This window comes from Streptomyces sp. NPDC001604 (genome assembly GCF_042893475.1).
In the GTDB taxonomy this organism is placed as follows: domain Bacteria; phylum Actinomycetota; class Actinomycetes; order Streptomycetales; family Streptomycetaceae; genus Streptomyces.
In genome coordinates, this window is sequence record NZ_JBIAUY010000006.1 from 22,949 (window position 1) to 249,627 (window position 226,679).

At 69.8% G+C, this 226,679-nt stretch carries 199 protein-coding genes, 1 tRNA gene and 11 pseudogenes (1 of these 211 cut by a window edge); 98 read left to right on the forward strand and 113 right to left on the reverse strand.

The window, feature by feature from the left end:
* Positions 1–484 precede the first annotated feature (484 nt).
* Positions 485–2,560: an elongation factor G gene (gene fusA, locus ACFY1E_RS18500; RefSeq protein ID WP_389077026.1), complete on the reverse strand. Its 2,076-nt coding sequence runs from the start codon at positions 2,558–2,560 to the stop codon at positions 485–487.
* Positions 2,561–2,960: 400 nt separating this feature from the next.
* Here fusA and ACFY1E_RS18505 point away from each other — a divergent pair, with 400 nt between their 5' ends.
* From ACFY1E_RS18505 to ACFY1E_RS18515, 3 genes are all read left to right on the forward strand, one after another.
* Positions 2,961–3,416 (forward strand): tellurite resistance TerB family protein, encoded by a 456-nt coding sequence (locus ACFY1E_RS18505; protein WP_266962873.1) that lies wholly within the window; start codon positions 2,961–2,963, stop codon positions 3,414–3,416.
* Positions 3,417–3,494: 78 nt separating this feature from the next.
* A complete protein-coding gene (locus tag ACFY1E_RS18510) occupies positions 3,495–4,628 on the forward strand; it encodes an acyltransferase family protein (RefSeq protein ID WP_389077029.1) in 1,134 nt (377 codons plus the stop codon).
* 400 nt (positions 4,629–5,028) lie between these two features.
* On the forward strand, positions 5,029–5,538 hold the full coding sequence (locus tag ACFY1E_RS18515; RefSeq protein ID WP_389077031.1) for a MarR family winged helix-turn-helix transcriptional regulator: 510 nt from the start codon (positions 5,029–5,031) through the stop codon (positions 5,536–5,538).
* 107 nt (positions 5,539–5,645) lie between these two features.
* On the opposite strand, the gene ACFY1E_RS18520 is transcribed toward ACFY1E_RS18515, so the two are convergent.
* The 6 genes from ACFY1E_RS18520 to ACFY1E_RS18545 form a co-directional block, all read right to left on the reverse strand.
* The gene (locus ACFY1E_RS18520) at positions 5,646–7,397 is read right to left on the reverse strand and encodes a PP2C family protein-serine/threonine phosphatase (protein ID WP_389077034.1); all 1,752 of its coding nucleotides are present in this window, start codon (positions 7,395–7,397) and stop codon (positions 5,646–5,648) included.
* The gene (locus ACFY1E_RS18525) at positions 7,384–8,442 is read right to left on the reverse strand and encodes a SpoIIE family protein phosphatase (RefSeq protein ID WP_389077036.1); all 1,059 of its coding nucleotides are present in this window, start codon (positions 8,440–8,442) and stop codon (positions 7,384–7,386) included. Before ACFY1E_RS18525 ends, ACFY1E_RS18520 begins: the two co-directional genes overlap by 14 nt.
* Positions 8,442–8,885: an anti-sigma regulatory factor gene (locus ACFY1E_RS18530; protein ID WP_389077039.1), complete on the reverse strand. Its 444-nt coding sequence runs from the start codon at positions 8,883–8,885 to the stop codon at positions 8,442–8,444. The genes ACFY1E_RS18525 and ACFY1E_RS18530 overlap by 1 nt, the downstream gene beginning before the upstream one ends.
* Positions 8,885–9,298, reverse strand: coding sequence for an STAS domain-containing protein (locus tag ACFY1E_RS18535; RefSeq protein WP_389077040.1), 414 nt, complete (start codon positions 9,296–9,298; stop codon positions 8,885–8,887). Before ACFY1E_RS18535 ends, ACFY1E_RS18530 begins: the two co-directional genes overlap by 1 nt.
* A complete protein-coding gene (locus ACFY1E_RS18540) occupies positions 9,295–10,179 on the reverse strand; it encodes an STAS domain-containing protein (protein WP_389077042.1) in 885 nt (294 codons plus the stop codon). The genes ACFY1E_RS18535 and ACFY1E_RS18540 overlap by 4 nt, the downstream gene beginning before the upstream one ends.
* A gap of 142 nt (positions 10,180–10,321) precedes the next feature.
* Complete coding sequence (locus ACFY1E_RS18545; RefSeq protein ID WP_389077802.1) at positions 10,322–11,482, reverse strand: PP2C family protein-serine/threonine phosphatase; 1,161 nt, start codon at positions 11,480–11,482, stop codon at positions 10,322–10,324.
* Positions 11,483–11,627: 145 nt separating this feature from the next.
* Between ACFY1E_RS18545 and ACFY1E_RS18550 the strand changes: the two genes are divergently transcribed.
* From ACFY1E_RS18550 to ACFY1E_RS18560, 3 genes are all read left to right on the forward strand, one after another.
* Positions 11,628–12,113, forward strand: a complete 486-nt coding sequence (locus ACFY1E_RS18550) for a MarR family winged helix-turn-helix transcriptional regulator (protein ID WP_389077044.1) — start codon at positions 11,628–11,630, stop codon at positions 12,111–12,113.
* 499 nt (positions 12,114–12,612) lie between these two features.
* A complete protein-coding gene (locus tag ACFY1E_RS18555) occupies positions 12,613–14,133 on the forward strand; it encodes an FMN-binding glutamate synthase family protein (RefSeq protein WP_389077804.1) in 1,521 nt (506 codons plus the stop codon).
* A 123-nt stretch (positions 14,134–14,256) separates the two neighbouring features.
* Complete coding sequence (locus tag ACFY1E_RS18560) at positions 14,257–15,234, forward strand: YihY/virulence factor BrkB family protein (protein WP_389077046.1); 978 nt, start codon at positions 14,257–14,259, stop codon at positions 15,232–15,234.
* A 63-nt stretch (positions 15,235–15,297) separates the two neighbouring features.
* Here the strand turns inward: ACFY1E_RS18560 and ACFY1E_RS18565 are convergent.
* Together ACFY1E_RS18565 and ACFY1E_RS18570 are read right to left on the reverse strand one after the other, a co-directional pair.
* Positions 15,298–15,385: transfer RNA gene (locus tag ACFY1E_RS18565), tRNA-Leu, on the reverse strand.
* Between the two features lie 191 nt (positions 15,386–15,576).
* A complete protein-coding gene (locus ACFY1E_RS18570; RefSeq protein WP_389077048.1) occupies positions 15,577–15,894 on the reverse strand; it encodes an ANTAR domain-containing response regulator in 318 nt (105 codons plus the stop codon).
* Between the two features lie 437 nt (positions 15,895–16,331).
* Between ACFY1E_RS18570 and ACFY1E_RS18575 the strand changes: the two genes are divergently transcribed.
* From ACFY1E_RS18575 to ACFY1E_RS18600, 6 genes are read left to right on the forward strand one after another with little or no spacing between them, the layout of a single operon-like run.
* Positions 16,332–18,740 (forward strand): glycosyltransferase, encoded by a 2,409-nt coding sequence (locus ACFY1E_RS18575; RefSeq protein WP_389077051.1) that lies wholly within the window; start codon positions 16,332–16,334, stop codon positions 18,738–18,740.
* A complete protein-coding gene (locus ACFY1E_RS18580; RefSeq protein WP_389077054.1) occupies positions 18,737–20,260 on the forward strand; it encodes an ArnT family glycosyltransferase in 1,524 nt (507 codons plus the stop codon). Before ACFY1E_RS18575 ends, ACFY1E_RS18580 begins: the two co-directional genes overlap by 4 nt.
* Positions 20,257–21,510, forward strand: a complete 1,254-nt coding sequence (locus tag ACFY1E_RS18585) for an alkaline phosphatase family protein (protein WP_389077056.1) — start codon at positions 20,257–20,259, stop codon at positions 21,508–21,510. Before ACFY1E_RS18580 ends, ACFY1E_RS18585 begins: the two co-directional genes overlap by 4 nt.
* A complete protein-coding gene (locus ACFY1E_RS18590) occupies positions 21,507–22,496 on the forward strand; it encodes a hypothetical protein (protein WP_389077059.1) in 990 nt (329 codons plus the stop codon). The genes ACFY1E_RS18585 and ACFY1E_RS18590 overlap by 4 nt, the downstream gene beginning before the upstream one ends.
* A complete protein-coding gene (locus ACFY1E_RS18595; RefSeq protein ID WP_389077061.1) occupies positions 22,493–23,590 on the forward strand; it encodes an endo-1,3-alpha-glucanase family glycosylhydrolase in 1,098 nt (365 codons plus the stop codon). Before ACFY1E_RS18590 ends, ACFY1E_RS18595 begins: the two co-directional genes overlap by 4 nt.
* Entirely contained in the window at positions 23,587–25,077 is a 1,491-nt protein-coding gene (locus ACFY1E_RS18600) for a fibronectin type III domain-containing protein (protein ID WP_389077063.1), read from the forward strand. Before ACFY1E_RS18595 ends, ACFY1E_RS18600 begins: the two co-directional genes overlap by 4 nt.
* 71 nt (positions 25,078–25,148) lie before the next feature.
* Here the strand turns inward: ACFY1E_RS18600 and ACFY1E_RS18605 are convergent, their stop codons facing one another.
* The 3 genes from ACFY1E_RS18605 to sucC all read right to left on the reverse strand — a co-directional run bounded on the left by ACFY1E_RS18605 (position 25,149) and on the right by sucC (position 28,869).
* Entirely contained in the window at positions 25,149–26,690 is a 1,542-nt protein-coding gene (locus tag ACFY1E_RS18605) for an aldehyde dehydrogenase family protein (protein ID WP_389077065.1), read from the reverse strand.
* A 137-nt stretch (positions 26,691–26,827) separates the two neighbouring features.
* Positions 26,828–27,727, reverse strand: coding sequence for a succinate--CoA ligase subunit alpha (gene sucD / locus ACFY1E_RS18610; RefSeq protein WP_389077067.1), 900 nt, complete (start codon positions 27,725–27,727; stop codon positions 26,828–26,830).
* 11 nt (positions 27,728–27,738) lie between these two features.
* Complete coding sequence (gene sucC, locus ACFY1E_RS18615) at positions 27,739–28,869, reverse strand: ADP-forming succinate--CoA ligase subunit beta (RefSeq protein WP_389077070.1); 1,131 nt, start codon at positions 28,867–28,869, stop codon at positions 27,739–27,741.
* Positions 28,870–29,014: 145 nt separating this feature from the next.
* Between sucC and ACFY1E_RS18620 the strand changes: the two genes are divergently transcribed.
* The 5 genes from ACFY1E_RS18620 to ACFY1E_RS18640 all read left to right on the forward strand — a co-directional run bounded on the left by ACFY1E_RS18620 (position 29,015) and on the right by ACFY1E_RS18640 (position 37,045).
* Positions 29,015–30,697: a thiamine pyrophosphate-binding protein gene (locus ACFY1E_RS18620; protein WP_389077072.1), complete on the forward strand. Its 1,683-nt coding sequence runs from the start codon at positions 29,015–29,017 to the stop codon at positions 30,695–30,697.
* A gap of 11 nt (positions 30,698–30,708) precedes the next feature.
* Entirely contained in the window at positions 30,709–31,941 is a 1,233-nt protein-coding gene (frc, locus tag ACFY1E_RS18625) for a formyl-CoA transferase (RefSeq protein ID WP_389077075.1), read from the forward strand.
* Between the two features lie 4 nt (positions 31,942–31,945).
* Complete coding sequence (locus tag ACFY1E_RS18630; RefSeq protein WP_389077806.1) at positions 31,946–34,147, forward strand: acetate--CoA ligase family protein; 2,202 nt, start codon at positions 31,946–31,948, stop codon at positions 34,145–34,147.
* A 115-nt stretch (positions 34,148–34,262) separates the two neighbouring features.
* Entirely contained in the window at positions 34,263–35,651 is a 1,389-nt protein-coding gene (locus ACFY1E_RS18635) for an OFA family MFS transporter (RefSeq protein ID WP_389077077.1), read from the forward strand.
* A 2-nt stretch (positions 35,652–35,653) separates the two neighbouring features.
* Complete coding sequence (locus ACFY1E_RS18640; RefSeq protein ID WP_389077079.1) at positions 35,654–37,045, forward strand: OFA family MFS transporter; 1,392 nt, start codon at positions 35,654–35,656, stop codon at positions 37,043–37,045.
* A gap of 75 nt (positions 37,046–37,120) precedes the next feature.
* Here the strand turns inward: ACFY1E_RS18640 and ACFY1E_RS18645 are convergent.
* Positions 37,121–37,240: pseudogene (locus ACFY1E_RS18645) on the reverse strand (sugar phosphate isomerase/epimerase); the annotation flags it as partial.
* A gap of 190 nt (positions 37,241–37,430) precedes the next feature.
* Between ACFY1E_RS18645 and ACFY1E_RS18650 the strand changes: the two are divergent.
* The gene (locus ACFY1E_RS18650) at positions 37,431–38,621 is read left to right on the forward strand and encodes a low temperature requirement protein A (RefSeq protein WP_389077082.1); all 1,191 of its coding nucleotides are present in this window, start codon (positions 37,431–37,433) and stop codon (positions 38,619–38,621) included.
* 16 nt (positions 38,622–38,637) lie between these two features.
* On the opposite strand, the gene ACFY1E_RS18655 is transcribed toward ACFY1E_RS18650, so the two are convergent.
* The 4 genes from ACFY1E_RS18655 to ACFY1E_RS18670 form a co-directional block, all read right to left on the reverse strand.
* Entirely contained in the window at positions 38,638–39,315 is a 678-nt protein-coding gene (locus ACFY1E_RS18655) for a GntR family transcriptional regulator (protein ID WP_389077084.1), read from the reverse strand.
* 138 nt (positions 39,316–39,453) lie between these two features.
* On the reverse strand, positions 39,454–40,392 hold the full coding sequence (locus ACFY1E_RS18660; protein WP_389077087.1) for a beta-ketoacyl-ACP synthase III: 939 nt from the start codon (positions 40,390–40,392) through the stop codon (positions 39,454–39,456).
* Positions 40,393–40,541: 149 nt separating this feature from the next.
* Positions 40,542–40,676: a hypothetical protein gene (locus ACFY1E_RS18665; protein WP_266962832.1), complete on the reverse strand. Its 135-nt coding sequence runs from the start codon at positions 40,674–40,676 to the stop codon at positions 40,542–40,544.
* On the reverse strand, positions 40,645–41,979 hold the full coding sequence (locus tag ACFY1E_RS18670) for an OFA family MFS transporter (protein WP_389077089.1): 1,335 nt from the start codon (positions 41,977–41,979) through the stop codon (positions 40,645–40,647). Before ACFY1E_RS18670 ends, ACFY1E_RS18665 begins: the two co-directional genes overlap by 32 nt.
* A 235-nt stretch (positions 41,980–42,214) precedes the next feature.
* Here ACFY1E_RS18670 and ACFY1E_RS18675 point away from each other — a divergent pair, with 235 nt between their 5' ends.
* From ACFY1E_RS18675 to fdhD, 5 genes are read left to right on the forward strand one after another with little or no spacing between them, the layout of a single operon-like run.
* On the forward strand, positions 42,215–43,186 hold the full coding sequence (locus ACFY1E_RS18675; RefSeq protein WP_389077092.1) for a 2-dehydropantoate 2-reductase: 972 nt from the start codon (positions 42,215–42,217) through the stop codon (positions 43,184–43,186).
* Between the two features lie 10 nt (positions 43,187–43,196).
* Positions 43,197–45,122 (forward strand): molybdopterin oxidoreductase family protein, encoded by a 1,926-nt coding sequence (locus ACFY1E_RS18680; RefSeq protein ID WP_389077094.1) that lies wholly within the window; start codon positions 43,197–43,199, stop codon positions 45,120–45,122.
* Positions 45,123–45,126: 4 nt separating this feature from the next.
* Positions 45,127–46,950, forward strand: a complete 1,824-nt coding sequence (locus tag ACFY1E_RS18685; RefSeq protein ID WP_389077096.1) for an NADH-ubiquinone oxidoreductase-F iron-sulfur binding region domain-containing protein — start codon at positions 45,127–45,129, stop codon at positions 46,948–46,950.
* On the forward strand, positions 46,947–47,807 hold the full coding sequence (locus tag ACFY1E_RS18690) for a 2Fe-2S iron-sulfur cluster-binding protein (protein WP_389077098.1): 861 nt from the start codon (positions 46,947–46,949) through the stop codon (positions 47,805–47,807). Before ACFY1E_RS18685 ends, ACFY1E_RS18690 begins: the two co-directional genes overlap by 4 nt.
* A gap of 8 nt (positions 47,808–47,815) precedes the next feature.
* A complete protein-coding gene (fdhD, locus tag ACFY1E_RS18695) occupies positions 47,816–48,664 on the forward strand; it encodes a formate dehydrogenase accessory sulfurtransferase FdhD (RefSeq protein ID WP_389077100.1) in 849 nt (282 codons plus the stop codon).
* A gap of 97 nt (positions 48,665–48,761) precedes the next feature.
* On the opposite strand, the gene ACFY1E_RS18700 is transcribed toward fdhD, so the two are convergent.
* Both ACFY1E_RS18700 and ACFY1E_RS18705 read right to left on the reverse strand, forming a co-directional pair.
* Positions 48,762–49,289, reverse strand: a complete 528-nt coding sequence (locus tag ACFY1E_RS18700; RefSeq protein ID WP_389077103.1) for an isochorismatase family protein — start codon at positions 49,287–49,289, stop codon at positions 48,762–48,764.
* A gap of 19 nt (positions 49,290–49,308) precedes the next feature.
* Positions 49,309–49,746 carry a MarR family winged helix-turn-helix transcriptional regulator gene (locus ACFY1E_RS18705; protein WP_389077105.1) on the reverse strand — a complete coding sequence of 146 codons (438 nt, stop codon included), beginning with the start codon at positions 49,744–49,746 and terminating at the stop codon, positions 49,309–49,311.
* Positions 49,747–49,850: 104 nt separating this feature from the next.
* On the opposite strand from ACFY1E_RS18705, the gene ACFY1E_RS18710 reads away from it, so the two are divergent.
* Together ACFY1E_RS18710 and ACFY1E_RS18715 are read left to right on the forward strand one after the other, a co-directional pair.
* Positions 49,851–50,768 (forward strand): zinc-binding alcohol dehydrogenase family protein, encoded by a 918-nt coding sequence (locus tag ACFY1E_RS18710; protein ID WP_389077108.1) that lies wholly within the window; start codon positions 49,851–49,853, stop codon positions 50,766–50,768.
* A gap of 81 nt (positions 50,769–50,849) precedes the next feature.
* A complete protein-coding gene (locus ACFY1E_RS18715) occupies positions 50,850–52,061 on the forward strand; it encodes a DUF4185 domain-containing protein (RefSeq protein ID WP_389077111.1) in 1,212 nt (403 codons plus the stop codon).
* Here the strand turns inward: ACFY1E_RS18715 and ACFY1E_RS18720 are convergent.
* Positions 51,997–53,046, reverse strand: coding sequence for a bile acid:sodium symporter family protein (locus ACFY1E_RS18720; RefSeq protein WP_389077114.1), 1,050 nt, complete (start codon positions 53,044–53,046; stop codon positions 51,997–51,999). The two genes, ACFY1E_RS18715 and ACFY1E_RS18720, sit on opposite strands and share 65 nt — an antisense overlap.
* 164 nt (positions 53,047–53,210) lie before the next feature.
* On the opposite strand from ACFY1E_RS18720, the gene ACFY1E_RS18725 reads away from it, so the two are divergent.
* Positions 53,211–54,083, forward strand: coding sequence for a LysR substrate-binding domain-containing protein (locus ACFY1E_RS18725; RefSeq protein WP_389077116.1), 873 nt, complete (start codon positions 53,211–53,213; stop codon positions 54,081–54,083).
* Here ACFY1E_RS18725 and ACFY1E_RS18730 read toward each other — a convergent pair.
* A complete protein-coding gene (locus ACFY1E_RS18730; protein ID WP_389077119.1) occupies positions 54,080–55,060 on the reverse strand; it encodes an Lrp/AsnC family transcriptional regulator in 981 nt (326 codons plus the stop codon). The genes ACFY1E_RS18725 and ACFY1E_RS18730 overlap by 4 nt on opposite strands.
* Before the next feature lie 131 nt (positions 55,061–55,191).
* On the opposite strand from ACFY1E_RS18730, the gene ACFY1E_RS18735 reads away from it, so the two are divergent.
* Positions 55,192–56,700, forward strand: a complete 1,509-nt coding sequence (locus tag ACFY1E_RS18735; protein ID WP_389077122.1) for an MFS transporter — start codon at positions 55,192–55,194, stop codon at positions 56,698–56,700.
* Positions 56,701–56,941: 241 nt separating this feature from the next.
* The gene (locus tag ACFY1E_RS18740; protein ID WP_389077124.1) at positions 56,942–58,768 is read left to right on the forward strand and encodes an AMP-dependent synthetase/ligase; all 1,827 of its coding nucleotides are present in this window, start codon (positions 56,942–56,944) and stop codon (positions 58,766–58,768) included.
* Positions 58,769–58,786: 18 nt separating this feature from the next.
* Here ACFY1E_RS18740 and ACFY1E_RS18745 read toward each other — a convergent pair whose 3' ends face one another.
* From ACFY1E_RS18745 to ACFY1E_RS18785, 9 genes are read right to left on the reverse strand one after another with little or no spacing between them, the layout of a single operon-like run.
* Positions 58,787–60,817, reverse strand: coding sequence for a PQQ-dependent sugar dehydrogenase (locus ACFY1E_RS18745; protein ID WP_389077127.1), 2,031 nt, complete (start codon positions 60,815–60,817; stop codon positions 58,787–58,789).
* Between the two features lie 11 nt (positions 60,818–60,828).
* Positions 60,829–63,078 carry an alpha-galactosidase gene (locus ACFY1E_RS18750; protein WP_389077129.1) on the reverse strand — a complete coding sequence of 750 codons (2,250 nt, stop codon included), beginning with the start codon at positions 63,076–63,078 and terminating at the stop codon, positions 60,829–60,831.
* Positions 63,075–66,302 (reverse strand): glycosyl hydrolase family 28 protein, encoded by a 3,228-nt coding sequence (locus tag ACFY1E_RS18755; RefSeq protein WP_389077132.1) that lies wholly within the window; start codon positions 66,300–66,302, stop codon positions 63,075–63,077. Before ACFY1E_RS18755 ends, ACFY1E_RS18750 begins: the two co-directional genes overlap by 4 nt.
* Positions 66,303–66,313: 11 nt before the next feature.
* Positions 66,314–67,102 (reverse strand): Tat pathway signal sequence domain protein, encoded by a 789-nt coding sequence (locus tag ACFY1E_RS18760; protein ID WP_389077135.1) that lies wholly within the window; start codon positions 67,100–67,102, stop codon positions 66,314–66,316.
* Positions 67,103–67,106: 4 nt separating this feature from the next.
* Positions 67,107–68,294 (reverse strand): glycoside hydrolase family 105 protein, encoded by a 1,188-nt coding sequence (locus tag ACFY1E_RS18765; RefSeq protein WP_389077137.1) that lies wholly within the window; start codon positions 68,292–68,294, stop codon positions 67,107–67,109.
* Positions 68,291–69,367 (reverse strand): pyrroloquinoline quinone biosynthesis protein PqqE, encoded by a 1,077-nt coding sequence (pqqE, locus tag ACFY1E_RS18770; protein WP_389077138.1) that lies wholly within the window; start codon positions 69,365–69,367, stop codon positions 68,291–68,293. The genes ACFY1E_RS18765 and pqqE overlap by 4 nt, the downstream gene beginning before the upstream one ends.
* Positions 69,364–69,618 carry a pyrroloquinoline quinone biosynthesis peptide chaperone PqqD gene (gene pqqD / locus ACFY1E_RS18775; protein WP_389077141.1) on the reverse strand — a complete coding sequence of 85 codons (255 nt, stop codon included), beginning with the start codon at positions 69,616–69,618 and terminating at the stop codon, positions 69,364–69,366. Before pqqD ends, pqqE begins: the two co-directional genes overlap by 4 nt.
* On the reverse strand, positions 69,615–70,331 hold the full coding sequence (pqqC, locus tag ACFY1E_RS18780) for a pyrroloquinoline-quinone synthase PqqC (protein ID WP_389077143.1): 717 nt from the start codon (positions 70,329–70,331) through the stop codon (positions 69,615–69,617). The genes pqqD and pqqC overlap by 4 nt, the downstream gene beginning before the upstream one ends.
* Positions 70,332–70,353: 22 nt before the next feature.
* Positions 70,354–70,503, reverse strand: coding sequence for a pyrroloquinoline quinone precursor peptide PqqA (locus ACFY1E_RS18785; protein ID WP_389077145.1), 150 nt, complete (start codon positions 70,501–70,503; stop codon positions 70,354–70,356).
* Between the two features lie 300 nt (positions 70,504–70,803).
* On the opposite strand from ACFY1E_RS18785, the gene ACFY1E_RS18790 reads away from it, so the two are divergent.
* Positions 70,804–71,640, forward strand: coding sequence for an aldo/keto reductase (locus tag ACFY1E_RS18790; protein ID WP_389077147.1), 837 nt, complete (start codon positions 70,804–70,806; stop codon positions 71,638–71,640).
* 94 nt (positions 71,641–71,734) lie between these two features.
* On the opposite strand, the gene ACFY1E_RS18795 is transcribed toward ACFY1E_RS18790, so the two are convergent.
* Positions 71,735–72,346: a hypothetical protein gene (locus ACFY1E_RS18795; protein ID WP_389077150.1), complete on the reverse strand. Its 612-nt coding sequence runs from the start codon at positions 72,344–72,346 to the stop codon at positions 71,735–71,737.
* Positions 72,347–72,550: 204 nt separating this feature from the next.
* Between ACFY1E_RS18795 and ACFY1E_RS18800 the strand changes: the two genes are divergently transcribed.
* The gene (locus ACFY1E_RS18800) at positions 72,551–73,246 is read left to right on the forward strand and encodes a glycoside hydrolase family 75 protein (RefSeq protein WP_389077152.1); all 696 of its coding nucleotides are present in this window, start codon (positions 72,551–72,553) and stop codon (positions 73,244–73,246) included.
* A gap of 66 nt (positions 73,247–73,312) precedes the next feature.
* Here the strand turns inward: ACFY1E_RS18800 and ACFY1E_RS18805 are convergent, their stop codons facing one another.
* Positions 73,313–74,215 (reverse strand): class I SAM-dependent methyltransferase, encoded by a 903-nt coding sequence (locus ACFY1E_RS18805; protein ID WP_389077154.1) that lies wholly within the window; start codon positions 74,213–74,215, stop codon positions 73,313–73,315.
* Between the two features lie 137 nt (positions 74,216–74,352).
* Here ACFY1E_RS18805 and ACFY1E_RS18810 point away from each other — a divergent pair, with 137 nt between their 5' ends.
* Positions 74,353–75,126 carry a phytanoyl-CoA dioxygenase family protein gene (locus tag ACFY1E_RS18810; RefSeq protein ID WP_389077157.1) on the forward strand — a complete coding sequence of 258 codons (774 nt, stop codon included), beginning with the start codon at positions 74,353–74,355 and terminating at the stop codon, positions 75,124–75,126.
* Positions 75,127–75,156: 30 nt separating this feature from the next.
* On the opposite strand, the gene ACFY1E_RS18815 is transcribed toward ACFY1E_RS18810, so the two are convergent.
* The gene (locus ACFY1E_RS18815; protein ID WP_389077159.1) at positions 75,157–76,872 is read right to left on the reverse strand and encodes a glycoside hydrolase family 6 protein; all 1,716 of its coding nucleotides are present in this window, start codon (positions 76,870–76,872) and stop codon (positions 75,157–75,159) included.
* Between the two features lie 46 nt (positions 76,873–76,918).
* Entirely contained in the window at positions 76,919–78,388 is a 1,470-nt protein-coding gene (locus tag ACFY1E_RS18820; protein WP_389077162.1) for a cellulase family glycosylhydrolase, read from the reverse strand.
* A gap of 283 nt (positions 78,389–78,671) precedes the next feature.
* Here ACFY1E_RS18820 and ACFY1E_RS18825 point away from each other — a divergent pair, with 283 nt between their 5' ends.
* The 3 genes and pseudogenes from ACFY1E_RS18825 to ACFY1E_RS18835 all read left to right on the forward strand — a co-directional run bounded on the left by ACFY1E_RS18825 (position 78,672) and on the right by ACFY1E_RS18835 (position 82,987).
* Positions 78,672–81,590 (forward strand): glycoside hydrolase family 48 protein, encoded by a 2,919-nt coding sequence (locus tag ACFY1E_RS18825; protein ID WP_389077164.1) that lies wholly within the window; start codon positions 78,672–78,674, stop codon positions 81,588–81,590.
* A gap of 142 nt (positions 81,591–81,732) precedes the next feature.
* Positions 81,733–82,600 (forward strand): annotated as a pseudogene (locus tag ACFY1E_RS18830) (cellulose binding domain-containing protein); the annotation flags it as partial.
* Between the two features lie 117 nt (positions 82,601–82,717).
* Positions 82,718–82,987 carry a hypothetical protein gene (locus ACFY1E_RS18835; protein ID WP_389077167.1) on the forward strand — a complete coding sequence of 90 codons (270 nt, stop codon included), beginning with the start codon at positions 82,718–82,720 and terminating at the stop codon, positions 82,985–82,987.
* A 91-nt stretch (positions 82,988–83,078) separates the two neighbouring features.
* Here the strand turns inward: ACFY1E_RS18835 and ACFY1E_RS18840 are convergent.
* Positions 83,079–83,389: pseudogene (locus ACFY1E_RS18840) on the reverse strand (hypothetical protein); the annotation flags it as partial.
* Positions 83,390–83,418: 29 nt separating this feature from the next.
* Complete coding sequence (locus ACFY1E_RS18845; RefSeq protein WP_389077169.1) at positions 83,419–84,369, reverse strand: helix-turn-helix transcriptional regulator; 951 nt, start codon at positions 84,367–84,369, stop codon at positions 83,419–83,421.
* Positions 84,370–84,408: 39 nt separating this feature from the next.
* On the opposite strand from ACFY1E_RS18845, the gene ACFY1E_RS18850 reads away from it, so the two are divergent.
* Together ACFY1E_RS18850 and ACFY1E_RS18855 are read left to right on the forward strand one after the other, a co-directional pair.
* Positions 84,409–84,888, forward strand: a complete 480-nt coding sequence (locus tag ACFY1E_RS18850; protein ID WP_389077171.1) for a hypothetical protein — start codon at positions 84,409–84,411, stop codon at positions 84,886–84,888.
* Positions 84,885–85,352 (forward strand): hypothetical protein, encoded by a 468-nt coding sequence (locus ACFY1E_RS18855; protein ID WP_389077173.1) that lies wholly within the window; start codon positions 84,885–84,887, stop codon positions 85,350–85,352. Before ACFY1E_RS18850 ends, ACFY1E_RS18855 begins: the two co-directional genes overlap by 4 nt.
* On the opposite strand, the gene ACFY1E_RS18860 is transcribed toward ACFY1E_RS18855, so the two are convergent.
* The 3 genes from ACFY1E_RS18860 to ACFY1E_RS18870 all read right to left on the reverse strand — a co-directional run bounded on the left by ACFY1E_RS18860 (position 85,330) and on the right by ACFY1E_RS18870 (position 87,595).
* Entirely contained in the window at positions 85,330–86,079 is a 750-nt protein-coding gene (locus ACFY1E_RS18860; RefSeq protein ID WP_389077175.1) for a class I SAM-dependent methyltransferase, read from the reverse strand. The genes ACFY1E_RS18855 and ACFY1E_RS18860 overlap by 23 nt on opposite strands.
* A 5-nt stretch (positions 86,080–86,084) precedes the next feature.
* Positions 86,085–86,390 (reverse strand): 4a-hydroxytetrahydrobiopterin dehydratase, encoded by a 306-nt coding sequence (locus ACFY1E_RS18865; protein WP_115910238.1) that lies wholly within the window; start codon positions 86,388–86,390, stop codon positions 86,085–86,087.
* 128 nt (positions 86,391–86,518) lie between these two features.
* The gene (locus tag ACFY1E_RS18870; RefSeq protein ID WP_389077177.1) at positions 86,519–87,595 is read right to left on the reverse strand and encodes an ADP-ribosylglycohydrolase family protein; all 1,077 of its coding nucleotides are present in this window, start codon (positions 87,593–87,595) and stop codon (positions 86,519–86,521) included.
* Between the two features lie 30 nt (positions 87,596–87,625).
* Here ACFY1E_RS18870 and ACFY1E_RS18875 point away from each other — a divergent pair, with 30 nt between their 5' ends.
* The 5 genes from ACFY1E_RS18875 to narI all read left to right on the forward strand — a co-directional run bounded on the left by ACFY1E_RS18875 (position 87,626) and on the right by narI (position 91,639).
* The gene (locus ACFY1E_RS18875; protein WP_389077179.1) at positions 87,626–88,462 is read left to right on the forward strand and encodes a helix-turn-helix domain-containing protein; all 837 of its coding nucleotides are present in this window, start codon (positions 87,626–87,628) and stop codon (positions 88,460–88,462) included.
* Between the two features lie 115 nt (positions 88,463–88,577).
* Positions 88,578–89,441, forward strand: coding sequence for a helix-turn-helix domain-containing protein (locus ACFY1E_RS18880; RefSeq protein ID WP_389077182.1), 864 nt, complete (start codon positions 88,578–88,580; stop codon positions 89,439–89,441).
* A gap of 40 nt (positions 89,442–89,481) precedes the next feature.
* Positions 89,482–90,279, forward strand: a complete 798-nt coding sequence (locus ACFY1E_RS18885; RefSeq protein WP_389077184.1) for an SAM-dependent methyltransferase — start codon at positions 89,482–89,484, stop codon at positions 90,277–90,279.
* Between the two features lie 146 nt (positions 90,280–90,425).
* Entirely contained in the window at positions 90,426–90,920 is a 495-nt protein-coding gene (gene narJ / locus ACFY1E_RS18890; protein WP_389077186.1) for a nitrate reductase molybdenum cofactor assembly chaperone, read from the forward strand.
* Positions 90,917–91,639: a respiratory nitrate reductase subunit gamma gene (narI, locus tag ACFY1E_RS18895; RefSeq protein ID WP_389077188.1), complete on the forward strand. Its 723-nt coding sequence runs from the start codon at positions 90,917–90,919 to the stop codon at positions 91,637–91,639. Before narJ ends, narI begins: the two co-directional genes overlap by 4 nt.
* Positions 91,640–91,642: 3 nt before the next feature.
* On the opposite strand, the gene dnaK is transcribed toward narI, so the two are convergent.
* From dnaK to ACFY1E_RS18925, 6 genes are all read right to left on the reverse strand, one after another.
* On the reverse strand, positions 91,643–93,508 hold the full coding sequence (dnaK, locus tag ACFY1E_RS18900; protein ID WP_389077191.1) for a molecular chaperone DnaK: 1,866 nt from the start codon (positions 93,506–93,508) through the stop codon (positions 91,643–91,645).
* A 157-nt stretch (positions 93,509–93,665) separates the two neighbouring features.
* Positions 93,666–94,094, reverse strand: a complete 429-nt coding sequence (locus ACFY1E_RS18905; protein ID WP_099934526.1) for an OsmC family protein — start codon at positions 94,092–94,094, stop codon at positions 93,666–93,668.
* Positions 94,095–94,152: 58 nt separating this feature from the next.
* Positions 94,153–95,886, reverse strand: coding sequence for a hypothetical protein (locus tag ACFY1E_RS18910; RefSeq protein WP_389077807.1), 1,734 nt, complete (start codon positions 95,884–95,886; stop codon positions 94,153–94,155).
* Between the two features lie 62 nt (positions 95,887–95,948).
* Positions 95,949–97,010 (reverse strand): ATP-binding protein, encoded by a 1,062-nt coding sequence (locus tag ACFY1E_RS18915; protein ID WP_389077194.1) that lies wholly within the window; start codon positions 97,008–97,010, stop codon positions 95,949–95,951.
* Between the two features lie 78 nt (positions 97,011–97,088).
* Positions 97,089–99,095, reverse strand: coding sequence for an alkaline phosphatase family protein (locus ACFY1E_RS18920; protein ID WP_389077810.1), 2,007 nt, complete (start codon positions 99,093–99,095; stop codon positions 97,089–97,091).
* Positions 99,096–99,247: 152 nt separating this feature from the next.
* Entirely contained in the window at positions 99,248–99,649 is a 402-nt protein-coding gene (locus ACFY1E_RS18925) for a hypothetical protein (protein WP_389077197.1), read from the reverse strand.
* An 83-nt stretch (positions 99,650–99,732) separates the two neighbouring features.
* Between ACFY1E_RS18925 and ACFY1E_RS18930 the strand changes: the two genes are divergently transcribed.
* A complete protein-coding gene (locus ACFY1E_RS18930) occupies positions 99,733–100,506 on the forward strand; it encodes an MBL fold metallo-hydrolase (RefSeq protein ID WP_389077200.1) in 774 nt (257 codons plus the stop codon).
* Entirely contained in the window at positions 100,503–101,123 is a 621-nt protein-coding gene (locus ACFY1E_RS18935; protein WP_389077202.1) for a DedA family protein, read from the forward strand. The genes ACFY1E_RS18930 and ACFY1E_RS18935 overlap by 4 nt, the downstream gene beginning before the upstream one ends.
* A gap of 81 nt (positions 101,124–101,204) precedes the next feature.
* On the opposite strand, the gene ACFY1E_RS18940 is transcribed toward ACFY1E_RS18935, so the two are convergent.
* The 4 genes from ACFY1E_RS18940 to ACFY1E_RS18955 form a co-directional block, all read right to left on the reverse strand.
* Positions 101,205–102,278, reverse strand: a complete 1,074-nt coding sequence (locus tag ACFY1E_RS18940; protein ID WP_389077205.1) for an MBL fold metallo-hydrolase — start codon at positions 102,276–102,278, stop codon at positions 101,205–101,207.
* Positions 102,275–103,522, reverse strand: coding sequence for an aminotransferase class I/II-fold pyridoxal phosphate-dependent enzyme (locus ACFY1E_RS18945; RefSeq protein ID WP_389077207.1), 1,248 nt, complete (start codon positions 103,520–103,522; stop codon positions 102,275–102,277). The genes ACFY1E_RS18940 and ACFY1E_RS18945 overlap by 4 nt, the downstream gene beginning before the upstream one ends.
* 105 nt (positions 103,523–103,627) lie before the next feature.
* Complete coding sequence (locus ACFY1E_RS18950) at positions 103,628–104,341, reverse strand: hypothetical protein (protein WP_389077209.1); 714 nt, start codon at positions 104,339–104,341, stop codon at positions 103,628–103,630.
* A 178-nt stretch (positions 104,342–104,519) separates the two neighbouring features.
* Complete coding sequence (locus ACFY1E_RS18955; protein ID WP_389077210.1) at positions 104,520–105,239, reverse strand: ANTAR domain-containing response regulator; 720 nt, start codon at positions 105,237–105,239, stop codon at positions 104,520–104,522.
* Positions 105,240–105,327: 88 nt separating this feature from the next.
* Between ACFY1E_RS18955 and ACFY1E_RS18960 the strand changes: the two genes are divergently transcribed.
* Entirely contained in the window at positions 105,328–106,443 is a 1,116-nt protein-coding gene (locus tag ACFY1E_RS18960) for a GAF domain-containing protein (protein ID WP_389077213.1), read from the forward strand.
* Here ACFY1E_RS18960 and ACFY1E_RS18965 read toward each other — a convergent pair.
* The gene (locus ACFY1E_RS18965; RefSeq protein WP_389077215.1) at positions 106,424–107,218 is read right to left on the reverse strand and encodes an RNA polymerase sigma factor SigF; all 795 of its coding nucleotides are present in this window, start codon (positions 107,216–107,218) and stop codon (positions 106,424–106,426) included. The two genes, ACFY1E_RS18960 and ACFY1E_RS18965, sit on opposite strands and share 20 nt — an antisense overlap.
* 256 nt (positions 107,219–107,474) lie before the next feature.
* Between ACFY1E_RS18965 and ACFY1E_RS18970 the strand changes: the two genes are divergently transcribed.
* On the forward strand, positions 107,475–109,268 hold the full coding sequence (locus ACFY1E_RS18970; protein ID WP_389077217.1) for a thiamine pyrophosphate-requiring protein: 1,794 nt from the start codon (positions 107,475–107,477) through the stop codon (positions 109,266–109,268).
* An 873-nt stretch (positions 109,269–110,141) separates the two neighbouring features.
* Here the strand turns inward: ACFY1E_RS18970 and ACFY1E_RS18975 are convergent.
* Complete coding sequence (locus ACFY1E_RS18975) at positions 110,142–110,807, reverse strand: TetR/AcrR family transcriptional regulator (RefSeq protein ID WP_389077219.1); 666 nt, start codon at positions 110,805–110,807, stop codon at positions 110,142–110,144.
* Positions 110,808–110,889: 82 nt separating this feature from the next.
* On the opposite strand from ACFY1E_RS18975, the gene ACFY1E_RS18980 reads away from it, so the two are divergent.
* From ACFY1E_RS18980 to ACFY1E_RS19005, 6 genes are all read left to right on the forward strand, one after another.
* On the forward strand, positions 110,890–111,723 hold the full coding sequence (locus ACFY1E_RS18980) for an alpha/beta fold hydrolase (protein WP_389077222.1): 834 nt from the start codon (positions 110,890–110,892) through the stop codon (positions 111,721–111,723).
* 19 nt (positions 111,724–111,742) lie between these two features.
* Positions 111,743–112,648 carry an alpha/beta fold hydrolase gene (locus ACFY1E_RS18985; RefSeq protein WP_389077224.1) on the forward strand — a complete coding sequence of 302 codons (906 nt, stop codon included), beginning with the start codon at positions 111,743–111,745 and terminating at the stop codon, positions 112,646–112,648.
* Positions 112,645–114,225, forward strand: a complete 1,581-nt coding sequence (locus ACFY1E_RS18990; protein WP_389077226.1) for an FAD-dependent oxidoreductase — start codon at positions 112,645–112,647, stop codon at positions 114,223–114,225. Before ACFY1E_RS18985 ends, ACFY1E_RS18990 begins: the two co-directional genes overlap by 4 nt.
* Positions 114,222–114,629, forward strand: coding sequence for an amidohydrolase family protein (locus ACFY1E_RS18995; protein WP_389077229.1), 408 nt, complete (start codon positions 114,222–114,224; stop codon positions 114,627–114,629). The genes ACFY1E_RS18990 and ACFY1E_RS18995 overlap by 4 nt, the downstream gene beginning before the upstream one ends.
* Before the next feature lie 123 nt (positions 114,630–114,752).
* A complete protein-coding gene (locus tag ACFY1E_RS19000) occupies positions 114,753–115,385 on the forward strand; it encodes a TetR/AcrR family transcriptional regulator C-terminal domain-containing protein (RefSeq protein ID WP_389077232.1) in 633 nt (210 codons plus the stop codon).
* A gap of 548 nt (positions 115,386–115,933) precedes the next feature.
* Entirely contained in the window at positions 115,934–116,164 is a 231-nt protein-coding gene (locus tag ACFY1E_RS19005; protein ID WP_389077234.1) for a hypothetical protein, read from the forward strand.
* A gap of 120 nt (positions 116,165–116,284) precedes the next feature.
* Here the strand turns inward: ACFY1E_RS19005 and ACFY1E_RS19010 are convergent, their stop codons facing one another.
* Positions 116,285–117,301, reverse strand: coding sequence for an alpha/beta hydrolase (locus ACFY1E_RS19010; protein WP_351924632.1), 1,017 nt, complete (start codon positions 117,299–117,301; stop codon positions 116,285–116,287).
* 55 nt (positions 117,302–117,356) lie between these two features.
* Here ACFY1E_RS19010 and ACFY1E_RS19015 point away from each other — a divergent pair, with 55 nt between their 5' ends.
* On the forward strand, positions 117,357–117,584 hold the full coding sequence (locus ACFY1E_RS19015) for a hypothetical protein (protein WP_389077236.1): 228 nt from the start codon (positions 117,357–117,359) through the stop codon (positions 117,582–117,584).
* Here ACFY1E_RS19015 and ACFY1E_RS19020 read toward each other — a convergent pair.
* From ACFY1E_RS19020 to ACFY1E_RS19030, 3 genes are all read right to left on the reverse strand, one after another.
* Complete coding sequence (locus ACFY1E_RS19020; protein WP_389077812.1) at positions 117,550–117,732, reverse strand: response regulator transcription factor; 183 nt, start codon at positions 117,730–117,732, stop codon at positions 117,550–117,552. The two genes, ACFY1E_RS19015 and ACFY1E_RS19020, sit on opposite strands and share 35 nt — an antisense overlap.
* A 390-nt stretch (positions 117,733–118,122) precedes the next feature.
* On the reverse strand, positions 118,123–119,301 hold the full coding sequence (locus ACFY1E_RS19025; protein ID WP_389077238.1) for a DUF3500 domain-containing protein: 1,179 nt from the start codon (positions 119,299–119,301) through the stop codon (positions 118,123–118,125).
* Positions 119,291–120,394 (reverse strand): zinc-binding dehydrogenase, encoded by a 1,104-nt coding sequence (locus ACFY1E_RS19030; protein ID WP_389077241.1) that lies wholly within the window; start codon positions 120,392–120,394, stop codon positions 119,291–119,293. The genes ACFY1E_RS19025 and ACFY1E_RS19030 overlap by 11 nt, the downstream gene beginning before the upstream one ends.
* 219 nt (positions 120,395–120,613) lie before the next feature.
* On the opposite strand from ACFY1E_RS19030, the gene ACFY1E_RS19035 reads away from it, so the two are divergent.
* Genes ACFY1E_RS19035 through ACFY1E_RS19045 form a run of 3 tightly spaced genes read left to right on the forward strand, consistent with a single transcriptional unit; the run spans position 120,614 to position 123,319 of the window.
* On the forward strand, positions 120,614–121,399 hold the full coding sequence (locus ACFY1E_RS19035; RefSeq protein WP_389077243.1) for an SDR family oxidoreductase: 786 nt from the start codon (positions 120,614–120,616) through the stop codon (positions 121,397–121,399).
* Positions 121,400–121,433: 34 nt separating this feature from the next.
* Complete coding sequence (locus ACFY1E_RS19040; RefSeq protein ID WP_389077246.1) at positions 121,434–122,369, forward strand: dihydrodipicolinate synthase family protein; 936 nt, start codon at positions 121,434–121,436, stop codon at positions 122,367–122,369.
* Between the two features lie 44 nt (positions 122,370–122,413).
* The gene (locus ACFY1E_RS19045; RefSeq protein WP_351924642.1) at positions 122,414–123,319 is read left to right on the forward strand and encodes a LysR family transcriptional regulator; all 906 of its coding nucleotides are present in this window, start codon (positions 122,414–122,416) and stop codon (positions 123,317–123,319) included.
* A 502-nt stretch (positions 123,320–123,821) separates the two neighbouring features.
* Here the strand turns inward: ACFY1E_RS19045 and ACFY1E_RS19050 are convergent.
* On the reverse strand, positions 123,822–124,739 hold the full coding sequence (locus ACFY1E_RS19050; RefSeq protein ID WP_351924644.1) for a LysR family transcriptional regulator: 918 nt from the start codon (positions 124,737–124,739) through the stop codon (positions 123,822–123,824).
* A 265-nt stretch (positions 124,740–125,004) separates the two neighbouring features.
* Between ACFY1E_RS19050 and ACFY1E_RS19055 the strand changes: the two genes are divergently transcribed.
* Positions 125,005–125,757 (forward strand): EthD domain-containing protein, encoded by a 753-nt coding sequence (locus tag ACFY1E_RS19055; protein ID WP_351924646.1) that lies wholly within the window; start codon positions 125,005–125,007, stop codon positions 125,755–125,757.
* A 112-nt stretch (positions 125,758–125,869) separates the two neighbouring features.
* On the opposite strand, the gene ACFY1E_RS19060 is transcribed toward ACFY1E_RS19055, so the two are convergent.
* Entirely contained in the window at positions 125,870–127,237 is a 1,368-nt protein-coding gene (locus ACFY1E_RS19060) for a transposase (RefSeq protein WP_389077248.1), read from the reverse strand.
* Between ACFY1E_RS19060 and ACFY1E_RS19065 the strand changes: the two are divergent.
* From ACFY1E_RS19065 to ACFY1E_RS19075, 3 genes and pseudogenes are all read left to right on the forward strand, one after another.
* A pseudogene (locus ACFY1E_RS19065) lies at positions 127,161–127,707 on the forward strand (transposase); the annotation flags it as partial. The gene ACFY1E_RS19060 and the pseudogene ACFY1E_RS19065 sit on opposite strands and share 77 nt — an antisense overlap.
* 464 nt (positions 127,708–128,171) lie before the next feature.
* The gene (locus tag ACFY1E_RS19070) at positions 128,172–128,516 is read left to right on the forward strand and encodes a DoxX family protein (RefSeq protein WP_388920559.1); all 345 of its coding nucleotides are present in this window, start codon (positions 128,172–128,174) and stop codon (positions 128,514–128,516) included.
* Positions 128,517–128,850: 334 nt separating this feature from the next.
* Positions 128,851–130,200, forward strand: coding sequence for a ferric reductase-like transmembrane domain-containing protein (locus ACFY1E_RS19075; RefSeq protein ID WP_389077251.1), 1,350 nt, complete (start codon positions 128,851–128,853; stop codon positions 130,198–130,200).
* Between the two features lie 115 nt (positions 130,201–130,315).
* Here ACFY1E_RS19075 and ACFY1E_RS19080 read toward each other — a convergent pair whose 3' ends face one another.
* The 7 genes from ACFY1E_RS19080 to ACFY1E_RS19110 all read right to left on the reverse strand — a co-directional run bounded on the left by ACFY1E_RS19080 (position 130,316) and on the right by ACFY1E_RS19110 (position 138,044).
* Positions 130,316–130,942 carry a TetR/AcrR family transcriptional regulator gene (locus tag ACFY1E_RS19080; RefSeq protein WP_351924653.1) on the reverse strand — a complete coding sequence of 209 codons (627 nt, stop codon included), beginning with the start codon at positions 130,940–130,942 and terminating at the stop codon, positions 130,316–130,318.
* Positions 130,943–131,492: 550 nt separating this feature from the next.
* Positions 131,493–132,476, reverse strand: a complete 984-nt coding sequence (locus tag ACFY1E_RS19085) for a fumarylacetoacetate hydrolase family protein (RefSeq protein WP_389077254.1) — start codon at positions 132,474–132,476, stop codon at positions 131,493–131,495.
* A gap of 23 nt (positions 132,477–132,499) precedes the next feature.
* On the reverse strand, positions 132,500–133,477 hold the full coding sequence (locus ACFY1E_RS19090) for a cyclase family protein (protein WP_351924657.1): 978 nt from the start codon (positions 133,475–133,477) through the stop codon (positions 132,500–132,502).
* Positions 133,474–134,493, reverse strand: coding sequence for a dihydrodipicolinate synthase family protein (locus ACFY1E_RS19095; protein WP_351924659.1), 1,020 nt, complete (start codon positions 134,491–134,493; stop codon positions 133,474–133,476). The genes ACFY1E_RS19090 and ACFY1E_RS19095 overlap by 4 nt, the downstream gene beginning before the upstream one ends.
* 104 nt (positions 134,494–134,597) lie before the next feature.
* Positions 134,598–136,076: an NAD-dependent succinate-semialdehyde dehydrogenase gene (locus tag ACFY1E_RS19100; RefSeq protein ID WP_389077814.1), complete on the reverse strand. Its 1,479-nt coding sequence runs from the start codon at positions 136,074–136,076 to the stop codon at positions 134,598–134,600.
* A 16-nt stretch (positions 136,077–136,092) separates the two neighbouring features.
* Positions 136,093–137,067: an ornithine cyclodeaminase family protein gene (locus ACFY1E_RS19105; protein ID WP_389077256.1), complete on the reverse strand. Its 975-nt coding sequence runs from the start codon at positions 137,065–137,067 to the stop codon at positions 136,093–136,095.
* 44 nt (positions 137,068–137,111) lie between these two features.
* Entirely contained in the window at positions 137,112–138,044 is a 933-nt protein-coding gene (locus ACFY1E_RS19110) for a VOC family protein (protein WP_389077259.1), read from the reverse strand.
* 207 nt (positions 138,045–138,251) lie between these two features.
* Between ACFY1E_RS19110 and ACFY1E_RS19115 the strand changes: the two genes are divergently transcribed.
* The 7 genes from ACFY1E_RS19115 (at position 138,252) to ACFY1E_RS19145 (ending at position 144,229) form a co-directional block, all read left to right on the forward strand.
* Positions 138,252–139,208 (forward strand): LysR family transcriptional regulator, encoded by a 957-nt coding sequence (locus ACFY1E_RS19115; protein ID WP_389077261.1) that lies wholly within the window; start codon positions 138,252–138,254, stop codon positions 139,206–139,208.
* Positions 139,209–139,387: 179 nt separating this feature from the next.
* Positions 139,388–140,770, forward strand: coding sequence for a Rieske 2Fe-2S domain-containing protein (locus ACFY1E_RS19120; RefSeq protein WP_389077264.1), 1,383 nt, complete (start codon positions 139,388–139,390; stop codon positions 140,768–140,770).
* On the forward strand, positions 140,767–141,306 hold the full coding sequence (locus tag ACFY1E_RS19125) for an aromatic-ring-hydroxylating dioxygenase subunit beta (protein WP_389077267.1): 540 nt from the start codon (positions 140,767–140,769) through the stop codon (positions 141,304–141,306). The genes ACFY1E_RS19120 and ACFY1E_RS19125 overlap by 4 nt, the downstream gene beginning before the upstream one ends.
* Complete coding sequence (locus tag ACFY1E_RS19130; RefSeq protein ID WP_389077269.1) at positions 141,303–141,521, forward strand: ferredoxin; 219 nt, start codon at positions 141,303–141,305, stop codon at positions 141,519–141,521. The genes ACFY1E_RS19125 and ACFY1E_RS19130 overlap by 4 nt, the downstream gene beginning before the upstream one ends.
* Positions 141,518–142,789: an NAD(P)/FAD-dependent oxidoreductase gene (locus ACFY1E_RS19135; RefSeq protein WP_389077272.1), complete on the forward strand. Its 1,272-nt coding sequence runs from the start codon at positions 141,518–141,520 to the stop codon at positions 142,787–142,789. The genes ACFY1E_RS19130 and ACFY1E_RS19135 overlap by 4 nt, the downstream gene beginning before the upstream one ends.
* Positions 142,776–143,609: an SDR family oxidoreductase gene (locus tag ACFY1E_RS19140; RefSeq protein WP_351924671.1), complete on the forward strand. Its 834-nt coding sequence runs from the start codon at positions 142,776–142,778 to the stop codon at positions 143,607–143,609. Before ACFY1E_RS19135 ends, ACFY1E_RS19140 begins: the two co-directional genes overlap by 14 nt.
* A 326-nt stretch (positions 143,610–143,935) precedes the next feature.
* Positions 143,936–144,229, forward strand: coding sequence for a helix-turn-helix transcriptional regulator (locus ACFY1E_RS19145; protein WP_351924673.1), 294 nt, complete (start codon positions 143,936–143,938; stop codon positions 144,227–144,229).
* 51 nt (positions 144,230–144,280) lie between these two features.
* Here the strand turns inward: ACFY1E_RS19145 and ACFY1E_RS19150 are convergent, their stop codons facing one another.
* The 4 genes from ACFY1E_RS19150 to ACFY1E_RS19165 all read right to left on the reverse strand — a co-directional run bounded on the left by ACFY1E_RS19150 (position 144,281) and on the right by ACFY1E_RS19165 (position 147,608).
* Complete coding sequence (locus ACFY1E_RS19150) at positions 144,281–145,750, reverse strand: UvrD-helicase domain-containing protein (protein WP_351924675.1); 1,470 nt, start codon at positions 145,748–145,750, stop codon at positions 144,281–144,283.
* Positions 145,751–145,774: 24 nt separating this feature from the next.
* Positions 145,775–146,305 (reverse strand): hypothetical protein, encoded by a 531-nt coding sequence (locus ACFY1E_RS19155; RefSeq protein WP_351924677.1) that lies wholly within the window; start codon positions 146,303–146,305, stop codon positions 145,775–145,777.
* Complete coding sequence (locus ACFY1E_RS19160) at positions 146,302–147,186, reverse strand: DUF6083 domain-containing protein (protein ID WP_351924679.1); 885 nt, start codon at positions 147,184–147,186, stop codon at positions 146,302–146,304. The genes ACFY1E_RS19155 and ACFY1E_RS19160 overlap by 4 nt, the downstream gene beginning before the upstream one ends.
* A 158-nt stretch (positions 147,187–147,344) precedes the next feature.
* Complete coding sequence (locus ACFY1E_RS19165) at positions 147,345–147,608, reverse strand: helix-turn-helix transcriptional regulator (protein ID WP_310770139.1); 264 nt, start codon at positions 147,606–147,608, stop codon at positions 147,345–147,347.
* A 614-nt stretch (positions 147,609–148,222) separates the two neighbouring features.
* Here ACFY1E_RS19165 and ACFY1E_RS19170 point away from each other — a divergent pair.
* Together ACFY1E_RS19170 and ACFY1E_RS19175 are read left to right on the forward strand one after the other, a co-directional pair.
* Positions 148,223–148,825 carry a hypothetical protein gene (locus tag ACFY1E_RS19170; protein WP_389077277.1) on the forward strand — a complete coding sequence of 201 codons (603 nt, stop codon included), beginning with the start codon at positions 148,223–148,225 and terminating at the stop codon, positions 148,823–148,825.
* Between the two features lie 138 nt (positions 148,826–148,963).
* A complete protein-coding gene (locus tag ACFY1E_RS19175; RefSeq protein WP_389077279.1) occupies positions 148,964–149,434 on the forward strand; it encodes a hypothetical protein in 471 nt (156 codons plus the stop codon).
* Here the strand turns inward: ACFY1E_RS19175 and ACFY1E_RS19180 are convergent.
* From ACFY1E_RS19180 to ACFY1E_RS19190, 3 genes and pseudogenes are all read right to left on the reverse strand, one after another.
* The gene (locus tag ACFY1E_RS19180) at positions 149,406–149,924 is read right to left on the reverse strand and encodes an IS5 family transposase (RefSeq protein ID WP_351924685.1); all 519 of its coding nucleotides are present in this window, start codon (positions 149,922–149,924) and stop codon (positions 149,406–149,408) included. The genes ACFY1E_RS19175 and ACFY1E_RS19180 overlap by 29 nt on opposite strands.
* A gap of 119 nt (positions 149,925–150,043) precedes the next feature.
* Positions 150,044–150,316, reverse strand: a pseudogene (locus tag ACFY1E_RS19185) (transposase); the annotation flags it as partial.
* A gap of 313 nt (positions 150,317–150,629) precedes the next feature.
* Positions 150,630–151,565 carry an NADP-dependent oxidoreductase gene (locus ACFY1E_RS19190; RefSeq protein ID WP_351924687.1) on the reverse strand — a complete coding sequence of 312 codons (936 nt, stop codon included), beginning with the start codon at positions 151,563–151,565 and terminating at the stop codon, positions 150,630–150,632.
* A gap of 508 nt (positions 151,566–152,073) precedes the next feature.
* Between ACFY1E_RS19190 and ACFY1E_RS19195 the strand changes: the two genes are divergently transcribed.
* From ACFY1E_RS19195 to ACFY1E_RS19205, 3 genes are all read left to right on the forward strand, one after another.
* Positions 152,074–152,547, forward strand: coding sequence for a MarR family transcriptional regulator (locus ACFY1E_RS19195; protein WP_351924689.1), 474 nt, complete (start codon positions 152,074–152,076; stop codon positions 152,545–152,547).
* A 267-nt stretch (positions 152,548–152,814) separates the two neighbouring features.
* A complete protein-coding gene (locus ACFY1E_RS19200; protein ID WP_389077282.1) occupies positions 152,815–153,840 on the forward strand; it encodes a hypothetical protein in 1,026 nt (341 codons plus the stop codon).
* Positions 153,841–154,311: 471 nt separating this feature from the next.
* Entirely contained in the window at positions 154,312–154,818 is a 507-nt protein-coding gene (locus ACFY1E_RS19205) for a hypothetical protein (RefSeq protein WP_389077285.1), read from the forward strand.
* 216 nt (positions 154,819–155,034) lie between these two features.
* Here ACFY1E_RS19205 and ACFY1E_RS19210 read toward each other — a convergent pair.
* From ACFY1E_RS19210 to ACFY1E_RS19255, 10 genes and pseudogenes are all read right to left on the reverse strand, one after another.
* Positions 155,035–155,380: pseudogene (locus tag ACFY1E_RS19210) on the reverse strand (hypothetical protein); the annotation flags it as partial.
* A 41-nt stretch (positions 155,381–155,421) separates the two neighbouring features.
* The gene (locus ACFY1E_RS19215; protein WP_389077287.1) at positions 155,422–158,430 is read right to left on the reverse strand and encodes a hypothetical protein; all 3,009 of its coding nucleotides are present in this window, start codon (positions 158,428–158,430) and stop codon (positions 155,422–155,424) included.
* Between the two features lie 442 nt (positions 158,431–158,872).
* Positions 158,873–159,508 carry a lactate utilization protein C gene (locus ACFY1E_RS19220; protein ID WP_389077289.1) on the reverse strand — a complete coding sequence of 212 codons (636 nt, stop codon included), beginning with the start codon at positions 159,506–159,508 and terminating at the stop codon, positions 158,873–158,875.
* Between the two features lie 2 nt (positions 159,509–159,510).
* Entirely contained in the window at positions 159,511–161,004 is a 1,494-nt protein-coding gene (locus ACFY1E_RS19225) for a LutB/LldF family L-lactate oxidation iron-sulfur protein (protein ID WP_389077291.1), read from the reverse strand.
* Positions 161,001–161,741, reverse strand: a pseudogene (locus ACFY1E_RS19230) ((Fe-S)-binding protein). The gene ACFY1E_RS19225 and the pseudogene ACFY1E_RS19230 overlap by 4 nt, the downstream one beginning before the upstream one ends.
* Before the next feature lie 52 nt (positions 161,742–161,793).
* Entirely contained in the window at positions 161,794–162,105 is a 312-nt protein-coding gene (locus tag ACFY1E_RS19235) for an L-rhamnose mutarotase (protein ID WP_389077294.1), read from the reverse strand.
* A complete protein-coding gene (locus ACFY1E_RS19240; RefSeq protein WP_389077296.1) occupies positions 162,102–163,112 on the reverse strand; it encodes an aldo/keto reductase in 1,011 nt (336 codons plus the stop codon). The genes ACFY1E_RS19235 and ACFY1E_RS19240 overlap by 4 nt, the downstream gene beginning before the upstream one ends.
* Positions 163,109–163,867, reverse strand: coding sequence for an SDR family NAD(P)-dependent oxidoreductase (locus ACFY1E_RS19245; RefSeq protein ID WP_389077298.1), 759 nt, complete (start codon positions 163,865–163,867; stop codon positions 163,109–163,111). The genes ACFY1E_RS19240 and ACFY1E_RS19245 overlap by 4 nt, the downstream gene beginning before the upstream one ends.
* A complete protein-coding gene (locus tag ACFY1E_RS19250) occupies positions 163,864–165,201 on the reverse strand; it encodes an L-fuconate dehydratase (protein ID WP_389077300.1) in 1,338 nt (445 codons plus the stop codon). Before ACFY1E_RS19250 ends, ACFY1E_RS19245 begins: the two co-directional genes overlap by 4 nt.
* Positions 165,202–165,215: 14 nt before the next feature.
* Complete coding sequence (locus ACFY1E_RS19255; protein WP_389077302.1) at positions 165,216–166,067, reverse strand: fumarylacetoacetate hydrolase family protein; 852 nt, start codon at positions 166,065–166,067, stop codon at positions 165,216–165,218.
* A gap of 835 nt (positions 166,068–166,902) precedes the next feature.
* Here ACFY1E_RS19255 and ACFY1E_RS19260 point away from each other — a divergent pair.
* From ACFY1E_RS19260 to ACFY1E_RS19275, 4 genes are all read left to right on the forward strand, one after another.
* Positions 166,903–167,949: a sugar ABC transporter substrate-binding protein gene (locus tag ACFY1E_RS19260; protein WP_389077305.1), complete on the forward strand. Its 1,047-nt coding sequence runs from the start codon at positions 166,903–166,905 to the stop codon at positions 167,947–167,949.
* Between the two features lie 135 nt (positions 167,950–168,084).
* A complete protein-coding gene (locus tag ACFY1E_RS19265) occupies positions 168,085–169,677 on the forward strand; it encodes a sugar ABC transporter ATP-binding protein (RefSeq protein ID WP_389077307.1) in 1,593 nt (530 codons plus the stop codon).
* A 2-nt stretch (positions 169,678–169,679) separates the two neighbouring features.
* A complete protein-coding gene (locus tag ACFY1E_RS19270) occupies positions 169,680–170,723 on the forward strand; it encodes an ABC transporter permease (RefSeq protein WP_389077309.1) in 1,044 nt (347 codons plus the stop codon).
* A gap of 85 nt (positions 170,724–170,808) precedes the next feature.
* Entirely contained in the window at positions 170,809–171,510 is a 702-nt protein-coding gene (locus ACFY1E_RS19275; RefSeq protein ID WP_389077311.1) for a FadR/GntR family transcriptional regulator, read from the forward strand.
* Between the two features lie 8 nt (positions 171,511–171,518).
* Here ACFY1E_RS19275 and ACFY1E_RS19280 read toward each other — a convergent pair.
* A pseudogene (locus tag ACFY1E_RS19280) lies at positions 171,519–171,882 on the reverse strand (hypothetical protein); the annotation flags it as partial.
* Between the two features lie 16 nt (positions 171,883–171,898).
* On the opposite strand from ACFY1E_RS19280, the pseudogene ACFY1E_RS19285 reads away from it, so the two are divergent.
* From ACFY1E_RS19285 to ACFY1E_RS19320, 8 genes and pseudogenes are all read left to right on the forward strand, one after another.
* Positions 171,899–172,533 (forward strand): annotated as a pseudogene (locus ACFY1E_RS19285) (transposase family protein); the annotation flags it as partial.
* Between the two features lie 288 nt (positions 172,534–172,821).
* Positions 172,822–173,316, forward strand: a pseudogene (locus ACFY1E_RS19290) (TniQ family protein); the annotation flags it as partial.
* Between the two features lie 330 nt (positions 173,317–173,646).
* A complete protein-coding gene (locus ACFY1E_RS19295) occupies positions 173,647–174,627 on the forward strand; it encodes a hypothetical protein (RefSeq protein WP_351924725.1) in 981 nt (326 codons plus the stop codon).
* A 29-nt stretch (positions 174,628–174,656) separates the two neighbouring features.
* Positions 174,657–175,391 (forward strand): TnsA-like heteromeric transposase endonuclease subunit, encoded by a 735-nt coding sequence (locus ACFY1E_RS19300; RefSeq protein WP_389077313.1) that lies wholly within the window; start codon positions 174,657–174,659, stop codon positions 175,389–175,391.
* A complete protein-coding gene (locus tag ACFY1E_RS19305) occupies positions 175,388–177,478 on the forward strand; it encodes a Mu transposase C-terminal domain-containing protein (RefSeq protein WP_389077315.1) in 2,091 nt (696 codons plus the stop codon). Before ACFY1E_RS19300 ends, ACFY1E_RS19305 begins: the two co-directional genes overlap by 4 nt.
* A gap of 100 nt (positions 177,479–177,578) precedes the next feature.
* Positions 177,579–178,598, forward strand: coding sequence for a TniB family NTP-binding protein (locus ACFY1E_RS19310; protein WP_389077317.1), 1,020 nt, complete (start codon positions 177,579–177,581; stop codon positions 178,596–178,598).
* Positions 178,599–178,600: 2 nt separating this feature from the next.
* The gene (locus ACFY1E_RS19315) at positions 178,601–180,490 is read left to right on the forward strand and encodes a TniQ family protein (RefSeq protein ID WP_351924701.1); all 1,890 of its coding nucleotides are present in this window, start codon (positions 178,601–178,603) and stop codon (positions 180,488–180,490) included.
* Positions 180,491–180,651: 161 nt separating this feature from the next.
* Positions 180,652–181,530, forward strand: a complete 879-nt coding sequence (locus tag ACFY1E_RS19320; RefSeq protein WP_389077320.1) for an LLM class flavin-dependent oxidoreductase — start codon at positions 180,652–180,654, stop codon at positions 181,528–181,530.
* 3 nt (positions 181,531–181,533) lie between these two features.
* Here ACFY1E_RS19320 and ACFY1E_RS19325 read toward each other — a convergent pair whose 3' ends face one another.
* Positions 181,534–181,794 carry a hypothetical protein gene (locus tag ACFY1E_RS19325; protein WP_389077323.1) on the reverse strand — a complete coding sequence of 87 codons (261 nt, stop codon included), beginning with the start codon at positions 181,792–181,794 and terminating at the stop codon, positions 181,534–181,536.
* A gap of 127 nt (positions 181,795–181,921) precedes the next feature.
* On the opposite strand from ACFY1E_RS19325, the gene ACFY1E_RS19330 reads away from it, so the two are divergent.
* From ACFY1E_RS19330 to ACFY1E_RS19350, 5 genes and pseudogenes are all read left to right on the forward strand, one after another.
* Positions 181,922–182,305, forward strand: coding sequence for a DUF2795 domain-containing protein (locus ACFY1E_RS19330; RefSeq protein ID WP_389077325.1), 384 nt, complete (start codon positions 181,922–181,924; stop codon positions 182,303–182,305).
* A gap of 138 nt (positions 182,306–182,443) precedes the next feature.
* A complete protein-coding gene (locus tag ACFY1E_RS19335; RefSeq protein ID WP_389077327.1) occupies positions 182,444–182,884 on the forward strand; it encodes a CBS domain-containing protein in 441 nt (146 codons plus the stop codon).
* Positions 182,881–183,573, forward strand: a complete 693-nt coding sequence (locus ACFY1E_RS19340; protein ID WP_389077329.1) for a diguanylate cyclase — start codon at positions 182,881–182,883, stop codon at positions 183,571–183,573. The genes ACFY1E_RS19335 and ACFY1E_RS19340 overlap by 4 nt, the downstream gene beginning before the upstream one ends.
* Positions 183,574–183,579: 6 nt before the next feature.
* A complete protein-coding gene (locus tag ACFY1E_RS19345) occupies positions 183,580–184,122 on the forward strand; it encodes a type 1 glutamine amidotransferase domain-containing protein (RefSeq protein ID WP_389077331.1) in 543 nt (180 codons plus the stop codon).
* A pseudogene (locus ACFY1E_RS19350) lies at positions 184,122–186,282 on the forward strand (catalase). The gene ACFY1E_RS19345 and the pseudogene ACFY1E_RS19350 overlap by 1 nt, the downstream one beginning before the upstream one ends.
* Positions 186,283–186,296: 14 nt before the next feature.
* On the opposite strand, the gene ACFY1E_RS19355 reads toward ACFY1E_RS19350, so the two are convergent.
* Positions 186,297–186,569: a DUF6158 family protein gene (locus tag ACFY1E_RS19355; RefSeq protein ID WP_389077334.1), complete on the reverse strand. Its 273-nt coding sequence runs from the start codon at positions 186,567–186,569 to the stop codon at positions 186,297–186,299.
* Positions 186,570–186,625: 56 nt separating this feature from the next.
* On the opposite strand from ACFY1E_RS19355, the gene ACFY1E_RS19360 reads away from it, so the two are divergent.
* Positions 186,626–187,741: a Vms1/Ankzf1 family peptidyl-tRNA hydrolase gene (locus ACFY1E_RS19360; RefSeq protein ID WP_389077336.1), complete on the forward strand. Its 1,116-nt coding sequence runs from the start codon at positions 186,626–186,628 to the stop codon at positions 187,739–187,741.
* 90 nt (positions 187,742–187,831) lie between these two features.
* Here the strand turns inward: ACFY1E_RS19360 and ACFY1E_RS19365 are convergent, their stop codons facing one another.
* Positions 187,832–189,451, reverse strand: a complete 1,620-nt coding sequence (locus ACFY1E_RS19365; RefSeq protein WP_389077339.1) for an ABC-F family ATP-binding cassette domain-containing protein — start codon at positions 189,449–189,451, stop codon at positions 187,832–187,834.
* A gap of 42 nt (positions 189,452–189,493) precedes the next feature.
* Entirely contained in the window at positions 189,494–190,150 is a 657-nt protein-coding gene (locus ACFY1E_RS19370) for a histidine phosphatase family protein (protein ID WP_389077341.1), read from the reverse strand.
* 70 nt (positions 190,151–190,220) lie between these two features.
* On the opposite strand from ACFY1E_RS19370, the gene ACFY1E_RS19375 reads away from it, so the two are divergent.
* The 3 genes from ACFY1E_RS19375 (at position 190,221) to ACFY1E_RS19385 (ending at position 192,848) form a co-directional block, all read left to right on the forward strand.
* The gene (locus tag ACFY1E_RS19375) at positions 190,221–191,714 is read left to right on the forward strand and encodes a bifunctional phosphatase PAP2/diacylglycerol kinase family protein (RefSeq protein WP_389077344.1); all 1,494 of its coding nucleotides are present in this window, start codon (positions 190,221–190,223) and stop codon (positions 191,712–191,714) included.
* 99 nt (positions 191,715–191,813) lie between these two features.
* Complete coding sequence (locus tag ACFY1E_RS19380; RefSeq protein WP_389077346.1) at positions 191,814–192,635, forward strand: class I SAM-dependent methyltransferase; 822 nt, start codon at positions 191,814–191,816, stop codon at positions 192,633–192,635.
* Positions 192,636–192,677: 42 nt separating this feature from the next.
* Positions 192,678–192,848, forward strand: a complete 171-nt coding sequence (locus tag ACFY1E_RS19385; RefSeq protein ID WP_030936854.1) for a hypothetical protein — start codon at positions 192,678–192,680, stop codon at positions 192,846–192,848.
* A gap of 12 nt (positions 192,849–192,860) precedes the next feature.
* Here ACFY1E_RS19385 and ACFY1E_RS19390 read toward each other — a convergent pair whose 3' ends face one another.
* Genes ACFY1E_RS19390 through ACFY1E_RS19450 form a run of 13 tightly spaced genes read right to left on the reverse strand, consistent with a single transcriptional unit; the run spans position 192,861 to position 202,553 of the window.
* Positions 192,861–193,145: a gas vesicle protein K gene (locus ACFY1E_RS19390; RefSeq protein WP_389077349.1), complete on the reverse strand. Its 285-nt coding sequence runs from the start codon at positions 193,143–193,145 to the stop codon at positions 192,861–192,863.
* Positions 193,142–193,330: a gas vesicle protein gene (locus ACFY1E_RS19395; RefSeq protein ID WP_030936857.1), complete on the reverse strand. Its 189-nt coding sequence runs from the start codon at positions 193,328–193,330 to the stop codon at positions 193,142–193,144. Before ACFY1E_RS19395 ends, ACFY1E_RS19390 begins: the two co-directional genes overlap by 4 nt.
* Complete coding sequence (locus tag ACFY1E_RS19400) at positions 193,327–194,094, reverse strand: GvpL/GvpF family gas vesicle protein (protein ID WP_389077351.1); 768 nt, start codon at positions 194,092–194,094, stop codon at positions 193,327–193,329. Before ACFY1E_RS19400 ends, ACFY1E_RS19395 begins: the two co-directional genes overlap by 4 nt.
* Entirely contained in the window at positions 194,091–194,441 is a 351-nt protein-coding gene (locus ACFY1E_RS19405; protein WP_389077353.1) for a gas vesicle protein, read from the reverse strand. The genes ACFY1E_RS19400 and ACFY1E_RS19405 overlap by 4 nt, the downstream gene beginning before the upstream one ends.
* A complete protein-coding gene (locus tag ACFY1E_RS19410) occupies positions 194,438–195,553 on the reverse strand; it encodes an SRPBCC family protein (protein WP_389077355.1) in 1,116 nt (371 codons plus the stop codon). The genes ACFY1E_RS19405 and ACFY1E_RS19410 overlap by 4 nt, the downstream gene beginning before the upstream one ends.
* The gene (locus ACFY1E_RS19415) at positions 195,550–196,287 is read right to left on the reverse strand and encodes a DNA primase (protein ID WP_389077357.1); all 738 of its coding nucleotides are present in this window, start codon (positions 196,285–196,287) and stop codon (positions 195,550–195,552) included. Before ACFY1E_RS19415 ends, ACFY1E_RS19410 begins: the two co-directional genes overlap by 4 nt.
* Positions 196,284–196,547, reverse strand: a complete 264-nt coding sequence (locus tag ACFY1E_RS19420; protein WP_389077359.1) for a gas vesicle protein GvpG — start codon at positions 196,545–196,547, stop codon at positions 196,284–196,286. Before ACFY1E_RS19420 ends, ACFY1E_RS19415 begins: the two co-directional genes overlap by 4 nt.
* 4 nt (positions 196,548–196,551) lie before the next feature.
* Positions 196,552–197,322, reverse strand: coding sequence for a GvpL/GvpF family gas vesicle protein (locus ACFY1E_RS19425; protein ID WP_389077361.1), 771 nt, complete (start codon positions 197,320–197,322; stop codon positions 196,552–196,554).
* Positions 197,319–197,753 carry a gas vesicle structural protein GvpA gene (locus tag ACFY1E_RS19430; RefSeq protein ID WP_115910171.1) on the reverse strand — a complete coding sequence of 145 codons (435 nt, stop codon included), beginning with the start codon at positions 197,751–197,753 and terminating at the stop codon, positions 197,319–197,321. Before ACFY1E_RS19430 ends, ACFY1E_RS19425 begins: the two co-directional genes overlap by 4 nt.
* Positions 197,754–197,797: 44 nt before the next feature.
* Positions 197,798–198,142, reverse strand: a complete 345-nt coding sequence (locus tag ACFY1E_RS19435; RefSeq protein WP_389077363.1) for a gas vesicle protein — start codon at positions 198,140–198,142, stop codon at positions 197,798–197,800.
* Positions 198,143–198,187: 45 nt separating this feature from the next.
* Positions 198,188–199,126: a non-homologous end-joining DNA ligase gene (gene ligD / locus ACFY1E_RS19440; RefSeq protein ID WP_389077365.1), complete on the reverse strand. Its 939-nt coding sequence runs from the start codon at positions 199,124–199,126 to the stop codon at positions 198,188–198,190.
* Entirely contained in the window at positions 199,123–200,979 is a 1,857-nt protein-coding gene (locus tag ACFY1E_RS19445; protein ID WP_389077367.1) for a transketolase, read from the reverse strand. The genes ligD and ACFY1E_RS19445 overlap by 4 nt, the downstream gene beginning before the upstream one ends.
* Positions 200,976–202,553: an FAD-dependent oxidoreductase gene (locus tag ACFY1E_RS19450; RefSeq protein WP_389077369.1), complete on the reverse strand. Its 1,578-nt coding sequence runs from the start codon at positions 202,551–202,553 to the stop codon at positions 200,976–200,978. Before ACFY1E_RS19450 ends, ACFY1E_RS19445 begins: the two co-directional genes overlap by 4 nt.
* Positions 202,554–202,703: 150 nt before the next feature.
* On the opposite strand from ACFY1E_RS19450, the gene ACFY1E_RS19455 reads away from it, so the two are divergent.
* Both ACFY1E_RS19455 and ACFY1E_RS19460 read left to right on the forward strand, forming a co-directional pair.
* A complete protein-coding gene (locus ACFY1E_RS19455) occupies positions 202,704–203,663 on the forward strand; it encodes an LLM class F420-dependent oxidoreductase (RefSeq protein WP_389077372.1) in 960 nt (319 codons plus the stop codon).
* A 10-nt stretch (positions 203,664–203,673) separates the two neighbouring features.
* Positions 203,674–204,765: an enolase C-terminal domain-like protein gene (locus ACFY1E_RS19460; RefSeq protein ID WP_389077374.1), complete on the forward strand. Its 1,092-nt coding sequence runs from the start codon at positions 203,674–203,676 to the stop codon at positions 204,763–204,765.
* Positions 204,766–204,911: 146 nt separating this feature from the next.
* Here ACFY1E_RS19460 and ACFY1E_RS19465 read toward each other — a convergent pair whose 3' ends face one another.
* Together ACFY1E_RS19465 and ACFY1E_RS19470 are read right to left on the reverse strand one after the other, a co-directional pair.
* Positions 204,912–205,952, reverse strand: a complete 1,041-nt coding sequence (locus tag ACFY1E_RS19465) for an SDR family oxidoreductase (RefSeq protein ID WP_389077377.1) — start codon at positions 205,950–205,952, stop codon at positions 204,912–204,914.
* A gap of 3 nt (positions 205,953–205,955) precedes the next feature.
* Positions 205,956–206,498 carry a phage holin family protein gene (locus ACFY1E_RS19470; RefSeq protein ID WP_389077379.1) on the reverse strand — a complete coding sequence of 181 codons (543 nt, stop codon included), beginning with the start codon at positions 206,496–206,498 and terminating at the stop codon, positions 205,956–205,958.
* A gap of 147 nt (positions 206,499–206,645) precedes the next feature.
* Between ACFY1E_RS19470 and ACFY1E_RS19475 the strand changes: the two genes are divergently transcribed.
* Both ACFY1E_RS19475 and ACFY1E_RS19480 read left to right on the forward strand, forming a co-directional pair.
* Positions 206,646–207,194, forward strand: coding sequence for a hemerythrin domain-containing protein (locus tag ACFY1E_RS19475; RefSeq protein ID WP_389077382.1), 549 nt, complete (start codon positions 206,646–206,648; stop codon positions 207,192–207,194).
* Positions 207,195–207,284: 90 nt separating this feature from the next.
* Positions 207,285–207,632 (forward strand): VOC family protein, encoded by a 348-nt coding sequence (locus tag ACFY1E_RS19480; RefSeq protein WP_389077384.1) that lies wholly within the window; start codon positions 207,285–207,287, stop codon positions 207,630–207,632.
* Positions 207,633–207,636: 4 nt separating this feature from the next.
* Here the strand turns inward: ACFY1E_RS19480 and ACFY1E_RS19485 are convergent, their stop codons facing one another.
* From ACFY1E_RS19485 to ACFY1E_RS19540, 12 genes are all read right to left on the reverse strand, one after another.
* Complete coding sequence (locus tag ACFY1E_RS19485) at positions 207,637–209,565, reverse strand: DUF5107 domain-containing protein (RefSeq protein WP_389077387.1); 1,929 nt, start codon at positions 209,563–209,565, stop codon at positions 207,637–207,639.
* A 168-nt stretch (positions 209,566–209,733) separates the two neighbouring features.
* A complete protein-coding gene (locus ACFY1E_RS19490; RefSeq protein WP_389077389.1) occupies positions 209,734–210,303 on the reverse strand; it encodes a GNAT family N-acetyltransferase in 570 nt (189 codons plus the stop codon).
* Between the two features lie 19 nt (positions 210,304–210,322).
* Positions 210,323–210,568 (reverse strand): DUF1049 domain-containing protein, encoded by a 246-nt coding sequence (locus ACFY1E_RS19495; RefSeq protein ID WP_389077391.1) that lies wholly within the window; start codon positions 210,566–210,568, stop codon positions 210,323–210,325.
* Positions 210,569–210,627: 59 nt separating this feature from the next.
* On the reverse strand, positions 210,628–212,391 hold the full coding sequence (locus tag ACFY1E_RS19500) for a CocE/NonD family hydrolase (RefSeq protein ID WP_389077394.1): 1,764 nt from the start codon (positions 212,389–212,391) through the stop codon (positions 210,628–210,630).
* 142 nt (positions 212,392–212,533) lie between these two features.
* Positions 212,534–213,457 carry an LD-carboxypeptidase gene (locus tag ACFY1E_RS19505; protein WP_389077395.1) on the reverse strand — a complete coding sequence of 308 codons (924 nt, stop codon included), beginning with the start codon at positions 213,455–213,457 and terminating at the stop codon, positions 212,534–212,536.
* Positions 213,454–215,406 (reverse strand): prolyl oligopeptidase family serine peptidase, encoded by a 1,953-nt coding sequence (locus tag ACFY1E_RS19510; RefSeq protein WP_389077397.1) that lies wholly within the window; start codon positions 215,404–215,406, stop codon positions 213,454–213,456. The genes ACFY1E_RS19505 and ACFY1E_RS19510 overlap by 4 nt, the downstream gene beginning before the upstream one ends.
* Positions 215,407–215,423: 17 nt before the next feature.
* Positions 215,424–216,728, reverse strand: coding sequence for a M20/M25/M40 family metallo-hydrolase (locus tag ACFY1E_RS19515; RefSeq protein ID WP_389077400.1), 1,305 nt, complete (start codon positions 216,726–216,728; stop codon positions 215,424–215,426).
* Entirely contained in the window at positions 216,721–217,554 is an 834-nt protein-coding gene (locus ACFY1E_RS19520; RefSeq protein ID WP_389077402.1) for a M55 family metallopeptidase, read from the reverse strand. Before ACFY1E_RS19520 ends, ACFY1E_RS19515 begins: the two co-directional genes overlap by 8 nt.
* A gap of 492 nt (positions 217,555–218,046) precedes the next feature.
* The gene (locus ACFY1E_RS19525; RefSeq protein WP_389077405.1) at positions 218,047–218,772 is read right to left on the reverse strand and encodes a class I SAM-dependent methyltransferase; all 726 of its coding nucleotides are present in this window, start codon (positions 218,770–218,772) and stop codon (positions 218,047–218,049) included.
* 181 nt (positions 218,773–218,953) lie between these two features.
* Positions 218,954–221,449, reverse strand: a complete 2,496-nt coding sequence (locus ACFY1E_RS19530) for a SpoIIE family protein phosphatase (protein WP_389077407.1) — start codon at positions 221,447–221,449, stop codon at positions 218,954–218,956.
* A 154-nt stretch (positions 221,450–221,603) separates the two neighbouring features.
* Entirely contained in the window at positions 221,604–224,003 is a 2,400-nt protein-coding gene (locus ACFY1E_RS19535; RefSeq protein WP_389077410.1) for an MFS transporter, read from the reverse strand.
* A 146-nt stretch (positions 224,004–224,149) separates the two neighbouring features.
* Positions 224,150–224,593: an SRPBCC family protein gene (locus ACFY1E_RS19540; protein WP_389077412.1), complete on the reverse strand. Its 444-nt coding sequence runs from the start codon at positions 224,591–224,593 to the stop codon at positions 224,150–224,152.
* A gap of 178 nt (positions 224,594–224,771) precedes the next feature.
* Here ACFY1E_RS19540 and ACFY1E_RS19545 point away from each other — a divergent pair, with 178 nt between their 5' ends.
* Both ACFY1E_RS19545 and ACFY1E_RS19550 read left to right on the forward strand, forming a co-directional pair.
* On the forward strand, positions 224,772–225,815 hold the full coding sequence (locus ACFY1E_RS19545) for an Rv2578c family radical SAM protein (RefSeq protein ID WP_389077415.1): 1,044 nt from the start codon (positions 224,772–224,774) through the stop codon (positions 225,813–225,815).
* 135 nt (positions 225,816–225,950) lie between these two features.
* Positions 225,951–226,679 carry the start of an alpha/beta hydrolase gene (locus tag ACFY1E_RS19550; protein WP_389077417.1) on the forward strand. Its footprint extends 867 nt past the window's final position, so 729 of the gene's 1,596 nt are visible here — the first part of the coding sequence; the start codon lies at positions 225,951–225,953; the stop codon falls past the right edge of the window.

Sequence of the window (226,679 nt, forward strand, 5' to 3'; positions counted from 1 at the left end):
GCGTACGCCAGGGCCCGTGGACGGGCCGTAAGCGTGAGCCTGCGGGCAGTCGTGCCGCTTGGGGCGGCACGGGTGGGCACAGGCGGCCCCCTGGCGCCAGGTCGCGCGATCTCCCGTCCGCCGCGGCAGCGACCGTACGCCCTCGTCACCCACGCGAACGGTGCCCCGACGCCCGGGCGCCGACCGCCCACGAGCAGTGCCGCATCCCGGCGCCAGGGCGACCCCGCCCGCGTACGCCAGGGCCCGTGGACGGGCCGTAAGCGTGAGCCTGCGGGCAGTCGTGCCGCTTGGGGCGGCACGGGTGGGCACAGGCGGCCCCCTGGCGCCGGGCCGCGCGATCTCCCGTCCGGCACGGCAGCGACCGTACGCGCTCGTCACCCACGCGAACGGTGCCCCGACGCCCGGGCGCCGACCGCCCACGGGCGGTGCCGCATCCCGCGTCAGGGCGGCCCCTGCCCACCTACGGCAGGGGCCGCCCCCTCGTTCACCGGGCCGGTGTCACCGTCGGTGCCGGTGCGTAGCCCGTGGGGCGGGTGGTGAAGGTGCCGCGGCCCTGTGTTCGGCTGCGCAAGCGGGTTGCGTAGCCGAAGAGTTCGGACAGGGGCACGGTGGCCGTCACGATCGCCGCGCCGCCGCGTGTGGTCGAGCCCGAGACGCGGCCGCGGCGGGCGGCCAGGTCGCCGAGGACGCCACCGACGGCGTCCTCGGGGACGGTGACCGTGACCTCGACGACCGGTTCCAGGAGGACCATCGTGCAGGCCCGAAGGGCCTCCCGCAGACCGAGCCTGCCCGCCGTGCGGAAGGCGGTCTCCGAGGAGTCCTTCACATGGGTCGCCCCGTCGGTGAGGGTCACTCGCAGTCCGGTCACCGGGTGACCGCCGAGCGGTCCCTCGGCAAGGGCGTCCCGGCAGCCGGCCTCGACCGCACGGACGTACTCCTGCGGCACCCGCCCGCCGACCACGGCCGAGCGGAACTCGAACCCGGCTTCCAAGGCCTCGACGTCGAGGACGACGTGGGCGAACTGGCCCGCTCCGCCGTCCTGTTTGACGTGCCGGAAGACCAGACCGGACACCCCGCGCCCGACCGTCTCGCGGTAACTCACCCTCGGACGGCCGACGTTGACCTCCACCCCGTGGGCGCGCCGGAGTTTCTCCGCCGCGACCTCCAGGTGCAGCTCACCCATCCCGGACAGCACCGTCTGGCCGGTCTCGGGGTCCGTCCGCACGACCAGCGAGGGGTCCTCCTCGGCCAGCCGTGCGAGCGCCGCCGCCAGCTTGTCGGCGTCGGTGGAGCTGCGGGCCTCGACGGCCACGGAGACCACCGGCTCGGCGACACCCGGAGGTTCGAGCACGATCGGCGCGCCGGGGGCGCACAGGGTCGAGCCGGCGCGGGCGGACTTCAGCCCGACCACGGCGACGATGTCCCCGGCGACCGCACGGTCCACCTGCGCATGCCGATCGGCCTGCACCCGCAGGATCCGCCCGATCCGCTCGGTGCGGCGCGCGCCCGCGTCCCACACGGCGTCTCCCTTCTCGATCGTTCCCGAATACACGCGTACGTACGTCAGCCGCCCCGTAGGGGTGGCGTTCACCTTGAACGCCAGCGCCGCGAACGGCGCCGCCGGATCGGCCGCCCGCTCCTGCTCCGTACCGTCGAACGTGCCTTGTACGGCGGGCACGTCGAGCGGCGAGGGCAGATACGCGACCACGGCGTCGAGCAGCGGTTCGATGCCGCGGTTGCGGTACGCCGAGCCGCACAGGACGACGACGCCCTCGCCGCTGCGGGTCAGCTCGCGCAGCGCAGCGGCAAGGGTCTCCGGCGCGAGGGCCCCGTCCAGACAGAACTCCTCCAGCGCACCGGCGTGCAGCTCGGCCACCGCCTCCTCCAGCAGCCGCCGACGCCGCGCCGCCTCGGCCAGCAGTTCCTCCGGCACCGGACCTTCCACGGCCGTGTCGGCGCCGTCGGCCCAGACCAGCGCCCGCATGCGGACGAGGTCCACGACACCGCGGAACCCGTCCTCCGCACCGATCGGCAACTGCACGACGAGCGGCGCCGGATGCAGCCGATCGCGGATCGATGCGACGGCCGCGTCGAGGTCGGCGCCCGCACGGTCCAGCTTGTTGACGAACGCGATCCTCGGCACACCGTGCCGGTCGGCCTGCCGCCACACGGACTCGCTCTGCGGCTCGACCCCGGCGACGGCGTCGAACACCGCGACCGCCCCGTCGAGCACCCGCAGCGAGCGCTCCACCTCGTCGGCGAAGTCCACATGCCCGGGGGTGTCGATGAGGTTGATCCGATGACCGTCCCAGGCGCAGCTGACCGCCGCGGCGAAGATGGTGATCCCACGATCGCGCTCCTGCGGATCGAAGTCGGTGACGGTGGTGCCGTCGTGGACCTCACCGCGCCGGTGCGTGGTCCCGGTGGCGTACAGGATCCGCTCGGTGACGGTGGTCTTGCCCGCGTCGACGTGGGCGAGGATGCCGAGGTTGCGGACGACGGCGAGGGAGTCGAGGTTGGTGCGCACGGCCCGTTGGCCTTTCTGGTGATCGCTGATCATCGGCGATGATCGGAACAGGGCAGCGCGATTCCCGGGCGAAACGGTCCCGGCGACGGGCGCCGGTGAATACGGCGGGCCGCGTCAGACGTTCGTCACGGGCATCCGGTACCGGCCGCGCAGCGGGCACCGGACGGACGAGGACACGAGGATCACCTCGAACTGCGAGCAGGGGACGACGACATCGGTGCAGTAGCGCACGGCCGTCCTCCTCACTCGTCCCGCGCGTCACGGCGACGCACGGTGCCTGGCGAGTGTAGGGAACGCGGAGCGGGCGGGGCACCGGATTTTTCCGGCGGCACGCAGCAGGTGAACTCTCCCGGAACGGACGGAACTTATCCTCCGCGCCACGAGTTTCCACGGTGCTGTAGATCTCTTACGACACCGAACACATGGAGTTCTCATGGCCCTGTGGGACCGCATCAAGGAATCCGCGTCGACGATGCAGACCCAGCTCGTGGCGAAGAAGAACGACCTGAAGAGCGGAGCGTTCCGCGACGCCAGCATGGCGATGTGCGCCCTGGTCGCCGCCGCGGACGGCACCATCGACCCGGCCGAGCGGCAGCGCGTGGCCCAGTTGATCGCCACCAACGAGGTCCTGCAGAACTTCCCCGCCGACGATCTGCGCCGCCGCTTCGAGGAGAACCTGAACAAGCTGACGACGGACTTCGCCTTCGGCAAGGTCAGCGTGCTGCAGGAGATCGCCAAGGCGAAGAAGAAGCCCGCGGAGGCCAGGGCCGTCATCCAGATCGGCATCGTCATCGGGGGCGCCGACGGCGACTTCGACAAGACGGAGCAGGCCGTGGTGCGGGAGGCCTGCTTCACTCTCGACCTGCCGCCGCACGAGTTCGACCTCTGATCCGGCGTCTGCCTGAGCTGCGGCGCAGCTCACCTCTGCGGGTGGTTTACGTCGCGCAGAACCGGTGAGGCGCGTGGGATGTCCCACCCCCAGGCCACAGCCGTAACTCAGGCAAGACACGCATCAGAAAGCGCCGGCTCCCCACGCGGGGTGCAGCAAGGGCGGGTGAAGCAGCGCGACGCCTATTTCGACAATGCGAAGTATCTGGCGATCGTGCTGGTGGCGATGGGCCACGCGTGGGAGCCGCTGCGGGACGGCAGCCGGACCGTCACCGCGCTGTACGACCTCGTCTACGCCTTTCACATGCCGGCGTTCATCGTGATCTCCGGCTACTTCTCCCGCGGTTTCGACGCGAGCCCGGCGAAGATCAGACGACTTGTGACCGGCATCGCCGTTCCGTATGTCGTCTTCGAGACGGCGTACACGCTTTTCACTCGCTGGACCGACGGCGTCCCGGACCGGCCGATCACCCTCCTGGACCCCTTGTATCTGACGTGGTTCCTGGTGGCGCTGTTCATCTGGCGGCTGACGACCCCGCTCTGGCAGAAGCTGCGCCGACCGCTGCCGGTGGCACTCGTCGTCGCGATGCTGGCGACCGTCTCCCCGTCGATCGGCAACGACCTCGATCTGCAGCGGGTGCTGCAGTTCCTGCCGTACTTCGTGGTCGGTCTGTGCCTGCGGCCGGAACACTTCCGGCTGGTACGCCGCTGGAAGGTGCGCGTCCTGGCCGTGCCGGTGTTCATCTGTGCGCTCGCCGCTTCGTACTGGGCGGTGCCGCGGATGACCGGCGCCTGGTTCTTCCACCGCGACAGCGCCCAGGAGCTGGGCGCGCCCGCCTGGTACGGGCCGGTGATGACACTGGCCACGTTCGGCTGCTCGATGGTCCTGGTCGCCTGCTTCCTGGCCTGGGTGCCGGGTCGCCGCCTGTGGTTCACCGCACTGGGCGCGGGCACGCTGTACGGCTACCTGCTGCACGGCTTCATCGCCCAGGGGTCGAAGTTCTGGGGCTGGTACTCCCCCGCCTGGATCCACGGTCCGCTCGGCGAGATCACCGTCACGCTCGTCGCCGCCGCGATCGTGACCGTGCTGTGCACACCGCCCGTCCGGCGGGTCTTCCGCTTCGCGGTGGAGCCGACCATGGAGTGGGCGTTCCGACGGGACACGGCCGGGGTCGTGCCGGGCCGCGGCGCGCAGGGGGGAGCGGGTCAGTGAGGTGACCGCGGTTGCCTGCGGGCCTTTGTCTGTCTGTGAGCAGGAAGATCCCGAGGGGAGGATGCCTGACAGAACGTCACTCACTCTGCCGAGTGCCGCCACTTGGCTTTGCAGGACCATGACGATCACGGCCGGATCAGCGGTTGTCAGAAGTGCCCTGGCCACCGAAAACCTGATTCCGGCCGATTAGCTATATTTTACGAATGGCCACGGTCGGCTCCCACCGTGGAGCGACGCTCGGGCAACTCCCTTCGGTCGGGCCCGCTTCCGTCCCGGCGCCGACGCTGTCCGGGCGACGTCCGGCCGACCCCGGAGCGGCTTGCCCCCCTTGCCTTCGGGTACAGCGGTTGAATGAGGATTATCTCTGCAGCGTCCGAAACCCAGTGAAAGCGATGTGTTCGTGACCCGTCTCGACGGCCCAGGCGACGACCGTGTGGAGAGGTCGGGCGACGGCCCGGACGCCGTCGCGTCGGAGATCGCCGACGCTGTGGAGAGTCTCACCAACCTGTGGTCGCTGGCTGCTCAGGAGGCGGCCGTGCGCCTGTCCCTGCACCAGCTTCGGGCGCTGCGGACGCTGGAGACGACACCAGGCCTGAACCTCACCACGCTGGCCGAGCGCCTTGACATAGGGCTTCCCACGGCCAGCCGGCTGTGCGACCGGCTGGAGGCGGCGGGGATGCTGGAGCGAACTCTGCACCCGCAGAAGCGCCGCGAGGTCCGGCTGAGCCTGACCATACAGGGACGCCGAGTGCTGGAGGATGTGGCGTCGCGCCGGGCGGACGTACTGACGCTCGCGTTGGCGGCCATGGAACCGGCGGAGCGGTCGGCTCTCAGCCGCGGCATGAGAGCCTTCCTCGCCGCTCGGGGCGAGGTGCCGCCCACTCCGAAGGAGCAGCCTGGCGAGCGGTGACGGGACCGGCTCAGTGGGGCTCTGTGCAGCGGGTTCTGGCGGGTCGCGCGACCAGCGCACATGACCGGCGCGGCAGGACGCAGGACCGCTGCGGCCGGGGATCGGCGTCAATCCATGTGTGTCCCCCTCGCCCGCCCTGGACTCACGAACGGAGCGGTACGGCACAGCAGGAGGCAGACGTCGTCGTCGCGTTCGGACTCGTGAACCAGGGGTTTGAGGAGGGACTCGGAGCACACGTCCAGGTCTTCGAGGTCGGGTTCGTGCAGTGCTGCCAGGGTCTCGGAGAGCAACTCGATGCCGGCGTCTATGCCCTGAGTACGCCTCTCGATCAGACCGTCGGTGTAGAGCACCAGAGTGGAACCCGCTTCGATCTCGGTCGTGTGGTCCGTGTACTCGAACGGGATCGGCACACCCAGCATGACCCCCGGCCTGTCGTCCAGGACACGCACGGCCCCGCCCGGAGCACGAAGCACGGCCGGCGGGTGGCCGGCGGCGGCCCAGGTCACCTGGAGGTCGTCGGGCCTGAAGCGCGCGATCATGGCGGTGGCGTAGAGGTTGGGCTGCTGGTGGCAGAGCATGCGGTGCAGCCGTGTGAGGATCTGGGCGGGGCTGGTCTCCTCGATCGCGTACGCGCGCAGTGCCGTGCGCAGCTGGCCCATGATGACGGCGGCGCGCAGTCCGTGTCCGGTGACGTCTCCTATGACGGTCAGCAGGCTGCCGTCGGGTTGGAAGAAGGCGTCGTACCAGTCGCCGCCGATGTTGAGGCCGCGGGTGGCGGGCAGGTACCGGGCGGCCAGGTGCAGGCCCTCGGCGGCGGGGAGTTCGGTGAGCTGGGCGCGCTGGAGTTCCTCGGCGGTGTCCCGGTGCTGCTCGTAGCGCAGGGCGTTGTCCAGGCCGATGGCGACACGGCGAGCCAGTTCGAACAGCATGAGGCTGGTGTCGGCGTCGAAACGGTCTCCGGGTGCCGCGAGCGTCAGGACACCGAGGGATCGCCGCACGGTGAGGGGGATGCACAGCAGAGGACGATCCGGCGACAGAGCAGAGGGCGGAAGGTCGTCGGTGCCGGGCAGGTCACCGGGGTGCGGCCCGGCGTGCTGCGGGCGGTCGGTGCGGGCTGCGGCCACTGCGGCGGCAGAGCGGTGGCTCTTTCCGGCTGCCGGCTCCTCCTTGTCGAAGAGCCAGACGTCGACCTCGCTCGCGTACTCCGGAATGAGCAGTTCGGGCAGACGGCGCACGATGGTTTCGTGATCGAGCGACGCGGTGACGACCGCGCTGGCGTTGGCGAGGAAGGTCAGCAGGCGTCGCGCCTTCTCGGCCTCGCCGCGCGCGGCCCGTTCCGCGTCGAGCAGTTGCTGTTGGGTCAGTGCGGCGGCGTCCAGTTCGGCGTGCAGGGCCAGCACACCCTGGTTGGTCTGGTGCAGTTCCTCACGGTGGAGACGGAGCAGGTTCTCCGACTCGTCCAGCCTCTGCAGAACCTCCGCCGTCTCCTCGTCCGCCGCCAGTAGCGCTTCGGCCAACGCGGTGTCGTCCCGCTGCGCCGGGAGGGCCGCCCCCTGTGCCCGCGGGCCGGGGCAGGACAGGGCGAGGTGCCATGACGAGGCATCTTCCGGGGAGAGCGTGACCGACCGTACGACAGCCTGTACGTCCACGCCCCCGTCCGGGCCTGGTTCCTGGACGGCAAGGGAGAGTTCTGCGCCGCCATGCCCGAGCGACTGCCGCAACTGTGCGGTGAGCGCGGTGAGGAACCGCGCCCTTTCGACCTCGGGCGCGCCCAGGGAGGCTGCGAGGTGTGCCACGAAGGCCCGGGCTCGGGCGGCCTCCGTGACTGTGGTGATCTTCCGGACGTCAGGCGAGGTCATGGTGTCGGTCCACGGGGTCAGAGGCCAGGACGGCCACGCTGGTGTCGTCGCGCACCGGGCTGGCAGCGCTGCTGGCATCACGCAGGAAGGTGGCCGCGACCACCGCCGGGTCATGGGTGAAGAGGTCGGCGTCGTCGGACGGCACCCATCGGCTGGGCAACCCGTCACTGTGCATGACGAGCAGGTTCCCAGGCCGCCAGGGCAGGCGACGTACGGGCACGGTCGCCGGAAACTGGGCGCCGACGATTCCCGGGTGGGAGATCAAGTGGTTCCAGGAGGCGCCGGCATGCAGGCGGGCACCGATGTTGCCGACGCCGGCGAACGCCAGTTCCCCGCTGTCGGTGTCGACTTGTGCCACGGCGACCGCGGCGCCTCGGGTGGGCCGGAGCGCCGGGTGCATGCGGCGCAGGATTTCCTCCGGTGGCAGGTGTGCCGAGCGGTGCAGCTCGGCAACGGCGGCGCCGGACGCGTGCGCCGCTCTGGCGCCGTGGCCGAGGCCGTCGGCGAGCATCAGGGTCAGGCGGCTGCCCGACCGGGCGAAGCTCCAGGCGTCTCCCGAGTGCTCGGCCCGGTCGAGCGGGACGTTGATCCCTCCGGCCCTAGGACCCGGCGCGCGCCGTTCCCGACGCCTTGCGGGCTCCTGGTCGAAACGGGCGACCGCGACGGTACCGCGGGGGGTGCTGTGTATGTCGAATTCGCTGGATATGCGCAGACAGGTACCCAGGCCGGCGCCCAGCGACGCCTCTCTGGTGGTGTACCCGTCCCGCATGGCCGCGGTGATGTCCTGGATGCCTGGGCCGTAGTCGATGGCTGTCACCTGCACCCCGGAGGTGGGTGTGACGCCGGGCTGGTCGACGAGGTCGATCAGTACGCGGCCGCCGTCGGCGTGCTTGACCAGGTTGGTGGCCAGCTCGGTGGCGACCAGGGCGGCGACCGCGGTGCGGTGAGGGCCGAGACGTGCCTGTGTGCTGGCCGCCTCGACGGCCACCCGGACGTCCCGTACCCGGGTGGAGTCGTGCACCGGGATGTCCCAGACCCTCGCCATCACACCCCCGGCCGGGCCGCGGGTACGCCCGGGGTCCAGGAGGCGACGGTGACAGTCGTGCCGCGACCGGGTTCGGTGTCGATCGCGAACTCGTCGACGAGGCGCTTGGCACCGCTGAGACCGAGTCCCAGACCACCACCACTGGTGTATCCGTCGGTCATGGCCAGCTCGACGTCGCGGATGCCGGGCCCCCTGTCGACGAAGGAGAGCCGCAGCCCCCGAGCCATACCTGCGGTCAAGGGCACGATTTCCACGTGCCCGCCGCCTCCGTGGACCAGGGTGTTGCGGGCCAGCTCGCTGGCGGCGGTGACCAGCTTCGTCTGCTGCACCAGTCCGAAGCCGAGGTCGGCCGCGCTCTGGCGTACCTGCTGGCGGACCCACGCGAGGTCCACATCCGAGCGGATCGGCAGTCTGGTTTCGACGGCGGGGTCGGAGGCCGGCATCACGTCGCCCTCTCGTGTCCGTCAGAGGCGCTCGGTGTGGGCGTCCGGGCGAGGAGTTCCAGTGCCCGGTCGATGTCGAGCGCGGTGGTCAGCCCAGGCAGGGTGAGGCCCAGCTCGACCAGAGTGATCGCCACGGCCGGCCGCATGCCGACAAGGACCGTGCGGGCCGCCAGCAAGCCGGCGCTCGCCGCGATCTCGGCAAGGATCCGTCCCAGGAAAGAGTCGACGGTCTCCACACCGGAGATGTCGATGATCACACCGTTCGCCCCGCTGTCGGCGATGCGACGGCTGATGTCCTGCTGGAGTTGCTCGGCCGTGCCGTCGTGCAGCTCCCCCTGAAGGGTGACCAGCAGAGTCTTGCCCATCGCCAGGACCGGCACCACGGTCGGGTGGCCCGGGAAGGGGGCGGTCACCGCATGCTCGCACGGGGAGACACTTCGATGCCCAGCCGGCTGAGGGCGTAGGCCAGGGCGTCGGCGAGTGAGGCGCGGGTGAGGACCGAGCCGAGATCGATGCCGAGTTGCACGATGGTCTGTGCGATGGCCGGACGGATGCCGGAGACGATGCACTCGGCGCCCATCAGCCGTGCCGCGGCCACCGTCTTCATCAGGTGCTGAGCGACGAGGGAGTCGACCGTGGGTACACCGGTGATGTCGAGGATCGCGTACCGGGCACGCTGGTCCACGATGCCCTCCAGCAGGGACTCCATGACGACCTGGCTGCGGGCGCTGTCCAGCGTACCGATGAGCGGTACGGCGACGACGCCCTCCCACAGACTGATGACCGGCGTGGCGACTTCGAGCAGTTGCTGCCGCTGCCGCGCGATCAGCTCCTCGCCCGAGCTCAGCGCCGCCTGCATCACCACCAGCCGCAGAGTACCCATCAGGACGGTCAACGCCAGCAGGCCCTCGGCCGCCTCGGGCGAGGAGGGATCGGAGAACTCAGCCCTCAGCAGCTCGGCGACCGGCTCCCGCAGGGCGGCCACCTCGTCCGCGATCCGAGCCGGGCTGGAACCCGCCCGGGCCCGTGTACCGGACATGCCTCCCAGCTGGTCGCGCACGCTGTCGAAGCCTGGCGAGGCGATGTCCTCCAGGCGTCCGGACGAGGCGACGTCGGACAGCGCGTCCACGACGGCTTTACACGCGTCGACCGCTTCTTCCCGCGATACGGTGAACACAGTCCGGAAGAGCGGCGCATCGGCCCAGCGCTGAGCGATCTGCTCTCGGCGGCGCTCCAGGAAAGTTCCCAGTCGGCGCGCCGACAACTCGACCGCCTCTTGCTCCGACACCTTCATCGTCTCCTCCGTACAGGGTCATCGATCGACCACATCCGAGACGCAATTATTGCCTCATGGCAAACGTTAGCGTCGCCGGTCTGTTGCAAACAACACGGGATCGCCACACCGATACGGGCGCCTGGGCGATTCCCGACTTCGGTCAGATTCCGTGCCAGTCGAGGCAGACGACGAGTGCGTCGTCATCGGCAACCGAACGACCGCGGTGACCGGTCAATTCCCGGAGAATCGCGCGCGGGACCTCGGCAGCCGGCAGCAACCGGGTGGACTGGATGGCCCGGGCGAGCGCGGCATCGCCGTACTCCTCGCCCTCGGGATCGGCGACCGCGTACACCCCGTCACTGACGAAGACGAGCCGGTCACCGGCCTCCACCCGGAACTCCTGGACCACGTAGTCGGTCTCTTCGAACATGCCCAGCGGGAGCTGCGCCTCGAAGGTGACGCGTTCCACCGCACCGCCACGCAGGCGCAGCAGGCGCGGTGAGCCCGCGTCCACCACCGCGGCGCGGCCCGTGGTGAGGTCGAAGTCGAACATCAGCACCGACAGGTAGCAGCGGCCCCGGTAGTGGGCGTACACCGCCTGGTCGGCCAGGGCGGCCTGGTCGTCGATGGGGAGCCCGGCGCGCCGGGCGTTGCGCAGGGCGTTGATTGCCAGGTTCGTCAGCAGGGAGGCCTCTATCCCCTGGCCCATGCCGTTGGTGACGTACAGCATCAGGTGGTCGGCCGTGGCGGACCAGTCGAAGTTGTCACCGAAGATCCCGTACGCCGGCTCCAACTGCGCGGCCAGGTCGTACTCCGGGCGGGAGCAGGAGCGCCCTGGAAGCAGTTGCCACTGCATCTCGGCGGCCAGCGTGAGCCGGTCCTTGCGCCGGGCCTGGAGGTAGATGTCGGTGTCCCGCTCCGCGACGACCACCTCGTGGCCGAGCACCTCCGCGATGTCGGAGAGCTCACCGAGCAGGTCCTGGACCCCGCTGTCGGGCGACAGGGTCACGGACAGCACACCCAGCCGGTCCCCGCGCACACTGACGGGAAGGTGCACCCGGACGCGGCCGTCGTGATCTGATTCGACGACCGGCTCCTGGGCACCGAAAGCACGGCCCGCCACGCTGTTGTGCACGGACACCGGCTTCACGGCCTGCGGCGGCACCGCCACCGGCTGAAGCACCGACAGGCCGTAGTCGGCCATCAGGAGGTCGACCGACTCCGCCGCGTACTGCTCGATCAGCACACGACGGACGGCGTCGAGCAACTCGTGGGGTGCCGCTGCGCGCAAAGCCCGCTCAGCGATCACATATCTGTTCACGGTGGTAAACACACCAATCCTTCGGCGACACTTACGGGCCTCGCTCGCGACGAGGCCGCTCGATAGCCGCGTCAAGCCGTCCGAACCATCTGTTGCCCCTACGGGCACCTAGTACGCTGGCGACCGTCCCAGTGCCTGCGAGAGTGTGACAGTGGCCGCCTTCCGCCCCCGCCGGAAACCCGGCGAGATCGCCCGAGTGACCGCGACGGCTGGAGAGTTGCTGGAAGTCCTGTGGGGCCGAGCGTCCACCGCGCCGGCGTCGGCGTCGCAGATGCGGGTGCTGCTGACCCTGGAGCACCAGGACGGCATCAACCTGCGCACGCTGTGTGACGCACTCGCCTCCACGCCCCCCGCCACCAGCCGGCTCTGCGACCGGCTGGTCGCAGCCGGCTTCGTCGAGCGTGTGATCAGCCAGGCCGACCGGCGCGAGGTCCGGTTGCACCTCAGCAACCGGGGTCGCACCTTCCTCGACGAGCTGCGCGCGCGCAGGGAACACGAGCTGCAGGCGGTGCTGCAGCTCATGCCCGTCGGCAAACGAGCGGCGCTACTGGAGGGGTTGGAGGCGTTCTGCGACGCGGCGGCACTGCAGATACACGTGAACGGGGAACAGCCCGGGAACCGCACGGCCTGAACGCCGGGTGGTGCGACCGAACTCCCCGGCACCCCGGGGCTTCGGTGGCCAGCACGCGGAGCGGTCTCCGCCCACCGGAACATTCCACATCCTTCCCCCAGCGGTACGACACGGCTACTTTGTTGTCCTTGGGTCATTGTTGTCAAATGGCAATGAACGTCTTGAGGGCCTTCAGGACTTCGGATACCCCCGGACCGCCATCGGTCGACTGTGGGCCTTACCTCGACGTAGAACGCGTCTGATCTCAGCGCTTCCGGGTAAGCGGGCCGAAGTGCCATTGAGAACGAACCCCTGAAGCTCGTCCCACTGGCTCGTCAAAGGGCCTCCGCTCCGCCTGAGGGAGGTCCGGTTCTGCGTGGTTGATGTGAGGCGTTTTCCGAGGATGCGCGGTGTGGGCCGCGTGGGAGAGTGAAGAGTGCGGGCGTTGATCTCGGGCTCGGCCCGGTGGCTGTTCTTCGCGGTGGTGACGTGCGGCGCCATCGTCCTGGTGGTTCTCTCGCTGCTCGTCACCGCGTGGTGCTGGGTGCCGGCCGCGGTGCTGCTGGTGCTGACGGCGGTCGGCGTGAGCGATCTGCTGCAGCGTCGGCACTCCGTGCTCCGCAACTACCCGATCCTCGGACACATGCGGTTTCTGCTGGAAGCGGTACGGCCAGAACTCCAGCAGTACTTCATCGAGCGCAATTTCGACGGCCGGCCCTACGACCGTGACGTGCGCTCCATTGTCTACGAGCGGGCCAAGGGAACGGACGCGGAAGAGCCGTTCGGTACGGACCGCGATGTGGAAGCCGTCGGGTACGAGTACCTGGTTCCGTCGATGGCGCCGAAACCGGTCGCCGATCGTCCCCCGAGGGCGCGGGTCGGCGGGCCCGGCTGTACCCAGCCCTACGACATGGCGCTGTTGAACGTGTCGGCCATGAGCTTCGGCGCCCTGTCCACCCGCGCGATCCTGGCGTTGAACGAGGGCGCCGCACGCGGAGGGTTCGCCCACGACACCGGCGAGGGCGGCCTGTCGGAACACCACCTCGGGCCCGGCGGGGACCTCATCTGGGAGATCGGCACCGGGTACTTCGGCTGCCGTACGAAAGACGGCGACTTCTCCGAGGAGGAGTTCGCGGACAAGGCCGCCCACCCCCAGGTCAAGTGCGTCTCGCTGAAGCTCTCCCAGGGCGCCAAGCCCGGCATCGGCGGAGTCCTGCCCGGCGGCAAGGTCGACGCCGAGATCGCCCGCGTCCGCGAGGTGCCGCAGGGACGGACGGTGATCTCACCGCCGTACCACCGCGTCTTCAACACCCCGCGGGAACTGGTGCAGTTCCTCGCCCGCATGAGAGAGCTGGCCGGCGGCAAGCCCACCGGGTTCAAACTCTGCCTGACATCCCGGATGCAGTTCCTGGCGGTGTGCAAGGCGATGCTGGCCGAGGACGTCACCCCGGACTTCATCGTGGTGGACGGCGCCGAGGGCGGTACGGGCGCGGCGCCCTTGGAGTTCGCCGACCACCTCGGCACCCCGCTGACCGAGGGCCTGACCACTGTGCATGCCGCCCTGGTCGGTACCGGTCTGCGGGACCGTACAAAGATCGGAGCGAGCGGCAAGGTGGCCACGGGCACCGACATCGTCAAGCGCCTCGTCCAGGGCGCGGACTACACCAACGCCGCCCGCGCCATGATGTTCGCACTCGGCTGCATCCAGGCCCAGCGCTGTCACACCAACACCTGCCCGACCGGAGTGACCACGCAGGATCCGCGCCGGGCCCGCGCCCTGGACGTCGCCGACAAGGCCGAGCGGGTGCGCCGCTTCCAGGAGGCGACGGTGCGCAGCGCCCAGCAGATCATGGCCGCCATGGGCGTCACCGACCCCACGGAGCTCCGCCCGACCATGCTGCGACGGCGCGTGAACCCGACCACCGTCCTGCCCGGTGACCAGTTGTACGACCTGCTCGAGCCGGGCCAGTTGCTCGCGGAACCGCCGCCGAACTGGGCCGCGGACTGGGCCGCGGCCGACCCCGACCACTTCGCCGTCTAGCCCGACAAAGGATGGCGGCTTCGCCATCGCAAGGAGCGCGGGCTGAGGGGGAATCGCGCCCGGCAGCGGACCGGTGAGGCAGTAGTGAGGATGCCCGGTCGTTCCCGCGGGAAGTAGACGATCATGGATGGAACCGACGGTCGCAAGCGAGAGTGGTGGGCGGCGCTGTGCCGCACACCGCTGGCGGTCTGGAACGATGACGTCACCGACTGGGCCGCCGCTCTGACCTACTACGCCGTCCTCGCCCTGTTCCCCGTCCTGCTGGTGATTCTCTCGGTTCTGGGGCTGACCATGCCCGCTACGACGCCTGAGGTGATCGACCGGGTGACAGGGGTCGTCCCGCTCACCTCCCGCGGGCTGCTGCGCGGTGCTCTTCTGCAGATGGCCGAACAGTCGTCCGCGGCATGGGTGCTGGTCTCCTTCGGCGTCGCGGGGGCGTTGTGGTCGGGCTGCAGCTATCTGAGTGTCTTCCGCAGGGCCCTGCACGCGATCCACCACGCCGACGCACGCCGGCCGGCATGGCGCACCGCCCCGCGGATCGTCATCACCGCGATCGTACTGATCAGCCTCCTCCTCACCACGACTCTCGCGCTGTTGGTGAGCGGGAGCCTGGCCAGGCGTCTGGGCCGGGCGTTCGACCTGGGCACCGTGCCCCAGACCGCGTGGGACGCGCTGCGCTGGCCCGCTCTGGCCGCGGTGGCGGTCGCCCTGGTCCTGGTGCTCTACCGGTCAGGGCCCGCTCCCTCGAGGCGGGTGCGGAAAATGGCGCCGGGCGGTGGGCTGGCGATCGCGCTGCTGCTGACCATCTCTTACGGCTTCACCCTCTACGCCTCGCACGTGAGCACTTACCACCGTCTGTACGGTTCGCTGGCGGGCGTGGTGGTCTTCCTCATCTGGCTGTGGCTGTCCAACCTGGCGCTCTTGATCGGCGCCCAGTTCAACGTGGAGCTGGCGAAACCCGCCCCGCATCGGTCTCACGCCCTGCTTCCGACCGAGCAGGTCGAGCCCCGCCACTCGAGCACCGCACCTCCGCCGCGCTCAGCCCCCGGAGCCGCCCACGAGGCCGGAAGGCCCCAGAAACGACGAAATACCGGCGAGTAACCTGACTCGGCCGGTAATTCGTCAACGTTCCGGGACGATCTCGTGAACGTCCCTCATCACTGGTGGTGTCCGAGGGGGGACTTGAACCCCCACGCCCGATAAAGGGCACTAGCACCTCAAGCTAGCGCGTCTGCCATTCCGCCACCCGGACCAGGTGTCTGCCGCCTGGCCGGGGGTGTTCCCCGCGGCGACATGAACAACAATACCAAGCTTTCGGAGTGCCCTTCACCTGCATATCCGCCCCTCGGGCACCGGCTCCGGACGGCCAGTCCCGGGCGGCGGGAAACGTCACCGGGTGTGATGGCACGACTACGGCTGTCGGCCGGATCCACCTCGGGCGCTTCACGTGAGTGGCTGGATCCCGTCGCTGGCCGCGAAGTCCGCCGCCACCGCCCGCACCTTGCGGCGCTGCTTGCGGGAGAGGGCCACGAGCATCTCGAAGGCGGTGGCCTCGTCGCAGCCGCGGCGGGCCATGAGCATGCCCTTGGCGCGCTCGATCAGGGCGCGCCCCTCCAGGGCCTCTCTGAGCTGGCGGTTTTCGAGTCTGAGCGCCTCCACGTCGTCGATCAGGGCGAGCGCCGCGCGCATTGCGTCCATGAGGGTGGCCGCATGGTCCCGGTCCTCTCGGGGCGAGGGACCCGGTGGTCCGTCGTAAGACATGCGGGTCATGCTTGTCGCGGAATCACAGGTTCAGCAGGGGGTCTGTGAAGAAGGCGGTGACTTTCACCTCCGCGTAATCAAGGCGTGGGTCTGACTGCGTTTGACCGTGACGAACGGGGCCGCAGTGCACGCATGAGACGCAATGCGATCGAACCAAGTAAACAGCAGGATAATTACCGGCGGATACAGGCCAAACGCCCAGCGAACACGTCAACTCCGCTGCTAACCTCTGGCATCCGCTCCTGACCGTGGAGCCCGGTGCGCGTTCGCCGTTGCACTGCGCACCTCTGGTACGTCCCGCACCTCCCCGCGCCGCGTCGAGACCGTACGCCCGCGAGGGTCACCGCTCATTCCTCCGCCCGTGTTCACGGGCGGTCGTCGGTGTCCGTCGCGCCGCTCGGCCGACGGCACGCGTTCTGGGGGACTCCATGGCGCACATGATCGATTCCCTTTCGGCTGCCCATGACGGGGTGCCGGCAGGTGTCCGGGAACTCGGCGGCGGAGGCGACGGCGACGCTGCCACGCCCCGGCTGACCGTCCTGATACCCACCCGCAATGAGCAGGAGAGCGTTCCGCTCCTGCTCGACCGGCTCGGGCCTGCGCTCGCCCCGCTCGGAGCCGAGATCCTCTTCGTGGACGACAGCGATGACGCGACCGTCCAGGAGATCGCCGCCCTCGCGCCGGACTGTCCCTTCCCGGTCCGCGCCCTGCACCGGCCCTCCGGCCTGCGCACCGGCGGTCTGTCAGGGGCCGTGGTGGCCGGGATCCGGGCCGCGCGCGGCGCCTGGGTGCTGGTCATGGACGCGGATCTGCAGCATCCGCCGCAGGCCGCCGCACTGCTGGCCAGGACCGCGATGCGGGAGGGCGTCGACATCGCCGTCGGCACCCGGTACGCCGGGACCGGCCAGTCCGACGGGCTCGCGGGCGCGGGCCGGCAGGCCACCTCGTCCTCCGCGACCCGCCTGGTCAAAGCTGCCTTCCCACGCCGGCTGGCCACCGTCAGCGACCCGCTCAGCGGGCTGTTCGCGTTCCGCCGGGACGCGATCGACACCGAGCAGCTGCGGCCGGTCGGCTTCAAGATCTTGCTGGAGATCCTGGTTCGGCATCCGGCCGCCCGGGTCGCCGAGGTGGCGTACACCTTCGCACCCCGCGAGGCGGGCCGGTCCAAGGCGTCCATCAAGGAGGGGCTGGCCTTCGTACGGCATGTCGTGCGGCTGCGCCGCTCAGTGGCCGGCGGGCAGCGGCAGCTGATGCGGATGCTCGCGTTCGGACTGGTGGGCCTGTCCGGGGTCGCGGTCAACACGGCCGCCCTCTGGCTGTTCTTCGACGCGCTCGGGGTGCACCACCTGGTGGGGGCGGCGCTCGCGACCCAGTTCTCGACGGCCTGGAACTTCCTCCTCACCGACGCCGCCGTCTACCGGAACGGACAGCGCAAGGGCAGCCGGCCCGGGCGGGCCGGCCGCTTCTTCGCGATGAACAACCTGCTGCTGATCGCCCGGCTCCCGCTGCTGCAGTGGCTCGTCGTCGCCGGTGTGGGTGTCCTCACGGCCAACGCGCTCACCCTCGTCCTGCTCTTCGTCCTACGGTTCCTGATCAGTGACCGCATGATCTACAGCGGCGGCGAGAAGAAGGTCCGGCGGCGCGATCCGGTGAAGATGCTCGTCGATGCCGATGCTCCGACCGCGCCGGTGAGCAGGAAGCGGTCCGTGTACCTGCCCTACCGCTACGACGTCGCCGGGACCGTCACCATCGGCTCCCAGATCCGGCTGCCCGAGCTGGAGTTCTTCCGGGCGCAGTGGATCCCGGACGCGGACGTCGACATCGCCGTGCGCGTCGGGGACGTCGGGCGGCGCAGGCCGCGCGGGCGGGCGGCACTGACCGAGGACCACAGCGACACGGCGGCTCTGCGCTACGAGGAGCATCTGGGCCGCTTCGGCGCGAACTTCCGGGTGCGGCTGGGTCCGCCGATCACGGTGGAGGTGGGCCCGCTGCTGGCCCGTTCGCCGCACGTCGTCTACACGAACGTCGTCGAGGCGCTGCTGCGTTTCGTGCTGATCTCCCGTGGGCGGATGCTGCTGCACTCCGCGTGCGTGGAGCTCGACGGGCGCGGGGTGATGCTGTCGGCGTTGACCGACACCGGCAAGACCGCGACCATCCTCAGGCTGCTGCGCGAGCACGGCGGGCGGTTCCTGTCGGACGACATGACGGTCGTGGACGCGAGCGGGCGGGCCGTGTGCTTCCCGAAGCCGCTCACCATCAGCGCGCACACGCTGCGGGCCGTGCAGGCCGAGGACCTGACGAAGAAGGAGTGGCGCCGGCTGAATCTGCAGTCGCGGCTGCACTCCAAGGGCGGTCGTTCGATCGCGCTGATGCTGTCCCGCTTCAACCTGCCGATCATGGGCATCAACGCGCTCACGCAGATCCTGGTGCCGCCGCCGAAGTACAGCGTCGACCGGCTGGTGCCCTGCCGGCTGGGGTCGAGCACCGAGGTGCGGGACCTGTTCGTCATCGAGCGCGGTGCGCCCGACCTGTACGACCTCGACGGCGACGTGGCGCTGGAGCGGATGCTGGTCAACACCGAGGACGCGTACGGCTTCCCGCCCTACCGCTATCTCGCGCCGGCGCTGCGCATCGACGGTCTCGACCATGCCGAACTGCGCGCCCGCGAGCGGGAGATCCTCGCCGGGTTCCTGTCCGGCGTCCGTACCCGGGTGCTGGCCTCGGACTGCTTCGGCTGGGCGGACGAGATACCGCGGCTGCTGGCGGGCGAGGAGCACCGGCTGACGGTGAGTGCCTCCGCCGAGGCCTGGCCGCGGTGGGGACTGCAAGCCGGCTCGGCCGCATGACCGACCGGTTCGTGCTCCCCCGGGGAGCATCCCGCACCGCCCCGGCGCCGGCCCCCTCCGGCGCCGGGGTGCGGGCTGCGGCGCCCCTGACCGCCGTACTGCTGCTGGCGGCCTTCCTGCGGCTGTGGCAGCTCACCGCGGCCGGGTTCAACAGCGACGAGGCGGTGTACACGGGTACGGCGGCCTCGCTCGCGGGGGACGATCGACTCGGTTCGCTCTTCCCGGTGTTCCGGGCGCATCCGGTGCTGTTCCAGTCGCTGGTGTCGCTGGCGCTGCGCGTCCACGAGAGCGACTGGGCGGCGCGCGCGGTGCCGGCGCTGCTGGGTGTGGCGACGGTGGCGGTGACGTACGGGCTGGGGCGGCGGCTGTACGGGCGGCGGGCCGCGCTGGTCGGGGCGCTGCTGCTGGCGGTGATGCCGTACCACGTGGTGGTCAGCCGCCAGGTGCTGCTGGACGCGCCGATGACGCTGTGCGCGACCAGTGCCCTGTACTGCGTGGTGCGGTACGCCGAATCGCCGTCCCCGCGCTGGCTGCTGGCGGCCGGCGGGATGCTCGGGTTCACGGTGCTGGCGAAGGAGACGTCGGTCGTCTTCCTGGGTTCGCTGTACGCGTTCTTCGCGTTGACCCCGGCCGTGCGCACCCGCTGGCGGCATCTGCTGCCCGCGCTGGGCGTGATCGGGGTGGTGGCGGTGGCCCATCCGCTGTCCCAGCTGCTCGCCGGGCACGCGCGAGCGGGCGGCAACTATCTGCTGTGGCAGATGTTCCGCCGCGCCAATCACCCCTATTCCTTCTACGGCCGTGAAGTTCCGTGGGCGCTCGGCCCGTTGGTGGTCGTGGCGGCCCTGGCGGGGCTGGTCACGCTGCGGTTCGAGAACACCTGGCGGGAGCGGCTGCTGGTGTGCTGGGTCGTGGTGCCCGCGCTGTTCTTCACGGTGTGGCCGGTGAAGGGCTTCCAGTATCTGCTGCCCGTGGCACCGGTGTTCGCGGTGCTGGCCGGGCGGACGCTGACCTCGTTCCCGCGGGTGGTGCGCCTGCAGCGGATCGCGGCGGCCGCGGCGATCTGGCTGGTCGTGGTGTCTCTGGCGGTGCCCTGCTGGATGCGGATCCAGCCGCAGACGAGCACCCGCTTCCTGGCCGGGACCGGCGGACTGCCCGGCGGCCGGGAGGCGGGGCTGTGGGTGCGCGAGCACGCGCCGGAGGGCTCGCGGCTGCTGGCCATCGGTCCGTCCATGGCCAACGTGGTGCAGTACTACGGCTTCTGTCCGGTCTCCGCGCTCTCCGTCTCGCCCGACCCGGCCCGCCGCAATCCCAGCTACCGGGCGGTCCCGAACCCGGACCGGGCACTCAGGGACGGCGACTTCCAGTACCTGGTGTGGGACGCGTACACGGCCCGCCGTACGCAATTCTTCACCGCCAAGTTGCAGGGGCTGGTGGGGCGTTATCACGGGACGGTGGTGTTCACGGCGCGCAACGGGGACGGGGTGAAGGTGGTCGTGATCTACCGGGTGAGGGTGTCATGAGGGTGCTGCTGGTGGCACTGCTCCTGCTGCTGACGGGCAGCGGGACGGCGGCATCAACTTCCCGCTCGGACACGCCCGTTCAGCACTTCGTCTATCTCATGCAGGGTGACCGCACCTTCGACCACTACTTCGGCACATACCCGGGAGCCGACGGCCTGCCCGCGGGGGCCGGTCAGCCGCGCGATCCGGCGCATTCGCGGGCGGGCACGGTGGAGCCCTACCCGCTGCACGGCTCACCGCCCCTGTCCCCCGGCGCCGGGCCGCGCCTGGTGCGGCAGCAGTACGACGGCGGGCGGATGGACGGCTTCTTCGGCGCTTTCGCGCGGCAGGGCCGGGACGGCCGCGTGGCCATGGGGTATTACGACCGCCGTGACCTGCCCTTCTACTGGAACGCAGCCGACCGCTACGAACTCTTCGACCACTTCTTCGCGTCCTCGCTCGACGGCACCCGCGCCAACCGCGCCCACTGGGTTGCGGGTACACCGGACCTGACCGGGCCCACCGTCTTCGACCGGCTCGAAGAGGCAGGCGTGAGCTGGAAGTTCTACGTCCAGAACTACGACCCGAAGCAGACCTACCGTTCCCGCGACGACCTGACCACCCAGACCGTCCGCGTCCCGCTCCTGGACATCCCGCGTTTCGTCGACAACAGGCGGCTGAGCGCGCACATTGTCGATCTCGGCGAGTACTACCGGGACCTGGACCGCGGGACACTGCCCGCGGTGGCGTTCGTCGCGTCCTCGGGTGCGGGCGAGCGCTCGGCGCGCTCCGTGCCGGCCGGACAGCGGCTCGTGCGGGAGCTCACCGCCCAGCTGATGGTCAGTCAGTACTGGTCGTCTTCGGCACTGTTGTGGTCCTACGACGGTTCCGGGGGCTGGTACGACCATGTGAAGCCGCCGGCCGGTCGGGGGCTGCGGGTGCCGGCGCTGCTGGTCAGCCCGTATGTGACGCGGGGGAAGGTGCAGCACGGGCAGTTCGAGGCCGCGAGCGCGCTGCGGTTCGTGGTGGACAACTGGCGGCTGCGGCCGCTGGGAGGCCGCACCACGCAGGCGCGGAGTCTCGCCGACGCCTTCGACTTCTCGGCGGCGCCGCGGCGGGCCGAGCTGATTCCGGCGGGGTTGCGGGAGGCGGCGCTTCCGGTGGCGCGGCGGCCTTCGCCGGTGCCCGTGTACGCGGTGTACGGCGTCGCGTCGTTGCTGGTGGCGGGGTTGCTGTGGGGGGCGGTGCGGCCGAAGTGGCGTATGTCATGAGGTGGTTGGTGCTGGCCGGGGTGGTGCTGGTGGGGCTGGCGCCGAGTTCTGCGGTGGCCGTCACGATGGTCACCGTCACCGTGCGGACGACCCCACAGCTCGCCGGCGTGCCGTTCACCTTCGACGGACGGACGGCGGTCACCGGGCCGGACGGGGTGGTGAACTTCACCGGTGCGCACGACTTCGCGGGGCACAGGCTGGCCGTCGACGACCGCGGACTGGCCTCGGAAGGACGGCAGTTCACGTTCTCCCGGTGGGCCGGACAGCGCGATCCCGACCAGGCGTTCCGGCGCACGGTGCGGGGGCTGCCGCTGCGGCGGGACTACACGGTGACGGCGGCGTTCACGGCCCGCTTCCGGGTGACGGTGCGCTGCGTCGACCAGGAGGGTCGCGCCGTACCCCGCGGGCGGGTGCCGTATGTGACCGTGCGCAGCGACACCGGGCACACCCAGCGACTGCCGGTGGGACAACCGGTCTGGCTGGACGGGCTGTTGCCCGTGTACCGCAAGAGCGTGCTGACCTCACGGAAGGTCGGATACGCCCTGCTGTCCGCAAACGCGTACGGCACGAACACGGTGGACGCCGGGCGGCAGCGGTTCCAACCGGCGTCGCATCAGGAGGCCGTCTTCACCACGCCGTTCCACGATCTGACCGTCTCGGCGCGGGACGCCGTCTTCGGGTCGTCGGCCGGGCGGGCGGCGCGGGTCACGCTGCCGGACGGGTCGGTGCGCGAGGTGACGTTCGGTGCAGGACAGGAAGCAACGCTGCGGGATCTGCCGCACGGGCAGTACGAGGTGGAGGTGACCGGCGGCCAGGGGCTGCGGGCCGTGCAGCAGGTCCGGCTGTCGCGCACGCAGAGCATGCAGCTGAGGGTGGTCAGCCGGGCCGATCTGGCGCTGGCGGCGGGCACAGTGGGTGTGCTGGCAGCCGTATTACTGCTGGCCGGGCGGTGGATGCGGCGACGCCTGGGTGGTGAGCACGGATGAGAAGACCGGGGCTGCTCGCCGTGCTGGTACTGGTCCTGGCGGGGCTGTTCCCGGCGTCCGCGAGCTCGGCCGGGGGGCGTCGGGTGCCGCTGCTGGCGTACTACTACCAGTGGTTCGAGCCGGCGTCGTGGCAGCGGGCGAAGACCGACTACCCGCGTCTGGGCCACTACTCCAGCGACGACGCCTCCGTGATCCGCACGCATGTCGACTGGGCGAAGTCCGCGGGCATCGACGGTTTCGTGGTGAGCTGGAAGTCCTCGGCCGTCAACGACCGACGGCTGCGGCTGCTGCTGGACGTGGCGCGGGCGCGTGACTTCAAGGTGGCGGTCATCTATCAGGGGCTCGACTTCCGCCGCCGGCCGCTCGCGACGGACCGGGTCGCCGCCGACTTCCGTCTGCTGTACGGGCGTTACGCCCACGACCCGGCCTTCTTCCGTCTCGACGGCAAGCCGCTGACGGTGTTCAGTGGCACCTGGCAGTACTCGACCGCGGACATCGCGCGCATCACCGGGCCGGTGCGGAAGGGGATGCTGGTGCTCGGCACCGAGAAGAGCCCGCAGGGCATCCGCAGGCTGGCGCACGTCACCGACGGGGACGCCTACTACTGGTCGTCGGTCAACCCGGACACGAACGACCGGCACGCGACCAAGTTGCGCGAGATGGCCGCCGTCGCACACGCGGCGCACGGTTACTGGATGGCGCCGTTCGCCCCCGGCTTCGACGCCCGTCTGGTGGGCGGCACGAAGTCGGTGCCACGGGACAGCGGCCGGACGCTGCGCACCGAGTACGCGGCCGCCCTGGCCTCGGGCCCGGATCTGCTCGGACTGATCAGCTGGAACGAGTTCAGCGAGAACTCGCACGTGGAGCCGTCGGTCCGGCACGGCACGAAATCGCTGGACGTGCTGCGCGAGTTGCGAGGCGTTCCGTCGTCGGACTCGCCGTCGGCGCCCTCCTCCCCAGCCGCCCGTCGCGACCCGCTCGGCTACTGGCCGGGCGTGCTGCGGATCACCGGCTGCGCGGTGCTGCTGGTGGGCGCCGTCGCGGCACTGGCACGGCTGCGCGGGATCAGAATGAGAAAGGAAGAAGGTACATGACCAGAAGACTCTCTTCCCGGCACCGCAGACTCTGCCTGAGCCACGCTCGCAGCGCCGTGTTCGCCCTCGTCCTGGGGGCGGGTACGGCGCTGTCGTTCGCTCCGGCGGCACACGCCGACCTTCCGGGCGCCGACGCGCAGTTGACACGCGCCCCCTATCTCTCCGACGCCACGACGACGTCCGTCCAGGTGAGCTGGGCGACCACCACACAGAGCCGCGGCTCGGTCCGCTACGGCCCGCTGGGCGACTGCGCGGCGAGCACGGCCACTTCGCCCACCCTGGGCAGCCCGATAACCGTCGGCTCGACGCGGGAGTACGTCAACTCGGTGACGGTGACGGGCCTGACCGCGAGCACCACCTACTGCTACCGCGTCTACACCGCATCCGGCACCGACCTGCTGGGCACCCTGCCGACCCCGAGCCTCACGACCCCCGACTCCGCGGGCTCCACGACGTCGTTCACCTTCGATGTCCTCGGCGACACCGGTGAGACCACGAACTCCGGCGTCGACGACGGCTCGCTGAATGTGAACCAGGCGAACGTGATGAGCCAGATCGCCGCGAGCGGCGCCCGGTTCGTCGTCCAGACCGGCGACAACACGCATCCGGGCACCTCGCAGACCCAGTACGGTGACCTCAAGCAGACAGGCGTGGACGTCAGTTCGTGGTTCGGTCCGTCGTACTGGACGCAGCCGGGCATGCGCATCCCGCTCATCGGCACCGTCGGCAACCACAGCATGACCAACACCTATCTGCAGGTGTGGAAGCAGTCGGCGCTGGCGGCGGCCTCCGGCGGGGTGTGGGCGCCGGCCGACTATCCGTCGTACCTGGGCTCAAATCCGATCACCTATCCGACGGCGTACTACGCCTTCACCACCGGCGGCGTCCGCTTCTATCTGCTCGACACGGCGTGGGGGAACTCCAACACCGGTGCCGCCACGGGTGGTTCGTGCGGCTCACACTGCGCGATCTACGAGCAGGACGCGCACGCCCACTGGCAGGACGGATCCGCCGAGTACGCATGGCTGAAGGCCGACCTCACCGCCCATCCCGGCGTGCCGAAGTTCGCCTTCTTCCACTTCCCGCTGCGCTCCGACAGTGCGAGCGAGCCGAGCGACACCTTCCTCGCGGGCGTCGAGCAGACCCTGCTGGACGGCGGCGTGGACCTGGTCTTCAACGGCCACTCCCACCTCTATCAGCGCAACACCGCGGGGTCGGGCCGGATCGCGTCGTATGTCACCGGTGGCGGCGGAGCCGATGTGCACTCCGTCGGGGAGAACGGCTGCTCGGCCACCGACGCCTACGGCATCGGCTGGTCCTACGGCCGCAACCGGGGTTCGGCCTGTGGTGCCGCGTCGGTGCCCACGGACGATGCGCAGGTGTACCACTTCCTGAAGGTGACCGTGAACGGCACCTCGGTGACGGTGGCGCCGACGAACTCGCTCGGTCAGACCTTCGACGTGCAGACGTACACGGTCACTCCTTGAGGCTTTCGTGCGTCGGCAGGAGCTGATCCCCGGGTGGCGCCCTCGGAACGAGGACGCCACCCGGCCCTCTGTCACGGCATGAGGTGGTAGTCCGGGAAGTTCCCCGGCAGCCGTTCTCCCGCCGGGCCCTGGGTCACGGCGCGCACCAGTAGCTCGCCGCCGACGAAGGCGCCGCGCCAGGACGCGCCGAAGCCGCCGAACAGCTCGTCGCGGTCGCCGCGGGAGCGCGGCTTGCCGTGGCCGACCTTGAACGCCCGGATCTGCGGGGCCAGCCGGTCGAAGGTCGCCCGGTCGTCCGTGGACAGCGTGGCCACCAGCGCACCGTTGGACGCGTTCATCGCTGCCAGCAGCTCCGCCTCCGTGTCGACCAGGACGATGCTGTCGACCGGCCCGAACGGTTCCGCGTGGTGCAGGGGCGAGGACGGCGGCGGGTTGAGCAGCGTCACCGGATGGACGTATGCCGAGGTGTCCTGGCCGGGCAGGAACCGGCCGTCGGCCTCGCTGCTGCGGTGCAGCGGGACCGCTCCCCGGTCGATGGCCTCGGCGACCTGGTCGCGCAGCTCCTTGGCCTTGGCCGCGTTGATGACCGGCCCGAAGTCCAGCTGCGGGTACGGGTCGTCGCCCTGCTCGACCGCCAGCGGGTGTCCCACCTTCAGCGTGCGCACCGCCGGGAGGTAGGCCGCCAGGAACTCGTCGAACAGCTGCCGCTGGACGACGAAGCGCGGGTACGCCGTGCAGCGCTGCTTGCCGTAGTCGAAGAGCTTCGGGATCACCGCGGTGAGCGCGTCCCAGTCCGAGTGGTTCCAGATGCCCCAGGTGTTGAGTCCTTCCTGTTCGAGTACATGGCGCTTGCCGAGGTCGGCGACGGCCGTGGCGACTGCCGCTCCGGTGTCCCGGCCGCCGACGAAGGAGACGCAGCCGATCTCGGGTGCCCGTACCAGCGCCTCGGACAGCTCGCCCCCGCTGCCGCTGACGAGGGTGGCGGGAATCCCCTCACGCGCGGCGAGTGCACAGGCCAGGGTCAGACAGGCGAGGCCGCCGTCGGTCGGGGTCTTGGCGATCACCGCGTTGCCTGCCAGTGCCTGGACCAGCATGGCGTGAACGAGCACGCTCATCGGATAGTTCCAGCTCGCGATGTTGGACACCGGGCCGTCCAGCGGGGTGCGCCCGTCGAGCATGGTGTCGATGCCGTCGACGTACCAGCGCACGCCGTCGATGGCCCGGTCGACGTCCGCCTGCGCGAGCCGCCAGGGCTTGCCGATCTCCCACACCAGGAGCAGGGCGAGCAGTTCGCGGTGCTCGGTGAGGGCGTCGAGGGTGGCCGCGACGCGGGCACGGCGCTCGTCGAGGGGGACGTGCCGCCAGGCACGGTGCTGGTCGAGCGAGGCGCGCACGGCCTGGTGTGCGGTCTCGCGGTCGAGGCGGGGCGGGCCGGCGATGGGGCTGCCGTCGACGGGGCTGGTGGCGGGCAGGGCCCGGCCGTCGGCCTGCCAGGCGGCGTTCCAGAGGTTCAGGACGCGGTCGTCCCGGAAGGCCTCCGGGGCGACGGACAGGCAGCGCTGCCAGGCGTCGGCCCAGGACGTGCCTGATTTGAGGGTGAGGGTGGTTGCCATAGGGGTTTCTCCGCTCTCGGTGCACAGTCGGGGGCGGGGGGTGCATGGCTCGTCGCGCGCCGGCTCGCACTGCCGTGCGCGGACGTCGTACGAAGGACGCCGTGACGCGCGCGGTGGCGCGTCACAGTCGCCTCACATCAACTATGAGCGGCCGCGCGCCCGCGTTCGAGACATGCGAGCACAAGTTTCGCCGTCTCGGTCGGTGTGCTTCCCACACACACCCCGGCCGCCTCCAGGGCCTCCTTCTTCGCCTGTGCGGTGCCGGAGGAGCCGGACACGATCGCGCCGGCGTGCCCCATCGTCTTGCCCTCGGGGGCGGTGAAACCGGCGATGTAGCCGACGACGGGCTTGGTGACGTGCTCGCGGACGTATGCGGCGGCGCGTTCTTCGGCGTCGCCGCCGATCTCGCCGATGAGGACGATCAGTTCGGTGTCGGAGTCGTCCTGGAAGGCGGCCAGGCAGTCGATGTGCGTGGTGCCGACGACCGGGTCGCCGCCGATGCCGACACATGTCGAGAAGCCGATGTCGCGGAGTTCGTACATGAGTTGGTAGGTGAGCGTGCCGGACTTGGACACCAGGCCGATGCGGCCCGGCTTGGTGATGTCGGACGGGATGATGCCCGCGTTGGACTGTCCGGGGGTGATCAGGCCCGGGCAGTTGGGGCCGATGACGCGTGTGCCCTTCGCCTTGGCGTGGGCGTGGAAGGCGACGGAGTCGTGGACGGGGATGCCCTCGGTGATGACGACCGCGAGGCCGATGCCGGCGTCGGCGGCCTCGACGACGGCCGCCTTCGCGAAGGCGGGCGGCACGAAGACGACGGTGACGTCGGCGCCGGTCGCATGGATGCCCTCGGCGACCGATCCGAAGACGGGGACGCCGCGGTCGTCGAAGTCGACGGTGCGGCCCGCCTTGCGCGGGTTGACGCCGCCGACGACGTTCGTGCCGGCCGCGAGCATGCGCCGGGTGTGCTTCATGCCCTCGCCGCCGGTCATGCCCTGGACGAGGACCTTGCTCTCCTTGGTGAGGTAGATGGCCATGTCGGGCTCCTTCAGCCGCTGGTGGCGAGTTGGGCTGCACGGCCGGCGGCGCCGTCCATGGTGGTGGCCTGCTGGACCAGGGGATGCGCGCGCTCGTCGAGGATGGCGCGTCCGCGGGCGGCGTTGTTGCCGTCGAGCCGCACGACCAGCGGCTTGGTCAACTGCACGCTGTCCAGGGCCTGCACGATGCCGTCGGCGACCGCGTCACAGGCGGTGATCCCGCCGAAGACGTTGACGAAGACCGACTTGACGGCCGGGTCGGACAGGATGAGCGAGAGCCCGTCGGCCATGATCTGGGCGGAGGCTCCGCCGCCGATGTCGAGGAAGTTGGCGGGTCGGGCGCCGCAGCCCGCGACGACGTCGAGGGTCGACATGACCAGGCCCGCGCCGTTGCCGATGATGCCGACCTCGCCGTCCAGTTTGACGTAGTTGAGGCCCTTGGCGGCGGCCGCCGTCTCCAGGGGGTCGTCGTGCTCCACGTGCTCCGCGCCCCAACGCGCCTGCCGGAAACGGGCGTTGTCGTCGAGGGTGACCTTGCCGTCGAGCGCGAGGATCTGTCCCTGCGCGGTCCGCACGAGCGGGTTGACCTCGACGAGGAGGGCGTCCTCGCGGACCAGGACCTCCCACAGCCGTACGAGGACGTCGACCGTCTGCGCGGGCAGTCCGGCCGCCTCGGCCATCTCGTTCGCCTTCGCCGAGGTGACGCCCTCGGCCGGGTCGATGTGGACACGGGCCACCGCCTCGGGTCGGCTTGCGGCGACCTCCTCGATCTCCATGCCTCCCTCGGCGGAGGCGATGGCGAGGAAGCGGCCCGCCGCGCGGTCGAGCACATAGGAGACGTAGAACTCGGTCTCGATGTCCACGGGTTGGGCCAGCATCACCTTGCGGACCGTGTGGCCCTTGATGTCCATACCGAGGATCTGCCGGGCGGTGAGCTCCGCGGCGGCTGGGTCCGCGGCGAGCTTCACACCGCCCGCCTTGCCGCGCCCGCCTGCCTTGACCTGAGCTTTCACTACTACGCGCCCACCGAGTGCGCGGGCGATCTCACGGGCCTTCTTGGGAGAATCGGTGACCTCGGCCCTCGGCACCGGGATGCCGTGTTCTTCGAAGAGTTCCCTTGCCTGGTGCTCGTACAGGTCCATTCCGGCTCCTGACTCAAAAGTGCCGCACGCCCCCTGGACACCACCCACCGGATGCGGGATAACAAGGTTCATACAGTATTCGTCGACTGTATGCAATGTACCGCGAGAGCAGTTCGAACCCCCTACGAAGGGACAGGACTTCGCCATGCCCGACGACACCCAGGACGTGATTTCCGGTGGTCATCTCGTTGCCAAGGCACTCAAGGCCGAGGGGGTCGACCGCATCTACACGTTGTGCGGCGGCCACATCATCGACATCTACGACGGCTGCGTAGACGAGGGCATAGAGGTCGTCGACGTCCGCCATGAGCAGGTCGCCGCCCATGCCGCCGACGGTTACGCCCGCCTCACCGGCAAACCCGGCTGCGCCGTCGTCACCGCGGGCCCGGGCACGACGGACGCCGTCACCGGTGTCGCCAACGCCTTCCGCGCGGAGTCCCCGATGCTGCTGATCGGCGGCCAGGGGGCCCTCAGCCAGCACAAGATGGGGTCCCTTCAGGACCTGCCGCACGTCGACATGATGACGCCGATCACCAAGTTCGCGGCGGCCGTACCGGACACCGCGCGCGCCGCGGACATGGTGTCGATGGCGTTCCGCGAGTGCTACCACGGCGCGCCGGGCCCCTCCTTCCTGGAGATCCCGCGCGACGTGCTGGACGCCAAGGTGCCGGTGAGCAAGGCACGCGTGCCGAAGGCGGGCGCCTACCGCGCCTCGACGCGCTCGGCCGGGGATCCCGAGGCGATCGAGAAGCTCGCGGACCTGCTGGTGCACGCCGAGAAGCCGGCCATCCTGCTGGGCAGCCAGGTGTGGACGACCCGCGGCACCGAGGCGGCCGTCGAGCTCGTACGGACCCTCAACATCCCCGCCTACATGAACGGGGCGGGTCGCGGCACCCTCCCGCCCGGCGACCCGCACCACTACCAGCTGTCGCGCCGGTACGCCTTCTCCAACGCCGACGTCATCGTGATCGTGGGCACACCCTTCGACTTCCGCATGGGCTACGGCAAGCGGCTGTCCCCCGAGGCGACGGTCGTCCAGATCGATCTCGACTACCGGACCGTCGGCAAGAACCGCGACATCGACCTCGGCATCGTCGGCGACGCCGGGCTGGTGCTGAAGTCGGTGACCGAGGCGGCCTCGGGACGCCTCAACGGCGGCGCCGCCAAGCGCAAGGAGTGGCTCGACGAACTGCGTGCCGCCGAGCAGACAGCCCTGGAGAAGCGGCTGCCGAGCCTGAAGTCGGACGCCTCACCGATCCACCCGTACCGCCTGGTCAGCGAGATCAACGACTTCCTCACCGAGGACTCGATCTACATCGGCGACGGCGGCGACATCGTCACCTTCTCCGGACAGGTCGTCCAGCCCAAGTCACCCGGGCACTGGATGGACCCGGGCCCGCTCGGCACCCTCGGCGTCGGCATCCCCTTCGTCCTCGCGGCCAAGCAGGCACGGCCCGACAAGGAGGTCGTCGCCCTCTTCGGCGACGGCGCCTTCTCCCTCACCGGCTGGGACTTCGAGACCCTGGTCCGCTACGACCTGCCGTTCGTCGGCATCGTCGGCAACAACTCCTCGATGAACCAGATCCGTTACGGCCAGAAGGCCAAGTACGGCGAGGAGCGGGAGCGGGTCGGCAACACCCTCGGCGACGTCCACTACGACAAGTTCGCGCAGATGCTGGGCGGTCACGGCGAGGAGGTCCGCGACCCAGCCGACATCGGCCCGGCGCTGCGGCGTGCCCGTGAGTCGGGCAAACCGTCGCTGATCAACGTCTGGGTCGACCCGGACGCGTACGCCCCCGGAACCATGAACCAGACGATGTACAAGTGAGGTGAACGCCCGTGACCCGCAAGGCACTTGAGGGCATCCGCGTCCTCGACATGACCCACGTCCAGTCCGGGCCCTCCGCCACCCAGCTGCTCGCCTGGCTCGGGGCGGACGTGGTCAAGCTGGAGGCGCCGACCGGTGACATCACGCGGGGGCAGCTGCGCGACCTCCCGGACGTCGACTCCCTCTACTTCACGATGCTCAACTGCAACAAGCGGAGCATCACCCTGAACACCAAGACCGAGCGCGGCAAGGAGATCCTCACCGAGCTGATCCGGCGCTCCGACGTCATGGTCGAGAACTTCGGACCGGGCGCGGTCGACCGTATGGGCTTCACCTGGGACCGCATCCAGGAGATCAATCCGCGGATCGTCTATGCCTCCATCAAGGGGTTCGGGGACGGCCCGTACACCAACTTCAAGGCGTACGAGGTCGTCGCGCAGGCCATGGGCGGGTCGATGTCGACCACCGGTTTCGAGGACGGGCCGCCGCTGGCGACGGGGGCCCAGATCGGGGACTCGGGGACGGGCGTCCACGCCGTGGCGGGGATACTCGCGGCGCTGTTCCAGCGGGAGCACACCGGGCGCGGTCAGCGGGTGAACGTGGCCATGCAGCATGCTGTGCTCAACCTCTGCCGGGTGAAGCTGCGCGATCAGCAGCGCCTGGCCCACGGCCCGCTCGCTGAATATCCCAACGACGACTTCGGCACGGAGGTTCCCCGGTCCGGAAACGCGTCCGGCGGCGGTCAGCCCGGCTGGGCGGTCAAGTGCGCGCCGGGCGGCCCCAACGACTACGTGTACGTCATCGTTCAGCCCGTCGGCTGGAAGCCGCTCAGCGAGCTCATCGGCCGGCCGGAGCTGGCCGATGACCCCGAGTGGGCGACTCCCCAGGCTCGGCTGCCCAAGCTCAACAAGATGTTCCAGCTGATCGAGGAGTGGTCCTCCACGCTTCCCAAGTGGGAGGTGCTGGAGCGGCTCAACGCCCACAACATCCCGTGCGGTCCGATCCTGTCCACCAAGGAGATCATCGAGGACGACTCGCTGATCGCCAACGAGATGGTCGTCACCGTCCCGCACCCCGAGCGCGGCGAGTTCACGACCGTGGGCAGCCCGCTGAAGCTCTCCGACTCCCCCGTCGAGGTGACCGGTTCACCCCTGCTCGGCGAGCACAACGAAGAGGTCTACATCGGCGAACTCGGCCTCGGCGACGAGGAACTGCGCCTGCTCAAGTCGAACGGAGTGATCTGACGTGATGGCCGAAGACCGGGAGCTGAGGGTGCGGTCGCTCCTCGACACTGTGCGGGCCGAGGGGCGCACCGCGCTCACCGCACCCGAGGGCAAGGTGATCGCCGACGCATACGGGATCGCCGTACCCGGCGAGGAACTGGCGACCGATGTCGAGGAGGCCGTCTCGTACGCCGCGCGCTTCGGCGGGCCCGTGGTGATGAAGATCGTCTCGCCGGACATCCTGCACAAGACCGACGCCGGCGGTGTGATCGTCGGCGTCGAGGGCGCCGCGGACGTCCGGGCCGCGTTCCACAAGATCATCGAGAACGCGCGCGCCTACGACGCGTCCGCGCGCATCGAGGGCGTGCAGGTGCAGGAACTGCTCCCGCGGGGGCAGGAGGTCATCGTCGGCGCGGTGACCGACCCGACGTTCGGGAAGGTCGTCGCCTTCGGGCTCGGCGGGGTGCTCGTCGAGGTCCTCAAGGACGTCACGTTCCGGCTGGCGCCGGTGAGCGCCGACGAGGCGCTGTCCATGCTGGACTCGATCCGCTCGGCGGAGATCCTGCACGGGGTGCGCGGGCAGGCGGGCGTGGACCGGTGGGCGATCGCCGAGCAGATCCGCCGGGTGTCCCAACTGGTCGCGGACTTCCCGGAGATCGCGGAGGTCGACCTCAACCCGGTGATCGCCACCCCGGAGGGCGCGGTCGCCGCGGACATCCGCGTCATCCTCGCCGAGTCGGTGCCTAAGCCTCGGCGCACGTACACGCGCGAGGAGATCCTCACGTCCATGCGCCGTCTGATGCAGCCCTCGTCGGTCGCCGTGATCGGTGCCTCGGGCGAGCAGGGCAAGATCGGCAATTCGGTGATGCGCAACCTCATCGACGGCGGCTTCGCCGGAGAGATCCATCCGGTGAACCCCAAGGCCGATGACATTCTGGGCCGCAAGGCGTACAAGAGTGTCACGGACGTTCCCGGTGAGGTGGATGTGGCGGTCTTCGCGATCCCCGCCAAGTTCGTGGCCTCGGCCCTGGAGGAGGTGGGCCGCAAGAAGATCCCGAACGCCGTGCTGATCCCCTCCGGGTTCGCGGAGACCGGCGAGCACGAGCTCCAGGAGGAGATCGTCGCGATCGCCGAACGGCACGGCGTGCGCCTCCTCGGGCCGAACATCTACGGCTACTACTCGACGTGGCAGGACCTGTGCGCCACGTTCTGCACGCCGTACGACGTCAAGGGCGGTGTCGCGCTGACCTCGCAGTCCGGTGGCATCGGGATGGCCATCCTGGGCTTCGCGCGCACCACGAAGACGGGTGTGTCGGCGATCGTGGGCCTGGGCAACAAGTCGGACCTGGACGAGGACGACCTGCTGACCTGGTTCGGCGAGGACCCGCACACCGAGAGCATCGCGATGCACCTGGAGGACCTCAAGGACGGCCGCGCCTTCGTGGAGGCCGCACGGGCGACCGTGCCGAAGAAGCCGGTCGTGGTGCTCAAGGCGGGCCGTACGGCGGCGGGCGCAAAGGCGGCCGGTTCGCACACCGGGGCGCTGGCGGGCGACGACGCCGTGTACGACGACATCCTCCGGCAGGCGGGTGTCATCAGGGCGCCCGGGCTGAACGACATGCTGGAGTACGCGCGCGCGTTGCCGGTGCTTCCCGCCCCCAAGGGCGACAACGTCGTGATCATCACCGGGGCCGGCGGCAGCGGTGTGCTGCTGTCCGACGCGGTGACCGACAACGGCCTGTCCCTGATGGAGATCCCGCCGGACCTGGACGAGGCCTTCCGTAAGTTCATCCCGCCCTTCGGGGCCGCGGGCAACCCGGTCGACATCACCGGGGGCGAGCCGCCGTCGACGTACGAGGCGACGATCCGGCTGGGTTTGCAGGACCCGCGCATCCACGCGCTCGTCCTCGGCTACTGGCACACCATCGTCACGCCCCCGATGGTCTTCGCGGAGCTCACCGCGCGCGTGGTGGCCGAATTCCGCGAACGCGGCATCGAGAAGCCCGTGGTGGCCTCCCTCGCGGGTGACGTCGAGGTCGAGGAGGCCTGCCAGTACCTCTACGAGCGAGGGGTCGTGGCCTACCCGTACACGACCGAGAAGCCGGTGGCCGTGCTCGGTGCGAAGTACCGGTGGGCGCGGGCGGCATCAAAGCTGCGGGCCGAAGGCCCGTCCGACAGGGCGGTGGCGGGAGACGGGCGGGATGTTGGGGGGCGGTTCATGAGGTGAGCGAAGCGCGGGGCCGGCCGACAGTGCGGTCGGCCGGCCCCGGGACCCGTGCGCACGCGAAAGGCATTGGACAGGGGGCGCTGGCCAGAGCTTTCGATGCAAGGGGTGCTGAGCGATGACAACCACCGACCACTCGACGTCCGTCCCCTACAGGGAGGTGACGGATCGCAACGGCCGCGTGTACCGGATCGGGGAGTCCGATACCGACGTCTTGGGCCGACCACGCAAGTGGATGGTCATCCTGCCCTGGGTGGGCATGATGGGCATCAGCTCCGCCGAGTACGCGTTCACATCAGCGGAGGACACGCTCCACGAGGCTCACCTGTGGAGCAGCGGACACATCTTCTGGCTGATGGGCGTCTGGGTGTTCTTCCAGGCCGCCGTGGCCTTCCCCGCCGGGCAGCTGCGGGAGAGCGGCAGGCTGCCCGCCCGTACGGCGATGATGATCGGCGCCGTCGGCACCTTGCTGGGCTATCTGTCGCTGGCGTTCGCGCCGAACGTGGCCGTCGCGTATGTCGGCTTCGGCATGTGCAGCGGCATCGGCGCCGGACTCGTCTACGCGACCTGCGTGAACATGGTCGGGAAGTGGTATCCGGAGCGCAAGGGCGGCAAAACGGGCTTCGTCAACGGCGGTTTCGCCTACGGGTCCGTGCCCTTCGTCTTCCTGTTCACCTCGTACATGGATCTGAGCAACTACCGGACCGTGCTCGCCTGTGTGGGCATCGTGCTGTGCCTGGTGGTGGCCGCGGCCGGCTGGTTCTTCAAGGATCCGCCGAAGAACTGGTGGCCCGCGCACGTCGACCCGCTGAGGATGACCGACGACCCGAAGATCCGCCGGGCGCTGGAGAAGAACCCGCCCGCCGTCAAGCAGTACATCCCCAAGGAGGCCGCCCGTACCCCCGTCCTGTGGATGATGTGGTTCTGTCTGCTGTGCACGGCCGGCATCAACATCTTCGGCATCGCCTTCCAGGTGCCGTTCGGCAAGGACATGGGGTTCGCGGGCGGGATCGTGGCCACCGCGATGTCCCTGAAGGCCGTCGTCAACGGCACCGGGCGCGGTGTCATCGGCTGGATCTCCGACCGCTACGGCCGCCGCAACACACTCATCATCATCTGCATCGTGCTCGGCACGGCGCAGTTCGGCGTGCTGGTCTCCGGCCAGACGGGCAGCATGCCGTTCTTCCTGTTCTGCTCCATGGTCTCCGGATTCGGCGGCGGGGCGATCTTCCCGCTGTTCGCCGCCATGACGGCGGACTACTTCGGCGAGAACAACAACGCCACCAACTACGGAATGGTCTACAGCTCGAAGCTGGTCTCCGGGCTCCTCGGCTCCGGCCTGGGCGCGGTCGTCGTCGGCGCGTGGGACTACCACGGCGCGTTCGTGCTGGCGGGTTCCGTCGGCCTGGCCTCCGCGGTGCTGGCACTCTTCCTGAAGTCCCCGGGCCGGCCGAAGGCCCGGCGCATCGTCCCCAACCCGCACCCGCTCGGCGAGGAGATGGCATAAGCATGACCGCAGACCCGCTCTCGGCCGATCCGACAGCCGCGAACCGTCCCTACCGTGAAGTGACCGACGCCCGTGGCCGCGTCTACCGCATCGGCGAGACCGACCGGGACATCCTCGGCCACTCCCGCAAGCTCATGGTGTACCTCCCGTGGATCGCCATGATGGCCATCAGCGTCTTCGAATACGCGTACGGCTCCGCGGAGGACACGCTGTCCCATGCGCACGGCTGGACGCAGTCCAACACCTTCTGGATCCTCAGCGTCTGGGTGTTCTTCCAGGCCGGCATCGCCTTCCCGGCGGGCTGGCTGCGCGAGAAGGGCATCCTGACGGCCCGCAAGGCCATGTACACCGGCTCCGGGATGTGCCTGGTCGGATTTCTCGCCCTGTCGCATCTGAGCAATGTGTGGCTGGCGATCCTGGGCTTCGGTGTCATCGGGGGGCTCGGTGCCGGCCTGGTCTACGCGACCTGCATCAACATGGTCGGCAAGTGGTTCCCCGAGCGCCGCGGCGCCCGTACCGGCTTCGTCAACGGCGGCTTCGCCTACGGGTCGCTGCCGTTCATCTTCATCTTCAACTACGCCTTCGACACCGGGAACTACCACCGCGTCCTGGACCTGATCGGCTGCTACATCATGATCGTGGTGTTCGGGTCTGCGTTCTTCTTCAAGGACCCGCCGAAGAACTGGTGGCCCGCGGACATCGACCCGCTGACCTTCTCCGGGGCCCGGAAGAGCGCGGACAGCCTCGCCAAGAACCCGCCCGCGACCAAGCAGTACACGCCCAAGGAGGCCATCAGGACGGGCATGCTGCCGCTGATGTGGATCTCCATCGTGATGACCGCCGGTGTGTCGATCTTCGGGATCTCCTTCCAGGTCGACTACGCCAAGGAGGTCGGCTTCGGCCCTCTGGTGGCGGCGTCCTCCATGGGTGTCATGGCGGTCATCAACGGCATCGGACGCGGCGTGGTGGGCTGGCTGTCCGACAAGTGGGGCCGCAAGTCGACCCTGGTGTTCGTCATCGTCGTCCTGGGCCTCGCCCAGTTCGGTGTGATCCTGGCGGGCGAGATGAAGAGCGAGTGGCTCTTCCTGTTCTTCGCCTTCCTCTCCGGCTTCGGCGGCGGCGCGTTCTACCCGATGTTCGCGGCGCTCACCCCGGACTACTTCGGTGAGAACTACAACGCCACCAACTACGGCCTGGTCTACAGCGGAAAGCTGGTCAGCGGCCTCTTCGGCGGCGGCCTCGGATCCATGGTGGTCGCGGCCTGGGGCTACAACGGGGCGTACGCGCTGGCCGGCGGCGTCTCGATGGTCGCAGCGGCGATCGCCCTGCTGCTGCGGCAGCCGGGGCGCAGCAGCTCGGATGCGCTGACTCCGCAGCCGCAGCCCGCAGGTTGACGGCACGTGCGCGTGAGGCGGCCCTCCCCGGGATTGCCGGGAGGGCCGCCTCATGGGTACGCGCCCATGTCTGCGTCAGCACTTCTCGCGCGGTGAGTGCAGGTAGACGCTGGAGCAGCGTGCGATGGTGAACGACTCGGTCGACTGGTCGTGTTCGGTCTGCCAGTGGTGGGCGAGGCGCTCACCGCGCAGCCGTAGTCGAGGGGTTCGAAAGGGCCCCCGTCGCCATGAGATTCACGTGACCGGTCCCGGGACGCCGATGCCGGCGCTGAGGAGGACAGATCGACCTGGTCACCGAGCTGCGCACGGGAGTTGGCCCTCCGTCGCGCAACACAAGTGCCCGCCGCCCCATACGATCTGGTCAGCATCGGTTCAGGGGGAACGCATGAGCACCGGGGAACACATGAACACCGCAGTGGAGGAGCCCGGCCGCCGGGTCACGTCGCTGGAACTCTTCTTCGACCTCGTCTTCGTCTTCACCCTCACCCAGCTCAGCGTCCTGCTCGCCGGTGACCTGACGTTCGCCACGGCGGGCCGTGTCGCGCTGATCTTCGTGGTGCTGTTCTGGATGTACGGCGCCTACGCCTACCTCACCAACCAGGTCCCGCCCGACCGCCCCTCCCGGCGGCTGCTGCTGATGCTGGGCATGGGCGCGTTCCTGGTGTGCGCGCTGGCGATCCCGCGCGTCTTCGACGACACCGGCGTGGTCTTCGGGCTCGGCTTCCTGGCCGTCGTGGTCGTGCACACCGCCCTCTACACCCGCAGCCACGGCCTGGACGCGATCTGGTACGGCGTCCCCAACTCGCTGGCGGCGCTGGCCGTCACGGCGGCGGGCTTCCTCGACGGGCTCGCGGCGGACGGGCTGTGGCTGCTCGCGCTGCTCCTGCAGTTCGTGACGCCGTTCCTGGCCGAGCACGGCCCCGGCCGGGCCGACGGGCGCTCGGCCGCGGCCGTACGCGTCCAGCTGGGCAGCCTGGACCCGGCGCACTTCGTGGAGCGGCACGGTCTGCTGCTGATCGTCGCGTTCGGCGAGTCCGTCATCGCGATCGGCACCGGGATCGGCGAACTGCCGCTCACCCCGGGCCTGTTCGGCGGGGCGTTCCTGTCGCTGGCGCTCGCGGTCGCGCTGTGGTGGACGTACTTCGTGAGGGACGAGGAGGCCGCCGAGGCCGCGTTCCGGAACACGCCGGCACCGAGTCGCTGGCGCCTGGCGATGAACGCGTACTACTACGCCTTCCTGCCGATGCTGCTCGGCATCGCCTACCTGGCCACGGGTGTGAAGAAGACCCTGGGCCACCTCACCGAACACCTGCACACCGGCCCCGCCCTGGCCCTCGCGGGGGGCGTGGCGCTCTTCCTCGCGGGGGACGCGGCCTTCCGGACGGTCCTGCGCCTGCGTCCCGTCCGCTTCCGGGCAACCGCCGCCCCGGTCCCCCTGGCCGCCGCACTGCTCGGCATCCATCTGTCCGCGGTCGCCGAACTCCTCGCCCTGGTGGGCGTGTTGGTGGTCATGCTGGCCGTGGAGGCACGCTCGTGCGCGGTGAGCGAGGAGCCTCGGGATCTCGTGCGAACCTGACCTTCCGTGGCCTCGGTCAGGACTTCGCCCGGCCGTGATACGACCGCCGGGTGTGCTCGGTGTGCTCCCTCATCAGCTGGGTGGCCCGCTGTTCGTCACGGTCGGAGATCGCGGCGATCAGTTCCCGGTGCTCGATCCAGGACTGTCGGCCGCGCTGCCGGGCGATGGGTGTGTAGTACCAGCGCACCCGACGGTCGACCTGGGCGGCGAGTTCGGCGAGGACCGCGTTGCCCGCCAGTTCCATGATCTTCGCGTGGAAGCGGGCGTTCATCGTGACGGCGCCGTCCACGTCGTCCGCGGCGACGGCCTTCTCGCCCTCCGCGCACAGCTCCTCCAGGACCGAGATGCCGGCGCTGCCCGCGTTGGCGGCGGCGAGCCGGGCCGCCTCGGCCTCCAGCAGCGTGCGGACGGTGAGGAGCTGGTCGGCCTCCTCCTCCGTGGGCTCGTGCACGAACGCGCCCTGGGCGGGCCGCAGATCGACCCACCCCTCGCTGTTCAGCCGCTGCAGCGCCTCCCGTACGGGCTGCCGGGACACCCCTAGGTGGCCTGCGAGTTCGCTCTCGACGAGGTGCTGGCCGGGCTGCAGGGCGCGCGTGGTGATCAGTTCGAGGAGCGCCTCGTAGACGCGGTCGCGCAGCGGGCCGGGCCGTTCGAGCTTGGGTACCGCACCCTGCGGCAGTCCTGTCGACAACATCGGTCGGTCCCCTCCTGAACAGCGCGGAGCAACTGCAGCCGGAAAGCCAGTATGGATTGTCTTTCGTCTACAGTCTACGGCGCACGAGGGGCAGGGGGACGGCGGGTCGGGTGCGTCACGCCGGACCGTACGCGCAGGTCACGGGCAGCGGACGACCTGTCCGGCGTACGACAGGTTCCCACCGAAGCCGAACAGCAACACCGGGTCCCCGGTCGAGACGGCGCCCTGCTCGACGAGCTTGGAGAAGGCGAGCGGGATGCTCGCGGCCGAGGTGTTCCCGGACTCGGCGACGTCCCGCGCGACGACGGCGTTGACGGCGCCGATCTTCTCGGCGAGGGGCTCGATGATGCGCAGGTTCGCCTGGTGCAGTACGACTCCGGCGAGGTCCTCGGGGGCGAGTCCGGCGCGCTCGCAGGCCTTGCGGGCGATGGGCGGAAGCTGGGTGGTGGCCCAGCGGTAGACGCTCTGCCCCTCCTGCGCGAACCGCGCGGGCGTGCCCTCGATGCGTACCGCATGCCCCATTTCGGGCACGGAGCCCCACAGCACGGGCCCGATGCCGGGCTCCTCCGCGGCCTCCACGACGGCGGCCCCCGCCCCGTCCCCGACGAGCACACAGGTGGTGCGGTCGCTCCAGTCGGTCACCTCGGACATCTTGTCGGCGCCGATGACCAGCGCACGCAGCGAGGCACCTGCCCGGACCGCGTGGTCGGCGGTGGCCAGGGCGTGGGTGAACCCGGCGCACACCACGTTGACGTCCATCGCGGCGGGCGAGGGGATGCCGAGCCGGGCGGCGACCCGGGCGGCCATGTTGGGCGAGCGGTCCACGGCGGTGGAGGTGGCGACCAGGACCAGGTCGATGTCACCGGGCGCGAGACCGGCCGCCGCGAGCGCCTTGGCGGCGGCGTGGGCGGCCAGCTCGTCGACCGGCTCGTCCGGTCCGGCGATGTGGCGTGTGCGGATGCCCACCCGGGACGTGATCCACTCGTCACTGGTGTCGACCAGGCCCGCCAGGTCCTCGTTGGTGAGCACCTTGGCGGGCTGGTAGTGGCCGACGGCGGCGATACGCGAGCCGTTCATTGGGTGGTCCCCCTCGTTGCCTTGGGTTGCGGGATCCACCAGTCTGATCAGTGACTCACGGGTACGAGGACAGCCAAGACGACAGGATTCGGGCGCCGGGGTTGTCGGCTTCTGTCAGGCCTTCGGACGCCCGAACACTTCCCGAACAGTCACCCGGTGAACAGCTTCGTCGCCTTCTGTACGAGCTCGTAGACCCCGTAGGCGAGCGGTGCCCCCACCCACAGCCAGGCGAAGGCGATCAGCGGGCGCCGGTCAGGCGGACTCTGACTGCTGTCGTTCGACATCGACGGTCTCCTCCCTCGGTGCGGGGATGTGGTGGCGGGCGTTGACGGGCCGGACGAGCTCGTTGGCGACGAAGCCGACGACGAGCAGCCCGATCATGATGATGAAGGAGAGGCCGTAGAGGGACGCGCCGCTCTTGCCGTCGGCCTTCTGGTGGTCGGCGATCCAGTTCACGATCAGCGGTCCGAGGACGCCGGCCGTGGACCAGGCGGTGAGCAGCCGCCCGTGGATGGCGCCGACCTGGTATGTGCCGAACAGATCCTTCAGATAGGCCGGGATGGTCGCGAAACCGCCGCCGTAGAAGGACAGGATCACCATCGCGCACAGGACGAACAGCGGCTTGGAGGAGTCGCCGAACAGCGCGATCAGCGCGTACATCAGCGCGCCGAAGCCGAGATAGACGCGGTAGATGTTCTTGCGTCCGATGAGGTCGGAGGTGGACGACCAGCCGATGCGGCCCGCCATGTTGGCGGCGGAGAGCAGCGCGACGAAGCCGGCCGAGGCCGAGACGGACACCGGGGTCGAGGTGTTCTTGAAGAAGTCCTGGATCATCGGGGCGGCCTTCTCCAGGATGCCGATGCCCGCGGTCACGTTCATGCAGAGCACGACCCACAGACACCAGAACTGCGGGGTGCGGATGGCCGTGCCCGCGGAGACCTGCGGCCCCTGGAAGGCGCTGGGCGCGCCCTCGACCGGCCGCTCGCTGCGCGGCACCCGCACCAGCAGCACACCGAGCGACATGAAGACGGCGTACGACAGCCCGTGCACGAGGAACGCGAGCGCGATCCCGGAACTGTCGGTGCCGAAGGACTCCAGCATCTGCGTGGACCACGGCGAGGCGATGAGCGCGCCGCCGCCGAAGCCCATGATCGCGATGCCGGTGGCCATGCCGGGCCGGTCGGGGAACCACTTGATCAGGGTGGAGACGGGCGAGATGTAACCGATGCCGAGGCCGATGCCGCCGACGAAGCCGTAGCCGAGGACGATCAGCCAGTACTGCTCGGTGGCCGCGCCCAGCGCGGAGATCAGGAAGCCGGACGAGAAGCAGACCAGAGCGACGGTCATCGCCCAGCGCGGCCCGTTGCGCTCCACCAGCGTGCCGCCGAAAGCGGCCGACAGACCGAGCATGACGATGGCGAGCTGGAAGGGCAGCGCGCTCTGCGTTCCACTGAGGCCGAGCGAGGACTCCAGTGGCGGCTTGAAGACGCTCCAGGCGTAGGCCTGGCCGATGGAGAGATGGACGGAGAGAGCGGCGGGGGGAACCAGCCAGCGGCTCCAGCCGGCCGGTGCGACAGGGGGACTCATGATCCCGAACGTACGGGAGTGGCAAGGGAGTTGAGAAGGCGGCGCGTCGACCGTATGCGATGAGCGGTATGCGGCGAGCGCCGAACGGTCGGACCGCCCGGTTTTCCCGACCGTGCGCGGACTCTTGTGGCACCCGTCACCATACTGTAGACAATATTCAGTCGACAGTGTTCGGCAGAGTTCGACTGTGCGGCCATCTCCGCGGTATCCCTCGACCGAACGGAGCTCCCTCGTCATGAAAGTCGCAGTTCTCGGCGCCGGTGCGATCGGCGCCTACGTCGGTGCCGCGCTCCACCGCGCCGGCGCCGACGTCCATCTCGTCGCCCGTGGACCGCACTTGGCGGCCATGAGGCAGCACGGAGTACGGGTGCTCAGCCCGCGCGGCGACTTCACCGCGCACGCCCACGCCACCGACGAACCGGGCGAGATCGGCCCGGTCGACTACGTCTTCCTGGGCCTGAAGGCCAACTCGTACGCGGCGTGCGGGCCGCTCATCGAGCCCCTTCTGCACGACACCACGGCGGTGATCGCCGCCCAGAACGGCATCCCCTGGTGGTACTTCCACCGGCACGGCGGCCCGCACGACGGCCACCGCATCCAGAGCGTGGACCCGGACGGCGCGGTCAGTGCGGTGCTCGCACCCGAACGGGCCGTCGGATGTGTCGTCTACGCGGCCACCGAGCTCGAAGGACCGGGTGTCGTACGGCACTTGGAAGGCACCCGGTTCTCCATCGGGGAGCCCGACCGCAGCGTGTCCAAGCGCTGTCTGGCCTTCAGCGAGGCCATGGTCGCCGGTGGCCTGAAGTGCCCGGTCGAGCCGGAACTGCGGGGCGACATCTGGGTCAAGCTGCTCGGCAACATCTCCTTCAACCCGATCAGCGCGCTGTCCCGCGCCACCATGCGGCAGATGTGTCTGCACGGCGGCACCCGCAAGGTCATCGAGACGATGATGGCCGAGACGCTCGCCGTGGCCGAGGCGCTCGGCTGCGAGGTCGGCGTCTCCATCGAACGCCGTCTGGCCGGCGCCGAACGCGTCGGCGACCACCGCACCTCCACGCTCCAGGACCTGGAGCGCGGCAAACCGCTCGAACTCGACGTCCTGCTCGCAGCCGTCGTCGAGTTGGCGGAGATCACCGGCGTCGAGGTGCCCACCCTGCGCACCGTGCACGCCATCTCGGACCTGCTCGCACTGAGGAGCGCCGCATGAGGAGTGTCGTATGAGGAAACGCGACCGGACCCCGAAGACCTACACCCGGCTCACCCACCCGCTGGTCCGCGACTCCCGTGCCGAGCCGTTCCGGCGAGCGAGCTGGGAGGAGGCCCTGGACCGGGCGGCCCGCGGCCTGGCACGCAACCGCGGCGCGTTCGGCATGTTCTCCTGCGCCCGCGCGACCAACGAGATGAACTACGTGGCACAGAAGTTCGCGCGGGTCGTCATGGGCACCAACAACGTCGACTCCTGCAACCGCACCTGTCACGCCCCCAGCGTGGCCGGTCTGAGCGCCGCGTTCGGCTCCGGCGGCGGCACCTCCTCCTACGAGGAGATCGAGCACACCGACGTCGTCGTGATGTGGGGCTCCAACGCCCGCTTCGCACACCCGATCTTCTTCCAGCACGTGCTGAAGGGCATCAGGAACGGCGCCCGGATGTACGCCGTCGACCCGCGCCGCACCTCGACCGCCGAGTGGGCGGAGAGCTGGCTCGGCCTCAACGTCGGCACCGACATCCCGATGGCGCACGCGATCGGCCGCGAGATCATCCACGCGGGCCTGGCCAACGAGGCGTTCATCGAGCGGGCGACGACCGGCTTCGAGGAGTACAAGGCGCTCGTCGAGCCGTGGACGCTGTCCCTCGCGGAGAAGGTCACGGGTGTACCGGCGCGTGCGACACGGGAGTTGGCGCACGCCTACGCCCGTGCCGAGCGCGCCCAGTTGTGCTGGACCTTGGGAATCACCGAGCACCACAACGGCACCGACAACGTCCGCGCGCTGATCAACCTCGCCCTGCTGACCGGCCAGGTCGGCCGCTACGGCGCCGGGCTGCAGCCCCTGCGCGGCCAGAACAACGTGCAGGGCGGCGGCGACATGGGCGCCATCCCCAACCGTCTGCCCGGCTTCCAGGACATCCTCGACCCGGACTCGCGCCTGAAGTTCGAGTCGGCCTGGGACACCGTCATCCAGCCGCACTACGGGCTGAACCTGACGGAGATGTTCGAGGCGATGGAGGAGGGCTCACTGAGGGCCGTCTACTGCATCGGCGAGAACCCCGCCCAGTCGGAGGCCGACAGCGAGCAGGCCGTGCGGCGGATGCGGCAGCTCGACTTCCTCGTCGTGCAGGACATCTTCCTGACAAAGACCGCCGAGCTGGCGGACGTCGTCCTGCCCGCCACCGCCGGCTGGGCGGAGACCGACGGCACGACCACCAACAGCGAGCGGCGGGTGCAGCGCGTGCGCCGGGCGGTCACCCCGCCCGGCGAGGCCCGTGAGGACATCGACATCATCTGCGAGCTGGCGGCACGCCTCGGCCACGACTGGAAGTACGCGGATGCCGAGGCGGTCTGGAACGAGCTGCGCTCCGTCTCCCCGGACCACTACGGGATGACGTACGAACGCCTGGAGGAACACCAGGGCATCCAGTGGCCGTGCCCGAGCACCGAGGATCTCGAACCGACGTATCTGCACGGCCGGTTGTGGGAGAAGGACCCGGCCCGGCGCGGAATGCCCGCGCCCTTCGGGATCGTCCAGCACGATCCGCCCGTCGACCTGACCGACGAGGAGTACCCGATCCGGCTGACGACCGGGCGGCGCCTGGACTCCTACAACACCGGTGTGCAGAGCGGCGGTTTCGCGTCCCCGCTCCGGCGCGGCGAGTACATCGAACTGTGCCCGGAGGACGCCGAGCGCTACGGGGTCGTGGTCGGCGAGGAGGTCCAGGTGTGCTCGCGACGGGGTTCCGTGGTCGCCCCCGTGTGGGTGGACACGGCGCTGCGGCCCGGGCTGGCCTTCATGACCATGCACTTTCCCGACGAGGTGGACACCAACCAGCTGACGATCGAGGCGAACTGCCCGATCGCGGGGACGGCGGAGTTCAAGGCGTCGGCTATCCGGATCGAGAAGCTCCCCGTCGCGACCATCGTGAGGTGACCTGGTGGATCTGCACTTCGGCGACAGCAAGCCCACGGACGACGAACGGGCCGCCGTGGACGCCCTGTTGGGCCCTCCGGAGTCCTCCTGGGAGGGCGCGGACCGCTCCGACGCCGACCTGAGGTGGGCCCGCGGCGGCCGCGCGGCCCGGGAGAGGCGCGACCTGCTGTTGCCGGGGCTGCACGCGATCAACGACCGCATCGGCTGGATCAGCGAGGGCGCCCTGGACTACCTGTGCCGGCGGCTGACCGTACCGCCTGCGGAGGCGTACGGCGTCGCCACCTTCTACGCCATGTTCTCCGTGAAGCCCCGCCCCGCCACCGTGCTCCACGTGTGCACGGATCTGGCCTGCGCGGCCGCCGGGGCGCCCGGGCTGTGCGCCGGGATCGAGGCGCGGCTGGGCCCGGGCAGCGGGGTGAGCGTCGAGCGCAGCCCCTGCCTCGGTCTGTGCGAGCGGGCCCCGGCGGCCCTCGCGGTCAAGGCGGGCGACCCGGTGCGTACGGCCGTGTCGGCGCCGGCGACGGTCGAGGCGGCCGTCCTCGCCGCTAGCGCGCCGGACTCGGCGCCGGAGGAACCGCCGGCGGCGACGGCGGTGCCCCAGGCCGGACAGGACGGCCTTGTCCTGCTGCGGCGGGTCGGCGTGGTGGACCCGGAAAGCCTTGACGACTACCGGGCCCACGGCGGCTACACCGCCCTGCGCCGGGCCTTCGAGCTCGGTCCCGCCGGGGTCATCCGCGAGGTCACCGACTCCGGCCTGGTCGGGCGCGGCGGCGCCGCCTTCCCCACCGGCCGCAAATGGCAGGCCACGGCGTCGCAGCCCGACCACCCCCACCACCTCGTCTGCAACGCCGACGAATCCGAGCCGGGCACCTTCAAGGACCGCGTGATCATGGAGGGCGACCCGTACGCGCTGGTCGAGGCCATGACCATCGCCGGGTACGCGACGGGCGCCCACCACGGCCACCTCTATCTGCGCGGCGAGTACCCGCGGGCGCTGCGCCGCCTGGAGCAGGCGATCGCACAGGCACGCGCGCGTGGCTTCCTGGGCGAGGACGTCCTCGGCCAGGGCTACGCCTTCGACATCGAGATCCGGCGCGGTGCGGGCGCCTACATCTGCGGCGAGGAGACCGCCCTGTTCAACTCCATCGAGGGCTACCGTGGCGAGCCGCGCTCGAAGCCGCCCTTCCCGGTGGAGAAGGGCCTGTTCGGCAAGCCCACGGTCGAGAACAACGTGGAGACGCTGGTCAACGTCCTGCCCATCCTGACCATGGGCGCCCCGGCCTACGCGGCCATCGGCACCGGGAGGTCCACCGGCCCGAAGCTGTTCTGCGTCTCGGGCAGCGTGGACCGGCCCGGCATCTACGAGCTGCCGTTCGGGGCGACGCTGGGCGACCTGCTCACCCTGGCCGGGGTGCGGGACCGGCTGCGGGCGGTGCTCCTCGGCGGCGCGGCGGGCGGCTTCGTACGGCCGGACGAACTGGACATCCCGCTCACCTTCGAAGGCACCCGCGAGGCGGGCACCACGTTGGGCTCGGGTGTCGTCATGGCCTTCGACGACACGGTTCCGCTGCCTCGGCTGCTGCTGCGCATCGCCGAGTTCTTCCGCGACGAGTCGTGCGGCCAGTGCGTGCCCTGCCGGGTCGGGACCGTGCGCCAGGAGGAGGCGCTGCACCGGATCGCCGAGCGCACGGGCGCGGCGGCCGCCGATGACATCGCGCTGCTCAGGGAGGTCGGCCGCGCGATGCGGGACGCCTCGATCTGCGGCCTGGGACAGACCGCGTGGAACGCCGTGGAATCCGCCATCGACCGTCTGGGGGCGTACGAATGACCGTGACACCGCTGGGGATCCCGCGCCGGCTGCTGGAGTTCACCATCGACGGGGAGCCGGTGCGCGCTCCCGAGGGCTCGACGATCCTCGACGCCTGCCGGGCAGCGGGGAAGGACATCCCGACCCTCTGCCAGAGGGACACACTGCGGCCCAGGAACGCGTGCCGCGTCTGCATGGTCGAGGTGGAGGGATCCAGGACCCTGGTCCCGGCCTGCTCCCGCAGGGCCGAGCCCGGCATGGAGGTCCGCACCGACACGGAACGGGCCCGCCACAGCCGCAGGATCGTTCTCGAGCTCCTTGCCTCCTCGGTCGACTTGTCGATGACTCCACAAGTCGCTGAATGGATCAAGGAGTACGAGGCGAAGCCGGACCGCTTCGGCCCGGACGCGGCCCGGCTGGGCGAGGAACCCAGGGTCGACAACGATCTGTACGTACGCGACTACGACAAGTGCATCCTCTGCTACAAGTGCGTGGACGCCTGCGGCGACCAGTGGCAGAACACCTTCGCCATCTCGGTCTCCGGCCGCGGCTTCGACGCCCGGATCGCCGTCGAGCACGACGCCCCGCTCACCGATTCCGCGTGCGTGTACTGCGGCAACTGCATCGAGGTGTGCCCTACCGGGGCACTGTCGTTCAAGTCGGAGTTCGACATGCGCGCGGCGGGTACCTGGAACGAATCGGCGCAGACGCAGACGACGACGGTGTGCGCGTACTGCGGAGTGGGCTGCAACCTCACTCTCCACGTGCAGGACAATGAAATCGTGAAGGTCACCTCACCGCACGACAACCCGGTGACCCACGGCAACCTCTGCATCAAGGGCCGCTTCGGCTACCAGCACGTACAGAACCGGGACTGAGACACGACATGGGACGAGTCACGGAACGACGCAAGGTGATCCGCATCCGGGACGGGGCGGTCTCGTCCCGCCCGGACACGCTCGTCGCCGAGGAACCGCTGGAGATCCGGCTGAACGGCAAGCCGCTCGCGATCACCATGCGCACCCCGGGCGACGACTTCGCGCTGGCGGCGGGCTTCCTGGTCAGCGAGGGCGTGCTCGCCGAGCAGGACGATCTGCAGAACATCGTGTACTGCGCGGGCGCCACGGTCGACGGCTCGAACACGTACAACGTGGTGGACGTGCGGACCGCGCCCTCAGTCGCGATCCCCGACATCACGCTCGAGCGGAACGTGTACACCACCTCGTCCTGCGGACTGTGCGGCAAGGCGAGCCTCGACGCGGTCCGTACGACGGCCCGCTGGCCGATCGCCGACACTCCCCCGGTCCGCGTCGAGCCCGAGCTGCTCGCGAGCCTCCCCGACCGGCTGCGCGCTGCCCAGCGGGTCTTCGACCGGACCGGGGGTCTGCATGCGGCGGCCCTGTTCACGGAGGCCGGAGAGCTGCTGGACATACGGGAGGACGTGGGCCGGCACAACGCGGTCGACAAGCTGGTGGGCCGCGCGCTGCAAAGCGGCGACCTGCCGCTGTCCCGCACGATCCTGCTGGTCTCGGGCCGTGCCTCCTTCGAGCTGGCGCAGAAGGCGGTCATGGCCGGGATCCCGGTCCTGGCGGCGGTCTCGGCACCCTCGTCCCTCGCCGTCGACCTGGCCGCGGAGACCGGCCTGACCCTCGTGGGCTTTCTGCGGGGCAGCTCCATGAACGTGTACGCGGGCGAGGACCGCATCGCTCTGCGGACCGCGGCCGCCCAGGGGTGACCGGCTCTCCGCGACACGGCGGCGGGGCCCCGGCCGGCGGGGAGCGCCCCCTGCGCCGCCGGGGTCCCGCCTCAGCTGCTCCCGCCGCCCTGTGGGCTCAGCCCGCCACGAACCGCACCTCGGCCGCCGTCACCACGGTCCCCAGCCGCGGGAAGTCCAGCCGCACGGACGCGTCGTGCTCGGCGGCCGTGAGCGCGGCCATGGCGTCCTCGACGAAGACCAGCTCGTAGCCGAGGTCTCCGGCGGCCCGGGCGGTGGACTCGACACCGAGGTTGGTGGCGATCCCGCCGAAGACGAGCGTGTTCACGCCCCGGTCGCGCAGCAGGTCGTCCAGCCCCGTGCCCTGGAAGCCGCCGATGGTCCGCTTCACGACCTCCAGGTCGCCCTCCTGGGCCAAGCCGGCCACCAGCCCGCTGCCGGGCGGCTGTTCGGCGGCACCTGGACGTTCGACCCTGACGAGGACGACGGTCGCGCCCACCGAGCGGAACGCGGTCGCCAACTCCTCGGCGGCGGACAGGACTTCGGTGCCCTTGCGGGGCTCCAGGGGCAGCGCGACGATCCGGTCCATCAGATCGACGAGGACGAGAGCGCTGCGCGCGGGATCGAGAGCGAGGGATACGGCCATGACGGAACGTTATCCGCCGTCAGCTCTCCGTACCGGAAATCCGGATCAACAGATCCATGAACTGGTCGCGTTCGGCCGCGGAGAGCGGTGCGAGCAGCTCGTCGTTGGCCGTGCGCGCCGCCCGCTCACAGCGCTTGAGCAGCCGCGCACCGGCCCCGGTGAGCGACACCGCGTTCTTACGGCGGTCCTTGGGATCCGGTTCGCGTACGACGAGGCCCGCGGACTGCAGGTCGTTGAGGACGCCGACCAGGTCCTTCGGATCGAGCTGCACGCCGCGTCCGAGGTCGGCCTGGGCGACGGGGCCGAGGTCGCGGACGGCGGAGAGCACCACGTGGTGCCACATCTTCAGCCCCTCCGCGGCCAGCGCCTCGGCCACCAGGGCCCGGCCGCGCGCGGCGGCACGGCCGAGCAACCAGCTGGGGAGGGAGCGGATCGCGGCAAGGGGCGCTTCGGACATGCGGACAGCCTAGCGAAAAGTCATTGGACTTCCCAATGAACATCGGACTATCGTTGGTACTCCCAATGAATCCGTCGGGAGTCCCGACGCCTCCTGGAGGTGTGATGCGCCGCGTCCGCTACGAGTCCACCGGCGGCCCGTTGTTGCTGGAGGAGGCCCCGGTCCCCGAGCCAGGACCCGGCGAACTCCTCGTCCGCTGCCAGGCCGTGGGTGTCACGCTCCCCGTCGTCCGCAAGGTCACCGAGGCCGCCGAGCCGATCCCGCTGGGCGGTGAGATCGCGGGTGAGGTGGTGGCCGTCGGCGAGGGAGTCGCCCGCTTCCGCACCGGCGACCGCGTGACCGGGCTGTGCTTCGGGCACGGTTACGCCGATTTCGCGCTCCTGCACGAGGCCATGGCCTCCCCCGTACCGGACAGCGCCTCAGCCGTCGACGCGGTCGCCCTGGTCCGCAGCGGCCTCGTCGCCCTCGGCGCCCTGACCGCCGCACACCCCGAGCCCGGCGAGACGGCGCTGGTCACGGCCGCCGCGAGCGGAGTCGGCCACCTGGCCGTGCAGTTGGCGAAGGCGCGGGGCGCGGCCCGGGTGGTGGGCGCCGTCTCGGATCCTGTGAAGGCGGACTTCGTGCGCTCCCTCGGCGCAGACGACGTCGTCGCGTACGGCGACGACAACTGGGGCGATCCCGTCGACTACGCATTGGATGCCGTCGGCGGCGAACTGCTCACCCCGGCCGTCGCCGCGCTCGCTCCGGGTGGACGGCTGGTGGCGTACAGCTCCGGCGGCGGGACGATCCAGGCGTACGACCTGCTCGTCGGCGCCAAGTCCGTGATCGGCTTCCAGATGGCACGGATCGCCCGCGGCGAGCCGGAGTTGTACGAGCGCTGGCGTCAGGAGCTGTGGCGACTGTTCGGGGCGGGCACGCTGAAGCCCGCCGTGCACGGGGAGTTCGCACTGGAGGACGCGGCGAAGGCGCACGCGGTGATCGAGTCGCGGAGCAATCTGGGCAAGGTGGTGCTGCGCCCGTGAATGCCGGATCGGACGGATCCCTGGACACGGTGCTGTGGCTGCCCATGGACCAGGTGCGCAACAGCCACTAACGTCCCGTGGGTGCCCGACGACGTACGAGCACGACAGCGGACGGGAACCGGCCTCGGCCTGCTGCTGGCCCTGGTTCTCGGGGCCGTGCTGCTCACCGCCCTCCCGGAGCACGGTCGACGGGAGGGCGGCACGTGTACACCGCACACGGTCTCCTCGTGGTCGGCCGACGACCGTCTCACACGTGAGTTCGCGCGGTACGGCGACGACGCGAACCGTACCGACGACTGGACCGGCGGCGACGGCACTCATTCGGTGCGGCTGCCGGACGGGCGGGTGCTGTGGCTGTTCTCGGACACCTACCTCGGCCAGGTGCACCGCCCGCCCAACCCGGTCGGCGAGTCGTACGCCTGGCGGGACACCTCGGCCCCGCTGGTGCGCAACTCGGCGGTGGTGATGGACGGCGGGGGTCGCCTGCAGAGCACGCTCCCCGCACCGCTGTTCCCCGACCCCGCCCAGAACCAGTGGCGGTGGCCGGTCGCGGCCCGGGTCGAGGCGCGCTCCCCCGGTTCCACGGAGAAGGTCGTCCGGGTGCTGTTGTGGGTGCGGGCGGCCGGGCAGTCCCCGTGGATCTACGGGGTGCCCACCGCGACCGAGGTCGCCACGCTCTCCCTGCCGGAGCTGCGGGTCGAGTCGGTGGTGAAGGTGCTCGACCAGAGCCTGGTGCCCGATCCGTCGCGTCGGATCCTGTTCGGTACGACGCTGGTGGAGAAGGGCGGTTGGACGTACGTCTTCGGCGGCGACGACGGGCAGGCCGCCTCCCGGCCGGCCTCGTCGGCGTATGTGGCGCGGGTGGCTGGGGGACGGCTCGGGGAGGCGGCCGCATGGCAGTACTGGGACGGTTCGGGGTGGGGGGTGAGACCGCGGCCGCTGAGCGGGGCGAAGGTGGGCAGCGCGTTCTCGGTGGTGCGGGTGGGCGGGGCGTACGTGCTGTTCACGATGGCCGCGGGGACGGCGGGGCTGACCACCGTGACCTCGTACTGGGCATGCTCCCCGGTCGGGCCGTGGCACGGCCCGACGAGGAACTTCAGCCCCTCGCTGCCGACGGCGGGCGTCGCCGCGTACAACCCGCAGGTGCATCCCGAGCTGAGCGGCGACGGGCGGCTGGTGCTGAGCTACGACGTCAACTGGCTGGAGACGAGCGGCGCTTCCGCGAGCATCAACGCGAACGTGACCCTGTACCGACCGCGGTTCGTGACGGTGCGGGTGACGCGCTCGCGGTGACCTCGGCGGCTTCCGCCCCGGGGTCGTGCGAGCGGCGCTTGGCGATCACCGCGCAGACCATCAGCTGCATCTGGTGGAAGAGCATCAGCGGCAGCACGGCCAGCGAGGCGTGGGCGCCGAACAGGACGCTCGCCATGGGGAGACCGGAGGCGAGGGACTTCTTGGAACCGGCGAACTGGATGGCGATGCGGTCCTCGCGGTCGAAGCGCAGGGCCTTGGCGCCGTACCAGGTCAGGGCGAGCATCACGGCGAGCAGGACGGCCTCCACGACCAGCAGGCCGCCCAGCCGCAGCGGGCTCACCTGGTGCCAGATGCCCTGGACCATGCCCTCGCTGAACGCGGTGTAGACGACGAGCAGGATGGAGCCTCGGTCGACCAGGCCGAGGACCTTCCTGTGCCGGGCGACGAAGCCGCCGATCCAGCGCCGCAGCAACTGCCCGGCGAGGAACGGCACCAGCAGCTGCAGCACGATCTGGACGAGCGAGTCGGCCGAGAACCCGCCGGCGCTGCTGCCCAGCAGGGCCGCCGCGAGGAGCGGGGTGATCACGATGCCGACGAGGGAGGAGAAGGAGCCCGCGCAGATCGCCGCCGGGACGTTTCCCCGGGCGATCGACGTGAAGGCGATCGACGACTGGATGGTCGAGGGGACGAGGGTGAGGAAGAGGAGGCCCTGGTAGAGCTGGTGGGTCAGGAGGACCGGGACGAGACCGCGGGCGGCCAGGCCCAGCAGCGGGAAGATCACGAACGTGCAGGCCAGGACCGTGCCGTGCAGCCGCCAGTGCTTGAGTCCGTCCAGCGCCTCTCGGGTGGAGAGCCGGGCGCCGTACAGGAAGAAGAGGAAGGCGATCGCAGCCGTGGAGGCACCCGAGGCCACCTCGGCGCCCGTCCCGCGCGCCGGGACCAGGGCCGCGAGGCCCACCGTCCCGAGCAGCAGCAGGATGTACGGGTCGATCGGTATCCAGCTCGGCCATTGCAGGCGTTTCACGGTGCTCCACTTGCTGTTGCGGTCGGCGGGTCCGGGTCCGTGCCCGGTGGCTGTCCGGGGCCGGAGGGCCCCCGTTCATCGTCCTCCTCCGGCAGCCGATCGGGAATCCGTCATACCGCTCTGACTGTCATCGCGATCCACGATGAGCGGCTACCATCGTTCCCATGTACGACCCCTCTCACCTGCGGACCTTCCTTGCGGTGGCCCAGACGCTGAGCTTCACGCAGGCCGCCCGGCGGCTGGGGCTGCGGCAGTCCACCGTCAGCCAGCACGTGCGGCGCCTGGAGGACGCCACCGGGCGGCAGCTGTTCTCCCGGGACACCCACTCCGTGGAGCTGACGGAGGACGGCGAGGCGATGCTCGGGTTCGCGCGGCGGATCCTGGAGGTGCACGAGCAGGCCTCGGCGTTCTTCACGGGGACGCGGCTGCGGGGCCGTCTGCGCTTCGGCGCCTCGGAGGACTTCGTGCTGACCCGGCTGCCGGAGATCCTGGAGGGCTTCCGGCACGACCATCCTGAGGTCGATCTGGAGCTGACGGTCGAGCTGTCGGGCATCCTGCACGAGCAGCTGGCCGCCGGGAAGCTGGACCTGGTGCTGGCCAAGCGGCGCCCGGAGGACCCGCGGGGCGAGCTGGTCTGGCACGACGAGCTGGTGTGGATCGGCGCGGAGCGGCTGCGCCTGGACGCGGACCGGCCGGTGCCGCTGATCGTCTTCCCGCCGCCGGGGATCACGCGCGCGCTGGCCTTCGAGTCCCTGGAGCGGCAGGGCCGGCCGTGGCGCATCGCCTGCACCAGCGGCAGCCTGAGCGCGCTGATCGCGGCGGCCCGGGCGGGCCTCGGCGTCATGGCGCACTCCCGCGGTCTGGTCCCGCCGGGCCTGGTCCGCGTCCCCGACCGCTTCGGCCTGCCCGAACTCGGCCGTGTCGACTTCGTCCTGGACCACGGCCCCCGCCGCACCTCCGCCCAGAGCGCGGCGGACGCGCTGGCGTCGAGGATCCTGGCGGGCGGGGTCCGGCTGCAGCGCGGACGCAGTGGTTAGCGCGGCCTCGGCCGGTACGTCAGCTGCTTGACGTTGCGCAGGTACGGCGTCACCTCCACATGCTGGACGCCCTCCAGATGGCCGAGGGGGCCGCTGAGGTAGTCGTACAGGTCGGAGGTGTTCCTGACCACCGCCGTGGCAGTGACGTTGGTGGGTCCCGCGGTCGCGGAGACGTGGGCGATCGGGGCGTGATCGGCGAGCGCCCGGCCGACGGAGTGGAGTGCCGTGGGGGCGACGGTGAGCCAGAGGGCGGCCATCAACGGGTGGCCGACGATCGCGGGATCGTACTCGCAGTCGATGTAGATCGCCCCGGAGGCGATCAGGGTGGCCAGGCGTCGTTTGACCGCGGACTCCGAGCGGCCGGTGGCGCGCTGGAGCTCGGGGTAGGTGGCACGGCCGTCGCGTTCGAGGACGGCGAGCAGCGGCTCGTCCTCCGGGTCGATGCGGGCGGGGCCCGGCTCGGGGACGGGATCGGGGGTGAGGGCCTCGATCTGGTCGGGGGCGAGTGCCGAGAACTTCTGCAGCCAGCCCTGCGGGCCGCCGAAGAAGCGGTGCAGCTTCTGGTACGCGCGGATCTCCAGCAGCCTCGGGGTGCGCGGGAGTTTGCCCATCAGGAGGTCGTCGCGGTCGCCGGCGTTGCGCGGCCGGGTGCCGAGGACGATCTCCGTGCCGCCGGAGGCGAGGCCGATCCAGCTGGTGTCGGGCCGTTTGGCGAGCGCCTCCGCGATGGTCTGGGCGCTGTCGGGGACGCACCGCAGTCGCAGCGTCCAGTGGTCCAGGCCGAGCGAGTCGCTGTCCAGGACCGCGACGACGCGCAGACCGCCCTCGGCGCACAGCCGCCGGAAGCGGCGCGCGACGGTCTGGTCGGAGACCCCGAGCACGGCGCCGATCCGGCTGAAGGAGGCCCTGCCGTTGATCTCCAGCGCGCTCAGCAGTTGCAGGTCGAGCTTGTCGAAGACATCGGATTCCATCTCCATACGGGACACCCCTGTCGGATTCCGTCGACAGACCCCTGGTTTCCGTTGCGATCTGCCGCTCACCGCCCATGGTACGGAGAGACGCAACGGAGAGACGCAACCGACGTACACGAAGCACTGGAGTTGAGGACATGCGTACATGGGGGCCGCTCACGGCCGTGTGCCTGAGCACGTTCATGTTGTTGCTGGATGTGACCATCGCGGTGGTCGCCCTGCCGGACATGGCGGGTTCGCTGCATGCGTCGCTGAGCGATCTGCAGTGGGTGATGGACGGGTATGCGCTGGCGCTGGCCGCGCTGCTGCTCGGGACGGGCGCCGCGGCCGACATCCTGGGCCGGCGGCGGGTGCACGTGGTGGGCGTGGTGGTGTTCGCGACGGCCTCGCTGCTGTGCGGTCTCGCGGGCGGGCCGGGAATGCTGATCGCCTCGCGCGCACTGCAGGGTCTCGGCGGGGCCGCGATGCTCGCGACCACACTGCCGCTGGTGGGCTCCGTCTACCAGGGCAGGCAGCGGTCGGTGGCGCTCGGCGTGTGGGGCGCGGTCAGCGGTGCGGCGGCCGCGGTGGGGCCGGTGCTCGGCGGGGTGCTGACGGACGGGCCGGGCTGGCGGTGGATCTTCTACGTCAATCTGCCGGTGAGCGTGGCCGCGGTGTGGCTGACGCTGAAGGTCGTCCCGGAGTCGCACGGCTCGCGTGAGCGGCGTGTGGACTGGGTGGGCACGGTGACCTTCGCGGGCTTCGCGGGCGGACTGACGTACGGGGCGGTGCGGGCCGGGGAGCACGGCTGGGGCGAGACGGGCACCCTCGTGACGTTCGCGGCGGCGGCGGTGGCCCTGGTCTGCTTCCTCGCCGTGGAGCGGCGCGGCACGGACCCGCTGCTGGATCCGCGGTTGTTCCTCAAGCCCGCGTTCTCCGTGGTGATGCTGGGCGCGCTGGCCTTCAACGCGGGGGCGTTCGGTCTCATGGCGTACGACTCGATATGGATGCAGTCGCTGCTCGGGATGAGTCCGGTGCGCGGCGGGGCGGTGTTCCTGTGGATGTCGCTGTCGGCGTTCGTGGTGGCGGCGGCCGGCGGACGGCTGCTGCACGGGGTGCCGGCGCGGATCACGGTCGGCGGCGGCCTGCTGCTGGTCGGCTCGGGGCAGTTCTGCATGACGGTGCTGGACGCGGGGTCGACGGCGTCCGCGCTGGCGCCGGGCATGGTGCTGGTCGGTGTCGGTACGGGACTGGCGGCGCCCGGCATCGCGGGCGCGGCGCTGGCCGCCGTACCGCCGGAGCGGTCCGGGATGGCGGGCGGCGCGGTCAACACCTTCCGGCAGCTCGGTCTCGCGCTCGGCATCGCCGTCTACGGCACCGTGCTCACGTCGCGCATGCAAAGCACGCTGCCGCACGACGCGGCCCATGCGCTGGCCGGAGGCGCCGCCGGGGCTCTGCGCGGGGGCTTCTCCGAGCATGCGCTGCGGTCGGCGTTCGCGTCGGGGCTGAACACGGCGGCGGTGGCGGCGGGGCTGACCGCGACGGTGGCCGGAGCACTGGTGATCGTCCTGGTCAGGACGGCGCGCCCGACCCGGACGGAAGTAACGGAATCCTCCGCTCCGACGCTGACAGAGGAGAGGACGACTCCACTCGGGCAGACCCGCTGACGGGCGCCGGGGGCGGTTATCAGGTCGTACAGATTCGGTGGAGATTACGGGACCGAAACTTACTCAACCGTCAGTTTTCTGTCCGACCCTTCCGGATGTGAGCGCATTTTCCGCCCGTGACCAGCGTGTACCTGAGCACTGCTCGGATGAGGCCCCCCTCCCGCCCTGTCGCCGTCTGGGGTAGCTTTCACGCCCTGTGCGAGGTAGCACTAAATCGGGCGCTGAGGAGCGGGGAGCGGGTTTGCGCGAGTTCACCAACCCTCCGTTGACGTTGTCACCGCCGGTGGGCGGTCTGGCCGACGTCGTCTTCGAGCGTGCCCAGGAAGACCCGCTGCACATCAGCCTGGGCCGCAAGGACGACCAGGGGCAGTGGCGTGATGTGACGGCGGCGGAGTTCCGGGACGAGGTGCTGGCCCTGGCCAAGGGGCTGCTGGCCCGCGGCGTTCGCTTCGGCGACCGCGTCGCGATCATGTCCCGTACCCGCTACGAGTGGACCCTGTTCGACTTCGCGCTGTGGACGATCGGCGCCCAGGTGGTGCCGATCTATCCCACGTCCTCGGCCGAGCAGTGTTTCTGGATGCTCTACGACGCCGAGTGTTCGGCGGCGATCGTGGAGCACGAGGACCACGCGATGACGATCGCCAGCGTCATCGACCGGCTGCCTCAGCTGCACCAGTTGTGGCAGCTCGACATCGGAGCCGTGCAGGAGCTGTACGACGCGGGCGCGTACATCGACGACGACGTGGTGCACCGGCACCGGCAGGCGGTCACCCCCGAGTCGACCGCGACGATCATCTACACCTCGGGCACCACGGGCCGCCCCAAGGGCTGTGTGATCACCCACGGCAGCTTCATGTGGGAGGCGGACACGGTCGCCCAGCGCTGGGATCCGGTGTTCCACTCCAAGAAGGGCGACGAGGCGGCGACGCTGCTGTTCCTGCCGCTCGCGCACGTCTTCGGGCGGATGGTGGAGGTCGCGGCGATCCGCGGAGGGGTGCGTTTCGGCCATCAGCCGCAGCTGAACGCGGCCGCGCTGCTGCCGGACCTGCAGGCGTTCAAGCCGACGTTCATCCTCGGGGTGCCGTACATCTTCGAGAAGGTCTTCAACGCCTCCCGCCGCAAGGCCGAGAAGGAAGGCAAGGCCGGGCCGTTCGAGAAGGCCATCGACATCGCCGTGAAGTACGCGGACGCCGTCGAGGCGAAGGCCTGGGGCCTCGGTCCCGGCCCGTCGGCCGGTCTGCGCGTGCAGCACCAGCTGTTCGACAAGCTCGTCTACTCCAAGGTGCGGGCCGCGATGGGCGGCCGTATCCGCAACGCCATCACGGGCGGTTCCGCGATGGACCGGCGGCTCGGCCTGTTCTTCGCGGGCGCGGGCGTGCAGATCTACGAGGGTTACGGCCTCACGGAGTCGACGGCGGCCGCGACCGCCAACCCGCCCGGACGCACCCGCTACGGCACCGTCGGCCAGCCCATCCCGGGCACGACCGTGCACATCGCGGACGACGGCGAGATCTGGCTGCACGGCCCCAACATCTTCCAGGGCTACCTCAACAACCAGAAGGCCACCGACGAGACCCTGCACGACGGCTGGCTCGCCACCGGCGACCTGGGCTCCCTCGACGAGGACGGCTATCTCACCATCACCGGCCGCAAGAAGGAGATCCTCGTGACCTCCGGCGGCAAGAGCGTCTCCCCCGGTCTGCTGGAGGAGCGGGTGCGCGACCACCCGCTGGTCAACCAGTGCATCGTCGTCGGCAACGACCGTCCGTACATCGCCGCCCTGGTCACCCTCGACCAGGAGGCCGTCGAGCACTGGCTGACCATGCGCGGCAAGCCGCAGATGTCGCCCGCCGAGCTGGTGCGGGACGCCGACCTGGAGACGGAGGTGCGGCGCTCGGTCGTCGCCGCCAACACCCTCGTCTCGCAGGCCGAGTCGATCCGCACCTTCCGGATACTGGCCCAGCCGTTCACCGAGGAACACGGTCTGCTGACCCCGTCCCTGAAGCTGAAGCGGAAGGCCATCGAGAACGCCTACGCCAACGAGGTCGAGGCGCTCTACCGGGCCTGAGCGGCCCCTGACGCTCCGTCAGCTGATGTTGATGCGGAAGAGCTTGTCCGATCCGTCCGGCTGGTTTCCGTTGTTGTCGCAGTTGGTGGTCGACAGCCACAGCTGGTCGGCGCCCGGCACCTTGGTCACGGTCCGCAGACGGCCGTACGTGCCCACGTAGTACGCGGTCGGTGTGCCGACGCTCTCGTTGTCCCCGTTGATCGGGATGCGCCACAGCCGCTCGCCGCGCAGGGACGCCATGTAGACGACGTTGCGGACGATGGCGATACCGCTGGGCGAGGCCTCGGAGACGTTCCAGGTGGCCTTGGGGTTGGTCATCCCCGCGGTGCTGCAGTTCCCTTCGCAGATCGGCCAGCCGTAGTTGGCGCCCGGCTTGATGAGGTTGAGTTCGTCCTTGGAGCTGTTGCCGAACTCCGCTTCCCACAGGCGGCCGTTGCGGTCGAAGGCGAGGCCCTGCGGGTTGCGGTGGCCGAGGCTGTAGACGTAGTTGCCGAAGGGGTTGCCGGGGGCCGGCTTCCCGTCCGTCGTCATGCGCAGGATCTTGCCGTTGAGGGAGTTCTTGTCCTGTGCCAGGTCGGGCGTCTGGGCCTCGCCGGTGGAGACGTAGAGGTAGCCGTCGGGGCCGAAGGCGAGGCGGCCGCCGTTGTGGTAGCGGTTCTTCTTGATGCCCTGGAGCAGGATCTTGTAGTCGCTGAGCTTGGTGCCGTCGTACGTCATGCGCACGACCCGGTTGCCCTCGGAGGCGGTGTGCATGAAGTAGACGTAGTGGTCGGTGTCCCACTTGGGGTCGACGGCGACGCCGAGCAGTCCGCCCTCGCCGTTGGTGGTGACGGCGTTCGGTACGGTGCCGACCTGGGTCCGGGTGCCGTTCTTGGTCACCTTCCAGACACGGAAGTCGTCCCGCTCGGTGACCAGTGCGCTCTGCCCGTCGGGCATCCAGTAGGTGCCCCAGGGGATGGTCCAGCCCGTGGACAGGGTGGAGATGGAGCTGGGGACGCCACCGTCGGTCGCACAGGCCTTGGTCGTGAAGGTGACGGTGCTGCTCGGCTCGGAGGTGTTGCCCGCCGCGTCGCGGGCGACGACGTTCAGCGCGTACGGGCTGTTGCAGGCGAGCCCGGTGAGCGTGGTCGACGTACCGCTCGTGACCGTCTTGTAGACCGTGGTGTCGCTGCGCACGTCGTAGGCGACGACCCCCCTGTCGTCGGTCGAGGCACCCCACTTGAGGTCGGCGCTGTTGGCGGTGACATTGCTCGCGGACAGCGTGCCCGGCTTGCTCGGCGGGGTGGTGTCGGAGCTGGGCCTGGTGGTGCAGTCGACGACCGGGCTGGCGGGCGAGGTGTTGCCCGCCGCGTCGCGGGCGATCACCGTGAGGTTGTAGTCGGTGTTGGGGGTGAGCCCGGTCAGCGCCTTGGAGGTCGAACTCCCCGGCGCCTCACTGATCTTGTTGCCGTGCTCGTAGATGTCGTACGCGCTCACCCCCACGTTGTCCGTGGACGCCCCCCAGGCCAGGGTCAGCGCATCCTCGCCGATGTCCGAGCAGCTGGGCTGTCCGGGACGGGTCGGGGCCTGGGTGTCGGCGGCCGCGTCGAGGCTGATCCGGTCGAGGTTGGGGCCGCCGTTGGCGCTGGTGGCGGTGGCCCGGATCTTGTCGGTGCCCGCGGTCAGCGGAACGTTGACGGTCTTGGTGACCCAGGTGTTCCAGTCGGCGGTGGCCGGGAAGGACACCCCGGAGGCGACGACCGCGCCGTTGACGGCGATGTCCATCGGCCGGTCGGTGGAGGTGCCGTTGGCGTAGCGCAGGGTGAGGGCGGAGGTGCCGCCGGAGGCCGCGCTGACCGTGAACTCCACGTAGGAGCCCTTGACGTTGGTGTAGTCGACGAAGCCGGTGCCGGTGTACCCGGTGTGGTTGGTGGCCACGGTGCCCTGCGAGATCAGGGCGCCCTCGGCCTGGTAGTCGGTGGCGGCCAGCGCGGTGCCCTGGCCGAGGCCGGCGAGCGGCAGCGCCAGGGCCGCCGCGACGCCGTACGGCAGAACTCTTCTGATGTTCACGGATGTTCCCCTCAGCCCGTGTACTGGGTGAAGACCTTGAGGTAGTCGTACGGCTGCTGCGTCACGCCGCTACAGGCGTCGCCGTCGGTGCCCGAGCCGCAGGCCCGGTCGCGGTTGACGGCCCAGTAGGTGAGCCGTCCGATGTGGTGCTGCTGGGCGTAGGCGAGCATGGTCTTGAAGTCGGCCACCCGCACGCGCTCACCGGAGTCGTCGGTCTTGCCGTTCATCGACGACAGCCCGATGTGGGTGTAGGCGGTGGCGTCGCTGTAGCCGTACGCCGACTTCACCCGGGCCTTGAGTCCTTCCATGGCCTTGGTGGTGAGGCTGCCCATGGTGGTGGTGCCGCCGCCGAAGTCGAACGGCATGATGCACCAGACGTCGTTCGCCAGCCCGGAGTCGGCGGCCCGCTTGATCATGTCGACGCCGGTGGAGTCGGGGCCGGAGGAGGTGGTGCCGAAGGTGATGACGGTCTTCAGGCCCGGGTTGTTCGCCTTCACCGTCTTCAGCGCGTCGACCACCCGCTGCCGCACGGTCGCGTTGGACCACTCGGTGTTCTCGATGTCGATGTCGAGCGCCTTCAGCCTGTAGGCGTTGATCACCTTCTGGTAGGCGCCGGCGAGCGCGGAGGCACTGGAGCACTTCTCGCCGAGCTTGTTCCCGCTCCAGCCGCCGACGGAGACGACGACGTCACCGCCCGCGCCTCTGATCGCGTTGATCGTCGACTGGTCGCTGCCCCCGGTCAGCGGGCGGGAGCCGTCCCACTTCGGGTTGCAGGTGCCGTCGGAGAGGATGAAGGCGAGGGTGAACCACTTGACGCCGGTCGCGGACATCACCGACGTGGGGCTTTGGGGGTTGCCCCAGCCGAGGTACTCGTAGGGGGCCACGGCGAACCCGGGCGAAGCGGCGGCCGCCTTCAGGGAGTTGACGGGCTTGACCCGGATGAGCCGGGTCTCGCCCGGACGCAGGGTCGCGCTGTAGGAGTCGGCGATCACGCCCTTGTGGGATCCGGACCAGAGGTCGGTCACGTCACCCGAGCCGTTGAAGCCGACCTGCGACCAGTTCACGCTCACCGTCGCGTTGCCCGAGGTCCCGGTGTTGAACAGGGCCACGACGTACTGTCCGTCGCTCTCCTTCTTGCTCCAGACCTGTTTGACACCGCTGCTGACGATCCGCTTCGCGGCGACCCCGTCCTGGTCGACGCCGATCAGCCGGTCGTTGGTCAGCATCGCCTTGTCGACGGAGTCGAGTCGGGTGAGGTCGGTGCCGAGCAGCAGCGGGGCCGCCGCCATCGACCACAGCGTGAAGTGCGAGCGGCGCTGGTCGGCCGTCAGGCCCACCTCGTCGCCGTTGCCGATCTCCAGCGAGTCCAGGTCGTTCCAGCCGCCGGGCCCGGCGTACTGCTGCCAGGAGGCGGCCGAGTCGAAGCGCTTGGAGACGTGGGACCAGTCGGTCAGCGGATAGCCGCTGCCGTTGCTGCCCGGCCCGCAGTAGCACTCGACGTCACCCTGGGTGCGCCAGCTGTTCGCCAGTTTCCGCCAGGTGGAGGCATCCGCGATCGGCAGGTTGTTGGACAGGGCGAAGTTGATGGGCCGTCCGCCGGCCCGCAGCGCCTTGTCCCAGGCCTGGACGTCGGGGATGTCGGCGCTGCCCACCCCGTCGATCTTCAGGTAGTCGACACCCCAGGACGCGAACTGCTTGGCCCAGGAGTTGACGAACTCCTGGGCGCCCGGCTTGGAGTAGTCGATGTAGTACATGTTCTTGCAGTTGTAGTTCTTCTCGGTCCTGGACGTGTCCGCGATGTCCTTGGCGTGGTACGAGGTCCCCTCGATCGGCGTGTTCTTGGTGACGGCGTTCTTCGCGATGCCCGGCGTGACGTAGAAACCGAACTTCAGGCCTTTGGAGTGGACGTAGTCGGCCACCCCCTTGATGCCGTCCGGGAACTTGGCGGTGTCGACGGCCCAGCGGCCGTAGCCGTCCACGGTGAAGCCGTTGCTGTCGCACTTCTGCCAGAAGTCGTCGAGGTTGACGTAGACGAAGCCGTGGTCCTTGAGGCCACTGGAGACCAGCGCGTCGGCCTGCGCCTTGATCTTCGCCTCGGTCGGCGTGCGGCGCACGAAGCTCCAGCTGGACCAGCCCATGGCGGGCCGGACGGACTGGCCGTTGTCGGAGGCGGCCGCCGGGTGGGCGGTGCCCACGAGCGGCACCGCCGCGGCGAGCAGCAGGCCCGCCGCCGCGGCCGTGAGCGATCTGAGACGGATCATGACTGTCCCCCGTTCGCGGGTGTGGCGTACGACGTCCCGATCCACGCCTCGTCGACCCGCAGTCGCTGGTAACGGGTGGTGTCGCTGGAGGCGGCCCAGGTGGTGTCGACCTCGAGCCGGACGTAGCGGGCGCCCGCGGCGGTCAGGTCGATGCCCTGGATTCCGCGGCGGCTGGGCAGCTGGCCGGACTTGACCGCGCTCCCCCAGGTCGAGCCGTCGTTGCTCAGGAACACCTTGTAGTCCTTGATCCGCGCCGACTGCTCGGTGCTGGAACGGGCGTAGGCCACGGAGTCCTCACGCTGGTTGAGCCCGATGTACTGCACCTTCTTGGCCGAGCCGAGGTCGAAGGTGAGGTTCACGGGGAGGGTCTTGTTGTTGTCCCAGTAGGTGAGGTAGTCGCCGTCACCGGCCGCCGACGCGGCGTGCCCGCTCGCGGAGGCGCTCGCGCTGACCTTGACGCCGGCGAGGATGCCCTGGCGGCCTGCCGTCGTGACCTTGAAGACCGTGTCGTACGGGTCCCAGTTGCCGAGCCCGCTCAGGGTGAGCACGCCGCCGGACTGCGACCACGAAACCGCCGCTCCCGTGCGGAGGTTGGTGACGGAGGCGATGCGGTAGCCGTTGTCGCGGATGCGCAGGGTGCTGGTGCCGGGCGGGGTCAGGACATGGACGTACTGCAGGTTCGGGTCGCTCTTGCTGATCGTCGTGACGCCGTGCGCGCCGTCGTTCCAGAAGCCGGGCTTGAGGCCGCCGTACATGTAGCCGCCGCCCTCGGTGCCGTGCAGGGACTCCCAGATGGGGTCGAGGTAGGAGTCGGCGAAGGTGTTGAAGGATGCCTGGTTCGACGGGAACTTGCCGTTGACCTGAGCCGTCTCGGCCATCAGCGCCTTCACCGAGGAGCCGGCGTTGGTGATGAGGCGGCCGAGGGTGAGTGCGCGGTCGACGGAGGGGTTGGAGCCGTCGTACCACCAGGCGCCGGTAGAGGGCAGCTTGAAGTCGGCCTCGGTCAGGCGGGGTTGGGCGGTGTAGATCGCCTGCGGGTAGTCGTAGGCGGGTGTCATTCCCGTCTTCTGCTCGTTGCTGATCATGTCCATGATCGGCGTGTCTTCGTTGTTGTTGCTGAGCGTGTAGTTCGGGCGCTTGTCGTAGATCTGCTGGTAGAGGTTGTGGCTCTCCCAGTAGGAGTTGTCGTTGTCGATCCAGAAGCCGCCGAGCTCGGGGTAGCGGTCCATGACCTCGAAGAAGTTGTCGTAGCTGAACTGCCCGAAACCGTCGCGGGTGGTGAGGTCGACTCTCTTGCCCTTGTAGGCGGAGTAGGCGGCCGAGTCGAGCCACTCGTGGCCGCCCTCGTCGTGCCACTTCGGGTCGTCGGTCATATAGAGGATGACCTTCATGCCCTTGGCCTTGGCGGCGGTGATCAGCTCACCGAGGAAGTCCCGCTTGGTGGAGCAGGATCCGGGGATCTTCGACGGCCAGGGGCGGGCATAGCCGAGGCGGCTGTGGAAGGTGGCGACGACGAGGTACTGGGTGTGCAGTTTCTGCGCCTCGTTCACCCAGTACTGCGGTGTCCAGCCGCCGCTCGTGACGTCGTTCTCCCAGGCGCTGCAGCTGGTGTGGGCGGGTGCGGTGCGCAGGCCCCAGTGCAGGAAGAGGCCGCCGACCGAGTTGCGGAGGAAGTCCTGGCGGGGGTTCTCCAGATCGAGGGGCCGTACGGCGTTCGTGCAGTTCTCGGTGGACCCACTGCTCGACACCCGCAGCGTCACGCCGCTCAGGCAGTACCCGTCGACGTCCTGGAAACCCAGGTCGTACGGCGACGCGGAGCCGCGCCCGGCGGTGAAGCCGGTGAAGCGGATGTCGCTCGCCGCGTTGGCGATGACCGCGGGGCGGCCGTCGTCCGACGCGAACCCGACCGAGCTGTCGGCGAACTGGACATGGTCGGCGTTGTGCACGTACCAGCCGTAGGCCGGGCGGGTGCCGATGGCCTTCGGGTTGTAGTCGCCCGGGTCGTTGCTCGGCACCGCGGTGGACATGGTGCCGTGGCCACCGGGCACGGTGATGTGGACGTCGTGGAAGGTGACACCGTTGATCCGGTGGCCGCTCTCGCCCCACAGGGTCGGGCTGAAGGACGGGCTGTTGCCGGTGGCCGTGATGTTGTCGTAGGTGATGTTGCCGATCGATCCGATGCCGGGATGGTTGCCGCAGCGCTTCCGGGTGCCGATCTTCTGCATGATCGGCGAGTGGACGTCGGTCATCGTGATGTCGCGATAGTGGACGTCGGAGATCTTCGCGCCGTCCATCGACACCATGCCGAGGCCGGACTTGTCGGCGCCGTCGATCCGGATCTTCTCGAACTGGTAGTCCGAGAAGTCTCCGCAGGTCTCGGAGCCGAACATCAGGGCGTTGCAGCACCTGGCGCCGAGCGTCGAATCGCTCACCCGCACATGGCCGTTGGGCAGCTTGGCGCCGAGGGCGTAGTCGCTCTTGAAGACGAGCGCGTCGTCGTTGGCCTTGATGTTCGCGTGGGTCACCGTGACGTTCGTCGTGGAGATGATGTTCCAGCCGTCGCGGTCGCTCGCGGTGTCGATCGTGAGACGGTCCGAGGTGACGTTCTTGCAGCCGTTGATGAGTGCGGCGAAGTGGCCGCCGCGGCGCAGGGTGAGCCCGTCTCCGATACGGAGTCCGTCGCAGCGCGTCAGGGAGATGATCTTGTCGGCCTCGCCGGACTTCGGGTTGCCGGTGATCAGGTTGCCCATGCCGTCGATGACGCCCTGCCCGACGAAGCCGATGTCGGTCAGTTTGTCGCCGTGGATCATCGCGTCGTGGAAGTGGCTGTGCCCGTAGTCCTGGTAGGCGTCGTACGGGTTGGACTCGGCCTTGTCGTAGGTGTCGGCGCCGGAACCCTGGATCGTGGCGCCCTTGTCGAGCTGGAGCGTCACATGGCTCTTCATGTGGATGGTGTTCTGGGACTTGTAGGCGCCGGCGGGGAAGCGCACGATTCCGCCGCCGTCGGCCGAACTCGCCGCCGTGATGGCCCGGTTGATGGCAGGGGTGTCGTTGGCGGAGCCGTCCGCCTTGGCTCCGTAGTCACGGACGTCGTAGACGGCGGCGGTGTGCGGGGGGCGGTGCGGGGCCGCGAGCGCGGCGGGGTGGGCGAGTCCGAGGGCGACGGCGACGACGAAGAACACGATCGCCGCCGCCCCCGTCCGCCGTGCGGTGGGGGGTCTCATATGACGGCCTCTCAGACGAGTTGGTAGCCGCGGAGGTTGGTGAGCAGCAGGTAGGTGTCCTGCAGGGACCCGGAGGTGTCGCCGAGGGAGCGGTAGATGCCCCACTTCGGGCGCACACGGTCGGCCAGGAAGGTGTCGACGCCGGTCTTCGACGCGTCGACGACGGTGGAGCCGCCGGACTTGAGGATCCAGCGGACGGAGCCGGCCGAGCCGTTGCCGACCTTGATCTGGAAGTCGACGTCGGTCCATGTGTCGTGCAGAGGATCCAGGTCGGTGCGGCCGACGAGGATGTCGTCGACGGCCAGCTTCAACTCGATGGTCTGCCTGCCGTTCACCCGGCGCAGCGACTGCACCACGATCGGCGAGGTGCCGTTGCCCGGCTGCTTCATCTGCATGATGTGCGTGAAGGTGGTCGTGGCCTTCAGCGAGCTCGGGATGTACATCGAGTACGTGAGACGCCAGGTCTGGCCCTGGGTCCACTTGAGGTAGTTGCCGCCGCTGCCGTTGCGCAGGCCCGTGACCTCCTGGCGCTGACGGTCTGTCGAGGTGTCGCGGTCGACGGTGTGCATGTTGAAGCGCCAGTTGTTGCCGGTGGCGAAGATGTGCGGATGGCCGGCGGGGTGCGAGTCGGCGCGGTCGTCCTCGACCGTCTCGAAGGCGCCCAGGCCGTCGCGGCTCGCGGACGGCGCCCACTTCTGCTGCCAGGAGGCGGCGTGGGCGGTGCCGGCCGGCAGGCCGACCGCCGCCGTGGCCGCGCCACCGAGAGCGGCACCCAACAACACCCTTCTGGATGTGCTCATGACATTAATCACCTCGCAGTTGCTCGTTCATGATCAGGAAGGCGCCCAGGCCGTGGAAGTCGTTGGTGGCCCGGGTGCGGGCGATGTAGTACGCGTAGTCGCCGACGTTCGTGCCGACGGAGATGTCGGCGAGGTCGGTACGGCCGTCCGGGCCGGTCGACAGCTTCGCGAGCACCCCCTGGTATCCCCGGCGGGCGACGTCCGCGTAGTGCGGGTCGAGGTAGTGCTGCTGAGCTCCGCGTGAGAGGGCGTAGGTGAACATGCTGGAGCAGGACGTCTCGGTCCAGTTGCCGCTGCGGCCGCCTTTGTCGATCACCTGGAACCAGCGCCCGGTCGCCGGGTCCTGATACTTCTCCAGCCCGGCCGCCAACTTTCGGAAGACATCGAGCAGCTGGGTCCGGCGCGGATGGTTCGCGGGGAGCGCGTCCAGCACATTGACGACCGCCATGGAGTACCAGCCGACCGCGCGACACCAGTGCTCGGGGGCGAGCCCGGTCTGCGGGTCGGCCCAGCTCGCGCTCTTCGACTCGTCGTAGGCGTGCCGGAGCAGACCGTTCGCCACCTGCAGATGGCTGCCGTACACGTACAGCTGCTTCGCCGCCTCGTCGTCGGTGTGCGCGCTGTCGCCGAACTCCTTGCCGTACTCGACGAGGAACGGGTTCACCATGTAGACGCCGTCCGACCAGAGCTGGTGGGCGCGGCTTGCGGAGTCCGCGTGCCAGAAGCCGCCGTCGGCGGTGCGCGGGTAGGTGCTCAGGCGGTCGACGATCTTCTTGGCCGCCTTGCGGTAGCGGTCCTGGCCGGTCTCGTGGTGCAGGATCACCAGCAGCCGCCCGGCCTGCATGCTGTCCAGGCTGTTGAAGGACTGGCCGATGGAGCCGTCGCTCTTCACGAAACGGTCGACGTAGTCCTTGATGTAGGCCAGATAGCGGGCGTCGTGGGTGCGCTTGTACGTGAGGTACTGGCCGTAGAGGTAGAGACCGACCGGGTAGGACCAGCCGCCGATGCTGCTCGGGGTGTAGCGGGCCATCGTGGAGTCGACGACGGCCACGGACCAGTCGGGGGCGGTGGCCCTGAGGTGTGCGGGCGCGGGGGCGGCGGGCGGAGCCGGTGTCGCCGCCGGCAGGGTGACGAGGCCGGCGGTGACGAGGGCGAGGGTCGTCAGTGCCGTCCGCAGACGTCCGGTTCTCATGTTCCTCCCTTTCGGTAGGCGTAGGCGAGGTCACCGCGCGGCTCCTCGACGAGATCGCGCACGAGGTGGTGGTCGGGGGCGTGCCGGCAGGCGGGGTCGGTACGGCCCGCGTCGCCGGTGAGCGCGTGGGCCTGGCAGCGGCAGCCGCCGTGGTCGGTGGAGCGCAGGGCGCAGCCGCGGCAGGGCTCGGGCATCCAGGACTGGCCGCGGTAGGCGTTGAAGGCCTTCGACTCCCGCCAGATCCACGCCAGTCGGTGCTCGCGCACGTTCGGCGGGTCGAGGTCCGGCAGGGCGGCCGCGGCCGGGCAGGGCAGGACCGTGCCGTCCGGGGCGACGGTGAGCGATACGGCACCCCAGCCGCCCATGCAGGGTTTCGCGGTGGCATCCACCCAGTCCGGGGCGACCCACACCAACTCCACCGCGCCGTCGAGGAGCTGGCGCCAGCGGGAGACCGAGGTGCGGGCCTGTTCGACCTGTTCCCGGGTGGGCAGCAGGGCCGCGCGGTTGCGCAGGGCCCAGCCGTGGAACTGCGCGTGGGCGAGTTCGATGCGGTCGGCGCCCCACGCGAGGCCCAGGGCGATCAGGTCGTCGAGGGCGTCGAGATTGGCGCGGTGGAGCACGATGTTGAGGCCGAAGGGGAGACCGGAGGCGCGGATCAGCCGGGCGGCCCGCTCCTTGGCCGCGAACGAGCGGGCGCCCGCGATGCGCTCCGAGGCCCCCGGGTCGGCGTGCTGCACCGAGAGCTGGACGCTGCGCAGCCCGGCCCCGGCGAGCTGCGCCGTGCGCCGCTCGCTCAGGCCCACCCCGCTGGTGACCAGCTGTGTGTAGAGGCCCGCGGTGTCGGCGGCCGCGACGATACGGGGCAGATCGCGTCGGAGCAGGGGCTCGCCGCCGGACAGGTGTGTCTGCACGACGCCGAGGTCGGCGGCCTGGCGGAACACGTCGGACCACTGCCCTGCGTCCAGCTCCCTTGACCGACCGATCAGTTCGACGGGGTTGGAGCAGTACCCGCAGCGCAGCGGACAGCCGTGGGTGAGTTCGGCGAGCAGCGCCCAGGGGGCGTCCACGGTCATACGAGCCAGCCCTCCTTTCGCAACGCGGCGAGGAAACCGGGGACTTCGGCGGCGACGGGCGCGGTCGGGTGCCGTTCGCCGAGTTCGGCGACGATGGCGTCCACCGCGCGCGTGCCGTCACAAAGGCGCAGGACAGGGCCCGCGCTGCCGCGCAGTACGACCACCCGCTCGGGGAGCAGCAGCAGGGCGGTGTCCCGCACGCGGTCGTGGTGCAGGACGACACCGCGGGAGAGCGCCGGACGCCAGGTCATGGGCCGCCTCCGGCCACCGCGTCCAGCAGCGACCACAGCACCTCGCACTTGAACTCCAGGGCGGACAGCGCGCGTTGCTGCTGCTCGCGGCTGCGGGCCAGGTCGAGGACCAGGGCGAGGGCCTCGGCTCCGTCGCGGCCGCCCTGGTCGATGCGGGTGCGGAAGTAGGCGAGGCCGTCCTGGTCGATCCAGGGGTAGTGCCGCTCGAAGGCGGCGATACGGGTGCGCATGAGGTCGGGTGCGGCGAGTTCCGTGAGCGAGGCGGCGATCGCGTCCAGGACCGGGTGCAGGCGGCAGAAGTTGACGTATCCGTCGACCGCAAGGCGGACGCCGGGCAGCACCCGGGAGCCGTCCCAGAGTTCGTCGCGGTGCAGGCCGGCCGCCTCGCCGAGGCGCAGCCAGCGTTCGATCCCGCCCTCCCCCTCGGCCGTGCCGTCGTGGTCCTGGATGCGGCGCAGCCAGGACCTGCGCAGCTCGGGCCGGTCCAGCCCGGCGAGGATCAGGGCGTCCTTGACGGGGATGTGGCGCTGGTAGTGGAAGCGGTTGGCGATCCAGCGGCGCAGCTCGGCCGGGCTCAGTTCACCGCGGTGCATCCGCAGGTTGAAGGGGTGGCGGTCGTGGTAGCGCTCCGCGGCGACGGCGCGCAGCCGCTCGGTGAACTCGGCGGTTCCCCAGGCGGTGGCGCCGTCGGCACGGACGGTGGTGGCGGTCACGGTGCGGTCGCCGTACGGGCGGTCAGCGGTCGCCGAGGGCGTAGGCGGTCACTTCGAGAGCGGTCTCCACCACCGCATAACCAGGGCTTTGCCAGACGTTTTCATCCGATGTCTCCCGCTCTTCCGGCAGCGGCTGTTCCGTGCGGAGGACATACCGAAGCGTCTCGTTCATGGAGCCGTACCTGCTTTCCTGAGGGGTGGGGGGCTGGGGAGGCCCAGACAGGCGCGAGGTGTTCACATGCATGCACCGAGTTCATGAACTCGTTCGGTGGCGCGATCCAGAGTTGCGGGACGAAGGGCCCGCGTCAATGGTCCGGACCGAAGACGTCGGATGCATTTCCGGACAATCCCTGGATCCGTCAACTGACTCGACAGTCAGTCGGGATGGATTTTCCGGTCAGGAATGCATGACCGCCCGTGATCGTTGACGATGGGAGTACCACCTGACGACAACCGTAAGGATCGAGAGCTCGTGAGCAGCAAGGTCCCCCCGATCATCCTCAACAACGGCGTCAAGATGCCCCAGCTGGGCTTCGGCGTCTGGCAGGTGCCGGACGACGAGGCGGAGCGGGCCGTCGCCACCGCTCTGGAGGCCGGGTACCGCAGCATCGACACAGCGGCGATCTACGGCAACGAAGAGGGCACCGGCAAGGCGATCGCCGCCTCCGGCGTCCCCCGCGAGGACATCTTCCTCACCACCAAGCTCTGGAACAGCGACCACGGCTACGACTCCACGCTGCGCGCCTTCGACGCGTCGCTGGACAAGCTCGGCGTGGAGTACGTCGACCTGTACCTGATCCACTGGCCGACCCCCGCCCGGGACAACTACGTCGACACGTACAAGGCGTTCGAGAAGCTGCACGCCGACGGTCGCATCCGCGCGATCGGCGTCTCCAACTTCGAGCCCGAGCACCTTCAGCGGCTGATCGCAGAGACCTCGGTCATCCCGGCGGTCGACCAGATCGAGCTGCACCCGCACCTGCAGCAGCACGCCGCCCGCGAGTACCACGCGGAGCAGGGCATCGCGACCGAGGCCTGGTCGCCGCTCGGCTCGGGCAAGGGCCTCCTCGAGGTCCCGGCGATCGTCGCCATCGCCCAGAAGCACGGCCGCACCCCGGCACAGGTCGTGCTGCGCTGGCACCTTCAGCTGGGCAACATCGTGATCCCCAAGTCCGTGACCCCGTCCCGGATCAAGGAGAACATCGAGGTCTTCGACTTCAGCCTGGACACCGAGGACCTGGCGGCGATCAGCGCCCTCAACGAGGACCGGCGCCTGGGTCCGGACCCGTCGACGTTCAACATGGCCTGACGGCTGGCGCGGTACACGGGTCGGCCCCCGCCGTTGGGCGGGGGCCGACCCGTGCCCGGAGCCGGCGCTCCGGCCGACTCCCGCACGGAACCCGTCAGTCGCCGCGCACGTCCGCGTGGACGACCTCGAACTCCTCCAGCGAGGTCACGGTCACGTGCGCCTTGGCCGCGCCCTCGTGCCGGGCCACCGCCTGGGGCCCGCGGGACGCAACGAGGGAGCCGCGGTCCGTGAACGTGGTGCCGACTCGGCCGCGTCCACGCTCCCGGTCGACGAGCAGAACCGCCCTGGCCAGCCCGGACAGCGTCTCGAGCCTGGGCACCACCGAGGCACGGAAGGTCTCGGTGAGCAGGTCCGCGTCCATGGGGTCGAACTCCAGCCTGGTGATCCGCAGCCCGGCGCCCGCCTCCGGCTGCCGCACCTGGTGGAAGACCGTCGCCTCGTAGTTCTCGACCGCGGTCGTCGCCGCGAAGGGCTCCAGCAGTGCACCACGCCGCTCGCGCATGACCTCGTCGCTGTTGCGCCGGGCCTCCTCGGACTCCCACCAGCTCGCCGCCAGCAGCTTGCCGACCTCCCGGTCCACGAAGATGCCGGCCCCGCGATACCCCGGGCGCTCCTCCAGCAGATCCCGTCCCTGTGAGTTCAGTGCCCTGATGGCCGTGTCGATCTTCGCGGGATCCCCGGTCGCATACACCGTGCGGACGAACATGACGCCTCGCCTCCCAGAAGTCGGGCGCATATCTGGATATTCCGTGGCTCCAGTCTTCTCCTTCGGGCAAACCGCTGCAATAAGGACCGGAGGTGGGTCCGTAGCACGGAAGTCCAGACCAAGGGGTTGACGGGAGCACGTAAAGGGGGCCACCTTGTACGGCACCCGAGTAAGGAAACTTTCCTAACAGAAGGGTCCCCCACAGTGCGCCTACGAACACTGACCCTCGCCGCGGCCTCCGGGGCCGCCCTGCTCGCCGCCGGCGTGCTCCCCGCGAACGCCTCCGGTACGGCAGGACCGGCGTCCGCCCAGGAGGGCTCGGTCAGCGCGTCCGACCTGCTCGCCAAGGTGACCTCGTGTCAGCAGATCTCCAACGGCAAGTACAAGACGGACGACGAGACCTCGGCCACGGTCCCCGTCTGCGGCAAGAACGGCGCGGTCTTCTGGAAGGCCGACATGGACATCGACTGCGACGGACAGCGCACCTCGAAGTGCAACGAGAACACCGACCCCTGGTACCAGGACGACACGGCGTTCCACCAGTCCAACGGCAAGCCGCTCAGGGCCGATTCACTGCCGTACGTGGTCGTGCCCAGCTCCAGCAGCATCTGGAACTACTCCAGCTCCGGCATCAAGGGCGGCGGCGTGGTCGCCGTGATCTACCACAACAAGGTCGAGTACGCCGTCGTCGGCGACACCGGCCCCACGAAGATCATCGGTGAGGCCTCGTACGCCACCGCCCAGGCCCTCGGCATAGACAGCAACCCCGAGACCGGCGGCGCCGACTCCGGCGTGACCTACATCCTCTTCAAGAACTCGCAGGTGTCCCCCATCGAGAGCCACAGCGCGGCGGTCTCCCTGGGGGATCAGCTGGCGAAGAAGTTCCTCCAGAACAACTAGGACGCGGGGCACGCAAGCTCTCAGGCAGCCCAACTGGCCTTGTACAACGGCCAGTTGGGCTGCGCCTCACATGGCATGGGCCGCCGTGTGCACCGTGTGTGCCGCCAGGACGAACACGTCCGGGCGGTGGTGGACGCTCGCCTTGTCGTCGGGGTCGAGGAGCTGGTCGAGGGTGGCGCGGTCGGTGGCGTCGAGGTGGTCGCCGAGGCTTTCGCGGAGGCGGGAGAGGGAGGCTGCGACATAGGCGCGGGCGCGGTCCTTGGCCGGGGCCGGCAGGTCCAGCAGGAAGGTCCGGGTGCCGGTGGGCCTGAGGCCCGCGGCGGCCATCAGGGCCGGCCAGTCCTCGGTCTCGGCTACCGCGCCGGGCAGGCTGGAGCGCATCTCGGCGAACCACTCCTCCTCCAGCACGTCGAGGCGGGCCTGCAGTCCGGGACGGCCGATCCCGATGTCGCGCGGCAGGAACCGCGCGGGCAGTCCGCCCTCCATGAGCGCGAGTGTGCCGCCGGGCGCGAGCCGCGCGGCGAACGCGGCCAGAGCGGCCCGCTGGTCGCCGATGTGGTGCAGGCTGCGGCTGGCCCACAGCAGATCGGCGGGGTAGTCCAACTCGTCCAGTACTCCGGGCAGTTCACCGGTGAGCGTGCCGAAGCGATCGCCCACCCCCAGCCGGTCGGCCCGGGCACGGGCCCGCTCCAGGAGCGGCGCCGAGCCGTCGACCGCGACGACCCGGGCCCCGGGGAAGGCCTCGGCGAGCAGACAGGCGACGACACCGGGCCCGCTGCCGGCGTCGACGATCAGCCCGGGTTCGGTCTGTTTGTCGGTCAGCCAGGTCATGGCCCGCTCATAGAGGGACGTGAACAGCTCCGCCTGCGACTCCAGCATCGGGGCCATCTCGGCCCAGTCGATGTCGGTGTGGTCGTGGCGGTGACCGTGACCGTGCTCTCGGTGTCCGTGGTGGTGTCCTTGCGCCATGGAGGTCAGCCTCTCGTCCGGGTGCGACCCAGCGTGCGCCGACGCACCGCATGACGGCCAGCACAGTTGCCGCAACGGCAAAAGTCGGCGGCAAAAATGAGGTGCACGGTGCCTGACGGGTCATCGACGATGGCCCGATGGACGACGCACTGGTGGAGAGGTTCCTCACGGACGGGTTCGTGAAGATCGAGGGGGCGTTTCCGCCACGGGTCGCCGAGGACTGCGCGCGGCTGCTGTGGAAGGAGACGGGGTACGACCCCGAGGACCCCGGCACCTGGAAGGACCCGGTGGTGCGGGTGGCGGGAATGGCCCAGGGCCCGTTCGCAGCGGCGGCCAACACACCTGTGCTGCACATGGCGTTCGATCTGCTGGTGGGCGAGCGGCGCTGGGACCCCCGCTACTCACTGGGCAGCTTCCCGTTGCGCTTCCCGCACGAGGAGGAGCCGGACGACGCCGGCTGGCACATCGAGGGCAGTTATCTACCTCAGGGCGCCGAGCTCTGGCACACCAACCTCCGCTCCAGGGATCGCGCCCTGCTGATGCTGTTCCTGTTCAGCGAGGTGACCGAGGACGACGCCCCGACCCGTATCAGGGTCGGCTCCCACCTGGACGTGCCACGGGTCCTGGCGCCGTACGGCGACGAAGGCGCGGACTTCATGACGCTCGGCCCGCGGGTGGACGCCGCCTCCGCGCACCGCCCGCTCGCCCTCGCCACCGGCCGCCCCGGCGACGTCTACCTCTGTCACCCCTTCCTGGTGCACGCCGCCCAGCCCCATCACGGCACCCGGCCCCGTTTCATGGCGCAGCCGCCGCTGCACCTGAGGGAGCCGCTGGAACTGGAGCGGCGCGACGCCGACTACTCGGCGGTGGAGTTCGCGATCCGCCGGGGCCTGGCCCGGGGGGAGGGGTAGGCCCCGGCGGGGTCGGTCAGCCGTCGGCCACTACGACAACGGCGGGTACGCGTTCTGCATCAGCTGCTGGAACTGCGCCGAGAACCAGTGACCGGACAGTGGCGCGTTCGGCAGGGCGCCGGACATGTTGTTGTTGTTGCGCGGGTTGCCCGTGTAGGTCGGGTCGCACATCCGGTCGAAGCCCTTGCCCTCGTCGTTCGGGACCGCCGAGCTGGCGCCGTCGGACTCGCCCGGGGGCTTCATCCACACGTACGCGTCGATCCCGGCCGCGGGGCTGGCCTTGGGCCGTTCACCGAGGCCGGCGCCGGCCTGGTTGCACCAGTTGCCGGTGTTGAAGCGCCGGTCGACACGGCCGCCGTCGACGTAGGTGTTCACATCGGTCTGGGCGCCGGGACCGGTCGGCCGGGCGCTGCCGCCCCAGCCGTTGCGGGAGGTGTCGATGAGCATGCCGACGCCCGAGGGGAAGCCCTGGCTCACGGCCTCCTGGCGGAAGGCCTGGGCGTAGGAGAGCTCATCGACGTACCGGTTCCAGTCGACCCACTTCGACTGGCGCACGGACGTGCCGTTCACGGTGTCGTTGATGGTGTAGTACGGCTCCTTCAACGCGCTGTAGTTGGCGGTGTTGGTGATGAAGCCGTGGACGTCGTTCACCGTGGCACCCTCGGCGGTCGCCGCCTGCTTGATCGTCTGGACCGTCGCCGAGAAGTTGTCGTCCCAGCCGAGCCAGCCGTGGTGCCCGGCGTCCACGTAGTTGTAGACGTTGGGGACGTCACCGAGCTTGTTCAGCGCGTAGCCGACACCCTTGATGTAGTTGCCGTTCGCCTTCATCGTGTCGCAGTTGGGGGTGGCGGTGTTCCGCGGCGAGACGTTGGTGACGAGGTTCGGCAGGGAGTCGAGTTCGACCGTGGTGACGATCCGCAGCGAGGCGTACTTGGGATCGGCGAGGATCGCGGCGATCGGGTCGATGTACTGCGTCTTGTACTTGTCGATGTCCGTCGGACCGAACTCACCGTTGGAGGCGAGCGCGGCACAGTCGCGGCCCGGCAGGTCGTAGATCACCAGCTGGACGACGAGCTCGCCGCTGCCCTTCTGCTTCAGGGCCTCGTCGAGGTGCGCCCGCAGGCCCATCTTCCCGCCGGCGCCGTTGATCGCGGCGACCCGGTCCAGCCACACACCGGTGGGCTGGTTGGCGACGCGGCTGCCGCCCGGCTCGGCGGCGGCGTTGGCGGACCACTCCGGGTTCACGTACACCTTGGCGCCGGCGTAGGGGTTGTCGACCTTCGGGCCGGTCGGACCGGGGTCGGTCGGGCCCGGGTCGGTCGGGCCGCCGTCGACGTTGCAGGTCACACCGTCGAGGGTGAAGGTGGCCGGGACGGCGTTGCTGCCGCTGTAGGTGCCCTGGAAGCCGAAGCTGACCGAGCCGCCGGTGGCAAGCCCGCCGTTGTAGCTCTCGTTGGCTGCGGTGACGGCCGCCCCGCTCTGGCTGATCTTCGAGTTCCAGAAGTTGGTGATCTTCTGGTTGCCGGCGTACGACCACTTCACCGCCCAACTGCTCTTGGCGGCGCCGTTGTTGGTGACGGTGACAGCGGCGGTGAAGCCGGAGCCCCAGTCGTTCTGCACCTTGTAGTCGACGGTGCAGGGGACGGAGGCCGCGGAGACATCGCCGGGGACGACGGCCGTCGCGACCCCGGCGGTCCCGGCGACCAGCGCCAGGGCGGCGAGCAACGCTGTTCTGGTACGACTCATGAGTGCGGGTTTCCTTCTCCGATGCGGGAATTGCGGGATACGGGACTTACGGGTTGAGGGCGCGCAGGTGATCGCGCAGCCCGGTGCCGTACGACGTGGGGGTTCCGTCGTAGTTGGAGATCAGGGAGGGACCGGAGGAGCAGTCCCAGGTGTTCCAGGTCCAGCCGAGGTAGGACAGGCCGCGGTCGTCGAACCACTTCATGACCCGGTCGACGAAGGAGTGCGAGCAGGTGTTCTCGCCGATCTCCCCGGCCATCAGCGGCACCTGGGCCGCGACCGGTGCGAGGGTGGAGTTCCAGCAGCTCTCGTTCGCGCAGGTGTTGAAGTTGTAGACGTGGTAGGCGGCGACGAGATTGCCCGTCGGGTCGGCGGGCCTGTACGTGAGCCACTCCCCGAGGTCGTTCGAGTACGCCAGACCGCCGGCCATGACGACGTTCTTGGCGCCGGTGGAGCGCACGGCGTCGACGAGGTCCTGCATCCCGGCGACCTGGTAGCCGATGCCGGGGCAGGTGCCCCCGTCCTTCCAGCACTGCCACGCCTGGGTGGTGGTGGAGGTCGCCCGGTCCGGGTACGGCTCGTTGAACAGGTCGAACACGACCGCCGGGTCGGCCTTGAAGGTGCTCGCCACCGACGACCAGAACGACGGTGTGTACTGCATGTCGGGCATCGGCTTCTGGCAGGTGGCGTGCACGTCGGAGCAGCCCGCCGAGTTGCCGGTGTACTGGCCGTAGGTCCAGTGCAGATCGAGGATCGGCGTCAGACCGTGCGCCTCGGCCCTGGTCACCAGGTCCTTGACGGCGGCGATGTAGTTGGCGCCCGCGTACTCGGGCTTGATGCCGGAAAGTCCCAGCCAGCACTCCTCGTTGAGCGGGATGCGGACGGTGTTCGCCTTCCAGTCGGCGATCGCCCTGAGCGCGGCGTCGTCGACCGGGCCGTCCCAGATGCCCCGGCCCTGCACGCACATGAACTCGCCGCCGGAACGGTTGACGCCGAGCAGCCGGCGGTTCCTGCCGTCGGCGTCCACCAGCTTGTTCCCGGAGACATGCAGGGCGGGTGCGGTACCACCGGCGGGCGGCTCGGTCGGCGGCGGGGACGGCTCCGCATCGGCGTTGCACGTCGTCCCGTTGAGCTTGAACGACGTCGGTACGGCGTTCGTCCCCGACCGGGAGGCGAGGAACCCGGCGCTGACGCTCGCGCCGGTGGCCAGCGAGCCGTTGTAGCTCTCGTTGGCCGCGGTCACCGTCGTACCGGACTGGGACCACTTGGCGTTCCAGCCCTGGCCGACCTTCTGGCCGTTCGCGAAGTCGAAGCTGAGGCTCCAACTGCTCACGGCCGTCGTGTTGTTGGTGATCTTCACGGCGCCCTGGAAGCCGTTGTCCCACTGACTGGTGACGGAGTACTCCACCGAGCAGGCGGGGGTGGCTCCCTGTGCCGTTACGACCGGTGCGACCGCCGTGCCCACCAGGGCCACGGCGGCGGCAACAAGTAAAAGGCCTGAACGCGGGGGGTGTCGCATGAGCGACTCCTTGCAGTTCGGGCGCGCCGTGACGGACGCGTCGACTGATGGAATCGCTCCCACTGGTGCCCATGAAGCTAGCGCCAAGTGACGGCAAAGAACAGGGGAGTCGCAGACTTTCCTGACTTTCCCTCAGCTGAAGCGCGTCGAATCTTTTCGACTCTTCAAGCACCTTGACCGCCCTCACCCCCGTCCCCACTATGGGAGCGCTCCCACTGGTTCAAGGCTTGTTGCTCCTCCCTTCCCCCACGTCTTTTTCCGAGCCGCAAGGAGGAACCAGCACATGCAGCCCAGCAGGAGACGCAGAACTGCGCGGCGGTTGTGGACCGCCGTGGTGGCGGCCCTCGCTCTTCCGCTCACCATGCTCGGCACCGGCACGACTCCCGCTCATGCGGCGGCACTTCAGTGCAGCGTCGACTACAAGACGAACGACTGGGGCTCCGGCTTCACCGCCGACCTCACGCTCACCAACCGCGGAACCGACGCGATCAACGGCTGGACGCTGACGTACGCCTACAGCGGCAACCAGAAGCTCAGCAACGGCTGGAACGGCACCTGGTCCCAGTCCGGTCAGTCGGTCACCGTGAAGGACGCCGGTTACAACGCGAAGATCGCCGCGGGCGCGGCGGTCTCCACCGGCGCGCAGTTCACCTACAGCGGCACCAACACCGCTCCCACCAGTTTCGCGATCAACGGCACCACCTGCGCCGGCGCGCACCAGCCGCCGGTCACCGTGCTGACCAGCCCCACCGCGGGCGCAATCTACACGCAGGGTGACGCGGTCCCGCTCGCGGCCACCGCCGCCGCGGCCGACAACGCGACGATCAGCAAGGTCGAGTTCTACGACGACACGACCCTGCTGGGCACGGACACCAGCGCGCCCTTCACGCTCTCCGCCTCCGGCTTGACCGTGGGCAGTCATTCGCTGGTGGCGAAGGCGTACGACAGCCTGGGCGCGTCCGCGGAGTCCACGCCGGTCGGCATCACGGTCGCCTCGGGTCCCGCCGTGGTGGCCTCGCCGACCCAACTGGGCGTCCAGCAGGGCAAGTCGGGTACCTATGCGGTGAAGCTGTCGACGCAGCCGAGCGCCAATGTCACCGTGACGACGGCCCGGGCGAGCGGCAACTCCGGTCTGTCGGTGACCGGCGGCGCGACGCTCACCTTCACGCCCGCCAACTGGAGCACCGCCCAGAACGTGACCATCACCGCCGACTCCTCCGGCACCGGCTCGGCGTCCTTCGAGTCGACGGCGACGGGCTACACGAAGGCAGCGGTCACGGTCACCGAGCTGGCGGCCACGAAGGCGTACGACGCCCGCTTCCTGGACCTCTACGGGAAGATCACCAATCCGGCGAACGGCTACTTCTCCCCCGACGGCATCCCGTACCACTCGGTGGAGACGCTGATCGTCGAGGCCCCGGACCAGGGCCACGAGACCACGTCGGAGGCCTACAGCTATCTGCTGTGGCTGCAGGCGATGTACGGCAAGGTCACCGGTGACTGGTCCAAGTTCAACGGCGCGTGGGCCCTCATGGAGAAGTACATGATCCCCACCCACGCCGACCAGCCGACGAGTTCCTTCTACAACGCCTCGAAGCCGGCGACGTACGCGCCCGAGCTGGACACCCCGAACGAGTACCCGGCGAAGCTGGACACGTCGGTCTCGGTCGGCTCCGATCCGATCGCGGGCGAGCTGAAGAGCGCGTACGGCACGGACGACGTGTACGGCATGCACTGGCTTGAGGACGTCGACAACGTCTACGGCTACGGCAACACGCCCGGCGGGACCTGCGAGGGCGGTCCGACGGCGAAGGGCCCGTCGTACATCAACACCTTCCAGCGCGGGCCGCAGGAGTCGGTGTGGGAGACGGTGCCACAGCCGACCTGCGACGCCTTCAAGTACGGCGGAAAGAACGGCTACCTGGACCTGTTCACCGGCGACTCGTCGTACGCCAAGCAGTGGAAGTTCACCGACGCCCCGGACGCCGACGCGCGTGCCGTGCAGGCCGCGTACTGGGCCGACGTATGGGCCAAGCAGCAGGGCAAGGGCGCGGACGTCTCCGCGACCGTCACCAAGGCCGCGAAGATGGGCGACTACCTGCGCTACGCCATGTACGACAAGTACTTCAAGAAGATCGGCAACTGTGTCGGTCCGTCCACCTGCCCGGCCGGCACCGGCAAGGACGCCTCCGACTACCTGCTGTCCTGGTACTACGCCTGGGGCGGTGCCACGGACACCAACGCGGGCTGGGCCTGGCGCATCGGCTCCAGTCATGTGCACGGGGGTTACCAGAACCCCCTGGCCGCGTACGCGCTGAGCTCCTACGCCGACCTGAAGCCGAAGTCCTCGACGGGAGCATCCGATTGGGGCACCTCGCTCACCCGGCAGCTGGAGTTCTACCGCTGGCTGCAGTCGTCCGAGGGCGCCATCGCGGGCGGTGCGACCAACAGCTGGGCGGGCCGGTACGCGACGCCGCCGACTGGGAAGTCGACGTTCTACGGCATGTACTACGACGAGGCTCCGGTGTACCACGACCCGCCGTCCAACCAGTGGTTCGGCTTCCAGGCGTGGTCCATGGAGCGGGTCGCCGAGTACTACCAGCAGACGGGCAACCCGCAGGCCAAGGCGATCCTCGACAAGTGGGTCAAGTGGGCGCTGTCCAAGACCACGATCAACCCGGACGGCACCTACCAGATCCCGGCGACACTGCAGTGGTCCGGCCAGCCCGACACCTGGAACGCGTCGAATCCCGGCTCCAACAGCGGACTGCACGTCACCGTCGCCGACTACACCAACGACGTCGGCGTGGCCGCCGCGTACGCCAAGACCTTGACGTACTACGGCGCCAAGTCCGGTGACGCGACCGCCAAGTCGACGGCGAAGGCACTGCTGGACGGCATGTGGAACAACTACCAGGACAGCCTGGGCATCGCCGTCCCGGAGACGCGCACCGACTACAACCGGTTCAACGACAGCGTGTATGTGCCGAGCGGCTGGAGCGGCAAGATGCCGAACGGGGACGCGATCAACTCGTCGTCGACGTTCAGCTCGATCAGGTCGTTCTACAAGAACGACCCCGCCTGGTCGAAGATCCAGGCGTATCTGGCCGGTGGGGCGGCGCCGTCGTTCACGTATCACCGGTTCTGGGCCCAGGCGGACATCGCCATGGCCATGGGCTCGTATGCGGAGCTTCTGGAATAGGTGCTCCGCGGGTTGGGCGGACTGTGACTGCGGGTCCGTTGTGGCTGGTCGCGCCCACGCGGCGGTAGCCGCAAATCCAGCACTGCCCCGCGCCCCTGTCGGGGCGCGCACCGCACCGCCGGGCGGCCCCCACCCGCACTGGGGGCCGCCCGGCACTCGCACGTTTCCCGGATGGAAAAACGGCAGCCGGTTCGTGTGGAGCCCGGCGGGCACCGGCGTGCCGTGCACGACCGGCTTCGGGACGTCCTGGGCCGCGTCGAGCGGCATCCCGGCAGGTGCGACCGTCGAGGCCGACCGGGTCGACGCGAAGACCTTCTACGGCTTCAAGTCCGGGAAGTCCTATGTGAGTTCGGACGGCGGCGCGACCTTCACCGCCTCCTCGGCCACCGGCCTCCCCAGCGGCGACAGCGTGCGCTTCAAGGCGCTGCCCGGCGCGAAGGGTGACGTCTGGCTCGCGGGCGGCGCCTCCGACGGCGCGTACGGGCTGTGGCACTCCACGGACGGCGGCGCGAGCTTCACCAAGCTGTCGAGCGTCGAGCAGGCCGACACCATCGGCTTCGGCAGAGCGGCGACGGGGACCCGCGGGTCTACGGACGGGTGTACGTCTCCACCAACAGACGGGGTGTCATCTACGGCGACACCTCCGACACGAGCGGAGGCGGCGGGGGCGGCACGGATCCGACGCCGACCGGTGCCTGCACGGGCACCTACAAGATCACCAACCAGTGGTCGGGCGGCTTCCAGGCCGACGTCCAGCTCACCAATACGGGCTCGAGTGCCTGGAGCGGCTGGTCACTCGGCTGGACCTTCGCGGAAGGCCGGCGGATCACCCAGTTGTGGAATGCCCACCACACCCGGTCGGGTGCGGCGGTGACGGTGAAGAACGTGGCCGGCAACGGCGCGGTGGCGGCCGGTTCGTCCGTGGGCTTCGGGTTCACGGGGAGCCGGGCGGGGTCTGACACGAAACGGCCTCGTTCAAGTCGGGCGACCGGACCTGCACGGTCGGCTGACTGGGCCGAACGGTTGCCGGGAGTGATCCTCGAGTTGCGGAGCGCAGAGGGCCACCTGAATCTGATTGAACCTGATCAAGGAAGGTCCGGTCCCACATGCCCGTCGAAAGGACAGTGATGTCGCAGCGCACACGCAAATCGACCCGCTCCCGTGTCGCGGCGGTCCTCGCCGCTCCCGTAATCGCCCTGACCCTCATGGCGCCGAGCGCCTCTGCGGCTCCGGCGCCCTCCAAGTGCGAAGGAACAATCCACATCTCTCTCCTGGGCCACCAGACGTGCGTCTCGGCCAAGGGCGACAACGACGACCACCATGACGGGCTCTCGGGCCTGCTGGGCGTCGTGACCGGCCTCCTGGGCGGCCTGTTGGGTGGCGTCCTGGGTGGCTGAAGCCGGCCCGGTGAGGTGAGGCGGTCGCCCGCGATCGGTGGGCGACCGCCTCCGTGTCATGTGTGCGGATCGTCGGTCTCGGTGGCGTCGCGTCCGGGTCACCCACATGCATGGCGTCGCCGTGACCGTTCCGGGTGGTCCAGAGGCCGCTGCCGTCGTCGTCGACAGCCATCGAGGCGGGTGAAGGCACCACCCCGCCAGTCCGAGGCGGCGATCACCGTTCGGGCGCAGTAGCCGCCGGCCATGACGAGGGAGGGGCGGGGAGCCGAATGCGTTGCGGGAGCCGGCGGAGGAGCTGCCGATCACGGCCCCTGTCCCGTCGACCGTGCGCCACAGGCGGGTGCCGTCCAGCCTGATGCCGTCGATGAATGTGTCACCCGTGTAGCCGGACTGGGAGTTGTCGGATCGCGGGACGCACGGGTTCTGTCTCCTCAGTCGCCGCCGTTTTCCGCCAAGCTGCCGTATCTTCCGGCCAGTTGGGCCACCGTGCGGGCGATGCGTGCGCGCAGTTCGGGCGGCTGGAGCACCTCGATGTCCGTGCCCAGGCGCAGGAACTCGCCGTGGGCGTGCTCGACGGACTCGATGGGGACCGTGGCGAGGGTCCAGCCTTCGTCATCCGTACGGCCGGCGACCGCCCTTGGCAGCCGCACGCCCGGCGCCAGCCGGACCAGTGCCTCGCCGCGGTACAGCCGGTCATGGAAGTCGCGCTGGTACGCCGTCCAGTAGGCGGCCAGGTCGAAGTCGTCCGGGCGGGTGAACTTCTCCTCGGAGGCACTGAGTTGGAGGATCTGGTCGACGCGGAAGGTGCGGGGGCCGGGGCCCGCGACGACGTACCAGCGGCCCGCCTTCAGCACCAGCCCGTACGGCTCAAGGCGGCGCTGCACGTCGGTGGGTTCGGCCCAGCGGCGGTACAGGACGTTCAGGACGCGGCTGTTCCACACCGCGTCGGCCACCGCCGGCAGATACGGCGCCTCCTCGGCGTCCGCGTACCAGCCGGGGGCGTCGAGGTGGAAGCGGCCGCTGATCCGGTCGGCGTGCGCGCGCAGCTCCGCCGGCAGGGCGGCGCGGACCTTGAGCTGGGCGGCGGCGAGCACCGAGCCGAGGCCCAGCTCCGCGGCCGGGCCGGGAGCACCGGCGAGGAAGAGGGCCTCGGCCTCGTCGGCGGTGAGGCCGGTCAGACGGGTGCGGTAGCCGTCGAGCAGACGGTAGCCACCGGCGTGGCCCGCGTCGCCGTACAGCGGGACGCCCGCGGCGCCCAGCGCCTCGACGTCCCGGTAGACCGTGCGGACCGAGACCTCCAGCTCCTCGGCGAGCTGGGCGGCGGTCATCCGGCCCCGGGTCTGGAGCAGGAGGAGGATCGAGACGAGTCGGCCGGCCTTCACTGACACATGATGTCAGTGAAGCGGGCCTAGCGTCCTGTCATGCCTTTCGAGGAGAAGTTCCTGACCGTGCCACCGCCCATCGAGGTGGCCGGCCGGCGCATCAAGCGCTACCACGTCACCGCCGACCCGGCCGGCATCGCACCCGACGTGGAGAAGGCCGCGTACGCGATCCTGCCTGAGCTGCTGCCCGAGCCGGACGGCACTCCGCCGGCGACGTTCGTCGTCGTTCACCGGGGAAACGACGACGGCGCCTACATCAACGCCTACAGCTGGGTGTGGGACAACGTCCTGCACTATGCGAACGCCGCGGCGGGTCAGCCGGTCGTGGGCTGCCCGGACCACGACCCGACCCATTTCGTCAGGCCCGAACTGCCTTGGATCGGCTGCGTCTTCGAGCTGCCGCCGATCCAGCACGAACGGGACGCCTGGGTACGGCACATGCTCGTGCCCGAAGTCCCGGACCTGGACGCCTACCTGTCCGACTCCCTGCCCGCAGGAACCACTGGAGAGCGCTCATGAGCAGCCCGCACGACTTCGACTTCCTGGTCGGCGAGTGGCAGGTCGCGAACCGTCGCCGCACCGACTTCCTCGACCCGGAGAGCGACTGGGTGGAGTTCCGGGGCACCAGCTGGTGCCGACCACTGTTCGACGGGGCCGCGAACGTGGACGAGATCGACATGCCGTACCTCGGCGCGAAGGGTCTGACCCTGCGCCTGTTCGACGTGGAACGCGAGGAGTGGTCGCTGAACTGGTCCTCAAGCCGCAGCGGCAAGCTGTTCCCACCCGTACTCGGTCGCTTCGACGGCGATCGCGGCGAGTTCTACGGCGACGACACACACGACGGCAAGGACGTGCGGGTGCGGTTCATCTGGGCGGGCGTGTCCCCCACCTCCGCGCACTGGGAGCAGGCGTTCTCCCTCGACGGCGGGGAGACGTGGGTGACCAACTGGACGATGGACTTCAGTCGGCCGCCGGCTTCCTGAACGCCCGGAGGCTGAACTCCGGGTCGGCGCGCGGTCGTTCCTGGTCGGGCAGCGCCTGCAGCCGGGCGACGAAGCGTTCGGTGAGCGGGTCGCCGGGCGGCAGCCGGGTGAACCAGCCGCGCCGCAGATCGGCGGCCGTGCGGCGGGGGCTGCGGCCCTGACCGCGGCCCGGAAAACGGGCCTGCCCCGCCGGGTGCAGGCGGTGCGCGGCGGCGTACGACTCCACGAGCGGGGCGGCGTCCGGGGCCGGGCGGCGCGGGCGCGGCGCGAGGACGGCGTCGATGTCGCTGCCGACGTCGTGTGCGGCGGCCTTGTCGACGGTGGTGACGTACACGCCGCCGGGCCTCAGGACCCGGGCGCACTCGGCGACGACGGCGCGGACGTCCTCGGGTTCGTCGAACAGGTGCAGCAGCCAGACGCTGGTGACGGCGTCGAACGTCCCGTCAGGGAAGGGCAGTCGGCGGCTGTCGGCCAGCAGGACGGAGCCGGGCAGGCGCCGGGCGGCCATGCGGGCCATGCCGTAGGTAAGGTCGGCGCCCGTCACCCGGGTGGCGGGCCGCGCGGCCGCGAGGCGCCGGGTGACGATCCCGGTGCCACAGCCGACGTCGAGCAGCCGCTCGGTGGCTGCCGGGATCAGGCCGAGCACGGCATCGGCGGCGGCCGCGGCCCTCGGCTCGCCGCCGCGGCTGGCGTCGTAGGCGTCGGCTTCCTTGTCGTAGTCGAGCACGCGGGTCAGTGCGCCCCGTGCGCCGGTGCGAGTTCCTCGACCCTTTGCGCGAGGCCGAAGTCGAGCTCGGTGACCTTGCCGCCCGCGCTGTGGGTGTTCACCGACAGGGAGACGGTGTTGTAGCCGAGGGTGAGGTCGGAGTGGTGGTCGAGCTCGTCCTGCACCTGGGCGATGTGGATGACCATCGCGGTGGCGGCGAAGTGCGAGCCGAGCCGGTAGGAGCGGGTGAGCCGGTCGTCCTCGACCGCCCAGCCCGGCAGCTCGGCCAGTCGGTCCTCGATCTCCTTCAGCGACAGGGGTTCGACGGGCATGGGCTCGCTCCTTCCTCGGCACCGGGTGCTTCTTCAGCGTGCCACAGCAACTGACTGCGGTCCTGGTCAGAAGGGTTCCCGGGGGCGGGCCGGGGAACCCTCCGGACGGTTGGGGAACGGCTGCGCCCTCACCGCTCGTGCAGTCGCTCCGCCGCCAGGTCGTCCGCGAGCGCGGCGATCGTGCGCCTGCCCTCGACCCGCTCGACCCACTCGTGCGGCAGACCGACGTCCCCGTGCACGGCGCCGAGGAGGTTGCCGCAGATGGAGCCGGTGGAGTCGCTGTCACCCGAGTGGTTGACGGACAGCAGCAGGGCCTCCTTGACGTCCAGCTCGACGAGCGCGCAGTACACGCCCATCGCAAGGGCCTGCTCGGCGACCCAGCCCGCGCCGAGGGACTGGAGCTTCTCCGCGGTCGGCCGCCCCTGGGCGGCCAGGTCGAGGGCCCCCTCCAGGGCGGCCGTCGTCTCCTCGTGGCCGGGGTGGCGGGCCAGCAGCCGCAGCGTGCGCAGCACAGCGCCCTCCGGGGAGTCCCCCTCCACGACGTACGCCACGATCGCGGCCAGCGCGCCCGCCGCGTAGTAGCCGGTGGGGTGACCGTGGGTGATCTGGGCCCCGCGGGCGGCCATCGCGAAGGCCCCGTCGGCGGAGTTGATCAGGCCGAAGGGTGCCGAGCGCATCACGGTGCCGCAGCCCTTGGAGTCGGGGTTGACCCGGCCCGGCGTACCGTCGAGCTTGAGCATCGGGTCGGGGTGGTACTTCTGGGCGACCCCGGAGAGGCAGGCGTTGCCGGGTGCGCGGCGGGAGTACAGCCAGGGCTCGTCGATCAGACCGCCCGCCGGGGTGCCGCCCTGTTCCGGGCCCGGCTTCGACTGGGTCTCCAGCCAGCGCTCGTAGGCCTGGAGCAGCATGTGCGACCAGGCACCGCCGATGCCCCTCATCCGCTCCCGGGCGTGCGCCTGGATCAGGGCCTCGACGGTGAACAGGGTCATCTGTGTGTCGTCGCTGACCAGGCCCAGCGCGCCGTACGCGCCGGGCACGAACCCGGTCACCCCGCGTTCGCCGTGGACGGCACGGATACGGTCCAGGGAGTCGAACTCGACGGGATAGCCGAGGGCGTCACCGATCGCCCCGCCCAGCAGGCAGCCGCGCACTCGGGCGCGGTACACCGCGGCGGTCTCCAGGGTCGGCTTCGACAGCCAGGTCATGTGCAGCGCTCCTCGACTACGGTCGTACGTATGACCATTGTCGCGACCGGAACCGCCGCCTCCACGACCGGCCCCTCCGACAAGGGCGTCGGCCCCCTGCTCAGGGCCTGGCGCGAGCGCCGCCGGGTGAGTCAGCTGGAGCTGGCGCTGCGGGCCGACTCCTCGGCGCGGCACATCAGCTTCATCGAGACGGGCCGTTCGCGGCCGAGCGAGGAGATGGTGCTCAGGCTCGCCGAGCACCTCGACGTCCCGGTGCGGGAGCGCAACTCCCTGCTGCTGGCGGCCGGTTACGCACCGCACTACCCCGAGACCCCGCTCGACTCGCCCGAGCTGGACGCCCTGCGCCAGGGCATGGAACGCCTCATCCGGTGCTACGAGCCCTACCCGGCGTTCGTCGTCGACTCGGTGTACGACGTGGTCGCGGCCAACCGGGGCATGATGATGTTCCTGGACGGCGTCGCCGAGTCGCTCCTCGAACCCCCGCTGAACGCCATGCGGTTGACGCTGCACCCCGAGGGTCTCGCGCCGCGCATCCGCAACCTCCCGGAGTGGCGCGGGCATCTGCTCGCGCAGATGGAACGGGAGATCGCCCTGCACCGCTCCGCACCGCTGCGGGCGCTGTACGAGGAGGTGGCCGCCTACCCGGTGCGACAGCCGGAGCACGGCCACGACCCCGAACCGGCGGAACCGGTCCCCTACTTCGCTCTTCCGATGCAGATCGAGCACGAGGGCCGGACGCTGTCCTTCGTCTCCTCCATCTCCACCTTCAACACCCCGATGGATGTGACGGTCGCCGAGCTGGCCATCGAGACGCTCCTTCCCGCCGACCCGGCGACGGTCAAGTACCTCCAGTCGCTGATGCCCTGACGGGTGTCCTCCGGACGGCCTGCGTGGCGAGCGCCTCACCGCCGAACCCGTGAGACTGTCAGCGGAACATGGCACACTGCTGCGCGGTTACTTCGGCGCGTAGGGGAGGCGTGGCGTGAGTGAGCGGCGTCCCGCGCCCACCGTGGGCCAGGTGGTGCTCGGCAGGCGCCTGCAGGAACTGCGGGAGGCGGCCCGGCTCAAACGGGAGGAGGCCGCACGCGTCCTGCGGGTGGCCCCCGCGACCGTACGGCGGATGGAGATGGCCGAGGTCGCCCTGAAGATCCCGTACGTCCAGGTGCTGCTGGAGACCTACGGCGTCCCGGACGACGAGGCGGCCGCGTTCATCACGCTGGCCGAGGAGGCCAACCGGCCGGGCTGGTGGCAGCGCTTCCACGACGTGCTGCCGGACTGGTTCAGCCTGTATGTGAGCCTGGAGGGCGCCGCCACGATCATCCGCTCCTACGAGCCGCACTTCGTGCCGGGGCTGCTGCAGACCGAGGACTACGCACGTGCGGTGATGGAGGCGGGCACGGTCGGTCAGACCGGTCCGGAGACCATCGACCGGCATGTGTCGCTGCGGATGGCCCGGCAGCGGCTGCTGGACCGGCCGGATCCGCCCCATCTGTGGGTGATCATGGACGAAACGGTTTTGCGGCGCCCGGTGAGCATCCGCGGCGAGGTGATGCGTGAGCAGCTGGACAAGCTGCTCGAGTTCGCCGAGCGGGACCGGGTCACGCTGCAGATCGCCGAGTTCAAGGACGGCCCGCACCCGGGGACGTACGCGCCCTTCACGCTGTTCCGCTTCGGCGAGCCCGAGCTGCCCGACATGGTCTTCACCGAGTATCTGACCGGCGCCCTGTACCTCGACTCGCGCAAGGAGGTCTCCGCGCATCTGGAGGTCCTCGACCACATGACGGCGCGAGCCGCGTCGGCCCAGCGCACGAAGAAGATCCTGCGGGAGCACCGCGCGGACTTCTGAGCCACCACCGCACCTGTCCGACCGGAGGAGAAGACCCCGCATGACCGGATCCGACGCCGCACCGCAGATCGACACCAGCCGGCCGCACCCCGCCCGTGTGTACGACTGGTGGCTGGGCGGCAAGGACAACTACCCGGTGGACGAGGAGCTGGCCCGGAAGATCCTCGCCGTGGACAGCAGCGCGGTGCGCGGGGCGCGGGCCAACCGGCGGTTCATGCACCGGGCCGTCCGCGCGGTCGCCGAGGCCGGTATCCGCCAGTTCCTGGACATCGGCACGGGCATCCCCACCGAGCCTAACCTGCACCAGGTGGCGCAGTCCGTGGCACCGGAGTCCAGGGTGGTGTACGCGGACAACGACCCGATCGTGCTGCGGCACGCCCAGGCGCTGCTGCGCGGCTCCGATGAGGGCCGCACGGAGTATGTGCACGCCGACGTGCGGGACATCGACACCCTGCTGCGGCAGGCCGCGGAGACGCTGGACTTCTCACAGCCGGTCGCGCTGTCGCTGGTGGCGCTGACCCACTACCTGGACGACGACGTCCACGATCTCCTGGCGAAGTACGTCGCGGCGCTCGCCCCGGGCAGCCATCTGATCCTTTCGCAGGTCACCCCGGACCTCAATCCGGAGGCCATCGCGAAGGCGGCGGGTGCCTTCCGCGCGAGCGGCACCCCGTTCTTCCCCCGCTCGATCACCGACTTCCAGCGCTTCTTCGAGGGCCTGGAGCTGCTCGGCCCCGGCGTGATCCCGGTGACCGGGTGGCGGCCGGAGGCCGAGGACGTGGCGGCGCAGACGGAGGGCGTCGTACCGGTGTACGCGGGGGTCGCCCGCAAACCCTGACCTCATGCACCCGTACGGGCGCCATGAACAGGTGCTTTCCCCCGCCCGCCCCTAGCGTCGAAGCACAGGGTGAGCAAGGGAGCGACGCAGGTGGCCGAAACGCGAATACCGCCCGCCACGGGCTCCTGCACACCGAAGGAGACCTGATGCCCTCGGACGCCGTGCTGTACCAGGCGGCAGCGCTCTGCCTGACCTACCCCGACGCCGACTTCCGCGCCCGGCTGCCCCTGCTGCGCGAGGCGGCCCCGCAGCTGCGGGAGTTCACCGACCATGCGGTCCTCACCCCGCCCGGGGAACTGGCCGCCCACTACGTCCAGGTCTTCGACCTCGCGGACCGGCACAGCCTCTATCTGAGCCGGTGGCGGGACGGGGACACCCGGCGGCGCGGCCGGTCGCTGGTCCGCTTCGAGGACGTCTACCGCGCCGCCGGTCTGGAGTTCACCGGCGAGGAACTGCCGGACTTCCTGCCCGCGGTACTGGAGTTCGCGGCCCGCACCGGCGACACGGCCCTCCTCACGGAACACCGCCAGGGTCTCGGGCAGCTCCGGGCCCGGCTCACCGACTTCGGTACCCCGTACGCATCCGTCCTGGATGCCGTGTGCGCCACCCTGCCGATCCCCCACACGGAGGTTCGCTCATGACCACGCTCCTGTGGGGCGTTCTGCCGTACGTCGCCTTCGCCCTGCTCGTCGCCGGCCTGATCTGGCGCTACCGCTACGACAAGTACGGCTGGACCACCCGCTCCTCGCAGGCGCACGAGTCGAAGCTGCTGAACATCGCCTCCCCGGCCTTCCACTACGGCATCCTCTTCGTGCTGGCGGGCCACCTGGTGGGGCTGTTCGTCCCACGGTCGTGGACCGACTCGATCGGCGCCCGTGAGCACACGTACCACCTGTTCTCGCTCTACGGCGGCACGGTGGCCGGCGCGTTCGCCGTCGCCGGGATCCTGCTGCTCATCCGCCGGCACCGCACGCACGCCCCGGTGTTCCGGGCGACGACCGTCAACGACAAGCTCATGTACGTCGTCCTGATCGCCGCCATCTGGATGGGCATGGCCGCCAAGCTCACCCATGTGTCCGGCGACGGCTACAACTACCGGGCGTCCATCGCCCCCTGGGCCCGCAGCCTGTTCACGCTCCAGCCGCGGACGGACCTGATGGAGGGCGTGCCGGTGCTGTACCGGGCCCACGCGACGATCGGCATGGCACTGATCGCCCTGTTGCCCTACACCCGCCTGGTCCACATGTTCAGCGCACCGGTGCAGTACCTGCTCCGCCCGTATGCGGTGTACCGCAGCCGCGACCTCGGGCAGACGGGGCCGCGGCCGGAGCGGCGGGACCGGGAGCGGACCGGCGTGTGACGGCTAGGCCGCCCCGCCCTTCGTGTCGCGGTCCTCGTCGACGATCTCGGCGTCGACCACGCCTTCCTCGTCCTGTGGTGCGGTCTGCTGTTCGGTGCCGCTGCCGGAGGCACCCTGGTCTGCCTGGGCGTACATGGCCTGGCCCATCTTCTGGCTGACGGTGGCGAGTTTCTCGACGCCGGTGCGCAACTCGTTGGTGTCCGCGTTGCGTTCGAGCAGACCCTTGAGTTCCGTGGCGGCCGTCTCGACCTCCGACTTGGTGTCGGCGGGGATCCGCTCCTCGTTCTCGCGGACGAACTTCTCGGTCTGGTAGACGAGTTGCTCGGCCTGGTTGCGGGTCTCGGCGGCCTCGCGGCGCTTGCGGTCCTCCTCGGCGTACTGCTCGGCCTCCCGCATCATGCGGTCGATGTCGTCCTTGGGGAGCGCCGAGCCGCCGGTCACCGTCATCTTCTGTTCGCGGCCGGTGGCGAGGTCCTTGGCCGAGACGTGCATGATGCCGTTGGCGTCGATGTCGAAGGCGACCTCGATCTGCGGGACGCCGCGGGGGGCCGGGGGCAGACCCGTGAGGTCGAAGACGCCGAGCTTCTTGTTGTACGCGGCGATCTCTCGCTCGCCCTGGTAGACCTGGATGCCCACCGAGGGCTGGTTGTCGGTGGCCGTGGTGAAGATCTCCGAACGCCGGGTCGGGATGGTCGTGTTGCGTTCGATCAGCTTCGTCATGATGCCGCCCTTGGTCTCGATGCCGAGGGACAGCGGGGTGACGTCGAGGAGCAGCACGTCCTTGACGTCGCCGCGGATGACACCGGCCTGGAGGGCCGCACCGACGGCCACGACCTCGTCGGGGTTGACGCCCTTGTGCGGGTCCTTGCCGGTGAGTTCCTTGACCAGGTCGGTGACCGCGGGCATCCGGGTGGAGCCGCCGACGAGGATGACGTGGTCGACCGCGGACAGCTTGATGCCGGCGTCCTTGACCGCCTGGTGGAAGGGGGTCTTGCAGCGGTCGAGGAGATCGGCGGTGAGTTCCTGGAACTGGGCGCGGGTCATCTTCTCGTCGAGGTGCAGCGGCCCCTCGGCGGAGGCGGTGATGTAGGGGAGGTTGATCGTCGTCTCGGACGAGCTGGACAGCTCGATCTTGGCCTTCTCGGCGCCCTCGCGCAGCCGCTGCACGGCCATCTTGTCGCCCGCGAGGTCGATGCCGTACTGCCCCTTGAACTTCTTGACCAGGTGGTCGACGATCCGCTGGTCCCAGTCGTCGCCGCCCAGGTGGGTGTCGCCGTTGGTCGCCTTGACCTCGATGACGCCGTCACCGATCTCCAGCAGCGACACGTCGAAGGTGCCGCCGCCGAGGTCGAAGACCAGCACGGTCTGCTCCTCGCCGCGGTCGAGGCCGTAGGCGAGGGCGGCGGCCGTCGGCTCGTTGATGATCCGCAGGACCTTCAGGCCCGCGATCTCCCCGGCCTCCTTGGTGGCCTGCCGCTGGGAGTCGTCGAAGTACGCCGGTACGGTGATCACCGCGTCCGTGACGTCCTCGCCGAGGTAGGACTCCGCGTCCCGCTTCAGCTTCTGCAGCACCCGCGCGGACAGCTCCTGCGCCCGGTAGCGGGTGCCGTCCACGGAGCCCTGCTCGGGGAAGCGCCAGCTCGCGTCGCCCATGTGCCGCTTCACGGAGCGGGCGGTCCGCTCCACGTTGGTCACGGCCTGCCTCTTCGCTACCTCCCCGACGAGCACCTCGCCGTTCTTGGCAAAGGCCACGACCGACGGTGTGGTCCTGGCCCCCTCCGCATTCGCGACGACGGTGGGTTCGCCGCCCTCCAGCACGGCCACCACCGAGTTCGTGGTCCCCAGATCGATCCCGACCGCACGTGCCATGTCCGTCCCCTTCCGCCAGGGCACTCCTCACTCACCAGCACAAAACTTGAGTGCGCTGTTGTCAATGCCGCGTGCTCCGGGTACCCGCAAACGACGGTGCCGCGCCCCCTGTCCCGGGGGGCGCGGCACCGATCGACGTCCAGGACGCAGGTGGGTGTCAGGCGAGCTTGGCCGACAGGGTGATCGTCGTGCCGGTGAGGGCCTGGCTGACCGGGCAGTTCTTCTTGGCGTCCTCGGCGGCGGCGACGAAGGCGTCGTTGTCGATGCCGGGGACCGTGCCCTCGACGGTCAGGTGGATGCCCGTGATGCCCTCACCCGGCTGGAAATTCACGTCGGCCGAGGTGATCAGCTTGGTGGGCGGGGTGCCGGCGCCGGCCAGGGCGTGCGAGAGCGCCATGGAGAAGCAGCTGGAGTGGGCGGCGGCGATCAGCTCCTCCGGGCTGGTCTTGCCGTTCGCGTCCTGGGAGCGCGAGGCCCAGGTGACGGGCTGCTCGGCGATGGCACCGGAGGAGTCGAAGGAGACGACACCGTTGCCCTCGAGCAGGTTGCCTTCCCAGACGGTGTGTGCGGAGCGCGTGGTTGCCACGATGAATCCCTTCGAATTCTGGCTGTTCCTGTAGGACACCATCCGATCACATTCCGGCTCACTGCACCCGGAACACCGGCCCACGCGCGGTGAACGGCAGCCGCGCCCCCTGCGGGATCAGATACGCGTGCTCGCGCCGCACCCGCAGGACGTCGCACCAGCCGTCCGTGATGACGAGGACGGGCGCACCCGGCGGGAAGTCGTCCGCGCGCTGCAGGAGGTCGATCCCGGGCTGCAGGACCGTACCGCCGCGGCCGTGGACGCGTACCCGGCCGGCGATCTCCGTGACCGGCACGAAGCCCGCGTCGTGCGGGGCCGCGTCGCAGAAGATCACACGGGCGGCCGGGACGTCGCGGGCCTCAGCGTAGGAGGCGATGGCGCCGAGGGCCTTGCCGAGGAGGGTGCGGTCCATGGAGCCGGAGGTGTCCAGGACCACGCCGAAGGTGCAGCGGGCGATCTCCTCGGGCGGGAACCAGCGGCCGGCGCGCGGGATGTCGGGGGTGGAGGACTGGCGGCGCGAGGGGCGGGCGTATGTCCGTACGGGCTGTGGGCTGGGCACGAACTCGTCGAACCAGCGGGCCAGTCGGGCGTCCCAGGGCAGGGGCGGGTGGCTGAGGGTGCGGATCTCCTCGACCAGGCCGCCGGGGAGGAAGCCACGCCCCTGCTGCCGGTGCAGGTCCAGGCCCTGGCTCAGGCCCCGGCGGTAGAACTCGTCGAGGTCGACGTACGCACCGGGCGGGCCCAGCGGGCCGCCGAGCATGTCGCCGCTGCCCTTGCCGCGCAGGGTGGACAGGCGGCGCATACGGCGCAGGTCGCCGGCGAGACGGTCGTAGACCTCCTCGGAGGACAGGCCGGTGAGGGCCGGGTCGTGCAGGAGGCCCTCCGGCATGGTGCCGACCTGCATCTCCTGCAGCCAGCCGTTGATCACGTAGTCGCAGGCGATGTTGAAGAGGTAGTGGTCGCGGGTGCCGCAGCGGTCGCCGTGGCGCAGGGCGGCGTGCAGCATCTCGTGGGCGAGGATGAACCGCCATTCCTCGTCGTCGAAGCGGCGCAGCGGGTTGATGTAGATCTCGCCGGCCTCGGCGTTCACCGCGGCCACGGAGATGCCGTGCGCGCGGGCGAGTTCGGCGTCGGCGACGAGGGTGATGCCTGCCGCGATGCCGCCGAGCAGCGGGTAGGAGGAGATGAACCAGCTCAGGGCCCGCTCCCAGGGGCGCTGCGGGGCGACTTCCCCGCTGAGGGAGTCGCGGCGGCCGCCCGCCATGTCCATCGCCGCGGACACGGTCCGGGTCAGGGCGGTGGCGAACGCCAGCTGGTGGTCCGGCGGCGGGTTGTAGTACCCGTGCCAGGTCAGGAGCAGCTGGTCGGGCTCGCCGCCGGCCGTGCCGCAGCGCTCGTACGCGGCCGGGAGCCCGTCCCGCCGCCAGCGCGCGGCGAGTTGCTCCTCGTCGCCGTCGGGATAGGAGGCGGGCTGCGCCTCGGGGGTCTCGCCGATGGTGAAGTTCAGCAGGAAGCGGTTGACGACGACGCAGCGTGCGGCGAGGTCGTAGCGGTCCGGCTGGGTGCGCTCGCCCTTGGCCGCCGGGACGTGTCCGAAGCCGAGGTGCAGGACGGCGTGGGCGAGAGCCCAGGCCCAGGCGGCGGGTTCGGCCAGCCGGTGCGGGTGGACGTGCAGGTCGGCGTCGGAGTCGACGACCACGAGCCCGTCGCGGGGCGCGATCTTGCACTCCTCGTCGCGGCAGACGTCGAACTCCACGGCCGCGAGCGCCGGGTTCGCCTTCACCAGTGCCATCCCCTCGGCGAACGCCTCGGCCGCGAGGTCCCGCTTCTTGTGCCCCTTGCCCTTGGCACGGCTCACCGCCGCGCCTCCACCAGCCGGGGCATGTCCCGGGCGGCCTCGATGAGGAACCACGAGGGCAGGACGGGGTTGCCGTCGGTGTCGGAGGCGATGACGGTCTGGGCGACCTCGACGGAGATCTCGGCGAGCTGCACCAGCAGCGACTTGGCGCGGTACGCGGTCTGCCGGCCGTTCGCCGACATGGCCTCCTTGCTGACCGGGAGTTCCTTGATCAGGCGGCCGCGGAAGGACTCGGCGAGGTAGTAGAGCAGGTCGCGGTCCTCGATGCGGTTCGGCCAGCGGGCGTCGCCCTTGATGATCGCCTCGATGCCGAACTGGCTGCGCACGATCTTGACGTAGCCGCAGAAGGCCGTGGCGTGCGCGGGCGTCAGCGTGCCGTGCGCGAGGACCTTCAGCGTCTCCTCGTCGAGATCGCGGCCGAAGGAGTGCAGCGCGTCGGAGAGCATGTGCCAGGAGCGGGGCGTGGAGAAGGGCTCCTCGGTCTTCGGCGGCCTGGACCACAGGTGGTCGGGCCGGTCGGTGAGGTGGTCGAGGATCCAGGGGTGGATGTCGTTGTTCGCCGCCCAGGTCAGCCAGTCCTTGGCGGAGGCCTCCAGGTGGACGTGGGCGAGACGGTTGACGAGGGCGGAGGCGACGGGCCGGGCGAGCGCGTTGTCGGTGGCGCGGTTGCCGGCGCCGATGACGATGGATCCCTTCGGCAGCTCGTAGTTGCCGATCCGGCGGTCGAGGATCAGGGAGTAGAAGGCCTTCTGGACGTCCGGGGTGGCCGCGTTGAGCTCGTCCAGGAACAGGCAGTACGGCTCGTCGCGGGCGATCGCCTCCGGCGGGCAGAACACCGACCGTCCGTCGCGGATCTGCGGGACGCCGATCAGGTCCTCCGGCGCGAGCTGGGTGCCGAGCAGGCTCACGCACTCCAGGCCCAGCGACTCGGCGAAGTCCCGCACCAGGGAGGACTTTCCGATGCCGGGGGCGCCCCAGATGAAGACCGGCCGCACGGTGGCGAGGCCGAGAAGCAGTTCGGGGATACGGGCGGGAGTGACGGACACGGCAGCCTGCAAGAGGCGTCCCTTCGGGGTGTTCGAGAGGTTTGCGACTCGAACAGTGTGTGCGTACGACCCCGGCGGCGCAGCCGAATTTCAGGCGGCCCGCTCTGTCTCGCCCTCGTCGGTGACCGGCACCTGAGGGCCGTCCGTCTCGCGCAGCCAGCGGCGCAGTACCCGGTGGACCTGCTCGGCGCCGGTCAGCTCCTCGCCGTCTTCCACGGGTGGCGAGAAGACGACCGGGGAGAGCAGGAACGGTCTGGCCTGCGCGCCGCCGAGACCTCCGTGCGAGCCGATCTGTTCCTCGAAGGCGAGGACCTCGCCGTCGGCCGGGTCGTGGAAGGAGTTGACCATGATGTCGGCGGTGTGCGGGAAGGAGTGGGTGCGGCGGACGGCGTCGGCGGCACCGGGGCCGAAAGCCTCCAACGGGCCCGGTTTGTCGTCGAGTTGGTCGAGGGGTATCTCGGCGCCGTACGCGCCCAGCACCACCCCGCCGTGTTCCTCGCTGCGGACGAGCAGGAAGCCGACGCCGGGATGGTTGGCGAGGGTGGTCAGCAGGGCGGGGTGCCGGGCGTCGATCTCCTCCTTGCTCATCCGGTGCGGCACGTCCGGGAAGGAGACCAGGCCGAGGTTGCCGGAGGCCAGCACGAGCGGCTCCGAACGGCGGGAGGGGCGGTGCTGCTCGCCACCCTCCTCGACGGGTCTGCGCAGCGCGGCACGCACGGCCGCTCGGGCCTCGGCCCCGCTGTGGGTGCGCTGCGCCTTGCGCGGCACGGGCAGCCCGCAGCCGGCCCGCACCAGATCACCGAGGCCCAGTCCGTAACGGGCGCGGAAGGTCTCACCGGGGCTCTGGCCGTGGTCGGACAGGACGACGATGCGGTACGGCCGCGGGGCGTGCTCGGCGACGTTGGCGATCAGCGCGAGGGCGCGGTCGAGGCGTTCGAGGACCTTCTCCGCGTCGCGGCTCGTCGGCCCGGAGTGGTGCGCCACTTCGTCGTACGCCACCAGGTCGGCGTAGACGGCGGTGCGTCCGGCGAGCATGTCGCCCATCACCGCGGCGACGACGACGTCCCGTTCGACGACGGTCGCGAAGGCGCGGACGAAGGGGTAGAGGCCGCCGCGTGCGACGCGCGGGCGCTGCTTCCTGACCCGGGCCCGGGTGGACTCGCTTATTTCGCGGCCGACTTCGGCGACGAAGGACATGGCGGTGCGCACGGCGTTGGCCGGGTCGGAGAAGTACGCGAAGTAGCCGGCCCGGGAGCGGTTCTCCCGGCCGCGGCGGCGGGTGGCGATCGACAGCACCAGGGCCTGCTCGTCGGCGCCGCCGCCGAAGAGGTTGCCGCGGCTCGCGCCGTCGGCGGTGAGCAGGCCGCCGTCGCCGGTGTGCTCGACGGCCCGGCGCTGGAGTTCGGCGGCGCTGGTCGGCCGGTTGCAGACCATCACCTCGCGGGTGTCCTTCTCGTACCAGCGGAACGCCGGGACGTCGTGGTTGCTGCCGTGCAGGATGCCGAGCTGGCTGGCGCCGGTCTGGCTGGACCAGTCGGTGCGCCAGGGGGTGAGCCGGTGGGTGGTACCCAGCCACTGGGCGACGGTGGGCATCACGCCCTTGTCGACGGCTGCCAGGAGGACGTCGTGGCCGACGCCGTCGAGTTGCAGGAAGACGGTGCCCGGGGCGGACGGGCCGGGCGGCAGGCGTCTGCGGCGGCGGTCGGCGAGACGGTAGAGGCGCCGCCGGTACGCGTCGTCGTCGCGCACGGCCAGGGCGGCGCCGGTCGCCGAGGCCACGGCGGACATCACGGCGGCCACCACCACGGCCGTCTCCGGGGCCGCCTCGGCGCTGCTGGCCGGGTTGAGCCGCAGAGCGACCAGCAGCAGCGATCCGTTCAGAACGAAGACGAGCAGGCCCAGCACCAGCGCCGGCACGAGCAGCAACAGCCGTACGAGCAGCGGCCAGACCAGGGCGGACAGCACACCGAAGGCGCCGGCGCCGAACGCGGCGGTGACGGCGATGTGAGTGGCGCTCTCGCCGTCGGCGGACTGCAGGCGGAAGTCCGGCAGGATCCCCGCGAGCACGAGCATGGTGACCGTGGAGACCGCCCACACCGCGACGCTCCGCCCGACCTGACTGGCGGCCCGCCGCCAATGCCCGCCACGCACGCCCAGCCCACCTCACGTCCCGGCCCGTCGTCGGTGCGAGCCTGTACTTCAGACTGTCACACGGGGCGGACAATGCGGTCCGTCACCGGGAGCGGGGCTCAGCGCCCGTCGTATCCCGCCGTCGGCATCGACAGCCGCCGGTGCACCCGGGCCTTCATCTGGGCGTCGTAGCAGGGCTCCTCGAAGCCGACCGTCTCCACCCGCACCCCGCGCCGGGCGCACTCCGCGGTGAACTCGTCGACGGACGACAGCGCGCTCTCCAGCACCCGGCGGCTGGGCGCCACGAACAGGTCGATCCCCGGCCGGACGCCGTCCCACAGCACACAGTGGTCGGCCCGCAGCCCCCGCACCAGCAGCTCCCGGCTGACGATGTAGCCCCGCTCGGCGGCCCAGCGTGCGCACATCGCGTGCTGGCTGCGCGAGTCCACCAGGAAGGGATCGTCGTCCAGCTCCTGCAGCGGCGTCAGACTCGCGATCGCCGTGACCCGCACCGGTCTCATGGCGTCCCCCTCACCTCCGGGTTTCGGCGCCGACCCTACTCCTGCCCGTAGGCTTCGGGGAGTCGCGCGAAGGAGGCAAAGAGGTGCCGGTGGAGATCACCTGGTGGGGTCACGCGACCTGTACGGTCGCGGACTCGGGCGTACGGCTGCTCACGGACCCTCTCTTCGCGCGCCGTCTCGCCCATCTCCGCCGCCGTCGCGGGGCGCTGCCGCCGCCCGGCGCCTGGCGCGCGGACGTGGCGCTGGTGTCGCATCTGCACGCCGACCACCTGCACGTTCCGTCGCTGGAACGGCTCGTCGAGGGCACCCGCCTGCTGGTGCCCCGGGGCGCGCCCCGGGCCGTGCCGGGCCTGCGCCGGCTCAGCCACCTCACGGTGAGCGAGGTGGCACCCGGGGACCGGGTGACGGTCGGTGACGTGGTCGTACGCGCGGTTCCCGCATGGCACGACGGCCGGCGGCTGCCGCTCGGGCCGCATCGCTCGCCTGCTCTGGGCTATGTGATCGAGGGCGAGGTGCGGACGTACTTCGCCGGGGACACGGGGCTGTTCGACGCGATGGAGCAGGAGGTCGGGCCGGTCGACGTGGCCCTGCTGCCGGTGGGCGGCTGGGGGCCCTACCTCGGCACCGGGCATCTGGATGCGGGGCGGGCGGCCCAGGCGCTGGCCCGGCTGGCGCCGCGCAGTGCGGTGCCGGTGCACTACGGCACGTACTGGCCGATCGGGATGGACGCCGTGCGCCCCCATGAATTCCACGCGCCCGGCGACGAGTTCGTGCGCCTCGCGGCGGAGCACGCGCCGGAGGTCGCGGTGCACCGGCTCGGGCACGGGGAGAGTGTGCGCCTGGAGGTCGCACGGTGACGTGGCTTGCCGCCACGACGGCGATCGTGCCTCCGGAGTCGACGCAGCGGGCGATCGGCTATCCCTCGCTGTTTCTGCTGGTGCTGTTCGGGGCGCTGGTGCCGGTGATTCCCACGGGGGCGCTGGTGAGTTCGGCGGCCGTGGTTGCCTTTCATCAGACGGCGCCGTTCGCGTTGGCGCTGGTGTTCGTGACGGCGTCACTGGCGGCGTTTCTCGGGGATGCGGCGCTGTACTGGCTGGGGCGGCGCGGGATGCGGTCGAAGAACGGGTCGCGGTGGCTGAAGGCGATTCGGGCGCGGGCGCCGGAGGAGCGGCTTGCGCAGGCGCAGTCGAAGCTGGCGGAGCACGGGGTTGCGGTGCTGGTGCTTTCCCGGCTGGTGCCGGCCGGGCGGATTCCGGTGATGCTGGCTTGTCTTATGGCCGAGTGGCCGTTGCGTCGGTTTGCCCGGGGGAATCTGCCGGCGTGTCTGGCCTGGGCCGTCACGTATCAGGTGATCGGGATTCTGGGTGGGTCGCTGTTCAAGGAGCCTTGGGAAGGTGTGGTGGCGGCGGTCGCGCTGACCGTGGTGATCAGCGCGGCGCCGAGTGTTTGGAAGCGGGTTCGGTCTGCCAGGTAAGGGTGCGTTGCGGGGTGCGGGTTCGTTGTGGTCGGTCGCGCTCACGCGGCGGAGCCGCATATCGATACAGCCCCGCGGCCCCTAAGAAAGCTGCAGTACCCGCGAGGCTCCAATCGGGAGGTCCCACAGGTCATCCCGATCCAAGCCCGCCTTCTCCCAGGCCGTTCGCACCCGCGTGAGCGGCTCGAGTACCGGTTCCGCCGACAGTACGAACGTGCCCCAGTGCATCGGGGCCATCCTCTGTGCTCCCAGGTCCTGGGCCGCCCGTACCGCCTCCTCCGGGTCGCAGTGGACGTCGCTGAGCCACCAGCGGGGGTCGTAGGCGCCGATGGGGAGGAGGGCGAGGTCGATGCCCGGGTAGCGCTCGCCGATCCGGGAGAACCAGTGGCCGTATCCCGTGTCGCCCGCGAAGTAGACGCGTTGGCCGTCGGGGTCCGTCAGCACCCAGCCGCCCCACAGGGAGTGGCAGGCGTCGGTGAGGGTGCGCTTGGACCAGTGGTGGGCGGGGACGAAGTCGAAGCGTACGCCGCCGAGTTCGGCCGCCTCCCACCAGTCCAGTTCGGTGACGTTGGTGAAGCGGCGGCGGTGGAACCAGCGGGCGAGGCCTGCGGGGACGAACACCGGGGTGGTCCGCGGGAGTCGGCGCAGGGTGGGCGCGTCCAGGTGATCGTAGTGGTTGTGGCTGATGACGACCGCATCGACGGGCGGCAGGGACTCCCAGGGGATTCCGACCGGGGTGATGCGGGCGGGCGTGCCGAGGATGCGGCGGGACCACACGGGGTCGGTCAGGACGGTCAGGCCGCCGATCCGGACGATCCAACTGGCGTGTCCCGCCCAGGAGACGGCGACGGTACGGGCGTCGACGCGGGGCAGCGGGGCGGGTTCGAAGGGGAGCCGGGGGATGTCGGCCAGGCCCTCGCGCCCGGGGCGGATGGAGCCCTCGCGGGCGAAGCGGGCCATGGCTTTCAGGCCGGGCAGCGGGGCGGTCAGGCGGTCGTGGAAGGTGCGCGGCCACACCCGGCGCTCGCCCGGCGAGCGGGGTTCGGCGAGCGGCGGAAGGGCGGGGGCCGATCCTGGCCCTGACGCCGTCCCGTCGGCTTCCCGGGTGGTCGTGCTCGTGCTCGTGGTGGTGGTCGACTCGGACTGTTGCGTCATCGAGGAGGCTCCCATCGCTGAGCGTCGTCGCGGAGATCGTCGAAGACCGACTTCACATGGCTCAACGCGCGTTGCACATGTGGCAGTTCCAACGGCGTGGGTGATGTGAGACATTCCGCGCGTTCCTCGTCCGTGCGGCCCAGCAGCGGGCCGGTGGAGAGGCGGACGCGCAGGGCGCCGAGTTCGTCGCCGAAGCGGTGGCCGCCCGGTGCGGGCATGCCGAGCCGGGCGGCGAGGAAGTCCTCCAGTTCCTGTGCGTCGCCGACGCCGTGCTCGGAGAGCGCGGAGCGCAGCGGGCCGAGGTCGGCGTAGAGGTGGCGGCCGGCCTGCGGGGGGCGGGACAGGGTGCCCGCCGCGACGACCGCCGCGTGCACGGCGGCGGCCACGCGCGCGTGCAGGCGCACGGCGGCCGCCATGCGCGCGGTGACGGGCTCCGGCTCCCCGAGTGCGTAGGCGGCCGGGGCGGCGAGGGGGCCGGCGATGCGGGCGCCGAGCGCGGTGAGCACGTCGAGCACGCGCGCGTGGAGGTCGGCGCCCGTGTCGCCCGCCGGGAATCGGGCGACCGCGGCCGGCCAGCCGGGCGGCAGCAGTGCGCCCGCCAGGTCGGTGACGACGGTGACCTGGTCGGGCAGCATCTCGGCGGGGCTGAGGAGCACGGTGTCGTGCGGTGCGTGCAGGGTGTCGCGCCAGGTCTCGTCGCTGACCAGGTGCAGTCCCTCCCCGGCGGCGGCCTCCACGCACTCGTGCAGGACCTCGGGCGGGGCGACCGTGGCGGTGGGGTCGTCGGCGACCGACAGCACCAGCAGCCGCGGGTCACCGCCCTCGGCGCGCACCCTGCGCACGGTCTCCAGGAGGGCGTACGGATCCGGGACGCCACCGCATTCGGCCGGCGTCGCCACATGGAACACGGGTCTGCCCAACAGGCGTGCGTACGGTGCCCACCAGGCGGCACAGGGCCTCGGCACCAGGACGTCACCGCCGAGCGCGGCGGTCAGTGCGAGCAGCAGGGCGGGGGCGCCGGGGCCGGCGGCCACGCGGTCGGCTGCGGCGGACAGTCCGCGCCGCTCCCAGTATCCGCACGCGGCCTCGATCAGCTCGGCTCCGCCGCCGATCGGCTCACCGTCGGCCCGGGCGGCGGCCGCGGCGAGCACGGCGGTGAGCTCGGGCGGCACGGGCAGCCCGTCCTCGGGAAGCGGCGGGCCGTAGCGGACGGGGCCGTGGCCTTCCGGGTCCGTCCGCCGCATGCGTACCTCCGCAGTCCCTGTGCCGTGTCCGTCGCCGTGCTACGAGTACCCAGAGTGCCGCTGCTGCATCCGAGTGCGCACGGGTTTCGCCGGTCGCCCGGCGGGTCAGCGGTCCCAGACGGAGTCCTTCGGCCACAACCGGTAGGTGGCGGCACCCAGTGCGCAGGCGATCAGGAGGCCGCCTGCGACGAGAGCGGGCACGGAGTCGGAGAAGGTGCCGCCCGCACCGGCCTCCACCCCGTGCTGCATGTCGTGCTCGCGTCCGTTCTGCATGCCCGCGCCGGCGCAGGAGTCGGAGTCCGGCTCGGTGCAGGGCCGGCCTTGGTCATGGCCGCCGCCGTCCCCGGCATCGCCGCCGCCGACGGCACCTGCGCCGAGATCGGAGCCCTCACCGCCGCCGTTGTCTCCCCGTCCGCCACCGCCACCGCCGCCGTCGTCACCACGCCCGCCGCCGCCGTTGTCGCCGGTCGGACCACCGTCGCTCCCGCTCTCACCGGGCCCGGCCCCATCACTGCCGTCGCCGCGGTTCACGTGGGAAGCGGCGCTCCAGGTCCTGCCCTTGGCGCCGGGCGACGTCACGCAGGTGCCGTCGGCTCTCGCGGGGTTCCCGCTCCTGGCATGGGCCTGTGAGACGGCGTCGACGGTGGCGGGCGGCGGTCCGCCGGTGGCTTCGCAGGCGATCGAGACGGTGACGCTGCCGCCCGGGGAGACGCTGCTCGGGCCGCCCTCTGCGGCCGAGTCCGCGTAGGCGGCCGAGGCGAAGCCGAGGGTGGCACCGGCCAGGGCTGCGACGGACAGGACACGGGCGGTGCGAGGCATGGGGAAGGCTCCTTCGACGGGTGACTTCTCAGGAGCACGGAGTCGTGCCCCATAGCCCATCACAGCCCGCCCGGCGGCCAGGCGCGCGCGGCCGAGCCCCATTCGCGCTACAAGGACGGCCGAGCGGGTGACACGGCCCTCCGCGTCGCCCAGGGGCCAGGGGCCCGGTGCAGGGCACTCAGTTCAGCAGCGCCGTCAGATCCCCCTCGAGCCCCCGCCCGCGCCGCTCGACCACCGCCGCCGCCACGTCGGTCAGCTTGCGGTTGCTGCCCTGTGAGAGGCGGCGCAGCACCCCGAACGCGGCGTCGGCGTCGCAGCCCAGCACATGCATCACGATGCCGCAGGCCTGGTCGACGACGGGGCGGGAGCGCAGGGCGGTGCCGAGCTGGTCGAGCTCGGTGAGCGCGGCGCGGTAGGAGCGGTCGCGGACCAGGCAGGTCATGGCGAAGTCGCCGAGCGCCCGGGCGGGCCCGTGCGGGGCGTCCGCCAGGGCGCCGGGCCGGAAGCTGTAGAGGCTGAGCGTCACCGCCAGACCGGAGCGCCGGAAGGGCAGGGTCACGCTGGAGCGCACCCCGGAGTCGAGCGCGAGGGCGCGGTACTCGGGCCAGCGGTCCTCGTGCAGCAGGTCGGAGCAGCGGGCGGGCTCCCCGCGTTCCAGGGCGGTCGGGATGGGCCCGTCCCCGGAGCGCAGCTGCACGGCGACGAGCGGGGCGAGGTCGGGATGGGTGACGGCCGCGGGACGCTCGCTGCCGCCCTCGGCCACCATTCCGCTCGCTCCACAGCACTCGACGGTACAGCGGGCGGCCTCCTCGACCAGTTCCGACAGCCGCCGTCCGGGCAGAGCGGGTTCGGTCGCCTCCGTTCCCCAACTACGGGTGTGAGGCCCGGTGTCCGGCATGGTTGCACTCCTCCTCTCCCCGCCCGCCTTCCCCTTCACCCGGTCCGAAAACGATGGTCTTGAACGGGAGTCGCGCTACTTTCGTCGCATGACGCAGACGGACGAGTTCGGTGAAGACCTTGCGGATTTTGTGCGCCGCGTCGCGGAGTTGAAGTCGGCACGGTCCATGTCGGGCGGGGATCTGCCCACGGTCCTGGACGCGGCGATCTTCGAACTCGACCATGTGGTCGGCCAGTTGTGGCCCCGGTACGAGCAGCTCTCGGAAGCAGGGCCGGTCCGCACCCGCGCCTCGGCGGACCGTCAGGAGCAGCAGCTGCTGCGCACCGTTTTCCAGCGCCTCCCGCTGCCGGTCGCGCTGGTCGACAAGGAGACGGTGGTGCGTCGGCTGAACGGCGCGGCGACCGCCTTCACCGGTGTGCGGTCCGGTTATGCCACGGGCCGCCCGCTGACCGGTTTCCTGGCCCACGCCGACCGGGCCGCGTTCCGTTCGCAGGCCGCGGCGGTGGCCCGCGGCGAGGGCGACCGCAGTCTCACCGTCCGCCTCCAGCAGCAGCCGTCCGTCCCGGTGCACGCCACGCTGGCGGCCGTACGCCCGAGCGGTGAACCCCGCACGACGGTCCTGGTGGTCCTGCAGCCCGGCGGACCCGGGGCCCCCGCCGCACCGGCGGAACCGCCCGTGCGGCAGCTGCCGGATCTCGCCGAGACGACTCGGCACGCGGCCGTGATGGACCTCCTGGACGCGATGACCACGGCCCTGCTCACCACGGACCGGCAGGGCGCCCTGGAGGCCGCGGCGCGGGTCCTGCACGGCAGGTTCGCCGACTGGGTGATCGCCGACGCGGAGGCGGGCGGCCTGGCACGGACGACCGTGCTGGCCCCGCCGGACGGGGACACGGCCGCGCTCGAGGGGCAGGATCCGGCCGACTGCCCCCTGGTCGTCGAGACGGCCAGGACCGGGTCCCCGGCCCTGCAGATCCGTCCTCCGGACCCGGAGGGGTTCGGCAGGACCGCGGCCGGCGCCCCCGTCCTCGTAGCAGCGAACGTCACGTCACTGCTGTGTGTGCCGCTGAAGGACGGGGACGCCGTGCGGGGCGTGCTCACGTTGTTCCGGTGCGGGCCCCGGCTGGCGTTCTCGATGGCGGAGGCGCAGGCGATGGACCTGATGTCGCGCCATCTGGCACTGGCTATGCGGCCTCGTGCATGATCTGGTCCCGCATCCGGGTGCAGCAGCGGCTGATCAGCCGTGACACATGCATCTGGGAGATGCCGAGCTGTTCGGCGATCCGGCTCTGCGTCATGTCGCCGAAGAACCGCATGTACAGGATGGCCCGCTCCCGCTCGGGAAGCGCGGCCAGCCGCGGCTTGACGGACTCGCGGTCCACGACGGTGTCCAGCGCGGGGTCGGGCGAGCCGAGGGCGTCGCTCAGCGAGTAGCCGTCCTCGCTGCCGGGCAGTTCGGCGTCGAGCGAGAGCGCGGTGAAGCTCTCCAGCGCCTCCAGCCCGACCAGGACGTCCTCCTCGCTCATGTTGGCGTGCTCGGCGATCTCCGCGACCGTGGGCCTGCGGCCCGAGATGGTCTGGGAGAGGTCCTGGGTGGCGAACCGGACGCGGTTGCGCAGGTCCTGGACCCGGCGCGGTACGTGCAGGGTCCACATGTGGTCACGGAAGTGCCGTTTGATCTCGCCGGTGATGGTGGGCACGGCGTAGCTCTCGAAGGCGTTGCCGAGTTCGGGGTCGTACCGGTCGACGGCCTTGACCAGGCCGAGGGCGGCGACCTGCCGCAGGTCCTCGAAGCTCTCGCCGCGGCTGCGGAAGCGTCCCGCGAGGCGTTCGGCCATCGGCAGCCAGGCCTCCACGATCTGCTCGCGCAGCGTGTCGCGCTGCTGGCCCGGGGGGAGCTTGGCGAGCTTCCGGAAGGCGTCGGCGGTGTCGGGGGCGTCGTCGTGCGGGTGGTGCTTCGCGCTCACTTTGGTGGGCATGGTGCGTCGCAACTCCCTTGAAGGTGCTCTGGGGTGGACGGTCACCGTGGGAGTGCGGCCGCACGTTCGAGACAGGCGCGACCTGGGCGGCTCAGGGGCCGTTCCCACGGACGTGCCTCCTGTCCGAAGCACTGGAACTGCGCCTGCCCCGGGCCCCGGACCGCAAACACCCCCACATGTTTTCCGGAAGCCCACCGGGTGACTCGGCCCGCAGACGACAGCCGTCCGATCACGTCAAGGCCCGGGAGGTCGACATATGAGCACCAAGGTCTCCGACCACGTCCTGCAACGACTGCGCGAGTGGGGCGTGGACCATGTCTTCGGCTATCCGGGCGACGGCATCAACGGCCTGCTGGCCGCCTGGGGCCGGGCCGAGAACAAGCCTCGTTTCGTCCAGTCCCGGCACGAGGAGATGTCCGCGTTCGAGGCGGTCGGCTACGCCAAGTTCAGCGGCCGTCTCGGAGTGTGCGCGGCGACCTCGGGACCCGGTGCGATCCACCTGCTCAACGGCCTCTACGACGCCAAGCTCGACCATGTGCCGGTCCTTGCGATCGTCGGCCAGACGCACCGCACGGCGATGGGCGGCTCGTACCAGCAGGAGGTCGACCTGCACACCCTGTTCAAGGACGTCGCCTCGGACTTCGTGGAGACGGTGACGGTACCCGAGCAGCTCCCGAACGTCATCGACCGCGCCATCCGCACCGCGTACGCGCGCCGCGCCCCCACGGCGATCATCATTCCCGGCGACGTCCAGGAGCTGGACTACTCCGCGCCCACGCACGAGTTCAAGATGGTGCCCTCCAGCCTGGGCCGCAGCTCCTGGACGTCGGTGCCGTCCGAGGAGTCGATCCAGCAGGCGGCCGAGATCCTCAACTCCGGTGACAAGGTGGCGATCCTGGTCGGCCAGGGCGCGGCCGGGGCACGCCCCGAGGTCGAGCGCATCGCCCAACTGCTCAAGGCCGGCGTGGCCAAGGCACTGCTCGGCAAGGACGTCCTCAGTGACGAACTCCCTTACGTCACCGGCTCGATCGGGCTGCTGGGCACCCGGCCGTCGTACGAGCTGATGCGGGACTGCGACACCCTGCTGACCATCGGTTCCTCCTTCCCGTACACGCAGTTCATGCCGGAGTTCGGCAAGGCGCGCGGGGTGCAGATCGACATCGACCCGCACATGGTCGGGATGCGTTACCCGTACGAGGTGAATCTCGTCGGCGACGCGAAGGCGACCCTGCGGGCCCTGATCCCGCTGCTGAGTGAGGACCGCGGGAGCGAGTGGTACGACCAGGTGTGCGCGAACGTGACGCGCTGGCGTGAGGTGATGGGGCGGCGGGCGGAGCTGTCGGCCGATCCGATCAACCCGGAGTACGTCGCCCATGCGCTGGACCCGCTGCTGCCCGCCGACGCGATCGTCAGCTCCGACTCCGGCTCGGCGGCCAACTGGTACGCACGCCACCTGACGATGAAGCCGGGCATGCGCTCCTCGCTGTCCGGCACGCTCGCGACGATGGGCTGCGGGGTGCCGTACGCGATCGGTGCGAAGTTCGCGCACCCGGACCGGCCCGCGATCGCGCTCGTCGGGGACGGCGCGATGCAGATGAACGGCATGGCCGAGCTGATCACGGCGGCCAAGTACCGGGATCTGTGGGAGGACCCGCGGCTGGTCGTGGCCGTGTTCAACAACCACGACCTCAACCAGGTGACCTGGGAGATGCGGGCCATGGAGGGCGCTCCGTCCTTCCTGCCCTCGCAGGAGATCCCGGACGTGCAGTACGCCGCCTTCGCCCGTTCGCTGGGTCTGACCGGTATCCGCGTGGAGAAGCCGGAGGACGTCGAGGCGGGCTGGCGGGCCGGCCTGGAGGCGGACCGCCCCGCGGTGATCGAGTTCCTGACCGACCCGGCGGTCCCGCCGATCCCGCCGCACGCCACCTGGGAGCAGATGGAGGCCACGGCCGCCTCGATCCTGAAGGGCGACGCGGACCGCGGCTCCATGATCAAGCAGGGTCTGAAGGCGAAGGTGCAGGAGTTCCTGCCGGGGAAGGACAAGCAGTAGCCCCCTCGGTGTTGAACGGCGCTGAAGAGTTCAGTTGCGCACGAAACAGTTCAGTGGTCAGTTCAGTAGCGCGGTGAACTGTTCAGTGCCGAACTGCCGTACTTGACATCGTGGTGCGGCTGATACTCCCGGACGTCACGCCACGGGGGCTTGCGGAACACGCTGGGCACCCAGCGGCCATCGGCGCCATCGGCGCACCGTGCGGGCAGGAGCAGCGCTGGCCTTCTCGGCCGGCCGGGTCCCCTCCCGTGACGGTGACGGGGCCACGATGAGGGCTCACCGCTGTGCCTGAGCTCAAGGCGGATGGAGGCATTGGCCGGGGACGTCTGTCTGGTCCGTCGGGCGTGAGCAGCGGCAGCAGGACTTGGTCGATGAGGCGCCGCGTGGATCGGATCACGCAGGGATGAGGTGACGGCCCTTCGTGCGAGAATGCCGATCTCGGGAACACGTGTAACCGTCAGACGCACGCCGTCCCCTTATCTGTTGGAGGGGCCGGGTCAAGTCCGTCTGGGCATGGTGATGGGCAGTGTGGTGCGTGGCTGGCCCAGCCTTATCTCGGTGCGCAGACGGCTTGATGGTTGTCTGGCGACATGATGATGGATGGGGTCGGGCTCACGGGGTGCGGCCTCTCGGTCTTTTGAGGCCGTGGGGTGGCACGAGGCGGCCGGGCAGGGGACCTGCGAAAGCCGGCCACGGGCATCGTGGAAGTCGGGCGGGGTCGCGCACCGGGCGCCGGGGACGTCGGGCCGGGATGAGTGCCTGGTGGCCCAGTGCATGTGGCACGCTCCAGCCGCACTCCCGAGATGGACAAGATCGCGCCGACAGACGCCGCCACCGGGCACGACCTGACGCTCGACGCAGCTGTTGCCCTGGTCAGCCGCCATCACGGAAGTCCCCCAGCCCGCTGAGGATGGGATCCAACCCAAAGGGGAAGACCTCTTCGACAAGCACCGGCAACGCCTCCGCGATCGAGTGGACAGCGGGGAACCGTGCCGGATCCACGCCCCGGAGGGCAGCGACCGGCACCTCGTTGCGCCGCCCACCGGCGCCGTTCTCATGGTTGAGCTGTATCGCCAGGCCACATACGTGGCGAGCCAGCGTCACATACGCGCATGTGGCCAGTGAGGCCTCGAATCCCGCCTTGAGCAAAAACGCGACACAGCGCTCCCGCAGCGCCATCGCGTTGGGGCCGACGGGAATCTGCTCGGCCAGCTGCCTGGCAGCGTTCCCGTGCCGACCCAAGGCGCGGAACATGGCGTGTGCCACCACTGTCAGAGACCACTGCCAACTCGCCGACGCCAGTTCTCGATCGTCCAGTTCGACGAGGCCGAACATGTGGTCCACGACCTGCGCCACGAGCTCTGCCCGGTTGCCGAAATGCCGGTACAGCGTCGCCGTACCCGAGCCCAGGCGCTCGGCCAGGGCCCTCATCGACAGCGCCTCCGCTCCCTCCTCGTCGACGATCTGCAGCGCCATGGCGACGATCCGGTCCGGTGGGACCGCCGGACGACCGGCAGGGCGGCGCACGAACTGATCCATCTCCTCGCTCAAGACCACCGTGGCCGTAACACGCGGGGGCTTCCACTTGACACGAAACTATATCGGTAACAGTGTAGCCATTATGAGTACCTGGTCTGAGCCCCAGCCCGATTCCCGGTTCGTCGAGGTGGACGGCCTGCGGATCCACTACAAGCGTGCTGGGCACGGCCCGGCACTCGTGCTGCTGCACGGCAGTGCCTCATCGCTGCAGCACTTCGACCGCGCGACGGATCTGCTGTCGGATTCGTTCGATGTCATCCGTCCCGACCTGCCGGCGTTCGGACTGACTGGCCCGCGCAAGGACCGCGACTACCGCGTTCCGGCATACGCCGCGACGGTGGCGGGCTTCCTGGAGGCGCTGGGCGTGCCGCGCTACGCGTTGGCCGGCAATTCCCTGGGCGGCAATATCGCCTGGAACGTCGCGCTGGATCATCCGGAGCGGCTGACGGGCCTGGTTCTGGTCAATGCCACCGGCTACCCGGAGAAGACGGTGCCCGCGGGGATGCGCCTGACCCGCAACCCGCTGGTGCGGCCCCTGCTGAGGCGGGTGATGCCTCGCGGGGCCATCGAGCGCAGCCTGCGCGAGAGCGTCGGGCCGTATTCGCAGATCGTGGACGACGCCATGGTGGACCGCGCCTATCAGCTCATGAGCCGCCCCGGCAACCGCTCGGCCTTCGTCGACTTCTGCAACACCGACCAGCCGGACCGCAGCGCGCAGATCCCCCGCATCACGGTGCCCACGCTGGTGCTGCGCAGCGCGAGCATCGACGGCCAGCACTTCGCCCGCGACATCCCCGGCGCCCAGGAGCTCGTCCACCCCGACGGCGGACATCTGCTGCCGGAGGAGGAACCGGAGTGGGTCGCGGACGCGATCGCGAAGTTCCTCGGCTCCTGCGTCGACACCCCCGCGAACTGAGGGCAAGGAGGCCCGTTCCATGAAGTACTTCGTCGCCTCGGGCGAGGACCGCAAGCTCACCGCCGACTCGCGCAAGGCGCTGCGCGGCAGTTTCATCGAGCTGTCCGACGGCGTCACCCACTACGAGTTGACGGGGCCCGAGGACGGGGAAGTGGTCCTGATGGCGGGCGCTCTGACCATCCCGCTGTTCTACTGGGACGGCCTCGTCGGCGAGCTGCACGCCCGCGGGCTGCGCACGCTGACCTGCAGCGCCTACGGCCGCGGCTACTCCGACCGGGTACAGGCGCGATACGACGAGACGCTGTTCACGCGACAGCTGGCCGAGCTGACGGACCGGCTCGGCCTGACGGCGCGGCCCCTGCACCTGGTCGGCACCTCCATGGGCGCGCTGGTCAGCATGACGTACGCAGCCCAGTACCGCTCTTCGGTGTCCACTCTCACCATCGTCGGACCGGCCGGTCTCGCGAAACCGCACTTGACCTCCCCCCACCGGCTGCTGCGCAGTGATCTGCTGGCCGGACTGGTCGCCGGCCGCCGTGGCCTTCAGCTGCTCCAGGGGCACCTCGGCCACAACGTCCGCGACCCCGAACTCGGCACGAAACTGACCGAGATGGTCCTCGACTGCCTCCGCTTCGAGGGCTCGATGTACGCGGCCTTCGACACCCTGCAGCACCTTCCTCTCACCGGCCGTGAGGACCTCTTCCGGCGGACGGGGGCACTGGGCATTCCGACGCTGCTGCTGTGGGGCGACGAGGACCACGTCACGCCGCTGGCGCAGTTCGACACGGCGCGCGCTCTGCTGAAGCCCCAGAAACATCACGTCATTAACAAATGCGGGCACATGGCCCCCTTCGAACGGCCTCTTGACGTCGCCGATCAGCTCGTCCCGTTCGTGTCCGCACGCACCGAAAGGCTCGACTCATGAACCGTCCGCAGGTCATCGATGTACTGATCGTCGGTGCCGGCCCCTCGGGCTCCGCCTTGGCGATCGACCTCGTACGCCGCGGACTCGACGTCCGGATCGTCGACAGGTCCCCCCATGCTTTCGACGGCTCGCGTGCCAAGGGCATCCAGCCCCGCAGCCTCGAAGTCCTCGAAGACCTCGGCGCTCTCGACGACGTACTGGCCGGCGGCGACATCTATCCCAAGCTCGGGCTCCATGCAGGACCCATCGGTGTGCCGTGGAAGATGTTCCCCCACAAGGAGGCGACCCCGGACGTCCCGTACCCGAACACCTGGCTGATCCCGCAGTTCCGCACGGACCGCGCCCTGCACGCCCGGCTCGGTGAGCTCGGCCGCGAGGTCGAGTTCGGCAAGGAACTGACGGAGCTGACGCAGGACGAGGACACGGTGGTCGCCAAGGTGGTGGGCGCGGACGGGGTCGAGGAGATCGTCGCCTGCTATGCCGTGGGGGCCGATGGCGGCTCCAGTGCGGTGCGCAAGCAGCTCGACATCGGTTTCGTGGGGACGACGGACGAGGCCGACCGTGTGCTGATCGTGGATGCCTCCGTCAGTGGCCTGGCCCGTAACCGGTGGCACATGTGGCCCGGCCTCGGCGGCAAGCTCATCGGCGCCTGCCCGCTGCCCCACAGCGACATGTTCCAGTGGATGATCCGGCTCACGCCCGACGAGAGGCCGCCCCAGGAGATCGGCGCCATCATCGACCGGATCCACTCCCACACACGCAACCGGCACATCCAACTGCACGAGATCCACTGGACGTCCGTGTTCCGGCCCAACATCCGTCTCGCGGAGCACTACGGCCGCGGACGTGTCTTCCTCGTCGGCGACGCGGCGCACGTCCACACCCCGGCCGGTGCCCAGGGCCTGAACACCGGTATGCAGGACGGCTACAACCTGGGCTGGAAGCTCGCCCAGGTCCTCGCCGGAGCCGACCCGGCCCTCCTTGCCACCTACGAGGCCGAGCGGCAGCCGATCGCCGCCGGGGTCCTGGGTCTGTCCACGGAGAAGTGGGGCGGCATCGCCAAGCTGGACCCCTCCAGCATGAAGCGCGGCAAGGACGAGCAGCAGCTCTCCCTGACCTACTACGGCGGCCCGCTCGCCCCCGCCGACGGCATGCGCACCGAGACCCTGCGCGTGGGCGACCGCGCCCCGGACGCCCGACTGCTCGGCGCCGACGGCGCCGAGACCCGCCTGTTCAACCTCTTCCAGGGACCGCACTTCACCGCCATCGCCTACGGCCCCGGCGCCGCCCGGGACCTCGAACTCCTCGACTGGCCGCCGACGGGCGCCCAGCTCAAGCGGCTCACGATCGGATCGACCGCGGGCTTCTCCGACCCCCAGAACACGCTGCGCAGTGCCTACGGCCTGACCGGCGACACGCTGCTGCTGATCCGTCCCGACGGCTACATCGGACACATCGCCACCCGGGACTTCCTCACGACCACGCAAGCCGCCGTGCAGGCGATGACGCCCGAGGCAAGGAGCCGCACCATGTCCCAGCCGAGCCACACCTCCCCCGGTTCGGGGGCCACTGAATGAGCCGCATACTGCTGCGCGGGGCGCAGGTCATCACGATGACGCCGGACCGGCCGGACTCCGAGCACACCGATGTCCTCGTCAACGGCGACCGCATTGCCTGGGCCACGGTCGATGGGGCCAAGGCACTGGGCCTGACCGACCGGGTGGGCCGTATCGAGGCGGGCATGCAGGCCGACCTGGTCGCCGTCGACGCCCGCGCACTCAACCTGTGGCCGGCACACGACCCCGTCGCCACGGCTCTGCACGCCGACATCGCCAACATCGAGGCCGTGATGGTGGCGGGCACCTGGCGCAAACGCGATCACGCGCTGCTCGCATCCGGCCTCGACAAGGTCAAGGACCAGCTACGTGAGTCCGGAGAACGGCTGCTGCACAGCATCGGGCCCGCGGGCTCTCCCGGCTGACACAGCGCAACGACCCCAGATGAACCGCGCCGACGGGCACGGCACCGCGTCCTCGTCGGCGCGACGGCCACGCGCCCCCCAGAGCCGCACGCCGCGGCCTCGTTCCCACAGCAAGAAGGTGCCGTGAGCAGCCCCATCCCGACTACCGCGGGGATGCCCCGCGACGCTCTGCACCAGGAGCAGATCGTCCAGGCGGCCATCGCCCTTCTGGACGAGGGCGGCATCGAGAGTCTGACCATGCGAAGACTCGGCAGCCGTCTCGGTATCACCGCGGCAGCCCTCTACTGGCACGTCAAGAGCCGACACGATGTGCTCCTGATGGCTGCTGACACCGTCTGGGGGCAGACACCTCTCTCCGCTCTCGACGGTCTCGAATGGCGTCCGGCCCTCCTGGCCATGGCGGACAACCTGCGTTCGATGCTCCTCAGGCACCCCTGGCTGCTGGCCACCATGACCGTCCAGCCTCTCGACGGCCCTGCCAGGGACCACCATGACGAGCACCTGCTGGCGGTCTGCCAGGCGTCCGGCCTCACCAGACGGGATGCCGAGCAGGCCGCCCAGAGCGTCGTCACGTTCGCGATCGGCGCCGCCCTCGCAGCCACTCCTCGCCCGCATGTGTCCTTCGGCCTGCAGTCACTTCTCGACGGCGTCGAAGCCAGGCTTGCCGCCCGCACCCGAGTCGACACAGCAGACGAGGCAGACGCTCAGCTCGACCGCCGTCCTCTGAACCACCTGGATCCACCGCGTGGATTCTGATCTTCGGTATCGGAGCGCGTCTCACCTGCGCAAGGACGGACTAATGAACCGGTCCGACTTCGACGTCGACGTGATCGGCCGACCCGGAACCTCGCGTCGGCGTCCTGGACGGCGAGGCAACGCGGACGCTGCAAAGGCTGGAGTGTACGAGCGCGCAATCGTTGACATGCTCCCAGGCACCGGCGCGCAGTGGATGTCGCCGCGTGGCAAGGTGGTGGTCACAACCCTTCCGGCCGAGAAGCCTCAGTGTCATCCGTCGGCACCTGCGCTCGGCGCTTGCAGAGTGCGGAGCGACGGACGTACGCCTCAACCACGCTGTCACGTTCCTTGATGCACGCGGCGAACTCGGACATGCGCGAGCAAGTATCGTCTTGGGGTGTGACGGCGCCAACAGCGAGGTACGCAAGCTCATTGGGGCCACGTTGGTCGGATCCGACTTCACCGACACATGGCTGTCGACGAGCACCTGCACGGCATCCGGGACCCAGCTGAAGTCATGGCCGCCTCTTTTCGGATCGCCGCCCCAGCTGGCCAGGGCCCATCCGGAAGTGACCCGGATCCTGAACCGTCGTGGCCTGCAGCACATCCATTCTGAGATCGGACTCGCCCCCCGCGCCCTGCGGGACGTGGAGGAAGGCGTTGCGTCCGGCCGCTTCGACGTGCCCGATCCACTCGTCGCCCTCTCGGCGCTCGGTGAAGGCCAGCTGGCCCTCTGGGAACTGAAGTCCGCACGCCCCGATGTCAGCGCCGACGAAGCGCGGCTGACATGGCGGAAATGATCCTGTGCATGCTCGGTCTCCCCCGCGAGGAAGCACGCGAAGTCGCCCGGCGCCCCATTCCCGCTCTCGACTGATCGAGCCGGCCTGGCCGTCGAGGCCGGTTCGGCATGTCCGGGGCGGTCAGGGCTTTGCCAGGGCAGTTCGCAGAGCGTCGAGGGCGGCAGCGCGGAAAGCGGTCATCGAAGGTGCTTTGCCGTCGAGCAAGGCATCAGCACCGTGGTACATGCCTGATTCGACCCGCAGCTCGCAGGCGACGCCGGCCTCGCTCAGGCGTCGGGCGTAGTCGACGTCTTCGTCGTGGAACAGGTCGATGTCGCCCACGCCGATCCACGCGGGCGGCAGCCCGTCGAGGTTCTTGCGCCTCGCAGCCGCAGCATAGGGGCGATCGTCGAGGTCCTGTGGCGGGCGGCCGAGGTAGGAGGTCCAGGCGAAGCGGTTGGAGTCCGGGGTCCACGTATAGATGGCACTGTCGGGAGGGTCGACGCGTAGAGCCGTGCGGTCGTCGAGCATGGGGTAGATGAGGAGTTGGAACCGGACCGGCACTCCTGCATCGTGGGCGCGCTGGACTACGGCGGCGGCGAGCCCGCCTCCGGCGCTTTCGCCGCCGACGGCGATGCGGGCGGGATCGATGCCGAGGGCGGCGGCGTTGGCGTGAAGCCAGCTAAGCGCACCGAAGCAATCGTCCAAAGCTGCGGGGTACGGATTTTCGGGTGCGAGGCGGTAGTCGACGCTGACGACCAGAGCGCCCAGTTCGTCGGCAACGCGGCTGCACCAGGTGTTTTCCTGCCGAGCGGCACCCATGACGGTTCCTCCGCCGTGGATCCAAAGCAGCGCTGAGCGCGGTGCTTGGCCTTCTGCCTGGTAGGTGAGCACCTCGACGGGGAGGTCGCCGGTCGTGGCCGGCAGCGTGCGCTGCTCGATGCGGACGCCTGGCCTGGAGGCGGCTCCCGCCAAGGGCACGAGGCGGCGAGCGATGGCCAGAGTGACCGGGTTGCCGAAGTTCAGCGGGAGGAAGAGCACTGGGTGCCGCAGCTCGCGAGGGACTGCCGCCAGGGCGCGGCGACGTGTGCTGATCGCCGCAGCAACGCCGAGGGTTGCTGCGGCGCCCAGTTCGGCGAGGACTCGTCGGAGCGTCATGTACTGCGCACCTTTCGTTCGGGTGGTCACGGTTCTCGGGTTCCAGGGTGGCGCCTTGACGGTCGGCCGCGGTTTCCAGTCCGGGCAGTGGTTGCCGGCAGATCTCGTGGGCCTCGTCTCTGGTAAGGCCGAACATCGGCAGCAGATCCTCGATGACCTGGTCGGCCGCTTCGGCGTCGTCGCGTTCGGGGTTGTCGTGCAGGAGTTGGCCGCGGCAGAGCGCCGCGTCCGCGAGGCCATGTCCCTGTTCACGCCAGCCAGGGCCAGTCCGTTCCCGCTCTGACGAGCCCTACTTCGGAGGCGAAAGCCACCGCCTGGTCGCGGGTCCCGGCACCGATCCTGGCGAGGATGCTGCTGACGTGTGACTTGACCGTGGTTTCGGCCGGATGCAGGTCCTCGGCGATCTCTCCGTTGCTCCGACCCGACGCGATACGGGCGGGAACCTCACGCTCGCGTCCGGCGAGGTGGTGGAGCGGCCGCTGCCGTCCCGATCCTGGTCTGGGACGGAACGTTTCAGACGGTGAGCGAAGGTGTCGAGGAGTCTGTGGGTCACACTCGGCGCGATGACGGCGTCACCTCTGGCCACTGCGTGGTCTGCGGCGATCAGAACGTTGTCGGGCTGTGGTGCAGAGGCCATACGGACCCTCTCGGAGCCGGTGTCGGCCTCGCCGACGACGGTCAGTCCAGGTTGTCGTTCGAGGATTACGCGCGCGGCAAGACGTGGCAGGGGCTCTTCGTCGACGATCAGCAGGGTCATCATGGTGCTGGTTCTTTCGTGGGGGCCAGCGGTACGGGCGTCTACGGCGCTGCCCGGGTAGGCCCTACTCGTGTGCGATGTGTGCGCGGTGTTCGGCGAGCACGTCCAGTCCGAAGTCGGAGGTCAGGTCACGCCACACCGAGTGGGCGTGGTTGGCGTACCGCTGGGTGTTGTCGTACTCGATGAGGACGCGAGGGTCCTGCACCCGGTAGTAGTGCGGTTCCCCGGCGTCCGTGCTGCCCGCCCAGCCGAAATGCACCGCGTCGAGGACGATGTCAGAGGCGTAGTGGGTGTCGTAGGCGTCTGCGAGGAACTCGGGTGCCCGTCCGGTGTAAAGGCTGACGAGCCGGCGCAACAGGTGCCGCTGCTCCTTGTTCAGGTCGCGACCGCCGATGCCTTTGGGGGGAATCGTGATGGCCACGCGCGCGTGATCGTTCTCGGTGTATCCGCTGCCCGCTTCCGCCCGGCGGTCGATGTCGTCGACAAGCCGGTCCAGCTCAGGGTCGGCGAACCGACCCCGCCACAGGTCCTGCATGTGCATCATCGTGTCGCCGTGTTCGACGCGTGGGCGGTTGCCGGAGACGATGTCCGAGACTGCGGACGGGTGGAGCAGGGCGCTTTGGAGTTGGCCCGTGTCCAGACTGCGGACCAGTTGACGGGCCGTCTCCTCAGGGCCTTCCAAGGGCCGCAGGGTGCCTCCGATGAGCTCGGTCGTGGCCGGGTCGGCACCGATGAAGCAGGGGGTCGTGGAGACGAGCCGGCCGGCGACGACGAGGTTGTTCAGGGAGATGTGGTGGCCGCCGAACCGCCATGCCCAGACACGGTCGCCGGGGCGGCCGAAGATCCTCAGCCAGTAGAGGCCCGGGTCCCGTCCGCGCTGCCGGCCCCAGTGGACCCGCCACCCTTCCAGCTGGTCCAGGACGTTCTCCAGTCCCATCACGGTGGTGACCGTGGCGTAGCCCGGAATGGACAGTCCGGTGGCCACCAACTGCATGGCCAGGCTCTGTTGGCGAGCGTTCTGGTCTCGGACGGCGAGCCCGCCGTGTTCGGTGGGAGTGTAGAACCAGCGCAGGCGCTCGGCCTCCGCATCCGGGTGGAGCGGGGAGTCGTAGGCGGCGAGCGGAAGTTGGTCCTCGCTCAGGCTGTTCAGCCAGGCGGTGGCAGCATCGGCCATGGCGGCCGCTGCCTTCTCCCGCCCGGCTGCCAGGGCGTCGGGCACGGTGCCCTCCCGGTCACCGGTCACCGGCGGACTCCGGGGCCTCGGAGATGTCAAGCATGACCTTGATGGCGTTGCCCCGGCGCTCGGCGTAGGTGTCGAACGCCTCGGCTACGTCGGGCAGCCCGAAATGGTGGGTGACCAGTTCCGCGGTGCGCAGCCGACCCCGGGCGGCCAGGCCGACGGCGCGGGCCAGCGAACCGGTGCCCTCGCCGCGGACCGTCTGGATCGAGATGCCGTTCATCACGGCGTGGTTGAGGTCGGCCCGTACGGGCTCTTCGAAGAAGCCGACGAGGACGACCTTCCCGGACCGCTTGGCCATGCGCAGCGCGTCGTCCACCGCACTCGGGGCGCCGGAGCACTCCAGGACGATGTCGGCGCCGATCCCGTCGGTCGCCTCCCGAACCGCCGCTACGGCGTCCTCCTCCCGGGAGTTTACGATCAGGTCCGCGCCGAAGGACTTGCCGATGGCGAGCCTGGCTTCCCGCGTGCCGGCCAGGGCTACGGTCCTGGCCCCGAGTTCACGTGCGACCTGTACCGCGAGCAGCCCTATCGGTCCGGGGCCGATCACCGCGACCGTGGATCCGACGAGCAGGGTGTCGAGCACGTCGAAGGCGTGCATCACGGTGCCCACGGTGGTGAGGACGACCGCGGCGTCGAAGTCCACGGTGTCCGGCAACCGGTGGAGGGTCGCCACGTGATTGAGCGCGTACTCCGCGAAGCCCCCGTTGACGGTCATCCCCTGCACCCGGTGCCCGGTGTGCCGCAGGCCGTAGTTGAGGCAGTCCGTGTAGGCCCCGGCCAGGCAGTTCGCGCAGCGCATGCAGCCGCGGTGGGCTTCCGTCACCACCCGGTCGCCGACCCGGAACTCGTCCACGGCGCGGCCCACCGCGGCGACGACGCCGGCGTACTCGTGGCCGGGTACGAACTCGCCCGCGGCCGGGCCGCCGTCCTTGAAGAAGTGGCGACTGCGGATCTTCAGGTCCGTTCCGCACAGGGACGCCCTGCGGACGTGTACCAGAACGTCTTCCGGTCCCACCTGCGGCACGGGCAGCGTCGCGACGGCAAGGGTGCCGGGCTCACCCAGCACCGCGGCCTGCATGGTTTCCGGCAAGGACATAGGGGCCTCCAGTTACGGCCATGAACATGCGTCGGAAATCGAACCGAAACGGCCCTGTTCCCCACCTCATCTTGCATGCCGGCAACGCCTATTCCCTATTCGCGGCGCATAGGCATCCCTTATGCATGTCGCGAGAGATTCCTATTGGAGACCCATCACGACCTCGTGGCAGTGTCATTTGAAAACGACGAACGGGGCCACCGCCCAAGGAGCGAAGCTGTGGATCTGGGAATTTCGGGCAAGACCGCGCTCGTACTGGGCGGGGGTGGGGGTCTCGGCGGCGCGATCGCCCAGGCCCTCGCCGCTGAAGGCGCCGCTGTCGCCGTCGCGGACATCAGCCCACAGGCCGCAGAGAGCACCGCCGAGGCGGTGGCCGACGCGGGCGGGAAAGCCGTGCCCCTGGAATGGGATCTCGCGGACCTGGGCGCGATCGACCAGCACATCGCGGCAGTCGAAGGGGCGCTCGGTCCCGTGGACATCCTGGTCAACAACACGGGAGGGCCGCCGCCCTCGCCGGTTGCGGGGCAGGACCCTGAACTCTGGCAGAAGCACTTCCAGTCCATGGTGCTGTCCGTCATCGCGATCACGGACAGGGTCGCGCCGCTGATGCGGAGCCGCGGCTGGGGCAGGATCATCACCAGTGCCAGCTCGGGGGTGATCGCCCCTATCCCCAACCTGGGGCTGTCGAACGCCTTGCGGGGCAGCCTGCTCGGCTGGTCCAAGACGCTGGCCCGGGAAGTCGCGGCCGAGGGTGTCACCTGCAACGTGGTCGTTCCGGGACGGATCGGCACCCAGCGGACCAAGTTCCTCGACCAGGCCAAGGCCGATCGGGAGGGCAAGTCCGTCGCGGAGACGTCCGCCGAGAGCGTCGCGTCGATCCCTGTGGGCCGCTACGGCGAACCGCGGGAATACGCAGCCGCCGTCACCTTCCTCGCAAGCGTCCAGGCCTCTTACATCACAGGCTCGGTCATCCGAGTCGACGGCGGACTCATCACCAGCCTCTGAAAAAGACATCGGACTTCTGAGGAGGCAGAAAAAAATGGCACCCCTGGACCGCAACACCAATGGTGTTTTCGCCATCGCACCAACGCCCTTCGACGAGGAAGGCGCAATCGATTTCGACTCACTCAGCCGACTCGTCGACTTCTACGCAGACGCCGGCGTCACCGGACTGACCCTCCTGGGCCAGATGGGCGAAGCACCCAAGCTGTCCCGCGAGGAAAGCGTGCGCATCGTCCAGCACGTCCTCAAGCGCACCGATCTGCCGATCATCGTGGGCGTCTCCGCACCCGGCTACGCCGCCATGCGGGCTCTCACGGTCGACGTCATGTCAGCCGGTGCCGGCGGCGTCATGATCGCCCCGCCGAACACGCTGCGCACCGACGACCAGATCGTGAGCTACTACGAGGGAGCGGCGGGCGCCATCGGCGCGGACGTGCCGTTCGTGATCCAGGACTATCCGCTGTCGTTCTCCGTCGTCATGTCCCCTGCCGTCATCGCCCGCATCGCGAACGCCGCGCCCGGCTGCGTGATGCTCAAGCACGAGGACTGGCCGGGCTTGGAGAAGATCAGCGCACTCCGGCAACTCGAAGCCGATGGAGCGATGCCCCGCCTGTCGATCCTGTGCGGAAACGGCGGCCTCTTCCTGGACTTCGAGACCGAACGCGGAGCCGACGGAGCGATGACGGGCTACTGCGTTCCCGAGCTCCTCGTCGACGTGGTGCGCCACACCGCCGCCGGCGATCGTGACGCCGCCCATGACGTCTTCGACACCCACCTACCCCTGCTGCGCTACGAACAGCAGCCGGGCATCGGCCTGGCCGTACGCAAGTACGTCATGAAGCGCCGCGGAATCCTGGCCTCCGACACCCAGCGCAAGCCCGGGGCCGCGCTGTCGGCGCGTGCCCGCACCGAGGTCGACTACTTGCTGTCCCGGCTCACCCGCAAGGACAGCAGGGTCGCACTCAGGGCATGACGCACACGCGAGCTGCATGCCATGCGGCCGAGTAACTTGATCACATGCAGCTACGTCAGCTGGAGTACTTCCTCGCGGTCTGGGAGGCCGGCTCCTTCAGCAGAGCGGCTGCGCGGCTCTATGTCACGCAGCCTTCGCTGTCCCAGCAGATCGGGGCCCTGGAGAAGGAGCTGGGCGCGGTCCTGCTGGAGCGCGGCCGGCAAGGGGTGACGCTGACTCCCGCGGGCCGTGTCTTTCTGCCCCGAGCACAGAACGTCGTCCGTGCGGTTCAGGACGCGCAGGACTCGGTGCGCGAGGTGGTGGAGGGCCGTCAGGGCGACGTCCACGTCCTGACCGTACGGTCCGTCGCCTCGGGGATCCTGCCGCCGTCCGCGGCGCGCTGGCACTCGACGTACCCCTCCACCGTGCTGAGACTGCACGACTACTCCCACCGCCGGGACCTCGAAGAGGCCATGCGCAGTGGCCAGGGCGACATCGCGGTCGGTCCACGGCCCGAACCGTGGGAGGGACCCGTCATCTCCCTGGGATATGAGGAGATGGTGGTGACCGGCTCGGCCGAATACCCGGCGGGAACAGCAGCTGATCCGGCCGAACTGGCCGCTGCCGACTGGGTGCTCTACGAGCAGGAACAGGGCATGAGCGAAGTGGTGGACCGCCTGGCAGGGCACCTCGGGTTCACACCGCGCGCCGTCGCACGCACGGGCCAGGTCTCCGCAGCGCTCCTGTTCGCGGTCGAGGGGATCGGTGTGACCGTGACCCCGGAGAACGCGGTGCCGCTGCGCTGGTCGAGGCACGCCCGGCGGATCGGGCCCGGCTATTTCCGGGAGCTGGTGGTGTTCAGCAGGAAGCTCCCCTCCCAACTGGCCGAGCGGTACCGGGACATGCTCACCACTGTGGAGTTGCCGCTGACCGCGGAGCGGGATCTACCAGAAGGAGCACTACGCTTCTAAGCTTGACTCTGTCGGGGATCTTGGAGTTTCCCGGTGCGGCAGCAAGATCGACGGGCAGTACTGCCCCTACGGTACGAACTGGCACCGGGGGTGAAGCTTCGGCACCCCGAACCGGTCCGGGAGGCGGGGAGCGAGGGGAAGGGGCTGCTGGCGACGCTGCGGAGGGTGATGTTCGGGGCGAAGAAGGAGAGTTGAGGAGGGGGCCTTTCCCTCGGGGGCCCACCCGTCATGAGCAGTGCTGCGGGGCACCGCCAGGCGCACCCTGGCCCGTCGAGGCCCTGAAAGAGATTGCGGGCTCCGCATCATTCCGCTGCGGTGGGTGACACCGGTCCGCTTCCGCCACCGTATCCGTCGAGCAGCTGCCGCCGCGTCCGCACCGCCGGACGACCCGGCTTGACGCGCTGCGGCAACAACGCCTCCAGCCAGGCCCATTGACCGTTCGCCAGAAGGCCCTATTCGCGGCCTTCAGCCTTCGGAGAGGTGCTCGCTCCAGCGCGGTCGATCACAACGGCCGGGGCAACCGGCTCACGTCGTCACACTGCGCGGCGGCGGACACCCGGTCCCGGAACCAGCAGTGGGCCGGGTCGTACGCCCAGCGCGGAGACCACGCCATCGCCATGACGTAGGGCCGGGCGAGGGACGCGGGGACCGGGGCAGGGCGCGTTCCCGTCGGCCCGCACCACGTGTCCGCCAGCCGCCTGGGCACGAGCGCGGTGAGATCCGTACCCGCCACCAGCGGGAACAGTATCGCGAAGCTCTCCACCCGCACGGTGATCGACCCGGCGAGGCCCTCCCTCTCCAGCAGCTGGCCCGGCGACCACGGCATCAACGGTGTGTCGTAGCAGACGGCCCACCGTGCCTGCGCGAGATCGTCGCCCTCGGACTGCCGAGTCGCGCTGACGATGCGCACCCACTGGTCCTCGTAGAGGTCGAGCGACGGAGTCCCGTCCGGGAGCGCGGCCCGGGGCACGATCACTGCATCATGCCTGTCGATCTCCTCGACGATCCCTGCCCGCATGTCGTTCGTGAGCAGATCCAGGCGGATACGTGCACCAGTGCCGTGCGCGGTGACCTCGCGCACCAGTGACGTGGCGAGCGTGCTGCAATCGTAGTCGGAGAGCAGCAGGGAGAACTCGCGGTCGAGCGAACCTGGTTGCAGGCCGGCGTTGGCCCCGAAGACGCCGTCGAGTTCCGCGGTCAGCAGTGAGACCCGATCGCGCAGGCGCTCGGCCAGCAGCGTGAGCTGGGTTCCCTGGCCGGGGACCCGGACCAGCAGTTCATCGCCGAAGTGCCTGCGCAGTCGCTTGAGCGCCGCGCTGCAGGCCGGCTGGGAGAGGCCGATACGGTGCGCCGCGGCCGTCACACTGCGCTCTTGGAGCAGCGCGTTCAGCGGCACGAGCAGATTCAGATCGAGACCCATCACGTTCCAACTTCATCCATGCGGTGAATGAAACCCATAACAAAGTTCCACTGTACAGATGGAATGGGGTGTGATGAGACTAAAGCAGCGGCCGCGCCGAGCACGCGCCGCCGCAACGGATCGACCATTCGCGAGCAAGTCGGAAAGACCCAGGGGGCTGAACCACCCAGCAACAACGGCGTTTCCTCGCCACCGCTTCCAATCGGCCGCTTCAGGTCGCCCCACCTCCAGGATTCTCCCTGGGTGCAACGTATCGGAGTGAATCATGATCAAACTTATTGTCGCGGCCCGTCGCCTGCCGGGCATGACACGTCAGAAGCATTGGCAGCATTATCAGAACGTCCATGCGGCCAAGATCCTGGCGGGCCCCGCCGATATGCTGGCCCACCTCTCAAGGTATGTACAAAACTTTGTGATCGACGCTGCCTATGGCGCACCGGATGCGGCACGAGTGGCGCCGGCCGAAATAGATGTCGTAAGCGAAATCTATAATCCCTCGCCGGAAGCGGTAGGTCTCCTGACGTCGCACCCCTATTACCTTTCGGTTATCCAGCCGGACGAACACCTCTTCGCCGACGGGTCGGCCCTGAAGGTGCTGGTGACAGCCGAGGAGCGTGAGCAGGTTGCCGTGCCCCGGCGCGGTGCCGTCAAGCTTGTCCATTTCATAGCCACGCGCGAAGGTGTCGACCGGGAACAATTCTTCACCGCATGGCGTGCGGCCTCGCAGGCGATTGTGGCTGATCCTTCATTGTCGCCCGCGCTGTGTGGCTACACCCGCAGTCATGCACTGCCGGTGCCCGAGGAAGCGACGCGCGATCTTTTGGGCGGCGCCCCCATAAATGTCCATGCCGGCGCCACAAGCATCTGGCTGGACAGGGCAGACGACCTTTCCGGCGTCGCCCGCTACCGCGAGCTCTTCGACGAAATCATGGTCTCGGCATCGGACAGCCTGGTCGATGCCTCTCAGTCCATGTTCCTGATCGTGCAGGAACTGGAACATTACCCGTATCACGCCTAGGGCCCGTTGCGAAAGTGCTGGTCACAGCCACTCGTTGAGGACTGCGACCAGTACGGCCGCCTCGTATCGGACAGCGAACTTAACTCTGTCGGGGATCTTGGTGCCGGCGGAGTCAAGTGCCCAGGGTTCGCCAGGACTTCAGGCGAGGGATCTCGCGTTGGTCGAGGTAGTTCTGGAAGGCAGTGGGCCGACGGGGTGTGGGGGCTTCCTCAGCCGGTGGCAGTCCGCTGAGGCGTTCGATGTTGACGGCGATGGCTGTCAGGACGTGCTGGACGTGGGCCTTTCCCTGTCCTCGGTAGCGGCAGCGCCGCATACCGTGCCCGTGGGCGAACTCGTTGACCGTGCTCTCCACTCCGGAGCGGACCGCGTAGCGGGTCTTCCACTCGGGGGTCTGCTGCTCGGCGCGGACGCGGAGTTGCAGGTCGCGGAGCTCTCGTGGGGGAAATCCCACGGTGCGGGCGTCGTCGGCGGTGCTGGTGCACTGGGTGCGGGTCGGGTAGGGGCGGCACTGGCTCTTGGTGAGCCTGGCCACGATCAGCGGGGCGGCGGTGGGTGAGGAGGTCGGGTAGGGGCCGTGCCAGCCCGCGCTGACCTGTCCCTGGGGGCAGGTGACCTGCTGCTTGTCGTAGTCGATGTGGAAGTCGTCGCGGGCGAAGCCCTCGTTTCGGCGGTGCTGGCGGGTGGGGTTGCTCTTCAGCGGCCCGGAGACGGTGACCTGGTGTTCACGGGCGGCTTGTTCCAGGTGGGGCAGGGAGGTGTAGCCGGCGTCGACCAGGTGCTCGGCGGGCAGCAGGCCGCGGCGGGCGAGGCGGGTGTGGACGCCGGGCAGGACCTGGCTGTCGTGGGTGGTGGCCGCGGTGGTGGCGACATCCGTGATCACGTTGGGGCCGTCGGAGGCGCAGGTCTCGGTCAGATGAGCGGCGAACCCCTTCCAGCTGATGATGTGCCCGTGCCGCGCGTAGCGGGCCGAGGTGTCGTAGGGCGAGACGATGGCCCGGGACGAGGGTGGCAGACCCGCCCCGCCTTCCTTCTCGGCGGTGCGCCAGCGCAGGTGTCCCGCGGCATCACGGTGATAGTTCTGCACCATGATCTGCCGCAGAGCCTGGATGCGAGGACCGGACATGCGGTCCGCTCCGAAGCGGTGGAGGTGTTCCAGAAGCCTGACGGCGTCGTTTCCGGTAGCAAGAATCCTGGTCACGGGCTTGGTGGGGTTCTTTCCCAGGTGGACCGGGCGGCCGTAGCGCAGCCCCCAGCCCTCGTCGACCAGCCCGTCCAGCAGATGAGGAGAGACACCTGCAACCTCTTCGAGCGCGGCGCGAACCGCCTCGGTGACCAGTTCCAGGCGGGTCAGGTCCCGCACCGCGGCCAGGACGTGGGTGGAATCGGTGCGCTGGGTGGTGCGCGTCCGGGAAGCCGAGGGCCGAAGGGCGGAGCCGTCGGCCTGCGTGCTGGACTCCCAGACAATTAAGACTTCCGCCAACGTGCCCCTCGCGGACCAGGGTACGGACGCCGGGAAACGGATCATCGGGCGCAAGCGCCACCTCGGCTGCGACACCCTCGGCCTGCTACTGACCGTGCTGGTCACCGCCGCCAGCGTCTCCGACACCGCAGCCGGCGTGACCCTGCTCTCCCGCATCGCCGCCACCCACCCGCACATCACGAAGGCCTGGGTGGACGCCGGCTACCGCACCACCGTCATCGACCACGGAGCGCGCCTCGGCATCAACGTCCACCCCGTCCAGCGCCCGCCCGGCGCCCACGGGTTCACGATCATCCCGAGACGGTGGACCATCGAACGCAGCATCGGCTGGCTCATGCACCACCGACGCCTCGCCCGCGACTACGAGACACACCCGCACCGCTCCGAAGCCATGATCCACCTCGCCATGATCGACCTCATGGCCCGCAGACTCAGAGGGCGACGCCACCCTGAACTGGCGCGGAACCTGACCCGGGACCAAACACGAATCACCGGACCAAACGCTCAGTAAGGGCCCGTAAAGAAGTGGGGCCGTCGGGGAGTTCGCGAATGCGGGATGCCTATGGCAGCCGACCGGTGAACCCGTGCGGGCGACGTCCATGACTTCCTCGGCAACTCGCTGAGCAAAGGCCTGCCCTCAGGACCATCTACAACCTGGCGACGGCACCGGCTGCGTGAACGTCGTTACGCCCACGCCCCCGCGAACTCGCTCCGAAGCCGACCACCATAACGGTTACATTGTTGCCGTTATTTCGCTAGGCTGAGCCGCTGCATCGATCGACCGGATCGCCCGTCTGGGCGCCGAGCGATGCGCTCGGCCGGCAACTCGACCGCGCCCGACACATCCCATAACGGTCTCGTGACGCCCCGCCCGCCATCAGGCCGTCGCCCTTGACGCCCACGCCGCCGCGACGCCGGCACCTGGAGATACCTCATGATCCTCACCATCACCCTCGCCTGCGCCATCGCCCTGATCTTCGGGGGGATCGGAGTGCTCAACACACTCGCATTGCCGAAGGCGCGCGAGCTGGCCGCCGAGACCGGCTTCTCCGTCGCCGCCTATCGCCGCATCGGCGTGCTGCAACTGGCAGGAGCCGCCGGCGTGGCGCTCGGCCTCGCCATGCCGCTGCTCGGCGGCCTCGCGGGGGCCGGGCTTCTCCTGCTGCTCGCCGGAGCGGTGGTCGTACACCTGCGCAAGGGCGACCCGGTTGCCAAATTTGTGCCCGCCGCTGTGTGCGCGGCGCTTGTCGCCTCATACCTCGCGGCCTTGTTCGCCTGAAGCGCTGCGGATCGAGCCCATGCCACGGAGGGCAGCTCCGGCAGTGTCACCCTGAAAGCAATGCCGCCTCGAGCTGTGACTTCACCTCGAAGAGCCGACCGACGGGGATGGCTTCAGACCGCCACGCTCCCGAAGGGCAGATCCAGGGCTGGCCAACGGGTATCCGATTGCACCGCTGGACCAAAACCAGCTAAACGGCTACGGTGTAGCCAATATTAGAGGTGGCATGAAACGCAGCCACCTGGGCTCGAGGGCGCTCAAGCCGCGACCGCACGGTCCGCCCTGCCTTCACCATCGCCCCTTCGTCCACAGTGCCCACCCCGAGGGGTAGACGATGCCCGTCCTGATCGTGATAGCGATCTACGCTGTCCGGATCGCACGCGCCCCCTTGGACGCGCGCCTGAAGAAGCGCCACGTCGGACCCCTGTCGGTCACGACCGGAGCCGTCATGCTCTATCTGGCCTGGGACTGGCTCAGGCCAGAGGGCCTCAGCGCTGTCTATTTCGTTGGCGAGTTCGCCGGCGTCCTGTCCGTCTACCTGATGTCCTGCACCCTGGTGCTGGCCACCCGCCTGATGTGGTTGGAGCAGTGGTTCGGCGGCCTGGACCGCATGTACCGACAGCACAAGCTGTACGCCGTATGGTCCATTCTCCTGCTCACCCCCCACCTGCTCCTCCACTTCTTCTCCGGTTTCGACGGGAGCCCGTACGGCTACGCCCACCGGGCCGCGTCGGTAGGGATGGGCCATCTCCTCGGTGCCGTCTCCGCCATCGGCCTGCTACTGCTCGTCCTCATCTCACTCGGCCAGGTCGGCCGCATCCTCCGACTGCCCTACGAGCGCTGGCTGTTCCTGCATCGCCTCACCGGCCTGCTGCTCCTGTCGGCGCTGCTGCACGGCTGGTTCCTCGATCTCATCATCAACGGATCCACGCCCCTCCTGGCGATCTACGTCACGATGGCCACCATCGGCATGACCGCCTACACCTACGACGAACTGGTGCTACGGCACAGGGAACCCCGGGCGGACTACACAGTCCACCGTGTCGAGCGGCCGACACCCGACATCCTCGACCTCACCCTCACGCCCACCGGCGAGACGACCCTTCCCGTGACAGGGGGCCAGTTCGTCTACCTGCGGGTCGGCGGCTGGCACGAACACCCCTTCAGCGTCGCAGGAACGCAGGCCGACGGCTCGGTACGCCTCACCATCCGCGCCCTGGGCCGCGGTACACGCGGCCTCTACACAGACATAAGTGAAGGACACCCCGCAACCCTCAAGGGTCCTTACGGCATGTTCGACCACACCCTCGGCGGACCCCGGCAGATATGGATCGCGGGAGGCATCGGCATCGCGCCCTTCCTCGGCTGGCTCACCCACCCCGGTGCAGCGCCGCCCCGCACCGACCTCTTCTACTGCGCCCCCACCGCCGACGAGGCGCCATTCCTCCCGGAACTCACCACAGCGGCAGCCCACCGCCCCGGGTTCCGGCTCCACCCGACGTTCAGCCGCAGCCACGGCCGTCTGACCGCCGAAAGAATCCAGGCCGAGGCCGGACCGATCACCCCCGACACGCACGTCTTCCTCTGCGGCCCCGCCTCCATGATCGAAAACCTCACTCGCGCCCTCCATCGCCAGGGCGTCCCCCGCCGGCATCTCCACGCCGAGCACTTCGCCTTCCGCTGACGAGCCGCCGACCACACGAGATCACGCGCCCAGCACCAGCAGCGGTGGCGACGCTTCATGCCGACCGAGATGACTCCGTCGGTGGGCAGCCTCAGGTTCGCATCGTCCTGGCTGGTCAGGCGTCGTCGCGCAGGTGGGCAAGCCCGCTGAGAAGGAGTTCGAGTCCGAAGGAGAACTCCTCCTCGATCGGAACGGGCATCGACCCGGCGACGGTAACCGTTGCCGGAAACAAGGCCGGATCGACGCCCTGAAAGACGGCGGACAGTTGCGCGTCGTCGAGTTGCCCGCCACCGCCATGACCGTTGACCTGTATGGCGAATCCGAGGACGTAGCGGGAGAAGGTGGCAAACGCATGCGCGGCCAGTCGCGGCGGGAAGCCGCTGTCGAGCAGCGCCGCGACACAGTGCTCCCGCAGCGCCATGGCGTTCGGCCCCAGGGGAATCTCCTCGACCATCAGGCGCGCCGCGTTCCGGTGCCGGGCCAGGGCCTCGAACATGGTGTGCGCGACCGTCCGCAGCGCTTGCTGCCAGCCCATCGCGAGGAGTTCGTCGCCCTTCAGTTCCACGGCGCCGAACATGCGGTCCACGACATGGGCGACCAGCGCTGCCCGGTTGTCGAAATGCCGGTACAGCGTCGCCGTGCCCGAGCCCAGGCGCTGGGCCAGCGTCCGCATCGAGAGAGCGTCGGCCCCTTCATCGTCCACGATCTGCAGTGCGGTGGAGACGATGCGCTCCAGCGGCACGGGCGGACGCCCCGGGCGCCGAGCCGATGCCGGGGTCGCTCGCACAGGACCAGCTGCTGCCACTGAACGTCCACCTCCTCGGCCAGCACCATAACAGCAACACCGTATCCAGTATGGAGCTCGCCGGTTCGGTATGGAGCGGCAGCGCCCCTTCGATCAGCCCCCATCGACGACCGCTCATCGGGGACTCCGGCACCGGCCAATCCCACTGAGTGGTGTGCATCGTGAAATCGCAGGTCACGGGTCTGGTGTGAGCGACGATACGGGGACTCGTGCCGGTCGGCGGCCGATGTCTATGCCGTAGATCATCGGGCAGGTCCGGTTCCGACGGTCTGCCGGGCTCGGCTGCGCCCGTGACCGACCCCCGCCTACGATCCGTCGGCGGGTCGGCACGCCACGAGATCGCGGGAGGGTCCGGGATGCCGGAGCGGCAGTGGATCACCGCTCGTCGGAGTGAACTGGACGCCCTCGCCGAGGAGTTGACCAAGCAGCTTCAGGAGGTCCAGGTCGCCGGCCGCCCGCATGTCGTTCTGGCCTTCCTGGACCTGATTCAGGTCCTGTCGGAGGCTGTCCGCTTGCGCAGGCGCGGCCGTCGGCGTGCAGCGGTGATCGGCGTGGGCCGCTCGCCCGGTACGACTCGGTTGCGGATCGAACCGATGCCCTCGACTGTCATTTCCACGATGTCTCCGGGTTCGAGCGGAGGCGGTGTTCGCGTCCCGCTGCGGCCCCACAACTCACCGAGGCAGCCGCCGTTGCCGCAGGTCCCGGAGCCGAGGACGTCACCGGCCTTCACCCACGTGCCGCGGGACGCGTACGAGATGAGCTCCTCGAACGTCCAGCTCATGTTGCTCAGCAGATCCTGGCCGACCTCGGTGCCGTTGACCGACACCCGCATGTCCAGCTGCAGGAACCCCTCGTCGTCGCGGTAGCTGTCCAGCTCGTCGGCGGTCACCAGCCACGGCCCCAGGGTGGTGGCGAAGTCCTTTCCCTTGGCGGGCCCGAGGCCCACCTTCATCTCGCGGCCTTGCAGGTCCCGTGCGGACCAGTCGTTGAGGACGGTGTAGCCGAACACGTGGTCCCGTGCTTCTTCGGGGGTGAGTGAGGCGCCGTCCTTGCCGATGACGGTGGCCACTTCGAGTTCGAAGTCCAGCACGTGTGAGCCCGGCGGGACCGGGACGTCGTCGTGCGCGCCGGTCAACGCATAGGGGTTGGTGAAGTAGAAGGCCGGGGCCTCGTACCACTCCGGTACGACCACACCGCCTCCGCTGACCGACCGCACGACACCCTCGACGTGCTCCTCGAATGCCGCGAAGTCCCGCACGGTCGGCGGTTCCAGCGGCGGCAACAGCCGTACGGAATCGATCGGTATCGGGGAGGAGTTGTCGAGGGCGGCGGCACCGGCCTCAAGGGCGGCCGGCAGTCCGGCCCGTACGAGGTCCAGGACCGTCGTCGTACCGGGGAAGGCGTGCAGCCCGTGCTCGCCGACGACCCCGGCGGCGCAGCGGCCGGCGCTTTCCCAGGTGGCGAAGCGCATGGTGTGTGTCCTTTCCGGGGGCTCTACTTGATGGCGATGGGGTTGACCGGGGCTCCGACGGCACCGGTGACGGGGAGGGGGGCGGCGGTGAGGAAGAAGTCGTAGATTGCGTCGGCAGCGCAGTCGGCCGCGAGGGCGTCGAGATCCCATATCTCGCCGATGAAGAGACCCATGTGCGGGATGGCCACTTGGTGCAGCGGCTGGAAGGCCTGGTCGAATTCGTTGGGCCGGACCTCGAAGCCCCAGGTGTCAGTGGCGATACCGGCGATCTCGCGGGTGTGCAGCCAGTCGGCGGTGGTGAACGAGAGGCCGGGTGCCGGCCCGCCCGCGTAGTCGCCCCAGCCGTCGCGACGCGTCCGCGCCAGCTGTCCCGTACGGACCAGCAGCAGATCACCCCGGCCCACTCGGGAGGATTCGCCTTGTGCCGCGATCGTGGCTTCGAGGTGCTCGGCGGTGATGGCGAAGCCGTCCGGCAGTTCGCCGTCGGTGCCGATCGCCCGACCGACGTCGAGCAGCACTCCTCGACCTGCTATCCGGTCGGCCACGGTCTCGATACCCGTGAGCTGATCGCCTTCGCTGGTCACCACCGCGGAGGCGCGTCGTCCGTTGTAGGCCATGCCGTGGTCGAAGACGTGTCCCAGGCCGTCCCACTGCGTCGACGCCTGCAACGGCATGAACACCACGTCGTCGGCACCGCCCAGGCCGTGCGGGAACTCCGGCGGACCGAACTCGGCGTCCAGGCCCGAGGAGAGCATGGTGTGCACGGGATTGGTCCTGCGGCGCCAGCCGTTCTGCGGACCGTTCGTGTCGAAGCGCTGGGCGAGCGAGAAGGAGACCCCGCGCCGGATCAGGGCCGCGCCCTCGCGCCGTTTGCCCTCGTCGAGGAAGTTGAGGGTGCCCAGTACGTCGTCCTGTCCCCAACGCCCCCAGTTGGAGCAGCGCTTGGCGGCATCGGCGATCGCGCCGGCGGGGTTGGCACGGTCCAGTTCGTTGGGGGTCACGCCGGGTTCCTTCCGATGAAGAACTCACGGAACGGGTCCATGCTGGGCTCGAGTCCGGCGTCGAGGAGTCCCTTGCGCAAAGCGTGCATCTGGGCGTCGTGGATGCGCTGGGTGGGCTGGCGCAGCGGTCCGCCGTTGTAGCCCTGCAGCCACCCCTGGAACTTCCATGCCTGCCGGTTGATGAACGCACCGCCGTGCAGCACGGGAGCGAGGCCGCCCTTGATCTTGCGGGCCGGATGCAGCTGCCAGTAGATGTCGGTGGCGTCGTCGTACTTGCCCTCGCGCAGCAGCTGCATGACACGCGGGATCATGGGCCCGAAGTATTCGTGGTCGCTCGTGGCGGACAGCTGAACAGGCATGACCTGGGCCAGCGGGATGAGCTCGCCCTCGATGGGCACCGAGATGACGACCTCGTCGCCGAAAAGCCGGTGGCACTCGATGGCGCTCTGAATGCTGGGGAAGCCGCCCTCGGCCTTGATGACCGCGATGTTGGGGCAGTCGTCGATGAGCCGGCGGATGAGCCGCGTCGGGATGTCCGAGGGGTGCACCCGGGGACTGAACCCCCACAGGTACATCGGGAACAGGATGACCGCGAGGTTCGTGGCGTCGCAGACGGCCTTGGTGTAGTCGTAGACCTCCTGTTCCGACTCCGGGTAGAAGTTCGGCGGGTAGGACAGGAGCACCAGGTCGGCACCGGCCTCTTCGGCGCCGCGCACCGCCTCGATGTTCTGCTCCAGGGTGCTCCAACTGCCGTGGTGGACCACGACGAAGTCGTCGCCTGCCTCATCGCGGACGATGCGCAGGAAGTCGAGGTATTCGGGCAGGGTGATGCTGACCTCGGAGACGCCCAGGGTGCCGAGGAATCCGTGCTGCTCGGCGAGCCGGATGTCGTGCCTGATGCCCTGCTCGTTGATGCCGCGAAGGTCGGCGGTGAACGACGGGATCGTGCAGTTGACGGCTCCGACGAGCTTTTCGCGGGCCCAGTCCCGGGCCTCTGTGCGGGTGTATGCAGGCATGGTCGTCCTTGCCTCGGTGCGTGGGTGATGGGGGCGGTGACTCAGCGCTGGGCGGGTTGGTCTCGGCGCGACTCGTTCGTGCGGTGTCCGGCGCGGCAGTCGGCTCAGGGCGCGCCGGCGCCTTCCCAGGCCAGGTACTTCATCTCCAGGTACTCGTCGATGCCGTAGACGGAGCCCTCCCGCCCCAGCCCCGACTGCTTGACGCCGCCGAAGGGGGCGACCTCGTTGGAGATCAGGCCGGTGTTGATGCCCACCATCCCCGCTTCCAGGGCGGCCGAGACGCGCCAGGTCCGCTCGGCGTCGCGGGTGAAGAGGTAGGCGGCCAGACCGTAGTCGGTGTCGTTGGCCATGCGGACGGCCTCGGCTTCGTCGGTGAAGCGGATGAGCGGGGTGAGCGGGCCGAAGGTCTCCTCGCGGGTGACGAGCATGCCGGGGGCCACGTCCGCCAGCACGGTGGGCTGGAAGAAGAGCCCTCCACGCCGGTGCCGCGAACCGCCGCACAGGATCCTGGCACCCCGCCTCGTGGCGTCGGCGAGATGTTCCTCGACCTTCGCCACCGCTGCCTCGTCGATGAGCGGTCCCTGCTGCACGCCGTCGTCGAAGCCGTCTCCGACGACAAGGTCCTCGACCCTGCGGGTCAACGCCTCCGCGAAGCGGTCGTGGATTCCCGCCTGCACGTAGACACGGTTGGCGCTGATGCAGGCCTGGCCGGTGTTGCGGTACTTGGTGGCGACGACACCGGCGACGGCGGTCTCGATGTCGGCGTCGTCGAAGACGAGCACCGGCGCGTTGCCGCCCAGTTCCATCGAGGTCTTCTTCACCGTCTGGGCGGACTGGGCCAGGAGCAGCCTGCCGACCTCGGTGGAGCCGGTGAAGCTGACCTTGCGGACCAGCGGATTGCCGGTCAGCTCGGGCCCGATCTCGCGCGGGTCGCCGATCACCACGTTGAGCACCCCGGCCGGTACACCGGCCCGCTCGGCAAGCTCGGCGAGGGCCAACGCCGTCAAGGGCGTCTGCTCGGCGGGCTTGACGACCATCGTGCAGCCCGCGGCCAGTGCCGGAGCGGCCTTACGGGTGATCATCGCGGCGGGGAAGTTCCACGGGGTGATGGCCACGCACACCCCGACCGGCTCCTTGAGCACCAGCACCCTGCGCGAACCTTCCGGTGCCGCGAACACGTCGCCGCGGATCCGTTTGGCCTCCTCGGCGAACCACTCGATGAAGGAGGCGGCATAAGCGACTTCCCCGCGGGCCTCGGCGAGTGGCTTGCCCTCCTCCAGGACGATCAGCCGGGCCAGGTCCTCCGTGTGCTCGGTGACAAGGTCGAACCAGCGCCGCAGCACCTGTGCGCGCTGTTTGCCCGACCGTGCCCGCCACTCGGGCAGAGCACGATGAGCGGCGTCGACGGCATGGGCGGTCTGCGCTCTGCCGAGTGCCGGCAGGTCCGCGATGAGGTCACCGGTCGACGGGTTGCGGACGGTGAGCCGACCGCCGTCGCCGGCTTCCAGCCACTTGCCCTCGACGTAGGCGGCCGTGCGCAGCAGCGTGGGGTCGGACAGACCGAGTGAAACGGTCGTCTCCATGGTCATGGCGGCTCTCTCACTTCTGCACGGGATGAATGGTGGCCGGCATCCGGGTGCCGAGTCCCAGCCGCTCGGCGTTGCGCGCGCACATGCCGGCGACCGCCAGGTCCTGGACCGCTGAGCCGACCGACTTGTACAGCGCGATCTGATCGGCGCGGGTGCGCCCGGGGACGCGCTCGCCGACGAGGTCGGCCAGCGAGCGGATCTCGCCCGCCACGTCGAGACCGGCGGCCCGCGCGGCGATCAGGTCACCGGTGTCGTCGAGCACCTCCTCGACCATGTCCGCCACGATCACGTCGGCACGGGCGATCACCTCGGGGTCCACCTCACGCTGCTCGGGCAGGGTGGATCCGATGGACACGACGGTCATGCCTGGTCGGAGCCACCTCCCGAGCAGAGTCGGGGTCTCGTCGCGGGACCGGGCGGCGCAGACCACCAGCGTGGCGCCTGCGACGGCCTCCTCGGCGCCGGCCGCCTGCGTGATCGGCAGGTCGGACAGTTCGGCGACGAAACGGGCTCGGCTCTCCGGTCGTGGGCTGTACACCCGTACGTCCTTGAGGTCCCGTACGACGGCGAGGGCGCGCACATGGTTCTGCGCTTCGAAACCGGAGCCGATCACGGCGACGGTCAGGGCGCCGGGCAGCGACAGCAGGTCAGCCGCGACGGCCGAGGTGGCCGCCGTCCGGTAACCGGTGATGGAGTGGCCGTCGAGCAGGGCCACCAGCTCGGCCGTCCGCTGGTCGAACAGGGGGATGAGGTAGGAGGCGCGGCGCGTCGGCATCGCGGCCGCGATGATCTTCGCTCCCATCAGTTCGCGTCCGGCCGGTACGCCGGTGAGAGTGCGCAGCCAGCCGTGGTCTCCGCGGGCCATGCCGCGGGCCGGATAGCGTGCTCCGTCCACGCTCGTCGCGTATGCCTCGCGCACCGCCGAGGTTGCCAGCTCCCAGTCGAAGGCCGCCTGTACCGCCGCGTCATCGAGGAAAAGAGTCACTTCAGTGGCCTTTGCGGAGGAGGGATCAGGAGGAGGGGGAGGGATCAGATCGGCGAGGGGGTCCACAGACCGCCGTCCGTCTGCTTGAGCAGCACCGGCAGCATGGTTTCGGTCATCGACCCGCCGGTCCCCCACTGGTCCTGCGACTGAGGAGAAGTGCTGTCGAAGACGCGGGGCTCCCACGCCTCGTCGTCCTCGATCGTCTCCAGCTCCGTCGTGTACTCGACGACGTTCTCGTTCGGGTCGAGGAAGTAGGTGAAGGTGTTGTCTCCCGGGCCGTGCCGGCCTGGCCCCCACAGCGGGCGGTGACCCGCGCGCATCAGACGCCCGGACCCGCGCATGTACTCGTCGATGCCGCGCATCTCGAAGGAGATGTGATTCAGCGAGACGCGCGGTGCTCGGGAGATGGCGAGGATGTGATGCTGGGTTCCGCTGCGCATGAAGCACATCAGGTCGCCGAGCCAGTCCGAGAGGCGGAAGCCGAGGTACGTCTCGTAGAACGCCTTGGTCGCGGCCACATCGGTGGAGTTGATCACCACGTGGCTGAGCTTCTTGGGGACGGATTCGCGTTCCTCGAGCTCCCGGAAGGGCTTCTGCGCGACCCCGGCGGACACCTCGACGAGTCGGCCGTCGGGGTCGAAGAACCGGACGCCGTATCCGCCGCCCGGGGTGTCCAGCTTGCCGGGCTCCCGGTCGAGCGTGATCCCGCCGACCGCCAGCCGACAGGCCAACTCGTCGACTTCTTCGGGAGAGTTCACACCGAAGGCGATGAGGTCCAGTCGCTTGTCCTGGTCCTGCCGGACGCGAAGGACGTACTGCTCCGGGTCCGCGGGAGTGGCGAAGAAGGTCACACCGCTGTCGTCGGCCACCGGTTGCAGTCCCCAGAGGTTCTTGTAGAACTCCAGAGCCTTGCCGTAGTCGGGCACACCGATACCCACATGCCTGAGATGGGTGATCGGACGGAAGGCTGCGGTCATCGTCGACTCCTGCTCTTCAGTGACGCCGAACAGATCGTTCGCGTCGCTTTCCCGCTGCAAGACGCTAGACAGACGCACTCCTCGATACAAACAATCGATAGTGATGCGTTCGGATTGATGACATCAATCCGTGGTCGGAGTCGACCGTCGAGCCGCGGCAGCCGACTTCTTTCGGCATGCCTTCAGCACAGACAGGAATTCCGGTCGATGGCCACCACCAATGCGCCCCTGGATCTCAACCGGGTGGATCTGAATTTGCTCGTCGCCTTCGACGCCCTGATGGCGGAACGAAGCGTGACCGCGGCGGCGGCCCGTCTGTCCGTCGGACAGTCGGCCATGAGCTCCACGCTGGCTCGGCTCCGCAAGCTCCTGAACGACCCGATCCTCGTCAGGCAGGGCCGGACCATGGTTGCCACCCCGGTTGCCGAGTCGCTGGTGCAGCCCGTGCAGAAGACGCTGACCGACATCAAGTCGCTGCTGTCACAGCGCGACCGCTTCGATCCCGCGACCGACCACAGGACATACTCGGTGATGGCGAGCAGCTACGCGGCCGTCGCCGTACTGCATCCGCTGCTGGTGCACCTGCCGACCGAGGCTCCGAACGTGCGGTTGCGCATCCAGCCCTTCGCGGAGGAGTACGCGGAACAGCTGATCCGCCATCAGATCGACCTCGTCATCGTTCCGCGCGAGCTGGTGCCCAGCGGCCCTGACCTGTGCAGTGAGGCCGCGTACACCGACCGCTACGTGCTCGCGGTCGACCAGGAGCACCCCGATGTGGGCGAGAGCATCTCGGTCGAGCAGTTCAGCGAGCTGCCGTACCTCGCGACGAGCCCCGACCGGCGCCCCTCCCTGGCCGAACTGAATCTCGACCTGCTCGGCATCCCGCGCCACGTCGAGGTCACCACGAGTTTCGAACTCGCCCCGTTCCTGATCCGCGGTACCCGGCTCATCACCTTGATCCCCGAAACGCTCGGGCGCCGCATCGCCCCGGCGACAGGCCTGCGGCTGCTCGAGCCTCCCATGGAGCTGCAGCCGGGCACCGAAACGATGGTCTGGACGAGACGCATGGACGACGATCCGGGCCATGCCTGGCTGCGGCAGCGCATGCATCATTTCGCAAACGCCTACATCCGGGACACGCCGCCCGCCTCGGCAGCCGGCTGAGACAGGACCGGTCAGGAGGAGCCTGGCCGCGTTCCATCGATTGGATCAATGCTGTCGCATCGACGGGAATTGCTTTTCACCATGTGATGGCAGCCATAGCCTGACGTCTCGAGCCGCAGGCAGGGCCACGGAATTCCGCTGATCGCCCCTGCTGAGCACGACTGAGGCAAGGGAGCCCCATGACTGCCATCTCTCCAGAAACGGCCGATGCCGCTACCATCCTGGACCGCGTCGAGGCCTCGCTGAAGAACGATCTCGTCCCGGTGGAAATCTTCAACGACGAGGCGGTTTTCCGCGCCGAAATCGAGCGGATATTCACCAAGTGCTGGGTGTTCGTCGCGCACGAGAGCGAGATCCCCAAGGCGGGTGACTTCGTGCAGCGCAGAATCGGCCTCGATCCGGTGATCGTCACGCGCGACGGCAAGGGCGGCATCAACGTGCTGTCGAACTACTGCCGTCACCGGGGCACCCAGGTGTGCCAGACCGATGCCGGCAACTCCCGTTTTTTCAAATGTCCTTACCACGGGTGGACCTACAGCAACAACGGAGACCTGGTCGGCACCCCGCACCTGCACGACGCCTACGGCGAGCGTCTCGACCCCAAGGCATGGGGCCTGATACACGCGCCCCGGGTGGCCACCCGGCAGGGCTTCGTCTTCGCCTCGCTGGACCCGGACGGACCGTCGCTGGACGAGTACCTGGGCGGGGCAGGGTGGATGCTCGACCTGATCGTCGGGCTGGCACCCGGCGGCATGCGGGTCGCCGGGCCTCCGGAGCGCTACCGGCTGCACGCCGACTGGAAGACGGCCGCCGAGAACTTCACCGGCGACGGTTACCACGTCGACACACTGCACTGGAGCACGGAGGAAATCGCGGTCTCCCAGGGGCTGCAGACGACGTGCGAGATCGCGCGCTTCTACGAATTCGAGAACGGCCACGCCTTCACCGGCCATGCCTGGACCAAGGCGGTCCATCCCGGCTACGTGCTCTGGGGCTACGCGCCGGAAATCACCCAGCACTTCGACCTGTCGGGCCTGGACGAGGCACAGCTCCACGTGGTCAACCACGAGCCGCCGACGGTCGGCACGATCTTCCCCAACCTCAGCTTCATCCGGCTGAACACCCCGTCCGTGCCGGGCGGTCCCCTGTCGGTGATCACCAGCTTCCGGCAGTGGCAGCCGATCGGCCCCGGCGAGATCGAACTGTGGAACTGGCAGTTCGTCTGGGACTTCATGTCGGAGGACGAGGCCCGCGAATCCTACGTCAACGGCCAGTTCACCTTCGGCTCGGCAGGCATCTTCGAGCAGGACGACACCGTCGCCTGGGAAGGCGCACCGCGCGCCGCCCAGAGTCCGTGGATGCGCAAGACCGGCATGGAGTTCCACTTCCAGCAGGGCAACAACAGTCAGGTCGACCAGTCGCACGACCCCTCGTGGACCGGCCCTGGCCGCAAGCGCAACACCGGCTACGGCGAGCACGTGCAGCTCCACTTCTACCGCCACTGGCTGAACTTGATGCGCGGGAACACCGGCGCCGGCATCAAGGGAGCTGCGTCAGTATGACCACGACCGACACACCCCGCGTCGTCCCGCCCGTGAGCGCCAACCCCCAACTCCAGGCCTTGGCCACCCAGTTCCTGGCGCTGGAGGCCCGGCTGCTCGACGAGGGCCGCGAGGAGGAGTGGTACGGACTCCTCGACGACGAACTTCTTTACACCGTGCCGATCCGGCAGGCAGCGGAACCGCGTGCCAAGGAGATCGACCGCAACGCCTTCCGGGTGCGGGACACCAAGGCCCACGTACGCACGCGCCTGGACCGGCTCAACACCGACCACGCGTACTCGGAGGTACCTCCCTCCCGCACCTTGCGCATCGTGGGCAGCGTCGAGGTCGAGGAGACCGACCGCCCCGACGTCATCAAGGTGTCGAGCGCCCTGCTGGTCTACCGCCAGCGCGGCATCGACCCGCACTTCGATCTCATCCCGTGCAGGCGCTACGACCAGCTGCGCCTCACACCGTCGGGCCCACGCCTGCTGTCCCGCGAAATCGTGCTGACCGAAACGGCGCTGGCCACTCCGAACCTTGGGGTCTTCCTGTGAGCGACAGCCTCTCCGTCTCCCTCGACGGCACCCGCTGCAAGTCCTACGGCATCTGCGTCAGCGTCATGCCCGACGTCTTCGACACCCCGCCCGGCAGCCCGACGGCTGTTCTCCTGCGCGACACCGTCGACGCCGACGAGCGGGAGGACCTCGAAGAGGCCGCCCGCGTCTGCCCCGCACAGGCCATCGCACTCAACTCGGGACCCAAGCCGTGACCGGCGGCTTTGAGCGGGTCGTCGTGGTGGGAGCCTCCGCTGCCGGCCTCAGCGCCGCCGACGGTCTCCGGGAGGCCGGGTTCACCGGCTCCATCACCGTCCTCGGCGCCGAGCTGCACCAGCCGTACGACCGGCCCACGATGTCGAAGGCCCTGCTTGTCGCCGAGGAGGACCCGCAACTCCTCGAACTCCGCTCTCCCGAACGCATCGAGGCGAGCCGCATCGACCTGCGTCTCGGGCACGCCGCGGCGGGGCTCGACGTCGATCGCCGCTATGTGGTGACCACGTACGGCGAGGCGCTTCCCTGGGACGCTGTGGTCATCGCCTGCGGCAGCCGCCCCCGCGAGATGAGGACCCTCGCGGGCGAGGTACTGCCGGCCCTGCGCACCCCCGAGGACCTGCGGGTGCTGCGCGAGGCCGCGGCGCGATACGGCGAGATGACCCTGATCGGCTCCGGCTTCATCGGACTGGAGGTCGCGGCCGCTCTCGTCGCGCGGGGCGTGACGGTCACGGTCCTCGACGCGCTCCCGCTGCCGCTGGAGCCCGTACTGGGGACCGAGCTGGCCACCCATCTCCGCGACCTGCACACCGCACACGGGGTCCGCTTCCGCAGTGCCGTCGCGGTGGCGTCGGTCACGGGACAACCAGGGGCGTACGAGGTCCGGCTCACGGACGGAAGTGTGCACCGGGCCCCGTTCGTGCTGACGGGTATCGGCGCCGAACCCGCCGTCGACTGGCTGGCGGGCTCCGGGATCGAGGTGGCCGGCGGGATCGTCACCGACGCCGCCGGCCGGACCAACGTACCCGGCGTGTGGGCCGCCGGTGACGTGGCCGCGTTCCACCACCCGCTGCTGGGCCAGCGCGTACGTGTGGAGCACTGGACCCATGCGGTCGAGCAGGGCCGGCACATCGGCTTGAACATCGCCCGCGGCGAGACCACGCCCTACCAGGGAGTGCCGTACTTCTGGACCGACCAGTACGGCATGCGGTTCCAGTGCTACGGCCGCCGCCGCGCGGGCGACCGCAGCCTCGTCGTCGAGGGTTCACTCGACGCGGGCGAGTTTCTCGTCCTGTTCGGCCACGCCGGCGAGCTCCACGCCGCGTTCGCCTGCGGGCGCGTCCGCTCGCTGCGCGACTACCGCAAGCTGCTCGCCCGCGGCGGCACCTGGGACGAGGCACTCGCGCTCGCCCACACGAACAATCCCGCCCTCGACACCACCGTGTCGTGCGCCAACCGGAAGGAACGCACCACCCATGAAGCTGCTTGACGACCACGTCGTTCTCATCACCGGCGGCGGCTCGGGGCTCGGTCTCGGGGTTGCCCGCCACTGTCTCGAACAGGGCGCGCAGCTCGCGATCCTCGAGTACGACCAGGCCAAGGTACTCGGGCTGAAGAAGGAGTTCGGCGACGACGTCCTCGTCGTGCACGGCGACGTACGCGACGTCGACGATCTTCGTGCCTGCCGGTCTCAGATCGAGGACCGCTACGGCCGGCTCACCTCCCTCATCGGCGCGCAGGGCATCTTCGACGGCAACGTCCGGCTGACCGACATCCCCGTCGAGCGCGTCGGTGAACTGTTCGACGAGGTCTTCTCCATCAACGTCAAGGGCTACGCCCTGACCGCGCGGATCATGCACGACCTGCTGCAGGCCGAGGAAGGGGCGATCGTGCTCACCGCGTCCCAGGCGGCGTTCGCAGCCGACGGCGGCGGTGCGGCCTACACGGCCAGCAAGGGGGCGGTGCGCAGCCTGGTGAACCAGCTCTCGTTCGAGTTCGCCCCGCGGGTACGGGTCAACGCCGTCGCCCCTTCGGGCATCGCGGGCAGTCAGCTCCGCGGACCCGGCGCTCTCGACCTGCACGAGTCCAAGCAGTCGGACATTCCCGCGGACGCCTTCCGCGCGGCGTTCGAATGGTCCACGCCCCTTCAGCACCTGCCCACCCCGGAGGAGTACGGGCCCTTCTACGCACTCCTCGCATCCCGGCACAACAAGGTGATGACAGGCCAGACCGTGATCGCCGACTCCGGCACCCTGAACCGGGCCCTCATGAGCATGGGCCAGCTTGTCAGCAGCTACCCGTCGGCCTGAGTGCCGCGCCTCTGCGCACCACACCGGGTCGCAGAGGCGCGCATGCCGTCTTCCTGCTGGGCGTGCGTCAACCGTACGACCGTTGACGTGCGTGCTGTTGCCGCTTGGCTGACCTGTCCCGAACCCACATTCCAAGCCGTCTCCGCAAGCAGGTGCCGACGAATCAGCCGTACGAATAGCCGGCCCAAGGGGCGCTACATCAGCCGCGTGGTGGGGGTGGCGCGCATTGGGAGGGTGCCTCAGCCACTTGTCGGGTGCCCGGAGGAAGGAGACGTGCGCAAAAGCCGAGAGACCAAGTGGTCAGCGGTGGCTGGCCGCATGCCCTGATGCAGCCGCACCGCGACGCCCTCGTCGCTCAGGCCATCGCGCGCAGGCTCGCCGAGGCCATGACGGATCAGCAGATGAGCTCGAACGCGGTGTCGCGCAGGAGCGGAGTCAATCGTCAGGTGATCGCGAACGTTCTCAACGGGACGGTTTGGCCGGACATGCTCACCATGGTGGATCTGGAGGGCGCGCTGGGTGTCATGCTGTGGCCGGACCATCTGGAGTGGAAGATCCCCGTGACTGGTGCCGTGGCCGCCATGGGCGAACTGGTCATCGCAGCTGCACCTTCCTCGTAGATCTCGCGGCGAGGCGGCACAGCCTGGTTTTCGACAGGCCTGCAATACGCGTCAGGCGCCGTCGACAGGGGCTGGTTGGTTCTCGATCCATGCAAGCCCTCCGAGGTCAAGTTGGGTCCGGGCGCGAGTGACGGCGACGTAGGCGAGACGGGCGTCAGTGTCGCTCACAGGTTCCGGGATCGGGTGGCCGCTGTCGTCCAATTGGTCGCTGTCCGGCGGCGGGGGAAAATCGTCAGCGATCCTGACCTTGAGCCACTCCCGGCCTTTTGCCTTGTGAGCGGTGGAGATCGTGACCTCGGCTTTGTCTTCACCGGTCAGCGCGTCGACAGCAGCAATAATGGCTTCGGGCCCGTGGGTGTCGACGAGCTCCACGAACGGCTGGAGATCGCGACCGGCGGGATCGTATTCCGCGTACTCCTGCAGCTCCCCCCATGAAGCGAAGAGAACCAGTTCGGGGTGGGATGTGCGCTGGCCCTCCTTGAGATCCCGGGCGGCGCGCGCCAGCGCAAGAAGTGTCTGCCCACCCCGGGCCAGAGCCACCCGCCGGCCGCTTTCCAACTGCCTCATGACTTCGGTCATGGCGCCGATGTTGGTGCGGCACAGCACCGCGTCCGGACAGATGACCAAGCCGACCTTCGTTGGAATGGTGTCGGTGCCGGTCAGCCTGATGGGCGCGTCGGTGAGCGCGAGCCATCTGTTGGCCTGTTCGGCCAGGAGCGGACCGAAGCGGAAGGAGCGGGTCAAGGTGAGGTGAGTGGCGTCGAAGCCCGTCATTACATCCCGGGCGCCTCGCCACCCGTAGATGGCTTGGGCGGAGTCACCGACCATGACCAGCTGGGCGTGTCCGCGTTGCGCGGCGAAGACCTGCTCCAGAACAGGGTTGGTGTCCTGGGCCTCGTCGAGGAGAAGGAAATCGGCCTCGATTCTCGGCTCGGTCAGGGCCCACATCTTCAGGTAGTGGTCGTGCTCGAAGCGGACCACTCCGTCGTCGGGGTTCTGTAGATCCTTCCACGCCTTTCCGACGAACGGCAGGACAGCTTCCGCAAGTTGGTCCCGCTCGCTCGGTGCACTCAGCCTTCGCAGTGTCGGCACGTGGTGGGGAGCCGGGGTGTTGTCCGCGGACTGGCAGAAGCGAGTAACCGTACGCAGGACGGTGTGGGAGAGGGTCCGGTGGCTGATCTCGTGATCACCAATGCGCAAGGGGGCTCCGACACCGAGGGCGTGCCCGACCCGCCAGGCCGACTGGCGCGGGCTGCTGAGCCGGCGAGCGAACCGGTGGCCAAGGGCGGCGAAGGCCGTAGCATGTGCGGTCCTGCACTGCACGGAGCGCGGGAACCGGGCGGCGGCATCATCGGCAATGTCCTTATTGAAAGCGAGATAGCGGCCTCGGCGTCGAGTACTCGCGGCCAGCAGACCCAGTGTGCTGGTCTTACCGGTGCCGGCACCGGCCTGCAGCGCCATGTGGTGACCGTCCCGGAAAGTGTCGACGGCGTGGGCCTGTTCATCGGTGGGCGTGTGCAACAGGGGCTCCGTGGTGCAGAAGGGTCAGTTTCTCGTGTGCGCGGCGCTTCGGCACTGGTCGTCCGCGTCGCGCCAGGATCCCGACCGTGGACTCTGGTCGTCCAGCAGGACGCGTGCCGCACAGGCGAGTACAGCTTCAGGGGTGTGTTGGACGAGGAGGTCCTGGAGCTGCGCGGTCAGGTGCCGGGTGCGAGCCCGCTCGTCCCGTTCAACTGCATTGACGATGGTCCGGGAGAGGAAGCCTGCGGGCTTCTGACCCCGAGCTGTCGCGGCACGGCTGATCGCGGAGCACATGGCGCGGGTGAACGCGATATTGAGAAGGACATGGCCTGCCGCGTCGGGGTAGTGGGTCATCAAGACGTCGATGGGCAGGAGCCGATCGAGTTCGTGGCGCAGGGACCGCAGCGCGCGTCCCGGAGACTTGGCTCGGTGCACGGCCATCAGGCGGGTGCGGTCCATGTTGGCCGCCAGCGGCACCCTGCGGCAGGCTCTGTGCAGTTCTGCTCCGGTGACCGGCCTGGTCAGGATGATTTCTACCGCGTGCGGTCTTCTCATCGCCGGACCGCCTTCTGCGTCCCGCTGCCAGGATGGGGTCGACGGCTGTGGGTGGGAAGTCGCCGGTGTACGTACGCGAGGTGGACGAGCGGGTCGAAGGGTTCCCAGTCCGTCAACGCCAAATCCGCGGCTGTTGGAGTGGCTGCGTGCTGGGGGCAGCGTTGCGTTCGCCAGCGGAGCTGTTCGCCGTATGGCAGGGAACTCAGGCCGTACACGGCCATCACCTCAGCAGGCAGAGCCAGTTGCCCCTGCGTGGCGGTTGCGGGAACGAGTCTCCAGACACCCGCAGCGTCGCCGGAAGCGAGCAACGTGAAGGTGCATCGGTCACGTCGTCGGGTCTGAGCCACGCACTGGATCTCGTCCAGGGGGCGTGCGGCGAGGTAGCGGACGTACAGGATCTGGACGGTGGGTCTGGCGGGCCGGCAAAGGTCATCCGGCTGTCGGCCCGCAGGGCCCGCCGGTACCGCTGGGGTGAAACTTCCGGCGTCCGCCAGGCGACGCGTGTTCACGGCCAACCTCCGACGGAGACTCGCCAGCTCGGGCACCGCGGCGGCACCGGCGTCACGGGCCGGGCAGACGCTGGCGTGGGTCAGTCGACACCAGGCGCTGCCGTCTCCGGAGGGGTACGCAAGGCCGGAACTGACGTGCCAACGGTGGTCGGCGGGTACCGCCGCCGCGGGCAACTCCTGCGGATGCAGGCGGACGGGACGGTCCCGGACTCGCTGATACCACTCGACTGGATTGCCGCATTCACGGCAGCGGTCACGCTGGGCACAGCGCAGAAGTCTGCTCGGGCTGTCGGGATCGACACACAGCGAGCGTCGCGGGTGGGCCGGGACCGGCCTGCTGTCCCAGCGCCGGGGTACAGGTGAGGGGTGCATGGGCGCGAAGGTGCCAGCCCACACGCCGTAGAGCGACGTCCGGGCCGTGGACGTCCACCGATCAGCCCTATCTAGGGCAACGCGCGTTCGACTTAACGCTCAGACGTTCGCAACGATCTGCTCGATCGGCTGATTACTCGACACGCCCGGGCGGCTCGTCAGCCGTTCATCGACTGCGGGGGTTCATGCCCGCGGCAGAGGGCGCCGAAGAGTTGATCGAGCGGGGTGCCCAGGGCGTGGGCGAGGGCGTGCCATGACTTGAGGGTGCCGATCGTGCGACCCTGCTCGATCTCAATGAGGGTCCTTCTGGCCAGGCCACTGCGGGCGGCAAGCTCGTCGTAGGTCCATCCCCGCACCGCACGCAGCCGGGCCAGCTCCAGACGCAGAGCCTCGAAGTCCGGGTCGGGCGGGAAGATCGTCACCCACCCATCGGAAGGTGCAGACACCTGCCCTGTCAGTGCAGACCTCTGCCCTATTTCCGCCCGTCAGGGGCGCAGCGAAGGGCAGAGGTCTGCACTAGCGTGTGCGCCCGACTCCAGTCCGGCAGAGGGCCGGCGCAATGAACGACGGGAGGAAGACGCGCGCCATGAGGCTCTGCTCCGTACGCCCGGGAGTCCGGCGCACCTGGACGGTCGAACTGCGCCCCCAGCCCGGCGGACCCGTACTCGTGTGCCATCAGTGCACGCACGGCGGGCGGCCGCTCGTCGGCACCGCCGCTCGAACCGAGCTCTTGGCCCACCTGGCCGCGCATGCACGTCAAGATCCTCTCCCCGCGCATCTGCGGACCTGCCAGTGCCACGAACGGGGTTGTCGACAGCATCCCCGCCACCGCGGGTGCAACGGCCCGATCCGACTCCTCCTCGTCCGAGAACGAGGCGGACGCCGCTGGCGTCTCTCCGACGCCTGCACAGCGTGCGCGGCGGCCACGTCCCAGGCCGCCGTCGTCCCCGAAACAACCCTGGCCGCAGCCACACCTTCCGGGCAGACGCGCGCTCGACGCAGGCGACGCCCGAGAGGGCCAGACAGCCAGACGCGGGTGCGCGAGATGCTCAACTATCTCGCCACGGTGCTGCCCGAGGAGACAAGGGCTGGCGCCCGCATGCTCGCCCTTCAGTGCGCACTACGCATGAACAACTCGGCTCAAGTCAGGTTGCCCCACGGCGTGGTGCGCAGCCTTCGCCTCGAACCCGCCAGGGATTCGTGGCGTGAGCTCATCGAAGCGGGGCTGCTTCGTCCACTTCCACCGGACCGCGCAGTTGCCGTCCAGATGCTCGACGCGGGTCTGCTCACTCAGTACCCGGCCCGGCCAGACCGGCTGCGCGCCGCCGACTGGGCATTGCGCGGCACCTGCCCTGCTCGTACCTCGCCCCCACTCCTACGACTTGCCGCCCTGTCCTTCGTCGTCCGCACCGCCCGCGGAAGCAATCATGGAGTCGCCGAGATGGACCTTGTAGCGCGAGAGTGCGGGGTGCCTGCGGCCGTCCTTCCCCCGCTACTGGAGCAGTTGGTGATCGCAGGGATTCTCACGACCTGGCAAGCGGCACTGGACACAGGAGAGCTGTCGTGGAAGCTGGGCCCGAAAGGGCTCCATCCGTGTTCCGTCAACGAGGACACCACCCAAACGCCCTGCACCAGCTGACCGCCGACCACGGCGACCTGAGACGCCTTCCGCTTTCCGAACGTGATCGTTTGGTTCGGGGTGGGTGGGCATGACTCCGGCTGGCTGCGGGAGGGATGGGCGTGGTTCGTCCGTTCGTCTCGCTTGTGGAGGTGGCTGGTGCCGTCGGTGCTCGGTCTGCTGGAGGCCCGGGAGAAGAAGGTCCGGGAAGAGGTCGCGTGGTTGCGGGATGAGGCCGAGCGGGTGCAGGCCGCACTCGACGAGGCGGAACGCGCGCTTCAGCGTCTTGCGGATGCTCGTGTGACGGTGGCCGAGGTGCTGGCCGAGCCTCCGCGTGCGGTCGTGGAGCCGGTGCGGAGCGCGGTGGCGGGGGCCGCGGTGCCGCGACGGACCGAGGGGATGACGGCGTCGGCCCTGCCTGCGGACTACCAGCGGATCATTTCCGTGCTGGAGTCGGAGGCGGGCCGGGAAGGCATGCGGTGCCAGCAGCTGGCTGCGGCCCTGGGGCTTCAGGCGGTCCCGGCGAAGGTCGAGGGACTTCGGTCGAAGGCGAAACGCCTGGTGGAACGAGGCTGGGCGCTCCAGACGCGGCCGGGAGTGTTCACCCCGCTCGGGACGCCGGCCGTCTGAAGGCACCGGGCCGGCGCCCGGCCAGGCGGCCGCTCATGAGCATGGTCATCGACCACAGCACCATGGCCTCGTGCATGGCGGGCAGCGTCTCGTAGTCGCGCACCAGGCGACGCGAGCGCATCAGCCAGCTCAGCGTTCTTTCCACCACCCACCTGCGCGGCAGCGCCACGAACCCCGTGGTCTCGTCAGAGCGTTTGACGATCTCGAGCATGAGGTGGAGGTTCTCGGCCGCCCAGTCGACCAGGCGCCCCGCATAGCCGCCGTCCGCCCAGACGAGCCGGACGGAGAAGTAGAGCCTGCGCAGCCGCTCGAGCAGAGGTACTGCAGCGTCCCGGTCCTGCACGCTCGCTGCGGTCACTGCGACGGCCAGGACCAGGCCGAGGCAGTCCACCACCAGGTGTCGTTTGCGGCCGCCCACCCTTTTGCCGCCGTCCCAGCCGGTCGTGGAGCCCGGGATGTTCGCTGCTGCCCGCACTGACTGCGAGTCCACGATGGCAGCCGTCGGGCGTCGCGGCCCTCCTTCTGGCGCACCTTGTCGCGCAGCCGGTCGTGGAGCTCGGCGAGCAAGCCCGTAACCTGCCAGCGGCGGGCGAACGCGTGCACCCGCCGGTACGGCGGGAAGTCACAGGGCAGGTTGACCCACTTGACGCCGTTGTCGACGACATAGCGGACTGCGTCCAGCATCACGCGGTGGCAATAGCCCTCCGGCCGCCCGCCCCGTCCCTGAAGCCACGCGGGGACCGGCAGCAGCGGCCGGAGGACCTGCCACTCCGTCTCCGTCAGGTCGGAGCCGTAACACCGCACGCGGACGGGCCCGTCCGCCGCGTTGCCGAACCTGTGCGCGAGACAGTCACACGCAGGAGACGGCCCGTTGGACTCCACGGACGCAAGCGCAACAGACTGCGACAACAGGGCCTCCTGGTACTGCTCGGTTGGGATCGCAACCCCGAGCTACCAAGAGGCCCTAATCCGTTGCTAAGGACGTTCCCAAGGGACAGTTGTTCTTGGGGATGTTCGAGTGCCGGCCTGTGACATCTAGTGGCTGCCGGGCGAGCAACAACGCCTCGCTTTAGACCGCGTGCACGGTCCCGGACTCACCCGTGGTTTTAGCGGGCCTGGGTGGCGTCCACGTTCTTGCGAGACGACCCCACCGTGCCAAAACAGCGAGTCCGGCCCGGCGTCGACCACGGCGGCGTCAGGCTACGACGATGACCGTCTTGCCGAGAAGCTTGCCGTTGCTCTCATCCTCGTGGACGGTCGGCAGTTCCTCCAGCGGTCGACGGTCGGCGATGTGCAGCTTGAGGACGCCGTTGTCGACGCGGGAGACGAGGTCGGCCAGGTGGGAGGCGTCGGGGCGGGTGAACACGCCCGCCGTGCGCACCGAGCGTGCCTCGTCGACCGGCACCGGGCCGGCTGAGCTGACGACGATGCCGCCGTCGGCCACGTAGGCGGTCAGCTTCGCGGCGTCCTCGGGAGCCAGGCGTACGTGGTTCACCACCGCGTCGAAGAAGCCACCGACGGCGGCCGGGCCTGCGTCGAGGTCCAGGGGACCGACGACATTCTCCGCACCGTAACCGTTCAAGCGATCGGCGTGCTGGGGGCCTGCGACGGCGGTCACCTTGGCGCCGGCTGCGACGGCGAGCTGGACCGCGATACTTCCCACCGCACCGCCTGCCCCGTTGACGAGAACGGTCTGGCCGGCCTTGATTCCGGCGAGCTCGACTACCGCTTGGCGAGCGGCCAGCCCTGCCAGGGGTAGTGATGCGGCGTCGGTCAGAGTGATGCTGCGGGGAGCGGCGGTCACCAAGTCGGCCGCCACGACCGCGTACTCGGCGGCCCCGCCGTGCTCCTCCAGCGGGAGCATGGCGATGATCGGGTCGCCGACCTGCAGTCCGCTGACTCCGTCGCCGAGCTCGGCAACGGTGCCGGCGACGTCGAGGCCGGGAGTGATCGGCAGCGGGGTGGGGATCATCTCAGCCATGAGACCCAGCCGGGTGTGGTCGTCGGCGGGGTTGAACGAGGTGGCTGCCACCTTCACCAGCACCTGGCCGGCACCGGGAACCGGACGCTCCACCTCCTCCTGGCGCAGGACGTCGGTGCTACCGAACTCGTGATAGCGAATCGCCTTCACGGCACTCTCCTATGGCTTCGTGGTTGTCGGATCCATGGCGAACGGGGGGAATCTCCGGACCGGTGATCGCCACCTCGTCCATGCCATCGATCGGCGCGCGAGCCGATCAGCTCATCTGCACCGACCGGATCGAGTCGCCCAGCACATCCGGTCAATGGCGAAGGTGCTTGTCGTAGGCCCCGGCGGACCGGCTCGGCCGGGGAAAGGGCATCGGGTTGTTCGTCATGGCCATCGGTGTCGATCTCTTCAGGGCGAGACGCCGGACGCCGCCGGACTTGCCTGGGCAACTGTGAAAGAGTGTGTCTGACTTGCCTGGGCAAGTCAAGGTGTGTGGCACCACAGAGCCCCGCCGGGTCATTACCTGCTTCCTGAGCAGCCAAGACGTCTCTGGATACCGTGTTGTCCAGTCAAGTAAGCTGCGTGTATGACACTCCCTGTGTCGACCTCAGGCAGCGAGCAATTCGTTCTGCCCGGGTTGGATGAGCCGCCGTCGAAAGGATGTGCCCTAGTGACCGGCTCCCCCCATGGGCTCGACGACGAGCAGCAGAAGCTATGGGAGGACCTGCTGACTGTGGTCATGGCGCTGCCCGCACTGCTGGACCGTCAGTTGCAGCGAGACGAGGGCATCTCGAACTTCGAGTACAGCGTGATGGCCCGGCTGGCCATGACTGAGATGCACACGATGCGGCTCAGCGACCTGGCCGCGCAGTGCAACAGCTCGCTACCACGGCTGTCCAAGCTGATGGTCCGTTTCGAGCAGCAGGGGTGGGCCACCCGGGCCCCTTGCTCGAACAACGCCCGATACACCCTCGCGACCCTGACCGACGCCGGTCTGCAGAAGGTCAAGGACAGCACCCCGGCTCACGTCGAGCAGGTCAGGCAACTGGTGTTCGACCCACTCAGCGCTGCACAGCAACGCCACCTCGGCGCCGCAATCGCCCGCATCGCCGCTCTGGCACGTGAGCGACTCGACGGCAGGTGAGCGACGCCTGCCTGACTGACACGCCTTCCGCTTTCCGAACGTGATCGTTTGGTTCGGGGTGGGTGGGCATGAACTCCGGCTGGCTGCGGGAGGGATGGGCGTGGTTCGTCCGTTCGTCTCGCTTGTGGAGGTGGCTGGTGCCGTCGGTGCTCGGTCTGCTGGAGGCCCGGGAGAAGAAGGTCCGGGAAGAGGTCGCGTGGTTGCGGGATGAGGCCGAGCGGGTGCAGACACAATCCCTGTCTCCCGTCGGCGTGCAAGGAGGTACCGATGGTTCGAAAAGAGTCCCTTGCGCAGCTCCTCGACGAAGGACGCCGCAAGATCCAGGTGACCGACGAGGAACTCGACGAGGCCAAGCGCCGCCGACAGCTCCTGGCCGCATCCGCGCGCCGGGCCTCCCCCGGCTCCACCACCTACTACAACGGGAGCGTCGCGCACGGCGACGCCGACACCCCCCTGACCGACGTCGACCTCGGCTTCGTCCTCACCAAGAAGGACGCCGAGCCGTACGGCCCCGGCAAGAAGAGCGCGCTGGACCTCATGGAACAGGTCCGCGACACGATCCACGAAGATCTCGACGATGAGTTCGACAAGCTCACCATTGAGGTCGAGGGCCGGCGCCGCGCCGTACTCGTACGGTTCGGCGATCCGGTGACGCCGGGACAGGCCGATTTCACCGCGGACGTGATGACCGCAATCCCTCACCCCTCGGGCCGCGGGCTGTACATCCCGAACACGACGATCGCCGCCCAGTGGGACCGCGCTGACCCGATCACCCACACGCGGTTGGTACTCCAGGCCATCGAGGACACGAAGGTCGTCTTCGCCCGTACGGTCCGGCTGCTGAAGCACTGGAACAGCACTCACAGCAAGCCCATGTGCTCCTGGAACATCAAGGCCCTGGGCCTCGACTGCATCGACGAACCCATGCCGCTGGTCAAAGCCCTGCAGGCCTTCTTCACCCACGCGGCGGACGAGATCGGCAAGGGGCCCACGCCGGACCCGGCCGGCGTGGCCGGAACCATCCCGCTCAACATGCCGCGCGCCGAGGTGCACAAGCGCCTCTGCACCGCCCGGAATTACGTCGACCTGGCGATCAAGCACGAGGCGGCCGGACGCCCGCTCAGTGCGCAGCATGTGCTGCATAAGGTTCTTCCGGAACTTGTGCCGGACGCAGACAGCACGCAGGAGGAGGCCGAACGCCTCGCGAGGACCGTCCGATCGGGCGGTACGGCCGCCACCGGACTCGGGCTCGCCGCCGGGCTCGTCACCCCCACCCGGGCCTGGGGAGACTGACACCATGTCGCTCTGGTATGGGGTCCAGCCCGCCTGGTGGGCCCCTCTCGAACGGGACGCCCGACGACACTTCGGTGACGATCTCTGCCACACCTATCGCCGCGGCTCACTGGTGTACGAACTCACCGGGCTCGACGTCACAGGCGAGCCGGACCCGATCGACGTCCGGATCCACTTCTACGAGTACCCGCCCTACCCGACCTACGGCCAAGCAGCCCAAGATTTCCCGCGCATCCACGCCAGACCCGGAGCCGCATCGAAGCATCGGTACTCCCGAGACGACGCCCTCTGCCTCTGGTATCCACTCGATCCAGAGGAACGACGGTGGACGAGTTCTAAAGGACTGCTGGACCTCATCGAGATAGTCCGCACACACTTGTTCCTCGAACACTACTGGCGGCTCACCGGCGGTGAGCAGGGCGGCCAGTGGCTGGTGGAGGATGCGCCTCACGGCGTGCCGGAGGTTGGTGCGTGGCGGTCATCGCGGCGGCACAAGCGGCGGACAGCAGCTGGACCTGGGCCCAGACGACCGCGCTGATCGTCCCGTTCATAGCCCTCTTCGGCGCCTTTCTGACCTACGCCCTCAATCAGCGGGCCATACGAAAAGAGCGCCGGGCGAAGACCTTCGCCGAGGCGCTGACGACGGTCGAGGAGTATCTGGAGATGCCGTACCGAATACGGCGCCGCCCCGAGTCCACGTCCGCCGTACGACAACAACTCACCGACGAAGCCAGCAGGCTGCTGGCACGAATGGCCTTCCACCAGGCCTGGCTCCAGATCGAGGCATCCGCTGTCGCAGACGCCTACGCAACCCTCGTGGCCACGGCACGAGCCGAAGCCGGTGCCCAGATGAGTCGCGCCTGGGACCAGTCGACGATCACAACCGACGGTGGCATGAATCTCGGTTCGCCGTATCCCCGAGATCGGTCAACAGCAGCCCGAGCCGATTGCATCGAGGTAATGCGGCGTCACTTGTGACACGGGATTCGATCTTGATGCAAGTCCTCTGAATCCGCGCGGGTAGCAGGGGCGCAACGCGAACTTATAGATCTACTTGCCTGTGCGGTCGCGGAGTGGTGATCACCATGGGTCGAAGGTGTACTGAGTCCGTCTGAGAAATACGCAGCGCCTGTCCTTGCAGATCAGCCCTTCGGTTGTCCCTGAGCCCTTCTCGGCAACGGCACGTCACAGGGTGGCTCCGAGGACGAACATGAGCAGCGGTACCCAGGACTGCTGGGTACCGTCCCGGCCGGCACGGACAGCACGGGCTGTGTGACGAAGTCGCCCACGTAGGCGGTCAGAGGCATGGTGCCCGCAGCGATCGCGGGTTTGGCCAGGTGGCGCGGCCGCGGCAGGCGGTCCATCGCCGCTGTCGTACCGACGATCATGAGGATCGTGACCCGATGCTCCCGATGATGTCGCCGGTGGTGCCGCTGTGCGGCCCGGCAGCCAGGAGCGATGACGCCGGCATATGGGGTACCGACCCGCTGTCCCGGGAGGGCGCCGATCTGGAGCCTCCGCACGAGCCGCCCGTGCCGGCGGGGCCGGCACGGGCGGCTGAGTGTCGTACGCGGTGGTGCGTCAGCGCACGTCGAACCGGTCTATGACCAGCCAGCTGCCTCCCGTCTTGGTGAGGGTGAGGGTGTGCCGTCCGAGGGGCAGGCCGCTGACGGAGTACACGGTCTGCTGGGCCTGACGGCTCGCGGAGGATGCGTTGACGCTGCTCTGGGAGGCTCCGTCGAGGGAGACCGCGATGGAGCCCTCGTCGGAGTTGGTCTCGGTGACGAGGCTGATCCCGGTTCCGGTGAAGGTGACGGTGACCGAGTCGCCATTGGCGGTGGCGGCGTGGACGTCGTCCTTGTAGTCACCGAAGCCGCGGTTGGCGTAGGTGCGCCAGGAGGCACCGGTGTAGGTGATCGAGGAGTTGGTGTCGTTGTGGACGCCGGTGACCTCGAAGCCGTCCAGGGTGGCCCAGCTACCGCTGCGCTTGACGACCTGGACGGTGTGGCTCCCCGCGCTCAGTCCGTTGGTGCTGTAGACGACCGCCTGGGCCTGGCGGCTGGTGGCGTTGGTGTCGACCAGGCCCTTGGAGGTGCCGTCGATGAAGATCTCGACCTGTCCCTGGTCGGTGTTCTTCTCGCCGATGACCGAGACAGCGGTGCCGGTGAACGTCAGCGAGGCGGTGTCGCCGTTGGTCTGCGTGGCGTGCACGGCGTCCTCGTAGTCGCCGTAGCCGCGGTTGCCGTTCGCCGTCCAGTTGCCGGTGTAGGAGATCGCGGTGTCGTCGTCGTCGATCCAGCCGGCCAGCGGCTGGTGCGCGGCGTCGGGGCCGGCGGCCGCGATGATGTCCTGGGCGGCGGAGGGCCAGGCGCCACCGGAGACGATCGTGGCCTGGTTGAACGTGATGTTGGTGCCCTTGTTCTGGTAGTTGCTGCGGTCCGAGTAGTTGTCGTGGATGTTCAGGTCGTGGATGGTCGGCGTCCACATGCCGACCCAGTTGCCGCCGCCGGTGCGCGTGACGTTGTTGTAGGTGTTCCAGTAGGAGCTGCCCTCGTCCTGGTACAGCCTGTTGTTGGTGTTGTTCGTGATCTCGACGAGGTTGTTCGCGAGCACGGATGTGGTGGAGCCGTCACCGTTGCCCTGGCCGCCGTTGGTGTAGATGGGGCCGCCGTCGTGCAGGATGCTCATCACGTCGTGCACGTGGTTGTTCAGGATCTGGTTGTTGCCGGCGTAGATGGTGCCGTGTGCGCAGGTGCTCAGGCCCTGGGCGGACTGCATGGAGCACGGTGAGGCATAGCCCCAGCCCCAGCCGAGCGAGATGCCGGAGTAGGGGGTGTGGCCGATGTCGTTGCGCGAGATGGTCAGGTCGCGGGTGTAGCCGGCCCAGATGCCGACCGCGTCCGAGTAGTCCCGGGCGACGTCGGAGATCCAGTTCTGGGAGACGGTGTCGCCCGTGGTCATGCGGCCGGTGTCGGTGAGGTAGTAGTCGTCGACCTCGCCGACGGAGACGCCGCCGCCGGAGGTGTCGTGGATGAAGCTGCCGGTGATCGTCGAGTCCTGGGTGCCGTCGGCGAGGTCGATGCCGGTGCCGCCGGTGTGGGTGATCTCGTTGCCGGTGAAGGTGATGTCGGATCCCCGGTGGACCTGCACGGCGGCGGGGATGCGGATGGGGGCGTTGTTGTGGTCGGGGTCCCACAGCACGCCGGCCTGGTTGTCGATGTAGCCGGCCGTGGTGGGCAGCGTCCAGGTGGTGTAGGCGAAGGTCAGGCCCTGGAAGGTGATGTCGTGCACGGGCGTGATCACGTCCGGCACCACGGTGAAGCCGTCCAGGAGCATGGACGTCCCGCCGGTCTTGACCAGCTTGATGGTGTGCTGGCCCTTGGTGAGGCCGCTGACGGAGGCGACGACCTGCTGGGCGAGCCGCGATGAGCCGGAGGCGGAGACGCTCTGGACCTTGGCGCCGTCGATGTAGACGTCGATGCCGCCCTCGTCGCTGTTGGTCTCCGAGAGCACGTCGATCCCGGTACCGGTGAAGGTGTAACTCACCGAGTCGCCGTTGGTCGTGGTGGCGTGCACGTTGTTGTAGAGGTCACCCAGGCCACGTCCGCTGGAGGAGCTCCAGGAGCCGGTGTAGGTGATGGCCGGGTCCGTGTCGTTGACGGGGGTGAGGTGGCCGGGGGTGCCGCTGGCGTTCAGCAGCGTTTCGGTGGTGGGCAGTTCCACGTCGGCGGTGCTGAGGTCCTCACCGCTGCGTGGCCTGTAGTACAGGAAGCCCGCCGAGCTGTCGAGGTAGAACTCGCCCGGGGCGTCGAGCAGCTGGTAGGCGTTCTCCACATAGGTGATCCCGCTCAGCTTCGGCAGCCCGGCGCCGTTGAAGGGGAAGCCCCGGTTGGGTACCGAGGTGTTGTTGCTCGCGAAGCAGTCCGGGTCGACGTTGAGGCTGGACCCTCCACCGCTGGGCGCGGTGATGCTCGCCAGCGGGCAGCGCATCTGCTTCCAGTCCTTGTTGTACACGACCTCCACTGAGGAAGCGTTGGTGAACGAGGCGTAGGAGGAGTCGCTGGTGGTGAAGCTGGACCCGGAGAGAGTGAAACCCGCGGGGTTCAGCGGACCGCGTGCCCGCTGGGCCCGCACTCCGTCGACGAACAGCTGCCTGCTCTGCGTGCCGGCCGGCACGGCGGCACGGTATATGTTCGAGCCGCTGTCGAACAGGGAGAACCCGCTGATCTTCGTCGCCCCGCTGAGGACGGGCTTCTCGCCCGGGTAGGCGGCGTAGACCACCTTGAAGCCGTTGCGCCCGGAGTCGGACGCCCCCAGGGCGAACGCCTGGGACAAGCGGTAGGTACCGCCGCGCAGGAAGACGTCGATGTCGGCGGCCATGGCAGGTGCGAGCCCCGCCACCTTGGCCTTGACGCCGTCCAGACTGCACGGCGCGCTCAGCGAGCAGGTGCTGCCGGACCCGGAGGGTGAGGCGTACAGCGCGGTCGGCGTGGCGGCGTACGCCGGGCCGGCCGAGGACAGAGCGGCGCAGATGATCGCGCCGACCGTCCCCAGCACACCGTAGAGGCCGGTGGCTCTGGAACGGAACATAGGGGTGCTCCTTCGGGAATGGGCTGTCAGCCCGCCGGACTTCGTCCAGTGGAGGGGGGCGGTGGCCTTCACCAGGGCACGCCTGCTGAGATGAGCGCAGACATCATGCGGCTCCAGGACACGTGAAGGACACGAGGAGTGTCGGCAACTACTGTCTTGTCCACAGCACGGACCAGGCGGCGGGTACGCGGCTCGCGTCCGCTCAAGGCCAGAGCTGCTCACTCGGACATCGGATGTATTAAGAAGCACATCTCCACGCCCTGTCTAGTGCTAGCGCAAAAATCATGAAAAGAGCGAGGAAGGGCCCACTTCGCGCCCCGCACAGCGAATTCGCCCCAATGAATAGATGGGATCTATCGAGGTTGGTTGCGCGCAGAAAACAGCACGGAACGCAGCGCGGCCATCCCGACCGCGCTGCGTTCCGTGCTGTCCCGTCCTAGGGCTACGCGCCCTCCAGCACGATGACGTCGAGGGTCCTGGGCCCGTGCACGCCCTCCACCCGCTCCAGCTCGATGTCGCTGGTCGCCGAGGGGCCTGAGATCAGCGTCAGCGGCCGCGAAGAGTCGAGGCGATGCAGTGCCTCGGGCACGTCGAGTGCGATCTGATCGGCCCGGACCAGGCAGATGTGCTGGTCCGGGAGCAGCGTCAGAGCTCGGCGCCCTTGGCCAGGACCGTGGTCGAGGGCCACGGTGCCGGTGACGGCGATGGCCGCGGCGATCGTGGTGAGGACGGCGTCGGCCGCGTCGAGCTGTCCGACGGCCAGCGGCGGGACGTCCGAGAGCAGCGACCAGGGCCCGTCCGGGACCAGGTCTGCGGGAAGCCCGGACGGCACCACCAGGGACCGTGCTCCGGTACGGGCGAGCGCGCGACCTACGGCCGCCGCGGCATCCGAGGCCGGCACCCGGACCACCGTGGCGCGGTACTCGGCCGCACGCTCGGCGAACAGCTCCACGACGTCCTCTCCCTCATGGCCGGCGGGGCGACCGTGCGGAGGTGGCAGATCATCGGGACGCTCGGTGCCGGGAACACCGGACAGCGCTCCCCGAACCGCGCTCAGGACGTTCTCACGGGCGTTCATCGTCATCCCTCCCCTTCCGCCGTCGTACGGCTGTCTTGTCTCCTGCGCGTTCTCGTACGGCGCCACCAGGCGCGCAGTGACTCCTGCGGCGGGGCGGGCGTGTCACGGGTGGCGGACCAGCCGGCGAACGGACCCGGCAGGGCGCCGATCCGTCCGCCCCGGCCCACCAGCCGACCTCCCAGGGCGGCGAGCCGCTGGGCTGCCGCCAGCCGTCCCGGGGAGGACAGGACGGCGCCCGCGGCCTTCATGGCGAGCGCTTCTGTGGTGGGAAGCAGCCGGTCCCGGCGTTCGGCCTCCACCGCCTCGGCCCTCAGGTGGACCAGCACCTCGGGGATGTTGATTTTCACCGGGCAGGCGTCGTAGCAGGCCCCGCACAGCGTGGAGGCGAAGGGCAGGGAGGCCGCGTTCTCCACGCCGACGAGCTGCGGGGTGAGCACGGCGCCGATGGGGCCGGGGTAGACCGACCCGTAGGCGTGGCCGCCGGTGCGTTCGTAGACGGGGCAGACGTTCAGGCAGGCGGAGCAGCGGATGCAGGAGAGCGCCTGGCGTCCGACCTCGTCGGTGAGGGTCGCGGTGCGGCCGTTGTCGAGGAGGATCAGATGGAAGTTCTGCGGGCCGTCGCCATTCGTGACACCCGTCCACAGCGAGGTGTACGGGTTCATCCGCTCCCCTGTGGACGAGCGGGGCAGCAGTTGGAGGAAGACGTCCAGGTCCGAGAAGGACGGAAGCACTTTTTCGATGCCCATGACGGTGATCAGGGTCTCCGGCAGGGTCAGGCACATTCGCCCGTTGCCCTCGGACTCGACGACCACCACCGTTCCGGTGTCGGCAGCGGCGAAGTTGGCCCCGGAGACGGCGACTTTGGCCCGCAGGAATTTCTCCCGCAGGTGGAGCCGGGCCGCCTCGGCGAGGTCACGGGGGTCGTCGGTGAGCTCATCGGGGGCGGGCCTGCCCCACTCCCCCATCTCCCGGCGGAAGATCTCCCGTATCTCGGAGCGGCCCCGGTGGATGGCCGGCACCAGGATGTGCGACGGGCGGTCGCCGCCCAACTGCACGATGAGTTCCGCGAGGTCCGTCTCGTAGGCGCGGATTCCCGCGTCCGCCAGCGCCTCGTTGAGACCGATCTCCTGGGTCGCCATCGACTTGACCTTGACGACCTCGTCCTCACCGGTCTGCTTCACGAGGGCGGTCACGATGCGGTTGGCGTCGGCGGCGTCCGCCGCCCAGTGGACCACTCCGCCTGCGGCGGTGACCGCCTTCTCCAGGCGCACGAGATGATGGTCGAGGTGGCGCAGGGTGTGGCGCTTGACCACGGCGGCCCTCTCCCGCAGTTCCTCCCAGTCCTCGAGTTCGGCGGTGACCGCCAGCCGCTTGTCCCGGATGGTGCCGGTGGCCCGGCGCAGGTTGGTCCGCAGCCGGGTGTCGGCGAGCGCGGTGCGTGCCGCCTCGGGGAAGGGCGGGGTGCCCAGCCATACGACGTTGTCGGCGCCGCTCACCGTGCGTCCCCTTCCGTGGAGGCCAGGATCTCGGCCAGGTGCATGGTCCCGACGCCGGTCCGCAGCCGGGACAGGCCACCGCCGATGTGGGTGAGGCAGGAGTTGTCGCCCGCGCACAGGAACTCGGCGCCGGTGTCCAGGACATGGCGCATCTTGTCGGCCAGCATGGCGTTGGACACGTCCGCGTTCTTCAGCGCGAAGGTGCCGCCGAAGCCGCAGCAGGACTCGGCGGCGGGCAGTTCGACGAGGTCGATGCCCTTCACGGCACGCAACAGCTTCAGCGGCCGGTCGCCCACCCGAAGCATGCGCAACGAGTGGCAGGTCGGGTGGTAGGTGACCCGGTGCGGGAAGTAGGCGCCGACATCGGTGACGCCGAGGACGTCGACCAGCAGTTCCGACAGCTCGTACACCGTCGGGACCACGCGCTCGACAGCCTCGGTGAGGGCGGCGTCCCCGTGCTGGGCGGCCACCACCCGGTGGTGATCGCGGACCATGCCGGCACACGAGCCGGAGGGGGCGACGACCGCGTCGTAGCCTGCGAAGACCTCGGCGAAGCGGCGCACCATCGGGAGCGTCTCGGGGCGGTAGCCGGTGTTGAAGTGCATCTGGCCGCAGCAGGTCTAGGCCCGGGGGAACTCGACGGTGTGGCCGAGGCGTTCCAACAGCGCGGTCACGGCCTTGCCGGTGCGGGGGAACATGGTGTCGTTGAAGCAGGTGATGAAGAGGGCTACGCGCATGGGGTTTCCCGGGGTGGACTGGGGGTGCGGAGCCGGTCGTGACGGGCACCGGTCACAGCTGCCACACCACCGGCAGTGAGGCGTCCGCGCCCTGCGCGGAGTAGTCGTGGACGACATCGAGCAGGTCGGCCATCCGGGCCTGCCACGTGAGGTTGACGGGCAGCCTGTCCAGCTCCGCGATCATCGCCGGGTAGTCCGCGACGTCCAGCAGATGGAAGAGGTCGGTACCGCTTCGCCAGATCGTCCACTCGCTCACGCCTGCGGAGCGGATGGCGGCGGTCAGCTCCTCGGGCACCTCGCGGTGCGCGGCCTCGTACTCCTCTATGCGGTCGGCGCGGACCTTGGTGTGCAGGGCGACCCTCATGACGGCTCCTTCGACGGGGTGGTGACGGGTACGGGTGTGCCCGGCGCGAGCAGCCCCTCGGCGCGCAGCTCGTCCCACAGTGCCTGCGGGATGGGGCGGCGCAGCTGCTCCACCGTGTCGCGCACCTCCTGCGGTGACCGGGCGCCGGTCAGAAGGCTCGCGACCGCGGGGTGGCCGAAGGGGAAGCGCAGCGCGGCGGCCCGCAGCGGCACACCGTGGCGTTCGGAGACCGCCAGCAGCCGCAGCGCGCGGTCGAGCACCGGCTGCGGAGCAGGGGCGTAGTCGTAGGTGGCGCCGGGCCGAGGCGCGGTGAGCAGCCCGGAATTGAACACCCCGCCGATGACGACGCTACGGCCGCGGGCGGCTGCCTCCGGGAGCAGTTCGGTCAGCCCGTCCTGTTCGAGGAGGGTGTACCGGCCGGCGAGCAGCACCACGTCGATGTCGGTCTCGCGCACGAATCGGGCGCAGAGCGCGGACTGGTTCATCCCGACGCCGATCGCGCCGATCACGCCTTCGGCGCGCAGCCGCTCCAGTGCCGGATACGCCTCGCGCAACGCCTGGTCGGCGTGGTCGTCGGGGTCGTGCAGCAGGGCCACGTCGACGCGGTCGACGCCGAGGCGTTCCAGACTCGCTTCCAGGGAGCGCAGCACTCCGTCGGCGCTGAAGTCCCAGACGCGGCGGTGGGTGGCCGGGACGGCGAAGCCGTTGGCGAGGTCGTCACCGGCGCCGCCCTCCGGGTTCGGTACGAGCAGCCGGCCCACCTTGGTGGACAGGGTGTACGTGTCCCGGGGGCGTTCGCGCAGGGCGGCGCCGAGCCGCCGTTCCGACAGGCCGAGACCGTAGTGGGGCGCGGTGTCGAACGTACGGATGCCCGCGTCCCAGGCCGCGTCCACTGTGGCACGGGCGGCCTCGTCGGCGACCGGGTGGTACAGGTTGCCGAGGGCGGCACAGCCCAGCGCCAGCTCCGTGACCGGTACCGCGCTGCCGCCCAGTGTGGTGGTTCTCATGACCGTTCCGCCGGGCGCAGCCGCAGCCCCTGCATACCGCCGTCCACCGCGAGCGAGGTGCCGGTGACGGACGCGGCGGCCGGACTCGCCAGGTAGACGATGGCGGCTGCCACCTCGTCCGGGGTGACCAGGCGTCCCATGGGCTGGCGGGCGGTGAGGGCGGCGCGCTCGGCCTCGGGATCGTCCGCGGCGTCGAGGAGCCGGGAGACCCAGGGTGTGTCGGCGGTGCCGGGGTTGACGCAGTTGACCCGGACGCCCTCGCGGACGTGGTCGGCGGCCATGGCGAGCGTCAGGGACAGAACCGCGCCCTTGCTGGCGCAGTACAGGGCACGCTGCGGCAGGCCCGCGGTGGCGCCGATCGAGCAGGTGTTGACGATCGCCGCGTGCGACGACCGCCGTAGATGGGGCAGGGCGGCCCGGGTGGCCCGGACGATGCCGAGGACGTTGACGTCGAGGACCCGGTGCCAGACGTCGTCCGGGTTGTCCTCGACGGTTCCGATGGCGCCTACGCCCGCGTTGTTCACCAGGATGTCCAGGCCGCCGAGCCGTTCGGCTGCCTGTGCCACGGCGGCGCGCACCGAGGTGTCGTCCGTGACGTCGGCCCGCAGGCCCAGCAGCGGTTCGCTGACCGCGTCCGGATCGAGGTCGAGCACGGCCACCGCCGCGCCCCGCCCCGCCAGCATGCGGGCCGTGGCGAGACCGATACCGGACGCGCCCCCGGTGACGACGGCCCTGAGGCCCGAAAGATCGGTCATGCCGTTTCTCCCTGTGCGGCGCGGTCGGCCGCCCAGAACGTGCCGTCCGGGAAGCGGTACTCGGCGATGGACTTCTCCCGCATGGTGGCCGAGAAGCCGGGGGCGAGCGGGGCGGTGTAGTGGCCGTCGTGGATCACCACGGGTGCGGTGAAGTGCTGGTGGAGGTGGTCGACGTACTCGATGGCCCGGTTCTCGGTGGTGCCGGACAGCGCCAGGTAGTCGAACATCGACAGGTGCTGCACGAGCTCGCACAGACCGACGCCGCCGGCGTGCGGGCAGACGGGCACCCCGAACTTCGCGGCGAGCAGCAGGATCGCGAGGTTCTCGTTGACCCCGCCGACCCGGGCCGCGTCGATCTGGAGGACGTCGATGGCGCCGGCCTGGAGCAGCTGCTTGAAGACGATGCGGTTCTGGACGTGCTCGCCGGTGGCGACCTTCACGGGGGTCACGGCCTGCCGTACGGTCGCGTGGCCGAGGATGTCGTCGGGGCTGGTGGGCTCCTCGATCCAGTACGGGTCGAACTCGGTGAGCGCCTGGGTCCACTCGATCGCGTCGTCCACGTTCCAGCGCTGGTTGGCGTCGATGGCGATGCGGATGTCGTCGCCGACGGCGGCACGGGCGGTGCGCATCCGTCGGATGTCGTCGCTCAGGTCGGCGCCGACCTTCAGCTTGATCTGGGTGAAGCCGTCGGCGACGGCCTGCTTGGCCAGCCGGGTGAGCTTGTCGTCGGAGTAGCCGAGCCAGCCCGGTGAGGTGGTGTAGCCGGGGTAGCCGCGCTCCAGCAGGACGTCCTCGCGCTCGGCCAGCCCGGTGCGACCGTCGCGCAGCAGTTGGAGGGCGTCCTCGGGAGTGAGGGCGTCGGCGATGTAGCGGAAGTCGACCTGGGAGACCAGCCACTCGGGGTCGGCGTGGGCGAGCAGCCGCCACAGGGGCTCTCCGGCGCGCTTGGCCGCGAGGTCCCACACGGCGTTGACGACGGCGCCGATCGCCATGTGCATCACGCCCTTCTCGGGTCCCAGCCAGCGCAGCTGACTGTCGCCGATCAGGTCGCGGCTGAGGGAGCCGGGGTCGCCGCACAGCTCCTGGACGGAGCGGCCCACGAGGTGGGTTCGCAGTGCGCCGATCGCGGCGACCTGGACGTCGTTGCCACGTCCGATGGTGAACGTGAATCCGTGGCCCTCGATCCCGTCGCCGGCGTCCGTGCGCAGCACCACATAGGCGGCGGAGTAGTCGGGGTCCGGGTTCATCGCGTCGGAACCGTCGAGTTCCCGCGAGGTGGGGAAGCGGATGTCGTACGTGTCGACCGCGATGATCCGGGCGGGTGTTGCAGTCAAGGTCGTGCTGCCTTTCACGCTTGGGCGAAGGTCTGGCGCTGGCTGCCGAGACCGTCGACGGAGAGCTCGACGGTGTCGCCGGAGCGCAGGAAGGGAGTGCCGGGAAGACCCAGTGCCACGCCCGCGGGCGTACCGGTGTTGATCACGTCACCCGGTTCCAGGACCATGTACTGGCTCAGGTAGGACACGATGTGGTCGACCGGGAAGATCATGTCGCTGGTGTGGCCGTCCTGCCGCTTCACGCCGTTGACGCTCAGGTGCAGGCCGAGGTTCTGCGGGTCGCCGACCTCGTCCGCCGTGACCAGCCACGGGCCGAGCGGGTTGAAGGTCTCGCAGGACTTGCCCAGGTCCCACTGCGGTGAGTACTCCAGCTGGAACTCACGCTCCGAGACGTCATGGCTGATCGCGTATCCCGCGATCACATCCCGCGCGGCCTGCGGTCCGTCGAGGTAGCGGGCCCGCTGTCCGATGACGACGGCGAGTTCGACCTCCCAGTCGGTCTTCACCGCCCCCCGGGGGATCAGCACCTCGTCGTACGGGCCGACGACCGTTCCCGGGTCCTTCATGAACACCACGGGACGCGGCGGGATCGGCGCGCCGGTCTCGGCGGCGTGGTCGCGGTAGTTCAGACCGATGCAGACGATCTTGCCGGGGCGGGCCACAGGTGCGCCGACGCGCAGACCATCCGCGTCGAGTTCGGGCACTTCTCCCGCCGTGACGGCCGCGCGGGCCCGGTCGACTCCCCCGGAGGCGAGGAAGGCGCCGTCGATGTCCGGGGTCAAGGAGAACAGGTCCAGCAGTCGGCCGTCGTCGGTGTGGACCGCCGGGCGCTCCTCACCGGGGGCGCCGACTCGTAGCAGTTTCACTGGGGAGCTCCCTTGCCATGCGGGTTTCGTCTCAGAGGCCGGCGGCCGACGGCCGACGGGCCGGGTCGCCTGCGATGCGCCGGACGGGAGCTCTCGGAGGAGGCTCACCCTCTGCATCTCGCCAGTCATCGGATGAATGGCGGCACGGTGACCTTAGAGCGCAGAGATCACGCCTGGCAATGGATTCCTCGGATGTATTTGCTCGGCGTTGCCGGTCAAGCCTCCCAAGGAGGTGCATGCTCCGCGATCACATACGACCGAACCAGGGACGCACGATCCGCCATCCGATGAATCCACCGGTGAGCCACAAGGTCGTCCGCCCTGGTGGGAGCGGGGCCAGGTGGCCTACGGACGGATCGTTGTGCTGGTTCGCGGCGCCTGGGCGCGGCTCCCCGTTGCCGAATCGGGAACTGCCGCAGTGCGGCACCCTCTCCCACGGATGCCGTGAATACGCAGGCCAGGCAGGAACCGATGCGGTGACACGAGGCCGGAACGGCATCTCGACGCCTGCACGGAAGGTCCGGCAAATCTCTGGGGGCGAACTCTTGTCAACGACCGCAACGCCGTCGTAACGTCCTCGTCGTCCGAGATACATCGGAGGAATGGTTCGCCATCCAGGACGCCGTCCGGCCCGCAACCCGGCCGGTCGCTTCGTCTCCGCATCTCGGTCTCCGGTCGACCCTCATACCCGCCCCTCTCAGGGACGATCTGCGCGTCTTCCGCGCCGGATCGGCACCTGCCCATCAGACGACCTCGCCCCTCCCCCCAGGCAGGTACGCCCCCTCCCACCGTCGCCCTGCGGCCCTGTGCCCCTGGCTTAGGAGAGATCACGGCCATGAAGCTCGCTCACACCCGCTCCACCGCCGCAGCCGTCAGCGTCCTCGCGGTGCTGGCCCTCGCCACCGCCTGCAACCGCGCGAGCACCGCCTCGGTCGCCTCGGGCGGCGACAAGCCCGCCATCGGCATCGACCTGCCGCGCTCCGACTCCGACTTCTGGAACTCCTACGCCGAGTACGTGAAGAAGGACATCAAGACCGACGGCATCAACGCCCTGCCGCTGAGCAACTCGCAGAACGACGTCACCAAGCTGGTCGCCAACGTCCAGGTGTTCCAGAACACCGGCGCCAAGGCGGTCGTCATGGCCCCGCAGGACACCGGCGCGATCGCCTCCACCCTCGACACCCTCGCGTCGAAGAAGATCCCGGTGGTCAGCGTCGACACCAGACCCGACAAGGGCGATGTCTACATGGTGGTCCGTGCCGACAACCGGGCCTACGGCACCAAGGCCTGCGAGTTCCTCGGCAAGCAGCTGGGCGGCACGGGCAAGGTCGCCGAGCTGCAGGGCGCCCTGGACTCCATCAACGGACGCGACCGCTCCGAGGCCTTCGCGGAATGCATGAGGACGAAGTTCCCGAAGATCAAGGTCTTCGAGCTGCCCACCGACTGGAAGGGCGACGTCGCCTCCGCGAAGCTGCAGTCGCTCCTCGCTCAGAACCCGGACCTGAACGGCATCTACATGCAGGCCGGCGGTGTCTTCCTCCAGCCGACGCTGGCCCTGCTGGAGCAGAAGGGCCTGCTCAAGCCGGCCGGGCAGAAGGGCCACATCAGCATCGTCTCCAACGACGGCATCCCGCAGGAGTTCGACGCCATCCGCAAGGGCCAGATCGACGCCACCGTCTCCCAGCCCGCCGACCTCTACGCCAAGTACGCGCTGTACTACGCCAACGCCGCGGCCGAGGGCAAGACCTTCAAGCCGGGTGCGACCGACCACGGCTCCACCGTCATCAAGCTGCCCAACGGCCTCGAGGACCAACTCCCGGCCCCGCTGGTCACCAAGGACAACGTCGACGACAAGGCCCTGTGGGGCAACAACGTCGGCTGACGACGGTCAGGCCCCGCCCTCCACATCGGGGGGCGGGGACCACTTCCTGCGTCTCCCGACGCCCCGCCCCACAGGCCCGGGTGCACGCCCGCGCTCCCTGGCTCCAGCCTCCGTACGCAAAGGACGGTATCCACCATGGCGGACACCGCGACCGGCTCCGGCACTCCGGCCCCGGTGGCCGAAGCGACCGGCATCAGCAAACGCTTCGGCGCCACCGTCGCACTGCGCGAAGCCCGCATCACCGTCGCCCCGGGCGAGTCGCACGCTTTGGTCGGACGCAACGGCGCCGGCAAGTCCACGCTGGTGTCCATCCTCACCGGCCTCCAGCAACCCGACACCGGAACCCTGCGCTTCTCCGGTGAGCCCGCGCCCGCCTTCGGTGACATCGACGCCTGGCGCTCCCGTGTCGCCTGCGTCTACCAGCGCTCCACCATCATCGGGGAACTGACCGTCGCCGAGAACCTCTTCCTGAACCGGCAGAGCGGCAGAGCGATCCAGCCCATCCGCTGGAAGCAACTGCGGCTGCGCGCCGAGGAGTTGCTCGGCGAGTACGGCGTGGCCGTCGACCCCACCGCTCGGGCCAGGGACCTCACCGTCGAGCAGCGGCAGTTCGTGGAGATCGCCCGGGCGCTGTCCTTCGGCGCACGCTTCATCATCCTCGACGAGCCGACCGCCAAACTCGACGCCCGCGGCATCGACCGGCTCTTCGGAAAGCTCCATGACCTCCAGGACCAGGGCGTCGCCTTCCTCTTCATCTCGCACCACCTGCAAGAGGTGTACGACCTCTGCACCACGGTCACGGTCTACCGCGACGCGAGTCACATCCTCACCGCGCCCGTCGCCGAACTCGGCCACCAGGCACTGGTGGAGGCCATGACCGGCGAGTCCGCCCACACGGTCGTCGCCACGGCGGGCGGGGCCCGGGCCGAGCGGCCCGACGCCGAGGAACTGCTGACGATCGACGGCCTGACACTGCCCGGCGTCTGCGAGGACATCTCCCTCTCGGTCCGCTCCGGCGAGGTCGTCGGACTCGCGGGCGCCACCGCCAGCGGCAATGTGCAGGTGGGTGAGGCGATCGCCGGCCTGCACCGCGCCACGGACGGCCGCATCGCGGTCGGCGGCAGGAGCGTACGCACCGGCAGCGTGCCGTCCGCGCTGACCGCCGGAGTCGGTCTGGTCCCCGAGGACCGCCACCTTCAGGGACTGGTGAACAACCGCAGCGTGGCGGAGAACGCGACGCTCACCGTCACCGACCAGCTCGGTCCGTTCGGCACGGTCCTGCCGGCCCGCACCAAGGCGTTCGCCGGGCGCATGATCCGCGACCTCGACATCAAGACCCCGGGAGCGGCGACCCCGGTCTCCGCCCTCTCGGGCGGCAACCAGCAGAAGGTCGTCGTCGCCCGTGCGCTGGCCACCGATCCGCACGTCCTGGTGGCCATCCGGCCCACCAACGGAGTGGACGTCAAGTCCAAGGAATTCCTCCTCGGCCGTCTGCGACAGGTCGCGGACGCCGGCAAGGCCACGCTGATCGTCTCCGACGAACTCGACGACCTGAAGGTCTGTGACCGGGTCGTCGTCATGTTCCACGGACGCGTGGTCGCCGAATTCGACCGCGGCTGGAAGGACGAAACCGTCGTCGCCGCCATCGAGGGCGTCAGCGGCGACACGGCCTCCGTCACCGCGTCCCCCGCACCCGCCTCAACCCGCGCAGACGAGCACGGAAGGTAGTCATGTCCGCCACCACAGATCTCACCGACCCCGCAGTGAGCAAGGCCGATCCCGCTGCCGCGCCCACCACGCACCGCCGGGTCGACCTCGGGCGCTTCCGTGAACTGTCCCTGGTTCCGGCGATTCTCGTCCTCGGCCTGATCGGGTTCATCGTCTCGCCGGCCTTCCTGACCGCCGACAACCTCATCGGTGTGGCCCAGCAGTCCACCGAACTGAGCCTGCTCGTGCTCGCCACGACCTTCATCCTGGTCGCCGGACGGATGGACCTGTCACTCGAATCCACCATCGGCGTGGCCCCCGTCATCGCCGTGTGGCTCGTCCTGCCGACCAGCGGCGGCCGGTTCGACGGGCTGGGTCTCTTTCCCGAGTGGGCAGCGATCCCCCTCTGTCTGCTGATCGGCGCACTGATCGGTGCCGTCAACGGCTTCCTCATCCTCAAACTGCGTCTCAACGGCTTCATCGTCACCCTCGGCGCCCTGACCATGCTCCGCGGCCTCCAGGTCGCCCTCTCCCAGGGGCAGTCGATCGTCGAACTACCCTCCTCCTTCACCTACTTGGGCAGGACTTCCTGGATGGGCGTACCCGCCGCCATCTGGGTGTGCGCGCTGCTCTTCGCCGCCGGCGGCAGTGCACTGGCCTGGCTCCGGCACGGCCGCGCGCTGTACGCGATCGGCGGCAACGCGGAGGCCGCCCGCACCGCGGGCATCCGCGTCGACCGCATCGTGTGGATCGTCCTCATCCTCGGCAGCGTCCTCGCCGCGTTCGCCGGCATCCTCTACAGCGGCCACTACGGCTCCATCTCCGCCACCCAGGGCAGCGGCTGGATCTTCCAGGTCTTCGCCGCGACCGTCATCGGCGGAGTCAGCCTCAACGGCGGCAAGGGCTCCGTTTTCGGCGCCCTCACCGGCGTCCTCACCCTCCAGCTGGTCGTCAACGTCATGACCCTGGCGGGCGTACCTCCGCTGTGGAACCAGTTCCTCAACGGCGCCATCATCATCGTCGCCCTGATCATCTCCCGCTTCGCCTCCGGCGAGAAGCAGGAATAGCCACCCACCGCAAGCGGCTCTGCCGGCCTCGAACCGACCCCGGCAGAGCCCGTCCCACTCTTCCCCGGCACGGAGAGGCACGCCCGTGGCACTGACAGACGACGCGATCGACAGGATCAAGGCGATGATCGTCGACGGCGAACTCGCGCCCGGGTCCCGGCTGCCCAAGGAGGAGATCCTCGCCGAACAACTCGGTCTGTCCCGGAACTCCCTGCGCGAGGCCGTACGGGCGCTGACCGCCATGCGGATACTGATCACCCGTCAGGGCGACGGTACGTACGTCTCCAGCCTGGAGCCCCACCTGCTGCTGGAGAGCCTCTCCTTCGCCGCGGACGTCTCCCAGGGCCACACGGCTCTGCAGCTGCTCCAGGTACGCCGACTGCTCGAACCGCAGGCGACCGGGCTGGCCGCCGCGCTCCTGAAACCGAAGGACCTCCAGGAACTGCGCAACATCCTCAACCGGTCCCGGACCGTCACCACCGTGGAGGAGTTCGTCGCCCACGACATCGCCTTCCACCTCAGGATCGCCGAAGCCGTCGGGAACCCCGTGCTGTCGATGCTGCTGCAAGTGCTCTCCACCCGCACCCAACGGGTCCGTATCGTCCGCGGCAGCAAGACCCGTCACGCCCTGGACAACGCCCACCAGGACCATGAGCAGATACTCGCCGCGCTCCAGTCACGTGATGCCCTGCTGGCCGCCTCTGCCGCGACCGTCCACATCACGGCTGTCGAGCAGTGGCTCGCCACCAGTCTGACCGACACCTCCTTGCGAGAAGTCGACTCCTGATGGCATGGTCACGCAGCCCGGAGACCGCCGTGCTTCTGGCGCGCGCCACTGCGGTGTCCGCGAAATGTGGAGGGCCCGGGAGGCGCCGCCTGGCGCACGCATCTGTCGCGCAATGAGAGCAATCTCTGGCCCATCGCGTTGACGGGCGCGGCCTCTTCCCAGTGCGTGATGCGGTCCTTCACCGGGCCGGCACCCAGGCGGACGCGGCCCCCGATGGCAGGGTTCGACAGCCCCTCCGCCACCAGGGCGAGCACATCACGCTCCCGCGCGGTGAGCAGCGGGACCCGGGCGGCCTCCTCATCGACGGCCGCCCCCGTCCCGGAGCAGCAAGGTCCGCGACGTCTTGGAGGAGAGCATCACACCGCGCGCGGCAGGATGCGCACCACCGGCCCGGGCCAACGGCACATCGGCCCCAACCGCGTACCGCTACCTGCACAAGGGGCTGACCGTGCCCGCCGACCACGCACCCGACCAGTCCACCGCGCTGGAGCGTACGGCGGTGGCCGGGTACACCCACCTCAGCCTGGACGGCACGGTCATCCGCACCGACCGCGTGGCCGCCGCCGGCCCCCAATGGCGCGGACCTGAGGTGGTCTGAGAAACACAAGCACCCCGGCGGGAACGTGCAGGTCGCCGCCCTGGACGGCTGGCCGATCTGGGTTTCCCGGTCCGCCCCGGGCACTAGCACGACATCACCTGCGCCCGCACGCACGGCCCGATCGACGCGCTGAACCGGCTCCCCGCCACCCTGGGCATCCCCACGCTCACCGATCTCGGCCACGAGAACGCCCGTCCAGGCATCCGCATCCGGTAAAACAGCCCAAGAGCGCCGAACCCACCGAAGAGCAACGGACGTTCAACGCCGTCCCCCACGGCATCCACGGAGCCGTGGAACGCACCAATGCCCAGCTCAAGGTGACCATCAAGGCTCTGCGCCGGGTCAGCCTCGACCCCGCCGCGATCACCCGCACCGCCCACGCCGTCCTCGTCCTGCACCAGCTCGAACACGGCCGAACCACCTGAACGAAGATCACCAACCGTGACAGCCGTTACCGAGATACTCAGGGTCAGGCGGCGTCTCGGACCGCGTTCTTTGACCGCTTCGTCCACCACACCGAATGACCTTCCTCAATAGCGAAGGACACCGCGTGCCAGGCCAACACCTCGGACGGGTTCTCGCCGTGAACATCGGGGAATGAACAACGGCGAGTGACCTAATGGGGCAGGCGTTCACGCATTCGCCAGGAGAGGCCGCCGAAAGAGCCTGAGACGGACGCGCAAGTGGGAGGGGCGGCATTGGCGGCAGCGCACGTGCTTGCGAGACGCACGATCACACAGGTACCTGCGCAAAGTCCTGTTGTCGTACACCGTGCCCGCCGGCTTCCTGTCGTACCGAAGCCGGTTAGCGGCGAGGCTTTCCCCTCTTGGGTAGATCGTGTTGCGGGCACGCTGAACGTTTCTCCCGGCCGGGCTGCCCACGCACTGGGGTTGGAGTGTGCCGAAGGCGCGGCAATCACCCGGCCCGTGTTTTTCGGAGTCATTCTCACCCCTAAGAGCCTCAGCGGCTTGCGCGATGCGACAGGGTTGCCAGTGCGAACCCTTCAGGACATGCAGCTCGCCCGGTATGACGGAACCGCACTCGACCTCGCGGGCCTGGAGCCGAGCGACCGGACGTCGATGCGGCTTGTCGCTCTTCGTGAATGGATGTTGACGACGTCAAGTCGGGCCTGCCCGTACTGCCTCGCAGAGAGACCGGAATGGCCTCTGTGGTGGCGTCTTGGGATCGCGGCGGTATGCCCCGTCCACCGTTGCCTGCTGATCGACGTCTGTCCCACGTGCGGCATCCCACTCAGGCGCGGCAACCACAGCAACCAACGTGGCCTGCTCTCGAGGCCTCCGCTGCCTGGTCCCGGTGAATGCGGCAATCGTCCGCCTGGCGGGCCGTCAGCCCGTGGCGGCCGCCGCGGCGGGCTGTGCCCGCAGCAGTACAAGGACATGCCGACGGTAGCCGTGAACGACTCCTTAGCTGGTCTCCAACTGCAGGTACTCGCCATCGCAGACGGGGCCGAAGGGTCCGTGGCTGGTACGTCTGTCTCCTCGAGGGAATGGTTTGCTTCCCTACGACTGCTGACAGCCATGGCCCGTCTCGCCTCTGATGAGACCGATGTCTCCGCCTTCCCTGGCTACATGGCCCAAGCGGTGACAGAAGACCGTCGACGGCGCCAGGCCATTCGCAGCGGTAGCGCGAGTCACCTCGGAGCAATGCCTGCAACAGCTGCTCACGCCATGGCCTATTTGGCGCTCGCTTCCACGGTCCTCGATGCCCCGAACTTCGAGACCGGTGCACAAGCACTGGCTCCTTGGGCCCGGCGCCTGGCGGACCTGCAACGGGCCGCCGGTGTCGGAGACCGGCTTCGCAAGATGCGCCGCCCGGCTGTCATCAACGAAATGATGGCTGCCGTTGCTCCTCGTTCCTCACGTGTTGTCGGCGCCCTCGCCGCCGTCAGACCAGTGGGAATCAGCCCCTGCCACGTTCCTCATCTCGCTGATGCTGCGGACTACAGCGAGCTGGTTGCCGCGCATCTGCCCGGAACCAGTCCCTTGTGGGGAAGGCGGTTCACCGCTCTGGCCCTGGCTCGCCTGGCGGGCGCGTCCAGTTGGCCGCGCGCCGCTGAGGTATTAGGCATGGACAGCGGCAAGGCCATACGTGCCGCCACCAAGGTTGTCCGGCGAATCTCCGACGCGGACGCGTTCTGGGAGTCGGTGACGCTCGTAGCGGAGCGTCTTGAGGAACGCGGGCTGGTCGATTATGCCGCCCGCAGAGCTGCTCTTGCAGACCTGTGTGAGCTCCCCGACGGCGCTCTCACGCCCGTCTTCCGTCCTCTTGGGATGTCCGTCACTCCTCAGCGACGGCGCCACGCTGCGGCGTGGATCTGGCAGCGCTTCACCAATGGTGATCCGCACGAGGCGCCCGCCTACAGGCAGGAGTGGGGCAATGCCACGGCGCAATCGATACGCGTGGGTTGGTGGCGCTTCCAGACCCGTCTGCCTACGCCGGCCGCGACTGCCCTCGCTGACTGGGGGACTGCCCACCTTTCCGGGAAAGGGATCTCATGAGCCCACCGCGAACACGCACGCTTCGACCCGTGCGCGCCGCTCGCGACCGAACTTTCCTCCAGTACTACGAGCCCTGCGGGACGGAACGCATCATCCCTGCCTCCCTGGCTGCCGCAGTCGCCTTTGAGAACGCACTCCCCGCCCGCGAGATCCCTTCTCACGTAGGCCAGCACCACACCCCCGGCCACTACTGGTCGGCGACGACCGACCGGATGATCGACTACGAGTCGTACCTGGAATCGAAGTGGATGAAGCTGCTCGACTTCGACCCTGAGGTGGTTTCATTCAGCGCCCAGCCGTTCACCATTGACAGCCACGATTCCGAGGGCGCCTGGCGGCACACCCCAGATCTTTTCGCTCGTCGGCGCGACGGCTCGGTGCTGCTGTTGGACGTCAAGGAAGACGGGCGTATGACAGTGCCCGCCGTTATCTGGCAGGCCCGTCGGACGGCCGGGCTATGCCAGCGGATCGGCTGGGACTACACCATGGTGGGCGAACCCGATGCGCTGCGCTGGGCAAACGTTTCCTGGCTTGCCGGCTACCGCCGGCCCCTGCTGGCTGGGAAAGCTCTCGTCGATCGCCTGCTGATGCTCGCCCAAAGATCCGTGCCCATTGGTGACTTGGTGAGCTTCCAGCCTGTCCCCGAACTCGCGCGATCCGTGACTTACCACCTCATGTGGCACCACCAGCTTGCCTTCGACGAGACCCGTCCTCTGCGCGATCACACCCATGTGCGAGCCGCAGACCCACGGAGTGCCGCATGAGCAGCCATCGGCGCGCCGTCACCGACTGGATCGAGTTCGAGGAGGAACGGCACCAGGTCGCGGGGCTCGACGGTGCAACCGTGCGCCTGCGCTCGGAGAACGGCCGCACGCAGACCATCATGCTGTCGGTCCTGCTCGCCGACAGCAGCTTCCGTGCGGCGGTCGAACCGCCGCCCACGGCACTGATGGATCCCGATGCCCACCCCGATCCAGCCGGCGTCCTGGCAGGCCTGGACAAAGCTGTGCAGGACGCTGCGCTGAAACTAGAGGCCCATCTACTGGAGGCCATGACGGGCTACCGCTCCGGTGACCCGCTCAGCGCGGCCGCGGACGAACCCCGCCCGCAATACGATCCCGCCCTCCCCCAAATCATCCGTGTCCAGACCAAAGCCCAAGAGCTTGGCGTGACTGACCGATGGATATGGAAGCTGTGGGCGCGGCGCACGGAGAACGGCCTTTGGGGGCTGGTGGACAAGCGCAAGGCCCGTGTCCGCAACCCCTTGAAGAACCTCGATCCACGGTTGATCCAGGCCATCCGTGACCAGGCGGCCGCCGAGCGCGCCGACAGCTCCGCGACCATCGGCAACCGCTTCTACCGGCGTACACAGAACCGTCTCGATGCCGACCACGGCGCCGGTGCCGTTCCGCTGCCGAGCCGGGACATCTGCCGACGCGCGGTCGCCCACTTGCTGGACATCAGCCCCTCTGCCCCGGCCTACCAGCGGTCCTCGGCCGCGAACCAGCCCGACCGGCCCTTCGGCAACGTCATCGCCACCCGCCCCGGCGAAGTGGTCATGCTCGACACCACCCCGCTCGACGTCCTCGCCTACGACCCCGGTACCACGAGCACTATCCGCGTGGAACTCACCATCGCCCTGGACGTGGCCACCCGTTCCCTCCTGGCTTGGCGGCTCACGCCCGAGGGGACCAAAGCCATCGACATCGGCCTGTTGCTGGCCGACGTCATGACGCCGGAGATGATGCGCCCCGGCTGGTCTGACGCCCTGCGCTACCAGATGCTCCGCGTCCCATACGAGCGGCTGCTGACCGTCGACGAGCGCCTGGCCGAGGCCGCCGCTCGACCGGTCATCTACCCCGAGACGCTGCTCTACGACCACGGCAAGCCCTACAAGTCCGACGTAGTCTGGCGCGCCTGCACCCGATGGAAGATCGACCTTCAGGACGCGCGCAAGCTCAAACCCACCGACAAACCGCACGTGGAAAGACTCTTCAAGACTATCCGCGAGCAATTCGCCGAACACGTCGCCGGCTACAAGGGCTTCAACGTCGCACATCGCGGCCGCACTGCCGAAGAGCAGGCCCGGTGGACCATCGACGAACTCACCGAGTTCTTCGCCGAGTACGCCATCGCTGTCTACCAGCGCAAACATCATCGCGGTCTTACTCTGCACGGATTCCCGGATCTGCGGGTCTCGCCGAACGAGGCGTACGCCATGGCGCTCGGCTCGGCTGGCTACGTGGACTGCCCCCGCGAAGCCAACGTGTACTTCGAGCTGCTGCCGATTGCCAAGCGCGTAATCCACCCCTACGGCGTCGAGCTGAACCACCTGACGTATAACGCCGACGTCCTGTACCGCTACCGCAAGGCCAAGGCTCCTTACCCCGACGAACTGTGGCCCATCCGCTATGACCCGCGGAACCTGCTGCACGCCTACTTTCTTGATCCTTCCGACGGTCGGTGGCACGTCCTGCGCTGGACGCATGCGCTCGGAGAGCACCAGCCGTTCACCGACATCACACTGCGGGAGGCGAAACGGCTCATCACCCTGCGCGGCCGTGCACCCGAGGACCAAGAAGCGGTAGCCGAGGCGCTAACCGACCTGCAGAACCGCACAGACGCGCCTGAGACCTGGACCGCCGCCGACCGCAAGCGTCACACGCGGGACGAACACCGAGGTACGGCGCAGAGCCGCGACATGCAGCGCGACGACGCACCCGTCAACAGCCACCCTCCACTGACCGCCGTGCCCGACGCTGCGGACGACGAAACAGAGCCCGGCGAATGGGGCGACCTCGACTTGAGCAAGGTCAGGGCCGCAGAGGTCTGGGACCCCGACGCGATCTAGGAGCCTGTGTGAGCACCTTCCGACACCCCGGCCTAGCCGAACCCCGCAACAAGGAGGAATGGCGGCGCTACCGCGATAGTCGCGCCCCCGAGCAGCCGTCATGCCGCCGTACGAGGAGTACTTGAAGCTGTCGGATGACGACAAGGACGACCTCAATGAGGATCGCGACAACTATCACAGTGCCCTCGCGATCATCGACACTTCCCAGGTCAAGCGTCTGCACTACTTGATGGAGCGCAGGATGAAGGCCAATGCCCGGCGGGCTGCGGGGGCCAGAGCCGGCCTTGTCTTCGACGGCCCTCCCACTGTCGGCAAGTCCACCCTCGTCAAGTTGTTTGCCGCCCGCTATGAGAGGCGGCTGCGCCGCAAGCACCCGGAGAGGTTTCAGGACGGCTATGAATCCAACGGGATGGTCATCGACTACACACCCGTCGTCTACCTCAGCATTCCGGCCAGGGCCACGCCCAAGGACCTCTCGGTACTGTTGGCCGACTACCTCGGCATGGTGCAACGCGGCCGGGATACCCAGACCGACATCACCAACCACGTGCTCTCCGTCCTGTCGGACGTCGGCACGGAGCTCGTGATCATTGATGATGTGCACTTCTTGGACATGTCCGCAAAAGAGGGCCGAGTGGTCAACGATCACTTGAAGTACATCGCCAACGAAACCGCGGCAACGTTCGTCTACACCGGCGTCGACCTTGAGAAATCCGGACTGTTCCTCGAAGGCCAGGCTGCCTCGCGGGCCACCCAAACCTCAGGACGAAACACTCGCTACCCGGTCCGCAAGTTCGGATGCAAAACTGCTCAGGACAAGCTCGAATGGGCGGAGACCGTCAAAGCGCTGGAGGACACTCTCGTGCTGTACAGGCACAGGCCCGGCCAACTCGTGAAGCTCTGTTCCTACTTCTATGACCGCACCGATGGCAGCATCTGCGCCCTTACCGATCTGTTCCGTGAATCCGCAATCGAAGCAGTCATGAGCGGGGAGGAAGCGATCACACGCAAGCTCATGGACCGCATCGAGATTAGCGAATACGCTCAGGCCACGTACCGGAAAGTCGTACAGCAGCGCCGCCAGAAAGCCGCAGCAGGATCGAAGGTGGCGGCAAGTTAAACATGAGCAATGAGCACTTGGCGGAGCCCACCGCTGCGCGACGGCGGCGCGTCGTCCACCCCCAGCTGTCAGCTGACGCAACGCGGCTCCGCCGCCTTCCCGTTGTGCCCTCTCCTGTGGAAGGCGAAGCGTTCCAATCTTGGGTGGATCGCGCTGCGATCAAATTGGATTTGCCACCGGGTTTCGCAGCCCGGGCGCTGGGACTTGAATTTAACTCGGCAGGAAAAATGAGGCGACCGCTGTTCTTCGGCGTCACTCTCACACCGGCCAGCCTGGCTGGCCTGCAGCTGACGACCGGGCTGACCACCAAAAAACTGTGGCAGATGCAACTTGCTCGATATGACGGAACTGCCCTCAATTTTTCGCGTCTTGACCTAAACGACGTAAAAACCCTGCCTCGTCTGACTCGCCACCAGTGGTTCCTGCCCTACGCCAGCCGTGCCTGCCCACATTGCCTTTCAGGGAGTGCGGTGTGGCCGGTGTGGTGGCGCTTGGGCATCGCAGCCGTCTGTCCCGTCCATCGGCGTCTTCTCGTCGACATATGCCCTGCCTGCGGCGTCAGATTGCGACGCGGAAGCGGGAAAAAGAAGCCTGGAGGTCTACCTACAGGGACCCATTACGCACGGGACCCTCAGGAATGCGGCAACCGCTCGCCGAACCCGGTGGCAGCGAGCCAGCCGGAAGTATGCCGGCAGCGCATCACAGATATCCCCACCCTCTCGGTCCCACAAGCGTTGGTTGATCTGCAAGTGCGCGCACTCGCCATTGCCGACGGCGGTACGGCCCGGCTGGCAGGCGAGCCTGTCTCCGGCGCCGAATGGTTCGATGCTCTGCGCTACCTGACGGCTGCTGCGCGACTGGTCGTCCACGATGACGAACTCGCAGAACTTCCCGGGTTCGCCGCGGACGCACTCGCCGCCGTCCGCACACAGCGCGCGCAGAACCCTCGCGCGGTACCTGGTGGGTCCGGCACGATGCCGCGCACCGCGTCCGAAGCTGCCGCCGCCCTTGCACTCACGGAACCCATCCTGAACGCCTCCGACTGGAGTACTGGCGCACGCCATCTTGCTCCCTGGGTGCGCAGGTTGGCCGCAGAACGGCAACCCAGGCACAGTGGCCGCAACCCGCTGCGCGGCATCCCGCACCCGGCGGGACTGCATCGCATGATGACGGCGATCGTTCCCCACCAGAACCGAATCGCTGGCGCCGTTCCCACTGGATCATCCGTCGCCCTGGAGTTCCGGCATATTCCGAATCTGATAGACGCTGATGACTACCGCAACGTCATGGCCGTTCACCTCCCAGGGACCACACCTGTAATCGGCAGGCATTTCTGCTCCCTCGCACTCGCTCGCCTGGCCGGGGCAAGGACTTGGGCCCAAGCCGAAGAATCGCTCGACACCCCGCAGCGCCGCACGGGAAGTTGGAGGAAAACTACTCAGAAAATTGCTGACCCTCAGGCTTTCTGGAACGGCATTCGCCATTTGGCCGATCTGCTGCGGAAACGAGGAGCAATTGACTACGCCGCTCGCCGGAGAGCGCTATCCGAACTTCTCGAGGTCCCTTATGACAGCCTGTTCTCGATCTTCCATCCAGTGCGGATGGGCGTTACTCGCCAGCGACAACGCCACGCCGCAGCGTGGATCTGGGAAGCCCTCACCGGCAGCCCAGCCCGTGATTCTCCTGTCTACGCCGAAGGCTGGGAGGGACAGAGCGCGGGCTCGTTGACCGAAGCCCGGCGGAAGTTCCAGGAGCGCGTTCCGGAATCCGCCGCCAGGGCATTGATGCTGTGGGGGCTGGAATGGCTTGATGAGAAGGGCACCGGACCCCAGCCTGACTCGAGAGCCGCTGGGGCCATGGGCCACCCGGCGCGATCGTGGGCTGCGCACTGAACTGTTCCGCGCGAGGGTCGCTACTTCCTTCCATGCAGCGAAGAGTTCAGTGCCCAGGTCAGGGCCACGGGGACTGAACTCTTTCCTTTCGTCCGACACCTCGGACTCCGCCGCTGGGGAACGCCGTTGATCGGCATCTCACCGGCACATAGGTTCCGGGCATGACGAATGCACGGATCGGTGTGATGTACGACCGCGCCTGGGCGCCGGAAGAGCTGCCCGGGTTCGCGCGGCGGGCCGAGGCGCTCGGGGTGGACGACCTGTGGGTGGTCGAGGACCTCGGGTGGAACGGCGGGGTGTCGGCGGCGGCGGTCGCCCTGGGAGCGACGGAGCGCATCCGGGTGGGCATCGGCATCGCGCCCGCCCCGCTGCGCAGCCCGGCCCTGCTGGCGATGGAACTGGCCACGCTGGCACGGGTGTTCCCGGGGCGGCTGGTGGCCGGGATCGGGCACGGGGTGCGGGAGTGGATGGCCCAGGTGGGCGTCGCGCCGCGCTCGCCGCTCGCCCTGCTGGAGGAGACGATCACCTCGGTGCGCACGCTGCTGCGCGGGCAGCGGGTGGAGCTGGCGGGACGTGAGGTCCGCCTGGAGGGCGTCGAGTTGGTGCATCCGCCGGCCGAGGTGCCACCGGTGGTCGCCGGTGTCGTACGGCCCCGGTCCCTCGAACTGTCCGGCCGGGTCGCGGACGGCACCGTGATCACCGAGGGCCATGGACCCGGTGACCTGGAGAACGCCCGCGCGCTGACCGCCAAGGGCGGCGCCACGCCCGACCACACCCTGACGGTCCTCGCCTTCGCCTCCGTCGGCGACGACGCCGACGAGGTGGCCCGTGCCCTCAAGCCGCACGTCGAAGGTCACGCCGAATGGCTCGGCCGCCCGCAGGACGAGGTGTTCACCGTCGCGGGACCCGCCTCGCAGGCCGCCGAACGGATCGGCGAGCTTGCGGCGGCCGGCGCGGCCACGGTCGTCCTGCGGATCGCCGGCGCGGAGCCGCTGCGGCAGTTGGAGGCCCTCCTGGGGGCGGCCGGGCGCCGGGGGTGAGGATCAGCGAGGAGAGTGCGGGGCAGGGTGGCGGCGGCGCTTGTGGCGCGCGGCCTTGAGCGCACTCGTTCCTGAAGCAACCACTCGGACCGGGCGTCGCGGGACCTGCAGGACCGGGAGTGGCACCGTCGCACCGAGCGGGCCGGCCGGGGCGTCGTCGCCCGGGTCGGTCTTCTTCACGGGCAGCAGGAACTCCTCGTAACGGCCGAGTGCAAGCACCATGCCGAGCATGAGAAGCGGGATGATCACGGCAAGGAGTGCCATGGCCGATTCCTCCCCGAGGATGTGCGTGGAGGGCGGGTGTCGGGTTCCCGGCTTTCGGGCCGCAAACCCTGTGTCGGCCTCCGGTCTTCGGGTACGCGGAGCCCACCCCGAAGTTCTGGAGGGAGTCATGCAGCGAGGCAGTGACCGGCTGAGCGTCCACCGCGACGAAGAGATGAAGCACGAACTCCAGGGTCTGCTCCGGTCCGGGCACCCCACGCGGACCGAGGAATGGCACGACCCGGAGCCCACCGCCGACGACGACCCGGAGGTCGCGGGCGGTCCGATCGCGCCGGGACGCTCCCGCGCGTCCCTGGCCGCGGTCCGCACGGAACTGGCCCGACACCTCAACCGCCACGTGTTCCCCGCGGGCCCCCGCGAACTCGTCCAGGCACTGCGCCGGGCGTACGCGCCCGACGCCCTGATCGAGCCCGTGGAGCGGCTGCCCCGCGCGGCGCGCTACAGCACCGTCCAGGAGCTGGCGGAGGCGCTCGCCGGGGAGCGACGGGCGTAGACCCGGACGCGGCCGGATCCTGCGGCCGCCGGAGTACGAGGGTCCGCCGCGGCGCATAGGCCCGGGGCCCGGGGGTACTGCGGGCGGCGTCACCCCGACGACGGCCCTGGGCCGGGAACGGAGGAAGGATCCCCAGTGATGGCAGCGAGCGCGGATTTCGTCAGGGAGGTCATGACACCGGGCGTGGTCGCCGTCCGCCCGGACGCGTCACTCGTCGAGGCGGCGCAGCTGATGCGGTCGCAGGGCATCGGCGATGTGCTGGTGGCCGACGGGCAGCAGGTCGTGGGCGTGCTCACCGATCGTGACATCACGGTGCGCGCGGTGGCGGACGGTGTCGATCCGCTGACGGTGAGCGCACAGTCCGTGTGCACCCCGGATCCTGTGCTGGTCGGCCCGGACGATCCCGTTTCGGCCGCGGTGGCGCTCATGCGCGCCCACGCCGTCCGCCGGCTGCCGGTCGTGGAGGACGGGCTGCCGGTCGGGATGGTGAGCCTCGGCGATCTGGCCGCGGTGCAGGACCCGGACTCGGCGCTCGCCGAGATCAGCCTTGCCGTGCCGGACGGCCGGGGCAGCATATGAGCCGGGACCAGGCCGCCGAGATCAGCGCCACCGGAGTCACCGTCGACGTCGGTGACGTGACCACCCGCTATCTGCTGTACGGGCTGCTGCCCGGCTGGTTCGTGCCCGGTCTCGCCGACTGGGTGATGCACCGGCGCAGCCGCATCGAGGACACGGCGGGCACCAAGGAGTCGTTGATCCACTCGCTGATGATGGCGGAGGTCGGCATCCCCATCGCGCTGACCTTGCGCTACGAGGTCAACCCGCTGCTCCTGACGGTGCAGTTGGGCGGCGCGGCGGTGCATGAGGCGACCGCGCTGTGGGACGTGCGTACGGCGGTGAAGAGCGACCGTGAGGTCACACCGCTGGAGCAGCACATCCACAGCTTCCTGGAGTCGCTGCCGTACGGCGCGCTGTCCGCGCTGATGTGTCTGCATGCCGACCAGGTCAAGGCACTGCTGCGATGGGGGTCCCCCCGCTCGAGCGAAGCCGAGAGTGGGGGAGGGGCGGGCCGCGCCGACGCCTGGCGTCTGGTGCCGCGCCGCCGCCCGCTGTCCCGCGGCTATCTCGCGGGCATCGCCGCCGCGATCGGCACCTGTGTGGTGCTGCCGTACGGCGAGGAGCTCGTGCGCTGTCTGCGCGCGGGCCGCCGCAACAAGAAGCGCGCCACCTCCGACGAGGCCAACTGGCGTGCTGGGAAAGGACGTTGAACCATCATGCGTATCGCATTCCTGACCGCACCCGAGGGTGTCGAGCAGATCGAGCTCACCGAGCCGTGGCAGGCGGCGAAGGACGCCGGCCACGAACCCGTGCTGGTGTCGACCAAGTCCGGCCGCATCCAGGCCTTCGACCACCTCGACAAGGCGGACACCTTCCCCGTGGACGAGGTGGTGGGCGAGACCTCGGCCGCCTCCTTCGGCGCACTGGTCCTGCCGGGAGGTGTGGCCAACCCCGACTTCCTGCGCATGGACGAGAAGGCCGTCGCTTTCGTGCGGGACTTCTTCGAGCAGGGCAGGCCCGTCGCCGCGATCTGCCACGCCCCGTGGACGCTGGTCGAGGCGGACGTCGTACGGGGCCGTGAGCTGACCTCCTGGCCGAGCCTGCAGACCGACATCCGCAACGCGGGCGGCACCTGGGTCGACGAACAGGTGAAGATCGACGACAACGGCGCCGGCAAGCTGGTCACCAGCCGCAAGCCGGACGACCTGAAGGCGTTCTGCGACGCCTTCCTGCATGTGTTCGCCGAGGGGGCCGGCTGATGGGCTCCCCCGCCGACCGGAAGCAGCAGCAGCGCGCCTCCTTCCACGCCGACGATCCGGCGGGCGGGCCGCTCACCACCGACCAGGGCGTCGAGGTCGACCACACCGACGACTCGCCGGCCGCCGGCGAGCGCGGTCCGACGCTGATGGAGGCCCCAAAAACCAATTAAGAGGGGCCACTTCCGGGAGAAGCTGACCCACTTCGACCACGAGCGCATCCCCGAGCGGGTGGTGCACGCGCGGGGCGCGGGCGCGTACGGCTACTTCGAACCGTACGAGTCCTGCGCGGAGTTCACCCGCGCGGCCTTTCTGCAGGACCCCTCCGTGCAGACACCGGTCTTCGTGCGGTTCTCCACGGTGCAGGGGCCGCGCGCTTCGGCGGACACCGTGCGGGACGTGCGCGGCTTCGCGACCAAGTTCTACACGTCGGAGGACAACTACGACCTGGTCGGGAACAACTTCCCGGTCTTCTTCATCCAGGACGGCATCAAGTTCCCCGACTTCGTGCACGCGGTGAAGCCGGAGCCGCACAACGACATCCCGACGGGCGCCTCCGCGCACGACACCCTCTGGGACTTCGTGTCGCTGCAGCCCGAGACGCTGCACGCGATCATGTGGCTGATGTCGGACCGGGCGATCCCGCGCAGCTACCGCATGATGCAGGGCTTCGGCGTGCACACCTTCCGGTTCGTGAACGCCGACGGGCGCGGCACGTTCGTGAAGTTCCACTGGAAGCCGAAGCTGGGCGTGCACTCGCTGGTGTGGGACGAGGCACAGGAGTGCCAGGGCCGCGACCCCGACTTCAACCGGCGCGACCTGTGGGACGCGATCGAGGCGGGCGAGTACCCGGAGTGGGAGCTGGGTGTCCAGCTGGTGCCGGAGGAGGACGAGTTCGCCTTCGACTTCGACCTCCTCGACGCCACGAAGGTCATCCCGGAGGAGCAGGTGCCGGTCCGGCCGATCGGCCGGATGGTCCTCAACCGCAACCCGGAGAACTTCTTCGCGGAGACCGAGCAGGTCGCCTTCCACACGGCAAATGTCGTCCCGGGCATCGACTTCACCAACGACCCCCTGCTGCAGGCCCGCAACTTCTCCTATCTGGACACCCAGTTGATCCGCCTGGGCGGCCCCAACTTCGCACAGCTCCCGGTCAACCGGCCGGTGGCGCCCGTGCGTACCAACCAGCGCGACGGCTACCACCAGAGCGCGATCCACCGGGGCACCAACTACTTCCCGAACTCGCTCGGCGGCGGCTGCCCCGCCCACCCCGGGGTGGACGCGAACGCCTACACGCTCCCCCACGCTCGAACAGACTCGCGCGGGGGCACCCCCTTCGCGGAACGTGTCGACGGCGCGAAGATCCGAAAGCGCAGCGAGAGCTTCAAGGACCACTACAGCCAGCCCGCGATGTTCTTCCACAGCATGACGGACTGGGAGAAGCAGCACATCGTGGCGGCCTTCCGGTTCGAGCTCGGCAAGGTCGGTGCGACGACCGTCCGGACCCGGACCGTCGAGGAACTGGCCAAGGTGGACGGCGGGTTGGCTCGCGAGGTGGCGCGCGGCATCGGGGTGCCGGAGCCGGACGGCGCCGAGCCCGGGACGTACAAACTCACCTCGCCCGCGCTCAGCCTCGAGTCACTGCGTGGCGACGGCTCGATCCGGACCCGGCAGATCGCGGTCCTCGTCACCGACGGCGTGGACGCCGAACAGGTGACCTCCGTACGGGAGGCGCTGGCCGCCGAGGGTGCGATCGTCGAGGCGCTGGCGCCGACGGACGGCACGGTCAGGGGCGCCGACGGCGAGTCGTACGTGGTGGACCGTGCACTGCCGACCGTCGCCTCCGTGCTGTACGACGCGGTGCTGCTGCCCGGCGGGCGGGACGGCGCCCCGGCGGCGGCGAAGGACCCGGACGCGCTGCGCTTCGTGCGGGACGCCTACCGGCACGGCAAGCCCGTGGCCGCGCTCGGCTCGGGCGTGGGCGTCCTGTCCGCCCTGGAACCCGAGGGCCTGCGGCTGTCCACCGGGGACCGGCGCACGGTGTCCGACCGGGGCGTGGTGACGGACACGTCACCGGGCACCCCGGACACCGGGTTCGTACAGGCGTTCGTCGACGCGATAGCGGCGCACCGGCATTGGGACCGGCCGCCGGTACGCCACTGAGGAGGCGCCGTGATTCAGGGAGTCGCCGACTCCCCGCACCGGCGGTCCCGTGCGCCTTCACGGGTGCGGCCCGCGGCCACCGTGCGCCGCGGGTTGCGGCGCAGGTACTCGCCCTCCAGCTGGGCCATGCGATCGTTGTGGGCCCGCAGCGCGTCCGTCGAGCCGTACAGCAGCGTGTCGTGGCGCGTGCGGTGGATCGTCTCCAGCTCCTTCATGAGCTGCTGGTCGTCCAGCCGGCTGGGGTCGACTCCGGTCATGGTGGCACCCCGCTCGTCGTGTTCGTCCATGCGGTCCGGGTACCCGCCCGGGAGCACCAGTCCCAAGCGGCATCCGGGAGGGAACCATGGATCTCGCTTTTCTGCATCCACTCTACGAACATCCGGGCCCCTGGGCCTCCGTGTACGTCGACACTTCCCGGCATACGGAGGACACGCCCCACGAACGACATCTCACGGCCGTGGCGCTCGCCCGCGACCTCGATCGGCAGGGGGCGGACCAGGCGACGTGCCAGGCCGTCCAGGAGGCACTGGACGGGCTGCAGCACTCCTCCGAGCCCAACGGGCGAGCGCTGTTCGCCCGCGCCGGCGAGGTGGTGCTGGACCCGCCGCTGGCCCGGCCCCCGCAGCGGGACAGCGCCCACTGGGCGCCGCTGCCGCACGCCGCACCCCTGCTGGAACTGGCCGGCGAGGACCCGGCCTGCGTGGTGGCGTACATCGACCGCAAGGGCGCGGACTTCGAGCTGCGCACCTCGCTGGGCGGGCAGGAGGCCGGCACGGTCAGCGGGCGCCAGTGGCCGGTCCACCGTACGAGCACGGGTGACTGGTCGGTGCGGCACTTCCAGCTGAAGGTGGAGAACACCTGGGAGCACAACGCGGCCGAGATCGCCGACGCGCTCGTGGTCTGTCAGGAGGAGACCCGCGCCGACCTGCTGGTTCTCGTCGGTGAGGAGCGGGAGAAGCGGGCGGTGCACGACCGGCTGCCCCAGCGGCTGCAGGACATGGTCGTCGAGGCCCCGCACGGCGCCGGGAGCAGGCTCCTCGACGAGGATGTCGAGCAGGCCCGCACCGAGCACGTACGGCAGCGGGCGGAGCGGGAGCTGGAACGGTTCCTGGCGGCCCGCGACCCGGGCCCCGACGGGCGCTCCGGTGCCGTGGAGGGGGTGCCCGCCCTGGTCGAGGCCGCCCGCGAGCACCGCATCGAGGAACTGCTGATCCGGCCCGACGGCCCCGACGCGCACCGCGAGGTGTGGATCGGCGAGGACCCCGACCAGCTGGCGGTCCGCCGCACGGACCTGAAGATCCTCGGCGAACAGCGCTCCTGGCCGGCCCGCGCGGACGACGCCCTGATCCGCTCGGCGGTGACGACGGGCGCCCCGGCCCTGTCGGTGACCCCGGCGGCGGAGGCGAGCGGCGGCCAGATCCCGGCGGGCGGCCTGGGCGCCCTGCTGCGCTGGACGTGATTTCACCGCGCGTCTGGGGGCTACCGCCCCCAGACCCCCGTTCGGCCCTCAACGGGCCTCGTCCTCGAACGCCGGACGGGCCGGCTGTGCCTACCGAACCCGCTCCACACGCCGCTCGTCCCACACCGGCTCGGCGGTCTCGCGGACGCGTCCGTCGCTGCCGAAGACGAGATACCGGTCGAAGGAGCGGGCGAACCAGCGGTCGTGCGTGACCGCGAGCACCGTGCCGTCGAAGGCCTCCAGCCCTTCCTGGAGCGCCTCGGCGGACTCCAGGTCGAGGTTGTCGGTCGGCTCGTCCAGCAGCAGAGCCGTCACGCCCTCCAGCTCGAGCAGCAGGATCTGGAACCGGGCCTGCTGCCCCCCGGACAGGCGGTCGAACGTCTGCTCGGCCTGGTTCGTGAGCTCGTAGCGGCGCAGCCGGGACATCGCCGCGCCCCGGTCCTGGGAGTGCTCCTGCCACAGGATGTCCAGCAGCTTGCGGCCCTGGAGCTCGGGATGGGCGTGCGTCTGCGCGAAGTGCCCGGGCACGACCCGCGCCCCGAGCTTCCACTCCCCCGTGTGCGCCACCTCGTCCCCGGCCAGCAGCCGCAGGAAGTGCGACTTGCCGGAACCGTTGGAGCCGAGGACGGCGACCCGCTCGCCGTAGAAGACCTCCAGGTCGAACGGCTTCATCAGACCCGTCAGCTCAAGTCCCTTGCAGGTGACGGCCCTCACGCCGGTGCGGCCGCCCTTGAGGCGCATCGTGATGTCCTGCTCACGCGGCGGCTCCGGGGGCGGGCCCGCCTCCTCGAACTTGCGCAGCCGGGTCTGCGCCGCCTGGTAGCGGGACGCCAGCTCATGGCTGATGGAGGCAGCCTGACGGAGGCTCAGCACCAGCTTCTTCAGCTGGGCGTGCTTCTCGTCCCAGCGGCGGCGCAGCTCCTCGAAACGGGCGAAGCGTTCGCGCCGGGCGTCGTGGTAGGTGGCGAAGCCGCCGCCGTGCACCCAGGCGTCGGCGCCCGCGGGTGAGGGCTCCACCGACACGATCTTCTCCGCGGCGCGGGCGAGGAGTTCACGGTCGTGGGAGACGAAGAGGACGGTCTTGCGGGTCTCCTTCAGCCGCTCCTCGAGCCAGCGCTTGCCGGGCACGTCGAGGTAGTTGTCGGGCTCGTCGAGCAGCAGCACCTCGTCGTTGCCGCGCAGCAGCGCCTCCAGCACGAGCCGCTTCTGCTCACCGCCGGACAGCGTGCGCACCTGCCGGAACTGCGCCTTCTCGTACGGCACCCCGAGCGCGGCCGTGGTGCACATGTCCCACAGCGTCTCCGCCTCGTACCCGCGCGCCTCCGCCCAGTCCGCAAGGGCCTGGGCGTACTGCAGCTGGGCCGCCTCGTCGTCCACGGTCATGATGCCGTGCTCGGCCTTGTCGACGGCCTGCGCGGCCTCGCGGATCCGGGGCGGCGCCACGGACACCAGCAGGTCCCGTACGGTCGTCTCGTCCCGTACGGACCCCACGAACTGCCGCATCACGCCGAGGCCGCCGCTGACGGTGACGCTCCCGCCGTGCGGTTTCAGCTCGCCGGAGATCAGCCGCAGCAGGGTCGTCTTGCCGGCGCCGTTCGGTCCGACGAGGGCGACGACGGCCCCTTCGCCCACCCGGAAGGACACATCGCCGAGCAGCGCCCTCCCGTCGGGGAGGTAGTACTCGAGGTGCGCGGCTTCCAGATGTCCCATGAGGAGGCATTCTGCGGGCCGGGCCGGGCGTCCGGCAAACGCTTATGCGGTTTCGTCCAGGGGACGGCCCGCGGGTCCGCCCTCGCCGGCCGGGGCCACCACGGCGCCCGCCCAGGACAGGGCCTTCCAGCCGTCGGCGGGCGAGCCCTCCAGGATCACCACGCCGGTGTTGTCGAGGGGGCGGGCGGCGGCGAAGGGGACATCGACGTTGTCGGCACGGGCCGCGGTCCACATGCGGATCGCCGCGCCGTGGCTGACCATGGCGACCGTCGCGGCGCCGCTGCGTGCGGCCTCGGCGACGACGGCGTCGTAGCGGGCGAGCGCCTCGTCGCCGCTCTCGCCGCCGGGCATCCGCAGCTCGGTGTCCCCGGCCGCCCACGCGAACACGGTCTTCATGTAGAGGGCGCCCTGTTCGGTGTCGCCGGGCAGCATCTCCAGGTCGCCCGCGGTGAGCTCGCGGATGCCGTCGCGGACCAGGACGTCGAGGCCGCGGGCGGCGGCCAGCGGGGCGGCGGTGAGCTGCGTACGCACTAGCGTGGAGGCGTACAGGGCCTCGATTTTTTCGTCGGCGAGCGCCTCGGGGAGGGCGGCGGCCTGCTGCTCGCCGAGTGCGGTCAGGCCGGGGCCCGGGACGGCGGTGTCGAGCAGGAATTCGACGTTCGAGGGGGTCTGACCGTGGCGTATGAGGAGCAGACGCATACAGGGCCCTCCGGGTGTCGATCACCGCCCGTGGGACAAAGAACGGGCACTTCAGGGTACCCGGCACTCCATGAGCCCCGACGTCGACCTCACCGTCCCGAAGCCCGGCCCGCACCCGCTGCGCAGCCGGCTGCTCGCCCTCGACTGCCGTCTCTTCGAGTTCGCCGCCGAGCGGAACTGGCCGGCCGCCGAACGTGTGCTGCCCCGGCTGAGCCGGAGCGCGAACCACGGTGTGCTGTGGTTCGCGGTGGCCGCCGCCATGGCGGCGAGCCGTACCCCGCGGGCCCGCCGGGCCGCCGCGCGCGGTCTCGCCTCGCTCAGCCTGGCCTCCCTGACCATCAACACGCTCGGCAAGCGCTCGGTGCGCCGTCCCCGGCCGGTGCTGGATCCGGTGCCGTTGGTGCGGCAGCTGAAGCGCCAGCCGATCACGACCTCGTTCCCCTCCGGGCACTCCGCGTCGGCGGCCGCGTTCGCGACCGGTGTCGCACTGGAGTCGCCAGCCTGGGGTGCGGCGGTGGCCCCGGTCGCCTGGTCCGTGGCGCTCTCCCGTGTGTACACGGGGGTGCACTTCCCGAGCGACGTGCTCGCGGGAGCCGTCCTGGGCGCGGGCGCCGCCTACGCCGTACGGGGTCTGGTGCCGACCCGCGCCCAGCTCGTCCCGCCGGCCCGGCCCCGCGCCGAGGTCCCGGCGCTGCCGGACGGCGAGGGCCTGGTGGTGGTGGCCAACAACGGCTCCGGCACCGCCGACCGGGTGCGCGCCCTGCGGGACAGCCTGCCGGCCGCCGAGGTCGTCGAGTGCCGGCCGGGCGACCTGCGGGCCGAGTTGGAGAAGGCCGCGACCCGCGCCCGGGTCCTCGGCGTGTGCGGCGGCGACGGCACGGTCAACGCGGCCGCCGAGGTCGCCCTGCGCCACGACCTGCCCCTCGCCGTGCTGCCCGGCGGCACCCTGAACCACTTCGCCTACGACCTGGGGGTCGAGGACGTCCGCGATCTGAGCCGGGCCGTCCAGCAGGGCGAGGCGGTGCGCGTGGACGTCGGCCGGTTCGTCTGCGGCGAGCAGCAGGGCGTCTTCCTCAACACCTGCAGCCTGGGCGTCTACCCGGAGCTGGTGCGGGTGCGGGACCGCTGGTCGGGCCGGATCGGCGGCTGGCCGGCCGGGGTGCTCGCGGCCCTGCGCGTCCTGCGCACGGGCCGGCATCCGCTGGAGGCCGAGTTCGGGGGTCAGGTGCGCCCGCTGTGGCTGCTGTTCGTCGGCAACGGCACCTACCACCGGATGGGCCTGGCGCCCGGCCGCCGGCTGGACCTCGCGGACGGTCAGCTCGACGTGCGGGTGGTGCACGGCGGCCGCCGGCCCGCGCTGCGACTGCTCGCGGCCGCCCTGGCCGGCCCGCTGACCCGCTCCCCCGTCCACGCGGCGGTCCAGGTGGGCCGTCTGCACCTGGAGGGCGTCGCCCCCGGCACGCTCCTCGCCCATGACGGCGAGGTCACCGAGGCGGAAGGCGAAGTGACGCTGGAGAAGCTTCCCGAGGCGCTCACCGTGTACCGCCCCCTCGCCTCGAACTGACGCTCCATCAGTCCACATTGCAAAACGCGAGTCTCATCATTCGACATGCGGGCGTACGGTGATGCGTACCGACAAGCCGTCGAACAGGGGAGTTCCGCCATGTCGAAGCCGCAGGAGACCGCCGTCTACACGCACGGCCACCACGAGTCGGTGCTGCGCTCCCACACCTGGCGGACCGCCGCCAACTCCGCGGCCTATCTGCTCGGTTCACTGAAGCCCCACATGAAGATCCTGGACATCGGCTGCGGCCCGGGGACCATCACCGCCGACCTGGCGGCGCTGGTCCCCGACGGGCACGTCACCGGCGTCGACCATGCGCCGGGGATCCTGGAGCAGGCCCGGGCCACGGCCGCCGAACGGGGCCTGACGAACGTCGACTTCGCGGTCGCGGACGTGCACGCCCTGGACCACCCCGACGACACGTTCTGCGTGGTCCACGCGCACCAGGTGCTGCAGCACGTCGGCGACCCGGTGCAGGCGCTGCGCGAGATGGTGCGGGTGACCAGACCGGGCGGGTTCATCGCCGTCCGCGACTCGGACTACGCGGCCATGGCCTGGTATCCCGCGTCCCGGGGGATGGACGACTGGCTGGACCTGTACCGCCGGGTGGCCCGCGCCAACGGCGGCGAGCCGGACGCCGGGCGGCGGCTGAAGTCCTGGGCGCTGCGGGCCGGACTGACCGACATCACGGCGACCTCCGGCACCTGGACCTTCTCCACGGCCGAGGAGCGGGCGTGGTGGAGCGGGCTGTGGGCCGACCGGACCCTGGCGTCGGCGTACGCGGAACGGGCCACGGAGGGCGGGCACGCGACGGCGGAGCAACTGACGGCCGTCTCGGACGCCTGGCGGGAATGGGGGCGCCGGGACGACGGCTGGTTCTGCGTACTTCACGGAGAGATTCTGTGCCGAAAGAGTGCCTGAATCCCTGTTTTCGGGATACCCGAAGAACAGGAGGTTCAAATTATGGTTGCCGTCTTGCTCGTATTGCTCCTGGCGCTGATTCTCTTCGGCGCAGGATTCGCACTGAAGGCACTGTGGTGGATTGCGCTGGCGGTTCTCGTGGTGTGGCTGCTGGGATTCCTGGTACGCGGCACGACAGCGGCCGGACACCGGGGCCGCTGGTACCGGTGGTGAGTTAATCGGGGGTCATTCCCTGGGAAGCAGAGGTCCGAGCGGCCCGAGGTCCAGATTCAGGTCCTCGGGCCGCAGTCCGTAGCGCTCACGCAGCTCGGTCATACGGTCGTCGAGCAGCATGAGCGTGAGCCCGATCCGCTCCTCCTGGTCCTCGCTGAGGTCCCCGGTGTCGAAGCGGCGCAGCGCCTGCCGTTCCATGAGCTGGCGCAGCAGCTCGACCACGGTCAGCACGAGTTTGACGAGGTCACGCTCGACGGTGTCGGGCTCCAGGTCCAGCCGGTTGCGGTGCTGCGTCATGTGAGCTCCCCCCAGGGTGACGGAACCTGCTCGTTGACCGAGCTGATCAGCGCGTTCAGGTCGATGCGCACCAGGTCGACGTCCGCGATGCGCAGGGTGATGTCCCCGGTGATGACGACCCCGCCGGCGAGCAGCCGGTCCAGCAGGTCCACCAGGGCGATCTCACGACGTTCGACAACCGTCACGACTCTTCCCCCGCAAAGGAATAGGCGGCCCACGGGCCGGTGAGTTCGACTCGTATCGCCGGGCTGCTCAGTTTTGTTTCGTCCTTGCTGCGGTCCACCAGTTCCACGAATTCCTCGGAATCACGGCGGGACACCAGATAGGCCGCGTTGAGGATATTCCGACCGGAGGCTCCGGACAGCGCGGGATTCTGCGGAGCATGCAATCGGGAGTCATCGGCGTACGCGGAAAGCGCCGCGTGCAGGTGCTCGGCGAACTCCTCCGTCTGCTTCCGCATGTCCTCACTCGCGCGGACGCTCATGCGCCGCTGACGCAGATAATCCCGGCCCGAGGCCGCCTTCTGCGCGGCTGCCCCGGATTCCTCCGGCTGGGGTTCGGCGTACACCTTCACGCCCCATTCCACCCGCCCCTCCAGCCGGTCGAGGGTGCGCCGGAAGTCGTCCTCGCGTGACTCGATCATCACGCGGACACCGCTGTCGTCCCGGAAGACGGTCCCGAGCCGCAGCGGCAGCGGGGTGGTGACGACGGTGAGCGCGTCGATCACGCTCTGATGGGCCCGCGCCGTCTCCGTCAGCCAGTCCAGGTCCTCCAGATGCCTGCGGAGCGGCTCCTCCGCGAAGTCCCGCTCCGGCACATGACTGACCACGGCGATCAGGCCGTGGTGGGTGAGCACTCTGGGCGGGTCACCCGCCACGCCTTTCAGCTGGGACTGCAACGGGGCGCTGAAGGGACGGCAGACGGCGTAGACGTACCGCAGTCCGGTCATGGGGCCTCCTTCTCCTCGCGCACTGCACGGCCCTCTTCGAGCCGGCCGTTCTCCAGTTGGGCGAGGCGCTCGCGCAACTCGGCGTTCTCCCGCGCGAGTTCCTTGCGACGGGCACCGGAGGACAACGCGGGGTCGTCCTCCCACCAGTCGATGCCCATCTCCTTCGCCTTGTCGACCGAGGCCACGATCAGACGGAGTTTGATGGTGAGGAGTTCGATGTCGAGCAGGTTGATGCGGATGTCACCGGCGATCACGATGCCCTTGTCGAGCACGCGCTCGAGGATGTCGGCGAGGTTCGCGCCGCCGCTGGATCCGTAGGGCTCGGGCATCCGGCCGGCCATGGTCATCGACGGCTCCCACCGTGGGCCGGCTCGTACTCGGGTTCCTGCTCTTCCTCGTACTCGTCCTCGCCCTCGTACTCGTCCTCGGGCTCGCCTTCGTACTCGTCCTCGGGCTCTTCTTCTCCCTCTTCCTCTTCCTCCTCGTCGAACTCCTCTTCCTCCCCTCGGGGTTCATCGTCTTCCTCGTACTCGCCGTTCTCCTCCTCGGCGCCGTTCTCCTCCTCGGCACCTTTCTCCTCCTCGGCGACGGCGTCCTCGTGGCTGCGGACGACCTCACCGTCGCTGATCTCGCCGCGCCAGCCGTCCTCGGCCTCGCCCTTGAGGGTGATGAACCGGACGAAGTTCTTGAGGTCGAGCCGGGCCCTGCGGCCCTGGGCGCGCCAGAGGTTGCCGGTCTTCTCGAACAGGCCCGTGGGGTAGTACTCGATGACCAGCAGGACGCGGGTGAGGTTGTCGTCGAGCCGGTGGAAGGAGACGACGCCCTTGGTGGTGCCCTTGGCGCCCTCCGAGGTCCAGGAGATCTTCTCGTCCGGCACCTGCTCGGTGGTCTTCGCCTTCCAGCTGCGGTTGGACCAGAAGATCTTCAGCTGCCAGTCGGACTGGGTGTCGTCGGCGCGGTTCGCGCTCTTGACGCCCTTGGCGAAGGTGCTGAAGTCCTGGTACTGGGTCCACTGGTCGTAGGCCGTGCGCCGGTCCACGCCCACGTCGACGGACTCGATGATCACCGTCGGCTTCTTGCCGGCACCGCCCTTGCGCTTGCCCTTGCCGCCGCCGAGGTTCTTGAAGGCCTCGACCACATTGTCCTTGGCCCGGCCCGCTCCGGTCTCCAGCGCGGCGCGCAGGGGGCCCTTGCCCTCGGCGAGCTTGCGGCCGCCGTCGAGCGCGAGCTTGGCGAAGCCGGGGCTGTTCCCCTCGGCGATGTCGTTCAGCTTGACGGTGGTCTCGCCGAGCTTGCGGCCGAAGCCGGTCAGCAGCCGGGTGGCCTGTGCGGCCAGGTACTCCTGCAGTTCGGCCTTGAGCCGGTCGGCGGCCTCGCTGTGGGCCACGTCGGTCAGTGGGCCGGTCGCGTCCTTCGCACCGCGCGCGGCGGAGGTCGCGGAGCCGAGTGTCTCGGTCATCGCTCACCGCCTCCCTTCGGCCGGCGGGCCCGGCTGTCGCCGGATCCGCCCCTTGCGGAGGCCGTCTTGCGGGCGGCCGTCCTCTTGGCGGCGGACTTCTTCGCCGTCGCCTGCTTCGACGCGGCCTTCTTGGCCGGCGCCTTCTTCGCCGGAGACCTCTTCGCGGCCGTCTTCTTGGCCGGGGCCTTCTTGGCGGCCTTCTTCGCGGTCTTGCGCGCCCGACCGCCTACGGCCTCCTCGGATCCAGGCTCCTCCTCGTCCTCCGGTTCGTCGACGTCCCGCTCCTCGTCCGCCGGCTCCTCGTCGTCGTACTCGTCCCGCGAGTCCTCCCCCTCAGCCTCTGCGGACTCCTCGTTCTCGTCCTCCTGAGCCTCGTCCTCCTCCTCGTCGTCGACGAGGCCCTTCGCCCGGTCCGTCGCGCCCGAGAGCTGGTCGCGGACCTGGGCGGTACGTCCGTGGAGGCGGTCGGCGAGGGCGTCGATCTGCCGCTCCACCATGGCGCCCGAGGCCGCCTTGCCGACACCGCGCAGGTCCTCGCGCAGCTGGTCCCCGATCTCCTTGAGCTGCGGATTGTTCTGCAGCTGCTGGGACACCAGATCCGCGAGCGCCCGCGGGCTCAGATGCATCCGCTTGCCGGCCACCAGGCTGCCGACGGCGAAGGCCATTTTCATCTTCTTCGTACGTCCGAGGACGTATCCGGCCCCTACCGCGAGGCCGAGTCCCACTCGATTCATCGTGCCGTCCCCTTGCCCGTGGCCGCGCCGCCGCGCAGACCGATGTCCAGCCGGTCCAGAAGTTCGTCCTCCTGTCGGTCGAACTCCTCCTCGTCGATCTCGCCCGCCTCCAGCTGCTCCTCGAGCCGGGCGAGTTCCGCCCTGACCGTGGCGGGGTCGTAGTAGATCCGTTCCGCCTCGTGCAGCACCTGTCCGATCACCCACGCACTGCCGCGTACCGGGGCGAAGGGCAACAGGACCAGCTCCTTGATCAGTCCCACGGCCTCACTCCTGAGCGCTGCCCGGGCCGGCGGAGCTGCCCGCGTGCTCTGCGGGGCCGGGCTCGACGAAGCTGTACGGCGGCAGCGGGCCGTTGACGCGCAGCTCGATGTGCGGATGGCTCTTGCGGACCTGCTCCACCTCCGCCAGGAACGACTCGGCGGAGTCACGCTCCACGAGGTACGAGACGTTGAGCAGCCAGCCGGTGGACTCGGGGCCCGCGCTGACGGCTGCGGCGGCCGGTTCCAGGGCCCTCTGCAGCTCGGCCGCGTCCTCGGCCTCCCGGGCCTTGACCGCGGCGGCGACCATCTCGCCGAGCCGCAGCCGCTCTTCGTAGCTGCCGCCGCCCGCCTGCCGGTTGGCCTCGGCCATGGCGCGGAGCTCCGCGTTCTCGGACATCACGCGGTGCAGAACGGCCTCTTCCTGGTGGGTGGCCTTGACGTTGTACTCGACCTTGCCCTCCAGGGCGCGCAGCCGCTCCTTGTAGTGCTCGGCACGTTCGGCGAGCACACCGGTGACCGTGTCGTCGTCCGGGGCCACACTGCCGAACCGCATGGGCAGCACCGGGCCGGCCGCGCCCGCCTCGGCGAGCACGCTCTGGTGGGCGAGCAGGTCCTTGCGCTTGGGCCGCAGCCCCTCGGGGGCGTCGCTCACGACGGCCGCCAGATCGCCCTCCTCGAGGACGCGCACCGGGCGGGGCGGGTCGCCGACGCCGGTCAGGCCCTCGGGGAGCGCGGGATGCGAACTCGCGGTGATGCCGTAGACGTAGGTGCTCACTCCTGTTCCTCCTTCCTGCGCGAGGACGTGGCCTTGCGGGCGCGCGGCCGGGACTCGGTCTCCCGCTCGCGGCCCTCACCACGTGCCTGCTGGAAGGCGTCGGAGATGGTCTCCGCCGCTCCGGAGAGCGCGCCCTTGGACTTGCCGCGCGCGCCGGACTCGGTGATCTCGCCGACGAGGTCGGGGAGACCGGGGTCCTTGCGCGGTCCTGCCTCCAGGTCGAGGCGGTTGCACGCCTCGGCGAAGCGCAGATAGGTGTCGACGCTCGCCACGACGACACGTACGTCGATCTTGAGGATCTCGATGCCGACCAGGGAGACCCGTACGAACGCGTCGATCACGAGCCCCCTGTCGAGGACGAGCTCCAGAACGTCATAAAGGCCACTGGAGCCGCCTCCGCCGCCGCTCTGCTGTGCCGGGACAACGGTCATACCTGCCGCGCCTCCTTTGTCTGGGTAAGTTCCGGGAAGGCGGCCTAGCGGCCGCCGGACCTGTGTGCGTCGGCCCGCCCGCGTTCGTAACGGCGGACGCGCCGGTAGCCGGTGAGCTGTCCCTCGGGGTCCAGATCGACCTGATAGCTCGCCATCAGGCTCATCGTGTCCGGCACGCGGGCCAGTTCGAGGACCTCGACCTCCAGGGACCAGCCGTCCTCCGTCTGTTCGAAGGACGAGACGGTCTCGGCAGACATGCCGGTCAGTTCCGCGAGCTGCGTGCGCGCCTCGCGCAGCACCTCCATGGGGTTCGGCCGCTTGTCCGCCGTACTCTCTTTGTCGGTATTCCGTGGATTCTGCGAATCTCTGGTGTCTTTTGTGTCAGCCATGGCCACCTCTGCGACCGGGTGGCCGCAATAGCGCTGGCCAAACCTTCAGGAGGTACGCAACGCGTCGAGCCTGCGCCGCGCCGGTCCCAGGGCGCGGCCGCGGCTCATGATCCCGGCCCAGGGATCGGTGCGGGCCTGCTCGACGGCGTCGGCGATGGTCCAGCGGCGGGCGGTCAGGTCCGGGTCGTCCAGCTGGTCCCAGGTGATGGGCGTGGCCACGGGGGCGCCGGGGCGGGCGCGGACAGTGAGGGGCGCGACCGCGGTCTGCGCGTAGGCGTTGCGGCCCACGTCGAGGTAGAGGCGGTCGCCGCGCTCCTTCTTGCGGGCGGCGGTGGTGAGCCGGTCGGGGTGGGCCCCGGCGAGGGTGTCGGCGACGTCACGGGCGAACTCGCGGACCTCGTCGAAGTCGTGCCGGCCGTTCAGCGGCACGACGACGTGCAGTCCGCGCGAGCCGGTGGTCATCAGTGCCGAAGGGAGCTCCAGCTCGTCGAGGAGTTCCCCGAGCAGCACGGCCGCCTCGCGCACCGTCGCGAAGTCGTCACCGGCCGGGTCCAGGTCGAAGACCATCCGGTCGGGCCGGTCGAGGTGACCGACCCGGGACAGCCAGCGGTGCAGGGTGAGGCTGGCCTGGTCGGCGAGGTAGAGGAGGGTGGCGGAGTCGTCACACACGGTGTGGCAGACGGTGCCGCCCTCCTTGGGCACCTCGATGCGGCTGATCCACCCCGGATAGTTGTCGGGGGTGTTCTTCTGCATGAAGCGCGGGCCGTCCAGGCCGTCCGGATGCCGTTCCAGCATCAGCGGGCGGCCGCGCAGATGGGGCAGCATGAGCGGGGCGGCGGACCGGTAGTAGTCGACGAGATCGCCCTTGGTGTACTCCTTCACACGGCCGTCACCGTCGCCGTCGCCCGGGAACAGCACCTTGTCGGCCCGGTGGACCTCCACGGTGCGCCGCCCGGCGCGCACGGTGCGTACGTCGTCGCTCACCGCACGACCGCCTCCTCCACCAGCAGTTTCGCGGCCGCCGCGATCGACTCGGCGTCGATGCCCGCGGCGTGCAGCTGCTGGTCCGGGGCGGCCGAGCCCGGCATCGTACGGACGGCCAGGCGCACCAGCCGCGGTACCGGCCGCCCGTCGAGGAACGCGTCCAGGACGGCGTCGCCGAGGCCGCCCTCCTCGTGGTGGTCCTCCACGGTGACCAGGCAGCCGGTGTCCTCGGCGGCGCGGCGCAGGGTGGGCCGGTCGACGGGCTTGACCGAGTAGAGGTCGATGACACGGGCCTGGATGCCGTCCCGGTCCAGCGCGTCTGCGGCGGCCAGCGCCTCGGCCACGGTGACGCCGGCCGCGACGAGGGTCAGCCGGTCGTGCGGGGAGGAGCGCAGCACCTTGCTGCCGCCGATGGGGAACTCCTCGTCGGGGCCGTAGATCACCTGGCTCGCCCCGCGCGAGGTGCGCAGATACCGGATGCCCTCGCAGCCGGCCATCGCGGCGACGAGCTGCGCGGTCTGGTTGGCGTCGCACGGGTACAGCACGGTCGAGCCGTGCACCGCCCGCATCATCGCCAGGTCCTCCAGGCCCATCTGGGACGGACCGTCCTGGCCGATGGCGACGCCGGCGTGCGAGCCGACGAGGTTGATGCCGGCGCCGCTGACGGACGCCATGCGGATGAAGTCGTACGCACGGGTCAGGAAGGCCGCGAAGGTGCCGGCGTACGGCACCCAGCCACGGGACGCGAGTCCCACCGCGGCGGCGACCATCTGCTGTTCGGCGATGTAGCACTCGAAGTACCGGTCGGGGTGTTCCTTGGCGAAGAGTTCGGTCCGGGTGGAGTCGCCGACCTCGCCGTCGAGGGCCACGATGTCGCTGCGGCCGGTGCCGAGGGCGGTGAGCGCCTGCCCGTAGGCGTCGCGGGTGGCGACGCCCTCCTCGGGGGTCCCCTTCTCCCAGCGGGGCAGTTCGAGGTGCCCGGCGCGCACGGCGTGCAGCATGCGGGTGGCCGTCGGCTCGTGGACGTGCACCCTCAGGTCGCGGGGGCCGCCGAGTTCGGCGATCGCCTCGTCGGCGTCCTTGAGCGGCTTGCCGTGCAGTCCCTCGCGGTCCTGGGCGGCGCTGACGCCCTTGCCCTTGAGGGTGCGGGCGAGGATCACGGTCGGCTGCCCGGTGGTCGAGAGCGCCTCGCCGTACGCGCGGTCGACGGCATCGACGTCGTGCCCGTCCACCTCGATGGTGTGCCAGCCGAACGCCTGGAAGCGGCGGGCGTAGGCGTCGAGGTCGTGCCCGTGCCGGGTCGGGCCCCGCTGGCCCAGCCGGTTCACGTCGACGATCGCGGTGAGGTTGTCCAGATGCTCGTACGCCGCGTGCTCGGCGGCCTCCCAGATCGACCCTTCGGCCAGCTCGCTGTCCCCGCACAGCACCCACACCCGGTACCCGCCCCGGTCCAGCCGCTTGCCGGCCAGCGCGATGCCGACGCCGACGGGCAGCCCCTGGCCGAGCGAGCCGGTGGCCGTCTCGACCCAGGGGAGCCTGCGTGGCGTCGGATGCCCCTCTAGGCGGCTGCCCAGCTTGCGGAAGGTGAGCAGCTCGCCGTCCTCGATGGCGCCGGCCGCCTTGTAGGCGGCGTAGAGAAGCGGCGAGGCGTGCCCCTTGGAGAGCACGAAACGGTCGTTGCCGGGGTGCGCGGGCCGGTCGAAGTCGTAGCGGAAGTGGTGCGCGAACAGTACGGCCATCAGCTCCGCGGCGGACATCGAGGACGTCGGATGCCCGGACCCCGCGGCGTCGGCTGCACGCACACTGTCCACCCTCAACTGCTGGGCGAGTTCGACGAGTTCGTCGTTATTCATGAGTCTCCTTCCGCGGGGGTGTCGTTACGTCGCTTCACAGGACCAGGAGCTTCGGCCGACCCCCCGCCGGGCTGCTCCGCAGGCGACTCGGAGCCCACCTGGCCCTTGGCAGGCTCACCGCCGGGCTGGTTCTTGGCGGGCTCGCCGCCCGGCTGGTTCTTGGCGGGCTCGGTGGTCTGCTCCGCGGGTGGCGCGCTCTGACCGGTCGTGTCGGGCTCTGTGGCCGCCCCCGGTCCCGAGGTGGTCGAGGCCGGTTCCCGGGGTTCCGGGCGGCCCGGTACGCGGGCCAGTTCCGGCGAGGACGTGTCCAGGGGGACCGACCAGGAGCGGACCAGTCCCAACTGGACTGCCTGGCGTGGGAGTACGGCGTCCAGGAGCCAGTCCGCGGCCACGCGGACGCGGTTGCCGGGCATTGCGGCGAGGTGGTAGCCGCGGGTGACGGCGCCCGCCAGCGGGCCGGGCAGGTGGAGGCCCAGCGGGTTGGCGGCGGCCTTCGTGCCGCCCAGGTCGACGACGAAGCCCAGGTCGCGATGGCGGTAGGCGTGCCGTTCACCGACGCCGAGCGACGCGGCGACGTTCTGCGCCGCGACCTTGCCGTGCCGCCAGGCGTGCTGCGCGGTCATCGGCGTGTACGACCCCGGGTTGTTGAGGTCCGGCACCGCGGCCGCGTCGCCGCACGCGAACACCTCGGGCCGGCCCGGCACTTGGAGATGCGGATCGACGAGGAGCCGGCCGCGTTCCAGCGGCTGCCCGGTGGACTCGACGAGCGGATCGGGCCGTACGCCGACGCACCACACCAGCGTGCGGGTGTCGACGAACTCGCCGTCGGTCAGCAGGACCCCGCCCGGGGTGGCCTCCTTCACGGAGGTCCCCATGCGGACGTCGACCCCTCGCTGCCGCAGTACCCGGTCGGCGGTCCGCGAGAGCCGTTCGTCCATCTCGGGCAGGACGCGCGGCGCGATGTCGAGCAGCATCCAGCGAGGGCGTATCCCCTGCCGGAGCGGATGCTTGCGCACCTGTGCGTCGGTGTACATCTGCCCGTGCGCGGCGACCTCCGTGCCGGTGTATCCGGCGCCCACCACCACGAAGGTGCACCGCGCGGCGCAGCTCTTCGGGTCGTCCGCGGCGGCGGCGAGTTCCACCTGCCGGGTGACGTGATCGCGCAGGTACAGCGCCTCGGGCAGCCCCCGGAAGCCGTGTGCGTACTCGGCCACGCCCGGGATCGGCAGCAGCTTGTTGACGCTGCCGACCGCGAGCACCAGCCGGTCGTACTCCAGCGTGCCGCCCCCGCCCTCGGGGTCGGTGTAGTGCACGCGCTGCCCGTCGAGATCGACGGAGTCGGCCTCGCCGAGCACCAGCCGGACGTGCGGCAGGGTGCCGGAGAGGGACACGGACACCCGGCGGGGTTCCAGGATTCCCGCGGCGACCTGGGGCAGCAGGGGCAGGTACAGGAAGTAGTCGGTCGGGTTCAGCAGGGTGACGTCGGCCTTGTGCCGCATCAGCCGGGACAGGACATGGGCCGTCCGGTATCCGGCGAATCCGGCACCGACGATCACGATGCGGGGTCGACTCACGTTCGCCTCCGGCGCTGTCGCGTACGTCGTGCGGAGCCTTCCGCGTCCCCCTGGTCAAGGCCCCCAAACGTCCACCGGTTTCCGCCGCGGGCGCCGGGTACCCGGAGCGGACCGGCCCCGTCGTCCAGTGCCTCCCGGAGGTGTCCCCCCATGCCCGAGTACGGCTACTTCCTCTCGTGCGAGGAGTTCGGTCCCGCGGAACTCGTCGAACAGGCGAGGATGGCGGAACAGGCCGGATTCCGGTCGCTGTGGATCTCGGACCACTACCACCCGTGGAACGACGCGCAGGGCCAGAGCCCGTTCGTGTGGTCCGTGATCGGCGCACTCTCGGAGGCGGTGTCGCTGCCGGTCGAGACGGCGGTCACCTGCCCCACCGTGCGCATCCACCCGGCGGTGGTCGCCCAGGCCGCGGCGACCTCGGCTGTGATGCTGAACGGCCGCTTCCGGCTCGGGGTGGGCACCGGTGAGGCACTGAACGAGCACATCCTCGGGCACGTCTGGCCGCCCGCGAGCGTCCGCATGGAGATGCTGGAGGAAGCCATCCAGATCATGCGCCGTCTGTTCACCGGCGAGGAGGTCAGCCACCACGGCACCCACTACACGGTGGAGAACGCCCGCCTCTACACGGTCCCCGACGAGCCCGTCCCGATCGACATCTCCGGCTTCGGCCCGGCCGCGACGCAGCTCGCGGGACGGGTCGGCGACGGCTACATCACGATGATGCCGGACGCCTCGATGGTCGAGCAGTTCCGCAAGGGCGGTGGCGGCGGGAAGCCGGTGATCGGCGGTACCAAGCTCTGCTACGGCACCGACCGCGAGGAGGCCGTGCGCACCGTGCACCAGCGGTGGTTCAACCAGTTCCTGCCGGGCGAGATGGGCCAGATCCTGCCCTCGCCGAGCCATTTCGAGCAGCTGGCGCCGCTGGTCACCGAGGAGATGGTGCGCGAGAAGGCGGTGTGCGGGGACGACGTCGACGAACATGTCTCGGCCCTGCAGGCCTTCGCCGACGCGGGCTTCGACCGGGTCTACGTCAACCAGATCGGGCCCGACCAGCGCGGGTTCTTCGACTTCTACCGTACGAAGGTGCTGCCGCAGCTGCAGCAGTCCTGAGGAAGCCGCGATGAAACTCCACCGCCCCGTCGTCTCCGTGTACACCGTGCCGACCGACGCCCCCGAGGCCGACGGCACGCTGGCCTGGGACTCCACGACCATGGTGATCGCCGAGGTGACGACGGGCGACGAGACCGGCACGGGCTGGACCTACGGCCCTCCGGCGGTCGGCGATTTCATACGGGACCAGCTCGCCCCGCTGGTCGAGGGCCGCTCCGCCCTCGACATCCCGTCCCTGCACGACGCGATGTGCCGCTCGGTCCGCAACGCGGGCCGCCCCGGGATCGCCGCGGGCGCGATCTCCGCGGTGGACATCGCGCTGTGGGACCTCAAGGCCCGCCTCCTCGAACTCCCGCTGGCCCGGCTGCTCGGCGTGTGCCGCGAGCGGGTCCCGGTGTACGGCAGCGGCGGCTTCACGACGTACCACGACACGCATCTGGCCGCTCAGCTGAACGGCTGGGTGCACGGGCAGCACATCCCGCGCGTGAAGATCAAGATCGGGGAGGGCTGGGGCCGGGCGATCCCCCGGGACCTGGCCCGTGTCCACGCGGCACGCCAAGTCATCGGCCCCGAGGCCGAGTTGTACGTCGACGCGAACGGCGCCTACACCCGCAAACAGGCCGTCCGCGTCGGCCGCGCCCTGGCCGAGCACGGCGTCGGCTGGTTCGAGGAGCCGGTCTCCTCGGACGACCTGACGGGCCTGCGCCTGGTCCGTGATGCCCTGGTGTGCGATGTGACGGCCGGCGAGTACGGCTACGACCTCCCCTACTTCGCCCGCATGATCGCGGCCGGCTCGGTCGACTGTCTGCAGATCGACGCGACGCGCTGCGGCGGCATCACGGAGTTCCTGCGCGCTGCCGCGCTCGCCCAGGCCCACGGCCTCGAGGTCTCCACCCACTGCGCCCCGCACGCCCACGCCGCGGCGGCCGCCTCGCTCCCCAACCTCCGCCACATGGAGTGGTTCCACGACCACGTACGCATCGAGGACATGTTCTTCGACGGCGCGCTGGACCCGACGGGCGGCACGGTGCGCCCGACGTCCGGCCCCGGCCACGGGCTGACCCTGCGGGCCGACGAGGTCGAGGAGTACCGGGCCGGCTGACTGTCCTGACGGCGGACGAGCCGGGTCAGCTTCCGTCCGGCCAGGGCGCGGCGACCGCCTCGCTCCCCAACCTCCGGCCCCTGCCCGACGTCCGGCCCCGGCCACGGACTGACCCTGCGGGCCGACGAGGTCGGCCTGCTGATGCCCTAACGGCGGGCGAGCCGGGTCAGTTTGCGGGCGGCCACCATGCCGGCGCCGACGGTGAGCGCCGTCCCCATCCGGCCGCGGTTCCGGGAGATCCACTCCTGCGCACTGTCCGGCCTGGACTCCTCGTCGAACCGTCCGTGCGCCCCGAAGTCCTGCCCGTGCGCTCCGTCCGCCGGGGTCCACAGGTTGCCGAGTTCGGCGTGCTCGCCCTCGTCCTGCTGGGCGTCGAAGCCGGTGCGGGCGAGATAGCGGTCGAGCACTCCGGGAACCACCGCGTTGGCGATCAGGGTGGCCACCGTGGAACTCCCGACCCAGTACTCACGCCGCCGCCCGTGCGAGGCCGCGTGCACGATCGCGCGGGCCGCGACCTCCGGCTGGAACACCGGCGCCACCGGCCGGGCCCGCCCCGGCATCCGGCTCAACACCCAGTCGAACTGCGGTGTGTTGACGGCGGGCAGCTGCACCATCGTCGTACGGACCCCGCTTCCGCTGTGCAGCAGCTCGCAGCGCAACGACTCGTTGAACCCCTGGATCGCGTGCTTGGCCCCGCAGTACGCCGACTGCAGCGGAATGCCGCGGTAGGCGAGCGCCGAGCCGACCTGCACGATCGTGCCCCGGTCGCGCGGCAGCATGTGGTGCAGCGCGGCCCGGGTGCCGAACACACAGCCCAGGTACGTCACTTCGGTCACCCGGCGGAACTCGTCCGGGGTGATCTCGGTGAACGGCGCGAACACCCCGGCGAAGGCGTTGTTGACCCACACGTCGATGTGCCCGAACGTGTCGACGACCTGCTGGGCGGCGTCGTCGACCGCCTTGGGGTCGGCCATGTCGACGGTGACCACGAGCGCCTCGCCCCCGGCGCGCTGTACTTCGTCGGCCGCCGCGGCGAGGCCCTCACGTCCGCGGGCCAGCAGCGCGACCCGGTCGCCCCGGGCCGCGAAGGCCAGGGCCGTGGCCCGGCCCACGCCGCCGCTGGCCCCGGTGACCACGACGGCCCTACGGCCCCCCGGCACGGGCACGCCCCACCGCTTGCGGACCATGAGTCACCCCCGGTGGTGCGGCTGCTCGGGGTCGATGTCGTCCTGGCTCGGCGCCGGCGTGCCCGAACCGCCCGGTTCGCCCGCGACGGGTGCGCCCGCGGCCCCGCCCATACCGCCCGGTGCGACCGGCGGCATCGGCGGATACGGCGCCCCGAGTCCACTCGGCGGCGCGGCGGGCGCCCGGACGCCCACGACGGGGTCGCCCTGGCTCGCGGCGGCCGGCTCCGCCTCCCGCTCCGGCGTGACCCGGGACGCGGAGGGGCGGGCCGCGCCACGCAGGACGTAGGCGACGACGCCGAGGATCACCGCGGTGATCAGTGCGGCGGCCCAGTCGGGCAGGCCGATCGCGAGGGCCAGTCCGATGGTGAGCGCGAGGGCCGCGCCCGCGTACAGGGCGACGGCTCCGGACACGGCGTACAGCATCGCCCTACGCCGCTGCTTGCGAGTCTGTTCGCGCAGTTCGTCGCGCACGGTCTCGCGCGCCACCTGCGCCAGCTCGTCGACCAGGTGCCTGTCCAGATGCTCCAGATGATCCAAGCCTTCCATGGCCGCCGAGTACCCGTACGGACGTACGGATAACGCGGTCCGTCACGGCCGGAAAGCGGTGCGTCAGCCCATGGACGCCGGGTACCCGGCCCGCTCGCACGACCGCACGACCAAAACCCTCACAGACCCCTTTACAGGAGTTGCAGGATGACCGAGCGCACCGATGTGGTGGAGCTGCTCAAGGAGCAGCACACCCGGATCCGAGAACTGTTCGACGAGGTGGCGAACACCAAGGGTGCGGACCGCAAGCGGCACTTCCACGACCTCGTCCGGCTCCTCGCGGTGCACGAGACCGCAGAGGAAGAGGTCGTCCATCCCTTCGCCCGCAAGCACATCGACGGCGGCGAGCTGGTCGTCAAGGACCGGATCGAGGAGGAGGAGAAGGCCAAGGCGGCCCTGTCCCGGCTGGACGACATGGATCCGGACTCGCCCGAGTTCCTGGACCAGTTCGCGGCCCTGCGCCAGGACGTGCTCGCCCACGCCGACAACGAGGAGCGGTACGAGTTCGCCCACTTCAGCCGGGTCGCCGACCGCGACAGGCTGGAGACCCTGGCCCGCGCCGTGCAGGCGGCCGAGGCGCTGGCGCCCACGCGTCCGCACCCGGGCACCGACACCGCCCTGAAGAACGTGGCGGTGGGCCCGGTCGCGGCCGTCATCGACCGCACGCGTGACGTCGTACGCAAGGCGATGGGCTGATCCACGCCCCGGGGCGGCCGGGCCGAGGACGATCTCCCGAAACGATCGGAAGTGATCTCCTCGTCCGGCCGCCCCAACTAGGCTCTGCGCATGGACATTCTGGGAGCCACGCTGCGCATCTGCGTCGACGACCTGGAGACCGCGGTCCCCTTCTACGAACGGCTGGCGGGCGGCAGAGCCCAGCGCTTCGAACGCGGCGGCGTCCAGGTGGCCGCGGTCGGCTGCTTCCTGCTGATGAGCGGGCCCGAGGCCGAACTGGAGGTACTGCGCAGGATCTCCGCGACGATCGCCGTCAAGGACGTCGAGGAGACCCACCGGGTGCTCACCGAGCTCGGCGCACACATCGTCGCGGGCCCGGTGCCCACGCCTGGGGGCCGCAACCTGATCGCGATGCACCCGGACGGCATGGTGTACGAGTACGTGGACCGCAACGTATAGGTTCCTACGCCCCCGGCGGCCTCATACGGAAGTCGTAGTGGGCCGGGAGCGGTTCGTCGGTCAGTCTCGACCACAGGCGGCTGATCGCCTCCGCTCCCTCCCGCAGGTCGGCGACCTCGAAGCCCGCCCGGAAGACGTCCAGGGCCTCCTCCCGCCGCCCCTCCGCGAGCAGCAGCCCCGCCTCGATCAACCGGAACCGGCCGCGCTCCCGGGTGGCGGGGTGCAGCCGCTCCCAGACGCCTCGCGCCTGCGCGGTGCGGCGTACGGCGAGCAGGGCCTCGATCGCCTCGCGGCCCAGCGCGGCCGTGGCCGCCGTCCACCGCTCCCCGCCGTCGCGCCGCTCGTGACAGAGGTCGTCGAAGGCGTCGGCGTACCGGTCCGCGGCCCGTTCGTGGTTGCCGCTCTCCTGGTCGGCGACGGCGAGGCAGCGCAGCAACGGCCAGAGCGAGGGGGCGAGTTCGAGGGCCCGCTCCCAGCTGCGCACCGCCTGCGCCCGGTCACCGGCGTGCCACTGGGCGACGCCGAGGTGGTACTCGGTGAGCGGGGTCGCGGGCGCCGTCTCCAGCATGTCCCGCCAGTGCGGGGCGACCAGCGTCTCCCCCGGGGGTCGCACCCGGCGCGGCTCGGGGAAGGAACCGGTACGCAGCAGTTGCAGCCAGGGCTCCTGGGCCTCGCCCAGCGTGCTCTCGTCGAAGGGCGTGCCGGGCAGCTTCCAGTCGGCGCGCCGTACTTCGAGCGCGCCCCAGCCGGAGCCGACGGCGAGGACCTCACCGGGTTCCGTGTCGGCGTGCGGCTTCCAGGCGGCGTGGGCGGCGTCGAGGTCGGCGCGCGGGAGGGCGGCTTCAAGACGCGCCTCCACTTCGCCGGCGGTCTCCGGGGAGCTCAGCGGGCCGTAGGCCTCCAGCCACGACACCTCGCTCTCCGGTTCCAGCCTCACGTGCTCCAGTTGGGTGCGGGCGAGCCCGGCCTGGATCTCCGAGTAGCCGCCCGTGCCGGGTTCGGTGAGCCATTGCTGCCAGCGGCGCCCGCCGGGTCCCTTCCCCCAGACGAAGAGCTTGCGTCCCCGGAGCAGGTCGGTGGAGGTCTGCACCAGACCGTGCCCGTCCTCGTCGAGGGCGGCGATCCAGCGCCGGCGCCCATCGGGCACGTCGTAGAAGTAGTCCGCAGCATAAGGAAGTTGCTGCACCTCGGCACACGACGGTGCGGGCACCTTCCGCAGGCGCCGCTCGTAGCCGAACTGCCAGGCCTCCTCCGCGGGCGCCAGCACCCGGCGCTCCTCCGGTACGGCGATGTTGGACCACCAGTAGGCCGGCACGGGCCGCTCGTGCGGGTTGCGGATGCGCACGCCGAGGTACAGGAAGTCGGAGTCCTGCGGCAGCCACAGGTCGACCTGGAAGGGCAGGTCGCGCAGCCGCTCCCACTCCCACAGCCGGAGCATCTCCCCGCCGTCGGGGGCGGGGACGCGGGCGGCGTGCAGCGGGGAACAGGAGAGGGTGGTGTGGCCGGTGGCGCCGGTGTTCCATTCGATGCCGCCGGAGAACCAGGCGCCGTTGAGAGCGAAGTTGGCGGGCTGGAACACCGGGTTGCGGTAGAGGAGTTCACGGCCGGTCGCCTTGTGCAGGAGGGAGGCGACACGGCCGCCGAGCCCGGGCAGCACGGTGGCGCGCAACCGGCCGTTCTCGATCACGAGGGCGTCGAACTCACGGGGTTCACGCGCCCGCCCGTAGCCGTCCCTGACCCGCACCGGCAGCAGACTGCGCAAGGGCCCGTAGCCGACCTGTCGGGCCATCTCCCGCGGCAGCTCGTCCCGGTCCCGGTCCTCGATGTGGTGAACCTCGTGCAGCAGCCGCAACGGGGGCAGCGGATTGTCCGGCCCCAACTCCGCGGCGGGCAACGTCAGTACCTCACGCCGGATGCTCGTCACGATCACCATGGAAGCCGCTCACGGGTGAATCGACCAGGGGACCTGCAGGTCAGGATTCCGCAAAGGGGGAACCAGCAGCGCCCCGCAGGGGCGCGAGGCTGTATCGATATGCGGCTCCGCCGCGTGAGCGCGACAAGCCACAACGACGCCGCAGACAACAGATAACCCATCGCGGCACTACCCAAGCGAAGCGCCCCGCATCTCGGCAGTGATCGCCCACCGCTCATGATCCCGCCAGTCCCCGTCAATAAAGATCATCTTCGGCGAGAACCCTTCGAGCCGAAAGCCACACGCACGCGCCAGCGCGATGGACGCCGCGTTCTGCGGCTGCGCGTTGATCTCCAGCCGGTGCAGCCGCATCGGCCCGAACGCGTACCCCACCACCAGGTCGAGACCCTCCCGCATCAGCCCGCGCCCGGCGGCGTGCGCAAAGGCGCCGTAGCCGAGCGCGCCGCACTGGAAGCCGCCCTCGACGATGTTGTTGATGTTGATGTACCCGGCGATGGCCCCGGCCCCCTGCGCACCGTCCTTCTCGCAGACGAGGAACCCGGCCTTGGTCGGGTCCTCGATCAGCCGGCCCGCGTACGCGGTGTAGGCGCTCGCGGTGTCCGGCGGGAACAGCCAGGGGTGGTGCAGGTCCTTGCTCTCGCGGGCCCGGGCCGTGAACTCGGCACCGTCCTCATAGGTGAAGTGACGTATCCCCACGCGGGGGCCTTCGGCGAGATAACGGGATGCGGTGTGCGGCATCTCGCCACCCTACGGCGGTCTACGGCTTCCGCCTCATGAAATACGCCCCGAAGAACGAGCCGATCGCCGCCGCGACGAGCAGGGCCGTCGACAGGGGCATCGTGACCTCGGGGATCAGGAGGCGGATCCTGGTGTGGCGGGTGTTCTGGAAGATGAAGATCAGGGCGAAGACGGCGAGCAGCAGGACGGTCACCCGGCCGGGCGTCACCACCCGGCCCCGTTCGCCGCCGTGCCTGGCACCCGGCTCGGAGGTCTTCGGGCTCATACCACCAGGATGCGCCCGAGGAACCCCTTACGCATGGTGAGGAGGGCCTGTGGGGCGCCTCACCCGCCGAGCACGGGCAGCTCCAGCACCCCGGTGTTCCCCGGCGCGCTCGCCACGGTCACCGCCTTGATCCCGCGGTTGCCGAAGTAGGCGTCGTCACTGGCCGCGATCACGAACTGCAGCCGGTGCCCCTTCTGGTACCGGTGCACGATGCCCGGCAGGCTCACGGTGAAGCTCTTGGTCACGTCCGGTACCCGCACCGGTGCGACCAGCCGGTGCACCAGCGTCTTGGTGCCGTCGGGCGCGATGTCGTACAGCTTGGCGAACAGGACGAGCCGGTCGGCGGCATTGCCGGAGTTCTGGGACTTCTCGGCCTGCGGGGAGTCGACCCTGAGCGTGGCTCGCGGCGCGCCGACCACATCGGTGGGACGGGCGAGCGGTTCGCCGGTCCAGGCGAGGTAGGTGCCCTCGGTGTCGAACGGCGCGGGGTCAGGCAGCCCGCCGAGCGCGGCCAGCGAGGTCTCCGAATGGCTCGTGGGGGTCAGCCGGTTGGCGTACGTACGGCTGCCGAGGGCCACCTTCTTGCTGTTGTCGACGAGTTTGCCGTCCCCGGAGAGATAGAGCTTCCGGCTGAGGGCGGGCAGGTGGTCGGCGGTGGCGTATGCGTCGGCGGGATCGGTGATCCAGTCGCGGTGGTAGGCGAAGGCGGGTCCGGTGTCGGTGCGCTGCCCCCGGAGGTAGTGGTCGAACCAGGACATGATCCGCCTGCCGACATAGCTGGTGTCCAAGTTGCCCTGGGTGAGATTGAGTTCACCGCCCACCATGCCGCCGCTGTGCCCCCAGGACTGCCAGATCATCGCGGCGGGTGTGCCCTGGGCCTTGAGCGTCTTGTACGTCGCCGTCGCCTCGTTGAGGTTGAAGAGGCTGTCGGCCTGCCCCTGGATCAGCAGGGTGGGCGCCTGGACCCGGTCCAGGTACGACGCCGGGGAGACGCTGCGGGCGTAGGCGAGCATCGCGGCGGTGGGGCCCGGGCGGTAGCTGCCGGAGTTCAGCGTGCGGATGGTGGCGCAGGCCCGGGTGACGAAGTGCAGACAGGTGAGGGAGTTGATCCGGGACGGGTCGAGGTTCGGCTGCGTCAGCGTCTGGCCCTCGCCGAGGAGGTAGAAGCCGTTGGTCCACTGCCATTTGAAGGCGCCGGGGACGGTGCCGCCGGCGTTGTTCGGGTCCAGCGCGTACGCGAGGTCGTTCCAGGTGATCAGGGGGATCAGCGCGTCCACGCGGTGGTCGACGGCGGCCGTCGCCAGCTGGATGGCCCCGCCGTACGAGCCGCCGATCATGCCGACCCGCGGGTCGCCCGCCCCGTCGAGGGTGACGAAGTCGGCCCTGGTGCCGTCGTCGGCGGCGTGCCTGCCGCCGAGGAAGTCGATCAGCCGGGAGGCGGCGGTGCCGTCGATGCCGGGGTCGTCGAGCGAGATGAGACAGCCGGAGCGGCCGAAGCCGAGCCCGGAGTAGATCAGGGACACATAGCCGCGCGAGGCGAGGGCCTTGCCGACGGCGTCGGTGGTGCCGTCGGACTTGCTGCCGCCGAAGCCGTTCGTGGCGACCACGGCCGGGGCCCGGTGGGAGCTGTCGACGCCCGCCGGGCGGTAGAGGTCGGCGTCGACCGCGCAGCGGCGGCCACCGGCCTGGACGGTGAACTTCAGTGCCGTGACGCTGTATTGGCCTGCGGCAGCCACGGGAGCCGTGAGTGCCTGGGGCGCGGCGAGCGCCGCGCCCAGGGCGAGAGCGAGCGGAGCCCGGGATCTGAACACGCGTCGGGACACTGAGACCTCCACACTCAGGACAGCCTGCTTACCGACCAGTAAGTAACCACCGCTTGTCATGGTGTGACACGCGTCATACGAGGTCAATCGCCCAGACGAGTGTTCTTGACGGATATTCAGTGAAGACGCTCGCCCGTTCGGTTCAGCGAAGGGCGGGCTCGTCGAGCGTCAAGGTGCCCGCGTCGGCGTCGAGTTCGGCCGTCACGCCGAAGGGGATGGTGCACGCGCCCTCGCAGTGCCCGAATCCGAACTCCTCGACGACGGGCACGCCGAGGTCCCCGAGCCGGTCCACGAGGACGGCGCGCACTTCCTCGTAGGGGCCGCACTTCGCCCACGAGCCGAGCGCGATCCCGGTGGCGCCGTCGAGCCATCCACTGCGCAGCAGTTGGGTCAGCATCCGGTCGATGCGGTACGCCCGTTCGCCGACGTCCTCGACCAGCAGCAGCCCACCGCGGGCACCCTCGTGGGCGTGCGGCGTCCCGAGGTCGGAGGTGAGCATGCTCAGGCATCCGCCCAGCGTGACGCCCCGGGCCCGCCCCGCGACCAGAGCGGTCCCGGCGGAGACGAGGGTGCGGACCCGCTCCGGAGCGAACAGGGTGGCTTTGAGGTGTTCCTGCGCCCGGGCGTGCTTGATGAAGTCGATCCCGGCGGCCGCCGGTCCGTGCAGGGTGACCAGGCCCAGCCGGTTGGCAAAGGCCTGGTGCAGGACCGTGATGTCGCTGAAGCCCACGAACACCTTGGGTCCAGCGGCCCGCATCGCCTCCCAGTCGAGCAGGTCGACCATCCGCTGCGCCCCGTACCCGCCCCGCGCACACAGCACCGCGTCCACCGACGGGTCGCACCAGGCGGCCTGCAGATCGGCGGCCCGGTCGGCGTCCGTGCCCGCCAGGTAGTCGAACTGACCGTGCCGGTCCAGCACATGGGGTGCCACCACCGGGTCGAGGTCCCATCCCCGCAGCACGTCGAGACCGGCCTGCACGCGCTCCTCCGGCACCGGACCGCTGGGCGCGACGACGGCCACGCGGGCGCCGGGGGCGAGCCGGGACGGGCGCAGGAGTTCTCTCACTTGGTCAGCTCCAATGTGGGGACACCGCGCGGGTTCAGCCCGAAGACCTGGGCGTAGAGGGAGAGTTCGGACTCCAGGACACGGATCATGGTCTCCGCCCGCCGGAAACCGTGCCCCTCCCCCTCGAAGGCGAGGTACGCGTGCGGCACCCGTCTGCCCTCCATCCGCGCCAGGAACCGTTCGCACTGGGCGGGCGGGCAGATCACGTCGTCCAGGCCCTGCAGCAGCAGGAAGGGCTCGGTGATGCGGTCCGCGTGCTCGGCGGGCGAGCGCTCGGCGTACCGGCCGGGCACCTCGGCGAGCGGTCCCACCAGGGTTTCCAGGTACTGCGACTCGAAGTCGTGGGTCTCCCCCGAGCCCCAGGCGGCCAGGTCGAGGATGGGGTAGAGGATCGTGCCGCAGGCGTAGACGTCAGTGGCGGCGAGGGAGGCGGCCGAGGTCCAGCCGCCCGCGCTGCCACCACGGATCGCGAGCCGCTCGCGGTCGGCGGTGCCCTCGTCCGCGAGGGCGAGCGCGACGGCCGCGCAGTCCTCGACGTCGACCACACCCCACTGCTCCCGCAGCCGGTTGCGGTACTCACGCCCGTGCCCGGTCGAGCCGCCGTAGTTGACCTCGGCGACGCCGATGCCCCGGGAGGTGAAGTAGGCGATCTCCAGGTCGAGCACGAGCGGCGCCCGGCTGGTGGGACCGCCGTGCACCCAGACGACGTACGGCGGCAGCTCGTCGCCGGGCGAGACGCAGCCCGGGTTGTGCGGGGGGTAGACGTGCGCGTGGATGTCGCGTCCGGCGGGGCCGGTGAAGGTGCGGATCTGCGGTTCGGGGTAGTAGGCGGGGTCGACCGCGTCCTGGTGCTCGGCGCCGATCACCCGGGCCCGGCCGGCCCGGGTGTCCAGCTCCACCACCTCGTACGCGCTGCGCGGGCTGGCTCCGACGGTGACAACCCGCTCGCCGAGCACCGCGAGCGTGGACGCGAACTCGGTCCAGGGGCCGGCCGCGTCGACGACCTCGCCGGTCTCGGGGTCGAGGATGCCGAGCGCGGTGGCGCCGCGGCCGTGCACGACGGCGATCAGTCCGCTGTCCAGCGGGGCGAACCAGCGCTGTCCGAGCTTCCACAGCGGCCCGCCGAACTCCTCCTCGCGCGGGCAGAGCGGGACGCCGTCGCGGTAGAGGTTCCACCAGCCGGTGCGGTCGCTGGCGTAGAGGAGGGAGCCGTCGGGGGCCCAGTCCGCCTGGGCGATCGACTCGTCCGGTCCGCCGGCGAGCGTGCGTGTCTCCCGCAGGGTGCCGTCCTCTGCGACCCCGGCCAGGACCAGTTCCGTGCCGTCCCACGGCATCCGCGGATGGTCCCAGGCGAGCCAGACCGCGCTGCGCCCGTCGGGCGAGACACGAGGGCCGGTGACGAACCGGTGCCGGTCGTCGGTGAGTTCGCGTACGGCGTCCCGGTCCTGGGCCGCCGATCCGTCCAGCGGCACCGCGGCCAGGACGCGGCGCACATCTGTGGGCCCGTCGCCGGTGAACTCCTCCAGCACGCACCACACTTCACCGCGCTCGGTCTGCAACTGCGGCTCCACCCAGCGCAGTCCGCCGCCCACGGGCGACACGGGTGTGAGGGGCCGCGGGTCGCTTCCGGGCTCGTACCGGTAGAGCCGCTGGTCGGCGAAGTTCACGAACACCACGAGCGGCCGTCCGGCCACGACCGTACCGGCCCAGGGCTGTCCGCCGTACTCGATGACGCGGCTGCGGACGTCCCACGGTGCGGGCAGCAGCGACTCCTCCCGGCCGTCGGCACGGCGCCGCACCAGGGTGCGGCGGCCGCCCTCGGCGGGCCGTGGCTCGGTCCACCACGCCTCTTCGCCCACGAAGCCCACGTACTCGGGTCGCCCGTCGTGCGCGGCGGCGAGCGCCGCGTCGATGGGCGAGGGCCAGGAACCGTACGGCAGTCTCTGCACGTTCTCCCCCAACTCGCCTAGGCCGTCCGCAGGAAGCGGTCGAGGACGCGGACACCGAAGTGCAGCGCCTCGACCGGGACCCGCTCGTCGACCCCGTGGAACATGGCCTGGTAGTCGTAACCCTCCGGGAGCTTCAGCGGCGTGAAGCCGTACCCGGTGATGCCGAGCCGCGAGAACTGCTTGGCGTCCGTGCCGCCCGACATGCAGTAGGGCACCACTTGCCCCTCGGGCGCGAACTCCTCGACGGCGGCACGCATCTTCGCGTACGTGGGCGAGTCCACCGGCGCCTGGAGGGCCACTTCACGGTGGTGGAACTCCCACTCCACGTCGGGTCCGGTGAGCTGGTCAAGGGTCGTGCGGAACTCGTCCTCGCCGCCGTACAGATACCGCCCGTCGACATACGCGACCGCTTCCCCGGGGATCACGTTGAGCTTGTAACCGGCGTCCAGCATGGTCGGGTTGGCGCTGTTGCGGACGGTCGACTCGACGAGCTTCGCTGCCGGACCGAGCTTTTCGAGCAGCCGGTCGATGTCGTCCAGGTCGACGTCGAGGCCGTAGAGCGCCGCCAGTTCGGCCAGCGCGGCCCACACGGTGGGAGTCGGCCGCAGCGGCCATTCGTGCTCGCCGATGCGGGTGATCGCTGCGGCGAGACGGGTGACAGCGTTCTCCTTGTTCACCTTGGAGCCGTGTCCGGCGCGTCCGCGCGCGGTGAGCTTCAGCCAGGCCGTGCCGCGCTCACCGGCCGCGATCGGGTAGATCTGCCGCCCGCTGCCGTCGTGGAAGGTGAACGCCCCCGACTCGCTGACGCCCTCGGCGCACCCCTCGAACAGCCCGGGGTGCTGATCGGCGAGGAACCCGGAACCGTCCTGCGCGCTGTCCTCCTCGTCCGCGGTGAACGCGACGACGATGTCACGCCGGGGCCGCACGCCCTGCCGCGCCCAGCTCCGCAGCACGGCCAGGATCATGGCGTCCATGTTCTTCATGTCGACGGCGCCGCGCCCCCACACCACCCCGTCGCGGATCTCTCCGGAGAAGGGGTGCACGCTCCAGTCGTCGGCCCGGGCGGGTACGACGTCCAGATGACCGTGCAGGAGCAGCGCGTCGGCGGAGGGGTCGGTCCCCTCCAGGCGCGCGACGACATTCGTACGCCCCTTGGTGCGCTCCAGCATCGTGGGTTCGAGTCCGGCCCCGGCCAGCTGCTCGGCGGCGTACTCGGCGGCGGGCCGCTCCCGGCAGTCGCCGCCGCCGCGGTTGGTGGTGTCGATACGGATGAGGTCGGAGGTGAACTCCACGACCTCGTCCAGTGCCTGCTGGTCAGCCATACTGCTCCTCCACGGCGGCCGAGACGATCGTGGTGACCGCCTTGAAGGTACGGATCCCCTCGTACATCGTCTCGCTGGTGTACGCCACTTTCCGCTCCCCGATCCGGTCGACGCCCGGCACGACGGTGGCGGCCATGGCGAGATGCTCGGCGTCGAATTCGAGCGCGACGGTGAACGGTCCTGCCTGGACGGGCTGGTGACGGACCGCCAGCTGGGCCGCCTCCTTGGCGGCGGCCCGGATGTCGGACGCGGTCCTGGCCGGTGTACGGCACACGGCCGCGTACCGCGACACATGGTCCTTGACGGCGACCTTCAGCGCCTCGGGCGCATACCCGAGGGCGTCCTCGCAGGCCACGTCGTCGCCGGTGACCAGGATGACGGGCACCCCGTACTCGGCGACGACATGCGCGTTGAGCAGGCCCTCACTGGCGCGTACGTCGTTCAGCCACACCCCGGTGATGGAGTTGGCGAGGTAGGTGTGGGCGAGGACGCCCTCCATCCCGGCCCCGGCGTGATAGCCCACGAAGGCGATGCCGTCCACGTCCCCGTGCTGCACGCCCTCGACCATGGAGAGGGACTTGTGCCGCCCGGTGAGCATCTCGGTGCGCTCATCCAGCTGTTCCAGCAGCAGGTTGCGCATGGTCCAGTGGGCCTCGTTGACCAGGACCTCGTCCGCCCCGCCGTCGAAGAACCCCAGCACGGCGGCATTGACGTCCGAGGTGAACATCGAGCGGCACCGCTCCCACTGCGGTGTCCCCGGCAGCACGTCGGCCGGCCAGGTCACCCCCGTGGCGCCCTCCATGTCGGCGCTGATCAGGATCTTCATGATGCGCCACGTTACGCGCCGCGGAGGAAACCGGCCAGGAAGCAGGGGTCAGTGGGGCCGGCGGAACAGGTCCAGCGGCGCCGTCGGGTGCCGCTCCGTGGCCTGAGCGGGTCGGCGTGGCCGAAGCAGAGCTCGCGCATGGCGCCGTCCGGTATGGGGGGCCGCGCGACCGGGCCCCGGCGCCTGGATGATCCGGTGCCTGAATGCAGCCCTGGACCACTGGCTCGCCTCCGACGGCCGCCTCGACCTGGCCGGCCTGCTCGATGAGGCCTTCAGAGCCGGCGTACGAGCCCATGGAGACGTACGGCTCGGCGCCGATCGTGGTGCCCTCGGGGAGCGGGAACTGCGTCGGCCACGCGGCTCCGACCGCGGCAGGGGTGGCACTCGCCGTGCCCGCGCCGGCCGCCGCCGCGAGGGTGGGGCTCTGCGAAACGAGCCGCTGTCCGCGGAAGCGCGCCCGTGCACCCCACCCTCACCTCATGGTGTCGGCCCTCAGCTCGTGCGCCCCGCCACCAGCCACTTGGACGGCAGCGCGATCCGGTTGCCGTCGGGGGCGAACTCCGTGGTGGTCAGCGGGAGTTCGCCGCTCGCCAGGACGGTGAGGCCGGCCGTGCGCAGATACTCCGGCACGGCGTCGTCGGCGACTTCACCGGGGGCGATGCCGTGCTGGAAGATCGGTGCGAGCTTGGCCGGTGGTCCGGTGGGGCTCTGCGCCAGGCCCAGCAGGACGGGCTTGGCGGCCTCGGAGAGTTCGACGAGGAAGACCCGGCCGCGCTCCCCGACCAACGCGGCGATCCCGTCCACCATGGGCTGCCGGTCGTCCGGTTCGGCCTGGTGCAGGACACCGCGCATATAGACGTTGGCATCGCCGATCTCGGCGTGCAGCGTCTCCGTCTCACTCTTCTCGACGGCGTCCAGCACGCGGTACGTCGCCTGTCCGGCGGGGTCGGCGTGCTGGGCGTGCTCGACGGCGGCGGCGGACAGATCCACGCCGACCACACGGCTGAAGCGGTCGGCGAGGAAGCGGGTCTGGGTGCCGTTGCCGCAGCCGAGGTCCACCATCGCCAGGCTGCGATCGGCGAGGTGCGGTTCGAAGAGGCCCAGGTGTATGCCGACGGTCAGGGTGGGCTCCGCGTCCCAGAACACGGCCCCCTGTTCCTCCGGGGCTGCACGCCAGAAGCCCTCCCAGGCCTCCCGGTACCGACTCGTCACGCTCATGACCCACTCCCCAGGGTGCGACGTACTGACCCGTTCAACTGACGGGCGAGTACGGTCTATCGCGCCCTGGTCACGGCTACAAGCGCACGGCGCATTCCTTCACTCCGCATTCGAGCGGCGTACGCCCCCGGGCGCCCCCCTCACACGCCTGATGCGCAGTCAGCATGTGTCTGTCGTCCGGTCAGCGCCGGGGCAGGGTCAGTTCGAACCAGACCGTCTTGCCCGCCTTGGTACGGCTGGTGCCCCACTCGCGGGCGAGGGCGCTGACCACGCGCAGTCCGCGTCCGAACTCCTCCTCCGGGCCGGCGCTGCGCAGGGTCGGCAGGTCGTGGTCGTCGTCGTCCACCTCGCACAGCAGGGTGTCGCCGCGGACGAGCCGCAGTTCGACGGGGCGGCTGTGGGAGTGCCGTACGGCGTTGGTGACGAGTTCGCTGACCAACAGCTCGGCGTTGGGGACGAGTTTGGCCAAGCCCCAGTCGTGGAGCTGTTCGCGGACCACGGCACGCGCGCGGCCGACCTCGATCGGGTCGAGGGCGAGCCGCCACTCGGCGACGTCGTCCGGCTCGATCCCGTTCAGACGGGCCATCAGCAGGGCCACGTCGTCCTTGCGGCCGCCTCGGGTGTTGAGGGCGCGGATGATGGAGTCGCAGGCGTCGTCCATGGAGGCGGCGGGGTGGGCGGCGGACTCGCTCAGGGTCGCGAGACCCACGCCGATGTCCTCGCCGCGCACCTCGACCAGTCCGTCGGTGCACATCACGATGCGGTCGCCGGGCTCCACGCGCACGCGTACCGCTTCGAAGGGCACTCCGCCGACACCGATGGGCGCGCCGGTCGGCAGGTCGAGCAGCTCGCTGCGGCCGTCCTCCGCACGGACCAGCACGGGCGGGATGTGGCCCGCGTTGGCGATGTGCAGTTCGCTCGCGATCGGGTCGTAGACGGCGTACAGACAGGTCGCCAGGTAGGTGTCGCCGAGGCGCTGGGCGAGGTCGTCGAGGTTGCGCAGAAGCTGGGCGGGCGGCAGGTCGAGGGCGGCCATGGTCTGCACGGCCGTACGCAACTGGCCCATCATCGCGGCCGAGTTGAGGCCGTGGCCCATGACGTCCCCGACGACCAGCGCGGTGCGGGCGCCGGGCAGCTTCACGGAGTCGAACCAGTCGCCGCCGACCCGGCCCAGCAGCGTGCCCGGCAGATAGCGGGTGGCGATGTCGCAGCCCGCCATGCGCGGCGGGATGTGCGGCAGCATGCTGTCCTGGAGGGTCTCGGCGACACTCTCCTGGTACGTGTACATGCGCGCGTTGTCGAGCACGAGACCCGCGCGGGCGGCGAGTTCGGCGCCGGTGACCCGGTCCATGTCGTTGAACTCGACGCGCTCGGGGTGGCGCAGCAGGATCATGAAGCCGAGCACCACGTTGCGTGCCTTCAAGGGCACGATCAGCATGGAGCGATTGGTGATGAGCGGCCGGATGTCCCGCTTCTCGAACTGCGAGGCGATGGCGTGGCCCATCTCCTCGCTGATGCGCGGCACCAGGACGGGCTCACCACTGGTCATGCACTGGAAGAACGGCGTGTGCGCCGGGAAGGGCATGGCCTCGCCGACCGGTACGACGTCGTCCCAGCGGCCGGGTTCGTCGGTGTGCTCGAGCGCGACACGGTGCCACATCGTGGTCGTGTCCGGCACACCGTCGGGGAACCCCTCGCCGGCGACGACCTGTTCGCGCAGATAGGTGCCGGCGACGTCGGTGAAGCGCGGGACGACGGCCTTGCTGACCTCGATGATGGTCGTGGCCAGGTCGAGCGAGGTGCCGATCTTCCCGCTGACCTCGTTGAGGAACTCCAGGTGTTCGCGTACGGCGGCGTACTCGAGGTCCTCGGCGTCGTCGGCGAGTTCGTGCGGTACCGGCAGGCCCTGGGCCGCCGCCCGCGCGGCCCGCTCGCGCCGGGCCTTGCGCTCGATGCGCCGCGGGACGCCCCAGTCGGGGGTGACGGGCACCCGGTCGTTCTGGCTGAACTCCAGCACGGGATAGCCCAGTTCCAGGACCTGCGCGACGATACGGGCGCTCTCGTCGACGCTCATGCTGGGCAGGATCTCGGGCAGCCGGCGGGCCAGCTCCTCGGCGCCGGGGAAGTCCGTGTGCAGGGCGAAGCCGGGCGCGATCCGCTCGAACGCCAGGTCCCCTTCACTGCCGTCGGATTCGTCCTGCCGGAGTCCGGCCGTGTCGGCGGCGAGCACGAGCAGCCGCTCGCTCCCCGGGCCCACCAGGGGGTACGCCCACCACAGCACATCCACGCGCGCGTGGATGTCGTCGTGTTCGGGGACGGTGAGCCGGGCGCGGCCCGCTGCCGGGTAGGAGAGCCTGCCGTCCAGCGACGACTCGAGGTCGGGGCCGAGTCCGTCGTACGCACCGTACGACCCGTACGGGCTGATGTCCTCGTCCTCGGGCAGTGCGCCGGAGACGGGCAGGAGGTCCACCGCGGCGCGGCCTATCGCGTCGTCCTTGGGGACTCCGAAGAGCCGGCCCGCGCCCCTGCTCCAGTGGGAGACGAGGCCGTCACGGTCCACCACGACCACGGCCAGCGGGATGCGGCCGGCCGCGGCGGGTTCCGTCGCCGCGCCGTTCCCAGCTCCGCGGCTGGGAGGCGTGTCCCTCTCGGTGCCACGGTCGGTGCCATTGTCCATGGCCCAGGCCCTCTCTCCCCACGGCTCCGCAAGATCTGTGCCGCCTACTCCACCGTACGGCTCCGCCCGGTGGTGATGTGCGGCAATACGGGAATTGGTGCAACGGAGCGGTCCTCGCGCGCGGGGGCGCGCGCCGGAGCGTTATGACACCACGTCAGTCCTCGTGGCCCAGCTGCAGATCCCGCTCGGTGCGGCCGCCTCCCGCAACCCGGAGCACGGTGGCGACCGGCGGGTAACCGGCCGCGATGACGGTGTACTCGCCGGAGGACAGGTCGACGAACCGGAACGTTCCTTCGAGGCCGGTGGTGAGCGTGTCCACCACATTGCCCGCAGCGTCGAGCAGTGTCACGCGAGCGTCCTCGACGGGTCTCCCGCCGCTGGTGCGCACGGTGCCGCGCAGTACGGCGCCGCCCGCGAGTTCGACGTCCTGGCGGGTCTCGCGGGCGGCCTGGACGGTGACCGGGAGCGCGGCCGGGCGGAATCCGGGTGCGCTCGCGGCGAGGGTGTACTCGCCGGCCACCAGCTCGGTGATGACGTAGCCGCCCTCGCGTCCGCTGCGGGTGGTGGCGACGACCTCGCCGCGCACGTCGGTGAGTGTGACCGTGGCGTCCCGCACAGGGCTGCCGTCGGCGGTGAGCACGCCGCCCGCGAGGCGTCCGGCGCCGCCGAGGACGACGTCCAGGTCCACGGGGCGCTCGCCGACGGTGACGGAGACGGCCTGCGGCTGGTGTCCGCCCGCGGCGGCGATCAGGACGTACGACCCCGTGCCGGGCGTGGACAGCGCGTACCGCCCGTCCTCACCGCTGGCGCCCCGCCCGATCTGCTGGCCGGTGGCGTCGATGAGCGTGAGTGCGGCGCGGGGGACGACGGTCCCGTCGGGGTGCTGCACCGTCCCGCAGACGGGGACTCCGGGGGCGTACGACGATCGGGCATGCGGCACCTGGCCGGTCGCGGTGGCCGGTTCCGTTTCGGAGGTGTTGTAGGACACCAGGGGTTTCTCCTTGAGGAAGAACGCGATGAGCAGGCCCAGGGCGAGCACCGGCACCAGGTAGAGGAAGATCCGGGGCATGGCGTCGGCGTACGCGCGGATGTAGTCGTCGCGCAGCGGCGCGGGCAGTGCGTGGACGAGCTGCGGGGTGATGGACTGCGGGTCGGGAAGCTGTGCACCCGCGCGCGTGGGCAGCCGTTTTTCGAGGGCGTCGGTGAGCCGGTCGGCGAAGAGGGTGCCGAAGACCGCGGCGCCGACGCTGCCGCCGATCTGCCGGAAGTAGTTGTTGGCGCTGGTGGCGGTGCCGAGGTCGGCAGGGCGCACGGAGTTCTGCACGGCGAGGATCAGGACCGGCATCACCATGCCGATGCCGGCGCCGAGCACGGCCATCCAGAGGCTGTAGTGCAGCCTGGGCGTGTCGACCTGGAGGCGGGAGAGCAGCCACATGCCGACGGCGGAGACGGCGCTGCCGAGGACGGGAAAGATCTTGTAGCGCCCGGTGTGGCTGATGAGCTGCCCGGAGACGATCGAGGCGCCGACGATGCCGCCCATCATGGGCAGCATCAGCAGGCCCGACTCGGTGGCGGAGGCCCCGTCGACCATCTGCAGAAAGGTCGGCAGATAGCTGGCGGCGCCGAAGAGCGCGACGCCGATCACCAGGCCCACCAGACCGGTGACGTTGAAGACGGAGTCCCTGAACAGCCGCAGTGGGATGAGGGGTTCGACGGCGAAGTGCTCGACGACGAGGAAGAGGACGGTGGCGGCCGCCGCTCCCGCGCCGAGACCGAGGATCGTCCGCGAGTCCCAGGCGTACTCGGTGCCGCCCCAACTGGTGAGCAGGACGAGGCAGGTGGACGCGGCGGCGAGCAGCAGAGCACCCAGCACGTCCAGCCGCGCCCTGGCCTGCGGCTTGGGGAGTTTCAGTACGACGGTGACGACGGCCAGGGTGACCAGGCCGAAGGGGACGTTGAAGTAGAAGCACCAGCGCCAGGAGAGGTGGTCCGTGAAGTACCCGCCCAGCAACGGACCCGCCACGGACGCCAGGCCGAACGCGGCGCCGATCAGTCCCATGAACCGTCCGCGCCGACGTGGCGGCACGATGTCCGCGATGATCGCCTGCACGCCGATCATGAGCCCGCCCGCGCCGACGCCCTGGACCGCGCGGAAGGCGATCAGCTGGTCCATGCTCTGCGCCCGGCCCGCGAGCGCGGCGCCGATCACGAAGACGACGATGGCGAACTGGAAGACGCCCTTGCGGCCGAGCAGGTCGCCGAGCTTGCCGTAGACCGGGAGGCCCACGGTGGCCGTGAGGAGGTAGGCGGTGATCGCCCAGGACATCCTGTCCAGGCCGTGCAGCTCGCCGACGATCTTCGGGAGCGCGGTGGCGACGATCATCTGCTCCAGGGCGGCGAGCAGCAGCGCCAGCATCAGCCCGAGGAAGACCAACCGCACCCGGCGCGGGCTCGACTCGACCGGGCCGGCCGGTCCGACCGGTGCGGCGGCGGCCTGCGGGGGCGCCACGGCGGGTTCGCCCCGCAACTCGCCCTGCGCCGTCGTCCCGCTCACGTACCGCTCCCCTCGCCGCGCTGCCACACAATCCCGCTCAAGGCGGCAACTACGGGCAGGCGCGACGAGTTACGGCGGACCGGTGCGGCGCAGGGAGATCCACTCGACCGGGTGAGGGGCGTCAACGGCCCCCGAGCGGCCGGGACTTACTTCTCGACCTCGGTGGCGAGCCTGGCGAGCACGGCGTCGTAGATCCGGCCGAGGCCCTTGGGCGCGAAGGTCTTCTCGAAGAACCCGCCGATGCCGCCGGCGCCGTTCCAGACGGTGGTCACGACGACGCGGGACTTGCCCTCGCCTGCCGGGGTGACCCGCCAGGTGGTGACCATGGAGGAGTTGCGGTCCTTCTCGACGAGCTCGCCGTCGGTGGGCTCGCTGACCTCCAGGAGGCAGTCGCGCACGCGCTTGCTGGTGGCCTGGAGCTTCCAGTGGACGAGGGTGCCCTCGCCGTCGCCGCCCTCGCGCACCTCGTACTCGCTGAAGTGCTCGGGCAGCAGCTTCGCGCGCGTGCCGCTGTAGTCGGCGAGGGCGTCGAACACCTTCTCCGCGTCTGCCGCGACGACCCGCTCGGTAGTGGCCTCGACCTGCGCCATCGGTTTCCTCCAGGACTTGCTTCTCTCGGGGTTGGGGCAAGCCAACCACCCCCGCCCACGGCCGCCCAAATCGGGGTGGCCGGGGACACCCCCGGGGCTCTCGGGGCGATCGGGAACAGGCCTTGCACGGGAAATCGAACACGTGTTTCACTCGGGGCAGCGCTACCGAGGAGGCGTCATGCGGTGGGAGAACCTCACAGTGGAGTCCGGCGGGCACAGCCGGGCGGCGGACGCCGCGCTGTTCGGCGCGGACGCGGTCGTGAGCCGCACCTTCGACACGCCTGAATTCCGTGGCATCACCTTCCACGAGGTGCGGGCCCGCTCGATCATCAACCGGGTGCCGGGCGTCTCGCGGATGCCCTTCGAGTGGACGGTGAATCCGTACCGCGGCTGCTCGCACGCGTGCGTGTACTGCTTCGCCCGCAAGACGCACACCTATCTGGACCTCGACTCGGGGCTCGACTTCGACTCGCAGATCGTGGTCAAGGTGAACGCCCCGGAGCTGCTGCGCAGCCAGCTCGGCTCGCGCCGCTGGCAGGGCGAGCACATCGCGATGGGCACGAACGTCGACTGCTACCAGCGCGCCGAGGGCCGCTACCGCCTGATGCCGGGCATCCTGTCCGCCCTGCGCGACCACGCCAACCCCTTCTCGATCCTGACGAAGGGCACGCTGATCCTGCGCGACCTCGATCTGCTCGTGCAGTCGGCCCAGGTGACGGACATCGGCATCTCGGTGTCGGTGGGCTTCATCGACACCGAGCTGTGGCGCACGGTGGAGCCGGGCACGCCCGCCCCTGAGCGCCGCCTGGACGTGGTACGCACCCTCGCCGAGCACGGGATCGGGTGCGGTGTGCTGATGGCCCCGGTGATCCCGTTCCTCAGCGACCGGCCCGCCCAACTGCGCGCCACCGTGCGGGCGATCGCGGCCGCCGGGGCCACCTCCGTCACCCCGCTGGTGCTGCATCTGCGCCCCGGCGCCCGCGAGTGGTTCATGGCCTGGCTGGGCCAAAACCACCCGTACCTGGTGCGCCGCTACGAGCGCCTGTACGCGGACGGCGCCTACGCCCCGAAGTGGTACCAGCGCCGGATCACCCGTCAGGTCCACGAGCTGGCACAGGAGTACGGGATCGGCCCCACGCGCGCGGGGATGCCACGGCGGATCCGGCCGCCCGAGGCACCCGAGCCGACGGTGTCCGAACCGACCCAACTCACGCTTATTTGAGAGCATACGAGCGCATCCCGCGACCCAATCGGGTCAAGTCTTGCCAGAACGAGTTCTTCGGGGGCGGCTTTCCGGGACGATGCGGCGAGGACCGTGAGACTCGCGGTCCGAAACCCTCCGTCCTGGGAGGACTGCATGAGAAAACGCGCAGCGGTGCTGTGCGGTGCCGCCGCCGTCGTGGCCGGGAGCTTCACTGCTCTGCCTGCGGGCGCGAGCACCGCGCAGTCCCCGCGAACCGCCCCTGCCGCGGAACTCACCTGGAAGAACTGCGCCACCACGAACTATCCGACGCTCCAGTGCGCATCGCTCGACGTGCCGCTCGACCACCGGGATCCACAGGGGAAGCAGATCACCCTTGCGCTCTCGCGTGTGAAGCACACCGCGCAGAAGAGCCAGGGCCCGCTGCTGGTCAACCCCGGCGGCCCCGGCGGCAGCGGCCTCACGCTCGCCGGATTCGTCGCGAAGTCGCTGCCCAAGGCGGTTGCGGCCCAGTACGACGTCATCGGCTTCGACCCGCGCGGGGTGGGCAAGAGCAAGCCCGCCCTCGACTGCGAGCCGGGCCACTTCAACCCGGTGCGCCCGGACACCGTGCCGAGCACCCCGGCCCTGGAGAAGACCAACCTCGACCGCGCCAAGTCCTTCGCCGCCGCCTGCGGAACGAAGTACCCGAGCCTGCTGCCGTACATCAACACCGTTCAGGCCGTGCAGGACATGGACTCGATCCGCGCGGCCCTGGGCGCCCGCCAGACCAGCTACTTCGGCTACTCGTACGGCACCTACCTCGGCGCGGTGTACGCCAAGCTCTTCCCGCAGCGTGTGAAGCACCTGGTCCTGGACTCGATCGTCGACCCGACGGGCGTCTGG

Excerpts from the sequence above, each read along its gene's own strand:
- fusA (WP_389077026.1), bottom strand. The coding sequence starts at position 2,560 with ATGATCAGCGATCACCAGAAAGGCCAACGGGCCGTGCGCACCAACCTC.
- ACFY1E_RS18505 (WP_266962873.1), top strand. The coding sequence starts at position 2,961 with ATGGCCCTGTGGGACCGCATCAAGGAATCCGCGTCGACGATGCAGACC.
- ACFY1E_RS18510 (WP_389077029.1), top strand. The coding sequence starts at position 3,495 with ATGTCCCACCCCCAGGCCACAGCCGTAACTCAGGCAAGACACGCATCA.
- ACFY1E_RS18520 (WP_389077034.1), bottom strand. The coding sequence starts at position 7,397 with ATGACCTCGCCTGACGTCCGGAAGATCACCACAGTCACGGAGGCCGCC.
- ACFY1E_RS18525 (WP_389077036.1), bottom strand. The coding sequence starts at position 8,442 with ATGGCGAGGGTCTGGGACATCCCGGTGCACGACTCCACCCGGGTACGG.
- ACFY1E_RS18530 (WP_389077039.1), bottom strand. The coding sequence starts at position 8,885 with ATGCCGGCCTCCGACCCCGCCGTCGAAACCAGACTGCCGATCCGCTCG.
- ACFY1E_RS18540 (WP_389077042.1), bottom strand. The coding sequence starts at position 10,179 with ATGAAGGTGTCGGAGCAAGAGGCGGTCGAGTTGTCGGCGCGCCGACTG.
- ACFY1E_RS18560 (WP_389077046.1), top strand. The coding sequence starts at position 14,257 with ATGGATGGAACCGACGGTCGCAAGCGAGAGTGGTGGGCGGCGCTGTGC.
- ACFY1E_RS18570 (WP_389077048.1), bottom strand. The coding sequence starts at position 15,894 with ATGTCTTACGACGGACCACCGGGTCCCTCGCCCCGAGAGGACCGGGAC.
- ACFY1E_RS18575 (WP_389077051.1), top strand. The coding sequence starts at position 16,332 with ATGATCGATTCCCTTTCGGCTGCCCATGACGGGGTGCCGGCAGGTGTC.
- ACFY1E_RS18580 (WP_389077054.1), top strand. The coding sequence starts at position 18,737 with ATGACCGACCGGTTCGTGCTCCCCCGGGGAGCATCCCGCACCGCCCCG.
- ACFY1E_RS18585 (WP_389077056.1), top strand. The coding sequence starts at position 20,257 with ATGAGGGTGCTGCTGGTGGCACTGCTCCTGCTGCTGACGGGCAGCGGG.
- ACFY1E_RS18590 (WP_389077059.1), top strand. The coding sequence starts at position 21,507 with ATGAGGTGGTTGGTGCTGGCCGGGGTGGTGCTGGTGGGGCTGGCGCCG.
- ACFY1E_RS18595 (WP_389077061.1), top strand. The coding sequence starts at position 22,493 with ATGAGAAGACCGGGGCTGCTCGCCGTGCTGGTACTGGTCCTGGCGGGG.
- ACFY1E_RS18600 (WP_389077063.1), top strand. The coding sequence starts at position 23,587 with ATGACCAGAAGACTCTCTTCCCGGCACCGCAGACTCTGCCTGAGCCAC.
- ACFY1E_RS18605 (WP_389077065.1), bottom strand. The coding sequence starts at position 26,690 with ATGGCAACCACCCTCACCCTCAAATCAGGCACGTCCTGGGCCGACGCC.
- sucD (WP_389077067.1), bottom strand. The coding sequence starts at position 27,727 with ATGGCCATCTACCTCACCAAGGAGAGCAAGGTCCTCGTCCAGGGCATG.
- sucC (WP_389077070.1), bottom strand. The coding sequence starts at position 28,869 with ATGGACCTGTACGAGCACCAGGCAAGGGAACTCTTCGAAGAACACGGC.
- ACFY1E_RS18620 (WP_389077072.1), top strand. The coding sequence starts at position 29,015 with ATGCCCGACGACACCCAGGACGTGATTTCCGGTGGTCATCTCGTTGCC.
- ACFY1E_RS18630 (WP_389077806.1), top strand. The coding sequence starts at position 31,946 with ATGGCCGAAGACCGGGAGCTGAGGGTGCGGTCGCTCCTCGACACTGTG.
- ACFY1E_RS18635 (WP_389077077.1), top strand. The coding sequence starts at position 34,263 with ATGACAACCACCGACCACTCGACGTCCGTCCCCTACAGGGAGGTGACG.
- ACFY1E_RS18640 (WP_389077079.1), top strand. The coding sequence starts at position 35,654 with ATGACCGCAGACCCGCTCTCGGCCGATCCGACAGCCGCGAACCGTCCC.
- ACFY1E_RS18650 (WP_389077082.1), top strand. The coding sequence starts at position 37,431 with ATGAGCACCGGGGAACACATGAACACCGCAGTGGAGGAGCCCGGCCGC.
- ACFY1E_RS18655 (WP_389077084.1), bottom strand. The coding sequence starts at position 39,315 with ATGTTGTCGACAGGACTGCCGCAGGGTGCGGTACCCAAGCTCGAACGG.
- ACFY1E_RS18660 (WP_389077087.1), bottom strand. The coding sequence starts at position 40,392 with ATGAACGGCTCGCGTATCGCCGCCGTCGGCCACTACCAGCCCGCCAAG.
- ACFY1E_RS18665 (WP_266962832.1), bottom strand. The coding sequence starts at position 40,676 with ATGTCGAACGACAGCAGTCAGAGTCCGCCTGACCGGCGCCCGCTGATC.
- ACFY1E_RS18670 (WP_389077089.1), bottom strand. The coding sequence starts at position 41,979 with ATGAGTCCCCCTGTCGCACCGGCCGGCTGGAGCCGCTGGCTGGTTCCC.
- ACFY1E_RS18675 (WP_389077092.1), top strand. The coding sequence starts at position 42,215 with ATGAAAGTCGCAGTTCTCGGCGCCGGTGCGATCGGCGCCTACGTCGGT.
- ACFY1E_RS18680 (WP_389077094.1), top strand. The coding sequence starts at position 43,197 with ATGAGGAAACGCGACCGGACCCCGAAGACCTACACCCGGCTCACCCAC.
- ACFY1E_RS18690 (WP_389077098.1), top strand. The coding sequence starts at position 46,947 with ATGACCGTGACACCGCTGGGGATCCCGCGCCGGCTGCTGGAGTTCACC.
- fdhD (WP_389077100.1), top strand. The coding sequence starts at position 47,816 with ATGGGACGAGTCACGGAACGACGCAAGGTGATCCGCATCCGGGACGGG.
- ACFY1E_RS18700 (WP_389077103.1), bottom strand. The coding sequence starts at position 49,289 with ATGGCCGTATCCCTCGCTCTCGATCCCGCGCGCAGCGCTCTCGTCCTC.
- ACFY1E_RS18705 (WP_389077105.1), bottom strand. The coding sequence starts at position 49,746 with ATGTCCGAAGCGCCCCTTGCCGCGATCCGCTCCCTCCCCAGCTGGTTG.
- ACFY1E_RS18710 (WP_389077108.1), top strand. The coding sequence starts at position 49,851 with ATGCGCCGCGTCCGCTACGAGTCCACCGGCGGCCCGTTGTTGCTGGAG.
- ACFY1E_RS18725 (WP_389077116.1), top strand. The coding sequence starts at position 53,211 with ATGTACGACCCCTCTCACCTGCGGACCTTCCTTGCGGTGGCCCAGACG.
- ACFY1E_RS18730 (WP_389077119.1), bottom strand. The coding sequence starts at position 55,060 with ATGGAGATGGAATCCGATGTCTTCGACAAGCTCGACCTGCAACTGCTG.
- ACFY1E_RS18735 (WP_389077122.1), top strand. The coding sequence starts at position 55,192 with ATGCGTACATGGGGGCCGCTCACGGCCGTGTGCCTGAGCACGTTCATG.
- ACFY1E_RS18750 (WP_389077129.1), bottom strand. The coding sequence starts at position 63,078 with ATGATCCGTCTCAGATCGCTCACGGCCGCGGCGGCGGGCCTGCTGCTC.
- ACFY1E_RS18755 (WP_389077132.1), bottom strand. The coding sequence starts at position 66,302 with ATGAGACCCCCCACCGCACGGCGGACGGGGGCGGCGGCGATCGTGTTC.
- ACFY1E_RS18760 (WP_389077135.1), bottom strand. The coding sequence starts at position 67,102 with ATGAGCACATCCAGAAGGGTGTTGTTGGGTGCCGCTCTCGGTGGCGCG.
- ACFY1E_RS18765 (WP_389077137.1), bottom strand. The coding sequence starts at position 68,294 with ATGAGAACCGGACGTCTGCGGACGGCACTGACGACCCTCGCCCTCGTC.
- pqqE (WP_389077138.1), bottom strand. The coding sequence starts at position 69,367 with ATGACCGTGGACGCCCCCTGGGCGCTGCTCGCCGAACTCACCCACGGC.
- pqqD (WP_389077141.1), bottom strand. The coding sequence starts at position 69,618 with ATGACCTGGCGTCCGGCGCTCTCCCGCGGTGTCGTCCTGCACCACGAC.
- ACFY1E_RS18785 (WP_389077145.1), bottom strand. The coding sequence starts at position 70,503 with ATGAACGAGACGCTTCGGTATGTCCTCCGCACGGAACAGCCGCTGCCG.
- ACFY1E_RS18795 (WP_389077150.1), bottom strand. The coding sequence starts at position 72,346 with ATGTTCGTCCGCACGGTGTATGCGACCGGGGATCCCGCGAAGATCGAC.
- ACFY1E_RS18805 (WP_389077154.1), bottom strand. The coding sequence starts at position 74,215 with ATGGCGCAAGGACACCACCACGGACACCGAGAGCACGGTCACGGTCAC.
- ACFY1E_RS18810 (WP_389077157.1), top strand. The coding sequence starts at position 74,353 with ATGGACGACGCACTGGTGGAGAGGTTCCTCACGGACGGGTTCGTGAAG.
- ACFY1E_RS18815 (WP_389077159.1), bottom strand. The coding sequence starts at position 76,872 with ATGAGTCGTACCAGAACAGCGTTGCTCGCCGCCCTGGCGCTGGTCGCC.
- ACFY1E_RS18820 (WP_389077162.1), bottom strand. The coding sequence starts at position 78,388 with ATGCGACACCCCCCGCGTTCAGGCCTTTTACTTGTTGCCGCCGCCGTG.
- ACFY1E_RS18825 (WP_389077164.1), top strand. The coding sequence starts at position 78,672 with ATGCAGCCCAGCAGGAGACGCAGAACTGCGCGGCGGTTGTGGACCGCC.
- ACFY1E_RS18835 (WP_389077167.1), top strand. The coding sequence starts at position 82,718 with ATGTCGCAGCGCACACGCAAATCGACCCGCTCCCGTGTCGCGGCGGTC.
- ACFY1E_RS18850 (WP_389077171.1), top strand. The coding sequence starts at position 84,409 with ATGCCTTTCGAGGAGAAGTTCCTGACCGTGCCACCGCCCATCGAGGTG.
- ACFY1E_RS18855 (WP_389077173.1), top strand. The coding sequence starts at position 84,885 with ATGAGCAGCCCGCACGACTTCGACTTCCTGGTCGGCGAGTGGCAGGTC.
- ACFY1E_RS18865 (WP_115910238.1), bottom strand. The coding sequence starts at position 86,390 with ATGCCCGTCGAACCCCTGTCGCTGAAGGAGATCGAGGACCGACTGGCC.
- ACFY1E_RS18870 (WP_389077177.1), bottom strand. The coding sequence starts at position 87,595 with ATGACCTGGCTGTCGAAGCCGACCCTGGAGACCGCCGCGGTGTACCGC.
- ACFY1E_RS18875 (WP_389077179.1), top strand. The coding sequence starts at position 87,626 with ATGACCATTGTCGCGACCGGAACCGCCGCCTCCACGACCGGCCCCTCC.
- ACFY1E_RS18885 (WP_389077184.1), top strand. The coding sequence starts at position 89,482 with ATGACCGGATCCGACGCCGCACCGCAGATCGACACCAGCCGGCCGCAC.
- narJ (WP_389077186.1), top strand. The coding sequence starts at position 90,426 with ATGCCCTCGGACGCCGTGCTGTACCAGGCGGCAGCGCTCTGCCTGACC.
- narI (WP_389077188.1), top strand. The coding sequence starts at position 90,917 with ATGACCACGCTCCTGTGGGGCGTTCTGCCGTACGTCGCCTTCGCCCTG.
- dnaK (WP_389077191.1), bottom strand. The coding sequence starts at position 93,508 with ATGGCACGTGCGGTCGGGATCGATCTGGGGACCACGAACTCGGTGGTG.
- ACFY1E_RS18910 (WP_389077807.1), bottom strand. The coding sequence starts at position 95,886 with ATGGCACTGGTGAAGGCGAACCCGGCGCTCGCGGCCGTGGAGTTCGAC.
- ACFY1E_RS18925 (WP_389077197.1), bottom strand. The coding sequence starts at position 99,649 with ATGAGACCGGTGCGGGTCACGGCGATCGCGAGTCTGACGCCGCTGCAG.
- ACFY1E_RS18940 (WP_389077205.1), bottom strand. The coding sequence starts at position 102,278 with ATGACGCAACAGTCCGAGTCGACCACCACCACGAGCACGAGCACGACC.
- ACFY1E_RS18945 (WP_389077207.1), bottom strand. The coding sequence starts at position 103,522 with ATGCGGCGGACGGACCCGGAAGGCCACGGCCCCGTCCGCTACGGCCCG.
- ACFY1E_RS18950 (WP_389077209.1), bottom strand. The coding sequence starts at position 104,341 with ATGCCTCGCACCGCCCGTGTCCTGTCCGTCGCAGCCCTGGCCGGTGCC.
- ACFY1E_RS18955 (WP_389077210.1), bottom strand. The coding sequence starts at position 105,239 with ATGCCGGACACCGGGCCTCACACCCGTAGTTGGGGAACGGAGGCGACC.
- ACFY1E_RS18960 (WP_389077213.1), top strand. The coding sequence starts at position 105,328 with ATGACGCAGACGGACGAGTTCGGTGAAGACCTTGCGGATTTTGTGCGC.
- ACFY1E_RS18965 (WP_389077215.1), bottom strand. The coding sequence starts at position 107,218 with ATGCCCACCAAAGTGAGCGCGAAGCACCACCCGCACGACGACGCCCCC.
- ACFY1E_RS18970 (WP_389077217.1), top strand. The coding sequence starts at position 107,475 with ATGAGCACCAAGGTCTCCGACCACGTCCTGCAACGACTGCGCGAGTGG.
- ACFY1E_RS18975 (WP_389077219.1), bottom strand. The coding sequence starts at position 110,807 with ATGGATCAGTTCGTGCGCCGCCCTGCCGGTCGTCCGGCGGTCCCACCG.
- ACFY1E_RS18980 (WP_389077222.1), top strand. The coding sequence starts at position 110,890 with ATGAGTACCTGGTCTGAGCCCCAGCCCGATTCCCGGTTCGTCGAGGTG.
- ACFY1E_RS18985 (WP_389077224.1), top strand. The coding sequence starts at position 111,743 with ATGAAGTACTTCGTCGCCTCGGGCGAGGACCGCAAGCTCACCGCCGAC.
- ACFY1E_RS18990 (WP_389077226.1), top strand. The coding sequence starts at position 112,645 with ATGAACCGTCCGCAGGTCATCGATGTACTGATCGTCGGTGCCGGCCCC.
- ACFY1E_RS18995 (WP_389077229.1), top strand. The coding sequence starts at position 114,222 with ATGAGCCGCATACTGCTGCGCGGGGCGCAGGTCATCACGATGACGCCG.
- ACFY1E_RS19010 (WP_351924632.1), bottom strand. The coding sequence starts at position 117,301 with ATGACGCTCCGACGAGTCCTCGCCGAACTGGGCGCCGCAGCAACCCTC.
- ACFY1E_RS19030 (WP_389077241.1), bottom strand. The coding sequence starts at position 120,394 with ATGTCCTTGCCGGAAACCATGCAGGCCGCGGTGCTGGGTGAGCCCGGC.
- ACFY1E_RS19040 (WP_389077246.1), top strand. The coding sequence starts at position 121,434 with ATGGCACCCCTGGACCGCAACACCAATGGTGTTTTCGCCATCGCACCA.
- ACFY1E_RS19045 (WP_351924642.1), top strand. The coding sequence starts at position 122,414 with ATGCAGCTACGTCAGCTGGAGTACTTCCTCGCGGTCTGGGAGGCCGGC.
- ACFY1E_RS19050 (WP_351924644.1), bottom strand. The coding sequence starts at position 124,739 with ATGGGTCTCGATCTGAATCTGCTCGTGCCGCTGAACGCGCTGCTCCAA.
- ACFY1E_RS19055 (WP_351924646.1), top strand. The coding sequence starts at position 125,005 with ATGATCAAACTTATTGTCGCGGCCCGTCGCCTGCCGGGCATGACACGT.
- ACFY1E_RS19070 (WP_388920559.1), top strand. The coding sequence starts at position 128,172 with ATGATCCTCACCATCACCCTCGCCTGCGCCATCGCCCTGATCTTCGGG.
- ACFY1E_RS19075 (WP_389077251.1), top strand. The coding sequence starts at position 128,851 with ATGCCCGTCCTGATCGTGATAGCGATCTACGCTGTCCGGATCGCACGC.
- ACFY1E_RS19085 (WP_389077254.1), bottom strand. The coding sequence starts at position 132,476 with ATGCGCTTCGCCACCTGGGAAAGCGCCGGCCGCTGCGCCGCCGGGGTC.
- ACFY1E_RS19095 (WP_351924659.1), bottom strand. The coding sequence starts at position 134,493 with ATGCCTGCATACACCCGCACAGAGGCCCGGGACTGGGCCCGCGAAAAG.
- ACFY1E_RS19100 (WP_389077814.1), bottom strand. The coding sequence starts at position 136,076 with ATGGAGACGACCGTTTCACTCGGTCTGTCCGACCCCACGCTGCTGCGC.
- ACFY1E_RS19110 (WP_389077259.1), bottom strand. The coding sequence starts at position 138,044 with ATGACCGCAGCCTTCCGTCCGATCACCCATCTCAGGCATGTGGGTATC.
- ACFY1E_RS19115 (WP_389077261.1), top strand. The coding sequence starts at position 138,252 with ATGGCCACCACCAATGCGCCCCTGGATCTCAACCGGGTGGATCTGAAT.
- ACFY1E_RS19120 (WP_389077264.1), top strand. The coding sequence starts at position 139,388 with ATGACTGCCATCTCTCCAGAAACGGCCGATGCCGCTACCATCCTGGAC.
- ACFY1E_RS19125 (WP_389077267.1), top strand. The coding sequence starts at position 140,767 with ATGACCACGACCGACACACCCCGCGTCGTCCCGCCCGTGAGCGCCAAC.
- ACFY1E_RS19140 (WP_351924671.1), top strand. The coding sequence starts at position 142,776 with ATGAAGCTGCTTGACGACCACGTCGTTCTCATCACCGGCGGCGGCTCG.
- ACFY1E_RS19145 (WP_351924673.1), top strand. The coding sequence starts at position 143,936 with ATGCAGCCGCACCGCGACGCCCTCGTCGCTCAGGCCATCGCGCGCAGG.
- ACFY1E_RS19155 (WP_351924677.1), bottom strand. The coding sequence starts at position 146,305 with ATGAGAAGACCGCACGCGGTAGAAATCATCCTGACCAGGCCGGTCACC.
- ACFY1E_RS19160 (WP_351924679.1), bottom strand. The coding sequence starts at position 147,186 with ATGCACCCCTCACCTGTACCCCGGCGCTGGGACAGCAGGCCGGTCCCG.
- ACFY1E_RS19200 (WP_389077282.1), top strand. The coding sequence starts at position 152,815 with ATGGTTCGAAAAGAGTCCCTTGCGCAGCTCCTCGACGAAGGACGCCGC.
- ACFY1E_RS19215 (WP_389077287.1), bottom strand. The coding sequence starts at position 158,430 with ATGTTCCGTTCCAGAGCCACCGGCCTCTACGGTGTGCTGGGGACGGTC.
- ACFY1E_RS19220 (WP_389077289.1), bottom strand. The coding sequence starts at position 159,508 with ATGAACGCCCGTGAGAACGTCCTGAGCGCGGTTCGGGGAGCGCTGTCC.
- ACFY1E_RS19235 (WP_389077294.1), bottom strand. The coding sequence starts at position 162,105 with ATGAGGGTCGCCCTGCACACCAAGGTCCGCGCCGACCGCATAGAGGAG.
- ACFY1E_RS19240 (WP_389077296.1), bottom strand. The coding sequence starts at position 163,112 with ATGAGAACCACCACACTGGGCGGCAGCGCGGTACCGGTCACGGAGCTG.
- ACFY1E_RS19245 (WP_389077298.1), bottom strand. The coding sequence starts at position 163,867 with ATGACCGATCTTTCGGGCCTCAGGGCCGTCGTCACCGGGGGCGCGTCC.
- ACFY1E_RS19260 (WP_389077305.1), top strand. The coding sequence starts at position 166,903 with ATGAAGCTCGCTCACACCCGCTCCACCGCCGCAGCCGTCAGCGTCCTC.
- ACFY1E_RS19265 (WP_389077307.1), top strand. The coding sequence starts at position 168,085 with ATGGCGGACACCGCGACCGGCTCCGGCACTCCGGCCCCGGTGGCCGAA.
- ACFY1E_RS19270 (WP_389077309.1), top strand. The coding sequence starts at position 169,680 with ATGTCCGCCACCACAGATCTCACCGACCCCGCAGTGAGCAAGGCCGAT.
- ACFY1E_RS19295 (WP_351924725.1), top strand. The coding sequence starts at position 173,647 with ATGGCCCGTCTCGCCTCTGATGAGACCGATGTCTCCGCCTTCCCTGGC.
- ACFY1E_RS19305 (WP_389077315.1), top strand. The coding sequence starts at position 175,388 with ATGAGCAGCCATCGGCGCGCCGTCACCGACTGGATCGAGTTCGAGGAG.
- ACFY1E_RS19310 (WP_389077317.1), top strand. The coding sequence starts at position 177,579 with ATGCCGCCGTACGAGGAGTACTTGAAGCTGTCGGATGACGACAAGGAC.
- ACFY1E_RS19315 (WP_351924701.1), top strand. The coding sequence starts at position 178,601 with ATGAGCAATGAGCACTTGGCGGAGCCCACCGCTGCGCGACGGCGGCGC.
- ACFY1E_RS19320 (WP_389077320.1), top strand. The coding sequence starts at position 180,652 with ATGACGAATGCACGGATCGGTGTGATGTACGACCGCGCCTGGGCGCCG.
- ACFY1E_RS19325 (WP_389077323.1), bottom strand. The coding sequence starts at position 181,794 with ATGGCACTCCTTGCCGTGATCATCCCGCTTCTCATGCTCGGCATGGTG.
- ACFY1E_RS19330 (WP_389077325.1), top strand. The coding sequence starts at position 181,922 with ATGCAGCGAGGCAGTGACCGGCTGAGCGTCCACCGCGACGAAGAGATG.
- ACFY1E_RS19335 (WP_389077327.1), top strand. The coding sequence starts at position 182,444 with ATGGCAGCGAGCGCGGATTTCGTCAGGGAGGTCATGACACCGGGCGTG.
- ACFY1E_RS19340 (WP_389077329.1), top strand. The coding sequence starts at position 182,881 with ATGAGCCGGGACCAGGCCGCCGAGATCAGCGCCACCGGAGTCACCGTC.
- ACFY1E_RS19345 (WP_389077331.1), top strand. The coding sequence starts at position 183,580 with ATGCGTATCGCATTCCTGACCGCACCCGAGGGTGTCGAGCAGATCGAG.
- ACFY1E_RS19355 (WP_389077334.1), bottom strand. The coding sequence starts at position 186,569 with ATGGACGAACACGACGAGCGGGGTGCCACCATGACCGGAGTCGACCCC.
- ACFY1E_RS19360 (WP_389077336.1), top strand. The coding sequence starts at position 186,626 with ATGGATCTCGCTTTTCTGCATCCACTCTACGAACATCCGGGCCCCTGG.
- ACFY1E_RS19365 (WP_389077339.1), bottom strand. The coding sequence starts at position 189,451 with ATGGGACATCTGGAAGCCGCGCACCTCGAGTACTACCTCCCCGACGGG.
- ACFY1E_RS19370 (WP_389077341.1), bottom strand. The coding sequence starts at position 190,150 with ATGCGTCTGCTCCTCATACGCCACGGTCAGACCCCCTCGAACGTCGAA.
- ACFY1E_RS19375 (WP_389077344.1), top strand. The coding sequence starts at position 190,221 with ATGAGCCCCGACGTCGACCTCACCGTCCCGAAGCCCGGCCCGCACCCG.
- ACFY1E_RS19380 (WP_389077346.1), top strand. The coding sequence starts at position 191,814 with ATGTCGAAGCCGCAGGAGACCGCCGTCTACACGCACGGCCACCACGAG.
- ACFY1E_RS19385 (WP_030936854.1), top strand. The coding sequence starts at position 192,678 with ATGGTTGCCGTCTTGCTCGTATTGCTCCTGGCGCTGATTCTCTTCGGC.
- ACFY1E_RS19390 (WP_389077349.1), bottom strand. The coding sequence starts at position 193,145 with ATGACGCAGCACCGCAACCGGCTGGACCTGGAGCCCGACACCGTCGAG.
- ACFY1E_RS19400 (WP_389077351.1), bottom strand. The coding sequence starts at position 194,094 with ATGACCGGACTGCGGTACGTCTACGCCGTCTGCCGTCCCTTCAGCGCC.
- ACFY1E_RS19405 (WP_389077353.1), bottom strand. The coding sequence starts at position 194,441 with ATGACCATGGCCGGCCGGATGCCCGAGCCCTACGGATCCAGCGGCGGC.
- ACFY1E_RS19410 (WP_389077355.1), bottom strand. The coding sequence starts at position 195,553 with ATGACCGAGACACTCGGCTCCGCGACCTCCGCCGCGCGCGGTGCGAAG.
- ACFY1E_RS19415 (WP_389077357.1), bottom strand. The coding sequence starts at position 196,287 with ATGAATCGAGTGGGACTCGGCCTCGCGGTAGGGGCCGGATACGTCCTC.
- ACFY1E_RS19430 (WP_115910171.1), bottom strand. The coding sequence starts at position 197,753 with ATGACCGTTGTCCCGGCACAGCAGAGCGGCGGCGGAGGCGGCTCCAGT.
- ACFY1E_RS19435 (WP_389077363.1), bottom strand. The coding sequence starts at position 198,142 with ATGGCTGACACAAAAGACACCAGAGATTCGCAGAATCCACGGAATACC.
- ACFY1E_RS19445 (WP_389077367.1), bottom strand. The coding sequence starts at position 200,979 with ATGAATAACGACGAACTCGTCGAACTCGCCCAGCAGTTGAGGGTGGAC.
- ACFY1E_RS19455 (WP_389077372.1), top strand. The coding sequence starts at position 202,704 with ATGCCCGAGTACGGCTACTTCCTCTCGTGCGAGGAGTTCGGTCCCGCG.
- ACFY1E_RS19460 (WP_389077374.1), top strand. The coding sequence starts at position 203,674 with ATGAAACTCCACCGCCCCGTCGTCTCCGTGTACACCGTGCCGACCGAC.
- ACFY1E_RS19465 (WP_389077377.1), bottom strand. The coding sequence starts at position 205,952 with ATGGTCCGCAAGCGGTGGGGCGTGCCCGTGCCGGGGGGCCGTAGGGCC.
- ACFY1E_RS19470 (WP_389077379.1), bottom strand. The coding sequence starts at position 206,498 with ATGGAAGGCTTGGATCATCTGGAGCATCTGGACAGGCACCTGGTCGAC.
- ACFY1E_RS19475 (WP_389077382.1), top strand. The coding sequence starts at position 206,646 with ATGACCGAGCGCACCGATGTGGTGGAGCTGCTCAAGGAGCAGCACACC.
- ACFY1E_RS19480 (WP_389077384.1), top strand. The coding sequence starts at position 207,285 with ATGGACATTCTGGGAGCCACGCTGCGCATCTGCGTCGACGACCTGGAG.
- ACFY1E_RS19485 (WP_389077387.1), bottom strand. The coding sequence starts at position 209,565 with ATGGTGATCGTGACGAGCATCCGGCGTGAGGTACTGACGTTGCCCGCC.
- ACFY1E_RS19490 (WP_389077389.1), bottom strand. The coding sequence starts at position 210,303 with ATGCCGCACACCGCATCCCGTTATCTCGCCGAAGGCCCCCGCGTGGGG.
- ACFY1E_RS19495 (WP_389077391.1), bottom strand. The coding sequence starts at position 210,568 with ATGAGCCCGAAGACCTCCGAGCCGGGTGCCAGGCACGGCGGCGAACGG.
- ACFY1E_RS19515 (WP_389077400.1), bottom strand. The coding sequence starts at position 216,728 with ATGGCTGACCAGCAGGCACTGGACGAGGTCGTGGAGTTCACCTCCGAC.
- ACFY1E_RS19520 (WP_389077402.1), bottom strand. The coding sequence starts at position 217,554 with ATGAAGATCCTGATCAGCGCCGACATGGAGGGCGCCACGGGGGTGACC.
- ACFY1E_RS19525 (WP_389077405.1), bottom strand. The coding sequence starts at position 218,772 with ATGAGCGTGACGAGTCGGTACCGGGAGGCCTGGGAGGGCTTCTGGCGT.
- ACFY1E_RS19530 (WP_389077407.1), bottom strand. The coding sequence starts at position 221,449 with ATGGACAATGGCACCGACCGTGGCACCGAGAGGGACACGCCTCCCAGC.
- ACFY1E_RS19540 (WP_389077412.1), bottom strand. The coding sequence starts at position 224,593 with ATGGCGCAGGTCGAGGCCACTACCGAGCGGGTCGTCGCGGCAGACGCG.
- ACFY1E_RS19545 (WP_389077415.1), top strand. The coding sequence starts at position 224,772 with ATGCGGTGGGAGAACCTCACAGTGGAGTCCGGCGGGCACAGCCGGGCG.